At 70.6% G+C, this 226,908-nt stretch carries 226 protein-coding genes, 7 tRNA genes, 1 other RNA gene and 1 pseudogene (1 of these 235 only partly in view); 143 read left to right on the top strand and 92 right to left on the bottom strand.

Features of this window, described 5'->3' with window-relative positions; genetic code table 11:
- Positions 1-359, top strand: partial view of a GNAT family N-acetyltransferase gene (locus JJ691_RS38475; protein ID WP_211764419.1) — the 3' end only. 373 nt of this gene lie to the left of the window's left edge; 359 of the gene's 732 nt are visible here — the last part of the coding sequence; its start codon lies beyond the left edge, outside the window; its stop codon occupies positions 357-359.
- 556 nt (positions 360-915) lie between these two features.
- Here the strand turns inward: JJ691_RS38475 and JJ691_RS38470 are convergent.
- The gene (locus tag JJ691_RS38470; RefSeq protein WP_211764418.1) at positions 916-1,293 is read right to left on the bottom strand and encodes a hypothetical protein; all 378 of its coding nucleotides are present in this window, start codon (positions 1,291-1,293) and stop codon (positions 916-918) included.
- Positions 1,294-1,753: 460 nt separating this feature from the next.
- On the opposite strand from JJ691_RS38470, the gene JJ691_RS38465 reads away from it, so the two are divergent.
- The 3 genes from JJ691_RS38465 to JJ691_RS38455 are packed head-to-tail and all read left to right on the top strand — an operon-like array spanning position 1,754 to position 6,040.
- The gene (locus JJ691_RS38465; RefSeq protein WP_211764417.1) at positions 1,754-3,073 is read left to right on the top strand and encodes an alginate O-acetyltransferase AlgX-related protein; all 1,320 of its coding nucleotides are present in this window, start codon (positions 1,754-1,756) and stop codon (positions 3,071-3,073) included.
- 25 nt (positions 3,074-3,098) lie between these two features.
- The gene (locus tag JJ691_RS38460) at positions 3,099-4,103 is read left to right on the top strand and encodes a hypothetical protein (RefSeq protein ID WP_211764416.1); all 1,005 of its coding nucleotides are present in this window, start codon (positions 3,099-3,101) and stop codon (positions 4,101-4,103) included.
- Complete coding sequence (locus JJ691_RS38455) at positions 4,100-6,040, top strand: glycosyltransferase (RefSeq protein ID WP_211764415.1); 1,941 nt, start codon at positions 4,100-4,102, stop codon at positions 6,038-6,040. Before JJ691_RS38460 ends, JJ691_RS38455 begins: the two co-directional genes overlap by 4 nt.
- Before the next feature lies 1 nt (position 6,041).
- Here the strand turns inward: JJ691_RS38455 and JJ691_RS38450 are convergent, their stop codons facing one another.
- From JJ691_RS38450 to JJ691_RS38440, 3 genes are all read right to left on the bottom strand, one after another.
- Positions 6,042-9,647, bottom strand: a complete 3,606-nt coding sequence (locus JJ691_RS38450; protein ID WP_211764414.1) for a glycosyltransferase — start codon at positions 9,645-9,647, stop codon at positions 6,042-6,044.
- Entirely contained in the window at positions 9,644-10,852 is a 1,209-nt protein-coding gene (locus tag JJ691_RS38445; protein WP_211764413.1) for a hypothetical protein, read from the bottom strand. Before JJ691_RS38445 ends, JJ691_RS38450 begins: the two co-directional genes overlap by 4 nt.
- 193 nt (positions 10,853-11,045) lie before the next feature.
- Complete coding sequence (locus tag JJ691_RS38440; RefSeq protein WP_211764412.1) at positions 11,046-12,233, bottom strand: hypothetical protein; 1,188 nt, start codon at positions 12,231-12,233, stop codon at positions 11,046-11,048.
- Between the two features lie 123 nt (positions 12,234-12,356).
- Here JJ691_RS38440 and JJ691_RS38435 point away from each other — a divergent pair, with 123 nt between their 5' ends.
- From JJ691_RS38435 to JJ691_RS38415, 5 genes are all read left to right on the top strand, one after another.
- A complete protein-coding gene (locus JJ691_RS38435) occupies positions 12,357-12,563 on the top strand; it encodes a hypothetical protein (RefSeq protein ID WP_211764411.1) in 207 nt (68 codons plus the stop codon).
- Positions 12,560-12,943: a type II toxin-antitoxin system death-on-curing family toxin gene (locus JJ691_RS38430; protein ID WP_211764410.1), complete on the top strand. Its 384-nt coding sequence runs from the start codon at positions 12,560-12,562 to the stop codon at positions 12,941-12,943. Before JJ691_RS38435 ends, JJ691_RS38430 begins: the two co-directional genes overlap by 4 nt.
- Positions 12,944-13,062: 119 nt before the next feature.
- A complete protein-coding gene (locus JJ691_RS38425; protein WP_211771975.1) occupies positions 13,063-13,695 on the top strand; it encodes a zinc ribbon domain-containing protein in 633 nt (210 codons plus the stop codon).
- A gap of 53 nt (positions 13,696-13,748) precedes the next feature.
- Positions 13,749-14,036 (top strand): YiaA/YiaB family inner membrane protein, encoded by a 288-nt coding sequence (locus JJ691_RS38420; protein ID WP_211764409.1) that lies wholly within the window; start codon positions 13,749-13,751, stop codon positions 14,034-14,036.
- A 70-nt stretch (positions 14,037-14,106) separates the two neighbouring features.
- Positions 14,107-14,982, top strand: coding sequence for an alpha/beta fold hydrolase (locus JJ691_RS38415; protein WP_211764408.1), 876 nt, complete (start codon positions 14,107-14,109; stop codon positions 14,980-14,982).
- On the opposite strand, the gene JJ691_RS38410 is transcribed toward JJ691_RS38415, so the two are convergent.
- Positions 14,968-15,510, bottom strand: coding sequence for an ATP-binding protein (locus JJ691_RS38410; RefSeq protein WP_211764407.1), 543 nt, complete (start codon positions 15,508-15,510; stop codon positions 14,968-14,970). The genes JJ691_RS38415 and JJ691_RS38410 overlap by 15 nt on opposite strands.
- A gap of 2 nt (positions 15,511-15,512) precedes the next feature.
- Between JJ691_RS38410 and JJ691_RS38405 the strand changes: the two genes are divergently transcribed.
- Together JJ691_RS38405 and JJ691_RS38400 are read left to right on the top strand one after the other, a co-directional pair.
- Positions 15,513-17,099 carry a chitinase gene (locus JJ691_RS38405; protein ID WP_211764406.1) on the top strand — a complete coding sequence of 529 codons (1,587 nt, stop codon included), beginning with the start codon at positions 15,513-15,515 and terminating at the stop codon, positions 17,097-17,099.
- A 68-nt stretch (positions 17,100-17,167) separates the two neighbouring features.
- A complete protein-coding gene (locus JJ691_RS38400) occupies positions 17,168-17,482 on the top strand; it encodes a hypothetical protein (protein ID WP_211764405.1) in 315 nt (104 codons plus the stop codon).
- A gap of 106 nt (positions 17,483-17,588) precedes the next feature.
- Here the strand turns inward: JJ691_RS38400 and JJ691_RS38395 are convergent.
- Positions 17,589-17,661, bottom strand: a tRNA-Gly gene (locus JJ691_RS38395).
- A gap of 44 nt (positions 17,662-17,705) precedes the next feature.
- Entirely contained in the window at positions 17,706-18,092 is a 387-nt protein-coding gene (locus JJ691_RS38390) for a DUF7674 family protein (protein WP_211764404.1), read from the bottom strand.
- A gap of 240 nt (positions 18,093-18,332) precedes the next feature.
- Between JJ691_RS38390 and JJ691_RS38385 the strand changes: the two genes are divergently transcribed.
- The 3 genes from JJ691_RS38385 (at position 18,333) to JJ691_RS38375 (ending at position 21,244) form a co-directional block, all read left to right on the top strand.
- Positions 18,333-19,817: a sigma-70 family RNA polymerase sigma factor gene (locus JJ691_RS38385; protein WP_211764403.1), complete on the top strand. Its 1,485-nt coding sequence runs from the start codon at positions 18,333-18,335 to the stop codon at positions 19,815-19,817.
- Between the two features lie 122 nt (positions 19,818-19,939).
- A complete protein-coding gene (locus JJ691_RS38380; RefSeq protein ID WP_211764402.1) occupies positions 19,940-20,377 on the top strand; it encodes a DUF983 domain-containing protein in 438 nt (145 codons plus the stop codon).
- 3 nt (positions 20,378-20,380) lie between these two features.
- Positions 20,381-21,244 (top strand): Fpg/Nei family DNA glycosylase, encoded by an 864-nt coding sequence (locus JJ691_RS38375; RefSeq protein WP_211764401.1) that lies wholly within the window; start codon positions 20,381-20,383, stop codon positions 21,242-21,244.
- 87 nt (positions 21,245-21,331) lie between these two features.
- Here the strand turns inward: JJ691_RS38375 and JJ691_RS38370 are convergent, their stop codons facing one another.
- From JJ691_RS38370 to JJ691_RS38360, 3 genes are read right to left on the bottom strand one after another with little or no spacing between them, the layout of a single operon-like run.
- Entirely contained in the window at positions 21,332-21,946 is a 615-nt protein-coding gene (locus JJ691_RS38370; RefSeq protein WP_211764400.1) for a LutC/YkgG family protein, read from the bottom strand.
- Complete coding sequence (locus tag JJ691_RS38365; RefSeq protein WP_211764399.1) at positions 21,939-23,360, bottom strand: LutB/LldF family L-lactate oxidation iron-sulfur protein; 1,422 nt, start codon at positions 23,358-23,360, stop codon at positions 21,939-21,941. Before JJ691_RS38365 ends, JJ691_RS38370 begins: the two co-directional genes overlap by 8 nt.
- Entirely contained in the window at positions 23,342-24,073 is a 732-nt protein-coding gene (locus JJ691_RS38360) for a (Fe-S)-binding protein (protein WP_211764398.1), read from the bottom strand. The genes JJ691_RS38365 and JJ691_RS38360 overlap by 19 nt, the downstream gene beginning before the upstream one ends.
- Positions 24,074-24,204: 131 nt before the next feature.
- Here JJ691_RS38360 and JJ691_RS38355 point away from each other — a divergent pair, with 131 nt between their 5' ends.
- From JJ691_RS38355 to JJ691_RS38315, 9 genes are all read left to right on the top strand, one after another.
- Positions 24,205-25,476, top strand: a complete 1,272-nt coding sequence (locus JJ691_RS38355) for a sensor histidine kinase (RefSeq protein ID WP_211764397.1) — start codon at positions 24,205-24,207, stop codon at positions 25,474-25,476.
- A 94-nt stretch (positions 25,477-25,570) separates the two neighbouring features.
- Positions 25,571-26,455: a S49 family peptidase gene (locus JJ691_RS38350; protein WP_211764396.1), complete on the top strand. Its 885-nt coding sequence runs from the start codon at positions 25,571-25,573 to the stop codon at positions 26,453-26,455.
- Positions 26,456-26,551: 96 nt separating this feature from the next.
- Entirely contained in the window at positions 26,552-27,436 is an 885-nt protein-coding gene (locus tag JJ691_RS38345; RefSeq protein WP_211764395.1) for a LytR/AlgR family response regulator transcription factor, read from the top strand.
- Positions 27,433-27,867: a hypothetical protein gene (locus tag JJ691_RS38340; protein WP_249227281.1), complete on the top strand. Its 435-nt coding sequence runs from the start codon at positions 27,433-27,435 to the stop codon at positions 27,865-27,867. Before JJ691_RS38345 ends, JJ691_RS38340 begins: the two co-directional genes overlap by 4 nt.
- 1 nt (position 27,868) lies before the next feature.
- Positions 27,869-29,692 (top strand): sodium/solute symporter, encoded by a 1,824-nt coding sequence (locus JJ691_RS38335; protein WP_211764394.1) that lies wholly within the window; start codon positions 27,869-27,871, stop codon positions 29,690-29,692.
- Between the two features lie 44 nt (positions 29,693-29,736).
- Positions 29,737-30,243 carry a SigE family RNA polymerase sigma factor gene (locus JJ691_RS38330; RefSeq protein WP_211764393.1) on the top strand — a complete coding sequence of 169 codons (507 nt, stop codon included), beginning with the start codon at positions 29,737-29,739 and terminating at the stop codon, positions 30,241-30,243.
- A 5-nt stretch (positions 30,244-30,248) separates the two neighbouring features.
- Entirely contained in the window at positions 30,249-31,145 is an 897-nt protein-coding gene (locus JJ691_RS38325; protein WP_211764392.1) for a hypothetical protein, read from the top strand.
- 48 nt (positions 31,146-31,193) lie between these two features.
- Positions 31,194-31,526 (top strand): rhodanese-like domain-containing protein, encoded by a 333-nt coding sequence (locus JJ691_RS38320; protein ID WP_211764391.1) that lies wholly within the window; start codon positions 31,194-31,196, stop codon positions 31,524-31,526.
- A gap of 2 nt (positions 31,527-31,528) precedes the next feature.
- The gene (locus JJ691_RS38315) at positions 31,529-32,422 is read left to right on the top strand and encodes a DUF4328 domain-containing protein (protein ID WP_211764390.1); all 894 of its coding nucleotides are present in this window, start codon (positions 31,529-31,531) and stop codon (positions 32,420-32,422) included.
- Positions 32,423-32,685: 263 nt separating this feature from the next.
- On the opposite strand, the gene JJ691_RS38310 is transcribed toward JJ691_RS38315, so the two are convergent.
- Positions 32,686-33,876 (bottom strand): cytochrome P450, encoded by a 1,191-nt coding sequence (locus JJ691_RS38310; RefSeq protein ID WP_211764389.1) that lies wholly within the window; start codon positions 33,874-33,876, stop codon positions 32,686-32,688.
- A gap of 87 nt (positions 33,877-33,963) precedes the next feature.
- Here JJ691_RS38310 and JJ691_RS38305 point away from each other — a divergent pair, with 87 nt between their 5' ends.
- The 5 genes from JJ691_RS38305 to JJ691_RS38285 all read left to right on the top strand — a co-directional run bounded on the left by JJ691_RS38305 (position 33,964) and on the right by JJ691_RS38285 (position 37,703).
- On the top strand, positions 33,964-34,815 hold the full coding sequence (locus JJ691_RS38305; protein ID WP_211764388.1) for a glycerophosphodiester phosphodiesterase family protein: 852 nt from the start codon (positions 33,964-33,966) through the stop codon (positions 34,813-34,815).
- Positions 34,816-34,841: 26 nt separating this feature from the next.
- Positions 34,842-35,798, top strand: a complete 957-nt coding sequence (locus tag JJ691_RS38300) for a DUF5926 family protein (protein WP_211764387.1) — start codon at positions 34,842-34,844, stop codon at positions 35,796-35,798.
- 73 nt (positions 35,799-35,871) lie between these two features.
- Entirely contained in the window at positions 35,872-36,225 is a 354-nt protein-coding gene (locus JJ691_RS38295) for a DUF952 domain-containing protein (protein ID WP_211764386.1), read from the top strand.
- A 127-nt stretch (positions 36,226-36,352) separates the two neighbouring features.
- Complete coding sequence (locus JJ691_RS38290) at positions 36,353-36,862, top strand: SigE family RNA polymerase sigma factor (protein ID WP_211771973.1); 510 nt, start codon at positions 36,353-36,355, stop codon at positions 36,860-36,862.
- Positions 36,863-36,866: 4 nt separating this feature from the next.
- Positions 36,867-37,703, top strand: a complete 837-nt coding sequence (locus JJ691_RS38285) for a hypothetical protein (RefSeq protein ID WP_211764385.1) — start codon at positions 36,867-36,869, stop codon at positions 37,701-37,703.
- A 52-nt stretch (positions 37,704-37,755) separates the two neighbouring features.
- On the opposite strand, the gene JJ691_RS38280 is transcribed toward JJ691_RS38285, so the two are convergent.
- From JJ691_RS38280 to JJ691_RS38270, 3 genes are all read right to left on the bottom strand, one after another.
- Positions 37,756-38,298: a ferritin gene (locus tag JJ691_RS38280; RefSeq protein WP_211764384.1), complete on the bottom strand. Its 543-nt coding sequence runs from the start codon at positions 38,296-38,298 to the stop codon at positions 37,756-37,758.
- A 227-nt stretch (positions 38,299-38,525) separates the two neighbouring features.
- Positions 38,526-39,068, bottom strand: coding sequence for a hypothetical protein (locus tag JJ691_RS38275; protein WP_211764383.1), 543 nt, complete (start codon positions 39,066-39,068; stop codon positions 38,526-38,528).
- A 320-nt stretch (positions 39,069-39,388) separates the two neighbouring features.
- Entirely contained in the window at positions 39,389-39,967 is a 579-nt protein-coding gene (locus JJ691_RS38270; RefSeq protein WP_211764382.1) for a hypothetical protein, read from the bottom strand.
- Between the two features lie 126 nt (positions 39,968-40,093).
- Here JJ691_RS38270 and JJ691_RS38265 point away from each other — a divergent pair, with 126 nt between their 5' ends.
- The 3 genes from JJ691_RS38265 to JJ691_RS38255 are packed head-to-tail and all read left to right on the top strand — an operon-like array spanning position 40,094 to position 42,180.
- Positions 40,094-40,537 carry a MarR family winged helix-turn-helix transcriptional regulator gene (locus JJ691_RS38265; RefSeq protein ID WP_249227280.1) on the top strand — a complete coding sequence of 148 codons (444 nt, stop codon included), beginning with the start codon at positions 40,094-40,096 and terminating at the stop codon, positions 40,535-40,537.
- Positions 40,534-41,340 carry an ABC transporter ATP-binding protein gene (locus JJ691_RS38260; RefSeq protein WP_211764381.1) on the top strand — a complete coding sequence of 269 codons (807 nt, stop codon included), beginning with the start codon at positions 40,534-40,536 and terminating at the stop codon, positions 41,338-41,340. Before JJ691_RS38265 ends, JJ691_RS38260 begins: the two co-directional genes overlap by 4 nt.
- Before the next feature lie 27 nt (positions 41,341-41,367).
- Positions 41,368-42,180 (top strand): ABC transporter permease, encoded by an 813-nt coding sequence (locus JJ691_RS38255; protein WP_211764380.1) that lies wholly within the window; start codon positions 41,368-41,370, stop codon positions 42,178-42,180.
- 24 nt (positions 42,181-42,204) lie between these two features.
- Here JJ691_RS38255 and JJ691_RS38250 read toward each other — a convergent pair whose 3' ends face one another.
- From JJ691_RS38250 to JJ691_RS38210, 9 genes are all read right to left on the bottom strand, one after another.
- Entirely contained in the window at positions 42,205-43,251 is a 1,047-nt protein-coding gene (locus tag JJ691_RS38250; protein WP_211764379.1) for an aldo/keto reductase, read from the bottom strand.
- 80 nt (positions 43,252-43,331) lie between these two features.
- The gene (locus JJ691_RS38245) at positions 43,332-44,564 is read right to left on the bottom strand and encodes an arginine deiminase (RefSeq protein WP_249227279.1); all 1,233 of its coding nucleotides are present in this window, start codon (positions 44,562-44,564) and stop codon (positions 43,332-43,334) included.
- A 135-nt stretch (positions 44,565-44,699) separates the two neighbouring features.
- Complete coding sequence (locus tag JJ691_RS38240) at positions 44,700-45,506, bottom strand: CPBP family intramembrane glutamic endopeptidase (protein WP_211764378.1); 807 nt, start codon at positions 45,504-45,506, stop codon at positions 44,700-44,702.
- Positions 45,507-45,640: 134 nt separating this feature from the next.
- The gene (locus JJ691_RS38235) at positions 45,641-46,429 is read right to left on the bottom strand and encodes a DUF2470 domain-containing protein (RefSeq protein ID WP_211764377.1); all 789 of its coding nucleotides are present in this window, start codon (positions 46,427-46,429) and stop codon (positions 45,641-45,643) included.
- Between the two features lie 100 nt (positions 46,430-46,529).
- The gene (locus JJ691_RS38230; protein ID WP_249227278.1) at positions 46,530-47,687 is read right to left on the bottom strand and encodes a VWA domain-containing protein; all 1,158 of its coding nucleotides are present in this window, start codon (positions 47,685-47,687) and stop codon (positions 46,530-46,532) included.
- Positions 47,684-49,867: a DUF5682 family protein gene (locus JJ691_RS38225; RefSeq protein ID WP_211764376.1), complete on the bottom strand. Its 2,184-nt coding sequence runs from the start codon at positions 49,865-49,867 to the stop codon at positions 47,684-47,686. The genes JJ691_RS38230 and JJ691_RS38225 overlap by 4 nt, the downstream gene beginning before the upstream one ends.
- Positions 49,867-50,964: an ATP-binding protein gene (locus JJ691_RS38220; RefSeq protein WP_211764375.1), complete on the bottom strand. Its 1,098-nt coding sequence runs from the start codon at positions 50,962-50,964 to the stop codon at positions 49,867-49,869. Before JJ691_RS38220 ends, JJ691_RS38225 begins: the two co-directional genes overlap by 1 nt.
- A complete protein-coding gene (locus JJ691_RS38215) occupies positions 50,961-52,334 on the bottom strand; it encodes a DUF5691 domain-containing protein (protein ID WP_211764374.1) in 1,374 nt (457 codons plus the stop codon). The genes JJ691_RS38220 and JJ691_RS38215 overlap by 4 nt, the downstream gene beginning before the upstream one ends.
- Complete coding sequence (locus tag JJ691_RS38210) at positions 52,331-53,569, bottom strand: SWIM zinc finger family protein (RefSeq protein ID WP_211764373.1); 1,239 nt, start codon at positions 53,567-53,569, stop codon at positions 52,331-52,333. The genes JJ691_RS38215 and JJ691_RS38210 overlap by 4 nt, the downstream gene beginning before the upstream one ends.
- Positions 53,570-53,858: 289 nt before the next feature.
- Between JJ691_RS38210 and JJ691_RS38205 the strand changes: the two genes are divergently transcribed.
- From JJ691_RS38205 to JJ691_RS38190, 4 genes are read left to right on the top strand one after another with little or no spacing between them, the layout of a single operon-like run.
- Entirely contained in the window at positions 53,859-54,809 is a 951-nt protein-coding gene (locus tag JJ691_RS38205) for a hypothetical protein (RefSeq protein WP_211764372.1), read from the top strand.
- Positions 54,810-54,823: 14 nt separating this feature from the next.
- Entirely contained in the window at positions 54,824-55,855 is a 1,032-nt protein-coding gene (locus JJ691_RS38200) for a hypothetical protein (RefSeq protein ID WP_211764371.1), read from the top strand.
- Between the two features lie 25 nt (positions 55,856-55,880).
- Positions 55,881-56,918 (top strand): hypothetical protein, encoded by a 1,038-nt coding sequence (locus JJ691_RS38195; protein WP_211764370.1) that lies wholly within the window; start codon positions 55,881-55,883, stop codon positions 56,916-56,918.
- 5 nt (positions 56,919-56,923) lie between these two features.
- Positions 56,924-57,961: a hypothetical protein gene (locus JJ691_RS38190; RefSeq protein WP_211764369.1), complete on the top strand. Its 1,038-nt coding sequence runs from the start codon at positions 56,924-56,926 to the stop codon at positions 57,959-57,961.
- Here JJ691_RS38190 and JJ691_RS38185 read toward each other — a convergent pair.
- Positions 57,949-59,121 carry a homogentisate 1,2-dioxygenase gene (locus JJ691_RS38185; protein WP_211764368.1) on the bottom strand — a complete coding sequence of 391 codons (1,173 nt, stop codon included), beginning with the start codon at positions 59,119-59,121 and terminating at the stop codon, positions 57,949-57,951. The two genes, JJ691_RS38190 and JJ691_RS38185, sit on opposite strands and share 13 nt — an antisense overlap.
- 69 nt (positions 59,122-59,190) lie before the next feature.
- Between JJ691_RS38185 and JJ691_RS38180 the strand changes: the two genes are divergently transcribed.
- From JJ691_RS38180 to JJ691_RS38170, 3 genes are read left to right on the top strand one after another with little or no spacing between them, the layout of a single operon-like run.
- Entirely contained in the window at positions 59,191-60,057 is an 867-nt protein-coding gene (locus JJ691_RS38180; RefSeq protein WP_305874132.1) for a hypothetical protein, read from the top strand.
- Complete coding sequence (fahA, locus tag JJ691_RS38175) at positions 60,054-61,229, top strand: fumarylacetoacetase (protein WP_211764367.1); 1,176 nt, start codon at positions 60,054-60,056, stop codon at positions 61,227-61,229. Before JJ691_RS38180 ends, fahA begins: the two co-directional genes overlap by 4 nt.
- Position 61,230: 1 nt before the next feature.
- On the top strand, positions 61,231-61,872 hold the full coding sequence (locus JJ691_RS38170; protein WP_211764366.1) for an IclR family transcriptional regulator: 642 nt from the start codon (positions 61,231-61,233) through the stop codon (positions 61,870-61,872).
- Here the strand turns inward: JJ691_RS38170 and JJ691_RS38165 are convergent.
- Positions 61,865-62,488, bottom strand: coding sequence for a TMEM165/GDT1 family protein (locus tag JJ691_RS38165; protein WP_211764365.1), 624 nt, complete (start codon positions 62,486-62,488; stop codon positions 61,865-61,867). The genes JJ691_RS38170 and JJ691_RS38165 overlap by 8 nt on opposite strands.
- A 314-nt stretch (positions 62,489-62,802) precedes the next feature.
- Here JJ691_RS38165 and JJ691_RS38160 point away from each other — a divergent pair, with 314 nt between their 5' ends.
- The 4 genes from JJ691_RS38160 to JJ691_RS38145 are packed head-to-tail and all read left to right on the top strand — an operon-like array spanning position 62,803 to position 69,669.
- On the top strand, positions 62,803-64,308 hold the full coding sequence (locus tag JJ691_RS38160; protein WP_211764364.1) for a cytochrome ubiquinol oxidase subunit I: 1,506 nt from the start codon (positions 62,803-62,805) through the stop codon (positions 64,306-64,308).
- A gap of 10 nt (positions 64,309-64,318) precedes the next feature.
- On the top strand, positions 64,319-65,326 hold the full coding sequence (cydB, locus tag JJ691_RS38155) for a cytochrome d ubiquinol oxidase subunit II (RefSeq protein WP_211764363.1): 1,008 nt from the start codon (positions 64,319-64,321) through the stop codon (positions 65,324-65,326).
- The gene (cydD, locus tag JJ691_RS38150) at positions 65,323-68,535 is read left to right on the top strand and encodes a thiol reductant ABC exporter subunit CydD (protein ID WP_249227277.1); all 3,213 of its coding nucleotides are present in this window, start codon (positions 65,323-65,325) and stop codon (positions 68,533-68,535) included. Before cydB ends, cydD begins: the two co-directional genes overlap by 4 nt.
- Before the next feature lie 15 nt (positions 68,536-68,550).
- Entirely contained in the window at positions 68,551-69,669 is a 1,119-nt protein-coding gene (locus tag JJ691_RS38145) for a GAF domain-containing sensor histidine kinase (protein WP_211764362.1), read from the top strand.
- 17 nt (positions 69,670-69,686) lie between these two features.
- Here JJ691_RS38145 and JJ691_RS38140 read toward each other — a convergent pair whose 3' ends face one another.
- Positions 69,687-70,322, bottom strand: coding sequence for a response regulator (locus JJ691_RS38140; protein WP_211764361.1), 636 nt, complete (start codon positions 70,320-70,322; stop codon positions 69,687-69,689).
- Between the two features lie 47 nt (positions 70,323-70,369).
- Between JJ691_RS38140 and JJ691_RS38135 the strand changes: the two genes are divergently transcribed.
- Positions 70,370-70,867 (top strand): GNAT family N-acetyltransferase, encoded by a 498-nt coding sequence (locus JJ691_RS38135; protein WP_249227276.1) that lies wholly within the window; start codon positions 70,370-70,372, stop codon positions 70,865-70,867.
- Here the strand turns inward: JJ691_RS38135 and JJ691_RS38130 are convergent.
- Positions 70,864-71,460: a macro domain-containing protein gene (locus JJ691_RS38130; protein ID WP_211764360.1), complete on the bottom strand. Its 597-nt coding sequence runs from the start codon at positions 71,458-71,460 to the stop codon at positions 70,864-70,866. The genes JJ691_RS38135 and JJ691_RS38130 overlap by 4 nt on opposite strands.
- A 112-nt stretch (positions 71,461-71,572) precedes the next feature.
- On the opposite strand from JJ691_RS38130, the gene pheA reads away from it, so the two are divergent.
- On the top strand, positions 71,573-72,493 hold the full coding sequence (gene pheA / locus JJ691_RS38125; RefSeq protein ID WP_211764359.1) for a prephenate dehydratase: 921 nt from the start codon (positions 71,573-71,575) through the stop codon (positions 72,491-72,493).
- Positions 72,490-73,116, top strand: coding sequence for a histidine phosphatase family protein (locus JJ691_RS38120; protein WP_306291330.1), 627 nt, complete (start codon positions 72,490-72,492; stop codon positions 73,114-73,116). The genes pheA and JJ691_RS38120 overlap by 4 nt, the downstream gene beginning before the upstream one ends.
- Before the next feature lie 6 nt (positions 73,117-73,122).
- Here the strand turns inward: JJ691_RS38120 and JJ691_RS38115 are convergent, their stop codons facing one another.
- Complete coding sequence (locus JJ691_RS38115) at positions 73,123-73,473, bottom strand: metallopeptidase family protein (RefSeq protein WP_211764358.1); 351 nt, start codon at positions 73,471-73,473, stop codon at positions 73,123-73,125.
- Complete coding sequence (locus JJ691_RS38110) at positions 73,473-74,432, bottom strand: septum formation family protein (RefSeq protein WP_211764357.1); 960 nt, start codon at positions 74,430-74,432, stop codon at positions 73,473-73,475. The genes JJ691_RS38115 and JJ691_RS38110 overlap by 1 nt, the downstream gene beginning before the upstream one ends.
- Positions 74,433-74,499: 67 nt before the next feature.
- Here JJ691_RS38110 and JJ691_RS38105 point away from each other — a divergent pair, with 67 nt between their 5' ends.
- From JJ691_RS38105 to serS, 4 genes are read left to right on the top strand one after another with little or no spacing between them, the layout of a single operon-like run.
- Positions 74,500-75,159, top strand: coding sequence for a hypothetical protein (locus JJ691_RS38105; protein WP_211764356.1), 660 nt, complete (start codon positions 74,500-74,502; stop codon positions 75,157-75,159).
- A 3-nt stretch (positions 75,160-75,162) separates the two neighbouring features.
- Positions 75,163-76,329 carry a glutathionylspermidine synthase family protein gene (locus tag JJ691_RS38100; protein ID WP_211764355.1) on the top strand — a complete coding sequence of 389 codons (1,167 nt, stop codon included), beginning with the start codon at positions 75,163-75,165 and terminating at the stop codon, positions 76,327-76,329.
- A gap of 13 nt (positions 76,330-76,342) precedes the next feature.
- The gene (locus tag JJ691_RS38095) at positions 76,343-76,768 is read left to right on the top strand and encodes a DUF350 domain-containing protein (RefSeq protein ID WP_211764354.1); all 426 of its coding nucleotides are present in this window, start codon (positions 76,343-76,345) and stop codon (positions 76,766-76,768) included.
- Positions 76,769-76,817: 49 nt separating this feature from the next.
- Entirely contained in the window at positions 76,818-78,077 is a 1,260-nt protein-coding gene (serS, locus tag JJ691_RS38090; protein ID WP_211764353.1) for a serine--tRNA ligase, read from the top strand.
- A gap of 189 nt (positions 78,078-78,266) precedes the next feature.
- Here serS and JJ691_RS38085 read toward each other — a convergent pair whose 3' ends face one another.
- Positions 78,267-79,151 (bottom strand): LLM class flavin-dependent oxidoreductase, encoded by an 885-nt coding sequence (locus tag JJ691_RS38085; RefSeq protein WP_211764352.1) that lies wholly within the window; start codon positions 79,149-79,151, stop codon positions 78,267-78,269.
- 54 nt (positions 79,152-79,205) lie between these two features.
- Between JJ691_RS38085 and JJ691_RS38080 the strand changes: the two genes are divergently transcribed.
- The 5 genes from JJ691_RS38080 to JJ691_RS38060 are packed head-to-tail and all read left to right on the top strand — an operon-like array spanning position 79,206 to position 84,369.
- Positions 79,206-80,018 carry an HAD family hydrolase gene (locus JJ691_RS38080; protein ID WP_211764351.1) on the top strand — a complete coding sequence of 271 codons (813 nt, stop codon included), beginning with the start codon at positions 79,206-79,208 and terminating at the stop codon, positions 80,016-80,018.
- 42 nt (positions 80,019-80,060) lie between these two features.
- The gene (locus JJ691_RS38075; RefSeq protein ID WP_211764350.1) at positions 80,061-80,945 is read left to right on the top strand and encodes a glycosyltransferase family 2 protein; all 885 of its coding nucleotides are present in this window, start codon (positions 80,061-80,063) and stop codon (positions 80,943-80,945) included.
- Positions 80,945-82,144: an L-2-hydroxyglutarate oxidase gene (gene lhgO / locus JJ691_RS38070; protein ID WP_211764349.1), complete on the top strand. Its 1,200-nt coding sequence runs from the start codon at positions 80,945-80,947 to the stop codon at positions 82,142-82,144. The genes JJ691_RS38075 and lhgO overlap by 1 nt, the downstream gene beginning before the upstream one ends.
- Before the next feature lie 9 nt (positions 82,145-82,153).
- Entirely contained in the window at positions 82,154-83,086 is a 933-nt protein-coding gene (locus JJ691_RS38065; protein WP_211764348.1) for an NAD-dependent epimerase/dehydratase family protein, read from the top strand.
- Between the two features lie 2 nt (positions 83,087-83,088).
- Positions 83,089-84,369 (top strand): lipopolysaccharide biosynthesis protein, encoded by a 1,281-nt coding sequence (locus tag JJ691_RS38060; RefSeq protein WP_211764347.1) that lies wholly within the window; start codon positions 83,089-83,091, stop codon positions 84,367-84,369.
- A 64-nt stretch (positions 84,370-84,433) separates the two neighbouring features.
- Here JJ691_RS38060 and JJ691_RS38055 read toward each other — a convergent pair whose 3' ends face one another.
- From JJ691_RS38055 to JJ691_RS38045, 3 genes are all read right to left on the bottom strand, one after another.
- Complete coding sequence (locus tag JJ691_RS38055) at positions 84,434-84,796, bottom strand: DUF2304 domain-containing protein (protein ID WP_211764346.1); 363 nt, start codon at positions 84,794-84,796, stop codon at positions 84,434-84,436.
- Positions 84,793-85,488 carry a glycosyltransferase family 2 protein gene (locus tag JJ691_RS38050; RefSeq protein ID WP_211764345.1) on the bottom strand — a complete coding sequence of 232 codons (696 nt, stop codon included), beginning with the start codon at positions 85,486-85,488 and terminating at the stop codon, positions 84,793-84,795. Before JJ691_RS38050 ends, JJ691_RS38055 begins: the two co-directional genes overlap by 4 nt.
- Positions 85,489-85,584: 96 nt before the next feature.
- Positions 85,585-87,579 carry a DUF6541 family protein gene (locus tag JJ691_RS38045; RefSeq protein WP_211764344.1) on the bottom strand — a complete coding sequence of 665 codons (1,995 nt, stop codon included), beginning with the start codon at positions 87,577-87,579 and terminating at the stop codon, positions 85,585-85,587.
- Between the two features lie 203 nt (positions 87,580-87,782).
- Between JJ691_RS38045 and glf the strand changes: the two genes are divergently transcribed.
- Together glf and JJ691_RS38035 are read left to right on the top strand one after the other, a co-directional pair.
- Positions 87,783-88,970 carry a UDP-galactopyranose mutase gene (gene glf / locus JJ691_RS38040; RefSeq protein WP_211764343.1) on the top strand — a complete coding sequence of 396 codons (1,188 nt, stop codon included), beginning with the start codon at positions 87,783-87,785 and terminating at the stop codon, positions 88,968-88,970.
- A gap of 1 nt (position 88,971) precedes the next feature.
- On the top strand, positions 88,972-90,918 hold the full coding sequence (locus JJ691_RS38035; protein ID WP_211764342.1) for a glycosyltransferase: 1,947 nt from the start codon (positions 88,972-88,974) through the stop codon (positions 90,916-90,918).
- A 64-nt stretch (positions 90,919-90,982) separates the two neighbouring features.
- Here JJ691_RS38035 and JJ691_RS38030 read toward each other — a convergent pair whose 3' ends face one another.
- From JJ691_RS38030 to JJ691_RS37990, 9 genes are all read right to left on the bottom strand, one after another.
- On the bottom strand, positions 90,983-92,245 hold the full coding sequence (locus JJ691_RS38030) for a hypothetical protein (protein ID WP_211764341.1): 1,263 nt from the start codon (positions 92,243-92,245) through the stop codon (positions 90,983-90,985).
- A gap of 157 nt (positions 92,246-92,402) precedes the next feature.
- The gene (locus JJ691_RS38025; protein ID WP_211764340.1) at positions 92,403-94,817 is read right to left on the bottom strand and encodes an RCC1 domain-containing protein; all 2,415 of its coding nucleotides are present in this window, start codon (positions 94,815-94,817) and stop codon (positions 92,403-92,405) included.
- A 116-nt stretch (positions 94,818-94,933) separates the two neighbouring features.
- Positions 94,934-97,978 (bottom strand): AfsR/SARP family transcriptional regulator, encoded by a 3,045-nt coding sequence (locus JJ691_RS38020; RefSeq protein WP_211764339.1) that lies wholly within the window; start codon positions 97,976-97,978, stop codon positions 94,934-94,936.
- A gap of 123 nt (positions 97,979-98,101) precedes the next feature.
- Positions 98,102-98,518 carry a hypothetical protein gene (locus tag JJ691_RS38015; RefSeq protein WP_211764338.1) on the bottom strand — a complete coding sequence of 139 codons (417 nt, stop codon included), beginning with the start codon at positions 98,516-98,518 and terminating at the stop codon, positions 98,102-98,104.
- A 79-nt stretch (positions 98,519-98,597) separates the two neighbouring features.
- Positions 98,598-99,530 carry a hypothetical protein gene (locus tag JJ691_RS38010; RefSeq protein ID WP_211764337.1) on the bottom strand — a complete coding sequence of 311 codons (933 nt, stop codon included), beginning with the start codon at positions 99,528-99,530 and terminating at the stop codon, positions 98,598-98,600.
- 293 nt (positions 99,531-99,823) lie between these two features.
- A complete protein-coding gene (glfT1, locus tag JJ691_RS38005) occupies positions 99,824-100,726 on the bottom strand; it encodes a galactofuranosyltransferase GlfT1 (protein ID WP_211764336.1) in 903 nt (300 codons plus the stop codon).
- The gene (wzt, locus tag JJ691_RS38000) at positions 100,723-101,544 is read right to left on the bottom strand and encodes a galactan export ABC transporter ATP-binding subunit Wzt/RfbE (RefSeq protein ID WP_211764335.1); all 822 of its coding nucleotides are present in this window, start codon (positions 101,542-101,544) and stop codon (positions 100,723-100,725) included. Before wzt ends, glfT1 begins: the two co-directional genes overlap by 4 nt.
- Positions 101,545-101,559: 15 nt before the next feature.
- Positions 101,560-102,468, bottom strand: coding sequence for a galactan export ABC transporter permease subunit Wzm/RfbD (gene wzm / locus JJ691_RS37995; RefSeq protein ID WP_442912506.1), 909 nt, complete (start codon positions 102,466-102,468; stop codon positions 101,560-101,562).
- Between the two features lie 80 nt (positions 102,469-102,548).
- A complete protein-coding gene (locus tag JJ691_RS37990; RefSeq protein WP_211764333.1) occupies positions 102,549-103,097 on the bottom strand; it encodes a bacterial proteasome activator family protein in 549 nt (182 codons plus the stop codon).
- Positions 103,098-103,156: 59 nt separating this feature from the next.
- On the opposite strand from JJ691_RS37990, the gene JJ691_RS37985 reads away from it, so the two are divergent.
- Together JJ691_RS37985 and JJ691_RS37980 are read left to right on the top strand one after the other, a co-directional pair.
- Positions 103,157-104,356: a cysteine desulfurase-like protein gene (locus JJ691_RS37985; RefSeq protein ID WP_211764332.1), complete on the top strand. Its 1,200-nt coding sequence runs from the start codon at positions 103,157-103,159 to the stop codon at positions 104,354-104,356.
- Positions 104,349-104,978, top strand: a complete 630-nt coding sequence (locus JJ691_RS37980) for a class I SAM-dependent methyltransferase (RefSeq protein WP_211764331.1) — start codon at positions 104,349-104,351, stop codon at positions 104,976-104,978. The genes JJ691_RS37985 and JJ691_RS37980 overlap by 8 nt, the downstream gene beginning before the upstream one ends.
- Here the strand turns inward: JJ691_RS37980 and JJ691_RS37975 are convergent.
- Complete coding sequence (locus JJ691_RS37975) at positions 104,968-105,954, bottom strand: NAD(P)H-quinone oxidoreductase (protein ID WP_211764330.1); 987 nt, start codon at positions 105,952-105,954, stop codon at positions 104,968-104,970. The genes JJ691_RS37980 and JJ691_RS37975 overlap by 11 nt on opposite strands.
- Before the next feature lie 54 nt (positions 105,955-106,008).
- Between JJ691_RS37975 and JJ691_RS37970 the strand changes: the two genes are divergently transcribed.
- Positions 106,009-106,647: a GNAT family N-acetyltransferase gene (locus JJ691_RS37970; RefSeq protein ID WP_211764329.1), complete on the top strand. Its 639-nt coding sequence runs from the start codon at positions 106,009-106,011 to the stop codon at positions 106,645-106,647.
- Positions 106,648-106,692: 45 nt separating this feature from the next.
- Here JJ691_RS37970 and ypfJ read toward each other — a convergent pair whose 3' ends face one another.
- Both ypfJ and JJ691_RS37960 read right to left on the bottom strand, forming a co-directional pair.
- Positions 106,693-107,604, bottom strand: a complete 912-nt coding sequence (gene ypfJ / locus JJ691_RS37965; protein WP_211764328.1) for a KPN_02809 family neutral zinc metallopeptidase — start codon at positions 107,602-107,604, stop codon at positions 106,693-106,695.
- Between the two features lie 461 nt (positions 107,605-108,065).
- Positions 108,066-109,754, bottom strand: a complete 1,689-nt coding sequence (locus JJ691_RS37960; RefSeq protein ID WP_442912795.1) for a bifunctional metallophosphatase/5'-nucleotidase — start codon at positions 109,752-109,754, stop codon at positions 108,066-108,068.
- A 157-nt stretch (positions 109,755-109,911) separates the two neighbouring features.
- Between JJ691_RS37960 and JJ691_RS37955 the strand changes: the two genes are divergently transcribed.
- The 7 genes from JJ691_RS37955 to JJ691_RS37925 all read left to right on the top strand — a co-directional run bounded on the left by JJ691_RS37955 (position 109,912) and on the right by JJ691_RS37925 (position 114,802).
- Positions 109,912-110,346 (top strand): MarR family winged helix-turn-helix transcriptional regulator, encoded by a 435-nt coding sequence (locus JJ691_RS37955; RefSeq protein WP_211771965.1) that lies wholly within the window; start codon positions 109,912-109,914, stop codon positions 110,344-110,346.
- 21 nt (positions 110,347-110,367) lie between these two features.
- Positions 110,368-110,452 (top strand) — tRNA-Ser (locus JJ691_RS37950).
- A 353-nt stretch (positions 110,453-110,805) separates the two neighbouring features.
- On the top strand, positions 110,806-111,069 hold the full coding sequence (locus tag JJ691_RS37945; RefSeq protein WP_211764326.1) for a hypothetical protein: 264 nt from the start codon (positions 110,806-110,808) through the stop codon (positions 111,067-111,069).
- Between the two features lie 200 nt (positions 111,070-111,269).
- Entirely contained in the window at positions 111,270-112,853 is a 1,584-nt protein-coding gene (locus JJ691_RS37940; RefSeq protein WP_211764325.1) for an SdrD B-like domain-containing protein, read from the top strand.
- A 64-nt stretch (positions 112,854-112,917) separates the two neighbouring features.
- The gene (locus JJ691_RS37935) at positions 112,918-113,478 is read left to right on the top strand and encodes a hypothetical protein (RefSeq protein ID WP_211764324.1); all 561 of its coding nucleotides are present in this window, start codon (positions 112,918-112,920) and stop codon (positions 113,476-113,478) included.
- A complete protein-coding gene (locus tag JJ691_RS37930) occupies positions 113,475-114,050 on the top strand; it encodes a class I SAM-dependent methyltransferase (RefSeq protein WP_211764323.1) in 576 nt (191 codons plus the stop codon). The genes JJ691_RS37935 and JJ691_RS37930 overlap by 4 nt, the downstream gene beginning before the upstream one ends.
- Positions 114,051-114,139: 89 nt before the next feature.
- Entirely contained in the window at positions 114,140-114,802 is a 663-nt protein-coding gene (locus JJ691_RS37925) for a dienelactone hydrolase family protein (protein WP_211764322.1), read from the top strand.
- On the opposite strand, the gene JJ691_RS37920 is transcribed toward JJ691_RS37925, so the two are convergent.
- Positions 114,803-115,447 (bottom strand): CoA transferase subunit B, encoded by a 645-nt coding sequence (locus JJ691_RS37920; protein ID WP_211764321.1) that lies wholly within the window; start codon positions 115,445-115,447, stop codon positions 114,803-114,805.
- Positions 115,447-116,199: a CoA transferase subunit A gene (locus JJ691_RS37915; protein WP_211764320.1), complete on the bottom strand. Its 753-nt coding sequence runs from the start codon at positions 116,197-116,199 to the stop codon at positions 115,447-115,449. Before JJ691_RS37915 ends, JJ691_RS37920 begins: the two co-directional genes overlap by 1 nt.
- Before the next feature lie 193 nt (positions 116,200-116,392).
- On the opposite strand from JJ691_RS37915, the gene JJ691_RS37910 reads away from it, so the two are divergent.
- From JJ691_RS37910 to JJ691_RS37900, 3 genes are all read left to right on the top strand, one after another.
- Positions 116,393-116,481: transfer RNA gene (locus JJ691_RS37910), tRNA-Ser, on the top strand.
- 36 nt (positions 116,482-116,517) lie between these two features.
- Positions 116,518-116,590, top strand: a tRNA-Arg gene (locus JJ691_RS37905).
- Positions 116,591-116,880: 290 nt separating this feature from the next.
- On the top strand, positions 116,881-117,429 hold the full coding sequence (locus tag JJ691_RS37900; protein ID WP_211764319.1) for a hypothetical protein: 549 nt from the start codon (positions 116,881-116,883) through the stop codon (positions 117,427-117,429).
- Here JJ691_RS37900 and JJ691_RS37895 read toward each other — a convergent pair.
- Positions 117,426-117,872, bottom strand: a complete 447-nt coding sequence (locus JJ691_RS37895) for an Lrp/AsnC family transcriptional regulator (protein WP_211764318.1) — start codon at positions 117,870-117,872, stop codon at positions 117,426-117,428. The genes JJ691_RS37900 and JJ691_RS37895 overlap by 4 nt on opposite strands.
- Before the next feature lie 92 nt (positions 117,873-117,964).
- On the opposite strand from JJ691_RS37895, the gene JJ691_RS37890 reads away from it, so the two are divergent.
- Together JJ691_RS37890 and JJ691_RS37885 are read left to right on the top strand one after the other, a co-directional pair.
- Positions 117,965-118,354 carry a rhodanese-like domain-containing protein gene (locus JJ691_RS37890; protein WP_211764317.1) on the top strand — a complete coding sequence of 130 codons (390 nt, stop codon included), beginning with the start codon at positions 117,965-117,967 and terminating at the stop codon, positions 118,352-118,354.
- Positions 118,355-118,372: 18 nt separating this feature from the next.
- Entirely contained in the window at positions 118,373-119,851 is a 1,479-nt protein-coding gene (locus JJ691_RS37885) for an aromatic amino acid ammonia-lyase (RefSeq protein WP_249227275.1), read from the top strand.
- Here the strand turns inward: JJ691_RS37885 and JJ691_RS37880 are convergent.
- On the bottom strand, positions 119,832-120,518 hold the full coding sequence (locus JJ691_RS37880; RefSeq protein ID WP_211764316.1) for a GntR family transcriptional regulator: 687 nt from the start codon (positions 120,516-120,518) through the stop codon (positions 119,832-119,834). The two genes, JJ691_RS37885 and JJ691_RS37880, sit on opposite strands and share 20 nt — an antisense overlap.
- Positions 120,519-120,694: 176 nt before the next feature.
- Here JJ691_RS37880 and JJ691_RS37875 point away from each other — a divergent pair, with 176 nt between their 5' ends.
- Genes JJ691_RS37875 through JJ691_RS37865 form a run of 3 tightly spaced genes read left to right on the top strand, consistent with a single transcriptional unit; the run spans position 120,695 to position 123,064 of the window.
- On the top strand, positions 120,695-121,000 hold the full coding sequence (locus tag JJ691_RS37875; RefSeq protein ID WP_211764315.1) for a hypothetical protein: 306 nt from the start codon (positions 120,695-120,697) through the stop codon (positions 120,998-121,000).
- Positions 121,001-121,010: 10 nt separating this feature from the next.
- Entirely contained in the window at positions 121,011-122,153 is a 1,143-nt protein-coding gene (locus JJ691_RS37870) for an NAD(P)/FAD-dependent oxidoreductase (RefSeq protein ID WP_211764314.1), read from the top strand.
- A complete protein-coding gene (locus JJ691_RS37865) occupies positions 122,153-123,064 on the top strand; it encodes a LysR family transcriptional regulator (protein WP_211764313.1) in 912 nt (303 codons plus the stop codon). The genes JJ691_RS37870 and JJ691_RS37865 overlap by 1 nt, the downstream gene beginning before the upstream one ends.
- A gap of 2 nt (positions 123,065-123,066) precedes the next feature.
- On the opposite strand, the gene coaA is transcribed toward JJ691_RS37865, so the two are convergent.
- Positions 123,067-123,993, bottom strand: a complete 927-nt coding sequence (gene coaA / locus JJ691_RS37860; protein WP_211764312.1) for a type I pantothenate kinase — start codon at positions 123,991-123,993, stop codon at positions 123,067-123,069.
- A gap of 560 nt (positions 123,994-124,553) precedes the next feature.
- Here coaA and JJ691_RS37855 point away from each other — a divergent pair.
- Both JJ691_RS37855 and JJ691_RS37850 read left to right on the top strand, forming a co-directional pair.
- Entirely contained in the window at positions 124,554-125,915 is a 1,362-nt protein-coding gene (locus tag JJ691_RS37855) for a thioester domain-containing protein (RefSeq protein WP_211764311.1), read from the top strand.
- Positions 125,916-126,024: 109 nt separating this feature from the next.
- Positions 126,025-126,657 carry a putative glycolipid-binding domain-containing protein gene (locus JJ691_RS37850; RefSeq protein ID WP_211764310.1) on the top strand — a complete coding sequence of 211 codons (633 nt, stop codon included), beginning with the start codon at positions 126,025-126,027 and terminating at the stop codon, positions 126,655-126,657.
- On the opposite strand, the gene JJ691_RS37845 is transcribed toward JJ691_RS37850, so the two are convergent.
- Complete coding sequence (locus JJ691_RS37845) at positions 126,658-127,611, bottom strand: prephenate dehydrogenase (protein WP_442912505.1); 954 nt, start codon at positions 127,609-127,611, stop codon at positions 126,658-126,660. It lies immediately after the preceding gene.
- A 64-nt stretch (positions 127,612-127,675) separates the two neighbouring features.
- Positions 127,676-128,914 (bottom strand): M20 metallopeptidase family protein, encoded by a 1,239-nt coding sequence (locus JJ691_RS37840; protein ID WP_211764308.1) that lies wholly within the window; start codon positions 128,912-128,914, stop codon positions 127,676-127,678.
- 102 nt (positions 128,915-129,016) lie between these two features.
- Between JJ691_RS37840 and JJ691_RS37835 the strand changes: the two genes are divergently transcribed.
- From JJ691_RS37835 to JJ691_RS37785, 11 genes are all read left to right on the top strand, one after another.
- Positions 129,017-129,505, top strand: a complete 489-nt coding sequence (locus JJ691_RS37835; RefSeq protein WP_211764307.1) for a tRNA adenosine deaminase-associated protein — start codon at positions 129,017-129,019, stop codon at positions 129,503-129,505.
- Positions 129,492-129,953, top strand: coding sequence for a nucleoside deaminase (locus JJ691_RS37830; RefSeq protein WP_211764306.1), 462 nt, complete (start codon positions 129,492-129,494; stop codon positions 129,951-129,953). Before JJ691_RS37835 ends, JJ691_RS37830 begins: the two co-directional genes overlap by 14 nt.
- A gap of 32 nt (positions 129,954-129,985) precedes the next feature.
- Positions 129,986-130,070, top strand: a tRNA-Ser gene (locus JJ691_RS37825).
- Positions 130,071-130,370: 300 nt separating this feature from the next.
- A complete protein-coding gene (locus tag JJ691_RS37820) occupies positions 130,371-132,839 on the top strand; it encodes an endonuclease/exonuclease/phosphatase family protein (protein ID WP_305874106.1) in 2,469 nt (822 codons plus the stop codon).
- A 70-nt stretch (positions 132,840-132,909) separates the two neighbouring features.
- The gene (locus tag JJ691_RS37815; protein WP_211764305.1) at positions 132,910-133,503 is read left to right on the top strand and encodes a helix-turn-helix domain-containing protein; all 594 of its coding nucleotides are present in this window, start codon (positions 132,910-132,912) and stop codon (positions 133,501-133,503) included.
- 36 nt (positions 133,504-133,539) lie between these two features.
- Positions 133,540-134,667, top strand: coding sequence for an NAD(P)/FAD-dependent oxidoreductase (locus JJ691_RS37810; RefSeq protein WP_211771962.1), 1,128 nt, complete (start codon positions 133,540-133,542; stop codon positions 134,665-134,667).
- Positions 134,664-134,855: a 2Fe-2S iron-sulfur cluster-binding protein gene (locus tag JJ691_RS37805; RefSeq protein WP_211764304.1), complete on the top strand. Its 192-nt coding sequence runs from the start codon at positions 134,664-134,666 to the stop codon at positions 134,853-134,855. Before JJ691_RS37810 ends, JJ691_RS37805 begins: the two co-directional genes overlap by 4 nt.
- Positions 134,852-136,078, top strand: a complete 1,227-nt coding sequence (locus JJ691_RS37800) for an FAD/NAD(P)-dependent oxidoreductase (protein ID WP_211764303.1) — start codon at positions 134,852-134,854, stop codon at positions 136,076-136,078. The genes JJ691_RS37805 and JJ691_RS37800 overlap by 4 nt, the downstream gene beginning before the upstream one ends.
- On the top strand, positions 136,075-136,941 hold the full coding sequence (locus JJ691_RS37795) for a dihydrodipicolinate synthase family protein (protein ID WP_211764302.1): 867 nt from the start codon (positions 136,075-136,077) through the stop codon (positions 136,939-136,941). Before JJ691_RS37800 ends, JJ691_RS37795 begins: the two co-directional genes overlap by 4 nt.
- Before the next feature lies 1 nt (position 136,942).
- Positions 136,943-137,932 carry a proline racemase family protein gene (locus JJ691_RS37790; protein WP_211764301.1) on the top strand — a complete coding sequence of 330 codons (990 nt, stop codon included), beginning with the start codon at positions 136,943-136,945 and terminating at the stop codon, positions 137,930-137,932.
- Positions 137,933-137,944: 12 nt separating this feature from the next.
- Positions 137,945-139,363 carry an aminopeptidase P family protein gene (locus JJ691_RS37785; RefSeq protein ID WP_211764300.1) on the top strand — a complete coding sequence of 473 codons (1,419 nt, stop codon included), beginning with the start codon at positions 137,945-137,947 and terminating at the stop codon, positions 139,361-139,363.
- On the opposite strand, the gene JJ691_RS37780 is transcribed toward JJ691_RS37785, so the two are convergent.
- From JJ691_RS37780 to JJ691_RS37770, 3 genes are all read right to left on the bottom strand, one after another.
- Positions 139,341-139,658 carry a hypothetical protein gene (locus JJ691_RS37780; protein ID WP_211764299.1) on the bottom strand — a complete coding sequence of 106 codons (318 nt, stop codon included), beginning with the start codon at positions 139,656-139,658 and terminating at the stop codon, positions 139,341-139,343. The genes JJ691_RS37785 and JJ691_RS37780 overlap by 23 nt on opposite strands.
- A 77-nt stretch (positions 139,659-139,735) precedes the next feature.
- A tRNA-Ser gene (locus JJ691_RS37775) sits at positions 139,736-139,822 on the bottom strand.
- A gap of 81 nt (positions 139,823-139,903) precedes the next feature.
- Positions 139,904-140,164 carry a hypothetical protein gene (locus JJ691_RS37770; RefSeq protein ID WP_211764298.1) on the bottom strand — a complete coding sequence of 87 codons (261 nt, stop codon included), beginning with the start codon at positions 140,162-140,164 and terminating at the stop codon, positions 139,904-139,906.
- A gap of 73 nt (positions 140,165-140,237) precedes the next feature.
- Between JJ691_RS37770 and ffs the strand changes: the two genes are divergently transcribed.
- Both ffs and JJ691_RS37760 read left to right on the top strand, forming a co-directional pair.
- An RNA gene (gene ffs, locus JJ691_RS37765) (signal recognition particle sRNA small type) lies at positions 140,238-140,332 on the top strand.
- 57 nt (positions 140,333-140,389) lie between these two features.
- Positions 140,390-142,423: a DNA polymerase III subunit gamma and tau gene (locus tag JJ691_RS37760; protein WP_211764297.1), complete on the top strand. Its 2,034-nt coding sequence runs from the start codon at positions 140,390-140,392 to the stop codon at positions 142,421-142,423.
- Here JJ691_RS37760 and JJ691_RS37755 read toward each other — a convergent pair.
- Entirely contained in the window at positions 142,404-144,164 is a 1,761-nt protein-coding gene (locus JJ691_RS37755; RefSeq protein ID WP_211764296.1) for a S9 family peptidase, read from the bottom strand. The genes JJ691_RS37760 and JJ691_RS37755 overlap by 20 nt on opposite strands.
- 84 nt (positions 144,165-144,248) lie before the next feature.
- Here JJ691_RS37755 and JJ691_RS37750 point away from each other — a divergent pair, with 84 nt between their 5' ends.
- Genes JJ691_RS37750 through JJ691_RS37740 form a run of 3 tightly spaced genes read left to right on the top strand, consistent with a single transcriptional unit; the run spans position 144,249 to position 145,649 of the window.
- Positions 144,249-144,578 (top strand): YbaB/EbfC family nucleoid-associated protein, encoded by a 330-nt coding sequence (locus tag JJ691_RS37750; RefSeq protein ID WP_211771961.1) that lies wholly within the window; start codon positions 144,249-144,251, stop codon positions 144,576-144,578.
- A 2-nt stretch (positions 144,579-144,580) separates the two neighbouring features.
- Positions 144,581-145,177, top strand: coding sequence for a recombination mediator RecR (gene recR, locus JJ691_RS37745; protein WP_211764295.1), 597 nt, complete (start codon positions 144,581-144,583; stop codon positions 145,175-145,177).
- Between the two features lie 10 nt (positions 145,178-145,187).
- Positions 145,188-145,649 (top strand): uridine kinase family protein, encoded by a 462-nt coding sequence (locus tag JJ691_RS37740; RefSeq protein ID WP_211764294.1) that lies wholly within the window; start codon positions 145,188-145,190, stop codon positions 145,647-145,649.
- On the opposite strand, the gene JJ691_RS37735 is transcribed toward JJ691_RS37740, so the two are convergent.
- Positions 145,632-148,655, bottom strand: a complete 3,024-nt coding sequence (locus JJ691_RS37735; RefSeq protein ID WP_211764293.1) for an AfsR/SARP family transcriptional regulator — start codon at positions 148,653-148,655, stop codon at positions 145,632-145,634. The two genes, JJ691_RS37740 and JJ691_RS37735, sit on opposite strands and share 18 nt — an antisense overlap.
- Positions 148,656-148,908: 253 nt before the next feature.
- On the opposite strand from JJ691_RS37735, the gene JJ691_RS37730 reads away from it, so the two are divergent.
- The 7 genes from JJ691_RS37730 to JJ691_RS37700 all read left to right on the top strand — a co-directional run bounded on the left by JJ691_RS37730 (position 148,909) and on the right by JJ691_RS37700 (position 153,820).
- The gene (locus tag JJ691_RS37730; RefSeq protein WP_211764292.1) at positions 148,909-149,562 is read left to right on the top strand and encodes a YbaB/EbfC family nucleoid-associated protein; all 654 of its coding nucleotides are present in this window, start codon (positions 148,909-148,911) and stop codon (positions 149,560-149,562) included.
- Between the two features lie 2 nt (positions 149,563-149,564).
- Positions 149,565-150,308: a WXG100-like domain-containing protein gene (locus JJ691_RS37725; RefSeq protein ID WP_211764291.1), complete on the top strand. Its 744-nt coding sequence runs from the start codon at positions 149,565-149,567 to the stop codon at positions 150,306-150,308.
- Positions 150,305-151,495: a hypothetical protein gene (locus JJ691_RS37720; protein ID WP_211764290.1), complete on the top strand. Its 1,191-nt coding sequence runs from the start codon at positions 150,305-150,307 to the stop codon at positions 151,493-151,495. Before JJ691_RS37725 ends, JJ691_RS37720 begins: the two co-directional genes overlap by 4 nt.
- Positions 151,492-151,911 carry a hypothetical protein gene (locus JJ691_RS37715; RefSeq protein WP_211764289.1) on the top strand — a complete coding sequence of 140 codons (420 nt, stop codon included), beginning with the start codon at positions 151,492-151,494 and terminating at the stop codon, positions 151,909-151,911. The genes JJ691_RS37720 and JJ691_RS37715 overlap by 4 nt, the downstream gene beginning before the upstream one ends.
- A 31-nt stretch (positions 151,912-151,942) precedes the next feature.
- The gene (locus JJ691_RS37710; RefSeq protein WP_211764288.1) at positions 151,943-152,200 is read left to right on the top strand and encodes a hypothetical protein; all 258 of its coding nucleotides are present in this window, start codon (positions 151,943-151,945) and stop codon (positions 152,198-152,200) included.
- A 25-nt stretch (positions 152,201-152,225) separates the two neighbouring features.
- Positions 152,226-152,486, top strand: coding sequence for a hypothetical protein (locus JJ691_RS37705; protein ID WP_211764287.1), 261 nt, complete (start codon positions 152,226-152,228; stop codon positions 152,484-152,486).
- A gap of 83 nt (positions 152,487-152,569) precedes the next feature.
- Positions 152,570-153,820, top strand: a complete 1,251-nt coding sequence (locus JJ691_RS37700; protein WP_211764286.1) for an IS4 family transposase — start codon at positions 152,570-152,572, stop codon at positions 153,818-153,820.
- A 359-nt stretch (positions 153,821-154,179) separates the two neighbouring features.
- Here JJ691_RS37700 and JJ691_RS37695 read toward each other — a convergent pair whose 3' ends face one another.
- Both JJ691_RS37695 and JJ691_RS37690 read right to left on the bottom strand, forming a co-directional pair.
- Positions 154,180-154,860 (bottom strand): DUF6518 family protein, encoded by a 681-nt coding sequence (locus JJ691_RS37695; RefSeq protein WP_211764285.1) that lies wholly within the window; start codon positions 154,858-154,860, stop codon positions 154,180-154,182.
- Between the two features lie 467 nt (positions 154,861-155,327).
- A complete protein-coding gene (locus JJ691_RS37690; RefSeq protein ID WP_211764284.1) occupies positions 155,328-156,338 on the bottom strand; it encodes a MerR family transcriptional regulator in 1,011 nt (336 codons plus the stop codon).
- Positions 156,339-156,529: 191 nt separating this feature from the next.
- Between JJ691_RS37690 and JJ691_RS52685 the strand changes: the two genes are divergently transcribed.
- A complete protein-coding gene (locus tag JJ691_RS52685; protein ID WP_249227274.1) occupies positions 156,530-156,823 on the top strand; it encodes a hypothetical protein in 294 nt (97 codons plus the stop codon).
- Positions 156,824-157,087: 264 nt separating this feature from the next.
- Here JJ691_RS52685 and JJ691_RS52680 read toward each other — a convergent pair whose 3' ends face one another.
- Positions 157,088-157,402 carry a LysR family transcriptional regulator gene (locus JJ691_RS52680; RefSeq protein ID WP_249227273.1) on the bottom strand — a complete coding sequence of 105 codons (315 nt, stop codon included), beginning with the start codon at positions 157,400-157,402 and terminating at the stop codon, positions 157,088-157,090.
- A 660-nt stretch (positions 157,403-158,062) separates the two neighbouring features.
- Here JJ691_RS52680 and JJ691_RS37680 point away from each other — a divergent pair.
- A complete protein-coding gene (locus JJ691_RS37680) occupies positions 158,063-159,244 on the top strand; it encodes a WXG100 family type VII secretion target (protein ID WP_211764283.1) in 1,182 nt (393 codons plus the stop codon).
- A gap of 19 nt (positions 159,245-159,263) precedes the next feature.
- Positions 159,264-159,665, top strand: a complete 402-nt coding sequence (locus JJ691_RS37675) for a hypothetical protein (protein ID WP_211764282.1) — start codon at positions 159,264-159,266, stop codon at positions 159,663-159,665.
- A gap of 126 nt (positions 159,666-159,791) precedes the next feature.
- Here JJ691_RS37675 and JJ691_RS37670 read toward each other — a convergent pair whose 3' ends face one another.
- Positions 159,792-160,001 carry a hypothetical protein gene (locus tag JJ691_RS37670; RefSeq protein ID WP_211764281.1) on the bottom strand — a complete coding sequence of 70 codons (210 nt, stop codon included), beginning with the start codon at positions 159,999-160,001 and terminating at the stop codon, positions 159,792-159,794.
- Positions 159,989-160,558: a hypothetical protein gene (locus JJ691_RS53135; protein ID WP_211764280.1), complete on the bottom strand. Its 570-nt coding sequence runs from the start codon at positions 160,556-160,558 to the stop codon at positions 159,989-159,991. The genes JJ691_RS37670 and JJ691_RS53135 overlap by 13 nt, the downstream gene beginning before the upstream one ends.
- 134 nt (positions 160,559-160,692) lie before the next feature.
- Between JJ691_RS53135 and JJ691_RS37660 the strand changes: the two genes are divergently transcribed.
- A complete protein-coding gene (locus tag JJ691_RS37660) occupies positions 160,693-161,529 on the top strand; it encodes a helix-turn-helix domain-containing protein (RefSeq protein WP_211764279.1) in 837 nt (278 codons plus the stop codon).
- On the opposite strand, the gene JJ691_RS37655 is transcribed toward JJ691_RS37660, so the two are convergent.
- Positions 161,485-161,736 carry a helix-turn-helix domain-containing protein gene (locus tag JJ691_RS37655; protein WP_211771960.1) on the bottom strand — a complete coding sequence of 84 codons (252 nt, stop codon included), beginning with the start codon at positions 161,734-161,736 and terminating at the stop codon, positions 161,485-161,487. The two genes, JJ691_RS37660 and JJ691_RS37655, sit on opposite strands and share 45 nt — an antisense overlap.
- 33 nt (positions 161,737-161,769) lie before the next feature.
- On the opposite strand from JJ691_RS37655, the gene map reads away from it, so the two are divergent.
- Together map and JJ691_RS37645 are read left to right on the top strand one after the other, a co-directional pair.
- Complete coding sequence (map, locus tag JJ691_RS37650; protein WP_211764278.1) at positions 161,770-162,537, top strand: type I methionyl aminopeptidase; 768 nt, start codon at positions 161,770-161,772, stop codon at positions 162,535-162,537.
- Positions 162,537-163,166, top strand: a pseudogene (locus tag JJ691_RS37645) (class II aldolase/adducin family protein); the annotation flags it as partial. The gene map and the pseudogene JJ691_RS37645, both read left to right, overlap by 1 nt.
- On the opposite strand, the gene JJ691_RS37640 reads toward JJ691_RS37645, so the two are convergent.
- A complete protein-coding gene (locus JJ691_RS37640) occupies positions 163,167-163,778 on the bottom strand; it encodes a DedA family protein (RefSeq protein ID WP_211764277.1) in 612 nt (203 codons plus the stop codon).
- Positions 163,779-163,913: 135 nt separating this feature from the next.
- On the opposite strand from JJ691_RS37640, the gene JJ691_RS37635 reads away from it, so the two are divergent.
- Complete coding sequence (locus JJ691_RS37635) at positions 163,914-164,558, top strand: DedA family protein (RefSeq protein WP_211764276.1); 645 nt, start codon at positions 163,914-163,916, stop codon at positions 164,556-164,558.
- A gap of 60 nt (positions 164,559-164,618) precedes the next feature.
- Here JJ691_RS37635 and leuA read toward each other — a convergent pair whose 3' ends face one another.
- Positions 164,619-166,388: a 2-isopropylmalate synthase gene (gene leuA / locus JJ691_RS37630; protein WP_211764275.1), complete on the bottom strand. Its 1,770-nt coding sequence runs from the start codon at positions 166,386-166,388 to the stop codon at positions 164,619-164,621.
- A 210-nt stretch (positions 166,389-166,598) separates the two neighbouring features.
- On the opposite strand from leuA, the gene JJ691_RS37625 reads away from it, so the two are divergent.
- From JJ691_RS37625 to JJ691_RS37615, 3 genes are all read left to right on the top strand, one after another.
- Positions 166,599-166,883 (top strand): hypothetical protein, encoded by a 285-nt coding sequence (locus JJ691_RS37625; protein ID WP_211764274.1) that lies wholly within the window; start codon positions 166,599-166,601, stop codon positions 166,881-166,883.
- An 86-nt stretch (positions 166,884-166,969) separates the two neighbouring features.
- Positions 166,970-167,266, top strand: a complete 297-nt coding sequence (locus JJ691_RS37620) for a hypothetical protein (RefSeq protein ID WP_211764273.1) — start codon at positions 166,970-166,972, stop codon at positions 167,264-167,266.
- 36 nt (positions 167,267-167,302) lie between these two features.
- Entirely contained in the window at positions 167,303-167,614 is a 312-nt protein-coding gene (locus JJ691_RS37615; RefSeq protein ID WP_211764272.1) for a YggT family protein, read from the top strand.
- Between the two features lie 93 nt (positions 167,615-167,707).
- On the opposite strand, the gene JJ691_RS37610 is transcribed toward JJ691_RS37615, so the two are convergent.
- Together JJ691_RS37610 and JJ691_RS37605 are read right to left on the bottom strand one after the other, a co-directional pair.
- Complete coding sequence (locus JJ691_RS37610; protein ID WP_211764271.1) at positions 167,708-168,268, bottom strand: nitroreductase family protein; 561 nt, start codon at positions 168,266-168,268, stop codon at positions 167,708-167,710.
- 1 nt (position 168,269) lies between these two features.
- On the bottom strand, positions 168,270-169,439 hold the full coding sequence (locus tag JJ691_RS37605) for a glycosyltransferase 87 family protein (protein WP_249227272.1): 1,170 nt from the start codon (positions 169,437-169,439) through the stop codon (positions 168,270-168,272).
- Between the two features lie 90 nt (positions 169,440-169,529).
- Here JJ691_RS37605 and JJ691_RS37600 point away from each other — a divergent pair, with 90 nt between their 5' ends.
- The 3 genes from JJ691_RS37600 to JJ691_RS37590 are packed head-to-tail and all read left to right on the top strand — an operon-like array spanning position 169,530 to position 173,324.
- Positions 169,530-170,795: an aspartate kinase gene (locus tag JJ691_RS37600; protein WP_211764270.1), complete on the top strand. Its 1,266-nt coding sequence runs from the start codon at positions 169,530-169,532 to the stop codon at positions 170,793-170,795.
- Positions 170,792-171,865 carry an aspartate-semialdehyde dehydrogenase gene (locus JJ691_RS37595; protein WP_211764268.1) on the top strand — a complete coding sequence of 358 codons (1,074 nt, stop codon included), beginning with the start codon at positions 170,792-170,794 and terminating at the stop codon, positions 171,863-171,865. Before JJ691_RS37600 ends, JJ691_RS37595 begins: the two co-directional genes overlap by 4 nt.
- A gap of 7 nt (positions 171,866-171,872) precedes the next feature.
- Positions 171,873-173,324: a gluconokinase gene (locus tag JJ691_RS37590; protein WP_211764267.1), complete on the top strand. Its 1,452-nt coding sequence runs from the start codon at positions 171,873-171,875 to the stop codon at positions 173,322-173,324.
- On the opposite strand, the gene JJ691_RS37585 is transcribed toward JJ691_RS37590, so the two are convergent.
- On the bottom strand, positions 173,294-174,493 hold the full coding sequence (locus tag JJ691_RS37585; protein WP_211764266.1) for an MFS transporter: 1,200 nt from the start codon (positions 174,491-174,493) through the stop codon (positions 173,294-173,296). The two genes, JJ691_RS37590 and JJ691_RS37585, sit on opposite strands and share 31 nt — an antisense overlap.
- A gap of 112 nt (positions 174,494-174,605) precedes the next feature.
- On the opposite strand from JJ691_RS37585, the gene JJ691_RS37580 reads away from it, so the two are divergent.
- Positions 174,606-175,034 carry a Fur family transcriptional regulator gene (locus JJ691_RS37580; RefSeq protein WP_305875483.1) on the top strand — a complete coding sequence of 143 codons (429 nt, stop codon included), beginning with the start codon at positions 174,606-174,608 and terminating at the stop codon, positions 175,032-175,034.
- Here the strand turns inward: JJ691_RS37580 and JJ691_RS37575 are convergent.
- Positions 175,007-176,128 (bottom strand): alpha/beta hydrolase, encoded by a 1,122-nt coding sequence (locus JJ691_RS37575; RefSeq protein WP_211764264.1) that lies wholly within the window; start codon positions 176,126-176,128, stop codon positions 175,007-175,009. The two genes, JJ691_RS37580 and JJ691_RS37575, sit on opposite strands and share 28 nt — an antisense overlap.
- A gap of 80 nt (positions 176,129-176,208) precedes the next feature.
- Between JJ691_RS37575 and JJ691_RS37570 the strand changes: the two genes are divergently transcribed.
- From JJ691_RS37570 to JJ691_RS37560, 3 genes are read left to right on the top strand one after another with little or no spacing between them, the layout of a single operon-like run.
- The gene (locus JJ691_RS37570) at positions 176,209-176,784 is read left to right on the top strand and encodes an NADPH-dependent FMN reductase (RefSeq protein ID WP_211764263.1); all 576 of its coding nucleotides are present in this window, start codon (positions 176,209-176,211) and stop codon (positions 176,782-176,784) included.
- 52 nt (positions 176,785-176,836) lie between these two features.
- Positions 176,837-177,259, top strand: coding sequence for an organic hydroperoxide resistance protein (locus JJ691_RS37565; protein WP_211764262.1), 423 nt, complete (start codon positions 176,837-176,839; stop codon positions 177,257-177,259).
- Positions 177,260-177,317: 58 nt separating this feature from the next.
- A complete protein-coding gene (locus tag JJ691_RS37560; RefSeq protein WP_211764261.1) occupies positions 177,318-177,794 on the top strand; it encodes a Dps family protein in 477 nt (158 codons plus the stop codon).
- A gap of 70 nt (positions 177,795-177,864) precedes the next feature.
- Here JJ691_RS37560 and JJ691_RS37555 read toward each other — a convergent pair whose 3' ends face one another.
- Positions 177,865-179,673, bottom strand: coding sequence for a S9 family peptidase (locus tag JJ691_RS37555; protein ID WP_211764260.1), 1,809 nt, complete (start codon positions 179,671-179,673; stop codon positions 177,865-177,867).
- A 94-nt stretch (positions 179,674-179,767) separates the two neighbouring features.
- Between JJ691_RS37555 and JJ691_RS37550 the strand changes: the two genes are divergently transcribed.
- Positions 179,768-180,253 carry a hypothetical protein gene (locus tag JJ691_RS37550; protein ID WP_211764259.1) on the top strand — a complete coding sequence of 162 codons (486 nt, stop codon included), beginning with the start codon at positions 179,768-179,770 and terminating at the stop codon, positions 180,251-180,253.
- A gap of 1,145 nt (positions 180,254-181,398) precedes the next feature.
- On the opposite strand, the gene JJ691_RS37545 is transcribed toward JJ691_RS37550, so the two are convergent.
- Both JJ691_RS37545 and JJ691_RS37540 read right to left on the bottom strand, forming a co-directional pair.
- Positions 181,399-181,475: transfer RNA gene (locus JJ691_RS37545), tRNA-Pro, on the bottom strand.
- 21 nt (positions 181,476-181,496) lie between these two features.
- Positions 181,497-182,459 (bottom strand): metallophosphoesterase, encoded by a 963-nt coding sequence (locus JJ691_RS37540; protein ID WP_211764258.1) that lies wholly within the window; start codon positions 182,457-182,459, stop codon positions 181,497-181,499.
- A 65-nt stretch (positions 182,460-182,524) separates the two neighbouring features.
- On the opposite strand from JJ691_RS37540, the gene JJ691_RS37535 reads away from it, so the two are divergent.
- The 5 genes from JJ691_RS37535 to JJ691_RS37520 all read left to right on the top strand — a co-directional run bounded on the left by JJ691_RS37535 (position 182,525) and on the right by JJ691_RS37520 (position 186,312).
- Positions 182,525-182,995 carry a GatB/YqeY domain-containing protein gene (locus JJ691_RS37535; protein WP_211764257.1) on the top strand — a complete coding sequence of 157 codons (471 nt, stop codon included), beginning with the start codon at positions 182,525-182,527 and terminating at the stop codon, positions 182,993-182,995.
- 527 nt (positions 182,996-183,522) lie between these two features.
- Positions 183,523-184,734, top strand: a complete 1,212-nt coding sequence (locus JJ691_RS53245; protein WP_331474342.1) for a hypothetical protein — start codon at positions 183,523-183,525, stop codon at positions 184,732-184,734.
- Positions 184,731-185,126, top strand: a complete 396-nt coding sequence (locus JJ691_RS53240) for a hypothetical protein (protein ID WP_331474341.1) — start codon at positions 184,731-184,733, stop codon at positions 185,124-185,126. The genes JJ691_RS53245 and JJ691_RS53240 overlap by 4 nt, the downstream gene beginning before the upstream one ends.
- Positions 185,127-185,314: 188 nt before the next feature.
- Complete coding sequence (locus tag JJ691_RS37525; protein WP_211764256.1) at positions 185,315-185,773, top strand: hypothetical protein; 459 nt, start codon at positions 185,315-185,317, stop codon at positions 185,771-185,773.
- Positions 185,774-185,943: 170 nt separating this feature from the next.
- Positions 185,944-186,312 carry a hypothetical protein gene (locus tag JJ691_RS37520; RefSeq protein ID WP_211764255.1) on the top strand — a complete coding sequence of 123 codons (369 nt, stop codon included), beginning with the start codon at positions 185,944-185,946 and terminating at the stop codon, positions 186,310-186,312.
- 57 nt (positions 186,313-186,369) lie between these two features.
- On the opposite strand, the gene JJ691_RS37515 is transcribed toward JJ691_RS37520, so the two are convergent.
- Entirely contained in the window at positions 186,370-188,739 is a 2,370-nt protein-coding gene (locus JJ691_RS37515; RefSeq protein WP_249227270.1) for a transglycosylase domain-containing protein, read from the bottom strand.
- 245 nt (positions 188,740-188,984) lie between these two features.
- Between JJ691_RS37515 and JJ691_RS37510 the strand changes: the two genes are divergently transcribed.
- Positions 188,985-189,287 carry a WhiB family transcriptional regulator gene (locus JJ691_RS37510; protein WP_211764253.1) on the top strand — a complete coding sequence of 101 codons (303 nt, stop codon included), beginning with the start codon at positions 188,985-188,987 and terminating at the stop codon, positions 189,285-189,287.
- A gap of 99 nt (positions 189,288-189,386) precedes the next feature.
- On the opposite strand, the gene JJ691_RS37505 is transcribed toward JJ691_RS37510, so the two are convergent.
- The 3 genes from JJ691_RS37505 to JJ691_RS37495 are packed head-to-tail and all read right to left on the bottom strand — an operon-like array spanning position 189,387 to position 191,816.
- Positions 189,387-190,511: an ArsA family ATPase gene (locus JJ691_RS37505; protein WP_211764252.1), complete on the bottom strand. Its 1,125-nt coding sequence runs from the start codon at positions 190,509-190,511 to the stop codon at positions 189,387-189,389.
- Complete coding sequence (locus JJ691_RS37500; protein ID WP_211764251.1) at positions 190,511-191,515, bottom strand: ArsA-related P-loop ATPase; 1,005 nt, start codon at positions 191,513-191,515, stop codon at positions 190,511-190,513. Before JJ691_RS37500 ends, JJ691_RS37505 begins: the two co-directional genes overlap by 1 nt.
- 49 nt (positions 191,516-191,564) lie before the next feature.
- A complete protein-coding gene (locus JJ691_RS37495) occupies positions 191,565-191,816 on the bottom strand; it encodes a hypothetical protein (RefSeq protein ID WP_211764250.1) in 252 nt (83 codons plus the stop codon).
- A gap of 35 nt (positions 191,817-191,851) precedes the next feature.
- Between JJ691_RS37495 and JJ691_RS37490 the strand changes: the two genes are divergently transcribed.
- The 4 genes from JJ691_RS37490 to JJ691_RS37475 all read left to right on the top strand — a co-directional run bounded on the left by JJ691_RS37490 (position 191,852) and on the right by JJ691_RS37475 (position 194,147).
- A complete protein-coding gene (locus tag JJ691_RS37490; RefSeq protein ID WP_211764249.1) occupies positions 191,852-192,007 on the top strand; it encodes a DUF4177 domain-containing protein in 156 nt (51 codons plus the stop codon).
- A 64-nt stretch (positions 192,008-192,071) separates the two neighbouring features.
- The gene (locus JJ691_RS37485; RefSeq protein ID WP_211764248.1) at positions 192,072-192,527 is read left to right on the top strand and encodes a RidA family protein; all 456 of its coding nucleotides are present in this window, start codon (positions 192,072-192,074) and stop codon (positions 192,525-192,527) included.
- A gap of 89 nt (positions 192,528-192,616) precedes the next feature.
- Complete coding sequence (locus tag JJ691_RS37480; RefSeq protein ID WP_211764247.1) at positions 192,617-193,213, top strand: hypothetical protein; 597 nt, start codon at positions 192,617-192,619, stop codon at positions 193,211-193,213.
- Between the two features lie 13 nt (positions 193,214-193,226).
- Positions 193,227-194,147: a hypothetical protein gene (locus JJ691_RS37475; protein WP_211764246.1), complete on the top strand. Its 921-nt coding sequence runs from the start codon at positions 193,227-193,229 to the stop codon at positions 194,145-194,147.
- A gap of 67 nt (positions 194,148-194,214) precedes the next feature.
- Here the strand turns inward: JJ691_RS37475 and JJ691_RS37470 are convergent, their stop codons facing one another.
- Complete coding sequence (locus JJ691_RS37470; RefSeq protein WP_211764245.1) at positions 194,215-195,102, bottom strand: Gfo/Idh/MocA family protein; 888 nt, start codon at positions 195,100-195,102, stop codon at positions 194,215-194,217.
- A 90-nt stretch (positions 195,103-195,192) separates the two neighbouring features.
- On the opposite strand from JJ691_RS37470, the gene JJ691_RS37465 reads away from it, so the two are divergent.
- Together JJ691_RS37465 and JJ691_RS37460 are read left to right on the top strand one after the other, a co-directional pair.
- Complete coding sequence (locus JJ691_RS37465) at positions 195,193-196,029, top strand: NUDIX hydrolase (protein ID WP_249228324.1); 837 nt, start codon at positions 195,193-195,195, stop codon at positions 196,027-196,029.
- Positions 196,026-196,829, top strand: a complete 804-nt coding sequence (locus tag JJ691_RS37460) for an MBL fold metallo-hydrolase (RefSeq protein WP_211764244.1) — start codon at positions 196,026-196,028, stop codon at positions 196,827-196,829. The genes JJ691_RS37465 and JJ691_RS37460 overlap by 4 nt, the downstream gene beginning before the upstream one ends.
- A 4-nt stretch (positions 196,830-196,833) precedes the next feature.
- Here the strand turns inward: JJ691_RS37460 and dnaN are convergent, their stop codons facing one another.
- Positions 196,834-197,925, bottom strand: coding sequence for a DNA polymerase III subunit beta (gene dnaN, locus JJ691_RS37455; protein ID WP_211764243.1), 1,092 nt, complete (start codon positions 197,923-197,925; stop codon positions 196,834-196,836).
- Positions 197,926-198,036: 111 nt separating this feature from the next.
- On the opposite strand from dnaN, the gene JJ691_RS37450 reads away from it, so the two are divergent.
- Positions 198,037-199,476 (top strand): CehA/McbA family metallohydrolase, encoded by a 1,440-nt coding sequence (locus tag JJ691_RS37450; protein WP_211764242.1) that lies wholly within the window; start codon positions 198,037-198,039, stop codon positions 199,474-199,476.
- On the opposite strand, the gene JJ691_RS37445 is transcribed toward JJ691_RS37450, so the two are convergent.
- The 3 genes from JJ691_RS37445 to JJ691_RS37435 form a co-directional block, all read right to left on the bottom strand.
- Positions 199,451-200,701 (bottom strand): MFS transporter, encoded by a 1,251-nt coding sequence (locus JJ691_RS37445; protein ID WP_211764241.1) that lies wholly within the window; start codon positions 200,699-200,701, stop codon positions 199,451-199,453. The two genes, JJ691_RS37450 and JJ691_RS37445, sit on opposite strands and share 26 nt — an antisense overlap.
- Before the next feature lie 526 nt (positions 200,702-201,227).
- A complete protein-coding gene (locus JJ691_RS37440; protein WP_211764240.1) occupies positions 201,228-201,902 on the bottom strand; it encodes a Crp/Fnr family transcriptional regulator in 675 nt (224 codons plus the stop codon).
- Positions 201,903-201,957: 55 nt separating this feature from the next.
- On the bottom strand, positions 201,958-202,218 hold the full coding sequence (locus tag JJ691_RS37435) for a hypothetical protein (RefSeq protein WP_043730536.1): 261 nt from the start codon (positions 202,216-202,218) through the stop codon (positions 201,958-201,960).
- Positions 202,219-202,368: 150 nt separating this feature from the next.
- Between JJ691_RS37435 and nth the strand changes: the two genes are divergently transcribed.
- Genes nth through JJ691_RS37415 form a run of 4 tightly spaced genes read left to right on the top strand, consistent with a single transcriptional unit; the run spans position 202,369 to position 205,584 of the window.
- A complete protein-coding gene (gene nth, locus JJ691_RS37430) occupies positions 202,369-203,112 on the top strand; it encodes an endonuclease III (protein WP_211771955.1) in 744 nt (247 codons plus the stop codon).
- Entirely contained in the window at positions 203,109-203,726 is a 618-nt protein-coding gene (locus JJ691_RS37425) for a TlpA family protein disulfide reductase (protein ID WP_211764239.1), read from the top strand. The genes nth and JJ691_RS37425 overlap by 4 nt, the downstream gene beginning before the upstream one ends.
- Positions 203,723-204,409, top strand: a complete 687-nt coding sequence (locus JJ691_RS37420; protein WP_211764238.1) for an NUDIX hydrolase — start codon at positions 203,723-203,725, stop codon at positions 204,407-204,409. Before JJ691_RS37425 ends, JJ691_RS37420 begins: the two co-directional genes overlap by 4 nt.
- Complete coding sequence (locus JJ691_RS37415) at positions 204,406-205,584, top strand: MarP family serine protease (RefSeq protein ID WP_211764237.1); 1,179 nt, start codon at positions 204,406-204,408, stop codon at positions 205,582-205,584. The genes JJ691_RS37420 and JJ691_RS37415 overlap by 4 nt, the downstream gene beginning before the upstream one ends.
- On the opposite strand, the gene JJ691_RS37410 is transcribed toward JJ691_RS37415, so the two are convergent.
- The 4 genes from JJ691_RS37410 to acs all read right to left on the bottom strand — a co-directional run bounded on the left by JJ691_RS37410 (position 205,561) and on the right by acs (position 210,102).
- Positions 205,561-206,289 carry an alpha/beta fold hydrolase gene (locus tag JJ691_RS37410; protein WP_211764236.1) on the bottom strand — a complete coding sequence of 243 codons (729 nt, stop codon included), beginning with the start codon at positions 206,287-206,289 and terminating at the stop codon, positions 205,561-205,563. The genes JJ691_RS37415 and JJ691_RS37410 overlap by 24 nt on opposite strands.
- 80 nt (positions 206,290-206,369) lie before the next feature.
- Positions 206,370-206,858: a phage holin family protein gene (locus JJ691_RS37405; RefSeq protein ID WP_211764235.1), complete on the bottom strand. Its 489-nt coding sequence runs from the start codon at positions 206,856-206,858 to the stop codon at positions 206,370-206,372.
- A 14-nt stretch (positions 206,859-206,872) separates the two neighbouring features.
- Positions 206,873-208,003, bottom strand: a complete 1,131-nt coding sequence (gene nhaA / locus JJ691_RS37400; protein ID WP_249227269.1) for a Na+/H+ antiporter NhaA — start codon at positions 208,001-208,003, stop codon at positions 206,873-206,875.
- Between the two features lie 128 nt (positions 208,004-208,131).
- Positions 208,132-210,102 (bottom strand): acetate--CoA ligase, encoded by a 1,971-nt coding sequence (acs, locus tag JJ691_RS37395; protein ID WP_211764234.1) that lies wholly within the window; start codon positions 210,100-210,102, stop codon positions 208,132-208,134.
- A 114-nt stretch (positions 210,103-210,216) separates the two neighbouring features.
- Between acs and JJ691_RS37390 the strand changes: the two genes are divergently transcribed.
- On the top strand, positions 210,217-210,942 hold the full coding sequence (locus tag JJ691_RS37390; RefSeq protein WP_211764233.1) for an oxidoreductase: 726 nt from the start codon (positions 210,217-210,219) through the stop codon (positions 210,940-210,942).
- A gap of 78 nt (positions 210,943-211,020) precedes the next feature.
- Here the strand turns inward: JJ691_RS37390 and JJ691_RS37385 are convergent, their stop codons facing one another.
- The 7 genes from JJ691_RS37385 to JJ691_RS37355 form a co-directional block, all read right to left on the bottom strand.
- Positions 211,021-212,226 (bottom strand): IS110 family transposase, encoded by a 1,206-nt coding sequence (locus JJ691_RS37385; protein WP_211764232.1) that lies wholly within the window; start codon positions 212,224-212,226, stop codon positions 211,021-211,023.
- A gap of 401 nt (positions 212,227-212,627) precedes the next feature.
- Complete coding sequence (gene murQ / locus JJ691_RS37380; protein ID WP_211764231.1) at positions 212,628-213,563, bottom strand: N-acetylmuramic acid 6-phosphate etherase; 936 nt, start codon at positions 213,561-213,563, stop codon at positions 212,628-212,630.
- A complete protein-coding gene (locus tag JJ691_RS37375; protein ID WP_249227268.1) occupies positions 213,560-214,492 on the bottom strand; it encodes a MurR/RpiR family transcriptional regulator in 933 nt (310 codons plus the stop codon). Before JJ691_RS37375 ends, murQ begins: the two co-directional genes overlap by 4 nt.
- A 57-nt stretch (positions 214,493-214,549) precedes the next feature.
- Positions 214,550-216,217: a serine hydrolase domain-containing protein gene (locus JJ691_RS37370; RefSeq protein ID WP_211764230.1), complete on the bottom strand. Its 1,668-nt coding sequence runs from the start codon at positions 216,215-216,217 to the stop codon at positions 214,550-214,552.
- 7 nt (positions 216,218-216,224) lie between these two features.
- Positions 216,225-217,448, bottom strand: coding sequence for an exo-beta-N-acetylmuramidase NamZ family protein (locus JJ691_RS37365; RefSeq protein WP_211764229.1), 1,224 nt, complete (start codon positions 217,446-217,448; stop codon positions 216,225-216,227).
- Positions 217,445-219,061 (bottom strand): glycoside hydrolase family 3 protein, encoded by a 1,617-nt coding sequence (locus JJ691_RS37360; protein WP_211771952.1) that lies wholly within the window; start codon positions 219,059-219,061, stop codon positions 217,445-217,447. The genes JJ691_RS37365 and JJ691_RS37360 overlap by 4 nt, the downstream gene beginning before the upstream one ends.
- Before the next feature lie 537 nt (positions 219,062-219,598).
- Complete coding sequence (locus tag JJ691_RS37355; RefSeq protein WP_249227266.1) at positions 219,599-220,405, bottom strand: HAD family hydrolase; 807 nt, start codon at positions 220,403-220,405, stop codon at positions 219,599-219,601.
- 391 nt (positions 220,406-220,796) lie between these two features.
- Here JJ691_RS37355 and ssd point away from each other — a divergent pair, with 391 nt between their 5' ends.
- From ssd to JJ691_RS37315, 8 genes are all read left to right on the top strand, one after another.
- Positions 220,797-221,873, top strand: coding sequence for a septum site-determining protein Ssd (gene ssd / locus JJ691_RS37350; RefSeq protein ID WP_249227265.1), 1,077 nt, complete (start codon positions 220,797-220,799; stop codon positions 221,871-221,873).
- Positions 221,863-223,008: a TadA family conjugal transfer-associated ATPase gene (locus JJ691_RS37345; RefSeq protein WP_211764228.1), complete on the top strand. Its 1,146-nt coding sequence runs from the start codon at positions 221,863-221,865 to the stop codon at positions 223,006-223,008. Before ssd ends, JJ691_RS37345 begins: the two co-directional genes overlap by 11 nt.
- A 295-nt stretch (positions 223,009-223,303) precedes the next feature.
- The gene (locus JJ691_RS37340; protein WP_211764227.1) at positions 223,304-224,110 is read left to right on the top strand and encodes a type II secretion system F family protein; all 807 of its coding nucleotides are present in this window, start codon (positions 223,304-223,306) and stop codon (positions 224,108-224,110) included.
- A gap of 151 nt (positions 224,111-224,261) precedes the next feature.
- Entirely contained in the window at positions 224,262-224,981 is a 720-nt protein-coding gene (locus JJ691_RS37335; protein WP_211764226.1) for a type II secretion system F family protein, read from the top strand.
- A 20-nt stretch (positions 224,982-225,001) separates the two neighbouring features.
- Complete coding sequence (locus JJ691_RS37330; protein ID WP_249227264.1) at positions 225,002-225,190, top strand: DUF4244 domain-containing protein; 189 nt, start codon at positions 225,002-225,004, stop codon at positions 225,188-225,190.
- Entirely contained in the window at positions 225,168-225,521 is a 354-nt protein-coding gene (locus JJ691_RS37325; RefSeq protein ID WP_211764225.1) for a TadE family type IV pilus minor pilin, read from the top strand. Before JJ691_RS37330 ends, JJ691_RS37325 begins: the two co-directional genes overlap by 23 nt.
- On the top strand, positions 225,518-225,985 hold the full coding sequence (locus JJ691_RS37320) for an Rv3654c family TadE-like protein (protein WP_211764224.1): 468 nt from the start codon (positions 225,518-225,520) through the stop codon (positions 225,983-225,985). Before JJ691_RS37325 ends, JJ691_RS37320 begins: the two co-directional genes overlap by 4 nt.
- A 260-nt stretch (positions 225,986-226,245) precedes the next feature.
- Entirely contained in the window at positions 226,246-226,884 is a 639-nt protein-coding gene (locus JJ691_RS37315; protein ID WP_211764223.1) for a bifunctional DNA primase/polymerase, read from the top strand.
- Positions 226,885-226,908: the final 24 nt, after the last annotated feature.

The raw sequence follows: 226,908 nt of genomic DNA, 5'->3' as shown, positions 1-226,908 counted from the left end.
CCGCCATGAACCTCGCCTATGGCGAGCCGCCGCCCACGCCGCAGGACGTCGCCAGCCACGCCAGCTCCCGCGACCGCGGCGGCTTTGCGCTGCTGGCCCGCTCAGCCTCCGGCGAGCCGGTCGGGGGCGGGCTCGTCACCGTGCCCATCGACGGTGTCGCCGAACTCGCCGGCATCGGCGTCGTCCCCTCGTGGCGGCGTCGCGGCGTCGCCGCTGCCATCACCGTCCGGCTCGTCCAGGCCGCCCACGGGCTCGGCGTGCGGTTCCCGTTCCTGATGGCCGCTGACGACGGCGCCGCCGGCGTCTACACGCGGGTCGGCTTCCAGCTCAGCGGGCGGGTCCTGCACATCTCGCGGTAGCTGTTCCGCGTCCAGCCCCAGATCCTCACGCATGGCCCGGCGCATCACCTTGTACTCGCGCTGGGCCTCCCGCCACAGCTCCCGTTCCTCGTCGCCATGCCGATTGACCAGCAGCTTCGTCGCCAGCGTCGACCGCCGGACCAGCGATTCCCGCAGCATGGCCCGGATCCGTTCCGGCGCGTGCACGTTGACCGCCCCCAGCGAGCTCCGCGCCTGCGCGGCCACCTTCCGCAGATCGGCCGCCGACGCCTCGTCCAGTTCCCCGCCGTCTCTCAGCACCCGGCGGGCGTCGTAGAGCACCCAGTCAAAGGCCTCGACCGCGCCGATCACCTCGGCGTAGGCCTTGGCCCGGCCCTCGTAGCTGCGGTTCTCCCGGTCCTTCTCCCGCTCCCGGTTCCACCGCAGCTCCTCGCGCTCGGTCTCCCGCCGCCACCGCCGGTCCTCGCGCCACCCGGCGATCAGCTGCGCCCCCAGCACACCGCCGAGGCCCAGCAACGCCACCACCACCGGCACCCACAACGGCACCTGCCCAGAAGACATGCGGCAGAACCTAGCGTCAGGCGATGCCCTCCTGGGGCTTCCAGATGCGGAACGGGTCGAGGTGGGTGGGCACGAGGTCGGGCGCGGCGGAGGGGCCGGCCAGGGTGGGGGCGGGCGGGGCGCCGGGCGGGGGGAGCTCGAGGAGGCGGTCGATGGCCTCGGCGAGGGTGCCCTCGAACAGCCACACGGCCTTGCCGGACTGGCTGGAGTCGTGCACGGCGGGCACGCGGCCGGCCTTGGCGTCGTGCTCGGAGCGGAACAGGATGGTGTCGACGAAGCCGCGCAGCTGGCGGTAGCCCATGATGCGGTCGAGGCGGCCGTCCTCGTCGGGGATGTTCATGAACTGGAAGCCGTGGTCACGCAGCTCTGCGAGCTTGCCAAGGACGCCGTCCATGTCGACCCGGCCCTACCGGTCGGACGGGTTGGACGGGTTGGACGGACGGTCGTAGCTCGCGACGACGACACGGATCAGCAGCACCACGCCGACCGCCACTAACGCCGCTATCTGCAACGCCACAGGTGCCTCCAAGGTGTCCAGCCCCCACCTTCGCCGGTCCTTGGGCACCGGCGAACCTTCGACATCAAGGTGACAGGGATTCACCCGTTTGGGGAATACAGTGGTCGTTAACAGATTCACAGTTATATACAGCGGGTGACATGGCTCCACCGTCTTGGATCTTTCCTGTCACGCTGGGCTGCTGAACCGAATCTGAAGTGATCGGGATCACACTAAAGGTGCTAACGAAGGACCGTCCACATGGTGGTGGCGCGCCGTCATCTGCACGGGAGAACGTCGCGTGCGACTGATGCGGACCGGCCCCGGCGGCACCGGGAGCTCGGCTATCGTGCTGCCCGTGGGGGACCAGGGTGAGGACACGCAGCCGCTCAGCCGACACGAGTCGGCGTTGCCGGATGACCATCCGCTCTACCGCCCCCGGCACGGCAAGCAGCGGTTTGCCCTGGTCACGGCGGTCGTCTTCTTCATGACGCCGCTGTTCGGCCTGACCATCTTCGGCACGCCGCCGTCGATCGAGAACCGCGCGCTGCACCCGTTCCCGAGCCCGGGCGACGGCTGGTCCTTCTTCACCGAGCTGGGCCCCTGGGCGACCGACCACCTGTCCTTCCGCGAGGACGCGATCAAGCTCGCCGACGGCGTCAGCCGCTCGGTGTTCGGCGAACCGCTCTCGGAGGACAGCGGCGACCCGTCCCAGCCGGCCGGCGGCCCGATCGCCGCGGGCCCGGCGCCCACGGCCGGGGCTCCGACGGCCGGCACGAAGCCGCTGGACAACGAGCCGCCGCCGATCGCCGGCTACCCGCGGGTGATCGAGGGCAAGAACAACTGGCTGTACTTCGGCTACGACACGCAGGGCAAGTGCCAGCCCCAGCAGCCGCTGAACGACGTCATCTCGGCCCTGGTCAAGCTGCGCACGGCGGTGGAGCAGTCCGGGCGCAAGTTCGTGCTGCTGGTGCCGCCGGACAAGTCGACGGCGGTGCCGGAGAACCTGCCCGACCAGTACGCCGGCAAGTCCTGCGCGCAGGCCTACAGCGATCAGTTCTGGTCCCAGGTGACCACCGAGGCCGGGGCGGTCGACCTGCGGCCGGCGCTGGCCCGCCTGGGCTCCGCGGCCTACTTCCCGCAGGACACGCACTGGACGTACGCGGGCGGCCTGATCATGACCAGGACGCTGGCCGGAGCCATCAGCCCCGGCGTCGACGTGCCGTGGCGGGTCACCGAAGGGGCCAAGCAGAGCGGACCGGCGGACCTGCCGCCGATGATCGCCCGCACCGGGACCGACAGCAGCCACACCTACCGGCTGGCGCCGGACGGCGGCGTGGACCGAGCCGAGCAGGGCCCGTTCGACACCCGCAACACGGTGACCTTCCACACCGACAACCCGGTCACCGGCATGGTCCTCGGCAAGACCGCGATGATCACGGACTCGTTCACCAACTACGCGATGCCGTTCCTGGCCGCCACCTTCGCCGACATCAGCCTCACCCCCAGCGCCGTCGTGCAGCAGAACCCGAGCGCCGAGGCCCAGCGTGTCGTGGACAGCGACACGGTGGTGCTGGAGGTGGTCGAGCGCAACGTGGCCTCGGGCATCAGCCCGCTGACCCAGCCCGACGTGCTGAACACGATCGTCCAGCAGTTGGCCGCACATCCGAAACGCTGACCGGCTACTCGGTACAGTGCCCGACGTGCGTGCAGAGTCCCAGCCGGCGACCGTCGGCGCCATCGCCCTGTGGGGAAGCAGCGACCTGCCGGGGCTCGGCGACCAGGTGGTGCCCCGGGTCCTGGAACGCGAGCTGCTGACCCGGCTGCCCGGTTGGCGTGTGACGCATTACGCCCCGCTCGGCTGGTCACGGCCGTCGGTGGCGGACGGCGGCCTGGTCGCGGAGCCGCTGGGCGAGCCCACGCAGGGGCGTCTCAAGCAGATCGCCGACTCAGTGCACCTGAGCATCCTGTGCGCGACGTTCGCCCGTGGCGCCGACCTGACCGCGCTGTACGGGACGTCCGCCGCCGAGCCGTTCTTCGCGCTGAACCTGCCGACGGTCACGGTCAATCTCGCGGTGCTGGCCGACACACTGGTGCCGGCGGAAATCCTTGCCGCGCGGACACTCCAGCTGCGTCAGCTCGGCGAGTTGCCCGAGGGCGACTACGTGATCGGCCCGGACGGCGTCGAGCTGCCGGCGGACGTGGTCGTGGAGGACAAGCTGGCGGCGATCGCCGCGGCCAAGAAGGTCGTGACCGACGATCCGTACGTCGCGGCGGCGGCGGCCGCGCTGGGCACGGTCGTCCAGGGCCCGATCATCGACGTGCGGATCCTCGTCCGCCAGGCCCGCCAACAGATCGACGAGTTCGCCGCGGCGGCCGAGCAGGCGCTGGTCGCACGGGGCGGTGACCTGACCCGGCGGATCGCCGACCTCGCCGCCGAGAACGCGGCGCTGCGGCACGCCCACGCGAGGCTGCGCCAGCGCATGCTGCACGAGCGGCAGATCCTGGTGGACAAGCTGCTGGCCGCCGACGACTCCGAAGCCGTCGAGCGGCTGCGGGCAGAGCTGGAGCACGAGCGCCACCTGCACCGCGAGGCGCTGGCCCGGGCGGCGGAGGACCACCGCGAGCTGAACGCCTTGCGCCAGACCAAGCTGCTGCGCTGGTCGCAGCCGCTCCGCGACACCTACGGGAAGATCAGGCGGGCATGAGGATCACGTTCGTCCTGGTCACCTACGGGGGCCGCGACCTCGTCGTGCAGTGCCTAGCCAAACTGGCCGAGCACACGCCCCAGCCCTACGAGGTGATCGTCGCCGACAGCGCGTCGCCGGACGGCACCGGCGAGTGGCTGGCCGCCAACCTCACCGGCGCGACCGTGCTGCGCATGGACCGCAACCTCGGCTTCGGCGCCGGCTGCAACCTGGCCGTGCGGCAGGCGAAGACCGAGCTGCTGTGCTTCCTCAACGCCGACGTCGAGGTCACCGAGGGCTGGCTGGATCCGCTGCTGGAGGTGCTCGACTCCCGGCCCGACGTGGCCGCGGTCGCGCCCGTGATGCTGCATTCCGACGGCACCGTGCAGGAGGCCGGCAGCATCATCGGCGGCGACGGCTGGTGCCGCGCGGTGGACGGATCCGAGAACCGGATGTTCGCCCACCAGGTGGACTACGCCTCGGCGGCCTGCCTGCTGATGCGCCGCAGCGCCTTCCACCAGGCCGGCGGCTTCAGCGCGGACTACGAGATCGCCTACTTCGAGGACGTCGACCTCCAGGTCCAGCTCAAGTCGCTGGGCTGGACGGTGTGGGTGGACCCGCGCTCCCGAGTCGTGCACGCCCGGCACGGCAGCAGCGGCAGCGACCGCGCGACGGAGCTGATGCGGCTCAACCACAAGGTTTTCCTGCGCCGCTGGCCGCAGGAGCTGGCCGATCGGCCCAACGTCGTCGGCCTGGACGAGCCCGAGCGGGAGCACCACAAGTTCTGGCTGCGGGACCGCAACGCCGGCTATCGGGTGCTGCTGATCGACGACCGCGTGCCGCAGGCCGACCGTGGCCGCGGCGACCCCCGCACCATGGCCGTGGTCGACGCCTGGCGGCTGGCCGACCCGAACGCCCGCGTCACCTTCTACGCCTACTCGCCCGAGCGGGCCGAGGAGTACGCGCCGGCCTTGCAGGCCAAGGGGATCGAGGTCGTCTGGGGCGTCACCGACGCCCGAAGCTGGTCGGCCGAGCGGGCCGGCCTGTACGACGTGGTGGTGGTGTTCCGGCCGCACAACTTCGCCCAGGTCGGGCTGACGATCGCCAAGTCGCAGCCGCAGGCCGTCAAGGTCTACGACTCCGAGGCCCTGTTCTACCGCCGCCCCGGCCAGTACTTCGAGACGGCGCTGACCTCGGCCGACCGCCGCCGGCTGGCGATCGAGGCGCGGCACCTGCGTGAGCAGGAGGAACACGCCTTCAACTGGGCCGATGTGGCGGTCTGCGTGAGCGAGGAGGAGGCCCGCTGGGCCCGCGGCATCGCGCCGGAGACTTCCGTGCACGTCGCCTGCTACCCGGCCACTCTGCCCGGCGAGGTGCCGGGCCTCGAAGGCCGTGCGGGGCTGGCGTTTTTCGGCGGCTTCGACAACGCGCCGCGCACGCCCAACGAGTTCGCGGTGCTGGAGCTGGTCGACGAGGTGCTGCCGGAGCTGTCCCGGCGGCACCCCGGGCTGCGGCTGCGGGTGATCGGCGCCGACCCGTCGCCGGCGGTACGGGCCTTGGCGCGCAACGACATCGAGGTGCTGGGCAAGGTGCCGGACCCGGGCGTGTGGCTGTCCAAGGCCCGCCTGCACGTGGTGCCGATGCGCTATGGGGCCGGCGTGAAGATCAAGTTCGTCGACTCGATGGCCGCCGGCCTGCCGTTCGTCACCACCCCGGTCGGCGGCGAGGGCCTGCACCTGGGCTGGATGGCCCGGCACCTGGTCGGCGAGTCGCCGGCCGAGATCGTCGAGCTGTGCCACCGGATGCTCACCGACGACATCCTGTGGACGGACATCCAACAGGCCCTGGTCGAGGTGTGCCGGACCAAGTTCTCCGCCGCGGCGTTCCGCGCCGAGATGGAGGGCGTGATCGCCGACTGCGGGGCGCTGCCGAGCCAAAAGACCGGCGCTGCCAGCTGATTCAGTCGATGCTCGGCGGGACCAGCGGCGGGATCTTGGCCCGGGCCTTGCGCAGCGCGTGCCAGCGCAGCGCCGCGCTGAGCAGGAACCGTTCCGCGCCAGCGGTTTCCTCCCGGGCGCGGGACAGCAGCTTCAGCAGTGGGGCCCGGCGGTTCTCCACCTCGCTCAGGGCGGTCAGCCGTTCGCGGTCCTCGGCGGTCAGGCTGGTCACCCGCAGCAGCAGCGTCGTCGCGAACTGGGCCACCCGGCGCAGTTCGTACTCGGCCACGGCCTCCAGCTGCGCTTCCTGCTCGGCGGTCAGAATCTGGTTGCGCCCCAAGGCTAGTAGCGCCATACCGAGGTTGCCGGGCAGCCCCTTGTCCAGTCGCTCCTGACGGTGCCCGGTCACGGCCTGCCCGTGCTGCCGGTACGAGTACAGGGCGCGGTCCACGAACGCCAGCTTGGAGTCGGCCAGCGCGGTCGCGGCGATCCACTGGTCGTGGAAGGCCGACGGCGTGCCCGGCGGGAACGGCAGCACCAGCTCACGCAGCGTCTGACCGTCGACCAGGCTGGCCGCGCCGGTCACGGTGTTCAGCAGCAGCAACGCTTCCAGGTCGGTCCACTGGTTGCGACGGTCCGACCAGAACGAGCCGGCCAGCACGGTGTTGTGCTCGTCGACCAGCCGCATGTCCGAGTAGGCCAAGCCGTGGTCGGCCAGCGCGGCGAGCAGCGTGGCCAGCTTGTCCGGGTCCCACACGTCGTCCTGGTCGGCCAGCGCGACCGCGTCGGCGTCGGCCGGCGCGGCGGCCAGGGCCCGCTCGAAGTTGGCGTAGAAGCCGACGTTGTCCTCGTGCGCCACCAGCACGAACCGGTCGTCCCCGGTGATCAGCCGGCGGATCACCGCCACCGACTCCGGGCCGGAGTTGTCGTCGCTGAGCACGCACACCCAGTTGTCGTGGGTCTGCGCCCGCAGCGAATCCAGTTGCGCGGCAAGGAAAGCCGGATCCGGTCGATAGGTCGCCATGCAGACCGCGATCTTCGGACCGTGCCCGGGCCACGACACCTCGACGGGGTCCAAATTGGACGGTACGAGTCGCAGCGGTGGAAGTTCGCGCCGCAGCAGGGTTCCGTCGGCCAGCAGCACGCCCAGCGCCAGCGGCTTGTCCATCGGCGCGGCGACCGGCGACAGCGACAGCCGGACCCGGAAGCCGCAGCCGCCGGGCGTGCGCACCACCGAAGGTCCAAGCGCGGCAACAACATCCGGCCGGTAGTGGCCGGTGCTGGCCACGTGCCAGGCGCCCTCGAACAGCACCCGGACGTCCTTCACCGCGATGCCGGCGTTGACCACCCAGCCGTCCAGGTCCACCACCTGGCCGCGGCCGACCGTGATCGGCCGCTCCGGCACGTTCACCGAGAAGTGCAGCTCCGCCTCACGCTTGGGCCGCGCTGACTCCCGCATCCGCGCCCCGAACACGCCGGCCAGCGGGCCGGAGCGCCGCAGCACGGCGTCGCCCTCGTCGCCGGCCCGGCCCAGCGCGATGTCCCGCATGCCGCGGGCGATCCGCGCCGACGGCCACAGGTAGCGGTGGGCGGCCCGCACGATTTTGGCGTTCTCCAGGGCATCCAGGCGGGCCCGGGTCTTGGACAGCCGATCGGCGATGTGCGCCGCCTGCTGCTCCAGCTCGGAACTGCGGGCCTGCGCCGACTCGGCCTCCAGCGCCGCGTCGGCCAGCTCCGCGAAGACCATGGCCAGCCGCCGGTCCAGCCGGGCCGCCTCGGCCCGGGCGACCGACAGCTCCTGCTCGGTGATGCCGAGCTGGCTGATGACCTCCGCGGTGTGAGCCTTCGCGTCGGCCAGTGCCTCCTGCTTCTCGTCACGGTCGTGGACGACGTCGGCCAGCGCCTGCCGATGCCGCTCCAGGTCCGCGGTCGCGTTGTGCAGGCTCTGCTCCAGCCCGCTGAGGTGCTGGCGGTCGCCGAGCAGCCGGTCCAGGCCGCCGTCGACCGCCCACAGCGGCTCCTGGCCGGGCTGCTCGATCCGCTCGTGCAGAACCTTGACCACGGTCGCCGCCGGCGTGCCCGTGACCAGCGCCTGGAGCTCGCCCTCGGCCTCCAGCAGCTCCGCCCAGCGTTCGTCGGCGGCCGCCGCGAGCCCGACCAGACCGGCCAAGCCACGCAGCAGATCGCGCTCGGTCGCCGTGCTGCTCCACACATGCGGCGCGCCGCCGTCACGAATGTCGTGTGCGAACTCCAGCAGGGATCGCAGCTGCACCAACTCGGCGTCGACCCCGGTGCCGGCGAGCCATTCGCGGTCCACCCGCTCCACGCCGTCCGCGGTCAGGACCAGGTTGCCCGGGTGCATGTCGAGGTGATCCGGCGGCAGGACCGCCACACCCTCGCGCCCCGGCAGGTACGGATGCCGCTCGTCGTCGGCCGCGAGCGGTCGCTGCTCGGCCAGCACGGTCTGCTGCCACAACGCGGCCAGCCGACGCAGCCCGACCACATCCCCGACGCGCAGGGCGTCCAGCATCGCCGCGTCGAGCGCACGGCCGGCGAGCCACGGCTCCGCCGACTCGGTCTGCTGGCGCAGCCAGTCCCGCCGGCTCGCGCCGGCGGCCGACGTCAGCACCAGATCCCGGCCCAGCTCGCGGGTACGCCGCCACTCCGGCCGGCGGTCGCCGCTGATCAGCCAGGCCAGCCCCGGATCCAGCAGCTCGTCCAGCGGCTCCTCGGACGCCGAGGCCAGCACCAGGAACGACGGTGCGACCTCGACCCCGAAGCCCTCGGCCACCGCCGCCCGGTACAGCTCACGCCCCGGCGCGGCCGTCCGACCGCCGCCGAACGCGCCGCGCAGCGGGTCGCGGACCAGCTTCTCCACCAGCTCGGGGGCGTCCGGGCGGTCGAACAACGCCGTGTTCAGCACGACTCGGGGCAGCTTGTAGTCCGGGTACGGCAGCAGCCAGCGCTGCGCCGTCAGACCGGCCTCGGCCAGCAACGAGGCCAGCTTGCCCCGGGTCCAGGTGCGGGGCTGCGGCTGGTCGCCCGGGTAGTCGGCGACGCCGACCCAGGACTTGCCGTGGTGATCCTCCGGCCGGCCCAGCAGGTAGCCGACGCCCAGCTGGTTCTCGATCGCCAGCGCGACCACGCCCCGCTCGGACAGCGCCTCCCGCACCCGCCCCAGCAGCCGTTGCGGACCGGCGCCGTAGAGGGTGCTGTACTCCAGCACCCCGCACAGCACCGCCAGGTCGAGGCCACCCTGGGCAGCGGCCAACTCGCCTTCGATCTCGCCACGGACGATCTGCACGTTCGACAGATCCCGGCAACGCTCACGGGCCGCGGCCGCGCGATCCTCCGTGCCCTCGATGCCGAGCACGTCCAGGCCGGCCTCGCCGAGCGCCCGGGTCAGCACGCCCGTGCCACAGCCCAGGTCGACCACCCGCAGCCCCGGCCGCAGCCGCAGCGGCGCGAGCAGACCCAGCCGCTGCGGCGAGAAGTGATAAGCCGTCTCCCAGGAGTCGACCTTCGCCGCCAGCTCGGTCGACCCCGCGCTGACGTCCTCGGCCGCCTTCAGCGCGAGCAGGACCTCGGACTCCGCGCCGTCGGCGTAGCCGACCTCACCCGACTTCACGGCGCAGGCGCGTACTTCTGCGTCTCGGTCTTGAGCAGGTCGCGGAACGCCTTCTCCGCGCCCGCCGCGTCGGGGCCATAGGTCTCGACGCGGATCACGTAGCCGTTGGAGATGTAGTGCGCGCGGAACGCCGTCTGGCCGTCCGGTCCGGTACCGGCCAGCGTGCGGGCCACGACGCCGGTCGGGATGCCGGAGGTCACCTGCTGGTACTTGGACAGGGCGTAGAAGTTGTCGATCGCGTTCAGGATCGCCTTCGGGTCCACGCCGGTGCCGGCCTGGAACGCCCAGATGCCCTCGTGCATGCCGTTGTTCTCGGTGACCACACTGGCCACCTGGATCGCGCCGCTGTTCTTGAGCAGCGCCACTTCCTGCTCGGTCGGCACGTGGTTGGTCACCGCGTCGGCGATGGAGTAGTTGACGTTGTAGACCTGCTTGCCCGGCACCTGCACGAACGGGCCGGCCGGCAGCGGCGGCGGGGCCGAGGTGGTGGTCGTCGGCTTGGCCGTGGTCGACGTCGTGGTGGTGGCGTCGTGGCTCTGCCCGGCGGTGAAGTAGTAGATGCCGCCGGCCAGGCCCAGCACCAGCACGGCGGCCACCGCGATGGCGATGATCTTGCCGGTGTTCTTGCTGCTCTTGCCGCTGTCGAACACCTCGGGGCCCTGCAACGGCCAGCTGGCCTTGCCGAAGTCCGGCGGCAGCTCGTTGCTCCACGGCGCCGCGCCGTACTCCTGCGGGCCGCCCTGCGGGGGCATGCCCTGCTGCGGCATCGACTGCCACGGCGGCGGGGTCTGCGGCCCCGGCGTGAAGCCGCCGGTGTTGGGCACCACCTGGGTGCGCTCCGCGCTGTCACCGGTGCTGCGCACCACCTGAGTGCGCTCCGCGCTGTCACCGGCCGGCGCGTCGGCGATCGGCCGCATCACCTGCGTGCTCTCCGACGGCGTCTCCGGCGGCGTCTGGCCCTGGTTCTGCTGGTTGGCCGGCGGCTGCCAGCGGAACGGCTGGCCGAACGGGCTGCTGGCCGGCTGCTGGGGCTGCTGCGGCTCGGCCGGCTGCTGCTGCGGCTGGCCGCCGGGCGGCGTCTGGGGCGGCTGCTGTCCCTGGGCCACCCCCAGCAGCTGATCGCGACGTAGACGGTAGTCCTCTGGGGTCACCCGGCCCTGTGCCAGCTCGCTGTCGAGCTGTTGCAGCTCCTCTTGCCAGGACATCCTCAACCCCTCCGGATCACGTCCAACGTCTGTGGGTCATTGTGCCGAAGCCCTCTCGGCCGTCGTACTCGACTACGTCGTTGAGAGATCGGGTTGTGATCCGGCCTCGCGACTCACCGCTGCGCGGCGGCCGCCGGACGGCATATTTCACCCCCCGGCGCGACCGCGACCTGCGACTTTGTCGCGTGACCGGCTAGCTCGCCGGCACCTTGTCCAACAGTGTGGTGGCGGTGTCGCGCAGCGCCTTGGCGACACCCGACTCGTCGGCGGGCTGGGCCTGCGCGACCGCCACCATCACCGCGTTCAGGCCGGAAGCGTAGATGGCGCGGTACTGCACCTGGTCGCCGGCAACCAGCTTGACCACCTTGACCGCGTCCGGGAGTCCGGTGCCGTCGGCCTGGTGCAGTCCGCCCAGGTCCTGGTACTCCAGCAGGTCGGCACTGGTTTTCTTGGCCGAGGCGGCGCTGTCGGTGACGAAGGCGAAGACCACGTAGTTGAGCTTGCCGTCCGTCGAACCGGTGAAGGTGACCCGACTCACCTTGTCGGCCTGGAGGAAGTCGGCCTCGCGGGCATCGAACAGGCCCCGGTTCTGGCCCTCGAAGACCGACAGCTCGGCCCGGTCCAGGCGGGCTGTGCCCGGCATCGCCGGCAGGTCCTCCAGGTGCAGGGCCTGCGGCGCCTGCGACGTCGAGGCCGCCTCCATCGTCGGGCGCACGCCGAACCACCAGCCGCCGGCCAGCAGCAGCAACGCCACCACCACGACCACCACCAGCAGCGCCGCCCGCGACTTCCTCTTGGCCGCCCGGGTGTTGAAGAGGTCCTCTTCCAGCGGCGTCCGGGGCGCGTACTGCGGCGCGGGGGCCTGCTGGTCGGTGCCCGGCTGGTACATCGGCAGTTCCGTGACCGGCGACCAGGGCGGCACCACGTGGTTGTTCGGCGGCATCGGTTGCTGCGCCGACGGCATCGGCTGGATCGGCGCCCCGGTGAACGGCTGGCCCGTGAACGGCGGGCCGGCCTGTGCCGGCTGGCCCTGCGCCGGCGTCGGCGGCGGACCGGGCTGCAGTTGGGCCGGCTGGTACTGGACCGTTTGGTACTGGGCCGGGTCCGCCTGAGTGGGCATCGGCTGGATCGGCTGGTACTGGACCTGATCCGGTTGCTGCGGGGCCAGGTCCTGGATCGGCTGGGGCGGTTGCCCCTGCGCCGGTTGGCCCTGCGGCGGCGTCGGCTGCGCCGGACGCTGCGGCGCGACCTGCGCGGCCGGCGGGAAGCCCCCAGACGCCGCCGCGAGCAGGTTGTCGCGCCGGCGCCGGTACTCGGCGGGCGTGATCCCCTTGTCCGCCAGCTCGGCATCCAGTGCGCGCAGTTCCTCCTGCCAGGTCACGATCGTCCCTCCGGGGTCCGCGGCACGTGTCCGGTCTTGCTACCAGGCGCGTCCGCCCTGTCACAACATAGTGAGCCGAAAAAAGGAGTCGGGCTCGGTGTTTGCCCCGGTTATGGTCGAGTCGTGACCACGCTGACCGTGCGACTGCCGGATGAACTCGACGCCGAACTGCATGCCGCGGCGCGGGCCGATGGGGTGACGGCGGCGGAATTCGCGGCGGAAGCGGTGGCGGCCGCGCTGGGGGCCCGGCGGCACGCGGAGGTGATGGCGATCGCGAACCGGGTGCTGGCCACGGACGCGGTGATCGTGCATCGGCTGGGCACGGCATGACCAGGTATCTGACGACGGAGGACCTGCTGGCGATCGCCCACGCGACGATGGGTGGCGAGGCGCTGGTTCGGGACGAGGGACTGGTGGACTCGGCGGCGGCCCGGCCGAGGATGACGATGTTCGGCGCGGAGGCGTATCCGGACCCGCATCAGAAGGCGGCGGCGCTGATGCACTCGGTGCTGCGCAATCACCCGCTCATCGACGGCAACAAGCGGCTGGCCTGGGTGGCGGCCCGGGTGTTCCTCGCCCTCAACGGGTTCGATTTCACGCCGGACGACGATCGGGCCACGGAATTCGTGCTCGCGGCGGCGGCCGGTGAATCGGACGATCTGGATACGGTGGCGTCGACGTTGCGGGAATGGTCGCGAAACGGCGCGTGACCGGGGGATCACCGCCTGCACCAAGGGGCGAGGACCCTTGCCCCGATTGCGGTGATCCTTGCCCAAAACGGCAGGGGCGCACCGGGCCCGTCGCCGGATAGGGTCCGTGCGTGCCTGGAATGGTCCCGTTCACCGACAACTTCCACGATCTCTCGAATACCGAGGGATACCAGTTCGAGTTCTACTGTGAACGCTGTGGCAACGGCTACCGTTCGGCGTTCCACCGGGACAAGGTGGAAATGGGCCGCGGCCTGCTGCGCGCGGTCGGCTCGCTGTTCGGCGGGGCGGCCGAGGAGCTGAGCCGGTCGGCCGAGCAGTGGCGCTACGACCGGGCCACGAACTCGCCGGCCAAGGACCGGGCGCTGACCGCCGCGGTCGAGGAGATCAGCCCCAGCTTCCGGCAGTGCCGCGGCTGCGGCGACTGGATGTGCAAGTCGCTGTGCTGGAACGACGAGATCGGCCAGTGCCTGCGCTGCTCGCCGATCGTGGCCGAGGAAGTGGCCCGCGCCCAGTCGGCGGCCCAGCGCGACCAGATCTGGGAGAAGGCCCGCCAGCAGAACTGGACGGCCGACGTGGACGTGGCCACCCGGGCCAAGCTGGACTGCCCCAGCTGCGGGGTGAAGGTGGACGGCGGCAAGTTCTGCTCGGCCTGCGGCGCGTCGCTGGCGATGCCGGTGCCCTGCGGCGGCTGCGGCTCGACGACCAACAAGGCGGGCGCGGTGTTCTGCTCGGAGTGCGGCGGCAAGCTCTGAACTGAGTAGCTGTACTCAAGACGGGAGGGTCCCGGCCCGGGACTCTCTTGTCCATGACAACTCCCCCTCCCACCTCCGGCCCGACTCCCGCGTTCTTCGCCCAGGCGGCGATCTCCTTCGGCCTGTCACTGCTGGCGGTGGCCGTCGGCGTCGCCTTCTTACCCGTCGATCCATGGATCAGAGCGTTTCTGGCGGTCGGCTTGCTCTACACCGTCACCTCGGCGTTCACCCTGGCCAAGGTGGTGCGCGATCGGCAGGAGGACTCCGCCCTCGCGCACCGGGTGGACCGCGCCCGGGTGGACAAGCTGATCGCCGAGCACGATCCGTTCCGCGTCGACTGAGGCAGACTGGTTCGGTGGCCTTGTCGTCCTAGGTCAGGCCGCCGGATCTGTGAGAGGACGGGAAAACCCGATGCCGCAAGTGACCGCGAACGGGATCACGCTGGAGTACGACACCTTCGGCGACGCCGGGCAGCCCGCACTGCTGCTGGTGATGGGTCTGGGCGCGCAGATGACCGCCTGGGACCCCGCGCTGTGCCAGCTGCTGGCCGACAAGGGCTTCCACGTGATCCGGTTCGACAACCGCGACATCGGCCTGTCGCAGGCGCTGGACCACCTGTCGGTGGACGCCGCCGCCGTGCTGGCGGGCGACGGCTCGTCCGCGCCGTACCGGCTGTCGGACATGGCGGACGACGCCGCGGCGCTGCTGACCGAGCTGGGCATCGAGCGGGCGCACGTGGTCGGCGCCTCGATGGGCGGCATGATCGTGCAGGAGCTGCTGATCCGGCACGCCGACCGGCTGCTGTCGGCCTGCTCGATCATGTCCACGACCGGCGACCCCTCGGTCGGCCACTCCACCCCGGAGGCGATGGCCGCGCTCCAGGCGCCGGCGCCGCAGACCGCCCAGGAGGCGGGCGAGGCCGCGATCCGCGCCAGCAAGGCGATCGGGTCCACCGGTTTCCCGTTCGACGAGGAGCGCATCCGCGCCAACGGCATCGCCGCGTTCGAGCGGTCCCGCCGGCCGATGGGCTTCCTGCGCCAGTTCGCGGCGATCATCGCCTCCGGCGACCGCACCGAGGCCCTGCGCTCGGTGACCACGCCGACCGTGGTCATCCACGGCGGGGCGGACCCGCTGCTCGACGTGTCCGGCGGCAAGGCGACCGCGGCGGCGATCCCGGACTCGCGGCTGCTGATCATCCCCGGCATGGGCCACGACCTGCCGATCCCCGCCTGGCCCCAGGTCGTGGACGCCATCGCCGACAACGCGGCCCGCTCAGCCGCCGTCTGACATCCGAACCCGCACCACCGTCCCGTCCGGCGACGACTGAAGTTCCATCGCGTCGCACAGCTGGTTCACCAGCCACAGCCCGCGTCCGCCGGGCTGGTCCGCGGTCGGCCGTTGCCGGCCGGCCTGCGGATCGGTGATCCAGCCGCGGTCTCTGACCTCGCACACCAGCGCGGTCCCGTCCCGCCACAGCCGGCAGGTGCCGCGGCCACCGCCGTGCCGAACGCTGTTGGTGGCCAGCTCGTGCACCGCGAGCACCAGGTCCTCGGCCCGGGCCTCGGCCAGGCCGCAGGCCCGCGCGCAGGCGGCGACCAGGTCCCGGAGCCGGCCGAGGCCGTCGAGTCCGAAGTGGAACTCGTCCGGCCGGTCCGGCGGGTGGTTGTCGATGGCGGTTGCACCTCCCGCGAGTGGGCCCCACCGGGATGCCCACCCGGACGGCCTCCCAAGCCACCGATTTTGGTCTAGACCTTGACACGGAAAATGTGGTCTAGTCCACTTTCGGGCACCGCGGATCGCACCCTGTGGAGGCACGCATGACCCGCAGATCCCTGCTTCACGTGTTGGCCGGTCTCACTGCGACGGCCCTGGTCACGCTGGCGATCGTGGCCCAGCCCGCGACCGGCGCCACCGCCAACCTGGCCGCCAACCCCGGTTTCGAGTCCGGCCTGTCCGGCTGGACCTGTTCGGCCGCCGCCGCTGTCTCCTCGCCGACGCACTCCGGCTCCGGCGCCGTGGCCGGCACGCCCGCCGGCCAGGACTTCGCCCAGTGCGGCCAACAGGTCAGCGTGCAGCCGAACTCGCAGTACACGCTGTCGGCCTGGGTCCAGGGCAGCTACGTCTATCTCGGCGCCACCGGCACCGGCACGACCGATCCCCAGACCTGGACCTCCAGCTCCAGTTGGCAGCAGCTGTCCACCTCGTTCACCACCGGCGCGTCCACCACCAGCGTCACGATCTACGTGCACGGTTGGTACGGCCAGCCCACCTACTACCTGGACGACGTCTCGCTGACCGGCCCCGCCGGCAACCAGCCGCCGCCCACCACGACAACCACCACCACAACGACAACAACGACGACCACCACCACGACCGGGCCGCCCAGCACCGGCCTGCCGACCCATGCCCTGGTCGGCTACCTGCACACCAGCTTCGGCAACGGCTCCGGGTACGAGCCGATCGCCAGCGTGCCGGCCGCGTGGAACGTGATCGACCTGGCCTTCGCCGACTCCGCCGGCAACGGCAACATCGTGTTCAACCGCTGCTCGGCCAGCGAGTGCGCGGGCGTGGAGAGCGACGCCGACTTCCTGGCCGGCATCAAGGCCCAGCAGGCCAAGGGCAAGAAGGTGGTCATCTCCATCGGCGGGGCCAACGGCGAGGTCCAGCTGACCTCGGCCGCCGCCGCGACCAACTTCGTCAACTCGGTCAGCGCCATCATCGACAAGTGGGGCCTGGACGGCGTCGACGTCGACTTCGAGAACCAGTCCCTGTCGCTGCAGGCCGGCGACTCCGACTTCCGCAGCCCCACCACCCCGGTCGTGGTCAACCTGATCTCGGCGCTCAAGCAGCTCAAGGCCCGCTACGGCGCCAAGTTCGTGCTGACGATGGCCCCGGAGACGTTCTTCGTGCAGCTGGGCTACCAGTTCTACGGCCCCGGCCCGAACAACGCTCAGGACCCGCGGGCCGGCGCGTTCCTGCCCGTCATCTACGCCCTGCGGGACTCCCTGACGCTGCTCACCGTCCAGGACTACAACTCCGGGCCGATCATGGGCCTGGACAACCAGTACCACCAGATGGGCGGGGCCGACTTCCACATCGCCATGACCGACATGCTGCTGACCGGCTTCCCGGTCGCCGGCAACACGTCACGGATGTTCCCGGCGCTGAGCCCCGGCCAGGTCGCGATCGGCGTGCCGGCCAACCAGAACGCCGGCAACGGCTGGATCTCCACCGGCGCTCTGGACCAGGCCCTGGACTGCCTCACCAAGAACACCAACTGCGGCGGTTATGCCGTGCACGGCAAGCATCCTGACCTGCGCGGCCTGATGACCTGGTCCATCAACTGGGATAAGTTCAACAACTGGGAGTTCGCCACCAACTTCAGCTCGTACTTCGGCGGCTGACCGCACCCTCCCGGGGTGGGGCCGGCGCCCTGCCCCGGGAGGCTGTCATCAGCAAGAGCAAGGGCGAGTTGCTCGCCGAGGGCTGGATCCTGGCCCAGAACGCCAAGGCGTTCGTCGAGGTCGCCAGCACCTTCGCCGGCCAGCAGCTGGAGGACGGCGACTGGCGCAACGTCGACCTGGGCCTGATGACCAGCGACTCCACCGCCCAGGACGGCTGGTACGAGTTCCCCCTGGAGGGTGATTCCGACGTCACCCTGGCCTTCGCCACCAGCCCCGGCACCGAGGTCCTCTCCGTGCGCGTCTGGGGCAACGGCTTCAGCGACCTGGCCATCCGCTTCGAAACCGCCTTCATGATCTTCGGCATGTACCGCCTAGAAGTCTGAGGCAGAGAGAAGCCAGTGCGTGGGGGGCTTGGGGGGCTCGGCCCCCAAAATGACAAGAGGGCCCGTCTGTCTCCTGACTAGGAGACAGACGGGCCCTCCGGGCCCGAGCGGACGACGAGACTCGAACTCGCGACCCTCACCTTGGCAAGGTGATGCGCTACCAACTGCGCTACGTCCGCAACGCCGTGCTGTGCACAGCATATCCCATGCTGCGGCGGGGTTTTCAACCGGGGTGGTCGACGACCCCGAGCAGGCGGTCCACCTCGGCTAACTTGTCGGCGGGCAGCCGCCATTCCCACAGCGGGCGGACCTGGGCCATGACTTCGGCCGGCAGGTGGGCGGCGACGTCGTGGCGGAGGTCCCAGTCGTCGAAGACGTGTTCGTAGAAGCTGACCACGGCGGCGTTGGACAGGAACCGGCCGGGCTGCTCGAAGCACCAGCGGGCGAAGCCGTGGGCGCGGGCCAGCAGCTCCTGGTCGCCGCTGCGGTGCGCTTCGAGGGCGAGCTGCAGCACCTCGAACAGGAAGACGTGGCAGGACCAGGAGTCGCGTTCGAGGTAGGGACGCAGTTCGGGGAACCGCGCCGACGCTTCTCCACGCCACTCCACCACGGCTGAAGGTTACTGGAGCGGGACCGGTTCGCGGACGCGGGCGTGACCACCTGACGCCGACCCGTGACCGGGTCGACACCAGGCGTTATTACGGCTGGCTGAGGCCAATCGGCGGTATCTGCGGCGGTCGGCGACCTTGTAAGAACGACTCAGGCTGTCCTGTCCTGTTACGTTTGGTTACACCTGTTTGTGGGATCATCGTCACCCACTCGGTGGCGTTCGGCTGGGGAGGGGGCGGGGATGGCAGAGTTGAGCCGCCCGGCGTCGGCGGGAGCCGACGATGACCAAGCCCTGCTCGACAGACTGCGCGCGGGCGACGACAGCGCGTTCGGCCAGCTGTTCTCGCGCCACGCCGACGCGGTCCGCCGGTTCGCCATGCAGCAGGTGCGTGACGCCACGGAGGCCGACGACCTGACCGCGGAGGCGTTCTTCCGCGTGTTGCAGGCGGTGCGCCGGGGCAACGGCCCGACCGACCACGTCCGGACGTATCTGCTGACGGTGGCCCGCCGGGTGTCGTGGGAGTGGAGCGCCCGCCGCCGGGACGTGCCGGTGGAGGACGCCGAGCTGGACCGCCGGGCCGAGCCGTACACCGACAACTCGTCGCGGCTGGCCGAGAGCACGCTGATCAGCCAGGCCTTCAGCAGCCTGCCGGAGCGCTGGCGGACGGTCTTGTGGCAGGTCGAGGTGGAGGGCGAGCGGCCGGCCGTGGTCGCGCCGCACTTCGGCCTGAGCGCCAACGCCACCGCCGCGCTGGCCCGCCGGGCGCGGGACGGCCTGCGGGCGGCCTACCTGCAAGCGCACCTGACCGAGGGCCTTGGTGCGACGGCCTGCCAGTCGGTGCGGGAGAAGCTCGGCGGCTACACCGCGGGCACGGTGAAGGGCCTTGAGGGCCGCCGGATCCGGGCCCACCTGCGCGGCTGTGACCAGTGCAAGTCGCTGCAAGGTGAGCTGCGCGAGGTCTGCTCGGCGCTCCGGGCGCACGCCGGCGTGCTGGTGCCGCTGATCAGCCTCGGGGCGACCGCGGCGGTCGCCGGCCACGTCGCCGGGAGCGGCTTCGGCGCCGCCCTGGTGGGCAAGGGCGCGCTGCTGGCCACTCGCGTGAAGCTCGCCCTGACCGCCACCTCGGTGGCCGCTGTCGGCGTGTTCGGCATCGCCATCGGCCCGTGGCTGTCGCACGCCCAGCCGGACGCGGCCCCCGACCACAGCGATCACCAGATCGTGTCCACGTACTGCGCGCCGTCGCCGGGGCAGCCGACCGCCGGCAACGGGCCGACCAGCGGCTCCATCCCGACCAGCGCCTTCGCCAGCGGCTCTCCGGCGTCGGCCAAGGCCAAGGCGGCCGAGGGCGCGCTGGCGGCCTTCTTCGGCAACCGCCCGGGCCGGGTGCTCACGCCGCCGTCGCAGACCGGCTCGGCCACCCCGCCGTCGGGAACGCCGCAGACCACCGTCACCCAGACCTCGACCTCGCCGACGACCCCCACCGGCAAGGTGCTCGACGACCCGACCAGCGGCACGTCCGGCACCTCCGAGACGTCCGACACCTCGGTGACGGTGGCGGTGCTCCGCCCGACGACCACCACCGCGCCGACCAAGAGCACGCCGTCGACGACCACGGCGCCGAAGAAGACATCCACGACCAACACCGTGACGCCGACGCCGAGCGACCCGACACCCACCGCCACCAGCACCGCGACCAGCACGACCACGCCGCGAAAGCCCCAGTGAGCGCGGGCGGTGCCGAACCGTCACAATTGCCGGGTGCAAAGGTTCACCCGCCGGGTCCAGCGCCCGCGCGATACCGTGAACAGACGCTCCGGTGACCGGTTCGCGATCGCGAGGAGGCGGGGATGACGCGGTTGGTGCGGGGTGCCGACGGCAGGATGTGGACCGTGCGCGGTCGCATGTCGTGGGCCAACATGGACGGGGCCGACGACTTCGAGCATGACGTGGCCGGCGGCCACGGCCCGGGCATCGGCATGATCGCCATTCTGGTGCTGCTCACCGTGGTGCTGCTGGTCTGGCGGCCCGACGGCGTGGTGGTGCCGGGCTGGCTGATCCTGGCCCTGGTGATCCTCTTCCTGTTCTTCCCGGCCCGCTGGGCGCTGCGGCGGCCGTGGACGATCGTCGCGGAGACCCCCGGCGACCTGGACGAGCACCCGCCGGAGCGGTGGGTGGGCACCGTGCGCGGCGTGTTCACGGTTCGCCAGGAGACCAGCAAGGTCGCGCGTAACATCGAGGTGTACTCCCTGCCCAACGTGGACGGGCCGCTGCAACCGGTGGACTAGCCCTTGCCTGAACTGCCCGAGGTCGAAGCGCTCGCGCACCACCTGCGCGAGTTCGCTGTCGGCCGCACGGTGGCGCGGGTGGACGTGGCCTCGCTGTCGGTGCTGAAGACGGCCAGCCCGCCGTGGACCGATCTGCACGGCCGCGAGGTCACCGGCGCCGGCCGCCACGGCAAGCACCTGGACCTGGACTGCGACGGCCTGCACCTGATCGTGCACCTGGCCCGCGCCGGCTGGCTGCGCTGGGCCAACACGCTGTCAGCCGCCCCGCCCAAGCCTGGCAAGGGGCCGTTGGCTCTGCGCGTGCACCTCGGGCCGCCGGGTGAGGGGCCGGGCTTCGACCTCACCGAAGCCGGCACCAAGAAGGGCCTGGCGGTGTGGATCGTCAGCGACCCGGCCGAGGTGCCCAGCATCGCCCGGCTCGGCTCGGACGCGTTGTCGCTGGACCGGGCCGCTCTGGCCGCCCTGTTCAAGGGCCGCACCGAGCGGCTGAAGACCGCCCTGACCGACCAGACCCTGCTCGCCGGCGTCGGCAACGCCTACTCCGACGAGATCATGCACACCGCCCAGCTCTCGCCCTACGCGACGGCCGGCAAGCTCGACGACAACGCCCTGGATCGGCTGCACGCAGCGCTGCACAGCGTGCTCACCGACGCCGTGACCCGGTCCGTCGGCCAGGGCTCGGCCACCCTCAAGGGCGAGAAGCGCTCCGGCCTGCGGGTGCACGCCCGCACCGGCCTGCCCTGCCCGGTCTGCGGCGACACCGTGCGCGAGGTGTCCTTCGCCGACAAGTCGTTCCAGTACTGCCCGACCTGCCAGACCGGCGGCAAGCCCCTCGCCGACCGCCGCCTGTCGAGGCTGCTCAAATAGCCCCCCACTTTTTCGCCACATGTGGTCCACATGTGGCGAACGGAGTCGAATGTGGCGCACATGTGGCGAAAAGTGCGGGCGAAGCGGTCAGCCGGCGATGATCACGTGGAGGGTGCGGGGGCCGTGCACGCCCTCCACCCGGTCCAGCTCGATGTCGCTGGTCGCCGACGGTCCGCTGATGAACGTCAGCGGCCGGGTCGGCTCCAGCCGGGCCAGCGCCTCGGGCACGATGCCGACGATCTGATCGGTCCGCACCACGCACAGGTGGTAGTCCGGCACCAGGGTCAGCGCCCGCCGACCCTGTGCCTCGCCGCCGTCCAACACGATGGTTCCGGTCTCGGCGATCGTCACGGCGCAGCCGGTCAGTACGCCGTCCGCACCATCCAGTTGATCGATCGACAGCGGCGGCGAGTCGCCCAACCATTCCACGCCGTCAACTTTCCAGTCGGCCGGCAGGTCAACAGGTCCGACCATTCGCCGCGCGCCTCGCTCGGCCAGCAGCTCCGCGATCTTGGCCGGCACCTCGTCCACGCCGACCTGGTGCACCTCGGCGCGGTAGTCGGCGATGCGCTCCGCGGCCAGTTCCACCAGGTCGCCGAGCGGCCGGCTCCGGTCGTAGGAACGGGGGATCTCCGGCGCGGCCGGACGGTCCGCCAGGGCCCGGCGGATCCGGCCCATCACCACCGAACGAGCGTCAGCCACGGTTTTTCCTCCACCACATCCGGAACGACTCGGCCGGCGGCGTCGGCACGTCCCGTGCGGACGTCCACTTCGAGCCGGGCCACGGCAAGCTGCTGATCCGCCCGGACGGCGCCAGGTGCCGGGCCAGCGAGCCGACCTTCTGCGCGTTCTCGTAGCGCCTGGCGTCCGCGAAGATCCAGCCCAGCGCCGACATCCCGACCGACTCGGCGGTGCGCCCCTTGGCCTCGACGGCCTCGGCCCGCAGGTGCACCAGCACCTCCGGGATGTTGATCCGCACCGGGCACACCTCGTAGCAGGCCCCGCACAACGACGACGCGTACGGCAGCGAGGCCGCCTGCTTGTCGTGCATGTCATTGACCAGCTGCGGCGACAGGATCGCGCCGATCGGCCCCGGGTACACCGACCCGTAGGCCTGCCCGCCGGTCCGCTCGTACACCGGGCACACGTTCAGGCAGGCCGAGCACCGGATGCAGCGCAGCGCCTGCCGCCCGACCCGGTCGGCCAGCGCGTCCGTGCGCCCGTTGTCCAGCAGCACCAGGTGGAACTGCTGCGGGCCGTCGCCGGGCGTCACCCCGGTCCACACCGAGGTGTACGGATTCATCCGCTCGGCCGTGGACGAGCGGGGCAGCAACTGGAGGAACACCTCCAGGTCCTGCCAGGTCGGCACCAGCTTCTCGATGCCCATCACGGTGATCAGCACTTCCGGCAGGGTCAGGCACATCCGCCCGTTGCCCTCGGACTCCACCACCACGATCGAGCCGGTGTCGGCCACCCCGAAGTTGGCCCCGGACACCGCGACCTTGGCCGACAGGAACTTGCGCCGCAGGTGCCGCCGGGCCGCCTCGGCCAGCACCCGGGGCTCGTCGGAGTCCGGCTTCTCGGCCATCTCCCGCTGGAAGATCTCCTTGATCTCCGCACGGTTGCGGTGGATGGCCGGCACCAGGATGTGCGAGGGCCGGTCGTGGCCCAGCTGGACGATCAGCTCGGCGAGGTCGGTCTCCACGGCCCGGATGCCGCCGGCCTCAAGGGCTTCGTTCAGGCCGATCTCGGCGGTGGCCATGGACTTGACCTTGACCACCTCGTCGGTGCCGGCCGCACGGGCCAGCCGCAGCACGATCTCGTTGGCCTCGTTGGCATCCCGGGCCCAGTGCACCACGCCGCCGCGGGCCGTGACGGCGGCCTCGACGCGTTCCAGATAAGTGTCCAAATTGGACAGAACATCGTCCTTGATGGCCTCGCCGGCCAGTCGGAGCTGCTCCCAGTCCGGCAGTTCGGCCACCGCGCGAGCCCGCTTGTCCCGAATGGTGTGGGTGGCCTTGCGCAGGTTGCGGCGCAGCTGGGTGTCGGCCAGCGCGGCCTTGGCCGCCTTGGGGAAAACCGGGCTGCCCAGCCAGGTCACGGGGTTGCTGCCCACGGCTCCTCCTCGGTGCTGGCCAGGATCTCGGCCAGGTGAACGGTGCGCACGCCGGTGCGCAGCCGGGACAGCCCGCCGCCGATGTGCAGCAGGCACGAGTTGTCGCCGGCGCACAGCACCTCCGCGCCGGTGTTGAGCACGCAGCGCATCTTGTCGCCGAGCATGGCGGTCGAGGTGTCGGCGTTCTTCACCGCGAACGTGCCGCCGAAGCCGCAGCAGGACTCCGCCTCGGGCAGCTCGGCCAGGTCCAGCCCGCGCACCGCCCGCAGCAGCCGCAGCGGCTTGTCGCCGACGCCCAGCATCCGCAGCGAGTGGCAGGTGGGGTGATAGGTCACCCGATGTGGGAAGTACGCGCCGACATCCGTCACACCGAGCACATCCACGATGAACTCCGAGAGCTCATAGGTATGGGCGAAGGCATCGGATGATCCGCGCAGCTCAGGGTGGATCTCGCGCACCATGCCGCCGCACGACCCGGACGGCGCCACGATCGCGTCGTAGCCGGCGAAGACGCGCGCGTACTTGTCGGCCAGCGACCGCGCCTCGTCCCGGTAACCGGTGTTGTAGTGCATCTGGCCGCAGCAGGTCTGGTCCATCGGGAAGTCGACCTGACAGCCGAGCCGTTCCAGCAGCCGGACCACCGCGCGGCCGGTCGACGGGAAGAAGGTGTCGGTGAGGCAGGTGGCGAACAGACCAACTCGTGGACCAGGCACGGAACTACCCTGCACGGTGATTCATCGGATGTCTACTCGGTCGCAGCGGGTAGTGGACCGTTCACCGATGCACAGGTCCGTCAGCCTGACGAGAGCTTGCCCATCGGCCCTGTTCGGCGGAGCATAACGGGGTGGTCGAGCTCCTGACCGAGCAAACCGTGCTCGGCATCATCGCGACGCTCGCCGTGCTCGGGCTGTTTGTGCTGCTGTGCCGGGCTCGGCGGGTCAGCACGTCGGTGGACGAAGCCGTCGCCGACGCGCTGCACCGCATGTCCAAGGCCGCGCCGGACCTGCGGGACGGGTTGACCCCCGACGCCGCTGACAAGGCGTGCAAGAACCTGGTCGAGCTGCTCAAGTGCGTGGCGGTCGGCATGACCGACGAGCGCGGCGCCCTGCTGTCCTGGGACGGCGACGCCAACGAGCACTACGTCGACCTCCAGGACGCGATCGTCAAGGCGATCAGCGGTGAACGCAAGGAGTTCGTCGAGCACGACGAACTCGAGTGCACCGACAAGAGCAACTGCAAGATGCGCCAGGCGGTGATCGTGCCGCTGATCGTGGAGTCCCGCACCCGCGGCGCGCTGATCATCGTGGGCGGCGTCGGCAGCAAGCGGCTCTACCGGATGTCCCAGGAAGTCGCCCGGTTCGTCTGCACCGAGCTGGAGCTGGGCGAGCTCCAGGAGTCCCGGCAGCGGCTGGCCCAGGCCGAGGTCAAGGCGCTGCGGGCGCAGATATCGCCGCACTTCGTCTACAACGCGCTCAACGCCATCGGCTCGCTGGTCCGCACCGACCCCGAGCACGCCCGCGAGCTGCTGCAGGAGTTCGCCGAGTTCACCCGCTACTCCTTCCGCGCCAACGGCCTGTTCACCACGCTGGCCGAAGAGCTGCGCAACATCGACCGGTACCTGACCATCCAGCGGGCCCGCTACAACGAGCGGCTGTCCGTGCGGCTGCGCATCTCGCCCGAGGTGCTCAACGTGGTCGTGCCGTTCCTGGTGCTCCAGCCGCTGGTGGAGAACGCCGTGCAGCACGGGCTGGCCAACAAGCCCGGCGGCGGCACGGTCACCATCATCGCCCAGGACAACGGCAGCGAGGCGCTGATCAGCGTCGAGGACGACGGCGTCGGCATGGACGCCGACCTGCTGCTCGACGACCTCAAGGACGCCCACAAGTCCGGCGCGCACGTCGGCATCGGCAACATCAACCACCGGATGCGCACGGTCTTCGGCGAGGACTACGCGCTGATGGTGGAGACCGCCCCGGATGCCGGCATGAAGGTCACCATGCGGGTGCCCAAGTTCAGCCCGGGCGTGCGACCGGTGCTGGCCGTGGTGCCCGACGACGGGGCCGACGACGGTCCCGGCCCGGACGAGCGGCGGGCCCGCCTAAGCCCGGTCCGCTGACAGTGAACCCCGCTGAACAGTGAACCCCGCTGAACACTGAACCCCGCTGAACACTGAACCCCGCTGAACACTGTTCACGCGTAGATTCGAGCCCATGAGCGCCCCGGAGAAGCTGGCCGACAAACTGGCCGCCAAGCTGCCCATCATCGGCGACCGGATGGACCGGTCCCCGGTGGTCGCGGTGGTGCGGCTGCACGGCGTCATCACGCCGACGCCCTCGCCGGTCGGCCGCGGCTCGATCAGCCTGAACACCGTGGAGGGCGCGCTGTCCAAGGCGTTCGGCCACGATCGGCTGCTGGCGGTCGCGCTGGCGATCAACTCCCCGGGCGGCTCGCCCACCCAGTCCGCGCTGGTCGGCGAGCGGATCCGGCAGCTCGCGGCCAAGAAGAACGTGCCCGTGCTGGCGTTCTGCGAGGACGTCGCCGCCTCCGGCGGCTACTGGCTGGCCTGCGCCGCCGACGAGATCTACGCCCACCGCACCTCCATGGTCGGCTCCATCGGCGTGATCACCGCCGGCTTCGGCCTGACCGGCCTGCTGGAGCGCTTCGGTGTCGAGCGCCGGGTCTACACGGCCGGCCAGAACAAGCACCGGCTCGACCCGTTCAGCCCGGTCAAGGACGAGGACGTGGCCTGGCTCAAGGGCCTGCAGGGCGAGCTGCACAGCGAGTTCACCGACTGGGTGAAGCAGCGCCGCGGCGACAAGCTGGCCGACAACCCGGACCTGTTCACCGGCGAGGTGTGGACCGGGGCCAAGGCCCTCGAACTGGGCCTGGTCGACGGGCTGGGCTCGCTGCGGGAGGTCATCGGCAAGCGGTTCCCCCAGGCCGAGATCGCCATCGCCGAATCGCGCAAGCCGCTGCTGGCCCGGCTGGGCATCGCCGGCGGCAGCGGCGCCCTGTTCGGCACCGCGGGCGAGCGGGTGCTGTCCGCGATCGAGGCCGTCGAGCAGCGCGCCACCTGGTCCCGATTCGGGCTCTGAACCGCCCCGTGCCCCGGCCACGTACATCACCGCGCGTGGCCAGGGACACGTCCGTGTGGTGGGGCCGGCTTCACCCGAATCGAACGGTGGTCGAAGATGGACACACCCACCGGTCGATCGGCAAGATTGCGCGGCACAGTGAGCATTCAGGACACCACCCCCGGTCTCCTCGTGTTGGCCGTCGATGACGAGGCGCACGGGCTGGACGAACTGGCCTACCTGCTCAGGGAGAACCGGCAGGTCAGCCAGGTCATCACCGCCTTCGACGCGGCCGAGGCGCTGCGGGTCATCCGGGGCAGCGTGCCCGAGACCAAGGCACGGCTGGAGCGCGGGCTGTGCCCCGTCGACGCGGTGTTCGCCGACATCTCCATGCCGGGCCTGTCCGGGCTGGAGCTGGCCCAGGTCATCAACGCGTTCCACGACAAGCCGCAGCTGGTGTTCGTGACGGGCCTGTCCGAGGAGGCGGTCACCGCCTTCGAGCTCGGCGCGCTGGACTACATCGTGAAGCCGCCGCAGCAGGCCCGGGTGGACATGGCCATCGACCGGGTGGCCAAGTTCCGGATGCTCAGCGCGGCCCCGGCGGCCCCGGTCGGCGGCCTGGTCGAGCAGCAGAACGACGACGAGGTGATCCCGGTCGAACTGGCCGGCACCACCAAGCTGGTGCCCCGCTCGACCGTGCGCTACGTGGAGGCCCAGGGCGACTACGCCCGGCTGCACACCGCGGAGGGCAGCCACCTGGTCCGCATCCCGCTGGCCCAGCTGGAGGAACGCTGGGCCGACGCCGGCTTCATCCGCATCCACCGCTCCTTCCTGGTGTCGCTGCCGCTGGTCACCGAGCTGCGCATGGGCTCGTCCGGCTACACCGTGGTGGTCGGGGCCGGCGCCGACGAGAAGGAGCTGCCGGTCAGCCGCCGGCACACCCGTGAGCTCAAGGACCGGCTGGTCCGACAGCCCAAGCACGGCTGGGGCACCGGCACATGACCGGCGACCGGACGCCCGAGAAGCCCTCGGCCGAGCTGGTACCGGTCGAGCGGCAGCCGTCACCGGTCCGCAAGCCACCCCGGCGCAAGAAGGTCGTGCTGGCCGAGGCCAAGGGCTCGAAGGCGGTCGCGCGCACCATCGTCGAGCTCGAGGAGCAGACCAGCGTCGGCGAGCACCTGGTGCGCAGCCTGGTCTGGGCCCAGTTCCGCACCTCGTTCTGGATGGCCGTGCTGCTCATCTTCTCGCTGGCCAGCCTGCCGCTGCTGTTCTTCCTGTTCCCGGAGTTCGGCGACCTGACGGTGTTCGGCATCCGGTTGTCCTGGGTGCTGCTCGGGGCGCTGCCGTATCCGCTGCTCTACGGCCTGGGCGTGTGGTACGTGCGGCGGGCCGAACGGCACGAGCGCGACTTCGTCAGCATGGTCGACCACTGAGATGGGCATCAACGCACTGGCCTGCGTGAGTATCGCCATCATCGTGCTCGGCACGTTCTACCTGGGCTATCACGGCTCCCGCACGGCCAACACCACCCGAGACTTCCTGGTCGCCCGCCGTCGGGTGTCGGTGCACCAGAACGCCGCCGCCATCGCGGGCGAGTTCCTGTCCGCGGCCTCGTTCATCGGCATCGTCGGCCTGGTGCTCAAGAACGGGCCGGACGAGCTCTGGTACGCCATCGGCTTCACCGCCGGCTACCTGGCGCTGCTGCTGTTCGTGGCGGCCCCGCTGCGCCGTTCCGGGGCGTACACGCTGCCCGACTTCGTGGAGGCCCGGCTCGGCTCCCGCGGCCTGCGCGGCGTCGCCGCCGTGATCACCGTGGCCATCGGCTACATCTACCTGATCCCGCAGCTGCAAGGGGCCGGGCTGACGCTCAATACCGTGCTGCCGTGGGCGCCGGGCTGGCTCGGCGTGGTTGTCGTGACGATCGTGGTCGTGGTCAACGTGCTCAGCGGCGGCATGCGGGCCATCACCCTGGTCCAGGCGTTCCAGTACTGGGTGAAGCTGTTCGCGATCAGCGTGCCGGCGTTCGTGCTGTGCGTGGTGTTCGCCGGCGGCGGGTCGCCCGACGGGCAGCAGAGCCTGACCACACCGGGCCCGCCGATGTTCACCCAGGACACCACCGTGACCCTGGACCAGGCGGTGAAGCTGGAGGTCGCGCAGCCCATGCGGCTGCCGGACGTGCACGGCTGGGTCAACGGCATCCGGGCCGACGGGCCGGCCTTCTGGAACGCCGGCCAGCAGCAGGTCGGGGCCAAGACGCAGCTGACATTCAAGGCCGGCACGCTGGTGCCGACCATCACCAGTTCCGTGCAGGACAACGCCGACTGGCTGCGGCCGCAGTCCGGCGGGCTGCCGGAGCTGTTCGACAGCTACTCCCTGATCTTCGCCACGTTCCTGGGCATCCTCGGCCTGCCGCACGTGCTGGCCCGCTTCTACACCAACCCCGACGGCCGGTCGGCTCGTCGCACCACGCTGCACGTGCTGCTGCTGCTGGGCACCTTTTACCTGTTCCCGGCTTTACTGGGCGCGCTGTCCCGCATCTACGAGCCGCAGCTGCTGGTCACCGGCAAGACCGACGCGGCCGTGCTGCTGCTGCCGCAGGCGATGCTGCCCGGTCTGGCCGGGCAGGTGCTCGGCGCGGTGGTGGCCGCCGGCGCGTTCGCAGCGTTCATGTCCACCTCGTCCGGGCTGCTGGTCAGCCTGGCCGGCGTGGTCTCCACCGACGTCTCCCGCGGCCGGGTCCGGGACTTCCGCTGGTCGACCGTGCTGGTGGTGCTCGCCCCGCTGGTGGCCGCGCTGCTGCTGCGCAGCAACGACGTGTCGCTCGGCGTGGGCATGGCGCTGGCCATGGCCGCCTCGACTTTCTGCCCGGTGCTCATGCTCGGCATCTGGTGGCGGGGCCTGACCTGGGTCGGCGCCGGGGTCGGCATGGTGCTCGGCGGCAGCCTGGTCGCGCTGGCCCTGATCACCAACATCGTCAGCGGCTACACCGGCAACTGGGCGCCCGCCGTGGTGACGCAGCCGGCGCTGGTCACCGTGCCGATCGCGTTCCTCACCATGATCATCGTGAGCAAGGCGACCAGCCGGCGGCGGCCCGAGGACGTCAACCGGATCATGCTCCGGCTGCACGCCCCCGACCCGCTCGGCTTCACCCGCGACCGGGACGTGCTGCGCTTCGGCGAGGGCCAGACCGACGGCCGGCACCGCAAGCTGGCCATCCGGTCCCGGTTGCGGTCGCGGCGCTCCTCCTCGCCGGCCTGACCGCCGTGCGCAACCCGTTCGGGGGACGGAGCGTCCCCACAGGTGTGGCAAGACGTGACGACGGCTTCGCCGACTTCTTCACCAGCCGGTTCGACGGCGCGCGGCGCATGGCCCACGCGCTGTGCGGCAACTGGCTGGAGGCCGAGGAGATCGCCCAGACCGCGTTCGTGAGCATGTACGCGCGCTGGAACAAGGTCCGCATCGAGAGCGCTGACGCGTACCTGCACACCGTGCTGACCAGGGCCTTCCTCGACACAAAACGACGCGGCCGCAAGCGCGAGCAGGTGATGGCCGAGCCGCCCGACGTCGTCGTCGAGCAGGACACCTCCAGCGTCGAGGACCGGCCGTCGCTGCTCAAGGCCCTCCAGGAAGTGCCGGCACGGCAGCGGGCCGTGCTGGTGCTGCGGTTCGTCGAGGACCTGTCCGTCGAGGAGGTCGCCGACGCGCTCGGCTGCACCACCGGCACGGTCAAGAGCCAGACGGCCCGCGGCCTGGCCACCCTGCGCAAGGCGTACGGTGCGGTGACCGGCTTGTTGCAGGCGGCGAGGTGAGCAGCGTGGACGCCGAGGACGAGGAGCTGCTCGCCCAGCTGCGCGCCGAGGCCCACAGCCAGGAGCCGCCGCCCGTGCACACCATGCTCGACGACGTCGTGCGGCGCGGCCGCCGCCGGCTGCGCGCCCGCCGCATGGGGGCCACCCTCGGCGTGGTCGCCGTCGTGGCCGGCGTCGGCGTCGCCACCTCCGTGCTGCGCGACAACCTGCCCGGCAGCGGTCTCACCGCCGACCACCTGAGTGCCGCGTCGTCCGTGAGCACCTCGCCCACGCTGTCCGGGTGGGCGATTCCCCCACAGGTCACGTCCACGCGGGCCGACAGCACCGACTGCTCCAACGGCGTCAGCGTGCCCGGCGAGCCCAAGGCCGACCCCGTCGACATCGACCACCTGAACAAGGTGCTGCTGACGTCGCTGCGGGACATCGCGCCGAAGGCCACCTCCAAGATCACCCGGTCCACCGCCGTCAACAAGCCCGCCACTGGCGACGCCACCCTCGGCAGCACCTGGGCCGACGTCGTCGACTCCGGTGGCGGCGGCAGCGTCTACATCGAGGTGCACGGCTTCAGCGGCACGCCGACCCAGGCCGCCGACAACGAGCAGTTCGTCAACGGCGTCTGCACCCCGCCGCAGCGCAAGACCCTCGCCGACGGCACCGTCATGCAGCTCTACGGGGAGCTCAAGTACGACCCCGGGCACCCGTCGCAGGCGCTGCGCGTCTACACGCCCGCGCACCGGCTGTACGTGGTCACCTCCGAGGGCTTCGCCAGCCCCGACTGGACCCAGGTCGCCAACGCCGAACCCGGCACCCTGGCCGTGCCCGAGGGCGCCGGCCGGCATTCGCTGCCGCTGACCGAGGACCAGCTCACCGCCATCGGCGAACGCGTCGCCGCGCTCGGCTGAGGTGGGGTTCACGCCTGTCCCACGCCGTCGCGTGGCAGCATTCGGGGCATGATGCCGCAGGAGGTGCCGACCACGTCGGTCGACCAGGTGCCCGTCGACGCCGTGCTGCTCGATGTCCGGGAGGACGACGAGTGGGAGGCCGGGCACGCGCCGCAGGCCATCCACATCCCGCTCGGGCAGCTGGCCGAGCGCGTCGGCGAGGTTCCCCAGGACGGCGACGTGTACGTCGTGTGCCGGATGGGCGGCCGGTCGGCTCGCGCCACCGTGTTCCTCAACCAGAACGGCTGGGACGCCGTCAACGTCGACGGTGGCATGCAGGCCTGGCACATCTCCGGGCTGCCGCTGGTCGCCGCCGAGGGCGTCGTTCCCGAGGTGATCTGACGATGGCCGGGCGGTGGCAGTGGGTGGCGACCCCGCCGCCGCAGGCCGGCGCGCCTCGAAGCGTCGTGCGGCGGCCGCTGCCCTACACCGGGCCGCCCTCCTACCCTGTGCCCCCTCGGTGGGGGTTCCCCCAGCTCAGCTGGCGCTGGCCCGTGTCGCTCGGCCGCCGGGCGACGCCCAAGCCCCTCGACCAGCCGCGCATGCTGTCCCGCAACCTTGTCGCCACCCTGTGGGTCACCACCGCCGCCCTCGGCGTCGCCGCTGTCGGCGAGGGCTGGCGGTACGTGCTGCTCATCCTCAGCCGTGGCGGGGCGCTGTCCCGCAGCGTCGTCGCATTCTCCGACGCCCTCGTCGTCACCGCCGGCGTCGTCTCCGGGCTCGCCGCCGTGGCCTCCTTGGTGCTGGCCGTCCTGTGGGTTCTGCGGGCCCGTGACGTCGCCGCAACCGTCACCGGTCAGCGGCCCTCGCGGCCGCTGCGCGACGTGCTCATCGGCCTTCTCGTGCCCGGCCTCAACCTGGCCGTCGCCGGCTCCATCCTCGCCGAGCTCGAACACGCCGCCGCCCGCAAGTCGGTAACCGAACGCCCCCGCCCCTCGCGGTTGCTCCGCCTCTGGTGGATCTCCTGGGTCGTCGGCGAGGTCCTCTTCGCCGTCGTCTGGCTCCTCATGCTCTTCGGCACCAGCGTCCAGGCCCTGGCCAACGGCGTCGAGCTACACCTGGTCGCCGACCTCGTCGCCGCCTTCGTCGCCGCCACCGGGGCCCTGTTCGTCACCCGCATCACGCTGCTGCTGGAGCCGGTGGACCTGGCCACCGTCTCCCGCCTCCGGGTGCTCAAGGTCGTCGACGCCCCCGAGCCCCCGCTCCGCGCCACCCGCCCGGTCGGCTCACCGCGCTAGGTGTACTTGGCCGGGTGGCCTGCGATGGCGGTGTGGATGCGGGCAGACAGCTCCACACCACCCCGGGAGGTCTTTCGGTACCAAGATCAGTCAGACCGTGTCGTCACACAACCAACGTCCCCGGTCGATACAACTAGGCCCGAAACTGCACCGCCCACCACTCCCGGGGGGCGTGCCCAGGCCCATCCTATCGCCGCAAGATCGATTTCGGGGCGGCGAGCCGGGTGCCTGTGGACAACTCGAAGCCTGTGGACAACCGCGAATCAGCTGGTCAGGCATAGTGAGCTGAGTCCGCGGATGACGAACTCGGCCCGCCGCACGGGTTCCGCGGCGAGCTCCAGTTTGGGCAGGCGCTTGGTCAGGGCGGTCAGCGTCGCCCCCACCTCGATGCGGGCCAGCGGAGCGCCGACGCAGTAGTGGATGCCGGCCCCGAAGCCCAGGTGGGGGTTGGGGGAGCGGCCGATGTCCAGCGTGTCGGGCTGGGCGAAGACCTGCGGGTCCCGCGCGGCGGCGCCGAGCAGGGCGGCGATCTTGTCGCCGGGGCGCAGGGTGATGCCAGCGATCTCCACCTCGGTGGTGGCGGTTCTCTCGAACAGCTGGAGCGGCGAGTCGAAGCGGATGAGCTCCTCGACGGCGGTGGCGGCCAGGCCGGGGTCGTCGACCAGCCGCTGCCACTGGTCGCGGTGCTGGAGCAGCGCGTAGACGCCGTTGCCGATCACGTTGACGGTGGCCTCGTGCCCGGCCATCAGCAGCAGCACGGCGGTGGCGACCAGCTCGTCTTCGGTCAGCTTGCCGCCGTCGGCGTCGGTCTCGGCGACGAGGTCGCTGACCAGGTCGTTGCCGGGCAGCTTGCGCCGCAGGCCGATCAGCTCACGCAGGTAGCCGACGAACTCGCCGGCGGCCTGCTCGGCCCGCGCCCGCTGCTCGTCGGGCAGCCCGAACTCGTACATCTTGACGATGGCGTTCGACCACGGTTGCAGCAGCGCCCGGTCCTCGACCGGCACGCCGAGCAGCTCGGCGATCACCTCCACCGGCAGCGGAGCGGCCACCAGTTCCAGCAGGTCGGCCTGGCCGTCGGCGTCGATGCGGGCAGCGACCTCGTCCACCAGCTGGGCGGCCAGCTCGCCCACCCACGGCCGCAGCCGCTCGATGTGGCCGCGGCCGAACGCGCCGGACACCAGCCGCCGCAGCCGGGTGTGCGTGGGCGGCTCGTTCTCCAGCAGCGAGTTGCGGTGCAGCAGGTTGAACGCGGCGAACGCGTCCACCGGCTTGGCGTCCGACCAGATCCGGCCGAGGCCCCGATGCCGCAGCACGGCGGCGGACGCGGCGTGCGAGAGCGTGACCGGCAGCCCGAAGTCGGCGTGCTGGTGCACCTCGCCCTCGGCCCGCATCGCGGCGAACACGGGATAGGGATCCGCGATGAACGCCGGGTCCTTGGGGTCGAACGTCGTCATGGTGACCGACGGTAATTCGCTCACCCATCCGTGGTCCAGCGTTGCCCTGGTCACCGCCCGTTCACCCGATTGCCGCATGATGCGGACGTGACACCCGAGATCGTCGCGCACCGCGGCGCGTCCCAGCACCGTGCCGAGCACACCAGGGCCGCCTACGAGCTCGCCCTCCAGCAGGGCGCGGACGGCCTCGAGTGCGACATCCGCCTGACCAGGGACGGCCACCTGGTGTGCGTGCACGACCGCACGGTCAACCGCACCTCCTCCGGCCGCGGCGTGGTCAGCACCCTCACCCTGGCCCGGCTCAGCGAACTGGACTTCGGCCAGTGGCACCACGAGCTGCCCGACTCGGCCGACGACCTGGTGCACGAGCCGCTGGCGCAGCCATCGGCCGGCCAGCACGAGCGCGGCCTGCTCACCCTGGAGGACCTGCTGGGCCTGCTCAAGGACGGCCCGCCGCACGTGAAGCTGTTCATCGAGACCAAGCACCCGGTCCGCTACACCGGGCTGGTCGAGGCCAAGATGCTCGCCCTCCTGCGCCGGCACGGCCTGAGCACGCCGGTCAGCAAGGAGGAGTCCCGCATCGTCATGATGTCGTTCTCCCGGCTGGCGGTGCGCCGGGTCCGCCAGCACGCGCCCCGGCTGCCGACGGTGCTGCTCTTCGACCGTTTCCTGCCCGGCCTGCGTGGCGGAGCGTTGCCGGACTGGGCCGACATCACCGGTCCGGGCGTACACCTTCTGCGTGAGGATCCCGACTACGTCGCCCGCAGCGCCGAGCAGGGCCACGACACCTACGTCTGGACCGTCGACGACGCCGCCGACATCGACCTGTGCCGCCGCACGGGCGTGCGCTACCTCGCCACCAACACCCCCGCGAACACCCGTCGCCACCTGGAGTCCGGACCGTCGGCTACGGTCGCCCAGTCCCTACCCGGGGAGTGACCCGGGCCCCACTGCGAGGAGGAACCGTGTCCAGGCGGACGGCTGTCAAGCGCGCGGCGAGGACAACGGCCACAGCCGACGGGATCAACCCGCGGCAGGCGTGTCCGTGTGGCTCGGGCAAGCGGTACAAGGCGTGCCACGGCATGGCCGGTGGACCGACGGACGTGATGGTGGCCCGTCCGTTCGAGGGCCTGGCCGCCGAGCCTGAGCTGATCGCGCTGCGCGAGTTCGTGCCGTCCGCGACCGCGCCGCTCACGCTGGCCGAGCCGCATGACCGGGCTGTCACGCTGGCCACCGTGCTGCCGATGGCGGCGGCCGCGCTGGTCCGCTCCGACGGCTCCGCGTTTGTCGGGCTCCAGGTGCAGACCCGCTCCGGCGACCTGTCCCGCGACCTGGCCCGGGCGATCCGCTGGGTACTGACCGCCGAGCCGGGCGACGCGCTGCCGGTCGTCGGCGTCGACGACGGGTCCGAGCCGGGCCGGCTCCAGGACGTCCTCAAGGCCGACGAGCCGCTGCAGCCGACCCTGCACGACAACTTCTCCTGGTGGCTGCCCGAGGACACCCAGCCGACCGGCGACGTCGCGCTCTCCCTGGAGCGCGCCAACGCCGCGATCATGCCCAGCGCCCGGCTCACCGGCGACGGCCTCAACGCCGCGTACTGGGTGGACGCGGGCGACAAGGCGCACCTGCGCTGGGTGCGGCCGGAGCCGGAGGAGCAGCTGCTCAAGGCGATGGCCCGGCTGGCCGCCCGCGAGGAGCTGCACCTCGGTGAGGGCTCCCGTTACGCCGGCTCGTTCCGGGCGCACGGTCTGCTGGTGCCGGTCTGGGACCTCGACACCGAGCTGCACGTACGCGAGTGGGAGCCGGGCGCGGAGGCGCTCGGCAGCCGGCTCGCCGCGGCACTGGCTGTGGACAGCCAGCTCACCGACGCCGAACGGCGGGCGCTCGACGGTCTGCGCGGACGCCAGGTCACACTGCGCTGAAAGCCTTTGTCAACAGTGACGGCAGGTTGTCCACAGCGGATAACGGCTGTCCACAGGAGGATGTGGATAACTCGTGATCTTGCATATCTGCTCGCGGGACGAGTGGGACGCGGCCGAGCAGGAGGGCGCCCTGGTGCCCGCCTCGCTGGACGAGGTCGGCTTTGTGCACTGCTCCGATCTCGGCACCGTGAGCATCCCGGCCAACGCGGTGTTCGCCGGCCGGGACGACCTGGTGCTGCTGGTCGTCGACCCGGCCGCGCTGGACGCCCCGGTCCGCTGGGAGGCCGGCGTGCCCCCGCACCCGGACGGCATCTGGTTCCCGCACGTGTACGGGCCGATCAACGTCGAAGCCGTGGCGGCCGCGGTGGAGTTCCCGCCCTCGGCCGACGGGAAGTTCCAGTTGCCCAAGGAGTTGGCCGAACTGTGACCTGCTGACGCCGCAACCTCCGTCCCCCTCGCGCGACCTCTAATCAGTTGGTCACAGGGGAGGGGATCACGACGTGGGCGCACCACTGAGCGTTGTGGGGGCGGAGAGCAGCGGTTCGTGGACGGTCGTGCCGGCGCGGCGGGAGGCCAGGACCAGCACCGCGGCGGCGGACAGCGATTTCGCCGAATTCGTCAAGACGGCCCTGCCGGGCCTGCTGAGATACGGGCACGCGCTGACCGGCAATCCGCATGACGCGGCCGATCTCGTGCAGACCGTGTTGGAGAAGGTCGGTTCGCGGTGGATGGGCCGCCGCCCGTTCTGCGACGAGCCGCTGGCCTACGTGCGCAAGGCGATGGCTAACGCGCACGTCAGCCACTGGCGGCGGACCCGCCGCGAGAACCTGGTGGCCGAACTGCCCGACAACGCCGTCGAGCAGTTCGACCGGCTGGACAACGAGCCGCTGTGGCAGGCTCTGCGAGGGTTGCCGCCGAGGCAACGTGCGGTCATCGTGTTGCGTTACTACGAGGGGTTGTCCGAGGCGGAGATCGCCGAGGCGCTCAGCATCAGCAAGGGGACGGTGAAGAGCCAGGCGAGCAAGGCGCTGGTCACGCTGCGATTGAGCCTGGAGGGGAGGTGACCCGGTGGACCTCGACGACGAGCTGCGCAAGCTCTTCGCCGACGACCGCCTGGAAGTGCGCGTGCGGCCCGAGGCCGACCGCGCCATCGTCACCGGGGCTAGGCGGATCCGGCGTCGGCGGGCCGGTGTGGTCTTCGGTGGCGGCATGCTCTCCGTGGTGGCGATGCTGGTCGCCGGCACCGCGTTCGGGGTCGGCGGCGACGCGCCGCACCAGATCCCGCTGGCCATCACGGCCGACAGCTCGGCGCCGGTAAGCACCACGACCCCGCCGCCGGCGACGACCAGCACGACCGCCGCCGCGCCGACCACCGCAGTCGAGTCGGTCGCCCCCACCACCGCTCGGCTGTCGACCACCAAGCCGCCGCCGACCACCACGACATCCATGCCGCCATCGACGACCAAGGCCAAGCCGCCGGTGGGGGCCCTGCTGTTCGGACCTACGACTGTCAACGGGCTGCGTCTGGGCATGACCGTCGGCGAGGCCATCGCCACCGGTCTCGTCCAGTCCACCCCCGGACCCGTCGACTACGCCGGCTGCCAGGGCTACAAGTGGTCCGGGCGAGCTCCGTTCGGGGACTACTACTCACTGCTGTTCTCGCCGAAGTACGGGCTGGTGCGGATCGGCGGCATCGCCGAGGCGGAGACGCCGGAGGGCATCTACGCCGGCTCCACCGACGCCGACGTCCGGGCCGCCTACCCGACGCAGTCCAAGTCCCACATCGGCGACGACTGGGTGACGCCGGTGCCCGGCAACGCGACCGAGCACTACTGGTTCATTCTCTCCGACCACGTCGTCACGGAACTGCGGCTGGAGCTGGCCACCCAGGACTGCTACCAGTAGCGGGACCGCGGGCCGGCCGCGTGACGCCGCCGGCCACCGCCGTTCCCGCTGCTCAGACCGTTCCGCCGGCCACCCTCGGCGCGGTCGGGTCCGTGCCCTCGGCGCCGACGCTCTCGCGGCTGAGGAAGTCCTCGATGTGGAACACGTTCGTGCCGGCGCGGTCCACCGTGTGCAGCAGGGTCGACATGGAGGCGACCTCCTCGACCTGCTCCTTGAGGAACCACTGCATGAACTGCTCGCCGAGGTAGTCGCCCTCGTCGCGGGCCGCGCGGGCCAGCGTGGTGATCTCCTCGGTGACCGTGCGCTCCTGTTGCAGGGCCAGCTCCACCGGTTCGCGCACGTTCTCGAAGTCGTTGCGGACCTCGCCGACGCCCGGGATGGCCACGCGCACGTCGTTGTCCAGCAGGTACTGGACGATCATCATCGCGTGATTGCGCTCCTCGAGCGACTGGCGGTAGAAGTGCGCGGCCAGCCGGGGCAGGTCCTGGTCGTCGAACCAGACCGCGATCGCGACGTACTGCTGGGCGGCCGTGAACTCGTTGCGGATCTGCTGCTTGAGCAACTCGTGGAACTTGGTGGCGGTGTTCGGGGACATGTCAAGAACGGTACCTCGAACGGCCCATGACAAATCGGTAGCCGAGCCGGTTGTCCCCCGCCCTGGTGAGGTCCTGTGGACAACCTGGGGATAGTTGTGGACAACCTGGTGACAGCCGGTGGACAGCAATCGTGCCCAGATCGTGAAAACCCCGGTGAGCTGCGCCTTTGGACGCTTCCACACCGGGGCTCGCTGTGCACGGCGGTTACCCACCGGCTGTGGACAACTCAGGCCGGAGCCCCCGCGTTCACCCGGTCGAACAGCATCAGGGCGCCCAGCGGCCGCCCCGTCAGCCGGGTCAGCTCCGGGTGCAGCCGGTCCACCAGCTCCGCCGGCAGGGCCAGCGTGTCCGGCCGGACCGTCACGATCCTCGGCAGGCCCAGCACCACGTCGTCCCACTCCACGTCCTGCGAGCTGCCCGACCGGTCCACCACGAAGCCCACCGTGTTGGCCGCGTCCTCGCTGAACAGCTCGACGATGCCTGCCACCAGCTGCTGCTGCTCCACAGTGGACAGGCCGTCCAGGTCGAACTCCTGCGCCACCACGTCCTCGCCCACCCGGCGGAACCGGCAGTACAGGGCCGTCTCCTCGTCCAGCCAGTACTCCACGTCCACCGCCGCGCAGTCCGTCAGCGCCAGCCGCTGCAACAGGCCCGCCCGCTGCTGCTGCGGATCGGACAGCGTCAGCCCCAGTGACTCGATCCTGGCGACCGTCCGGTCGGCCCGAGCGGCCGACCAGCCGTTCTCGTACCAGTGGATGAAACCGCTCACCCGATGGCTCCTCGTTCTCTCGGCGGCCGTGCCGCCATGTTTACCCCTTCACCCCATCGAGGGTTCACCGCGGGGGAGCCCAGTCGTGGTCCCTGCTGCTAGTTTCGGTACAGAGCCAGCGGCCCTAGGGCGCGCTTGGAAGTGGACCCGGGTGACCCGCCGGACGACGGGAGCCCGGGTTTCGCGTTCCGATCACCCGATTGTGGTGCGGCTTCAGGCGGTCGACGACTGGTATCCTGGCAATGAAGCCGGGCGGTCTGCGGACGCGTCCGGAAGTGGACCCGGGTATCCCGCGTTGTCGTGGGCACCCGGGTTTCGCGCTATTCGGGCACGTGACGGACCTCGATGACGTGCGCCGCGCAGAGAATGTCCCACGGCTCGGGTTCGTCGTGATGTTGCGCTGCTATGTAGGCGCCCGCGATGAAGTCCGCGACCCACAGGCCGGGGTCGGCATCCTTCACCTTGTGGTCGACCGGCATGGCCGCGTCGATTCGGTGCGACCGCCGAAGGCGATCGCGCACACGCCGGTCGTGCCGATCGCCGGCTTGGCGCGATTCCACGACTACACGCGTCGCCCCCTCTGTGTGTTGAAGATGGGGAAGCAGCTCGACGAGCAGCTTGGCCCTTGCTTGCTCCTGCCGGTTCCGATCGGTTGGCGTGATCAGGAAGATCGTGCCGATCAACGGCAGCGGGGCCAGCGCTTCGGCGATCTTGACCCGGCGGTCGTGGGTCTCGTCGTAGTGATGGAGCCAGCGCTGTCTGGGCAAGAGCAGCCCGGTCGTTGTCTCGGACACGAGTGCGTGGTCGGCCGTCGCTGTCAAGACGGCCGCCAACCCGTAGAGCCGGCGGCCGTCAGGCAACCGTGTGCCGGTCTCGTCGATGTGCGCGTAGATCCCCACCTGGTCCCCTTGCTGGTCAACCGGCAAGCGTAGACCTCTGAAATCGACAACACGTTCGAGTGAAAGCGCTCACGTCCCAGGAAACTCTTACTCGGATTAGCTCTTAATAAGAGGTACATTCGGAGGGTGATCGCTGATGAGCTGATGGCCACGGTGATGGGGCTGAAGCGGGTGGTGCGACGCCGGTTGCAGGCGCGGCAGCCGGGGCCGAGGTTGCGGGGGGCGCAGACGGAGCTGCTGCGGGTGGTGCGGCTGAGCCCGGGGATCGGGGTGGCGGCGGCGGCCAAGGAGCTGCATCTGGCCGGCAACACGGTGAGCACGCTGGTGAATCAGCTGATCGACAAGGAGCTGCTGCGCCGGGAGACGGACCCGAACGACCGGCGGGCGGCGCGGCTGTATCTGACGCCGGCGGCGGTCAAGCGGCAGGCGGCGTGGCGGGCGGAGCGCACGAAGCTGGTGGCGGGGGCGCTCCGGGAGCTGGACGAGGACGAGGTGGCGGCGATCGAGAACGCCCTGCCGGCGCTGCGAAAGCTGCTGGCCGAGCTGGGCGAGGAAGGGGCGGGCGCATGACGGAGCTGGCGGTCAGCTGCACGGATGTCCGGCACGCCTTCGGCGACACGGTGGCGGTGGACGGCGTGGACTTGGACGTCCGCGCGGGCGAGGTGTTCGGCCTGCTGGGGCCGAACGGCGCGGGCAAGACGACGACGATCCGGATGATCACCACACTGCTGCCCTCGCCGCCGGGCCGGATCACGGTGTTCGGCCGGGACGTGGCCCGCGGCACGATGGCCGTGCGTCGGCTGATCGGCTATGTGCCGCAACAACTCTCGGCCGATGCCACGCTGACCGGCCGGGAGAACGTGGCGCTGTTCGCGCGGCTGTTCGACGTGCCGCGCCGGGAGCGGGTGTCCAAAGTGGACGCGTCGCTGGACTCGGTCGGGCTGCTGGACGTCGCGGATCGGCAGGCGGGCACGTACTCGGGCGGCATGATCCGCCGGCTGGAGCTGGCGCAGGCCCTGGTCAGCGCGCCCCGGCTGCTGGTGCTGGACGAGCCGACCATCGGCCTCGACCCGATCGGCCGCGCGGGCGTCTGGGAACGGATCCAGCAGGTGCGCGAGGAGACCGGCATGACGGTGCTGGTGACCACGCACTACATGGACGAAGCGGACGAGTTCTGCGACCGGATCGCGTTGATGCACAAGGGAAAGCTCACCGACATGGGCACGCCGGCCGAGCTGCGGGCGGCGCTGGGCCCGGACGCGACGCTGGACGACGTGTTCCGCGTCAGCACCGGCGGCGACCTGGACGGCGAGGCGGCCAAGGGCATGCGGGAGATCCGCGCGACCAGGCGAACGGCCCGGCGCCTTGGCTAGCTGCGCCGAATTCGAAGGGAGGCGGGCATGACCGCCGCGACCACTGAACGGCCGGCCGGCGCGAGCGGCCCGGCGCTGCCGGTGTTGCTGCTCAACCGGATCGGCACGATGTGCCTGATCGAGCTGCAGAAGCTGCGGCATGACCGGACCGAGCTGATCACCAGGGCGATCCAGCCGGCCCTGTGGCTGCTGATCTTCGGCGAGACCTTCACCCGGCTGCGGGTGATCCCGACCGGCAACCTGCCGTACCTGGACTATCTGGCGCCGGGCATCCTGGCCCAGTCGGCGCTGTTCGTGTCGATCTTCTACGGCATCCAGATCATCTGGGAGCGCGACGCGGGCGTGCTGTCGAAGCTGATGGTGACGCCGACGCCGAGGTCGGCGCTGATCGCCGGCAAGGCGTTCGCGGCCGGCATCAGGGCCATCGCGCAGGCGGTGGTGGTGCTGGTGCTGTCGGCGATCCTGGGTGTGTCGCTGACGGCGAATCCGCTGAAACTGCTGGGTGTTCTGGTCGTGGTGGTGTTGGGGTCGGCGTTCTTCTGCTGCCTGTCGATCACGATCGCGGGCATCGTGATGAGCCGCGAAAGGCTGATGGGCATCGGCCAGGCGATCACGATGCCGCTGTTCTTCGCCTCGAACGCGCTGTATCCGGTGGACCTGATGCCGGGGTGGCTCCAGGTGCTCAACCACGTGAACCCGCTGAGCTACGAGGTGGACGCGTTGCGGGGCCTGCTGTTGGGCACACCGGCGTCGCTGCCGCTGGACTTCGCGGTGCTGGTGGGCACGGCGGTGCTGGGCATCGCGGTGGCCTCGGCGCTGTTGCCCCGGCTCGCCCGCTGAGGACGAACCGGGACAGCATCGGGATCAGCGTCCCCAGCCGGGACCCCAGCCGCCCTCGATCTGCCGGCTGCGCTGGAGCAGCGCCATGCCGCCGTACGGGTAGTCGACCGGCACCTCGCTCGCGGTGTTCAGCCGCTCCATCTCCTTGTCGGACAGGACGAGGTCGGCCGCGGCCATGTTGTCGGCGAACTGCTCCTGCGTGCGGGCGCCGATGATCACGGAGGTGACCTGTGGCCGGCCCTTCACCCAGGCCAGCGCCACCTGGGCGGCGCTGATCTCACGCTCGGCGGCGATCGCCCGCACGGTCTCGATCACGTCCCAGGTCCGCTGCGCGGCGTTGCGCTGCGCGAAGAAGCTCCGCGATCCGGCGTTGGCCAGTCGGGTGTCGGCCGGTGCGTCGGCGTCCCGCTGGTACTTGCCGGTCAGCACCCCGCCGGCCAGCGGCGACCAGGGCAGCAGGCCCAGGTCGGTGGACTCACACGCGGGCACGATCTCCCACTCGATCTCCCGGCTGAGCAGGTTGTACTGCGGCTGAAGCGTGACCGGCTTGACGAAGCCGCGAGCCTCGGCCACGTCGACGGCCTTCTGCACCTGCCAGCCCAGGAAGTTGGACAGGCCGTAGTAGCGGATCTTGCCGGTCCGCACCGCGTTGTCCAGGAACTCCAGCGTCTCGGCGATCGGAGTGTGCGGGTCCCAGGCGTGCACCTGGTACAGGTCGATCGATTCGACACCGAGCCGGCGCAGTGACGCGGTGAGCGCCTGGTCCAGGTGCCGGCGGGACAGCCCGACCGCGTTCGGGTCGCTCGCGTCGGTCGGGAACCGGCCCTTGGTCGCGATCACCACCCGGTCGGTGACCTCGTTCGGCCGCGACGCCAGCCACTTGCCGACGATCGTCTCCGAGACGCCGCCGGAGTACACGTCCGCCGTGTCGATCAGCGTCCCACCCTCGGCCGCGAACGCGTCGAGCTGCGCGAACGAGCCGTCCTCGTCGGTCTCGCGACCGAAGGTCATGGTGCCGAGCGCGAGCGCGGACACCGAGCAGCCGCTACCGCCGAGCTTTCGATACTCCACAATGGACTCCCACCAGTGGCGTGAATGGCTTGCTTTTCCATCCTGCCCCTGGAGTTACTCCATTCGTGCGTATTTTTTTCTTACAGCGAATCCCGCAGCACCGGGCAGGACATGCAGCGTGGGCCGCCGCGACCCGAGCCCAGCTCGGATCCGCTGATCCGCAGCACCTCGATACCGGCGTCCTCCAAGCGGGCGTTGGTTTCGACATTTCGCTCGTATGCGACGACAACGCCGGGCGCGACGGCCAGTGTGTTGTTGCCGTCGTCCCACTGCTCGCGTTCCGCGGTCACGGCGTCGAGGCCGGTGTCGATCACACGCAGCCGGTCGATGCCCATCGCGGCCGCCGCGGCGGACAGGAACGGCGACGGACCGTCCACGGTGACGCCGCCGGCGCCGTCGGGCCGCAGCGTGAAGGCGGACAGCGAGTCGCGGATGGCGGGGTACATCACCACGGCGTCCCGGTCGACCATGGTGCACACGGTGTCCAGGTGCATGGTGGCGCGCTCCTGGGCGATCGGCACGGCCAGCACGGTGTGCGCGAGCCCGTCCAGGAAGACCGAGCGGGCGAAGGACTCGGCGCCGGCCGGCGTGGTGCGCTCGCCAACCCCGATGGCCAGCACGCCCTGCGACAGCAGCAGCACGTCGCCGCCCTCCAGCGGGGCGGAGTGCGCGCCGTAGGCACGGGAGGTCTTGGCGAACCGCGGGTGGTAGGCGTAGATCAGGTCGGTGATCGACGACTCGCGGCGGCGGGCCGGCATCACCAGCGACGACACGGCCACCCGGTCGGAGACCCAGGCCGAGGAGTCGCGGGTGAACAGCAGGTTGGGCAGCGGCGCGATGGCGAAGTCGTGCGGCTGGTGCATGTGCCGCACCAGTGACGCGCCCTCGCTGGCCGGCAGCTCCTCGAAGGTCATGCCGGCCATCAGCACGGTGGCCAGCTCCGGCGGGGCCAGCGTGGACAGGTGCGACCGGAGCGCGTCGGCCAGGTCGATGCCGAGCTCCCGCTCCTCCACGGCGGCGTAGACGCCGGCCGCCCGGGCCCGCTGGTCCTCCAGCGCGGTCCGCAGCAGGTCGGCCAACAGCAGCACCTCGACGCCGCGCGAGCGCAGCGTCTCGGCGAACGCGTCGTGCTCCTCCTGGGCCCGGCCGACCCAGGGGATGCCGTCGAACAGCAGCTGGTCGTTGTTGCGCGGGGTCAGCCGCTTCAGTTCCAGGCCGGGCCGGTGCAGCAGCACCGTGCGCAGCGGCCCGACCTCGCTGTCGACCCGAGGCGTCGGCGTGAAGTCCGTGGCAGAACTGATGTCTGAGGTCACAGCCCCGAGGGTAACCACGCGACAGTGGATTTGTCGCCCCTCAACCGGGTGTGACGGCGATTTCAGAAACAGAACGACGGTCCAAGCAGCTATCTGTTAAACAAATCAAGCTCGCGACCATCGATCTGTTGTTGGCTACAGCCCGGGTATGAGGCCCTTCAGCAGCGCGTAGCCGACGAACGAGACGATGTCGAGGATGGTGTGGGCGATCACCAGCGCCCACAGCCGGTTGAACCGCTGCCAGACCCGGCCGAACACCAGTCCGAGCACGATGTTGCCGAGGAAGCCGCCGAAGCCCTGGTACAGGTGGTACGACCCGCGCAGCACGGCCGCGGTGACCAGGGACGTGTTCTCGCCCCAGCCGAACTTGCGCAGCCGCGTGATCAGATAGCCGACGACCAGCGACTCCTCGGCCCACGCGTTGCCGAACGCGGACAGGATCAGCACCGGCACCCGCCACCAGGTGTCGCCCAGCGCGGACGGCACCACGTTCAGGTTGATGCCGATCGCCCTGGTCAGGAAGTAGAAGCCCAGCCCGGGAATGCCGATCAGCGCGGCCAGCCCGCAGCCGGCGAGCAGGTCCTTGCCCGGCCGCGTGCGGTCCAGCCCGACCAGCCGGGGCCCAATGCCCGCCCGCCACAGCAGGTACGCCCCGAGCCCGCCCCAGGCCAGCAGTTGCAGCACGCCGGCCAGCTGCGCGAGCAGGTCGAGCAGGCTGACGGTGGCCTGCTGCACGTTCAGCGCCACGCTCTGCTGGTTCAGCGGCTTGGGCTGGAGCAGCGCGTTGAGCAGCGAGATCAGGCTGCGCAGCCCGGACAGGCCGAGCGTCGCGCTGAAGACGATCAGCAGCTCCCACGTGTAGCCACGCCGCTCCGCCGGATCCGTGATCGGATCGTCCACGACCCGCGCCGGGGCCAGCCAGCTGCGCAAAGTGCTCGCCATGTGTGCCGACGCTACTGGCCCTCTGCCACCTGGTCGCGAGGCCCCGCCGATGCTTAATCCGGCAAGGGCAAGGCATCGGCCCACAAGGGGCCGAGCCCCGCGCGGAACGCGCGGCATAAGCACAGTGGTACCGGTTAGCCCCGCTGGACCTGTGTCAAGAACGGGCAGCCCATCAGGCGGCGCAGCTCGCCGGACAGCTCCTTCGGCGTGGACACCGGGTGCGCGAAGGCGATCCGCACGTCGTGATCGCCCTCGACGGCCTCGACCCGCAGGCGCAGGCCGAGCCGGTCCAGGCCGAGGGGGCGGACGTGACCGCCGCGCAGGTGCTCGGGCAGGTGCCGGCTGAGCAGTTCGACGACGTCCCGGTGGGACAGCTCGAGATGGCGCAGCCACTGGTCTTCGTGCTGGCAGAACGGATCGGGCTCGGCCTCGCCGAACTCGCTGGGCCGCACGGAGCTGGTGCCCTCGGCGTCGGCGACGACCATGGAGGCGGGCATGAGGCGCAGCACGGAAGCGCCATGGCCGGCGTCGAGCAGCCGCGGGTCGGGCTTGGCCTCGACGACCTCCAGCACCGCCGCCCGTGCCTCTTCGCCGTCGAGAACCCGCAGCCAGCCGGTGACCCAGAGCAGCCCGCGCACCGGCTCCCGCAGCGGCACCGGCGCGGTGTCGGCGAGTTCGAGCATGCCGGTGAGCTCGCCGCGCGGGGCCTGTAGGGACAGCTCGACCAGCGGGTCGTTGTCCCGGAACAGGAGCGTGGCGACCCCGTTCGCGTGCACGTGGTGCAGCATCGGCACTGTGCGGGACGCCGAGGCGGTCGCCTCGTCGGCACCGGGCAGCACGGCCGCCCGACCACCCCGCGCGGCGATCGTCCGGGCCCGCTCCGCCGCGGTGGGCGCCGGCGGCCGATACGTTGCCTGGCTCATCGCTCACCTCCAAGTTAGGTCACCCTAACCTTCGACGGTCGGTCTTGGGAAGCGCTCAATAGTGTGCTCCCTGACCAGCGCTGACGCGTCGGTCACCGACTCAACGGCCGACAGCCATGCCGGCCTCCTCCGCCCAGGCTGCCACGTCATCCCGGCGCAGCGCAGCCGCCAAGAGGTCGGGGAACCGGTCGGGCGTGCAGGCGAAGGCCGGCGCGCCCAGCTCGGACAGCCTGGCCGCCAGCTCGTGGTCGTACGCCGGCGCGCCACTGTCCGACAGCGCCAGCAGCACCACCACGGTGACACCGCTGGCCACCAGTTCCCGCACCCGGCGCAGCAGCTCGCCGGCCACGCCGCCCTCGAACAGGTCGCTGATCAGCACCATCACCGAGTCGGCCGGCCGTTTGATCAGCGACTGCCCGTAGGCGACCGCGCGGTTGATGTCGGTGCCGCCGCCCAGCTGCGTGGAGAACAGCACGTCGACCGGGTCGTCCAGGGTCTCGGTCAGGTCCACGACCTCGGTGTCGAACACGACCAGCCGGGTGTCCACGGACCGGATCGAGGCCAGCACCGCGCCGAACACCGCCGAGTAGACCACCGACTCGGCCATCGAGCCGGACTGGTCGACCAGCAGCACGACGTCCCGCAGCGACGCGGTGCGGCTGCGCCGCTGCCGGCCGATCAGGTCACCGACCACCACGGTTTTCTGGGCCGGCTGGTAGTTCTTGAGATTGGCCCGGATGGTGGTGGCCCAGTCCACATCGGACAGTCGGGGTCGGTGGGTGCGGCGGGACCGGTCGATCGCGCCGTGCACGGCGGCCAGCAGCCGGTCGGCCAGCTTGCGCTCCACGTCCTCGACCACCTTGCGCACCACCGCCCGCGCGGTCTCCCGGGTGCGGGCCGGAATCGCCTTGGACAGCGAGACCAGGGTGCCGACCAGCCGCACATCGGGGTCCACCGTGGCGAGCAGCTCCGGTTCGAGCAGCAGTTTGTTCAAGCCGAGCCGTTCCACGGCGTCGCGCTGCATCACCTGAACCACGGAGGTGGGGAAGTAGCTGCGCACGTCGCCGAGCCAGCGGTGCAGCACCGGCGAGCTGTTGCCCAGCCCGGCGCTGCGCTTGCCGTCCTGGCCTTCGCCGCCGCCACCGTAGAGCGCGGTCAGCGCCCCGTCCCGGCGCTGGTCGTCCTCGCCGAGACCGCCCATCTCGCCGGCCGCCCCGCCAAGCAGCAGCCGCCACCGCCGTTGCCGTTCGTCACTCACGCCGTCGCTCCGATCAGGTCACGGACGTGGGCGGCCAGCCGCTGCGCCCGCTCCTCGTCCCAGTCGCCGGTGGGCGCCGCGACGGCCCGGCGGTTGCCGGCCATCACACGGTCGCCGAGGGTGCGCCGCTCGGCCGTGCTGAACTCGCCGACCGCCCGGCGCAGCAACGGCAGTGCGTCGGCGAACGCCTCGTTGGACAGGCCGCTCAGCCAGTTGTCGATCAGCGCGAACAGCCGGTCGTCGGCGGCCAGCAGCGCGGCCGACCCGCGCAGGAAGCCGGCGACGAAGGAGGTCGCGCCCACGGTCGCGGAGACCGCCCGGTGCAGCCGCGCGGCCACGGAATCGCTGTCCAGGTCGCCGGATTCCCACAGCAGCCGGGTCGCTCGCCCGGCCGGCAGACCGTGCGCGTCGGTCAGCGCGACCAGCCGCAGCAGGGCGTCCCGCCACACTGCCCGGTGATCGTCGTCGGCAGCCAGGCCGGCGGCGTCCTGGGCGGAGTCGAGCGCGGCCACCAGCTGGTCAGCGGTGTCGTCGTCCACGTTGCGACAGGCCAGCGGCAGGCCGACCGCGCCACGGGCCAGCAGGCCGTGCAAGGCGGATCGCAGCAGCTCGGGATCGGTGCCGCGGACCGAGCCGTAGCGAATGGTGCTGGCCAACGTCGGCAGCGCAACCAACAGCTCGGCGGCGTCGGTCGCGGCCGCGGCACAGCGGTCCAGGGCCCGACGGGCGGCGGCTACGGCTGCCGGCGACTCGCAGTCGACGGCACGTCCGAGCACTTCGGCGGCCTTCGCCACCCGGTCCGCGTCGTCGGCCCGTTGCCGCAGCACCTGCTCGGCGGCGGCCTCCACGGTGGTGCCGTACCGGGCGGCGGCCGCAACCGCGACCGCGAGGCTCGGGTCCCACCGCACCCGCCACGCCTCGGCGAACGTGCCGGTGCTGTTGGTGTGGTCGCGTTCGCCCCACGGCACGTCCAACACCCGCAGCCGGTGCAACAGCTTGGACCGCTCCCGGTCCATGTCCTTGCGGAGATCGAGCCGCATCTGCTTCTCGATCGCCGCGGCCGGCAACCGCAGCCGCCGTTGCAGACGTTCGAGATCGGCGGCCAGCGGCGAGCGTGGCACGCCCTCGCCGACCATGCCCAGCTCCTCGCCGACCACCAGCCGGTCGTGCACCAACCGCAGCGGCGTGTCGTCACCGCCGCACAGCACGGCCAGCGTCGCCTCGCTGACCTCAGCCAACCCCGGTGACGGCCGTCCGCGCATGGCCGCCAAGGCGTCGGCGAGCCGCACCGCCTCGACGGCGCTCGCCGTGGACGCGGGCAGATCCTCGTCGCGGAGAACCTGGCAGGCGCGGGCGAACCAGCGCGGCACGGTGTCGCCGGCCGCGGCCGTCTCCCACAGGTGCGCGTACCAGCCTGGCGAGGCGATGCCCGCACCGTAGCCGGCGGCGTTGGCCAGCCGGCCGTGGCTCCACGGCACCCAGGTGCCGCTGATCTTCTTCTTCGGCAAACCCTTGAGCAGCGCGGCATCCGCGGTGGCAGTCGGCAGCTCCAGCAGCGCCGGCACGTGCCAGGCGCCGCAGACGACCACGATCGGGCCCTGAACGTCCTTGAGTCCCTTGCGCAGCGCCTGCCGCATCGCCGCCTCGCGACGCAGCGTGCGCTGGCCGACGTGATCGGCGAACTCGTCACGCAGCGCCGTCATCGCCTCGGCCACGGCCTGCGCCAGCCCGATCGGGTCGGCCGCCGCGTGGTGCTCGACGACGTCCTCCCACCAGCGCTCCGGGTCGTCGAAACCGGCGGCCTCGGCCAGCAGCCCCAGCGGGTCGATCGCCACCCGGTCCGGCTCGTCCTCCTCGCCCAGCGTGGCCGCCGCGGCCAGGTCGAAGAACCGCAGCGGCACGGCGTTGTCGTCGGCCCAGCGCAGTGCCTGCCACTCGGGAGAGAAACCGGCGAACGGCCAGAACGCGGCCGTCGCCGGATCGGACTCGTCGTGCAGCAGCAGCGCCACCGGCGGCGTCAGCCCGCTGACGTGCGCGACCAGGCCGTCGGCCTCCGGCGGGCCCTCGACCAGCACCAGCTCCGGCTCGATCGCCGCCAGCGCGGCGGCCACCATACGGGCCGATCCCGGTCCGTGGTGGCGGATGCCGAGCAGCGTGACCCGGTCGGGAAGCTTGGGCATCAGGCGTAACCGGCGAGGTCGTGGTCCTGGCAGGCGCGGTACAGGTCGCGCCAGTCGGGCCGCTCCTTGACCACTGCCTCCAGGTACTCCTGCCAGGCCGCGGTGTCCGACACCCGGTCCTTCACCACGGCCCCGAGCAGCCCGGCCGCCAGCTCGTCGGCGCCGAGCCGGCCGTCGCCGAAGTGCGCGGCCAGGGCCATGCCGCTGGTGATCACCGAGATCGCCTCGGCCGTGGACAGGCTGCCGCTGGGCTTCTTCAGCTGGGTCCGACCGTCCACGGTGGATCCGCCACGCAGCTCCCGGAACACCCGCACCACCCGGCGCACCTCCTCCAGCGCCGGCGGCTCGGCCGGCAGCTGCAGCGCCCGCCCGAGCTGGGCCGACCGGCTGGCCACGATCTCCACCTCGGCGTCCTCGCTGGCCGGCGGCGGCAGCACCACGGTGTTGAACCGGCGGGCCAGCGCCGAGGACATCTGGTTCACGCCGCGGTCCCGGTCGTTGGCGGTGGCGATCACCGAGAACCCGGGCACGGCCTGCACCTGGAAGTTCAGCTCCGGCACCGGCAGCGCCTTCTCGGACAGCACGGTGATCAGCGAGTCCTGCACCTCGGACGGCATCCGGGTGAGCTCCTCGACCCGGGCGATCGCCCCGGTCTTCATGGCCCGCAGGATCGGGCTGGGCACCAGCGCAGCCTCGCTCGGGCCCTCGGCGATCAGCCGCGCGTAGTTCCAGCCGTAGCGGACGGCTTCCTCGCTGGTGCCGGCGGTGCCCTGCACGACCAGGGTGGAGTCGCCGCTGATGGCCGCGGCCAGGTGCTCGGACAGCCACGACTTGGCGGTGCCGGGTACGCCGACCAGCAGCAACGCCCGGTCGGTGGCCAGAGTCGCCACGGCCACCTCGACGATCCGCCGGTCGCCGACGTACTTCGGGGTGATCGCCGTGCCGTCGGGCAGTTCACCGCCGAGCACGTAGCGGACGACGGCCTGCGGGGACAGCTTCCACATCGGCGGCTTCGGCCGGTCGTCGGCCGCCGCGAGGGCGTCGAGTTCGGCGGCGTACTGCTGCTCAGCAGACGGCCGCAGCACGGTTTCGGTCACTGATCGCCCCTTCGATCGAACGCGTCTCTCAGCTGGACGCGTAGGTGCAGCACGGCTTGTTCGTTGGTGTGTTCCGGCCAGCGCTCGGCGATTCGCGGCCACTGCTCGGTCAGCACGCCGACATCGCCCCTGGTCAGCAGGACGGGCGGCGGGCGGCCGGTGCGCCAGCCGGGCGTGACGGCGACGATGAAGCGCTGCAGCAGCGCCTCGGTGGTCGCCGCCGACCACGGCCCCGGCAGCTGCGAGCAGCCGTGGTCGAGCAGGTCGTACTTCCAGTCGTGGGAGACGGCGACCAGCACCTCGGCGGCCGACCGCGCCGGCAGCGAGTCGATCGCGTCCAGCAGAGCCATGCCGGTCAGCACCTCGGACGCGGCCAGCGCCCACGGCACCGGGTCGGCGGCCAGCGGCAACGCGTCGGCGATGCCCTGCAACAGCGGCTTCGCCCACGGGCTGGCCACCACCTGGTCCAGCTCCCAGAACTCCGGCGGCACCGACGCGGCCGCCGCCCGCAGCCGGCCGGCGATGCCGGTCTCGGTGTTGCCGTCGTGCAGCAGGTCCCGCTGCTCGGCGGCATCCGGCTCCAGCTCGAACCGGCCGTCCGGGATCACGTCGGCGTCCCGCAGGCCGTCCCAGAGCCGGCGCTCCGCGCGCTGCGCCAGGGCCGTGCCGGGCAGCTTGCGCAGCAGCCGCAGCGCCAGGTCGTGCACGCCGGCGGCCCGATCGTCCAGCGCCGCCTCCAAGATCGACTCGTCCTCGATGGACAGGCCGACCTCCAGCGCGTTGATCAGCAGCTGCCGGTCGCTGGCCCGGCGCTCCTCCGGGAACCGCTCCGCGACCAGCGTTCGGACCGCCCCCTGGTCGGTCCGACGCCACTGGCGCAGCGCGGTCAGCCGCTTGCCGGCCGGCGCGTCCGGGTCGTACGGCTCCTGCTCGTTGATGCCGACGGCCCAGACCCAGTCCTTGCTCAGCAGCGCCAGCCACTGGCCGCGGGTGCCCAGCACGAGCCGGATCGCCGGCCGCAGCGTCGGCCGCGCCCCGCCCAGGGCCAGCAGCTGCGGCAGTTGGGCATGCGCCGCAACGACTTGGGCGCGGTTGGCCGCCGCGCACCACTCCGTCAGCAACGCCTCGTCGTCCCAGCCCAGCACCTGGGCCAGCACGTTGCGCGCGGACTCGCCGGCGATCTGCGCGTTCTCCGGCGGGGCAAAGGGAACCGGCACCAAGCCGGCCGGCGTCTGTGGCAGCCGCGCCCCGAACCGGGCCAGCCCCAGCGCCGCGCAGTCGGCCAGCAGCGTGTCCCGGTCGACGTTGCCGCGCCGGGTGCCGACCAGCAGCTGCTGCACGGTGTCCTGCCACTTCTGGTCCGTGCTCACGACACCACCTCCGGGAACGCGCCCGGCTCCGCGATCGCGCACAGTTGCAGGAAATCCCCGTCCCACAAGCCCATCGCGTCGAACGGCTCGCCACCGGTGCGGGCCAGGGCCTGGGCCAGCGACGAGCCGACCCGGACCGGCAGCCCATGGTCGGCGGCGTCGATCAGGTACAGCGACTTGTCGTCCCGGGCCGGCCGGGTTGCCCTGCAGCACAACGGAACCAGTCGCAGCCACGGATCGCTGACCAGCAGCGGCTCGGCCGCCGCCAACGCGTCCGCCCAGGTGTCCGGCAACGGAATCGGCCCCGCCGGGCCGGACCTCGTCACCTCGCCGACCGCCACCCGCTTCGGTAAACCGCCCGGATAGGGATGCAATACCGCAGTCAGTTCCGCCCCCGGAGTCATTGCCGGCACGGGAATCGCGCCCCCGGCCGCGTGCCGTGCCGTATACACCCACTGCTTGCGGGACCGTCCCCACGCCCACTGCCGAACCGTGCGCACCTTGCCGTCATCGCTGTCCATGCGCAGCAGCACCACCCAGTCGTCGGCCCAGCTCTCGCCGGCCCGCACCTCCTGCTCGGTGGTGGTGAACCCCAGCCGAACCCTTGCCGGCTCGGAGAAATCGGTGCGGGTCAGCAGATAGAGCCGTCCGATGTGGTCGGTCGCCTCCTCGTACCACCGAGGCCGGTTGGCCCCCACCACTGACCGGAGCTCGCCGATCGCCGAGGCGATGCCCGGCGCCTGCGCGTCCACCATCCGGGCCATGATTCCGTTCCACCACAACGGTTCCCGCGACGGCAGGGTGTGCAGGCCGCCGGCCGACAGGTCGGTCAGCCAGTCGGTGAGCCCGGCGATGCCGGCCCGCACCGACTCCTCCCGCCGCTTGCCCGGCTGCGCCGGCTTGCGCTCGGTGGTGGCCCGAGTGTGCCGGGCCCGCAGCCAGGTGCCGACCCAGTCCGGCTGGCTGCCCTCGCCGGCAGAACCGTTGGTGTGCAACAGCTGTAGCGCCAGCGCGTGCTTGCACGGGAACTTGCGGGACGGGCACGAGCACTTCGTCGCGCGGTCGGACAGGTCGACGCAGACCTGGTACGGGCTCTTGCCGCTGCCCTGGCACAACCCCCACAGCGCGGCGTCGTCCCGGCCCAGTTCCGGCCACTTCGCCGGGACCGCCAGCTTGCTGGCCCCGGTCGCCACCTGGCGGTCCGGCGCCTGCGCCAGCACTGCCTCCACATCCATGCAACGACCATATGGGCACCCCCTGACAGTTTTGAATGCCGCGCGTGCCGCGCGGGGCTCGGCCCCCTTGGGCCGGTGCCTTCCCTAGCCGGATTTCGCCCGCCGCATCCAGCTCGGGTGGTGGGGCGCGTCGGGTGGCGGCGGCCGAAATCCGGCGACAGTCCAGGCACCGGCGGGGCCTCACGCCCTCTGTGTTGGTGGTTCGTGTTCGCCCAGGTCACAGTCGGGTGAAGCCCGTTTGCCGGGTTCGGGTGCCCCTGGTAGGAATCAGCGCGTCGAGGGGGGATGGGTGGAGAAGGCGACGTCCGCCGTCTGGCAGCCGCGGGAGGACGGCCCGGCCGGCCGGGATCCCGACGTGCGGCTGGCCCAGTGGCGGCAGGTGTGGGTGCGGGACCGTATCCCGCGGATCTGGTCCGGTTATGTCTTCGTGGCGCTGCTGTGCCTGCTGTTGGGCCTGCCGGCGAGCACGGTGCTGGCCGCGGTCGCGGTGCTGGTGGTCGGCGCTTTCATGCTGATGTACTGGTTGCGGGTCGGCCGCACGTTGACCGCCGTGGGACGGCTGTTGGAGGCGGAACCGGCGCGGCTGCTCGACGTGGAGGTCCTGGACCGACAGGTGGTCCGGGCCGGGCAACTGGTGTTGCGTCTGGCCGGCGACGTGCCGACCAGTGGGCGGCTGTGGCTGGTCGGACCGAGCCCGGAGGGGCTGGCGGCAGTCTTCCTTGAGGGCATTCCCCGACCGGTGCACGCCAAGGTGCTGCCCGAGGTCCCACGGCTGGGCCGTCCGCCGGCCGCCCGGCCACAGGACCCGCAGGCGGCGGCGCGCCGAGCGTCCACTGTGGCGTCATGGCGGCTCGGCCTCCGATGGGCGCACGCCATCGCGATCACTGTCGCCATCGGACTCGAACTGGCGCCGCAACCGGCGGTGTTGGCCTGGCTGTTCGTCATCGCCGGGGTGCTGATCGCCGTCTTCCTGGCCCGGAGCGTGCTGCGGGCGCTGCCCCGGCTGCGGCTGTCCCGGCTGCTGGCCGCCGAGCTGGTCGAGTATCCGGCCAGCGTGCGGCCCGACTGGTCGATCGCCGTGGAGACGGACCTGGCGGCCAAGGTGCTGTGGGGCCCTGACGTGCACGCTTCCGTGCGGGCCTCGGGGCGGCTGTGGATCGCCGGCACGCCGGCGGCCGGTGTAACGCTCGGGGTGGGCGTGCCGGATCTCCCCATCGCCGGGGTTGTCCGGTTCAGCTAGAGGGGGGAACGAGGGTGGACGACACCCTGCTGTCGGCGGCCGTGTGGCGGGCGACCGACCAGTGGCAGGTCGAGGACGACCCGGTGGAACTGCGGATGCGGGTCCACGGGAAGCTCAGCGGCTATCTCCTCGGCAGTGCGACCGGGCTGGTGCTCTTCGCGGTCCTGTGGTGCGCGGTGCTCGGAGGGATCGCCGCCCCGGTGGCGCTCGGGCTTGTCGCGGTGGCTGCGGTCGCCCTGGCCGGGTGGCTCAGGGTCATTGTCGGCCGCGCGAAGGCTGTGCTCGCGGATGGTGTGAGCCGGCGAGTGGCGGCTGTGGTGGTGGCACATCGGGGCATGAGCGCGGTGGTCGCGGCGGAGGGCCGGTACCTGAGGGTGCGGCCGATCACCTGGCCGAGGTGGCAAGTCATCGCCCGCACCGGCGAGATCACGGTGGTTGGCCCGGATGCCAAGGGCAACGCAGTGGTGTTTGTGGACAGTCAGCCCACGCCACTGCCGGCGAAGGTCGTGGCAGCGCCGGAGCAGGTCGGCGCGGAGCCGATCGCCCGCGTCTCGTGGCAGGGAGCGGAGGACGACGTCCCGATGGCGTACGCGCGGCAGCAGGCACGGCGTCTGTGGCTTCAGGTTGCCGCCGTGCTCGTGGTGGTGGCGGGGTTCGCCATTGACGCGGTCCGCGACGAGTCGGCGTTTCCGACCAATGGGTCCTTTGCGGCGCTACTGGCGCTGAGCATGGTTTTCTTCCCGGTTTCGGTCTCCGCACAGCTTCGGTTGCCACGGCTGCTCGCCGCCGGGCAGTGGAAGCAGTACCAGGCCGTCGTCCTCGGTTGGCGTAGCGAGGGCGAGCGGCAGGGGACCGCTGACCTGTCGGTGCAGTTGAGCCGTACCGACGGGGAGCTGCGCCGGATGGTCGTCAAGGCGGCCCCGGTGGAGGTGGTGGCGCACGTCAACGCCACCGGCACGTTGTGGGTGATCGAACCGGCCGGTGGCCGGTTCACCGCGGTCGGCGTGCCGGGCTATCCGGTCGCCGCGCCGGCGAAGTTCGTCTGAGCACTACGAAAGAGGGGGGACGAGGGTGGAGGACACCCGGTTATCGTTCGCCGTGTGGCGGCCGGCCGAGCAGTGGCAGACCGAGGACCCGGCGGTCGAGCTGCGGATGCAGGTCTACGCGCGGCGTGGCCGGACGGTGGTGGTCGGCTTTGTCGTGTCGCTGGCGCTCGCGGTCGTGGCATCAGCGTTCCTGCGGCACCTGACCGCCCTCAGTGCGCTGTTCCTGCTGAGCGCGGTCCTGACGGCGATCGGCGGCATCCGGCACCAACTCCGGCTCGGCGGCTGGCTGAAGGCGGCCAAGGATCTGCTCACCGGCAATCCCAGCCACCGGGTCGCGGCGCGGGTGGTGGCGCACAAGGGAAACAGCACGGTGCTCGCGGTCGGCCAAACGCACCTGCGGGTGCGGCCGGTCAGCTGGGGAATCCGGCAGGTCATCGCCCGTACCGGCGAGATCACCATGGTCGGCCCCGACACCGAAGGCCATGCCGTGGTGTTCGTGGACGGCCAACCCACCCCGTTGCCGGCCAAGGTCGTCGAGGCGCCGGAGCCGACCGAAGCGGAGCCGATCGCCCGCGTTTCGGCCAACGGGGCCGAAGACGAGGTGCCGAGGTGGTACGCCACCCGGCACGCCCGTATCCAGTGGATCCCGTTCGGCTACGCGCTCATCGTGCTCGCGGCGCTCGCCTACGACGCCCAGCAGGCCAGGTACACGTCCCTCTGGATCTACGTCGTGGTGCTGGTGGCCTGCCTGGTCGGCGGCCTGTTCCGGGTAGCCGATCAGGTCCGGCTGCCGAAGCTGCTGGCGGCCGGGCAGTGGCGGGCCCATCCGGTGACCGTCGAGGCGTGGAAGGGCGATGCGCGGCGGCCGTTCGCGGATCTCACGCTGAAGCTGGGCGTGCCCGGCGGCGAGCAGCGGCTGGTGGTCAAGCACGCCTCGGCCGAACTGGTGGCCAACATCAGCGCCACCGGCACGTTGTGGATGGTCGGCACGCCCAGGGACAACAAGTCGGCTGCGGTCGGCGTCCCGGGCCACCCGATCCTCGCGCCGGCGAGGTTCGCGTGACCGACATGCCGATGACTGACATGCCGATGTGGCGGCCGCCGGTGGACCGGCCGCTGGACAGCGACCCGGCCATCCAGCTGGTCCTGAACGCCTGGCGCAAACGCAAGGTGGTGCGGCCGGTCTTCGTCTTCACCGGACTGGCCGCGCTGATGTTCCTCATCCACCTCGGCTTCAGCGCGCTCGGCGTGCTGTTCCTGGTCGGGGCCGTGGCGGCGCTGGTGGGCGTGTTCCAGTTCCGCAGCCGTGTGGCGTGGTGGCTCGCGGCGGCACCGTCGCTGCTGGACGAGGCGGTCGCGGTGCGCGTGCGCAGCGAGGCCATCGGCGGCGCGGGCTCGTGGACGCTGCTGTCGATCGACGGCGGGCGGCTGTGCCTGCGGTTGACGACCACAGAGGCCAGCGTTCGGCAGCTGCTGGCCCGGCAACGTGAAGTGTCGCTGGTCGGCCCCAATGCCGACGGCATCGCGGCCGTGGTCATCGACGGACTGCCGGCACCAGTGCCGGCGCGAGTGGTGCCCGCGCCGGCGACGCCGACTCCCGTGGCCGTGACCAGCGAAGATTTGCCGCGCCTGGCCGCTACCAAGGCGGTCCGGACGGCGTGGCTGGCCCAGGCCGTCACCGCGCTGGTCGGCGCGAGCCTGCTCTTCGACGTGCTGGTGATTGTCGAGGGTTGGCTGCTGGCGACCATCGGCTTCGTCCTCATGCTGGTCGCCACGGCCATCGCCGCCCTGGCCCGGCGCAACGACCAGCACCGCATGGTCAAGCTGCTGGACAACAGCCCATGGCAGGCCTACCCGGCGCAGCTGCTGTCGTGGGCCGGCAATCCAGCGCTGGTCGGCCGGCTGCGGCTGGCGCTGACCCTCCCGGACGGGAGCCGGATGCCGGTCACCGCGCGGCTGGGGGCGTCCTGGCTGGTCGCCAACATCACCGCCACCGGCTACCTCTGGGTGGCCGGCACGCCCCGCTACGGCGCCTCCGCCGCCGTGGGAGTGCCGGGCCAGCCCAACATCGCGGCGGTCCGGTTCGAGGAGGCTCAGGCCCGCTGACGGCCGGACCAGGTCCAGGCGTACGCGGGGTCCTCGCACGCCTGGGCCGCCTCGCCGAGCTCCAGCGGCCGGAACGTGTCCACCATCACAGCGGTTTCGTCGAAGTAGTCCACGCCGAGCGAGGCCTCCACCGCGCCCGGCTGCGGCCCGTGGGTGCAACCGGCGGGGTGCAGGGACAGCGAGCCCAGGCCGATGCCCGAGCCCTTGCGGGCCTCGTAGTCGCCGCCGACGTAGAACAGCAGCTCGTCGGAGTCGACGTTGGCGTGGTTGTACGGCACCGGGATGGACAGCGGGTGGTAGTCCACCTTGCGCGGGCAGAAGGAGCACACCACGAAGTTCGGGCCCTCGAACGTCTGGTGCACCGGCGGCGGCTGGTGCAGCCGGCCGGTGATCGGCTCGAAGTCCCGGATGTTGAACACCCACGGGTACAGGCAGCCGTCCCAGCCGACCACGTCGAACGGGTGGTTGGCGTAGGTGAACCGGGTGAGCCCGGCCCGGTGCCGCACCAGCACGTCCACGTCCTCGCCGGCCGCGGTCAGCGGCTCGGTGGGGCCGCGCAGGTCGCGCTCGCAGTACGGGGAGTGCTCCAGGAACTGGCCCTTGGATGACAGGTAGCGCTTGGGCGGGCCGATGTGGCCGGTGGCCTCCAGCACCAGGATGCGCATCGGCTCGCCGGAATTCGGCACCACCCGATAGGTGCAAGAGGTGGGGATCACCACATAGTCGCCGTCGGCCACCGGCAGCGCGCCGTAGATCGTCTCCACCACGCCGGCGCCGGTCTGCACGTAGAGCAGCTCGTCGCCGGTGGCATTGCGGTAGAGCGGGCTCGGGGCGGTCGCGGCGACGAAGCCGATGATCACGTCCGCGTTGCCGAACAAGATCCGCCGGCCGGTCACGGCGTCGGCTCCGTCCCAGGTCAGGGTCGGTGTCTTGAAGTGGCGGGGCTTGAGCGGGAGGTTCGGCTCGGTGCCGCCGCGGCCGTCCTCGACGGTCTGCGAGTCGACGATCGCGGTGGGCAGGTGGCGGTGGTAGAGCAGCGCCGAATCGGACGAGAAGCCCTCCACTCCCATCAGCTCTTCGGCGTAGAGACCGCCTTCGGGCGTGCGGAACTGGGTGTGCCGCTTCGGGGGGATCTCGCCGACCTGTCGGTAGTAAGGCATTGGGCTCTCCGGGTGTCCGATAGTCGGACATCTTTGTTCAGCTGCCGTGACACCGCTAGCGTGTCACCCGTGTCAAGCGCTGTAGAACTCCGTGCGCCCGGTCCACGAGGCACGCCGCCGCTGCTCGCGAGGCTCGTCGACGACGCGGCGCTGTTCCCGCCGGGCAACGCGACGATGGCCGACGCGGTCCGTGGACACCTCGACGGGCGGTCCGGCGAATGGGCCGGTGTGCTGGGCCTCTTCCTGTGTCCGGCGTCCCGGCTGCCGGAGCTCATCACCGAGTTGATCAAGGCCAAGCCGGTCAAGCCGCTGGCCATCTCGCTGGTCGTCGACACCGGTCTCGGTGGGGTGCCGAAGGCGGTGTCCATCGTGGAGTCGCGCAGCGAGCTGCTGTCGCTGCGCATGGTGGAGATGCCGGCCCCGTCCGACGTGGACGAGGTGTGGCTGGAGCGGGTGTCGGAGTTCGTGCCCGAGGACGTGATCCGCGTCGTCGAGCCGCGCCGGGGCGGGGCCGAGTGGCTGGACGGCGTGGCCCGGGTCATCGAGCACGGCAGCTGGCCCAAGCTGCGCTGCGGCGGCCTGAGCCACGAGGCGTTCCCCAGCGTGGACCAGGTGTCGGACTTCCTGTCCGTGGTCTCCGGCGGCGGCGTGTCCTTCAAGGCCACGGCCGGCCTGCACAACGCGGTCCGGCACACCTCCGAGGAGACCGGCTTCACCCACCACGGCTTCCTCAACCTGCTGGTGGCCACCGCCCGGTCGCTGTCCGGCAAGGACGTGCGGGAGGCGCTGGCCGAGACCGACGGCGAGAAGCTGGCCGAGGAGGCCAAGGCGCTGTCCGACCCGGCCGCGCACGCGGTCCGCGGCGTGTTCGCGTCCTACGGGTCGTGCTCGCTCACCGATCCGGTGACCGACCTGGAGAAGCTGGGGCTGCTGTGACCTGGATTGACGACCCGGAGTTCACCGGGGATCACCCGTTCGGGCCGCAGACCCTGCCGTACGGCGTGATCGACGAGGGGATCGCGGTCCGGGTCGGCGGCCAGGCGCTGCCGCTGCGGCCCATCGCCTCGTCCTTCGGCGACCGGCTGGCCGAGCTGGTGTCGGCCGACAGCCTCGACCCGTTGCTGGCCGCCGATCGGCCGCTGTGGAGCGAACTGCGGGCCCGGCTGCTGGAACTGGTCACGGCCACCAAGGCGCCGCAGGGGGCCGCTCTGGCCCGGTTGTCCTCGGCCCGGCTGCCATTCACCGTCGGCGACTACGTGGACTTCTACTCGTCCCGGCACCACGCCGAGAACGTCGGCAAGATATTCCGGCCGGACGGGGCCGCGCTGCTGCCGAACTACACGCACCTGCCGGTCGGCTACCACGGCCGCGCCGGCACTGTCGTGGTCTCCGGCACCGACGTGGTGCGGCCCAAGGGGCAGCGCAAGGGCGAGCACGGGCCGGTGTTCGGCCCGAGCGTGCGGCTGGACATCGAGGCCGAGGTCGGCTTCGTCTGCGGCGGCCCGGTCACCAGCGAGGTGAGCACTTCCGCCGCGGCCGACCACGTGTTCGGCGTGGTGCTGGTCAACGACTGGTCGGCGCGGGACATCCAGGCCTGGGAGTACCAGCCGCTCGGCCCGTTCCTGGCCAAGTCCTTCGCCACCTCGGTCGGGGCCTGGATCACGCCGCTGGAGGCGCTGTCCCGCGCCCGGGTCGCGCCGCCGACGCCGGCCAACCCGCTGCTGCCGTACCTGGTCGAGGACGCCGACTGGGGTCTGGACCTGGCCCTGCGGGTGTCGTGGAACGACACGATCGTCTCCAACCCGCCGTTCGCCACCATGCTGTGGACGTTCGCGCAGCAGCTGGCCCACATGACCGTGAACGGGGCGACCGTGCGGCCCGGCGACCTGTTCGCCTCCGGCACCGTCTCCGGGCCGGACAAGTACCAGCGCGGCAGCTTCCTGGAACTGAGCTGGGGCGGCAAGGAGCCGGTCGAGCTCAAGGACGGCAGCTCGCGGACGTTCCTGGAGGACGGCGACACCGTCGTCATCACCGCGACCGCGCCCGGCGAGGACGGCACCGTGGTCGGCCTGTCCGAGGTGGCCGGCACCGTGAGGCCGGCGGCCTGACATGGTCGAGCCGGCCACCCGCGAGAGTTCGCTGACCCTGGAGCGGGGCCTCGCCCTGCTCCAGGCCGTCGCCGACTCGGACACGGGCGCGCCGAGCATCAGCGACCTGGCCACCGCCATCGGCGCCTCCCGGGCCGCCGTCTACCGCCTGCTGGTTCCGTTGCAGGCCCGGGGCCTCGTGCTCCGGGACGGCTCCAAGGTGCGGCTCGGCCTCGGTGTCCTCCAGCTGGCGGCCAAGGTCGTGCCCCAGCTGCGCAACGCCGCCACGCCCCCGCTGCGAGAGCTGGCCGAGGGGGTGGGGGCGACCGCCCACCTGACCGTGGCCGAGGGTCACGAGGCCCAGGCTGTCGCCGTCATAGAGCCCTCGTGGACGACCTATCACGTGGCCTACCGGGTCGGCACTCGCCACCCGGTCAGCCGGGGCGCCGGCGGCAAGGCCATGTCCCTGCCGCCCGGCGGCCCCGAGTGGATCGACAGCACCGGCGAGCTCCAGCCCGGCGCCTTCGGCGTCGCCGCCCCCGTGCGGGGCGTGCCCGGCCTGCGGGCCAGCGTCGGCGTCATCTCCATGGAGCCCCTGGACCAGAACACCGTCGGCCCGCTGGTGGTCGCCGCTGCGGCGGCCGTCGCGCAGGCCCTCAGCTGAAGATCGTCTGGTACAGGGCGACGGCGGCGAACGCCGCGAACAGGAAGCCGGCGATGCGCTGGATCAGCTGCGGCTTGACCCGAGCGCGGATCTTGCGGCCGACCAGCACCGCGATGCCGGCCACGGCGACCAACGCCAGCCAGGCGCCGACGCCGACGGCGAAGGGGTGGCCGTAGTGGGCGGTGAGGCCGGCGGTGGCGAGCTGGGAGGCGTCGCCCCACTCGGCGGCGAACAGCACGCCGAACGAGGTGAGGGCGGCCCGGCGGAAGGAGACCTCGGCGGGGCCGGAGCGGGCGGCGTCCTGCTCGCTGTCCTCGTCGGCGCCGAAGCCCTCGCGCAGCAGCGTGAAGGCGCCGATGCCGAACATGACGGCGACGACGCCGGTGGTGACGCGTTCCGGCAGCAGGGTCAGCACGCTGCCGAAGGACACCGCGATGACGCATTGCACCAGGAACGCCACGGACACGCCGACGAACACCGGCCAGGCCCGGTATCGGGTGGTGAGCACCAGGGTGGCGACGAGGGTCTTGTCCGGCAGCTCCACCGCGAGCACGACGGCGAAGGCGGTCAGCAACACCAGGAACGTTGCGGCCACAGGGGTCAGTCCTTCCCACATGTGGCCCGGACGGGGGACACGCGACCCCGACCGGGCGCGAATCACCCGGCCGGAGGTCTCGTTCGCCCGCGATCACGCGGGTGAGGCACCGGATTCCGATGGCGGAATCAGTATGTCGATGGCCTCGCCGGGCCGCCGCGATGAAGGCGGACCCCGGGAACTACTCCCCTCAGGCAGGAGTCATTGTAACGTGCGCATGAGATCCACGCCGCGACCTGCGTCACAGGGTCCCTGCCCACCCGGGACCTAGGTCCCGACCGGACAGGACGCCGGGACCTGAGCGGGGACCCCCGCCCGATGGCAGTGTTCTCAGCGTGGACGTACTAGATGTGGCGAGGTGGCAGTTCGGTATCACCACCGTCTACCACTTCCTGATGGTGCCGCTGACCATCGGACTGTCCATTGTGGTCGCGGTCATGCAGACGGCCTGGGTGCGCACGGGGAAGGCGCACTACCTGGCGATGACCAAGTTCTGGGGCAAGCTGATGCTGGTCAACTTCGCCATGGGCGTGGTGACCGGCATCGTGCAGGAGTTCCAGTTCGGCATGACCTGGTCGGCGTACTCCCGTTTCGTCGGCGACGTGTTCGGCGCTCCGCTGGCCATCGAGGGCATCGTCGCGTTCATGATCGAGTCCACCTTCCTGGGGCTGTGGATCTTCGGTTGGGAGCGGCTGCCCAAGGTCGTGCACCTGGCCTGCCTGTGGGCGGCCTCGCTGGCCTCGACGGCGTCGGCGTACTTCATCCTGTCGGCCAACTCGTGGATGCAGCACCCGGTCGGCATCGAACTGGTCAACGGCAAGCCCCAGCTCACCTCGATCTGGGCGGTGCTCACCAACAACACCGCCATCGCCGCCTTCACGCACACGGTCTCGGGCGGCTTCGCGGTCGCCGGCACGTTCCTGGTCGGCATCTCGGCCTGGCACCTGTGGAAGAAGCACAAGCTGTCCGCTGTGGACGATGCCGACCGCAAGGTCTGGTCGGCGTCGCTCAAGCTCGGCGCCTGGATCGGCATGGTCGCGTTCGCCGCGGTCGCGCTCACCGGCGACGCCCAGGGCAAGCTGATGTTCGAGCAGCAGCCGATGAAGATGGCGGCCGCGGAGGCGCTGTGCCACACCGAGGCGCCGGCCAGCTTCTCGGTGTTCGCCTACGGCGACGTGTCCCGGCCGGACTGCGAGAACGTCAAGAGCATCACCGTGCCGGCGCTGCTGTCCTTCCTGGCCCACAACGACTTCTCCACCGAGGTCAAGGGCGTGCAGGACCTGACCACGCTGTACGAGCAGAAGTACGGGCACAACTACCCGGTCGATCCCAACCTGGGCGCGCTGTCCGGCCAGCCGATCAACTACGTGCCCTATCTGCCGGTCACCTACTGGGGCTTCCGCTTCATGATCGGTTTCGGCGGCCTCGCGGCCGGCGCGGCGCTGCTCGCGCTGTGGCTGACCCGGCGCGGCCGGATCCCGCGCACCAAGTGGTTCCCGCGGCTGGCGCTGCTGTCCATCGCCACTCCGTTCCTGGCCAACAGCTTCGGCTGGATCTTCACCGAGATGGGCCGGCAGCCCTTCGTGGTCGTGCCCAATCCGACCGGTGTGGACGGTGTGTTCATGTACACCGCCCAGGCCGTGTCGCCGGGCGTGTCCGCGGGCCAGGTGCTGACCTCGCTGATCGCCCTCACCGCGGTGTACGGCGTGCTGGCCGTGATCGAGGTGTTCCTGCTGGTGCGCTACGCCCGGGCCGGGGTGGCGGGCGTGATGCCGCCGCCGACCGGCGGGGACAGCGACAAGAAGAAGTCCGACGACGACGTGCTCGCGTTCGCGTACTGAGGAGCCTGCCGTGGACCTGCCAACCCTGTGGTTCTGGGTGATCGCCGCGCTTTGGACGGGCTACTTCTTCCTGGAGGGCTTCGACTTCGGCGTCGGCATGCTGACCCGGCTGCTGGCCAGGGACAACACCGAACGCCGGGTGCTGGTGAACACCATCGGCCCGGTCTGGGACGGCAACGAGGTGTGGGTGATCGTGGCCATCGGCGCCACCTTCGCCGCCTTCCCGCCCTGGTACGCCACCATGCTCTCGGCCGAGTACCTGCCGGTGCTGCTCATCCTGCTGGCGCTGATCGGGCGCGGCGTCGCCTTCGAGTACCGCGGCAAGGTGGACAGCGACCGCTGGCGGCGCGGCTGGGACCTGGTGATCCTGCTGGGCTCGTGGATCCCGCCGCTGGGCTGGGGCCTGATCATCGCCGGCGTCGCCACCGGGCTGCCGATCGGCAAGGACGGCGTGCTGGTGGGCGGCATGGGCGGGCTGTTCACCTGGCCGGCGGTGCTGGGCGCGCTGGCGCTGGCCGGCTTCAGCCTGGTGCACGGCGCGGTGTTCGTGGCCCTCAAGACCGACGGCGACATCCGGGCCCGGGCCCGTGCGCTGGCGTTGCGCTTCGGTCCGTTCCTCCTGCTGCCGATGGCCGCGCTGATGGTGCTGGTGCAGGTGCGCCAGGGCGGGCTGGTCACGATGGTGATCGCCGCGGTCGGGCTACTGGCCGGGGCGGGGGCGTTCGTGCGGCTGGCCGCCGGTCGGGAGGGCCAGGCCTTCGCGCTGCTGGGCGTGCTCATCGCCGGCGCGACGCTGTCGCTGTTCGGCTCCGACTTCCCGAACATCATCGCGTCCACAGTGGACCCGAGCTTCTCGCTCACCGTGACCAACGCGTCGTCCAGCCCTTACACGCTGGGCGTGATCAGCTGGGTGGCGGCCTTCGGCGCGCCGGCCATCCTGGTCTACCAGGGCTGGACGTACTGGGTGTTCCGGCGGCGGATCAGCGCCGCCCACATTCCCCCGGTGCACGTGCCGTGAGCCGCCGCGGACCGCTGGGGGACTTGCCGGCGCTGTCGCCGAGCACGCGCCGCGCGCTGGTGGTGTGCGGCCTGATCTCGGTGCTCAACGCCGTGGCCATCGTGGCCCAGGCGTGGGCGCTGTCGGCGGTGCTGGCGTCCGTGGTCACCGGGCACGGCGACCGTCCGTTCGCGCTGCTGGCCGGGGCCGTGGTGGCCCGGTCGGTGCTGGTGTGGGCGTTGGACACGATGTCCGCGCGGGCCGCCGCCGGGGCCAAGGAGGAGCTGCGGGCGCGGGCGCTGGACCGGGCCCTCGCCCACGGTCCGGAGTGGATCGCCACGCATGGCCCGGCCGAGCTGACTGTGTTGGCCACCAAGGGTTTGGACGCCCTGGACGCGTACTTCACCCGCTACCTGCCGGCGCTGGTCACCGCGGCTGTGGCGCCGCTGTTGGTGGGGGTGGCGATCCTGGTCGCCGACGTGCAGTCGGCGGTGCTGATCGCCATCACCGTGCCGCTGATCCCGCTGTTCGCGATCCTCATCGGCCGGTACACCGAGCAGCGCACCGCCAAGTCGGCCGACGCCACCGCGCGGCTGTCCGGGCACCTGCTGGAGTTGGTGCGGGCGTTGCCGGTGCTGACGGCGTTCGGTCGGGCGCAGGCCCAGACCGCGGCGGTGCGGCGGGTCGGGGACCAGCACCGCAAGGCCACCGGGGCCACGCTGCGGGTGGCGTTCCTGTCCGCGTTCGCGCTGGAGACCATTGCCACGCTGTCGGTCGCGCTGGTCGCCGTGGACATCGGCCTGCGGCTGGTCGGCGGCACCCTCGGGCTGGCCACCGGGCTGCTGGTGCTGATCCTGACGCCCGAGTGCTACCTGCCGCTGCGCGCCGCCGGGGCGGCCTTCCACGCCAGCGAGGACGGACTGGAGGCGGTGCGCCGGGTCGCCGAGATCGGCCAGGCCGAGCCCGGCGGTGTGGCCGTCGCCGACGGCGAGATCAAGGTGGACCGTCTCTCCGTGGACCGGCGGGGCGCGCTCGCGCCCGACGGAGCTTCGTTCACCGTCCGGCCCGGACACATCACCCGGCTGGATTCGCCCAGCGGGGCGGGAAAGTCGACCACGCTGGCCGTGCTGCTCGGCTTCGTGCGGCCGACCCGAGGCCGGGTCACGGTGGGCGGTGTCGATCTGTCTACTGTGGATTTGTCGACTTGGCGACGGCAGGTGGCGTGGGTGCCGCAGCGGCCGGCGTTCAGCGCCGAGATCGTGATAGACGAGCTGGCCCTGGTCGGTGGCGACCTGGCCGGCGTGGCCGCGAAGGTGGGCGCGGCGCACCTGCTGGAGCGGCCCATCGTGGAGCTGTCCACGGGGGAGCGGCAGCGGGTGGCCATCGCCCGTGCGCTGCTTCGGGTCGAGCAGGGGGCGCGCTGGCTGCTGCTGGACGAGCCGACCGCGCACCTCGATCCGGCCACTGCCGGCCTGGTCATGGCGGCCGTCGCTGAGGCCGCCGACCGCGGTGTCGGCGTGTTACTGGCCACCCACCGCGTCGCCGCGCCCGAGGACGCCGCCGTGGTCGCCAGCGTTGCATCTGCCGCGGTGAAGGCGGACTTGGTGGCGCCCAAGGCCCGCGTCACCGAGTTGCTGAACCGCCGGTCCTTGCTGGGCGTTCTGCTCGGCGTGCTGGCCGTGGGCAGTGGCATCGCGCTGACCGCCACCGCCGCCTGGTTGATCGCCCGCGCGTCCCAGCAGCCGCCGGAGGCCGCGCTCGCGGTCGCCGTGGTCGCGGTGCGGGCGTTCGGCCTAGGCAAGGGCGCGCTGCGCTACGTGGAACGCCTGGTCACGCACGACGCCGCGTTCCGGCTGGGCGGCAGTCTGCGGGCTCGGCTGTGGGAGGCCCTGGTCCGCATCGGCCCGGCCCGCACCACCACGCTGCGCCGCACCGACGGCGTGCAGCGGCTGGTCGACGACACCGACGCGGTCCGCGACCTGGTGCCCCGCGTGCTGGTGCCGCCGCTGGTCGGCCTGCTCATCGCCATCGGCGCCGTCGCCCTGGAGACGGCCGTGCTGCCCGCCGCCGGCGCGGTGCTGGCGGTCGCGCTGCTGGTCGCCGGCGTCGGCGGACCAGCGGCGGCGCTGCTGGTGGAGCGGCGCGCGACCGCGGCCCTGGCTGCCGGTCGGCGGGACGTCGCGGCGAAGGTGCTTACCCTGTTCGACGCCGCCCCCGACCTGATCGCCTTCGGCGCGGTGCGCCGCCGCCGGGCCGAACTCGCCGCCGCCGACGCCGACCTGGCCGCCACCGCCCGCCGGCAGGCCCTCGGCGCCGGGGCCGCAAACGCTGTCGTCACCGCCTCGATCGGCGTGGCGACCCTCATCTGCTCCTGGCTGGCCGCCTCGGCCGCCGGGCTCGACCCGGTGCTGGTGCCGTTGTTGGCACTGGTGCCGTTGGCCACGACCGAAGCGGTCGCGGCCATTCCCCCGGCAGCTCAGCAGTGGGGTGCCCTGAGGTCCGCCCATCAGCGGGTCACTGAGCTGACCGGGACTTGCGGGGAGGAGGGCTCGACTCGTCGGGAGAGCCCTTCTCCCCGCGACACGAACATGGCGATGGAACGGGAAGTCCGGCTTTCCGGCGTGGATGTGCGTTGGCCTGGGGCCGAACGACCCGCTCTGCGCGGCGTCGACCTTGACCTGCCGGCCGGTAGCCAGGTGGCGGTGATCGGGCCGTCGGGGGCCGGCAAGTCCACGCTCATGGCGCTGCTGCTGGGATTCCTCGACCCTGAGCGGGGCGCGGCCGTGGTGCCGGGCGTGGTGTCGTGGTGCCCGCAGGAGCCGATGCTGGTGTCCACGACGGTGCGCGAGAACCTGCGGCTGGGCGATCCCGACGCCTCGGACGAGCGGCTGCGCGAGGCGTTGCGGGACGCCCAGTTGGAGGCGTGGACCGAGCGGCTGGACGTGGTGGTCGGAACTGGCGGCGCGGCGGTGTCCGGTGGCGAGGCGCAGCGGCTGGCGATGGCCCGGGCGCTGTTGCGGGCCGACCAGGCCGGCCTGGTGCTGCTCGACGAGCCGACGGCGCACCTGGACGAGCCGACGGCGCGGGCGCTGCTGGCGCGGCTGCGCACCCGGCTGGCCGGCCGCACGGTCTTGCACGTCACCCATCGGCTCGACGAGGCGGCTGACGCCGACCTGGTGATCGAGGTGAACGACGGCACGATCCGGCCGCGCCTGAGAGAGGCGGTCTAGGCTCGGATGCGAATCATGGATCCCGCACTCGCCAGCCGCACCCTCCAGGTCGCCACCGAGATCACCAACGCCGCACTGTCCGGGGAGGACCCCGACGCCGTGCTGCCGTTGGTGGTTCGCGGTGCCGCCGACCTCGCCGGCGCGCACCTGTGCCTGGTCGGCGTGCGCGGCGAGGACGACAAGCTGACCGTGGAGGCGGCCTACGGGGGCGTGGACCCGGTCGGCACGGTGCTGTCCTCCCGCTCGGTCGCGGCCCGGGTGGCTCGCGGCGGAGAGCCGGTGATGGTCAGCGACTTCACCTCCGACCCGAGCACCGCCCCGTTCGTGCCGCCCATCCTGCGGCTGTACGGGCCGTTCGCGGTGGTCCCGTTCGGCACCAGCGAGCGCCGGCTCGGCGCGCTGGCGGTGTACCGGCGGCGCGGCCACGAGCCGTTCGGGCCGGCCACCGTGGACGTGCTCAACTCGTTCGCCGCCCAGGCCGGGCTGGCCCTGGTGCTGGCCGAGGGCTCGACCGCCCGCGAGGCGGTCGCCGTCTACCAGGAGCGCGAACGCATCGCCCGCGACCTGCACGACGTGATCATCCAGCGGCTCTACGGCGCCGGCGTGCAGCTGGACCTGCTGAGCCGGCAGTTGGGCAACAAGCTCTCCCCGACCGAGGGCAAGCGCCTGGCGGACGCCGTCGACCAGCTCGACCAAACCATCGCTGAGGTGCGGGCCACCGTCCGGTCGCTGCGTAACACCGACCCGCTCTACCCCTCGCCGGCGCTGCTGGAGACCGCCCGGGCCGAGGTCAACACCGCCGGCGAGCTACTCGGCTTTGCCCCCGAGTTCGAGGTCCACGGCGACTTCACCGACGTGCCGCCGGCCGTCGCCGACCACGCCCGCGCCGCGCTGCGGGAGGCCCTGTCCAACGTCGTGCGCCACTCCGGGGCCAGTGCCGTCACGGTGTCGCTGTGCCGGGACGACCACGGCCTGCGGCTCAAGGTCGTCGACAACGGCTGCGGCATCCCACCCGGCGTCGCCCGGCGCGGCCTGTTGCACCTGGAGGAGCGGGCCGAGGCCGCCGGCGGGACCTGCGTGGTGGAGTCGAGCGCCCGGACCGGCACCTCGGTGCGCTGGACGGTGTCTATCTAAGGGGCCCGCTCTGGGGATCAGTCCCGCGGCGACCGCTTGGCCACCCAGGCGGCGGCCTGGGTGCGGCGCTCCATGCCCAGTTTGGCCAGCACCGCCGTCACGTAGTTCTTGACGGTCTTCTCGGCCAGGAACAGGCGTTCGGCGATCTGGCGGTTGGTCAGGCCGTCGCCGATCAGGGTGAGCACCTTGCGCTCCTGCTCGGTCAGCGCGGCCAACTCGTCGGTGGGCTCGGGGCGGCGCATGCGCTCCAGCACGTGGGCGGTGGTCACCGGGTCGAGCAGGGAGCGGCCGGCGGCGACCTCACGGACGGCCTGCACCAGGTCCTGGCCGCGGACCTGCTTGAGTAGGTAGCCGGACGCGCCGGCCAGGATGGCGTTGACCAGCGCCTCCTCGTCGTCGAAGGCGGTCAGCACCAGGCAGCGGGGGCCGTCGCCGAGGGCGCGCAGGTCCCGGCACAGGGTGACGCCGTCGCCGTCGGGCAGCCGCATGTCGACGACCGCCACGTCCGGTCGGCGGGCCTGGGCCAGCACGAGGGCCTCGCCTACGCCACCGGCCTCGGCGACCACGGTGATGTCGTCCTCGCTGTCGAGCAGGTCCCGCAGCCCGCGCCGAACGATCTCGTGGTCGTCGACGAGCAACACGTTGACCGTCACCCACTCAAGGTAGCCCGAAGGCCGATTCCGTGTGCCACCGTGGACGGGTGGCCGACAACACGCTGCGGATCAAGCCCGTCGTGAACGCGGATCGGCCGGCCCTGGGCCGGTTCATCGCGAGCCGCTGGGGCTTGACGGTGATCGTGCACGGCACCGTGTTCCGGCCCGCTGAACTGCCGGGCTTAGTCGCGGTCCGGGACGGCCGGCTGGCCGGCCTGCTCACCTACGACATCGACGGCGACAGCCTGGAGATCGTCACGCTCGACGCCGTGACCCCCAACGGCGGGGTCGGCTCGGCGCTGGTCACGGCGATCGCCGACGAGGCCAGACGGCGCCAGGTCCGCCGGCTGATCGTCATCACCACCAACGACAACCTGGACGCCCTGCGCTTCTACCAGCGCCGCGAGTTCCGGCTGGCCGCCGTGCGGCCGGGCGCGGTCGAGGAGTCGCGGCGGCTCAAGCCGCAGATCAACGAGATCGGCTGCTACGACATCCCGATCCGGGACGAGATCGAGCTGGTCCGCGACCTCGCGTACGGCGGCTAGCTGCCGGTTGTCAGCTCGCTGAAGACCTCGTCCCACGCCGCCGCCACCTGCCGCGCGCAGGTCCGTGGCTCCACCTCGCCGACGCCGGTGCCCAGACCCGGCATGGCGATCGTGCGGACCGCGTCGCGCACCGGCACCCCGTTCTCCAGCCGGCCGTGCAGCCACAGCCGGAACACCGCGCGGGCGGCCAGGTAGGGGTGCACCGTGTCGGCGGGCAGCTGCTCGCCGGCCTCACGCATGGTGGGTGCGCTGATCATCCATTCGGGCGCTGCCTCACCCGTTGGCACGATGAGGGCCTCACCCACCGGGAGCTCCCCGCCGTGGTAGGCCAGCACGCCGCTGCGCACGTTCTGCTCCACCTCGGGAAAGGCCCGCGAGTAGAGCGCGTCGATGCCGCCGCGCATCCAGCCGAACGAGTTGGCCGGGCTGACCACGGCCTGCGCCTCGATGTCCAGCACCGAACCGGGATGCACACGGATGCCGGGACGGTTGTCGGCGACGGTCAGCCACGCCTGCGCCAGTGGCGCCTCGACGGCGCAGAGCACGAGTTCGAGCGGCGGAGTGGCCAGGTCGCCCTCCGGGTCGGCGGTCACCGCCCAAGCATTGCAGGCGACCGACACGCCGCGTAACTGGGGAGGCCACCGTCCGAGTGGGTGATATATGCCTCAACGCCGACGGCGCGCGGCCTCGTCGTAGGGTGTGGTGGTGTCGCGCATCGGCTATTTCGGACCACAGGGAACCTTCACCGAGCAGGCCGTGCGCCAGCTGGCCGATCCCGAACGCAACGAGCTGGTGCCGTTTGACTCCATCCCCGCCGTCCTGGCCGCCGTGCGCTCGGGTGACGTGGCCCGGGGCTGCGTGCCGGTGGAGAACTCGGTCGAGGGCGCGGTGCCCGCCACGATGGACGCACTGGCCCTGGGCGGCCCGGTTGTCGCCGTCGCCGAGCACGTGCTGCCGGTGCAGTTCACCCTGCTGGCCAAGCCCGGGATCGGACTGGCCGACATCAAGACCGTGGCCAGCCACCCGCACGGGCTGGCCCAGGTGCGGGAGTGGCTGGAGAACAACCTGCCCAAGGCCACCGCGATCGCCACCAACTCCACCGCCGGCGCCGCCCGAGACGTGCTGGACGGGACCTTCGACGCCGCCATCAGCGCGCCGGTGGCCGCCCTGCACTACCCGCTGGCCGAGCTGGCCACCGGCCTCGCCGACGTGAAGGACGCCAAGACCCGGTTCCTGCTGCTGGCCAAGCCCGGCATCCTGCCCGCGCCCACCGGCGCCGACCGGACCTCGCTGATCGCCGTCACCGCCAACGAGGTCGGCGCGCTGTCCAACGTGCTGCACGAGCTGGCGCTGCGCGACATCAACCTGACCCGGCTGGAGGCGCGGCCGACCCGGGAGCAGTTCGGGACTTACCGGTTCTACCTGGACGTCGAGGGCCACGTGGCCGAGCAGCGCATCGGGGACGCCCTGGCCGCGCTGCACCGGCGCTGCATGGAGGTGCGCTTCCTCGGCTCATATCCGCGGACCGAGCAGCAGCCGGACGTCGTGCGCGCCCCGTCCACCGACGCCGACTTCGAGTCCGCCTCGACCTGGCTCGGCGCCGTCCGGCGCGGGGAGATCGCATGAGCACCCTGCGGCTGGTGCTCGTCCGCCACGGCCAGACCCCCTCCAACGTCATCGGCTCCCTCGACACCTGTCCGCCCGGGCCGCCGCTCACCGAGCTCGGCCGCTCCCAGGCCGCTGCCGCCGCCGAGGCGTTGGCCGCCCTGCCGGTCTCCGCCGTCTACGCCTCAGTGGCCGTGCGGGCCCAGGAGACCGCCGCCCCCATCGCCGCCGCCCACGGCCTGCCGATCCAGGTCGTCGAGGGCATTCACGAGGCCTTCGTCGGCGACCTGGAGTGCCGCAACGACCCCGAGTCGCTGAACGCGTTCTTCGCCGTCTTCCACCGGTGGACCAGGTCCCTGGACCTGGACGTCCCCATGCCCGGCGGCGAGTCGGCCCAGCAGGTCCTCGACCGCTTCCTGCCCGTCGTCGCCGCCATCCGGGCCGAGCACAGCGACGGCGTTGTCGTCCTGGTCAGCCACGGCGCCGCCATCCGCATCGCCTCGTTCGCCCTCTCCCCGAACGTCGACGCCGAGCTGGCCGACCAGCACCTGCTCGACAACTGCAGCCGGGTCGTGCTGGAGGTCGACGGCGCGTCCCCCACCGGCTGGCGCTGCCTGGAATGGGCCGGCGTGCCGGTCACCTGACGGGCGTCAGCCCCAGCCCAGATCGTGCAGGGTGTGGTCGTCGATGCCGAAGTGGTGGGCGATCTCGTGCACCACGGTGATGGCCACCTCGTCGATGACGTCGTCCTCGGACTCGCAGATGTCGAGGATGGCCCGGCGGTAGATGAAGATGCGGTCGGGCAGGGCGAAGCCGTAGTGGCTGGTCCGCTCGGTCAGGGCGATGCCGTGGTAGAGGCCGAGCAGCGACGGGTCCTCGGGATTGCGGTCCTCGACCAGGATGACGACGTTGTCCATGGCCTCGGCCAGCCGCGGCGGGATGAGGTCGAGGGCCTCACCGACCAGCTCCTCGAAGCGCTGGTCGGTCATCGTGAAGGCCATCAGCCGCCGGCCGGGGGTGTACTGGTCGAGGTGCTGCTGGGGGTGGCCCCGGCGGCCCGGCCGCGGTCCTTCACCGAGTTGGTGATGGTCTGCAGGCCGCTGCCGTCGGCCAGCTTCTGGCCGATCTTGCAGTTGACCTTGGTGGAGCCCAGGTTCCAGCTGTCCTGCTTGACGTTGTCCCAGGTCAGCCCGAGCTGGTTCTTGTTCAGGTCGAAGCCGCCGGTGTAGTCGTTGGCGGCCTGCACGCAGCGGGTGGACAGCGCCGTCTGCTGCTGGTCGTCGCTGGGGAAGCCGTCCGGGAACTGGGCCTTGAGGTCGACGATGCCGACGATCTCGTAGGAGTGCCCGGAGGTGCACGGCACGGGGTCGCTGACGTCCTTGTCCTTGATGCCCAGGCAGGTGCCGACCGGGTAGATCGCCGACTGGTCGGAGGTCTTGGCCGAGCCGGTGGTCAGCTGCAGCGCCCCGCCGTGGCCGGCGAACTGCAGGCCGCAGCGGATGGTGCGGGCCCCGCCGGACCACTGCTGGGCGGTGGGGTTGAGGGCGTTGACCGAGTACTTGCCGTTGGGGTCGAGCTTGCCGGACATGTACTTGCTCGCCACCGGCGCGCAGTTGTCCTGGGCGATCTTCTGCCACAGGGTGCCGTCCGGGAACGGGGCGCCGGCCGGGTACTTGGACGTCAGGTCGACGGTGCCGGCGATCTCGAACAGGTGCTTGGCCGAGCAGTCCACCTTGCTGATGTCGGTGGTGCCGGCCGGCCACACCAGGCAGCTGCCGTCGGGGGCGTCGAACGCCGCGTTGGGGTCGTTGGCCGCGCTCGCGGGCCCGCCGTTGACCGGCCACGAGAACAGCGTGCTCGAGGTCAGCACGACCAGGGCGCCGACGAAGGCGCCCACCATCAGCAGCCGGGTCTGGCCGGTCCGCCGTTTCGGATGAAACCACTCAGCGATTTCAGGCATCACATCCATGATGCCCGTGCGGACCGGCGGGCCGGGAGTAGGTACCGTGCACAGCAGGAGGGCGACCATGGCGGACGAAGAGCTCCCCGACGAGGCTGAGCAGCCCAAACCGGGGAAGATGCGGTTCCAGGACGCCTCGACCACGCCGCGTGAGCCCACGCTCGCGGAGCGCAGGGCGCGCGAGCGGGCGGCCGAGGAGGAGCGCGAGCGGGCAGCGCAGGAGGAAGTCGAGCAGGCGGCCCTCGCGCGCAAGAAGAAGATCCGCAAGCGGGTGCTGATCGGCGGCGGCGTCACGGTCGGCCTGGTCGGCATCGTGGCGGCCGGCTACGCGCTGTCCAGCCCGTCGCAGGAGGTCACGGCCCGCTGCACCGACGACAGCGGCGTGGTCGTCAACGACGACTACTGCAACACCAACTCGGCCTACTTCGCCGGCAACGGCGGCTACTACAACCCGGGCGGGTTCTTCATCTTCCCGGGCGGGCGGCAGTACCACTACTACTACGGCGGCAGTGGCAGCATCGGCCAGCACGCGGTCGGCGGCACGACCACCGCCCCCAGCGGCAACACCACGGTCAAGACCTCCAGCGGCTCGACCATCTCGCGCGGCGGCTTCGGCGTGAAGAGCGGCAGCAGCGGGTCCAGCGGGGGCAGTCACACTAGCGGGGGGAGCGGCGGCGACAGCGGGTCGTCCAGCCACGGGAGTTCGGGCACGAGCGGGGGCAGCTGAGCAGTGCGGCGGGAGACCTCACGGCCACGGCCGAACTGGCAGCAGACCGTGGCCGAGCAGGGCCTGGTGTTCGGCTCGCCCTCGGTCGGCGCGAACGGCGCGCAGCGGCCCTACTGGGACGAGTCGGCGCACTACGTCTTCGAGATGGACGAGATCCTCTCCCTGGAAGCCGACGTGGAGCTGCTGCACTCGATGTGCCTGGCGGCCGTCGACAACGTGGTGACCACTGAGCGGTACCGGGACTTCGCGCTGCCGGAGTGGATCTGGCCGGCGGTGGCCGAGTCCTGGAAGCGCCGGGACCCGCACGTCTACGGCCGCTTCGACCTGCGCTACGACGCCACCGGCCCGGCCAAGTTGCTGGAGTACAACGCCGATACGCCGACCTCGCTGGTGGAGGCGTCGATCATCCAGTGGAACTGGAAGACCGACCTGCACCCCGACGACGACCAGTGGAACTCGATCCACGAGAAGCTGGTCGAGCGCTGGGCCGAGGTCAAGGACCTGCTGCCGTCCAACGAGCTGCACTTCACCTGGTCCGGCGGCGACACCTCGGGCGAGGACCACGTCACCGTCTCGTACCTGCAGGAGACGGCCGCGGCGGCCGGCCTGGACACCGTCGGCCTGGCCATCGAGGACATCGGCTGGGACCGGCTGCTCAAGCGGTTCGTCGACCTCGAAGAGGCGCCGATGAACACGGTGGTGAAGCTCTACCCGTGGGAGTGGGTGACCGAGGAGGAGTTCGGCCGCTTCGCGGTCGAGTCGCTGCCGGGCACGCTGTGGATCGAGCCGCTGTGGAAGATGCTGCTGTCCAACAAGGCGCTGCTGGCGGTGCTGTGGGAGATGTACCCCGGCCACCCCAACCTGCTGCCGGCCTACCTGAACGACCCGGGCATGCTCACCGAGTACGTGCGCAAGCCGCTGCTGGGCCGGGAGGGCGCGAACGTGCAGATCGTGGCCCCGGGCTACGAGACGCAGACCGGCGGCGTGTACGGCCGTGAGGGCTACGTCTACCAGCTCTTCGACCCGCTGCCCGAGTTCGGCGGCTACCGGCCGGTGCTGGGGGCCTGGATCGTCAACGACACGGCCGCCGGTCTCGGGATCAGGGAAAGTGTCGGACTTGTGACCGACGACGGGGCCGCTTTCGTGCCGCACCGCATCCTCGAGTCGTGAATACTGCGCGACCATGACGATCGCATCGCTGGGCCAGGGCATCGGAGCCATCGCGCTGTACGCGGTGATCGGCCTGGTGCTGATGGTGGCCGGTTTCTACGTCATCGACTGGACCACCCCGGGCAAGCTGTCGCAGCTGGTCCGCGAGGGTCGGCCGAACGCGGCCGTCGTGACCGCGTCGGGTCTGTTCAGCATCGCCTTCATCGTGGTGGTGACCATCTGGTTCTCGCCGGCGAAGCTGTCCGACGGGCTGATCACCTCGCTGGTGTTCGGCCTGGTCGGCATCATCGCCCAGGTGCTGGTGATGCGGGTCTTCGAGTTCGTGCTGCGGCTGGACATCGGCGGCATGTTGGCCGCCGAGAAGTTCACCCCGGCCAGCCTCGTGGTGGCCGCGGCCAACGTGTCGCTCGGGCTGGTCGTCGCGGTCGCCATCAGCTGAGCGGATATCCGGAGGAGTCGACCTTCAACGACGCTGTAGATTTCTCCGGGTGATTGACCTCAGGACGCTGCGGGAGAACCCGGAAGCGGTCCGTGCGTCTCAGCGCGCACGGGGCGAGGACCCGTCGTTGGTGGACGCGCTGCTGTCCGCCGACGAGCGGCGGCGTTCCGCGGTGTCCCGGGCCGACTCCCTGCGGGGCGAGCAGAAGGCGCTGGGCAAGCAGGTCGGCCGGGCTCAGGGGGACGAGCGCACAGCGTTGCTGGCCAAGGGCAAGGAGCTGGCGGCCGAGGTGAAGGCGGCCGAGGCCGAGCAGTCCGAGGCCGACACCGCGCTGATCGACGCGCAGAAGCGGATCCAGAACATCGTCGAGCCGGGTGTGCCCGAGGGCGGCGAGGACGACTACGTGGTGCTCAAGCACGTGGGCACGCCGCGGGAGTTCGACTTCACCCCGCGCGACCACCTGGAGATCATGGAGTCGCTGGGCGCGGTCGACATGGAGCGCGGGGCCAAGGTCTCGGGCTCGCGCTTCTACTTCCTCACCGGCATCGGCGCGCAGCTGCAGATCGGCCTGCTCAGCATGGCCGTGCAGCAGGCGGTCGCGGCCGGCTTCACACCGATGATCACGCCGTCGCTGGTCCGTCCGGAGATCATGGAGGGCACCGGCTTCCTCGGCGCGCACGCCAGCGAGGTCTACCGGCTGCGCGACGACGACCTGTTCCTGGTCGGCACCTCGGAGGTGCCGCTGGCCGGGTACCACAGCGACGAGATCCTGGACCTGTCGAACGGTCCGAAGCGCTACGCCGGCTGGTCGTCCTGCTACCGCCGCGAGGCCGGCTCGTACGGCAAGGACACCCGCGGCATCATCCGTGTGCACCAGTTCGACAAGGTCGAGATGTTCTCCTACTGCCCACCGGAGCTGGCCGCCGAGGAGCACCAGCGGCTGCTGGCCTGGGAGGAGGAGATGCTGGCCAAGGTCGAGCTGCCCTACCGGGTGATCGACACCGCCAGCGGCGACCTGGGCGCGTCGGCCGCCCGCAAGTACGACTGCGAGGCCTGGGTCCCGAGCCAGCAGACCTACCGCGAGGTGACCTCGACCTCGAACTGCACCACCTTCCAGGCGCGCCGGCTGAACATCCGCCACCGGGACGCGGACGGCAAGCCGCAGACGGTGGCCACGCTCAACGGAACCCTGGCGACGACCCGCTGGATCGTCGCGATCATGGAGAACCACCAGCAGGCCGACGGCTCGGTGCGAGTGCCCGAGGCGTTGCGTCCGTACGTCGGCGGCGTCGAGGTGCTCAAGCCGTAGCCGACGGCGAAACACGTGCGGCCCGCACCCGGTCCCCGAGATCAGGTGCGGGCCGCACGTGGTTATCCGATCCCCTGCGTCGCTGTTCGCCCCGAACGACGCGCCGCGGAGGTCCCGGTGTTTCCCCTCGCCCCGGTCTGCATGAAGTACGACGCCGCCGGACGGGAGTCAGTTCCACGTGTCACCCGATCAGGTGACAAGTTTGGGCAGCACCTCGGCCGCCACCTCTTCTAACACCGCCTCGGCCCCGGCGTACACCCCGTCGTGCCGCGGCCACGGCGCCACCACGTCGGTGAAGCCGAGCTCGCCGGCCCGGCCCAGGGTGTCCTCGTAGAGGCCCCGGCTGGACAGCACGAACTCCGGGCAGGCGTCGGCCTGGAGGTATCGATCCAGCTTGCCGATCCGACGATCGGTGGCGGCGATCGCCTCGTCCATCCGGGCCGACGCCTCGGCCACGCCGGCCCACCACTGCTCCACGTCGTCCCGCTTGTCGGTGCCGGTGGTGACCCAGCCGTTGCCGAAGCGGGCGGCCAGCCGCATGGTCCGCGGGCCGTTGGCCGCGACCACGAACGGCAGCCGCGGCGACTGCACGCAGCCGGGGGCGGACCGCGCCTGCACGGCCTCGTACCACTTGCCCCGCCAGGTTGTCAGGGGCGTGGTGAGCTGCTTGTCCAACAGCTCCACGAACTCCTCGAACCGGCCGGCCCGCTGCCCGGCGGTCAGCGGCTCTGAGCCGAGGACCTCGGTGTCGTAGCCGCCCAGCCCGCCGGCGCCGACGCCGAGCGTGAAACGCCCGTCGGAGACGTCGTCCAGGGTGGTCAGCTCGCGGGCGAACGGCACCGGGTGCCGGAAGTTCGGCGAGGCGACCATCAGGCCCAGCCGGATCCGCGAGGTGACCATGGCGGCCGCGGTGAGCGTGGGTACCGCCCCGAACCACGGTCCGTCGACCAGCGACCGCCAGCCGAGGTGGTCGTAGGTCCAGGCGTGGTCGAACCCGTACTCCTCGGCCGTCCGCCACTTCGGCTCGGCCACCCACCAGCGGTGTTCGGGGAGGATCACAATGCCAACGCGCACCCTTCGGACAGTAACGGGGCGCATCGCGGGCCGCAGGCAGGGCACGATGGTGGGGTGCAGAAGCCTCGACTTGTCGCCTCCGATGTGGATGGCACCCTGCTCTCGCCGGCCGAGGACATCACGCCGCGCACGGCCGCCGTGATCGCCCGCGTGCTGGCCGACGGGGTGTCGTTCGTGCTGGTCACCGGCCGTCCGCCGCGCTGGGTGCCCCGGGTGGCCGAGCAGGCCGGCGTGACCGGGTACGCCGTCTGCGCCAACGGCGCGGTGCTCTACGACATCGGAGCCGACCGCGTGCTCGAGAAGCGCGAGATCGACGCCGTCGCGCTCCATGAATATGCACGTGCACTGCTGACGGCCATACCCGGTTGCCGGCTGGCCACCGAGCGGGTCGGCGAGACGGCCATGGACGGGGCGAACGAGCAGTTCCTGGCCGAGCCCGGCTACCTGCACCCGTGGCCCAATCCGGACTCGGCGGCCGCGCCGCGCGGCGAGGTGCTGGGCAAGTCGGCGATCAAGATGCTGGCCCGGCACCCGGACATGACCAGCGGGCAGATGGCCGAGGCGGCCACCGCGGTGCTGGGCGACGAGGTCGCGGTCACCTACTCCAGCAACAACGGGCTGATCGAGATCGCCGCCGCCGGCGTCACCAAGGGCACCGGCCTGGCCGACGTGGCCCAGCGCCTCGGCGTGGCCGCGGCGGACGTGGTGGCCTTCGGCGACATGCCCAACGACGTGCCGATGCTGTCCTGGGCCGGGCACGGGGTGGCGATGGCCAACGCCCACCCGGAGGCGATCGCCGCGGCCGACGAGGTGACCGGACCCAACTCCGAGGACGGGGTGGCCCTCGTCCTCGAACGCTGGTTCTGAGTACGGCATGATGGCGGCCATCCGACGAGGAGAGCCAACCCGATGATCGACATCATGCTGCCCTACTACGGCGACGTCGCCCTGATGCAGGCCGCCGTGAACAGCGTGCGCGCCCAGACCGACGCCGGCTGGCGGCTGACCGTCGTCGACGACACGGCCCACCCCGACGTGCCGGGCTGGTTCGAGTCGCTGGACGACGAGCGGGTGCGCTACTACCGCAACGAGCAGAACCTGGGCGTCACCGGGAACTTCACCAAGTGTCTGGACCTGGCCGAGTACGACCTGATGGTGATGCTCGGGGCCGACGACATCATGCTGCCCAACTACGTGGGCACGGTGCTGTCGGTGGCCAAGGACCACCCGGGCGTCGGCATGATCCAGCCCGGCGTCGAGGTCATCGACGAGCACGGCAAGCTGGTCAGCGGCCTGACCGACGAGGTGAAGAAGCGGCTGTACGCGCCCAGGGTGGAGGGCCGGCGGGTGATGGGCGGCGAGGAGCTCGCGGCCAGCCTGCTGCGCGGCAACTGGCTGTACTTCCCGTCGATCTGCTGGCGCACCGAGGCGATCCGGGCCGTCGGCTTCCGGCCCGAGCTGCGCACCACTCAGGACCTGGCCCTGGAGCTGGAGCTGATCGAGCGCGGCGAGCAGATGGTCATCGACGACACGGTCTGCTTCCACTACCGCCGGCACCTGGGCAGCGTCTCCTCCAAGATGGCGCTGGACGGGGACCGGTTCACCGAGGAGCGGCTGCTCTACAGCGGCGCCGCCGACCGGATGCGGGCGCGTGGCTGGAAGAAAGCCGAGCGGGCCGCCCGGGTGCACTCCGCGTCCCGGCTGCACGCGCTGACGCTGCTGCCCACCGCCGTGAAGGGCGGGCAGGGCGACGTGGCCAAGGCGCTGGCCAAGCACGCGTTCGGCAACGGCTGATGGTCGCCGTCGCGGACGTCTGCGTCATCGGCGGCGGCATCGTCGGCCTGGCCACCGCGTACGAGCTGGCGGTCAACCGGGGCCACAAGGTCGTGCTGCTGGAGAAGGAAACGACCTGGGCCGCCCACCAGACCGGGCACAACAGCGGCGTGATCCACGCTGGCCTGTACTACAAGCCGGGCAGCCTCAAGGCCCGGATGTGCGTGGACGGCAACAGGTCCATTGTGGACTTCGCTCGCGAGCACGGAATTGCCCACCAGGTCAACGGAAAGCTCGTGGTCGCGGTCAGCGGTGAGGAGATTGGGCCGCTGAACGTGTTGGCCGAGCGGGCGAAGGCCAACGGCGTGCCGGCCCGCACGATCACCGCGGCGGAGGCCCGGGAGTACGAGCCCGAGGTGCAGTGCGTGGCGGCGCTGCGGGTGGAGAGCACCGGCATCATCGACTACAAGGCGGTCTGTCAGGTCCTGGCCGACCGGCTGGTGGACAACGGCGCCGAGCTGTGGAGCGCCAGCCCGGCGCTGGCGATCAGGGAGAGCAGCTCGGCCGTCGAGGTGGCCACCGAGCGCGGCGTGGTCCGGGCCAAGGTGCTGGTCAACTGCGCCGGCCTGCACGCCGACCGGGTGGCCAAGCTGGCCGGCCGCCGGCCCAAGGCCCGCATCGTGCCGTTCCGCGGCGAGTACTACGAGCTGCGGCCGGCGGCCCGGAGTCTGGTCAACGGCCTGATCTACCCGGTGCCCGACCCGGCCTTCCCGTTCCTGGGCGTGCACCTCACGCGCATGATCGACGGCTCCGTGCACGCCGGCCCGAACGCCGTGCTGGCGCTGCGCCGCGAGGGCTACCGCTGGCGCGACATCTCGCCGGCCGACCTGGCCGACACGCTGTCCTTCCCCGGCACCTGGAAGCTGGCCCGCAAGTACGGCAAGACCGGCATCCAGGAAGTGGTGCGGTCGCTGTCCAAGCGGCGGTTCGCCGACAGCCTGGCCCGGCTGGTGCCGCGGGTGAGCGCTGAGGACCTGGTGCCGGCCGAGGCCGGTGTCCGGGCGCAGGCCATGCTGCCGGACGGGTCCCTGGTCGACGACTTCCTGTTCGAGCTGGCGCAGCGGCAGGTCCACGTGCTCAACGCGCCGTCACCGGCGGCGACGAGCTCGCTGGAGATCGGGCGGCACGTGGCCGATCGGGTGACCGAACAGCTCCGCTAGCCTGGCCCCATGCGCGCTCTGGTCACCGGCGGTGCCGGTTTCATCGGGTCGACCCTGGTCGACCGGCTGCTGCGAGACGGGCACGAGGTGGTGGTCGTCGACGACCTGCGCCGTGGCCGCCGCGAGAACCTGGCCGCCGCCGAGGCCACCGGCCGGATCCGGCTGGTTGAGCTGGATGTGGCCAGCCCCCAGCTGCACGACCTGCTGGCCGAGGTGAAGCCGGAGGCGGTGTTCCATCTGGCCGCCCAGATCGACGTCCGGGTCAGCGTGGCCGACCCGCTGCTGGACGTGCACCAGAACGTGGTGGCCACGGTCAACCTGGCCGAGGCGGCCCGCAAGGCCGGCGTGCGCAAGGTCCTGTTCGCCTCCTCCGGCGGCTCCATCTACGGCACCCCCGACCAGCTGCCGGTGTCCGAGGCGGTGCCGATCAACCCGAAGTCGCCGTACGCGGCGAGCAAGGTGGCCGGCGAGGTGTACCTCAACACCTTCCGTCAGCTCTACGGCATGGACTGCACGCACCTGGCGCTGGCCAACGTGTACGGCCCGCGGCAGGACCCGCACGGCGAGGCCGGCGTGGTGGCGATCTTCGCCCAGCGGCTGCTCAACGGGGAGTCCACCAAGGTCTTCGGCGACGGCGGCAACACCCGCGACTACGTGTTCGTGGAGGACGTGGTGGCGGCGTTCGTGGCCGCGTCCGGCGACAAGGGCGGCGGCCAGCGCTTCAACATCGGCACCGGCGTGCAGACCTCCGACCGCGAGCTGCACAGCCTGGTGGCCAAGGCGGCCGGCGCGGCCGACGCCCCCGAGCTCGCCCCGGCCCGGCTCGGCGACCTGCGCGCCTCCGCGCTGGACAACGCCGCCGCCCAGCGGGAGCTCGGCTGGCGGCCCGAGGTGGACATCGCCGAGGGCGTCCGGCGCACGGTGGACTACTTCCGGGGCTGACGGTGGCCAACTCCAAGTTCGGCCCCGCCGTCCTGATGGGCGGCGGCCTGCTGGTGCTCGGCGCGGCCGGCTACCTGTTCGTGGCCATCGCCGGGCACACCCTGCCGGCGGTCGACGCGACCGCGGTCAGCGGCGTCTACTTCCTGATCAACATCATCGGGCCGGGTCTGTTCACCGCGTTGGAGCAGGAGACCAGCCGGGCCACCAGCAGCACCATCGCGGCCGGCCGGCCGCTGCGGCACGTCGTGCGCAACGCCGCGCTGCTGGCCGTCGGCCTGCTGGCGGTGGCGCTGGTGGTGCTCGGGGCCCTCTCGCCGGTCCTGGTCGACGTCGAGCTGAGCGGCCACTGGCCGCTGATGTGGGCGGTGCTGCTGTCGGCTGTCACAGCGGCGGCGATCTACCTGGTGCGCGGCCTGCTCGGCGGCATGCAGCGGTTCTCCGGCTACGCCGCGACGCTGGCCGGTGAGGGCGCGGCTCGGCTGCTGCCGTGTGTGGTGGTCGCGGTGGCCGGGCTGGCCGCCGCCGGCACGTACGGCCTGATCTTCGCCGGCGGCAGCGTCATCGGCGCGCTGCTCGGCCTGCCGTGGACCCGCAAGATGCCACACGGCGAGGCGGAGGGCGGCGAACGCCTCGGCACCATGGTCCGTGGCCTGCTGCTGCTGGTCGGCGCGATCCTGCTGACCCAGCTGGTGGCCAACCTGCTGCCGCTGGTGGTCACGGCCAAGCTCGGCACCGCCAGCGCCGTCGCGCAGGCCTTCAGCTCGGCGTTCCTGCTGGTCCGGGTGCCGCTGTTCCTGTTCGCGCCGGTGCAGGCGATGCTGCTGCCGGCGCTGACCGCGGCCGCCACCCGGGGCGAGTTCGACGTCGTGCGGTCCCGGGTCCGGCTGGTGCTGATGGCCGTGCTGGCCGTCGGCGTGCCCGGCGCGATCCTGTCCTGGCTGGTCGGGCCGTGGGCGGCCCAGGTGTTCTTCGGCGCCAAGGCCGCGCTGCCCGGCGCCGTGGTCGGCCTGCTCGGCGTGAGCACGATCCTGCTGATGACGGTGCAGGCGTTGCAGCCGGCGCTGGTGGCGCTGGGCCGGCACCACGCCGTCACGGTGTCGTGGGCGGCCGGCACGGCCGTGCTGGTGGGCCTGCTGTTCGTGCCCGGCGACACACTCACCGTGGCCGTCACCGCCCAGCTCGTCGGCCCGGCAGTGGTGGTCGCCGGCGTGCTGTTCGCCCTGCTCAGGGCCCTGCGCTCGTCATCGGCGAAGACGCCGGTGCCGGCCCCGGTGGCCAGTTGAAACCTTCGTGAACACAAAAAGACGGTCGCGGTGACAACCGCGACCGTCTTTTTGCAGAAGCAGGTCAGTCGACCTTGACCGCTTCCTTCTCGTCCTGGGGCTCCTCGCTGTTCTGGATGGCCACCGCGCGCACCAGCTTGGCGTAGCGCAGCTCCAGCTCCTTGAACCGCAGGTAGGTGTTGATGGTGGCGAAGCCGAAGGCCACCACCATGCCGTAGAGCAGCAGGTCGGTGCCGCGGCCGACCCCCAGCACGTTGGCCACCACGGTGACCTGGTCCGGGAACAGCACGGCCAGCACACCGAAGATCATGAACAGCGAGAAACCGATCTTCACGCTGGCCGCGGTCTTGCTCTTGCCGTGGTGGCGAAGGAAGAACAGCAGCAGCAGCACTACCGCGACGATGAGAACGATCTGGATGACAATCATCGCTTGGCCCCCGACCGCAGCACACTGTCGAAGACAATGTTGACGCCGTTGATGAGTGACTGGCCCTTGGCCATCGAGTACTCCGTGTAGAGGATCGTCACCGGTTCCTCGGCGACCTTCCACTTGTTGTGGTCGATCATCTCGACGAACTCGGAGGCGTGGCCCATTCCGTTCAACGTGATGTTGAGCGAGTCGGCGACCTTCTTGTTGAAGGCGCGCAGACCATTGTGGGCGTCCGAAAGGCCCAGCCGGCGGGTGCGCGGGCTGAGCAGCACCACCGTCTTGAGCACGAAACGCTTGATCCACGGGATGTGGCTGGTGTCCGCGCCGGCCTTGAACCGGGTGCCGACGATGATGTCCAGGTCCTCGTCCTTGAGGCGCTTGAGCATCCGCACCACGTCGTCGACCTGGTGCTGGCCGTCGGCGTCGAAGGTGACGAAGTACTTGGCGCCGGCCTGCTCCCGGGCGTAGTTCACGCCGGTCTGCAGGGCCGCGCCCTGGCCCAGGTTGACCGGGTGGCGCACCAGGTGCGCGCCGGCCGCCCGGATCTGCTCGGCGGAGCCGTCCCGGCTGCCGTCGTCCACGCAGACGATATTCGGAAATGTCTCCCGTGCGTGCCGCACCACGTCGCCGATGACCTGTGCTTCGTTGTACACGGGGACGACCAGCCAGACATCGGACCACTCGGTCACGGGGTCCTCCAGGACGTCTTGTCTCGAGTCATAGTCGGGGCCTGAATTTCTGGTATCCAGCGTAGAGCAGGGTGAGACCCGCCCAGTTCACCGCCCCTAGGCGGCGGCGCAGGCGGTGATCCGGAACAGCTTCATCTGGCCCTGCTGGTCCACCAGTTCGAAGCCGGCCTTTCCGGTCGGGTCGGCCAGCCCGGGATAGTCGTGGGTGCGCTTGTCGCCCGGCCACAGATAGACGGTGTCCACGTACAGGTACTGAACGTGCAGCCGGCCCGCGGCCTGGCAGACCAACGGATTCCGCGCGGCGTCGTCGAGGTGCTTGGACAGGAAGATCTCGTCGGCGCCCATCGTCACGGCGAAGTGCGGGACCAGCACCTGGCGGTCCTCCAGCGACCACAGCAGCGCGCTGCCGTTCCACGGGTTCGAGGCGATGGTGGCGTTGGCCGGCACCTCGCGGCCGATGCGGTCGAAGAACTCGTGGCGGTCGGCGTTGAGCAGCGGCTGGGTGCGCGGGTTGTCGGACTGGCCATAGGTGGCCGCGACGACCAGCGAGTGCTGGCCGGAGTACAGCCCCTTGGTCCCCACCACCAGCACCAACAGCACTATGGCGGGGATCGCGACGGTCGACTTCAGCGCCGGCTGGAGCCGGGCCCGCCAGGTCTCGGAGTGGGTGGTCTCGATCCGGTCACGAAGCCAGGCGATGACCGCCTGCACGCCGAGCACGGTGGCCGGCAGCGCGGTCACCGGCAGCACCGCGGCCAGCCGGAACGAGTCGTTGTACCAGTAGCCGACGATGTGGTGGGACAGCGGCGAGTTGAGGGTGGCGGCCAGCAGGAACATCACCCCGGACAGCACGTGGTCGGCGACCAGCCAGCGCCGGCCGCTGCCCCGCCGGGCCGCCACGACCAGGCCGATCAGGGTGAACGCGGACAGCACCCAGGCCGCGTTCTTGCCGTTGGGGGCGTTCAGCAGCACCTCGCCGATCGACTGGGCCGGCGACTCGATGGCCGGCCAGGTGATCGACTTGACGTCGTTGAAGATCGGCGAGCGGTCCGCGAACACGGCCGCGCCCAACATCAGCAGCACGACGCCGCCGACGGCCGCGTACGCCTGCCTGGCGTGCCCGGCCGCCCGGCGCACCTTGGCCCAGCCGACCACGCCGATCAGCACCGGGATGATCGAGAGCGCGGCCAGGCTGAAGATCGTGTTCGGGTGGGCGATGGCGCCGGCGACACCCGAGACGACCAGCAGGAACCAGGCCCGGCCGCGGCCGAGCACGTCCTGGCGGGCCAGGCCGGTCACCGACAGCACGGCGGCGAAGCCGGCCGGCAGCAGCGACAGGCCCAGCGTGTTCGGCCACAGCACGCCGAAGCCGAGCAGACCCCAGGGGAACGCGCCGAAGGCCAGGCTCAGCACGCCGGTGACGCCCATCGCCAGCCGGGACGGGCCGACGACCTGGCGGACCAGCAGCAGGCAGGCCAGCGGCCAGGCCAGCGACGCCACCACGGCGGCGGTCGCGTTGGTCGCCACCGGGATGGCCGCGCAGGAGCCGCCGACGACCAGCGCGACCAGGTCGTGCCAGGCGGCCGGGTAGAAGCCGCCGGCCACCCCGGGCTGGCCGAGCGCGCCGATGGCCAGCGACGAGCCGTTGCCGCTGTTCAGGATCAGTCGGACCGCGTTGTAGTGGAAGACGGCGTCGTAGGTCTGGGAGACGGAGTTCGGGCCGCCGGGGATGCTGCGGGCCATCGTGACCAGGCCCAGCAGCACCGCGGGCACCATGCCGATGGCGGCGGCGCCGGTCACCGCCAGCGGATCGACCGGCGAGGACGGGCGGCGGCGGATCAGCCGGTAGAGCCCGATGAGCGCGACCAGGATCGCGGAGACCACGATCGGCGGCAGGAAACCCCAGGTCAGGCCGGCCATGGGGGCGATGACGGCGGTCAGCCCGATGGTGCCGACGGCGACCGTCGGCGCGAACCCCCAGGCCGCGACGCCGCGCAGGCCCAGCAGGTAGGTCACCGGCAGGCCCGGCAGCAACAGCCAGCAGGCGCAGAGCAGGGCCGCGGGCACTGCGTCGAACCAGCTCATGATCATGCCTTTTCCGTCCGGCGACACCACGCATTCGGCAGTCTGCCTTACCGGAGCTGAGACGCCCGATCCAGGTTGCCGCGAGATCTGCGACACCCTCCGTGATAACACCACACACAGGGTTCACCCGTTGTTAGGATTGCCGGGAAAAACGGGCTTCATGGTGGGCAGTTCGATGACGTCCGGTAACACCGGTACCCTGGCTCACCGTGAGCTTCTCGGGCTATGACCTGATCGTCGTCGGTTCTGGATTCTTCGGCCTCACCGTGGCCGAGCGTGCCGCCACGCAGCTGAACAAGCGCGTGCTGGTGCTCGACCGCCGTGACCACATCGGCGGCAACGCCTACTCGGAGGCCGAACCGGAGACAGGGATCGAGGTGCACCGCTACGGCGCGCACCTGTTCCACACCTCCAACAAGCGGGTCTGGGACTACGTCAACCAGTTCACCGAGTTCACGAACTACCAGCACCGCGTGTTCGCCCGGGCCAAGGGCCAGGTCTACTCGTTCCCGATGAACCTGGGTCTGATCAACCAGTTCTTCGGCAAGTCGCACACGCCGGACGAGGCCCGCGAGCTGATCGCCAAGCAGGCCGCCGAGTTCGACACCACCGAGGCCGCCAACCTCGAGGAGAAGGCGATCTCGCTGATCGGCCGCCCGCTCTACGAGACGTTCATCAAGGGCTACACCTTCAAGCAGTGGCAGACCGAGCCCACCGAGCTCTCGCCGGCGATCATCACCCGGCTGCCGGTCCGCTACACGTTCAACAACCGGTACTTCAACGACCTCTACGAGGGTCTGCCGGTCGACGGCTACACCGCGTGGCTGAACAAGATGGCCGACCACCCGAACATCGAGGTGCGGCTGAACACCGACTACTTCGACGTGCGCGACCAGATCCCGGCCAAGACGCTGACGATCTTCACCGGTCCGCTGGACAAGTACTTCGACTACGCCGCGGGCGAGCTGGGTTGGCGCACGCTGGACTTCGAGACCGAGGTCCTGCCGGTGGGCGACTTCCAGGGCACCTCGGTGATGAACTACAACGACCAGGACGTGCCCTACACCCGGATCCACGAGTTCCGGCACTTCCACCCGGAGCGGGACTACCCGACCGACAAGACGGTCATCGTCCGCGAGTACTCGCGCTCCGCCGAGGCCGGCGACGAGCCGTACTACCCGATCGACAGCGAGGACAACCGGGCCAAGCTGCTCCAGTACCGCGAGCTGGCCAAGGCCGAGGCCGCCGAGAAGAACATCCTGTTCGGCGGGCGCCTGGGCACCTACAAGTACCTGGACATGCACATGGCGATCGGTTCCGCGCTGAGCATGTTCGACAACAAGATCACCCCGTACTTCGTCGAGGGCCGTACTCCGAACGGCTCGTTGGAGGACTGACGTGACCGAGCAGACGACCATCGGGCAGCAGGCGCCCGCGGCCAAGCGAGGCGGCTCGGCGGACAAGCCCGCCGACAAGCCCGCCGTCCGCACCGGCACGGTGCTGCAGCGGGTCATCCTGCCGCGCGACGAGGACCCCCTCGACGTCAGGCCGCTCTACCTGGACGAGTCGAAGAACTCGCACAGCCACGTCAGCGGCCGCACCGAGGTGACCGTGCCGCGGTCGGCCAAGGTGTCCTTCGGCACGTACTTCAACGCGTTCCCGGCCAGCTACTGGAAGCGCTGGACCCGGGTCGACCAGGTCGTGCTCCGGCTGACCGTGCGCGGCTCCGGCCGCATCGACGTGTACCGGTCCAAGCCCAACGGCGACACCGTGCACATCGAGGGCTTGCCGGTGCGCAGCCCCAAGGCGTGGACCACCGCCGAGGTGAAGATCCCGCTGACGCCGTTCGAGGACGGCGGCTGGCTGTGGTTCGACGTGTTCACCGACGACTCCACGGTCGAGGTCAAGGACGGCGCGTGGACCACGCCGCTGGAGCTGCCCCGGCAGACGGTCGCGGTGGCCATCACCACCATGCGCCCGGTGGACGCGGTGATCGCGCTGCGCACGCTGGGTGAGGACCCGGCCGTGCTGGCCGTGCTGGACCGGGTGTTCGTGGCCGACCAGGGCAAGGTCCGGGTCCGCGACACCGAGGGCTTCACCGAGGCGGCGGCGGTGCTCGGCGACCGGCTGCACGTCATCGAGCAGGACAACCTGGGCGGCTCCGGCGGCTTCGGCCGCGGCATGTACGAGTCGATCGTCAACAGCGACGTCGACCAGATCATGCTGATGGACGACGACATCCGGCTGGAGCCGGACGCGCTGCTGCGGTCCAACGCCTTCGCGCGGGCCGCGACCCAGCCGGTGATCGTCGGCAGCCACATGCTCAACCTGCAGGCGCGGTCCCGGCTGCACAGCTTCGGCGAGGTCGTCGACCTCGGCTCCTGCTACTGGCGGCCGGCGCCGGGCGCGGTCACCGACCACGACTTCGGCTCCAAGCAGCTGCGCAAGTCCAAGAAGGTGCACCGCCGCATCGACGTCACCTACAACGGCTGGTGGATGTGCCTGCTGCCGCGCGAGGTCGTGGAGCGCACCGGCATGCCGCTGCCGCTGTTCATCAAGTGGGACGACGCCGAGTACTCGCTGCGGGCGCAGGAGAACGGCTACCCCACGGTGAGCCTGCCCGGTTCCGCGGTGTGGCACATGCCGTGGACGGACAAGAACGACGCCACCGACTGGCAGGCCTACTTCCACACCCGCAACCGGCTGATCCTGGCTGCGCTGCACAGCCCGTACGACGTCCGCAAGACGTTGGTGCAGCAGGGTTTGAAGCTGTCGCTGCGGCACCTGCTGTCCATGGAGTACTCCACGGTCATGTTGCAGCAGAAGGCGATCGAGGACTTCCTGGCCGGCCCGGACCGGCTGTTCGACTCGATGCGCACGGCGCTGCCCGAGGTCCAGGCGCTGCGCAAGAACTACACCGACGCGCAGACCCTGCCCTCGGCCCGGGAGTTCCCGCCGCCGACCTTCGACATGGTGCGGGCCGAGCACATGTTGCGGCCGCCGGTGAACCCGGCGGTGATCATGGTCAAGGCGTTCGAGGCGCTGCTGCACAACCTGAAGGACCCGGACCCGAACGCCGCCGACCGCCCGCAGATCAACGTGCCGGCGACCAACGCGCGCTGGTTCCTGCTGGGCAACCTGGACAGCGCCACGGTGTCCAACGCGGACGGCAGCGGGGTGTCCTTCCGGCACCGCGACCCGAAGGAGTTCCGCGAGCTGGGCAAGCGGGTGCTGATGAACTACCGGCGGCTGGCCGCCGAGTGGCCGCGCATGAAGCGCGTCTACCGGGACGCGCTGCCCGAGCTGACCTCGGTCGAGTCCTGGGGCAAGGTGTTCACCAAGTAGTTGTCGCGCTGATGGTTGTGGCCGCCGTCCGGTTCTCGGACGGCGGCCACAGCCGTGTTCGGGCTCAGTTCAGCTGGTACAGCGCCGCCTCGCCGGCGCCGAGCGAGACGGAGAAGCCGCTGCTGTTGCGCACCGGCCGATAGGTCTGGCTGCGCGGGTCGAACTGGCTCACCACGCCGTACTGGTTGGCCGTCGGGGTCAAGGTCACCGAGGCGCTCGCGTCGTAGCTCCGGTTGACCACCAGCACCCAGCGGGTGTGCGCGCTCGGGTCCGCGCTGCGGAACCGGCCGATGATCACCGGGTCGCCGGTGACCGCGCTCAGCACGGTGTCCGGGGCGAACGCGGTCACGCCGGGCGGCTGCGCCGGGTCGTTGAGATGCGAGACCAGCTCCGACACCAACGGTTTGAGCTGCTTGCCGACCGGGGCCAGCCAGCCGGTGTTGATCTGCTGGGCGGCCCGGTAGCGGTCGGTCCTGCGGCCGCTCAGGTCGACCATCGCCGGCCCGAAGTCCTCGCCGCGGGACGGATCCGGCTGCCAGTAGGTGAAGTACTGGATCCCCTTGCAGCCGTAGGCCAGGCTGACGTTGACCAGCCAGCGCATCTCGGAGCCGGTGGTGGTGCGGTAGGTGCTGCTGCCGACGGCCTGGATGTAGGTCCACGTCGGCAGGTTGTGGTTCAGTCCGGCCTGCCGGATGGTCACCCAGTTCTGGAAGTAGGTGGCGTCCAGGCCGGAGGGCAGGATCGGGTAGCGGTCGAACGACAGCAGCGCCGGCTGCACGGTCTGGATGTACTGCTCGACGAACGCCTGGTAGCCGCCGGCCGGGAAACCCAGGTCCGGAGCCAGGTTCGTGTACGGCAACGCGTTTGGACGCAGCGCCCGGCAGATCGCCAGCGCGCGGCCGAGCGAGGGAAAGATGTCCGGCCACGGCTCGTCGAACATGTTGAAGCCGGCGAAGGACGGGTGCCCGCCGTAGGCGTCCAGCGCCCGCTGCAACAGGGTTCGGCCGTCGGCGGTGCTGATCGACATCGGCACCGAGCGGTCGTCGCTGATGGTGAACCAGCGGGTCAGGTTGCGGACCTGGGTGTCGTCGGCGATGAGCACCTTCAGCCCGACCTGGTCGGCCTGCTTGAGGGCCCAGCCGATGATGTTGCCGTCGTCCAGGTAGTTGCCGGTGGTCACGAAGTTGAAGCCGGCGTCCCTGATCTCCTGGTAGCGGGCCTCGGTGGTCTGGTCCGGCGGCGGCGGCCAGAACACGCCGATGGGGAAGTCCGGGCCGCCGATCAGGGGCAGTCCGGCGGCGGCCGCCGCGGCCTGCGCTTCAGTCATGATCGCCTCCGGCAGTCGGGGTGGGCTAGATCACCATACGTGCGTCCCACGGTAGTCAGTCGGTGACGCGCGGACACCGCCAGCCGGGTTTCTGCGCGGAGCAAAGGCAAAAGGCCCCGTCCGCGGCGCGGACGGGGCCTTTTCGGACTTCGGATCGTCAGGGCGTGGGCACGATCGCGTAGGTCGCGTACGTGCCGGCGCCGACCACCGTCGCGCCAGGAGCGCCGGGCAGTGCCGTCGGCGAGGTGGCCTGGACGCCGCCCCACACGTAGGCCTTGCCGTCGGCGATCACGGTGGTGCCGGCCATGATGCCCGGGGCCACCGCCGTCACGTTGGTCAGACCCGGCACCTGCACCGCGGCGGTGCTGTAGCTGCCCGAGGTGCCGTTGCCGTAGGTGCCGTAGTAGTTGCTGCCCCAGGCGAACAGGTTGCCGTTGCCGTCGACCGCGTAGCCGGTGTCGCTCTCGCCCGAGCCGACCGACTTGATGTTGCTCAGGCCCTGCACCAGCACCGGCGTGGTGGACACGTCGGTCTGGTTGCCGGCGTGCACCGCCGTGGTGCCGAGGCCGCCGAACAGGTTGGAGCCCCAGGCCCACACCGTGCCATCCGACTTGACCGCGTAGCCGTTGCTGACCCCGGCGCCGATGGACACCACGCCGGTCAGGCCCGGAATCGGCGTCGCCGTCGGGAAGAACGTGTCGGACCGGCCGGCGCCCAGCTCGCCGTTGCGGTTGTAGCCCCAGGACCACACGGTGCCGTCGGACTTGAGCGCGTAGCCGGTGCCGGCGGCCGCGGCGATCGCGGTGACGCCGCTCAGCAGCCCGGGGACGGCCTTCGGCGTGGCCTGGATGGTGCTGCCGCCGGCCGCGTCGTAGCCGGCCTCGCCGACGGAGTTGTCGCCCCACGCCCAGACCGAGCCGTCGGTGCGCAGCGCGTACGCGGAGAACTCGGCGGCGGCGATGGCCTTGACGCCACCGTCCAGCGCGGCCACCGGTGCCGGCACCACCGCGGCGCCGTAGCCGCCGCCGTTGGTGTTGCCGAGGCCGCCGTACCGGTTGTCGCCCCAGGCCCACACGTCACCGTTGGCGCGCAAGGCAAAGCCGTTGTAGTCGTTGCCGGTCACCGCGGCGATCCGAGGAAAGTTCGGCACCTGCGCGTAATTGCTGGTCGCGGTGCCGCCGATGGTGCCGTTGGCCAGCTGGCCGGTGGTGTTGAAACCGGCCGCGTACACGCAGCTGGCCGTGCAGGCCGGCGGAGCCGGCGCGAAGTAGCCGGCGATGTCCATGATCAGGTTGACGCTGCCGGCGTGGTTGTAGAACCGGATCGCGCCGCCCGTGCCCAGCGCGGTGATGGCCAGGTTCGGCGCGGTCTCGCCGGCCGCCAGGTTCAGGTTGGACGCCGAGGGCTGCGGCTGGCCGTCCGGCCACGCGGTCACGTTGGTGGCGGTGCTGGCGTCGGTGCCGGTGAGGTTGTAGACCATCGCCGACGCGCCGGCCGGGATCCACGGCGTGAAGGGCACGGCGCCGCTGGAGTTCGGGCCGAGCGGGTCGCCGTTGCGGCTGTCGAAGGCGCGCACCGGGGTCAGCGAGTAGAACGGGTTGCCGCTGCCGGTCGCGTAGTAGCCGGCCAGGTCGGCGATCAGGTCCACGCTGCCGGTGTGGTTGCTCAGGTCGACCTTGCGGTTGGCGCCGACCGCCACCGTCACCAGGTTCGGCGCGGTCTGGCCGGGGGCCAGGTTCAGGTTGGACGCCGAGGGCTGCGGCTGGCCGTCCGGCCACGCGGTGACGTTGGTGTTGTTGGTGACGTTGGTGCCGGTCAGGTTGAACACCACGGCGGTCGCGCTGCTGGGAAGGACCGCCGACAGGTCGAGCGTGATGGTGGCGTTGTTGCCGACCGGGGCGGCGGTGCCGTTCTGGCCGGTGCCGTCACGGGTGTCGAGCACTCGGCTCGGGCTCTGCGAGGTGTACCCGGCGCCGGCGCCGACCGTGTAGTAGCCGGCCAGGTCGGCGATCAGGTCCACGTCGCCGGTGTGGTTGGCGAAGTTGACGATGCGGGTGGCGTTCACCGCCACGGTGACCAGGTTCGGCCGGGTCTGGCCGGGCACCACGTTCAGGTTGGACGTGGTCGGCATGACGGCGTCCTGCGGCCATGCGGTCACGTTGGTGTTGTCGGTGACGTTGGTGGCGGTCAGGTTGAACACGACGGCCGTGGTGCCGGCCGGGATCACCCCGGACAGGTCGAGGCCGACGGTCGTGCCCTCGTGGACCGGGGCGACGGTCCCGTTGCGGCCGGTGCCGTCACGGGTGTCCAGCACCCGGGTCGGGGTGACCGGGGTGAACAGAGAACCGGACGCGGTGCCGCCGACGTTGGGCACGCCCGGGCCGTTGTGCGGGGTCAGCCCGTGGCTGAAGCCGGTGCCGGGAGGCGTCGGCTGCACCCCGAACTGCGGGCCACCGACCGGCGCGGCCTGTCCCGACCACCGCTGCGTCTGGGCCTGCGCCGGAACCGCGCCCGCCGCCACGGCCGCTAACGCGACGCCAGCGGCCAGCGCGGCAATTCTGCCTGAAACCATTCGTCCCACCCTAGATACGCCATTCGGCTCATATTCGATCAGCGGAGGGTCAATTCGGACAGGGGGCACTCACGTGCCAATCCGAAATAGAGAAGTCCCCCGGCTCGATCTCGCGGTCACACTACCCCGGCAGTCCCGCATTGTCTCCCAACGCGGGGACGTTGCTCACGCGCCTCCCGCGCGTGGTGCCTTTCGAACAGGCGCAGCGCTTCCTGCCAGGTGGATTCCGACTCCCCGGCCCGGCCGGTGGCGGCGTACAGGGTCGCCAGGTCACGCAGCGTGCGGGCCCGGCCGAGCGGCGCGGCCAGCGCGGTCCACCATTGCAGCGAACGCTGCAGATGCTGCTCGGCGTCGTCGAATCGGCGGGCCGCCAGGTCTAGTTCGCCGAGCGTGCGCAGCATCAGGGCCTGCCCGAAGCCGTCCTGCAATTGGCTGCACGTCTCCAGCCCGTCCAGCAGCGCGTCCCGTTCCTCATCGCCGCGCCCCTGCCGGATCCGCACCTTGGCCAGCGACTGCACGGTGTAGACCAGCATGTGCGAGTCGCCCAGCTCCACCATGCCGCGCAGCGCCTCGCCGCAGAACTTCTCGGCCGCCACCAGGTCGCCCATCGCCCGGTGGGTGATGCCGATGGACCGCAGCATCAGCGCCTGCCCGAACCGGTCAGCCAGCCGTTCGTACTCCGTCAGTGCCCGGTTGAGCTGCACCAGCGAGGCGTCGAACTCGCCCAGCTCGGTCAGCACCATGCCCAGGCCGTGCCAGGCGCGGGCCCGGATCTGCGGCGAGTGCGCCTCGCCGGCCAACTCGGGCTCCACCGCCAGCAGCGTCTGCTTGGCCTCGGCCAGGTCGCCGCGCTCGCGCAGCACGCTGGCCAGCTCCAGCTTGGACACCGTGACGTTGTCGGCGTCGCCCAGCCGCTCGTACACGGCCAGCGCCCGCCCGTAGTAGTCGGCGGCCTCGTCGAACCGGTCCTGCTCCAGCCGCAGCCGGCCCAGCCCCACATACAGCGAGGCCTTGCTGGCGTCGTCGCCGGCCAGGTCGGCGGCCTGCAAGGCGGCCGAATGCGTCTGCCACCACTGGTCGAACTGGTTGCGGGCGGTGAACGCCGACGCCGACAGCGCCGCCGCCAGGCTGGTCGAGGCGGTCACCAGACCCAGCTCGCTGGCCCGTTCCACCAGCGCCACGAACACCGAGCGCTCGGCGTCGAACCAGCCGACCGGGTCGGCCACCAGCCGGGCCAGCGTCGCCGGGTCGGGGGAGTGGAACCGTTCCCGGCCGGACACGTGCGTCGAGCTGCCCCGCGGCATCCGGGCGGTCGCCTCGTCGATCATCGTGACGGCGCAGTGCACCACCCGCTCCACCGCCTCGGTCGGCGGCTCCGGTTCCTCGGCCTCGGCCCGCTCGATGGCGAACGCCCGGGTCAGGTCGTGCAGCTGGTAGCGCGGCGAACCGGCCGCGTCCACCGTGACGGTGTCCAGCAGGTAGGTGTCGGCCAGCCGCTCCAGGACCCGCTCGGCGGCACCTACGGTGGTGTCCAGCAGCGGGGCGACGAACCAGGACGCGAACTCCATCGTGCCCAGCCAGCCGAGCAGGCGTAGCGTGCGCCGCTCCGACTCGGACAGACCCTCGTAGCTGAGCAGCAAGCTGCCCCGCACTTCCAGGTCGCCGACCGACAGCTCGTCCAGCAGCTGGTGGCGCTCCCGCAGCCGGGTCGCCATCAGGTGCAGCGGCCACTGCGGCCGGGCCGACAGCCGCGCGCCGGTGATCCGCACCGCCAGCGGCAGCCAGCCGCACAGCCGCACGATGTCCGCGGCGCCGTCCGGCTCGCGGGCCACCCGCTCCGCGCCGATCAGCGTCTCCAGCAGCTCGGTAGCCTCGGCCTCGGCGAACACCGCCAGGTCCACGTGCAGCGCCCCGGCCAGCGCCGGCAGCCGCCGCCGGCTGGTCACCAGCACCGCGCAGCCCGGGCCGCCCGGCAGCAGGTCCCGCACGTGCCGCTCGTCGGCCGCGTCGTCGAGCACGATCAGCACCCGGCGGTCGGCCAGCAGCGTGCGGTACAGGTCGGCGCGCTCCTCGATGCCGTCCGGAATGGACGATGCCGGCACGCCGAGCGCCCGCAGGAACCGGGCCAGCACCTCGGCCGGCTCCTGGGAGGCCGCGTGCACACCGCGCAGGTTCACGTACAGCTGGCCGTCGGCGTAGTGCTCGCGGACCAGGTGGGCGGTGTGGACGGCCAGCGAGCTCTTGCCCGCGCCGGCGGTCCCGGCGATCACGCACACCGTGGTGGCCTGGGTCGACTGCCGCAGCCGCCGGACCAGCATCGCGATCTCGGCCTCACGACCGGTGAAGTCGGCGACGTCCGGCGGCAGCTGCTGCGGGGCCGCCTTCGGCTCCGGGGCCGGGGTCTCGACCCGCGGCACGTCGGGCACCGGCTCCGGCACCTCGCCCCGCAGGATCCGGCCGTGCACCGCCTGGAACTCCGGGCTCGGCTCCACGCCCAGCTCGTCCACCAGCAGCCGGCGGCCCGACTCGTACTTCTCCAGCGCCTCGGCCTGCCGGCCGGCCTGGTACAGGGCCAGCATCAGCTGCCAGCGGGGCCGTTCGCGCAGCGGGTTGTCGTCCACCAGCGCCGACAGCTCGGCGATCAGCCGGGGCCCGCGGCCCAGCCGCAGGTCGGCCTCGATTCGGTCCTCCAGCGCGGCCAGCCGCAGCTGGTCCAGCCGGGTCCGCTCCCGCTCGGCCCATTCGCCGTCCACGCCGCCCAGTGCTGGGCCGCGCCACAGCTCCAACGCCTCGTTCAGCTCCTGCGCGGCTGCGGCGAACCGCTCCGCGGCCAGCGCCTGCCGGGCCTGTGCCACCTGCCGCGTGAACACGTGCACGTCGACCTGCTCGGGCGGCACGGCCAGTTCGTAGCCCGCGGACCGGCGCATGATGACGCCCTCGCCCAGCGCCCGGCGCAGCGTGGACACATAGGAGTGCACCCCCGCGCGGGCGCTGTCCGGGGGATCGTCGCCCCACAGCGCGTCGATCAGCACGTCGGTGGGCACCACATGGCCGGCGTTGACCGCCAGCAGGGCCACCAACGCCCGGGGCTTGCGGCCGCTCAACTCCACGGTGGTGTCGCCCGACACCGCGCAGACCGGGCCGAGAAGCCGAAAACGCAAACCCGATCCCCCCTCGCCCGCCTGCCTGTACCACGGATACCGGCAGGTCGAGGAGTGGTCAAGTAGACCGCGCTCACACAATTCCCGCCCTTACCGCCTTATCGGCGGTGGGCGTTGCTTCCGTTACCTCACGGCGTCGGCCTCGACGAGATTGGCCGCCACCCAGCGCTTGAGCGTGGCCAGGCTGGACACCACGCCCTGCTCAGCGCGCAGCCGCCGCCAGATCCGCTCCTGCGGCACGCCGTCGGCCCGCAGCCGGGCGATGAGCTCCCGGTTGTCGTCCAGCTCGCGCCAGGTGGTGCGGCGCAGTCGGGGCTCGGCGATGACCGGGTGCCGGCGGGCGATCAGCGCGGTCCAATCGGTCGGGGTCAGCGGCGGGCCGCCCGGCCGGATGCCGGCGGCCACCGCGCAGTCGGCGTACTTCTTCACGGTCTTGCGGTCGACGCCGACCGCGGCGGCCACGTCGGTGGTGGAGTCGCCCCGGTGCCAGCGCTCCAGCATCTCGGTGACCTGGTCGGCAGTGAACGTGCGGCGTGCCATGGTGAGTCCCCTGTCTCGATGGCCGGAACGGCGTCGGCGCGTCCCCTCTCCGCGCCGACGCCGTCGGTGGTGCGTCTGCTCAGCCGATCTGGGTGGTGTCCCGGCTCCAGCCGCCGTTGTGCTTCACGCGCTGCTGCACGGCCCCGGCGTGGACCACGTCCTGCACGGCGTCGCCGTTGGCCTCGGTGGCCAGCGCGACGGCGGTGCTGCCGGTGTTCTCGTCGAGGATGTAAGGCCCGTTGCTGAAACCGGCGGCGTAGTTGGTGATCTCGTAGGTGCGGCCGGTGCTGTCGATCACGTCGACGAGCTGGTCGCCGTTGGGCAGGACCGTGGTCGCCACCGAGGCGTAGGTCAGTCCGCCGCTGACGACGGTGCCGGGGCCCCACAAGCCGTTGTGCGCGGTCTGCTCGTCGAGCTGGCCGTTGTCGATGGTCACCCGGACGACGTCGCCGTTGGGCTTGGTGGCCAGGGCGACGGCCGAGGCCGTGAAGCTCTCGTCCATCAGGTTCGGCCCGCTGACGGTGCCGTCGGCGTGCAGCGTCCGCTCGTAGACCAGGCCGTTCGTGGTCACGCTGTCGATGAGCTGGTCGCCGTTGGACAGCACCGTCGTGGCGACGGCCTTGCTGTTGCCCTCCGGCGCCGAGAGAACCGTGCCAGGCCCCCAGAGGTTGCCGTTGTGAGCCTGCTGCACGTCGAGCTGGCCGTTCTTGACCTCGACCCGGACGGCGTCGCCGTTGGGCTTGGTGGCCAGGGCGATGGCCGTGACGCCACCGTTCTCGTCCATCAGGTACGGGCCGCTGACGGTGCCGTCGGCGTGCAGCGTCCGCTCGTAGACCAGGCCGCTGCTGTGGACGGTGTCGATGAGCTGGTCGGTGCCGACGACGGTGGTCGCCGTCGCGGTCACCGGACCCAGCCCATCGGCCGCCTGGGCGACCCCCGACGCCCCGATGAGAGCCAGCGCGACCCCCGCCGTCGCCGCCACCCCGCCGGCGACCCGCTTCATGCTCGTCATCTCTTCGTTCCCCCTCATCGTGTTCCCCTGCTGACAGGAACGACATTAGGAACGGGGGTTTGGGAAAACCTTGAGACAACCTCCTGCCCGGCCTCAAGGTCTGCCGGCGGGCAAACAAAAAGCCGTTCCGGTTCTCCCCTCCAGGAACCGGAACGGCTAGCGGTGACGCTGTGGTTGACTCTAATACGGGACCATTCCGGAGACCTTGAGGAAACCTTGAGGCCCAGGTCAGCGGCCCTGCGGAACGACAAAGGCCCCGGTCACCGAGTGACCGGGGCCCAGATCGGGAACTCTCACTTGCGATAGAAGCGCTCGTGCCGTCCCTGCAGGACCAGCTTGAGCCACTGCGCGAAGAGCTTGGGGTCCTTGCGGACGGTCAGGAAGTACAGGCCGAACCGGGCCACCTCCAGCAGCCCGAGCTTGCGCAGGCCCGGCTGGGAGAGCAGATAACCGCGGTTGCGGTAGGTGTAGTAGCGCTTGACCTCGTTCTCCGGGTCCTGGGCGTGGAACCTGCCGCCCAGCATCGGCTTGAACTCGGCGCTGCCGTTGGGGTGCAGGTACTGGGTGCGCAGGCTGGTGCCGAACGGCAGGCCGCTGCGGACCAGGCGCCGGTGGATCTCCACCTCGTCGCCGCGGAAGAACAGCCGGTAGTCCGGCACGCCGATGACGTCCAGCGCCTCGGCCCGGAACAGCGCGCCGTTGAACAGCGAGGCGATGCCGGGCAGGAAGTCCTCACCCAGCTCGTCGGCCCCGCGCTTCCAGGTCAGGCCGCGGCGTAGCGGGAAGGCCAGCGTGTTCGGGTCGTCGATGTCGACGACCACCGGCGAGATCGATGCCAGGCGGCGCTTCTGCGCCTCCTCGAACAAGATCTGCAGCACGTTTTCGTCGGCCGGGCGGCCGTCGTCGTCGGCCAGCCACACCCAGTCCGCGCCCAGCGACAGCGCGGTCAGCATGCCCAGCGCGAAACCGCCGGCCCCGCCGAGGTTGCGGTGCGAGGTCAGGTAGGTGGTGGGGATCCCGCAGGCCTCCACCACGTCCTTGGCCGGGTGCTCCGGGTCGTTGTCCACCACGACCAGGTGGTCGATCGGCTTGGTCTGGGCCGCCATCACCTTCAGCGACGTGGCCAGCAGCTCACGCCGGTTGTGGGTGACGATGACCCCGACGACCGCGCCCTTGGGCAGGCGCTGCGAGTTCATGCGCTCTCACCGTTCGGCAGCACCGGGTCGCCGGCCAGGCCGAGCCGTTCCAGCGTCTCCTTCGACATGTGCTCGAAGGGGTCACGGCCCTTGTACGCGGTGAGCACCTCGCGCAGCCCGCCCTGCATCTTCATCTGGCCGTGGTCCATCCAGATCGCGGTGTTGCACAGCTCCATCAGGAACTCGTCGGAGTGCGAGGCGAACACCAGCAGGCCGGAGCGGCGCACCAGGTCGTTGAGCCGGGTGCGGGCCTTGTCCAGGAAGGCCGCGTCGACCGCGCCGATGCCCTCGTCCAGGATCAGGATCTCCGGGTCGATGGAGGTGACCACACCCAGCGCCAGCCGGACCCGCATACCCGTGGAGTACGTGCGGATCGGCATCGACAGGTAGTTGCCGAGCTCGGAGAACTCGGCGATGTCGTCCATCCGCTGTTCCATCTGCTTGCGTGTCATGCCCAGGAACAGACCGCGGATGATGATGTTCTCGTAGCCCGACAGCTCGGGGTCCATGCCGACGCCGAGGTCGAACACCGGCGCCACCCGGCCGTTGATCTGGGCCGAGCCGCGGGTGGGCTCGTAGATGCCGGCGAGCATGCGCAGCAGCGTGGACTTGCCGGCGCCGTTGTGGCCGACCAGGGCCACCCGGTCGCCGTGCTTGAGCGACAGCGTGATGTCACGCAGCGCCTCGATGATCGGGACCTTGTTCTCGGTGCCGATCCGGCCACCGGCCTTGCCGAGCACCGCCTTCTTCAACGACCGCGTCTTGGCGTCGAAGATGGGGAAGTCGACCGAGGCGTTCCAGACGTCGATGCTGACCATTGCAGAAAGCCTCACTCACACCCAGTAGGAGATGCGGGCACGGTAGTTCTTCATGAAGACCAGGGCCAGCGCCCAGCCGAGCACCGCCATCACGATGGTGACGATCCAGCTCAGCGGGGTGACCTCCTGGCCGAGCAGCGGGCCGCGCATCACCTGCAGCAGGTGGTAGAGCGGGTTCCAGTCCAGCACGCTCTGGCCCAGGTCGCGGTTCTCCGGGCTCAGGGTGTCGATCGACCAGACGATCGGCGTGCCGTAGAACAGCAGCTGGATGATCGCGTTGATCACCTGCGGGATGTCCCGGTAGCGGGTGCTGATGATGCCCAGCAGCGTGGCCACCCAGCCGCCGTTGACGGCGATCAGCAGGAAGCCCGGGATCGCCAGCAGGATCGACCAGCCGATGCCGGGCTGGATGGTGCCGCCGCCGTTGGCGGCCAGCGAGTACGGCTCGATCAGGTGGCCGAGGAAGATCGCCGCGACGATGACGTAGACGATCAGGTTGTGCAGCAGCAGCAAGGTCTGTCGCCAGATCGTGCGCAGCACGTACACCGACAGCGGCGCCGGCAGGTGCTTGATCAGACCCTCGTTGGAGATGAAGGTCTGCAGGCCCTCCAGCAGGCATCCGCTCAGGAAGTTCCAGACGATGAAGCCGACCGTGACGTAGGGCAGGAACGTCGCGGTGTTCGCGTGGAACAGGAAGCCGTACAGCAGGCCGGTGCCCAGCGCGGTGACGCCCATGCCGATGGTGATCCACAACGGACCCAGCACCGAGCGGCGGTAGCGCTGCTTGATGTCCTGCCAGCCCAGGTGGGCCCACAGCTGCCGGTTCGCCAGGCCAGTGCTGATGTCCGCGAAAGCGCGCGACCAGCTGCGGGTCGACGACGCCGGCGGCTCCACGGGGCGGTCGATGGTGCTTGAGGGATGCACGAGGAACGAGGGTACCGGCGTCATTCCGTGGTGTTACGCCTGGGCGGGCACAGTCGGGTGACGACGCCGGACCACCGTAGCTACAGGTATTGGCCACTGCCCCGGATGTGCTGTTGGTCCGGCTCCGCGCCGCCGATGCCCGGCGGCAGCGCGCGGCCGCGCATCTGCTCCAGCTGCACCCGCGCCGCCATCTGCTGCGCGAACAGGGCGGTCTGGATGCCGTGGAACAGGCCCTCCAGCCAACCCACCAGCTGGGCCTGCGCGATGCGCAGCTCGGCGTCGGACGGGGTGGAGTCGTCGGTGAACGGCAGCGACAGCCGCTCCAGCTCCTCCCGCAACTCCGGCGCCAGGCCGTCCTCCAGCTCCGTGATGGACGCCTTGTGGATCTCCCGCAACCGGTTTCGGGAGGCCTCGTCCAGCGGCGCCGCCCGCACCTCCTCCAGCAGTTGCTTGATCATCGTGCCGATCCGCATCACCTTGGCCGGCTGCTCGACAAGTCCGCTCACGTCCTTGCCGGCCTCCGCCTCCTCGGCCGACGGCACCCGCGCGGAGCCGAGCTGGGCTCCGTCCGGTCCCACCACCACGATGTGCTGGGGTCCGCCTGCCTCGCTGTCGTTGGGCGCTGTCATGCCTCCATCCTGGCACCCGGGAGTGCCGCTGCGCTGCGTGCTCGCCTACGGTGTGTGGCATGGCGTTCGACGTCGCTCGGGTCCGTGGGCTGTTCCCCGCTCTCGGCGACGGCTGGGTGCACCTCGACTCACCGGCCGGCATGCAGGTGCCCGAGCAGGTCGCGACCGCCGTTTCCACCGCGCTGCGGGCCCCGGTCTCCGGGCCGGGCGGCATCTTCCCCGCCTCCCAGCGAGCCGAGGCGATCGTGGACGCGGCCCGGCGGGCCGTCGCCGACCTGGTCGGCGCCGAACCGGGGGGCGTGGTGCTGGGCACCAGCTCGGCGGTGCTGCTGCAACGGCTGGCCGACGCCCTCGGCGACGGTTGGCTGCTCGGCGACGAGGTGGTGGTGTCCAGACTGGACCATCCGGCCAACGTCTCGCCGTGGCAGCGGGCCGCGCAGCGTTCCGGCGGGACCGTGCGCTGGGCCGAGATCGACATCGAGACCTGCGAGCTGCCGGCCTGGCAGTACGACGAGATCGTCTCGGCGCGGACCAAGGTGGTCGCCATCACCGCCGCCTCCGGCGCGGTCGGCACCCGGCCCGATCTGGCCAAGATCGCCGAGACCGCGCACAACGCCGGCGCGCTCGTGGTGGTCGACGCCTCCTCGGCGGCCCCGTTCATGCCGCTGGACATCGTCGCCATGGGCGCGGACATCATCGCCGTGTCGGCCAACGCCTGGGGCGGGCCGCCGGTCGGGGCCCTGGTGTTCCGGGACGCCAAGCTGCTGGACCGGCTGCCGTCTGTGGCGCTGGAGGCCGGGGCCCGCGGGCCGGAGCGGCTGGAGCTGGGGCCGCATCCGTATCCGCTGCTGGCCGGGCTGGTCGCGTCCGTGGACTATCTGGCCGCCCTGGACGACGCAGCCGTCGGGCCACGCCGGGAACGCCTGATGAGCTCGCTGGGCTCGGTCAAGTCCTACCAGGCCGGGCTGCTCTCCCATCTGATCAACGAGCTGCGGTGGTCCCGCAACGCCATGGTCATCGGCGACGCCATGCGCCGCGTGCCCTCGCTGGCCTTCACCGTGACCGGCGTGAAGGCCGTCGAGGCGGTGGAGCACCTGGCCGAACGCGGCGTGTGCGCCTTCGCCGACCCCGGCCAGAACGGCGTGTTCTCCGTGCTCGGCGTCGGCGAGATCGGTGGTGCGGTGCGCATCGGGTTGGCGCACTACACCAACCAGATGGAAGTCGACCAGCTGATCCGCGCGCTCGCCGACATTGGATAGCCGCGAGCTGGCCGACGTCTCGGCCTGGATCCGGCTGACGCCGCTGCTGACCGAGTACCTGCCCTTCACCGGCCAGGACCTGCGGCCCGCCGGCCTCACCGTGCTGCTCGACGAGGTGCTGCTCGGGGCCCGCAGCGTGCTGGTGGAATGCGGCTGCGGCGCCGCCTCCGTGCTCATCGCCCGACTGCTGCACCGCCGCGGCTTCGGGCACCTGCTGTCGCTGGAGCACGACGAGCGGCAGGCCGCCTTCGTCGCCAGCCAGCTGCGCCGCGAGGGCCTCGGGCACGTGGCCCGGGTGGTGCACGTGCCGCTGATGCCGCACCCCGCCGCCATCGGCCGGGCCGGCTGGTACGCGCCCGAGGTCGTGCACGACGAGGTGTCCGAGTACGTCGACCGGTTCGGGCTCGTCGACCTGCTGCTGGTCGACGGCCCGTCCGGTGACGATCTGATCCGCTATCCGGCCATGCCTGTGTTCCGCGGCGTGCTCGCGCCCGGGGCCGCCGTGCTGCTCGACGACATCGGGCGCCCCGGCGAGCTGACCGTGATGGACCGCTGGCGGCGGGAGTTCGCGCTGCGCTTCCGCACCGAGCAGACCATCGGCTACGCCCTGCTCACGCCGTGAGCACCAGCTTGCCGAACACGTCCGAGGCCTCCAGCGCCCGGTGCGCGTCGGCCGCCTGCGCCATCGGCAGCGTGCGGCCGATGATCGGCTTCACCGCGCCCGACTCCACCAGCGGCCACAGCCGGTCGCGGACGTCGGCGATGATGTCCGCCTTGCCGCCCTTGCCCGTGACCGGGCGGGCCCGCAGGCCGGCCGAGTAGACGCCGCCCCGCTTGGCCAGCAGCGCGCCGATGTTCAGCTCGCCCTTCACGCCGCCCTGGAACCCGATGACCACCACCCGGCCGTCCATCGCCAGCACGTCGATGTTGCGGGGCAGGTAGGACGCGCCCATGTTGTCCAGCACCACGTCCGCGCCGTGGCCGTCGGTCGCCTTGCGGACCTCTTCCACGAAGTCCTCGGTCTTGTAGTTGACGGCGATGTCCGCGCCCAGCTCCCGGCACTTGTCCAGGCGCTCCTGGGAACCCGCCGTCACCGCCACCGTCGCGCCCAGCGCCTTGCCGATCTGGATCGCGCATGTGCCGATGCCGCCCGCGCCGCCGTGCACCAGCAGCACGTCCCCTTCGGCCAGCCCCGCGGTCTGCACCACCGTCGACCACACCGTGCACACCACTTCCGGCAGGCCCGCCGCGTCCACCAGGCTCACGCCCTTCGGCACCGGCAGCAGCTGCGGCGCCGGCACCGCCACCTTCTCCGCGTAGCCGCCGCCGGCCAGCAGCGCGCACACCTCGTCGCCGGGCTGCCAGCCCTCGACGCCGTCGCCGACCGCGGCGATCGTGCCCGAGCACTCCAGGCCCAGGATCTCCGACGCGCCCTTCGGCGGCGGGTAGAACCCCTGCCGCTGCAACAGATCCGCCCGGTTCACCGCCGTCGCGGCGACGTCCAGCAGCACCTCGCCCGGCCCTGGCACTGGATCCGGCGTCTCCGCCCATTCGAGCACTTCCGGGCCGCCCGGCTGCCTGATCGTGATCGCGTGCATGGCTTCGACCGTAATCCGCTGGCCGTGCCGACGCCTCGCGGGCACCATCACGTCATGGAGCCTTGGCCACTGCGGAACCTGGTGCTACGGACCCAGCGACTCGAACTGCGTCCCGACGACGACTACGGCCTCCACCAGCTGATCGAGGTGGCCCGGGCCGGCATCCACCCGCCCGAGTACATGCCCTTCGACATCCCGTGGACCGACGCCCCGGACGCCGAGCTCGGCCTCAACACGCTCCAGTTCTACTGGTCCCACCGGGCTCAGCTGCGGCTCGACAACTGGCACCTGCACTTCCTGATTCGCTTGGACGGCAAGGTGATCGGCGAGCAGGCAGTGCACGGCCGCGACTTCGCCGTCACCCGCGAGGTCAGCACCGGCTCGTGGCTCGGCCGTGAATTCCAGGGCCACGGCTACGGCACCGAGATGCGCGCCGCCGTCCTCGCCTTCGCCTTCGACCACCTCGGCGCCGTGCAGGCCCGCACCTCCGCCTACGTCGACAACGAGGCCTCCCTGCGGGTCAGCCGCTCCCTCGGCTACGTCGACGACGGCACCATGCGCGACTCCCGCCGTGGTGAGCCGGCCGTGCAACTCCGCATGCTCGTCACGGCCGACCGCTTCGCCACCTTCCGCCCCCGCTGGAAGCTCGACGTCGAAGGCATCGACGAGTGCCTCCCCCTGCTCATCGCCTGAACCCCGGCGAGTCCCGCTCAGCGTCACACCGAAATGCGGGTTTCGTCAGCCCAGGTCGTTCGTGTTGAACGTGTCGCAGGAGGCCGGGTTGCCGCTCTGGTAGCCGGTCGTGAACCAGTGCTGCCGCTGCGCCGACGTGCCGTGGGTGAACGAGCCGGAGTTGACCTGCCCGCTGCCCAGGTTCTTCTGGATGAAGTCGTCGCCGATGCGGGAGGCGGTGTCCAGGGCGTTGGCGATGTCCTGCTGCGACACGTTGGTGATGAGCGGCTTGCCGTTCGAGGCGGGGGTGCTGGTGGCGTGGTTGGCCCACACCCCGGCGTAGCAGTCGGCCTGCAGCTCCAGCCGCACGGAGCCGGAGGTGGCGCCGCTGCCCTTGCCGATGTTCTTCGAGGTGCCCAGCAGGTTCTGCACGTGGTGCCCGTACTCGTGGGCGAGCACGTACCCCTCGACGAACGGACCGCCGGTGGCGCCGAACTTGGTCTGGAGCTCCTTGAAGAAGCTCAGGTCGATGTACACGTGCTGGTCAGCGGGGCAGTAGAAGGGCCCCATGCCGGTGGTGCCGGTGCCGCAGCCGGTCTGCTGCCGGTTGGTGAAGAAGATGGTGGTGGCCTTGCGATAGGTCTTGCCGGACCGGGAGAACTGGTCCTGCCAGTAGGCCTGGATGGAGTTGACCAGGGCCACGTCCCGGCAGTCCTGGCTGGTGTTGGCCTGCGCGCCGGTCTTGCACTGGTTGATCGTGGAGTTGTTGGGCTGTCCGGAAAGCTGGTTCGGCGAGCCACCGCCGCCGGCGAAGTGGCTGATCACCAGCCACAGCACCAGCCCGACGATGCCGATGCCGCCGCCACCCAGGGCGAGGCCGCCGAGCGGGAACCCGAAGCCGCCACCGCCGCCACCGCCCGATCCCCGGTAGTCCTGGACCTGCGAGGTGTCCAGGTCCGCGTCGTCGTTGAACTGCACGGTTCCTCCCGTTCGTCGACGACGTCCACGATAGGCGGAGCCCGGACATGCCTGGGTGCGGTGCCCCCGAAGGCCACCGCACCCAGGTCCAACCGGAAAAGTGACGGTCGCGGTCGTCGCGAGGTTGGCGTGGAACCTCACCAGGTGCGCCCTGAAACGCATCCGATGTGGGGCTCAACATCGTCGACGTGCGCGAAACGGATGTGCGCACCCGAGACCTAGCTGGTGCTGCTCACAGTCGCGACCGGACAGGCACCGACCGATCCGGCCGCGGGGGTGCAGCCGACACGCCGACCGTCACAGCGAAGCTCTTCCGCCATAGCACCACCTGGTCCCTTCCCGGGCGATCCGCGAAAACTAGTTCCCGCTGGTCCATCCGTGTTTCGAGCTTGCTCCTACGTGACCTTGATCACAACCCCCTGTGGGTACCTGAATCGGTTGATTGTGCTGGTCACACAGTGTCAGGGCGTCCGCGTGACCCGGTCCGAGGCCGGCGGCGCCAGGTTCTGGTGCGCCGTCAGGTACGCCGTGAAGGCGTCCAGGTCGATCGCCCCGCCGACGATGCTCGAGCCCTGCTTCAGCACGCTGAAGCCGTCGCCGCCGCCGGTCAGGAAGTTGTTCGCGGTCACCTTGTAGCTGCCGTCCGGGGTCACCGGCTGGCCGTTCACCGACAGCGCCGTGATCCGCGAGCCGACCGGGGCCGACGCCGACCACGTGTAGTGCAGGCTGGACGAGATCTGCAGCATCTTCGTCGCCACCGAGCCGTCCGGCTGCGGCTGCCACTGCTGCTCCAGCAAGGCCTTGAGCTGCGCCCCGGTCAACGTCTCGGTCTGCAGGATGTTCGCGAACGGCTGCACGGTGAACGCGTTCGAGTACGTCACGGTGCCGTCGGCCACACCGGCCGTCGAGGACTTGAAGTTCAGGTCCGCGCGAATGCCGCCCGGATTCATCACGGCCACCTGCGCGCCCGCCGACTTCGTCGACTCCAGCTGCGCGTCGGCGATCACGTCACCCAGCGGCGACTCGCCCGACGGCTGCTGCGCCGCCACGATGTCCGAGGTGATCGAGCCGACCGCCTTGTTCGCGATCGGGGCCGCCTCGGTGACGGCCTTCGACACCAGGGCCTGCACGGTCGGATCCGGCGTCACGTCCCGCGTGACAACCTCGTTGTGCGACACCGTCTTGCTCCGGATCGCGTCCCGGGTCCTCGGGTCGATCTTCAGGTCCACCACCGACAGCAGCCGGCCGAACGAGGCGCCCTGGATCAGCGGCCGCGGGTTGCCGGCCGGGTCGTTGACCGTGCAGTCGTACTGCTGGTGGCTGTGGCCCGAGAAGATCACGTCCACCTTCGGCGACGCCGCCTTGGCGATCGCCAGCGCCGGCCCCGGATCCGTCTTGCAGTCGTTCGGGCCGCCGCCCTCGGTGTTGTCGCCCTGGTGCAGCAGCACCACGATCGTCTTCACGCCCAGCCGGTCCAGCAGGTCCGCCGACTTGTTGATCGCCTGCACCTCGTCGCCGAACTTCAGGCCCTTGATCGCGTCGGCCGAGGTCACACTGGGCAGGTCCTTCAGCGGCACGCCGATCACACCCACCGGCACCCCGCCGGAGAAGTCCACCGTGAACGGCAGCGCCGCCGGCAGCCCGTTGTCGAACGTCATGTTCGCCGCCAGATACGGCCACTTGGCGCCCGAGAACGACTTCTCGAACTGGCAGCCGTCCGACGCGCAGCCGCCGAACTGCTTGCGCAGCAGCTCCTGGTAGCCCTTGTCCAACTCGTGGTTGCCGATCGCCGACGCGTTCACGCCGATGTCGTTCATGAAGTCGATCGTCGGCTCGTCGTGGAACAGCGCCGAGGCGAGCGGGGAGGCCCCGACGTTGTCGCCGGCCGAGAACAGCAGCGTGTTCTTCGTGCGCAGCTGCTTCACGTGCGTCGCCATGTACGCGGCTCCGCCCGCCACCACCGACGTGCCGTCCGACAACGTCACCCGGCCCGACGAACCGGCCGGCGGCTCGAGGTTGCCGTGGAAGTCGTTGAACGCGATCAGGCGCACGTCGATCGGGGCCGGCGTCGCCTGCGCCGGCGCCCCGGTCAGCGTCAGCGCCGCCGCGGCGGTGACCGCCAGCGCGCCGAGCCGTCTAGCCAAAACGATCATGTCGATCCTTCCGGAATGCGCCCGACTCCCCGTTCGGGCGTTCGGCGAGGGAGTGTGCCCCGTGACCGGAAACAACGCCAGGTTCAGCGACTGAACGGGACGTGACGGTTAGCCTTGACAAGTGAGCGAACCCCAGTGGCTCGACGACGGCGAGATGGCCGCCTGGCGGGCCTACCGCGTCTCCAGCATCCTGCTGGAAGGCCAACTGCACCGGGAACTCGTGGACGCCCACGACATCACCCTCGCCGACTACGAGGTCCTGGTCCGCCTCGCCGAGCGCCCCGACCACCGCATGCGCATGAGCGTGCTCGCCGCCGAAGTCGCCTCCTCCAAGAGCCGCGTCTCCCACCAGATCGCCCGCATGGAACGCGACGGCCTCGTCGAACGCGACAACTGCTCCAGCGACGGCCGCGGCGTCTACGCCGGCCTCACCGACGCCGGCATGGCCAAACTCCGTGAAGCCGCCCCCACCCACGTCGACGGCGTTCGCCGGCACATGATCGACCTCACCACCGAGACCCAGCAGGCCACCCTCGCCAAGGTCTTCGAACGCATCGGCGCCATGCTGGCCGAGACCCCCGACGACTGACCAGCTACCCTTGCCCTCCAGGGAAGCGTGGCAGAGCGGCCGAATGCATCCGCCTTGAAAGCGGAAGACGGGCAACCGTCCGGGGGTTCAAATCCCTCCGCTTCCGCTCAGGGGTGACGTGTGCGTTGTGGGTACCCCGACGCCTCGTCGCTCCAGGTGCTTTGTGGGGCTCGCGCCCCACACCCCCAGGCAGGAGGGGCTTCGCCCCCTGCACCCCCTTTCGGGCTCGGCTTCGCCATCGCCCTCGGATCAAGGCTTCGCTTCGCTCGCCACTGGTGCTCGCCATCGAGCGCCGGTCAGGGCCCGGGAGGCTTTGTCGGGGTTGTGGTTGCTGGAGTAACGCGTGTTGTGGCTGTGGCGATAGTGGGGCAGGTTTGGGTGATTTTTTGGGGAATCTGTTGAGAATCGCCGACGGCTGATCGCGGCTGTTCTGTACGGTTTCGTTGACGTGGAGGAAATATGGCCTGGCTTGGCTCGGTTGGCAATCAAGACCTTGAACGCTACTTTCCCGTACCGCCGAACGATACCTTTGCGACCCTGGTGGAGGTCGTCGGCGAACGGTTCAAGCTCAAGGATTCCGACGACTTCACGATGACGGTGAACTTCAGCAAGGGTGCCAGCGCCTTCACGTGGGGCGAGAATTTCACCGCGCAGGTCGTGCCAGCTGAAGGGGGCTCGAACGTCAAGGTCGCGGGAATGGGAAAGGTGGGCGGCCAAATTTAGCAAGCCGCCCGTATCAGGAAGCTCGTCGACCAGATGTTCACCGAGTTGACCGCCCGCTTGCGGCAGCGCCACAGCGACAGGGCGTAGCGGCGGTTGTCGGTCCGGTGCGTCGGGTGTGTAACGCGACGAGTGGTTACCGCCGATCCTGGCGATAGACCCGGCTTGTGCCGGGTGACCGAACCAGGGGAGGGGTTCTTCTCTTGACGCACACCCTGTTGCGCCGGATCGCGATCGGATCCGGCGCTCTGACCATTGCGCTGACCACGGCACTGAGCGGTGTCGCGGCGGCCGATGAGACGCCGACCAGCGCCGGCTCCAACGTGCAGCAGCACGCCGACCAGCCCGCGCCGAAGTTCGACGTGTCGATCAAGTTCGACCAGCCGTCGTACCACTCGGGCGACACGGTCACCGGCTCCATCAAGATCACCAACATTGGCGAGGCCCTGGTGCCCGCGGTGCGGCTGGTCGCCTCGGCGGACAACCTCAAGTGGGAGATCAAGGACTCGCAGAGCATCTGGCTCAACGGACCCGGGGTGGCCATGGCTCCGGGCGCCACCGAGGTCCGCACGTTCACCGGCACGATCCTGGACCCGAACAAGCCGATCACGGCTCTGGCCATCGTGCGCGTCTACGAGCCGGTGGACAGCACGTTTCGGGCCGTCGACGCGACGGCCACGGTCACGCCGACCAAGGGCGGCATCGTGGGCACGCTGTACGGCGATGCCAACGGCAACGGCAAGTACGACCAGGGCGAAGGCCTGTCCGGCGTGCAGGTCACGATCACCGGCGGCGTGCCGAGCACGACCCCGCCGGCGGTGCAGACCGACGCCGACGGCAAGTTCACGTTCAAGGACATCCCGTCTGGCCTGTACACGGCGAGCTTCGGCACCGTGCAGGGCTATGTGCTGCCGGCCGCGCGATGGCAGGTCGACGACAAGTCGCTGGAAGTCAGCGTGCAGGGTCGGCGACCGGTCGCCGACACCCTCAAGGCTTCGGTGAAGCTGAACGCCGACACCTACGCGGTCGGCGACATCGCGCACGTGACGGTGACGCTGACCAACGGCGGTGACTACGACCTGGCCGGCATCACGGCGGCCTGCGACCGCAGCGGCGAATCCCATGCCATGGGTGGCGACCTGAGCGGCTGGGGTGATCTCGCCATCGGCCGCCGCGGGGTCACGGTGCCCGCGCACGGGACGGTGACGCTCGACGTGACCTCGCCGGTGCCCGCCGAGGCTCACCGCTACGGCTACACCGACCTGTCGTGCGACTTCGGCCAGTTCCCCGCGTACCCGGAGGGCGTGCACGCGGAGATGGCGCTTGCGCGGGTGACCGGCGCGGTGGCGTCTGTCGAGGGCACGCTGCTGCACGACAAGAGCGCCGTCGCTGGCGTCAAGATCTACCTGACCGACCACATCGTGAAGAAGATCGTCGCCAGCACGGTCACCGACGCCGAAGGCAAGTACAAGTTCACCGGGGTGCCCGCCGGCCTGTACGACATCGGCCTGGTCGGCCCGTGGAAGCTGGTCGACAGCGAGCCGTGGACCGTCTTCGAGGGCGACAACCCCGGGTCGGACATCGCCGTTGTGCCGGGCCCGGACCAGCCGGACCCGTCTGCGCCCCCGACCACACCGACCGCCCCGACGACGCCGGCCCCGCAGGCGTCGCCGGTGCTGGCCAACACCGGGGCCGCCGACGTGCTGACCCTGACCGGGACGGCGATCGGCGCGCTGGTCATCGGCTTCGGTCTGGTGCTGCTGTCCCGGCGGCGTCGGACCAGCTGAACCAGGGCAACGCCAGGGTTGGACCCTGATGCTTCGAGCCTGTGCCGCGGCGCAGGCTCGAAGCATGGTCAAGGTACGGGACATGGCTTTTGTCGCCGCGCCGCTGCTGCTCGGCGGCTACGGCATGGTGCGGTTGCTCACCGATCACGGGCCGGGCGTCGGCTGGACGGTGTCACACCTGCTGTTCCTGGCCGGGTTCGTGCTGTTCGTGCCGGTGCTGCTGACGCTCGGCGACCGGCGGGGCACGGCGCCGGTCATCGCCGCGGTGGGCCTGCTCGGGGCGGCTGCGGCGGTCGCCCAGGCGGTGATCGACATCGTGGTCGGCCTGCTCGCCCATGACCGGGCCGGGATGGACGTGCTCTACGACCAGATCCAGTCCGTGCCGGCCCTGCTGCCCGGCGTCTATGTGGTCGGGACGGCGCTGTTCTACGTCTGCCTGATCGCGCTGGCCGTGCTCAACCGGTGTGAACTGGGGTGGTGGAGCCCGGTGCTGCTGGCCATCGGCACCGCGCTCACCGTGTGCAGTCTCGACCTGATCCCACTCACCGCAGTTTGCTTCCTGTTAGCGCTCGGTCCGTACGGTGTGCGCCGCACCGACCACCGACTGACTGGGGCCGCGCCGTGAGCAACGCAGGAATCTTCTTCCGGGAGTTCATCCGCTCGCCGCTCACCACCGCGTCGGCGATCCCCAGCTCGAAAGCGCTGTCTGAGCAGATGGTGGCGCCCATTCCCGAACAGGGCGAACCGGTGGTCGTCGAACTCGGGCCCGGCACCGGCGCGTTCACCGAGGTGATCCAGTCCCGACTGGACGGCCGCGGCCGGCACCTCGCTGTGGAACTCAACCCGCGCCTGGCCGACGTGCTGGCCAAGCGCTTTCCGGACGTCGAAGTGATCGTCTCCGACGCCGAGCGATTGCCGGAACTGTTGGCGGACCGGGGAATCCGGGCCGATGTGGTGATCAGCGGGCTGCCGTGGGCGGCATACCGAGGCAAGCTCACCGACGCCGTCGCGACGGCCATGGCCCCGGCTGGCGTCTTCACCCAGTTCACCTACACCTGGACCCGCTGGGCCGGGCCGTCCAAACGGCAGCTGGCCGGCTTTCGGCGCTGCTTCGAGGAAGTCGTGCTCACCAGGACCATCTGGGACAACGTGCCGCCCGCGCTGGTGCACGTGATGCGCCGTCCCCGGCGCGTTTAGACGTGGATCACAACGGGTAGGCAACGCTCGGCGGGCCAGGGGGCCGGTCGCGTTGACTGGAGTTCACCCCGGCGTGATTGGGTGGTGAGATGACGGAAACCAGGACCGAAAACCTGCCGTTGACCGACGGACGCGAGCTGCGCGTGACAGCCGCGGAACCGGACGTCGCAGCGCGGGGCGGTCTGGTGCTGCTGCACGAGGCCCGCGGGGTCACCGACACGGTCCGGCTGCTGGCCGGCTCGCTGGCGGCCGAGGGCTGGCTCGTGGTGGCGCCGCACCTCTACCCGGACGCCGACGAGCTGCCCGCGCAGCTGCCCGTCGAATCCGTGCTCGCGGACATCGACGTCGCCTGCGTGTGGCTCGCCGAGCGGGGCATCACCCCCGACCGGACCGGCGTCATCGGCTTCGACCTCGGCGGCGCCGCCGCCCTGATCGTGGCGACCAGGCGCGCCATCGGCGCGGCGGTCAGCGTCTCCGGTCGGGGCATCCTCGCGCCGCTGTCCGACGGCATGCCCTCGCTGGTCGATGTCGCACACGAGCTGAGCTGTCCGTGGCTCGGCCTCTACGGCGAGCAGGACGAGCACGTCACCGCCGAGGAGGTCGACAAGCTGCGCGACGCCGCCGCCTCAGCCCCCGTCGCCACCGACGTCGTCCGGGTGGCGCAGGCCAACCACCGCTTCGACACCGACCCGAAGGCCAGTGCCGAAGCGTGGCAGCGCACCCTCAACTGGTTCGACTCACACCTGCGCTGATCAGGCGACGCCGGCGGCCACCGAGATCTCCGGCTCGGTGGCCGATCGGACGTCGTCCACCGACACCCCAGGCGCCAGCTCCACCAGCCGCAGGCCGTCCGGCGTGATGTCCAGCACGGCCAGGTCGGTGATGATCCGCTGGACCACCCCGCGGCCGGTGAACGGCAGCGAGCACTCCTTGAGGATCTTCGGCGAGCCGTCCTTGGCGGTGTGCTCCATGATCACGATCACCCGGCGGGCCCCGTGCACCAGGTCCATCGCGCCGCCCATGCCCTTGATCAGCTTGCCCGGGATGGCCCAGTTGGCGAGGTCGCCCGACGCCGACACCTGCATGGCGCCCAGAATCGCGGTGTCGATGTGGCCGCCGCGGATCATGCCGAACGACAGCGCCGAGTCGAAGAACGCCGCACCCGGCAGCGTCGTCACGGTTTCCTTGCCCGCGTTGATCAGATCCGGATCCACCGCGTCGTCCGTCGGGTACGGGCCGGTGCCCAGGATGCCGTTCTCGCTGTGCAGCACCACCGTGACGCCCTCGGGCAGGTAGTTCGGCACCAGCGTCGGCAGGCCGATGCCCAGGTTCACGTACTGGCCGTCCTCGAGCTCCCGCGCGGCCCGGGCGGCGATCTCCTGCCTGCTCCAGCCCATCACTGGGCCTCCCTCACGGTCCGGCGCTCGATGCGCTTGTCGCTGTTGGTCACCAGCACCACCCGCTGCACGAAGATGCCCGGCAGGTGCACGTGCTCCGGGTCCAGCTCGCCCGGCTCCACCAGCTCCTCCACCTCGGCCACCGTCACCCGGCCGGCCATCGCGCACAGCGGGTTGAAGTTCATCGCCGACTTGTTGAAGACCAGGTTCCCGTGCCGGTCGCCCTTCGCCGCCCGCACCAGCGCGAAGTCGGTGGTGATGGCCTCTTCCAGCACGTAGTCGCGGCCGTCGAACGTCCGCGTCTCCTTCGGCGGTGACGCCACCGCCACCCCGCCGTCCGGCGCGTACCGCCAGGGCAGGCCGCCCTCCGCGATCTGCGTGCCGCCACCCGCCGGCGTGAAGAACGCCGGGATGCCGCAGCCACCCGCCCGCAGCCGCTCCGCCAGCGTGCCCTGCGGGACCAGCTCCACCTCTAGCTCGCCCGACAGGTACTGGCGGGCGAACTCCTTGTTCTCGCCCACGTACGAGGACGTCATCCGGGAGATCCGCCGATCGTGCAGCAGGACGCCCAGGCCCCAGTCGTCCACACCGCAGTTGTTCGACACGACCTTCAGGTCGCCTACCCCAAGGTCGTGCACCGCTCCGATCAGATCGCTCGGAATCCCGCACAACCCGAATCCGCCAACGGCGAGGGTCGCCCCCGCAGGCAGATCACTGACCGCGTCCGCCGCGGACGGCCGCACCTTGTCCATTTTCACTCCCCGGCCACGTCGATGTGGACCCGTTCACGCTAGTGACCGCCCGCCACGGCCGTCCACCTCCGACCGGGGGTGGCCCACGCCACACCGCTCAAGCCGAACCCGCAGGTCACACCCCATCTGACCCCCCGTTTTGGAGCCTGCGGGCGGAGTGTGTAGTCTTATCGACGGTAGCCGAGGGCTCCGGGGAGGCTTCGCCTAGTCTGGTCTATGGCGCCGCACTGCTAATGCGGTTTGGGTTCACCCCCATCCCGGGTTCAAATCCCGGAGCCTCCGCAACATCCTGGTTCTGCTAGGATGACAACTGAACACGCGCCCGTAGCTCAACGGATAGAGCATCTGACTACGGATCAGAAGGTTAGGGGTTCGAATCCCTTCGGGCGCACGCGCAAGAGCTGGGAGAGCCCTGTTTCGTCTTTGACGAAACAGGGCTCTTGCTTTGTGTTTTGTGGGGCTCGCGCCCCACACCCCCAGGCAGGGCGGGCTTCGCCCCCCTGCGCCCCCCTGCGGGCTCGGCTGCGCCATCGCCCTCGGGTCAGGCTTCGCTTCGCTCGCCCTGGGGTGGGTGGGGCTTCGCTGCGCTCGCCGCGGGAGGTTGCGGTTCGGGGGGAGGGGCTAACGGAATGTGGCGGATGGCGGACTTGTCGGGCGACGGCGAGTCTGGAGGGCCGCGAGGTGGACGAGAGCGAAGGTGCCGGGCCGAATGGGCCGGTGATTGATCAGGAGTTGGTGACACCCAGGCGACGACGGTGGGCGGGGCCGTTCGTGGGTGGGGTGGCGGTTGGGGCATTGCTGCTGAGCGTGGTGTGGGGACTGAGCCAGCCGAAAGGGCCGGGGCCAGCGTCACTGCTCATAGCTGCAACCGGTGGCGGGGCGACGACTAGCGGCAAAGCTGCACCCACGACGTTCACGCTGCTGGGGACATTCAGCCTTTACGGAACCTCGTCCACAGTCGGCGGCGCGTGCCACGGCAGTGGCGGGTACAGCGACATAGCGGACGGGGCATCGGTGACGGTCTACGACGCGGCGGGCAAGGTCGACGCGATCGGAGCGATCACGCGACCGCAAAGCCTTGGTATGTCGGGCTGCACGTTCTCGATCGTGGTGTCGGCCGTGCCGAACGACGACAAGTTCTACCAAGTCGAGATCACGCATCGGGGCAAGGTCACGGTGACGGCGGACGACGCCAAGGCGGGGCGGGTAGCCCTGACGTTGGGGAACTAAGGCGTGAGCGGACGGCGGGGCAGTGGGCTGGAATAGACGATGGTGGTGGTGACGGGGCCGAGGGTGGAAATGCGGCCGGTGACCTCCTCCAGGTGGCGCATGGAGCGGGCGAGGACCTTGAGGACGAAGCAGTCCTCGCCGGTGACGTGGTGCGCCTCGGTGATCTCCGGAGTGGTGTCGACGAGGCTGTGGAACGGCTTGTAGTTGTTGGTGGGGTAGCGCAGGCGGACGAAGGCCATGATCGACAGGCCGAGGCGTTCGGGGTCGACGACGGCGGAGTAGCCGGTGATGACGCCGGCCTCCTCGAGACGGCGGACGCGTTCGGTGACGGCGGAGGGGGACATGGAGACGGCGCGGGCGAGCTCGGCGTAGCTGGCGCGGCCGTCGGCCTGGAGTGCCTCCAGGATGCGCCAGTCGGTGGAGTCCAGGGAATCCGTGGTCACAGAGGCAGAATGGCATGGAAAAGCTGGCAACGGGTGAGAAGTGCCGTGGATCTTAGGTTCAGAGCGAGGGATCCGGTCCATAGCGTTGAGGCATGAACTTCTTTGAAATGTGTCTGGAGTTCCAGACGGACGTCAGCGACGTGGAAAAGGCCCTGAGCAGCGGAGACCCGGGGTTCGTGCTGGTGGACACCAGAAGTGCGCAGGCGTGGGGCCAGGGCCGGATCCCGGGGGCGATCCGACTGGAAGGGGCGCGGCTGGACCCGGCGGTTCCGGTGGTGACCTACTGCTGGGGACCGGGCTGCAACGGGGCGACGAAGGCGGCGGCGGAGCTCACACGCAGGGGATTCCAGGTCCGGGAGATGATCGGCGGCATCGAGTACTGGATCAGGGAGGGCTTCCCGATCCGCACGGACGACGGCGACAAGCTGGGCGAACCCGACCCGCTGACGGCTCCGGTTCGAGCACTGGACTGCGGTTGTTGACGAGTTAACCTTCGCACTGTGGCAGTTGTGCTCGACGGGAAGTCGTTGACGTGCGCGGAGGTGATCGCGGTCGCCGTCCGCGGCGAGCCGGTGAGCATCGACCCGACAGCACGGGAATGGGTGCGGCGGGCGGCGGACCTGGCCCAGGAAGTCACGGGCCGGCGTCCGGTCTATGGCCGCACGACGGGTGTGGGCGCCAACCGCATGGTCAGCGTGGAGGCGCAGGAAGTGGCGGCCTTCGGGCGTCGCCTGCTCCGTAGCCACGCGGGTGGCACGGGACCGCTGATCCCGGAGACGGAAGCGCGGGCGATGATGGTCGTGCGCGCCAACCAGATCCTCGCGGGCCACTCCGGGGTGTCCGAACACGTGCTGGATTCGCTGGCGCTGGCCCTCAACGCACGCTGCTTCCCGCAGGTGCACTCCATCGGCGCGATCGGCACGGGCGACCTGACGGCGTTGGCCGAGCTGGCGTTGACCCTGCTCGGCGAGCAGCCGTGGATGGGCCCGCACCCGTTGCCGCCGATCGACTTCGCGACCTCGGACGCACTGGCCTTCCTGAGCAGCAACGCCCTGACGATCGGCCAGTCGGTGCTGGCACAGGGACAGCTGTCGGCGTTGCTGGACCAGACGTGCACGACGGCGGCGCTGTCGCTGCTCGCGGTGGACGGCTCGCCCGAGCCGTTCGCGGAGGTGGTCCACCAGTCGCGGCCGCACCACGGCAGCCAGCTGGTGGCGCGACGTATCCGCGACCTGCTCGGCGAGATCACGCACACGCCGGCCCGGGTGCAGGACCCGTTCGGCCTGCGCTGCTTCCCGCAGGTGCACGGCGAGGCGGTGGACGGCCTGTCGGCGCTGGAGCAGGTGCTCAGCGTGGAGATCAACGCAGGCGCGGAGAATCCGCTGGTGTCGGTGTTGGACGGCGACGTCTTCCACCACGGCGGTTTTCACAGCATCACGCTCAGCCTCGCCCTGGACAAGGCGCGGCTGTCGGCGCTGCAGACGGCGCAGCTGTCGGTGAACCGGCTGGCGATGCTGTGCGAGCCGAACTACACCGGCCTGCGGCCGTTCGCGGCGGACGAGGCCAGCGGCAGCTCCGGCCTGATGGTGATCGAGTACACCGCCGCGGCCTCGCTGGCCAGCTTCCGGTCGATGGCCATGCCGGCGGTTCTGGGCCACGCCACGTTGTCCCGGGGCGTCGAGGAGCACGCCAGCTTCTCGGCCCAGTCGGCCCGGATGACCGGCGAGGTGGTGCCGCACTTCGTGATCGCGCTGGCGTGCGAGCTGATCGCCAGCGTCCGGGTGCTCCGGATGCGACAGATGCACCCGAACAACAGCGTCGAACTGCGGGCCGCGTTCGACAACGCGGTGGCCATCCTGCCCACGGAGACCGAGGACCGGCCGCTGACCGTGGACCTGATGACGGCGAGCGCGCTGCTCACCGGCGAGCACGTGGAGATGGCGGAGCAGCTCCGCAGGGTCACAGATAAGCCTGCGTGAGCTGCTGCTCGGCATCGTCCAGGTACTCGGCGAGCATCTGTTCGGCCCGCTCCCGGCCCTGCTCGGCCAGCGCGGCCAGGATCTCCTGGTTGCGCTGGATGTAGGGCTCGTGGAAGCGCCGCGGATCGCCCATCACGTGGAACACCAGCCGTAGCTCGGCGAGGATGCCACGCATCATGTCGACGACCCGCGGGCTGCCGGCGAGCTCGCACAGCGCCTGGTGGAACCGCAGGTTCTGGGTGCCGACCGCGACCCAGTCCGAACGTGCGGCGGCCGCCTTGGCCTCGTCCACGACCGCCTGCACACGCCGCAGGTCCTCGTCGGTGACCTCGGCATAGCGCAGCGCCCCGCACTCGACGACCTTGCGCAGCCGGTACAGGTCGGTGACGTCGTCCTTGGTCAGCGTCCGCACGAACACGCCGCGATTCAGCTCGTGCACCAGCAGCCGCTCGTGGGTGAGCAGCCGGAACGCCTCACGCAGCGTGTTGCGGGAGACGCCCAGCGCGGAGCCGATCGCTTCCTCCGACAGCCGGGTGCCCGGCGGCAGGTCGCCGACGATGATCCGGGTGCGCAGCACGTCGGAGACGCGTTCCGCGGTGCTCACACGGTCCAGCTGAATGCGGTCGGCGGCGAGCAGCTCCACCGGTCCGCCGGTCGGATCGGCCACTGGGCTCCCTTCAGCGACAACCGTTGAACAATATATTTTCACCGGTTCGGGCGGCCAAGCTCCACCCCAGCGTGTGACGCCGTCGGTGCCACAGTGAGACCGGCCGGGCGTGCGTGACGTGGGCGGCGGCGGGGGATGGGCGCCTCGCCCCGCTCACGACAACTACGGTTGACCTCGTGAAGGAGCAACGCGCCGCGCACCTGTTCGCGCTGCTGGTGCTCGTGGTGACCGTCGGGCCGGTGGTGTCGATCTGGCTGTCGGTCATCGCGGCGGCGGCGCTGTTCGTGCCGCAGGTGCCGACCAGCTTCACCGGCGGTGGACTGCGCTCGATCGCCGTGCTCGCGGCCGCGTCGCTGCTGGTGTCCCAGGTGCTGGTGCCGGTCCTGCGCTGGGTGCCGGGTCGGCCATACCCTCGAATCGGCGCTGCGCTGTGTGCGCTAATTGGGTTGTTTGCCGGCGTGCTCGCCGCGATCCTGGCTTAGCGTGAATCACATGACCGAGCGAGCCGAGGTGATCGTCGTCGGCGGTGGTGTGATGGGCCTGTCCACGGCCTTCCATCTTGCCGAGGCGGGTGTGGACGTCCTGCTGCTGGAACGGGACGAACTCGGCTCCGGCAGCACCTGTCGGGCGGCCGGCGGCGTGCGGGCCCAGTTCTCCGACCCGGCCAACATCGAGCTGGCCCGGCGCTCGCTGGCCGCGTTCGAGCGGTTCGGTCAGCGGCCCGGCGCGGAGATCGACCTCCGTCAGCATGGCTACCTGTTCCTGCTCGACGACGAGGCCGACGTCGACGCGTTCGAAGCGGGCGTTCGGCTGCAGAACGAGCTCGGCGTGCCGAGCCGGATGCTGACCGTCGACCAGGCGCTCGAACTGTCGCCACTGGTCATCGGCGACGGCCTGCTCGCCGCCGCGTTCTCGCCGACGGACGGCCACTGCACGCCCGAGGCCGTGGTCCAGGGCTACGCCCGCGGCGCTCGGGCGCTGGGCGCCCGGATCCGTCGGCACTGCGAGGTGACCGGCATCGAAGTCGCGGACGGCGTGATCACCGGCGTGCGGACGACACAGGGACTTGTCGACACGTCGACCGTTGTCGTCGCGGCCGGCGCGTGGTCGGCGGCGGTCGGCGAGATGGCCGGCGTGCCGCTACCGGTGGTGCCGCTGCGGCGGCAGATCATCGTGACGTCGGAAATGCCGAATCTGCCCGCCGGCCTGCCGATGACCATTGATTTCGGCACCACGTTCTACTTCCACCCCGAGGGGCCGGGGCTGTTGGTCGGCATGTCCGACCCGGACCAGCAGCCGGGTTTCCACCTGAGCACCGGCGACGAGTGGCTGCCCGGGCTGGCCGACGCCGTGCAGCGGCGGGCGCCGGCGCTGGCCGAGGTCGGCATCGCCCACCGCTGGGCCGGGCTGTACGAGATGAGCCCCGACCACAACGCCCTGATCGGCGAGGCCGCCGACGTCAGCCGGCTGCTGTACGCGACCGGGTTCTCCGGGCACGGGTTCCTGCAGGGGCCGGCCGTCGGCGAGGTGCTGCGGGACCTGGTGCTCGGCGTGCCGCCCGTGGTCGACGTGTCCGGCCTGTCCGTCGACCGCTTCGCGGCCAGTTCGGAACGTCCCGAACTGAACTGCGTCTGATGCTGAACCCCATCCACCTTCGCACCCTGACCGAGGCGGTCCGGACCGGCTCGTTCGCCGAGACCGCGCGCCTGCTCGGCTACACGACTTCCGCCGTGTCGCAACAGATCGCCATGCTGGAACGGGCTGTCGGCGCCCAACTGTTCGAGCGCTCCGCCCGCAGCGTCCGGCCGACCGCCATCGCCGAGCGGATGGCGCTGCTCAGTCGGGACGCGCTCGCCGCACTGTCCGAACTGGAGCGTGAGGTGCGGGCCCTGACCCGTGGCGACGCCGGCACGCTGCGGCTGGCCAGCTTCGCCACCGCCAACGCCCGGATCATGGCCTCCACCCTGGCCGCCATCGTCGAACGCCGCCCCGGCGCCGATGTCCTGCTGGACGAGGGCGAACCCGACGAGGTGCTGGCCGGTGTGCTCGACGGCGACCGCGACGCCGCCGTCGTGTTCGCCTACGACCTCGATCCCCGGACCTGGCCTCGGGAACTCATCGCCACCCCGCTGCTGTCCGAGCCCCTGATGCTGGTCACCTCCCCCGCGCACCGCCTGGCCGCCCGGCCCGACGCGTCCCTTGTGGAGGTCGCCGACGAGCGCTGGATCTGCACCCGCAGCGACACCGCCGGCTCCAAGTCCCTGGAACGCCTCTGCGCCACCGCCGGCTTCGTCCCCCGCATCACCTTGCGCAGCAACGACTACGGCGTCGTCTGCTCACTGGTCCGCCGCGGCCTCGGCGTCGCCGTCGTGCCCAAGCTGGCCATCGGCGTCGACTCCGGCCTCGGTGTGCTGCGCATCGCCGACTCCGAGGTGTTCCGACGCATCCTCGCCCTGCACCGCCCCAGCAACACCAACCCCCTGCTGCCCATCGTGCTGGACGCGCTTCGGGCCCAGTGCCAGGCCATCGCCCAACGTTGGGGCTGAGCTCAGAGCTTTTTCATCCGAACGCGGCTGATGGAGTGGTCGGCTTCCTTGCGCAGCACCAGGGTCGCCCGGCCGCGGGTGGGCCGGATGTTGTTGACCAGGTTGGGCTCGTTGATCTCCTGCCAGATCTGGGTCGCCCGGGCCATGGCCTGCTCGTCGGTCAGCGACGCGAACCGGTGGAAGTACGAGGCGGGGTTGGCGAAGGCGGTGTCCCGCAGCTTGAGGAAGCGGCTGACGTACCACTGCTGGATGCAGTCGATGCGGGCGTCGACGTAGATCGAGAAGTCGAACAGGTCGGACACGGCGAGGCGGGCGCCGGGCTGGAGCACGTTGAGGCCCTCGACGATGAGGATGTCGGGCTGCCGCACCAGTTGCCGGGTGCCGGGCACGATGTCGTAGCTGAGGTGGGAGTAGACGGGCGCCTCGACCTCGGGGGCGCCGGCCTTGACGTCGGCGACGAAGCGGACCAGGGCGCGGCGGTCGTAGCTCTCCGGGAAACCCTTGCGGGTCATCAGGCCCCGCCGCTCCAGCTCGGCGTTGGGCAGCAGAAAGCCGTCGGTGGTGATCAGGTCGACCCGCGGGTGGTCGCTCCACCGGGCCAGCAGCGCCTGGAGGATGCGGGCGGTGGTGGATTTGCCCACGGCGACGCTGCCGGCGACGCCGATGATGAACGGGACCTTCTCGGACGGCTCGCCGAGGAAGGTCGTGGTGGCCGCGTGCAGCCTCTGCCGGGCGGCGACCTGAAGGTTGATCAGTCGGGACAGCGGCAGGTAGATGTCCGCGACCTCGTCCAGTGACACCCGGTCGCCGAGGCCCTGCAGGCGGTGCAGCTCGTCGGAGGTGAGGCTCATCGGCGTCGCCGCGCGCAGCTCACGCCAGTGCTCCCGCCCCAGTTCCACGTACGGGGTCAGATCCCGAGCTCGCGTCACGTGCACAGTCTCCCCGCCGGTCCGGGTTTCGTTCACCCCCGCGACACGTGATGTTGACGACGCTGAGCAGCCGACGGTTTGCCACGAACGGAGTAACCGTCGAGATCAAGTTGTCTCCGTTGGGTAACGATCTTATCGCGAGACATCGACGGTTTCCTGGGGCCGTAATCGTTTGCGTCGATGTGACCAGCGCAAACACTGACCTGTGGATAACTCGATGCGGCCATGATTCATGTGCGAGGCCGGCGATTTTCGTGACGCTCGGTGATAACCGAGATCGGCTCGTCTAGTCGATCTTCGCCTTGCGTCACGTCTGGGTGGCGTATCCCCAGGTCAAACACTATCGGGTGAGTCCAACGAAGCTGTCGTCACCCTGTCGAGTACTGTGACGCGGCGTTCCACACAGGACTTTCACCGAACGCGGCGCAATTCGCCTGTTCGGACTATGTGTCACGAGCTTCGGATACGCCCTTTCGGGGCAGTTTTGCTCGAACCGTGACACCGCAGGGCAGGTCAGAGGTCGGGGACCAGCGCTAGCAGGCAGTCAAACGAGGAGAGTCATGGCAAACCGGTTCCACCCGGGTCGTATCGCCGCCGCTGTGCTCGGCGCCTCGATCGCCCTGATGTCGGCGGCGCCGCTGGCGTTCGCGGACGCCCCGGCAGCTCAGGTCCCGGCGGACGGCACCTCGTCGGTGACCGCGACCCCGGTCGGCGGCGGGACACGCGGTGTCGACGTCGAACTGAAGAACGACAAGCAGCAGACGACGCCCGAGATCACCACGCTGATCGCGCTCAAGATCGAAGGCGTCAAGGACCCGGTCCTGACCTACTGCATCGGCCTCACGCGCAACATCCAGCGCGACGTCACGATGCACGAGGTCGACTGGGACAAGTACCCGAACCCCAGTGTGCTGTTCGACAAGAACAAGTCGCAGATCAACTGGGTGCTGCACAACTCGTACCCCACTGTGAAGCTGGCCGACCTGGCCAAGGCTGCGGGCATCCCGGACCTGACCCAGGAAGAGGCCGTCGGCGCGACCCAGTCCGCCATCTGGCACTTCAGCGACGGCGTCGACCTGATCAGCGCCAAGAACGGCGACAAGAACGGCAAGCCGTACTCCGACAAGGTCGTCCAGGACGTCGACAAGCTGTACCACTTCCTGACCGACAAGAACCCCGGTCTGGACCAGCCGAAGCCGACGCTGAACATCGTGTCGGACAACGCCAAGCAGAACGGCGACCTGGTCGGCCCGTTCGTCATCAAGAGCACCGCGACCGGCGACCTGAAGCTGGACACCAGCAAGTTCCCCAAGGGCGTCACGCTGACCGACGCCAAGGGCAACCCGGTCACCTCGGTCAAGGACGGCGACAGCGTCTTCGTCAAGATCGCTGACGGCACCGCCGCGGGCAACACGACGTTCGACATCTCCGCCGAGGCCACGCTGGAGCTCGGCCGCATCTTCGTCGGTGTCAAGGACACCCCGCAGCGGTGCAAGGACAACGGCACGGACCCCACGCACTGCACCCAGCCGCTGATCGTCGCGCAGGCCAGCAAGGTCACCGTGTCAGCCCAGGCCAAGGTCGCGTGGACCACCCCCACGCCGCCGACCACGACCACGCCGCCGACGACCACGACCACGGCGCCGCCGACCACGACCAGCAGCACCCCGTGTGTGCCGTCCACCTCGCCGAGCCCGACCACGACGACCAAGACGACCACCCCGGGCAACGGTGGCAGCACGACCGCCACGACCCCGGCTCCGACCTGCACCACGCCGACCCCGACCACCACGGCTGACACCAACACGCTGGCTTACACCGGCGCCTCGGTGATCGGCCCGGCCATCGCCGGTGTGGTGCTGATCGGCGCGGGCATCGGCGCGCTGTTCTTCGTCCGCCGCCGTAAGGCCAACCACAGCTGACAACAGCTGATCCGCTGAGCCATGTGGGGCCTCCCGTGTAAACGGGAGGCCCCACGGTTGTTTCGGTTAGGTACGCTCCGTTGTCGACCCTGACCTCGAAAGGTGGACAGTGAACGTCCCCAACGCGACTGAGCCCGCACAGTCCGACAGCACGCCCCGTGCCGGCCGCCGTCCGGTGATGGTGACGTGGCAGGGCCTGACCGGCCCCCGCCTCGAGTCGGCCCGGCTGGTGCTGTCCGAGAACCGGATCAAGGGCAGCGGCCGAGTGGTCGCGGCCGCCATCGGGGGGCACGAGGCCTACAACGCCTCGTTCGAGCTGTCCGTCGGTGAGGACGGCGTGGTGAGCCGGCTGCTGCTGCGCAGCACCACCGCGGAGGAAGAGCGCACCCTGTCGCTCAGCCGCACCGAGGACGGCCTGTGGATCGTCGACCGCGGCCGCGGCGCCGAGCGCCGTGACTTCGAGGGCGCGCTCGACGTGAACCTGCAGAGCAGCGTGCTGTTCAACGCCCTGCCGGTGCGCCGCCTCGGCCTGCACCGCGAGGCCGGCGAGCACGAGCTGCCGGTGGTCTGGGTGTCACTGCCGGACCTGTCGGTCAGCCTCGTCCACGAGCGCTACCGCACCGTCTCCGTGGACGAGAGCGGCAGCGTCCTCGCGTTCGACCGCGGCGACGCCTCGGTCGAGCTCAGCGTCGACCCCAACGGCCTGGTGGTCGAGTACCCGGGTCTGGCCCGCCGGGTCTGATCACAGCATCTGGACGATGGCGACGCTGCCGTCCAGTGAGGTCAGCCGGCCGCCCTTGTTGCCGAGGTCGCGGAGGTTGGCCAGGGCGCCCCGGGCCTCCAGGTCGACCTTGACGCCGTGCCGGGCGCCCGAGCGGTGCTGTTCCAACTCCCGCCGGGCCAGGTGCCCGGCGTTGACGGTGGCGGCGAGCCCACCGGTGGAGGCCAGCGAGCCGCGGGCGGCGCCGAGGCGGCCGAGGGCGTCGTCGACGGCGTCGAGCAGCGCGGCCCGGTTGCCCTCGCACATGGCCTGCACGAGCTCGGGCCGGCTGCCGGCGACCCGGGTGCCGTCGCCGAAGGCGCCGGCGGCCAGGGCCAACGACAGCGGACCGCCGGAGGCGCCGACGCTGGCCAGCACGGCGGCGAGCAGGTGCGGCAGGTGGGAGATACGGGCCACGGCGTCGTCGTGCGCGGAGGCGGAGGCCGGCACCACGTGGGCGCCGCAGGCCAACGCCAGCTGCACGACCTCGGTCCACACCTCCTGGTCGCTGTCGTCCTCGGTGGTGACGACCCAGGCGGCGTCCCGGAACAGCTCGGCCGAGCCGGCGGCCCACCCGGACCGGGAGGTGCCGGCCATCGGGTGCCCGCCGACGTACCGGGCGTACGGGTTGATCTTGCGGACGGCTTCCGACACCGCGCCCTTGACGCTGATGACGTCGGTGAGCCGACAGCCGGGCGCGTAGGCCGACACCGACCGCAGCACCTCGGCCAGCGCGGTCAGCGGCACGGCCAGCACGATGAGGGCGTCCTCCTCGTCCGCCCGGCGCAGCGCGTCGTCGACGCTGTCCTCGACGGTGAAGCCGGCGGCCCGCGCGGCCTCGGCATCTGTGGTGGACGCGGTGGCACCCCAGGTCGCCCGGCCGGCCGCGCTCGCGGCGCGCATGACGGACCCGCCGATCAGACCCATTCCGATCACACAAACAGGCAGCACGTGCCCCATCCTGCCGGCACGGGCGGACCTGGCGAAACCACCCCGGGTGTTAACGCAGCGAGTCGAGGGCGAAGGCGGCGTGCATGGCCACCCCGTGCTCCATCGCGGCCTCGTCGAACAGCACCCGGTTGGAGTGGTTGGGGGCGGCCTCGTCCAGCCCGATCGACGGCGGGCAGGCGCCCAGGAAGGCCATCGTGCCGGGAATCTGCCTGGTCACGTACGAGAAGTCCTCCGCGCCCATCATCGGGTCGATCATCGGCTCGCTGTAGCGCGACCCGAGCACCGAGCTGGCCAGGTCGAGCACGTTCGCGGCGACCTCGGGGTCGTTCGCGGTGATCGGGTAGCCGCGCTCGATCTGGAACGTCGCCGAGCAGCCGTAGGCGGCGGCAGTGTGCTCGCAGATCCGCTTGGCCTCGGTGTGCACCAGGGTGCGGGTGGTCTCGGAGAAGGTCCGGATGGTGCCCTCCAGCTCGGCGATCTCCGGGATGATGTTGCTGGTGGTGCCGGCGGCGATCTTGGCCACGGTGATCACGGCCGGCTCGGACGCGTTGACCCGGCGGGTGATCATCGTCTGCAGTGCGCCGACCATCGCCGCGGCGGCCGGCACCGGGTCGAGGGCCTTGTGCGGCTGCGAGGCGTGCCCGCCGCGGCCGATGACCCGGACCCGGAAGACGTCGGCGGCGGCCATGATCGGGCCGGGCCGGCTGGTGATCACGCCGGAGCGCACCGTCGAGGTGATGTGCAGCGCGAACGCCTTGTTCGCGAGCAGGCCGGACGCGCCGAGCACGCCTTCGTCGATCATGTGCTTGGCCCCGTGGTGGCCCTCCTCGCCGGGCTGGAACATGAACACCACGTGCCCGTTGAGAGCCTCCTTGCGGGCGCACAGCAGCCGGGCCGCCGAGGCGAGCATCGCCACGTGCGTGTCGTGCCCGCACGCGTGCATCGTCCCGTGCACCTCGGAGGCGAAGGCACAGCCGGTCTGCTCCGTCAGGGGCAACGCGTCCATGTCGGCCCGCAGCAGCACCGTGGGGCCCGGGCGGGCCCCGTGCAGCACCCCGACCACCGAATCGGTGGACTTGCCGGTCGTGACCTCCAGCGGCAGACCCTCCAGCGCGTGCAGCACCGCCGCCTGCGTCTGGGGGAGCCTCAGGCCCAGCTCAGGGTGCTTGTGCACCTGCCGGCGCAGCGCCACGGTCCGTGGCTGGAGCGCGCGGGCGGCCTCGATGAGACCAGCGAGCCTGGGGTCACCTGACTGGGTGGTTGCAGGGCGTGCCGCTGAAGTGGTCATCCAGCCATGGTCCCACCGTAACCTCCGTCTGGCCGATCTTCGTGAGGCCGGCTTGGGGGATAGTGCTTCCGGGTGACCGGCCCGGGCGCATACGGTGTGCACATGTCGGTGCACGAGCCGGTCGGTGGTTTCGGTGTCGCCGTCGTCCGGGAGGACGGCAAGTGGCGGTGCAGCTCGCTCGAACTGGACACCCTGAACGAGCTCGACGCCGCCATCACCGCGCTGCGGAAGATCCGGTCGACCGGGGCCCTGTTCGGCATGCTCAACGTCGACGACGAGTTCTTCGTGCTGCTGCGGCCCAGCCCCGGCGGGGTGTCCCTGCTGCTGTCCGACGCCGCCGCCGCGCTGGACTACGACATCGCCGCCGACGTGCTGGACCTGCTGCGCGTCGAGCCGCCCGACGACGAGGACGACGGCCTGTGGCCCGAGGGCGACCTGGCCATCCTGGCCGACCTGGGGATGCCCGAGGGTGAGCTGCAGGTGATCGTCGACGAGGTCGACCTCTACCCGGACGAGCAGCTTCAGATGATCGCCCAGCGCTGCGGCTTCAGCGCCGAGTTCGGCGCCCTCGTCGACCGTGTCCAGCAGTGACGAGGAGCTGGTCCGGGCCGCGCTGAGGGCCGCCCGCGAGGCCGGCGACGACATCCCCATCGGCGCCGTGGTGATCGACGCCGACGGCCGTGAGCTCGCCTCCGCGTGCAACGCCCGGGAACGCCTCGGCGACCCCACCGCCCACGCCGAGATCCTCGCCCTCCGCGCCGCTGCCACCGTCCTCGGCGACGGCTGGCGTCTGGAGGGCTGCACCCTCGCCGTCACCGTCGAGCCCTGCACCATGTGCGCCGGCGCCCTCGTCCTGGCCCGCGTCTCGCGCCTCGTGTTCGGCGCCTGGGAACCCAAGACCGGCGCCGTCGGCTCTCTCTGGGACGTCGTCCGCGACCGTCGCCTCAACCACCGCCCCGAGGTCCGCGGCGGCGTCCTCGAACAGGAGTGCGCCGCCCTCATGGACTCCTTCTTCACCGCCCGCCGCCCCCACGTGTAACCCGCTTCGACCCCTCCTGTAATGTTCTTACCGGTGGCGTGTCCGAGCGGCCGAAGGAGCACGCCTCGAAAGCGTGTGAGGGGAGACCCTCCGTGGGTTCAAATCCCACCGCCACCGCTGCTCAGAGCCCCGGCAACCGAACCTGGTTGCCGGGGCTCTGACATGTGGTTGCAGTTCTGGTCTCAGTTCGCCCGTGCAGGCCGCGGGCCTGTGTGGTCTGGCACCTTGGCGCGCTCGACAAACCGCTTCCACTCGTCGTGTCGGACCCTGGGTTCAGCGGCCGGAATGGCCCTCCTTACCGCGAACGGCGCAATCCCGACGACACGTTCGTACTAGCAGGTAACCGTTGCGCAAAAGCCTCCCTTCGTTCACTCAACCGGGGGAGGATGCCCCGACCACTGAGCTAGGAGGACGAGGGTGACCCCATCTCCACACCGCCGCAGAGCCCTGGCCGGCACGGCGGTGACCGCGCTGCTGTCGGCCGGCCTGGTCGTGACGGCGTCCCCGGCCACGGCGGCGCCGAGCGCCGATGCCGTGATCGCCGAGGTGTACGGGGGCGGCGGCAACGCCGGCGCCACCCTGACCTCCGACTACGTCGAGCTGGCCAACCGGGCCGCGGCGGCGGTGTCGGTGGACGGCTGGAGCGTGCAGTACCTGCCGGCGGCCCCGAAGCCGACGAGCACCTGGCAGGCGACGGTGCTGACCGGCAGCATCGCCCCGGGCGGCAAGTACCTGGTGGGTGAGGCGAAGGGCACCGGTGGCACGACGGCGCTGCCGACCGCGGACGCCACGGGCACGATCAACATGTCGGCGACGGCGGGCACGGTCGCCCTGGTAAGTGGCAAGGACCCGCTGACCTGTCTGACTGCGGCGGACTGCGCGGCGGATCCGCGGGTGCACGACCTGGTGGGCTTCGGCGGCGCGGTGGTGGTCGAGGGCACGAGCGCCCCGGCCCCGAGCAACACGACGGCGGTGACCCGCACGGCGGCTGACACCGACGACAACTCCAAGGACTTCGCCGCCGGCACGCCCGCCCCGACCAACAGCAAGGGCGAGACGACCGGTGGCGGCGGCACGACCCCGCCGACCGGCACCCCGGCCCGCATCCACGACATCCAGGGCACGACCCGCCTCTCGCCGCTGGTCGGCAAGCAGGTGGTCGACGTGCCGGGCATCGTGACCGGCGTCCGCTCCTTCGGCTCCAGCCAGGGCTTCTTCTTCCAGGACCCGAACCCGGACAGCGACCCGCGCACCAGCGAGGGCATCTTCGTCTACACCGGCTCGGCCAAGGTCGCCGTCCAGCCGGGCGACTCGATCAAGGTCGCCGGCAAGGTGTCGGAGTTCTACCCGGACGAGAGCGGCGCGAAGTCGCTCTACCAGTCCAACACGGAGATCGACTCGCCGACGGTCACGGTGCTCTCCTCGGGCAATCCGCTGCCGGCGGCCGAAATCCTGCACCCGGACACGGTGCCGACGGCCTTCGCCCCGACCGGCGGCAACATCGAGTCGCTCCAGTTGCAGCCGGACAAGTACGCGCTGGACTTCTTCGAGTCCCGTGAGGGCATGCGGGTCGAGGTGGACGACGCCCGCGTGGTCGGCCCGACCGACAAGTACAACGAGCTGTACGTGACGACCAAGCCGGCGCAGAACCCGAGCGTCCGCGGCGGCACGGTCTACCTGGGCTACGACGACAACAACTCGGGCCGGCTCGAGTTGCAGTCGCTGATCCCGTTCTCCCAGACGCCGTTCCCCAAGGCGAACGTGGGCGACAAGCTCACGGGCGCCACCGCGGGCCCGCTGGACTACACCCAGTTCGGCGGTTACGTGGTGCAGGCGACGCAGCTGGGTGGCCTGGTCTCGGGTGGCATCAAGCCGGAGACCACGGCCAAGCAGACCGTGGACGAGCTGGCGGTGGCCACCTACAACGTGGAGAACCTGGCGCCGACCGACCCGCAGGCCAAGTTCGACCGGCTGGCCGGCAACCTGGTGCACAACCTGGCCGCGCCGGACGTCGTGTCGCTGGAGGAGATCCAGGACAACTCCGGGGCCACCGACAACGGCGTGGTCGCGGCCGACCAGACGCTGCAGAAGTTCGCCGACGCCGTGGTGGCGGCGGGCGGCCCGCAGTACAAGTGGACGGAGATCGATCCGACCAACGACGCCGACGGCGGCCAGCCGGGCGGCAACATCCGGATCGCCTTCTTCTACAACCCGAAGCGGGTGTCCCTTGTGGACCGTCCGGGCGGCGACGCGACGACCGCGACGACGATCGTCAACAACCACGGGCAGGCCGAGCTGTCGATCTCGCCGGGCCGCGTCGACCCGACCAACCCGGCCTGGACCGCCAGCCGCAAGCCGCTGGCCGCCGAGTTCCGGTTCCAGGGCCGCGAGGTCATCGTGATCGGCAATCACCTGGTGTCCAAGCTCGGCGACCAGCCGGACGTGGGTCGCAACCAGCCGCCGACCCGCAGCTCTGAGGTGCAGCGCGGGCAGCAGACGGCGGCGCTGCGGGCGTTCGTCGACCAGATCCTGGCGGTGAACAAGAAGGCCAACATCGTCATTCCGGGCGACTTCAACGACATGCAGTTCTCGCCGACGGTGGCCACCCTCACCGCCGGTGGCAAGCTGCGTGACCTGGTGAACGAGCTGCCGGCCAACCAGCGCTACAGCTACGTCTACCAGGGCAACTCCGAGGTGCTCGACCACCTGCTGGTCAGCACCGCGCCGCGTGGCGTGCAGTACGACGTGGTGCACGTCAACGCCGAGTTCGCCGACCAGGCCAGCGACCACGACCCGCAGGTGGTCCGGTTCCGGCCCAGCACCGGCAACGAGCTGTTGGACCAGCTGCTCGACCTGGCCCACCTGTTCGCCCCGCCGGCCAAGTAGCCGATGACTGGAAGGGGGCTTTCCTGGCGTTGAACGCTAGGAAAGCCCCCTTCCTGGCATTGTGGGGGGTGTGACACAACCCCGGGCCGGCCAGGTGTTGGCGGCGAATCTGAAGGTGCTGCGCGAGCGCAGCGGCCTGTCGCTGTCCGAGCTGGCCCGCCGCTCCGGTATCGCCAAGGGCACGCTGTCCCAGCTGGAGTCCGGGGCCGGCAATCCCACCATCGAGACCGTGTTCAGTTTGTCGAACGCCTTGAGTGTGCCGGTGTCGAGCCTGCTGACGTTGCGCAGCGACCCGGACGTGGTCCTGGTGCGCTCGGCCGACCTGGACGTGCTCAGCAGCAACGCGGTCGACCTGCGGATGCTGCGCCGGCTGGACGTCACCGAGACCGTGTTCGAGGTCTACGACCAGCGGGTCCGCCCCGGCCAGCAGCAGCACTCCGACGGGCACGCCGGCATCGAGCACGTCACCGTGGTCACCGGCCGGCTGCTGATCGGCCCGCCGGACGACCCGTACGAGCTGGGCCCCGGCGACTACGTGAGCTTCCCGGCCGACCGGCCGCACATCTACCGGGCGGTCGAGGAGCCGGTGCTGTCTGTGCTGATGCTCCAGTACCCCTCGGATGCCGGCCCGCCGGCCTTGACCTGCGCCACCCCGGACCCGTAGCGTTCATTTTAACGAACGGAGGTGTCCGTGCACGTTGTGGTCGTAGGCGCCGGGGCAATCGGCGCGGCCTGCGCCGAGGCCCTCAGCGCGGCCGGCGTGGCGGTCACCGTGGTCGACCGGAGCGGCCCGGCCGCCGGCACGACCGGCGCCTGCGAGGGCAACGTGCTGGTCTCGGACAAGGAACCCGGGCCGGAACTGGAACTGGCCCAGGCCTCCCGCCGGCAACTCCCGGAACTGCTGGCGAAACTGGCCGACGAGCTCGGGCCGGAGCTGTCCGATGTGGAATGGGAACCCAAGGGCGGCCTGGTCGTCGGGACCACGGATCCGGGGCCGCTGCGCGAATTCGCGGCCCGGCAACGAGAAGCCGGCGTGCAGGCGCACCAGATCACCGCGCAAGAGGCGTTCGAGCTGGAGCCGAACCTGACCCGCGAGATCACCGCGGCCGTCCACTACCCCGAAGACGGCCAGGTGCAACCCGTGCTGCTGGCCACCACGCTGCTTTCCGCCGTGCGGCAGCGTGGCGGCCAGCTCCTCTCCGGCGTGACCGCGCTCGGCGCGACCGGAAAAGCCCTGGTGACGGACAGCGGGACCATCGCCTGCGATCACATCGTCAACGCCTGCGGTCCATGGGCCGGGGAGCTCGCCGCTCGACTGGGCGCGCCGATCCCGGTGCTGCCCCGGCGCGGTCTGATCCTGGTGACCACGCCGGTGGCGGATCTGGTGCGGCACAAGGTGTACGACGCGGACTACGTCGGCGCGGTGGCCAGCGGCGACGCCGATCTCCAGACCTCGACGGTGGTGGAGTCCACGCCGGCCGGCACCGTGCTGATCGGCTCCAGCCGGCAGCGGGTCGGCTTCGACGACACCATCCAGGTCGACGTCCTGCGTGAGCTGGCTGCCAAGGCGATCCGGCTCTTTCCCAAGCTGGCCACCGTGAACGTGATGCGGGCGTATGGCGGATTCCGGCCGTACATGCCGGATCACCTGCCGGTCATCGGCGAAGATCCCCGCAGGCCGGGCCTCTGGCACGCCACCGGCCACGAGGGTGCCGGCATCGGCCTGGCCGTGGCCACCGGCCGCCTGCTGGCGGAGCTGATGACCGGCCAGAATCCGCATCTCGACCCGACGCCGTTCCGGGTCGACCGGCCGGGGCTGGCGGCATGAACGTCACGGTCAACGGCCAACCGACGACGGTCGAACCCGGCCGGACGATCGCCGCCGTGGTGCCGAACATCGGCGTCTTCTGCGCCATCGGCGTCTGCCACGGCTGCCTGGTCACGGTCAATGGCGTGCCGGATGTCCGGGCCTGCCAACGGGTTCTGCGCGAGGGTGACGAGGTGAGCACCCGATGACCGTCGTTGTGGTCGGCGCCGGACCGGCTGGTGTCAACGCCGCTGTCACGGCGGCGAGAGCCGGCCAGGACGTGCTGCTGATCGACTCCGCGCCTCGGATCGGCGGGCAGTATCACCGACAGTCCTTCCGGGCCAAGGAGATCCGCGTTGCCCATGACCGCGTGCGACACCTGCCGGAGACCCAGGTCTGGGCGATCGAAGGCAACCGCCTGCATCTCACCGGTTCTCGTGTCGTCACGGCATCGAAGCTGATCCTGGCCACTGGCGCGTACGACCGCACCCTGCCGTTCCCCGGCTGGGACCTGCCCGGCGTCTACACCGCCGGTGCGGCCCAGGCGATGGCCAAGGGACAAGGAATTTCCTTGGGCCGCAACGTGGTCGTCGCCGGGACCGGGCCGTTCCTGCTGCCGGTGGCCAGCTCGCTGCTGGACGTCGGGGCCAAGGTACGGGTGTTCGAGGCGAATTCCCCGTCACGCGACTGGCTCGGCGAACCGAAGGCGTTGATCGCCGGCCGGAGCAAGCTCAAAGAGCTCGCTCGGTACGCCAAGGTCGCCCCGTACTTCCGTGAACGCAGCGCGGTGATCGCCGCGCACGGCGACGACCGGGTTCGCGAAGTCACCGTGGCCAAGCTCGACGCCGACTGGAATCCCTTGCAGACCAAGCGAATTCCGGTCGACGCGGTCTGTGTCGGCTACGGCTTCGTGCCGCAGCTCGAACTGGCCATCTCGGCCGGCTGCCGGCTGCGCGACGGCTTCGTCGAGGTCGACGCGCAGCAGCGAACCTCGGTGCCGTGGGTCTTCGCGGCCGGTGAGATCACCGGCATCGGCGGCGCGGAACTGGCGGCCCACGAGGGCGTCATCGCTGGCGCCGCAGCCGCCGGCACAACATCTGAACTGACCGTCGACCGGCGCTTCGCTGAGGCCCTGACCAGGGTGTATCCGATCAAGCCGGGTTGGCGGAGCTGGCTCACCGACGACACGATCATCTGCCGCTGCGAGAAAGTCACCCACCACAAGCTGCGGGCGGCCACCCACCGCGGCACCACGGCGACCCGGGCCGTGAAGCTCACCAGCCGCGCCGGACTCGGCCCCTGCCAGGGCCGCATCTGCGGCGCGACCGTGGCCGACCTGCTCGATCTCGATCCCACCACCTTCGCCCGCCGGCCGATCGCCACCCCGATCCCGCTGGGCGACCTCGCCGCCAATCCCGTGGAGGAGCCATGATCTTCGATGGAGTTGTGGTCGCGACCGCGCTGCCGTACCACGACGATCTGAGCATCGACTTCGACCGCTACGCCGAGCACTGCCGCTGGCTGATCGACAACGGCTGCCACGGCGTCGGCCCCAACGGCTCGCTCGGCGAGTACTCGTCGCTCACCGACGACGAGCGCCGGGCCGTGGCCAGGACCGCCATCGACACCGTCGGGGACGACGGCATCGTGGTCGTCGGCGTGCACGCGCCGGGCTCGCACCAGGCCAGGCGCTGGGCCGAACTGGCCGCCGAGGACGGCGCGGACGGCCTGCTCTGCCTGCCACCGACCATGTACCGGGCCAACGACCGCGAGGTGATCGACCACTTCGCCGCCGTGGCCTCGGTCGGACTGCCGGTGATGGTCTACAACAACCCCTTCGACACCAAGGTCGACCTCACGCCGCAGTTGCTGCGTGAGATCAGCCAGATCGACAACGTGCTGGCGGTCAAGGAGTTCTCCGGCGACGTCCGCCGCGTGCTGGAGATCCGCGAGCAGGCCCCGGGCCTCGCGATCGCCGCCGGCGCGGACGACGTGTTGCTGGAGGCGGTGCTGATGGGCGCGACCGGCTGGTTCGCCGGCTTCCCCAACGCCTATCCGGCCGAGTCGGTGGAGCTGTTCAACCTGGCCCGGGAAGGTCGGGTCGAGGAGGCCCGCAAGCTGTACGAGCGCCTGGTCGCGGTGTTCCGCTGGGACTCGCGGACCGAGTTCGTGCAGGCCATCAAGTACGTGATGGACAAGATCGGCCGTTACGGCGGCCCGTGCCGGCCGCCGCGCGGCCCGCTGACCGAGGCCAACCGCGCCCGGTTGGACGCCGATCTCGCCCGGATGGCCTGACATGCGGGCAAGTAGGTACTTCACGGCGGTCGACTCGCACACCGAGGGCATGCCGACGCGGGTGATCACCGGCGGCGTCGGGCCCATCCCCGGGGCCACCATGGCCGAGCGGCGCGAGCACTTCGTCAAGAACATGGACCACATCCGGCAGTTCCTGGTGAACGAACCGCGGGGGCACGCCGCCATGAGCGGCGCGATCCTGCAGCCGTCGACCCGGCCGGACGCCGACTGGGGTGTGCTCTACATCGAGGTCTCCGGCTGCCTGCCGATGTGCGGGCACGGCACCATCGGCGTGGCGACCGTGTTGGTGGAGACCGGCATGGTCGAGGTCACCGAACCGGTCACGACCGTGCGGCTGGACACTCCGGCGGGTCTGGTGGTCGCCGAGGTCAACGTGCGTGACGGCCGCGCGGAATCGGTGCGGTTCCAGAACGTGCCGGCGTACGCCCACGAACTCGACGGCGTGGTGGATGTGCCGGGTCTGGGCGAGGTCCGCTACGACATGGCCTACGGTGGCAACTTCTACGCCATCCTGCCGATCGAATCGCTGGGCATAACCTTCGACGTCAAGGAGAAGAAACGGATGCTGGCGACCGGTCTGTCCATTATGGACGCTATCAACGCGCAGCGACGGCCCGTGCACCGCGAAGATCCCGGCATCGCCGGCTGCAAGCACGTCCAGCTGGTCGCTCCCGGCGAGGACGGCAGTGACGCGCGCAACGCCATGGTGATCCACCCCGGCTGGTTCGACCGGTCGCCCTGCGGAACCGGGACCAGCGCGCGGATGGCCCAGCTGCACGCCCGCGGCGAGCTGGCGCTGCACACCGACTTCGTGAACGAGTCGCTGCTGGGCACCCGGTTCACCGGGCGGCTGGTGGCCGAGACCTCACAGGGCGTGACCCCGACGATCGAAGGCCGCGCCTGGCTGACCGGCATGGCACAGTACTTGCTGGACCCAACCGACCCGTTCCCGAACGGGTTCACGCTGTGAGGAGTGCTCGACATGATTGATCGGCCGGCGAGGCGCGACCCGTCCAGGCTGGTCGAGGCGACCGGATTCCGGTCCTCGGTCGGAACCGGCTGGGGCGACGCGGCGCGGGAGGTCCGGCTGACCCCGGGCGCGGCCGAGGCGGCCGCCGCGCACCGGGCCCGGCTGTCCGCGGAGTTCCCGGGGCAGCGCATCGCCGTGGCGTCCGGGCGGGCCCCGATCCGTGCCAACGACACCGACTACGACTTCCGCCCGGACAGCGACTTCTCGTGGCTGACCGGCTGCAACGCCGAGGGCGCGGTGCTGCTGATGCTGCCGGTCGCCGGCGGGCACGAGGCCGTCCTGCTGCTGCGGGAACCCGCGCGCCCGGGCGACCCGGAGTTCTTCGGCAGCGCCCGCGACGGCGAGCTGTGGATCGGGCCGGTGCCCGGGCTGGCCGAATGGGGCGAGGCGCTCGGCCTGACCTGCCGGCGCATCGAGGACCTGCCCGGCCTGCTGCGCGGCCAGCACCCGGCGGTCAATGCCACCGGCGGCGTCGAGCCGATGCTGGACGCCCTCGGCTACGGCAACAGCGCCGGCCTGCGCACCACCCTCGCCGAGCTGCGCCGGTTCAAGGACGCGTGGGAGATCGGCCAGCTCCAGGCGGCCGTCGACGCCACCGTGCTCGGCTTCGCCGAGGTCGCCGGCGAGCTGCCGATGGCCATCAAGGGCGGCGGCGAACGCTGGCTCCAGGGCACCTTCGACCGCCGTGCCCGCACCAGCGGCAACGCCCCCGGCTACGCCTCGATCCTGGCCGCCGGGCCGCACGCCCCGGTGCTGCACTGGGTTCGCTGCGACGGCGACGTGCCGGCCGACGGGCTGCTGCTCATGGACGCCGGCGTCGAGGTCAACACCTACTACACCGCTGACGTGACCCGGACCTTCCCGGTCAGCGGCAAGTTCAGCGACCCGCAGCGGCAGGTGTACGAGCTCGTGCTCAAGGCCCACCTGGCCGCCATGGCCGACGTGCGGCCCGGCGCCGAGTACCGGGCGTTCCACCACACCGCCATGCGGGTGCTCGCCGAGGGCCTGCACGACTGGGGCCTGCTGCCCGTCTCCGTCGACGAGGCCCTGGACCCCGACGGCCAGCACCACCGGCGCTACATCGTCTGCGGCGTCGGCCACTTCCTCGGGCTCGAGGTGCACGACTGCGCCCGGGCCCGGGCCGAGGCGTACCACGAGGGCACCCTCGCCGCCGGCATGGCGCTGACCGTCGAGCCGGGCCTCTACTTCCACCCCAACGACCTCACCGTGCCGCCGGAGCTGCGGGGCATCGGCGTGCGCATCGAGGACGACCTGGTCGTCACCGACACCGGGGCCGACGTGCTGTCCTCGGCGCTGCCCATCACCGCCGACGGCATTGAGGAGTGGGTCAGCGGCTGTCTTCGGGGCTGACCAGCTCCAGTTCCAGTTGCGGCGAGACGTGGTCGGCCGCTGCCTGCCTGACCTGTGGTGAGCGCAGGCAGCGGCCGCACGTCACCGGGTCGTTGGTCGGCTCGAACCGGGTGAAGTCCCAGGTGCCCGTGCCCACGTGACAGCTCGGGGCCGGGATCAGCATCTCGCCCAGCCACCGCTGTAAATGCACCGCGTGCACCGTCGTCGAACTGCCCAGCCGCCCGTTGCGCTGGTCGAACCGGCTGCGGGCGTGGGCCGCCGTCCCCTCCAGGAGCGCGCTCAGCGGATCCGTCACCCCACCAGCCTGACACGAGGGTCTGACATCTGTGGAAACAGCAGAGGCCCCGCCGTGTCGGCGGGGCCTCTGACCTGCGGAGGATACGGGATTTGAACCCGTGAGGGGTTTAATCCCCAACACGATTTCCAGTCGTGCGCCCTAGGCCACTAGGCGAATCCTCCGTGGGGGAGCTTACCGGAGGGGGTATTTGCCAGCCAAAACGGCTGGTGAGGGGCTTATGGGCGGGTGCGGTCGGGGTTCGCTCAGCTCCGGGCGCGGGTGCCGGCGTAGACGTATTTCCAGCGGCCGTGGGTGGGTTCGGCCGGGCGCTCGTAGACGATGACCGGCGAGGCGGCCAGGGCGGCCTTCAGCTTCTCGCGGTTGCGTTCCTTGGGCAGCTGCGGGAACTCCCAGCGCGGCAGCACGGGGACCCCGTCCCGCTGCGCCGGGACCTTGATCGTCCGGCCGTCCTCGGGACCGCCGAACAGCTCGATGTCGATCTCAGGCCGTGTGTCCTCCGCCATGGCCCGGGATCCTGCTCCCGCCGCCTCAAGACCGCCCGCCGAGCAATCCCATCGGGGGACCCGCTACACTGTCCGTGGACCTCGTGCGGTGTCCATCCTGTGAACCTCCCCAGGGCCGGAAGGCAGCAAGGATAAGCGGGCTCTGACAGGTGCGCGGGGTCCCCTTTTTTTGCCCGGACCAGGTCCGGCACTGGACTGTCGGACCACCGCAGTAGGGTCGTACCCGTGGCGCTCGCCCTCTACCGCAAGTACCGGCCCGCGACCTTTGCCGAGGTCGTCGGCCAGGATCACGTCACCGAGCCGCTGCGGGCCGCGTTGGCCGCGGGGCGGGTGAACCACGCCTATCTGTTCTCGGGGCCGCGGGGCTGCGGCAAGACGTCCAGCGCCCGCATCCTGGCCCGCTCGCTGAACTGCGTGCAGGGCCCGACGCCGAATCCGTGCGGGGTGTGCAACTCCTGCGTGGGCCTGGCCCCGGGCGGCTCGGGCACGGTGGACGTGGTGGAGCTGGACGCGGCCAGCCACGGCGGTGTGGACGACGCCCGAGAGCTGCGCGACCGGGCCTTCTACGCGCCGGCGGAGGCCCGCTACCGGGTCTTCATCATCGACGAGGCGCACATGGTCACCACGCAGGGCTTCAACGCCCTGCTGAAGATCGTGGAGGAGCCGCCGGAGCACCTCATCTTCGTGTTCGCCACCACCGAGCCGGAGAAGGTGCTGCCGACCATCCGGTCCCGCACCCACCACTACCCGTTCCGGCTGATCCCGCCGGGCACGCTGCGCGGCCTGCTGGAGAGCATCTGCGGCGACGAGGGCGTGAAGGTCGAGCCGGCGGTGTACCCGCTGGTGCTGCGCGCGGGCGGTGGCTCGGCCCGCGACACGCTGTCGGTGATGGACCAGCTGCTGGCCGGCGCGGGCGAGGAGGGCGTCACCTACGAGCGGGCGATCTCGCTGCTCGGCGTGACGGACGTGGCCCTGATCGACGAGATGGTGCGCGGCCTGTCGGCCAACGACGGCTCGGCGGTGTACGGCACGCTGGACCGGGTCGTCGAGGCCGGCCACGACCCCCGGCGGTTCGCGGCGGACCTGCTGGAGCGGCTGCGTGACCTGGTGCTGCTGTCGGCGGTGCCGGACGCGGGCCAGCGCGGGCTGATCAACGCGCCGGAGGACGAGCTGGCGCAGATGCGGGACCAGGTCACCGGCCTCGGCCCGGCCACGCTCACCCGGTACGCCGAGATCGTGCACGCCGGCCTGATCGAGATGCGCGGCGCGACGGCTCCCCGGCTGGTGCTGGAACTGCTGTGCTCCCGGATGATGCTGCCGGCCGCCAGTGCCACGGATGCCGCGCTGCTGCAACGGATCGAGCAGCTGGAGCACCGCCCGGTCGCGGCAGCCGGCGCAGTCGCCGCCGAAGCGCAGGCGCCGGTCGCGAACAAGTTCCAGCGGCCTTCGCAGCGTGCGGCGGAACCCGAACAGCCCGCCCCGCCGCAAGCCACGGCACCGCAGCCCGCGGCGGCACCGGCGCAGCCGCCGGCAGAGCCGCAGGTCCAGGCCCCGGCACCTCGGCAACCGGAACCCCAGCCTCAGGTCCAGGCTCCGCCGCCGGAACCCGAGCCGGCCCCGGCTCCCGCGGCCGCGAGCGACGGCGGTGTGGACGTGGCGACGCTGCGCCGGCTGTGGTCGCAGCTGCTGGCGGCGATCCCCAGCAAGTCGACGCAAGCCATGCTGATGAACGCCGCCGTGCAGTCCGTGGACGGCAACACCGTCACCATCGCGCACACCTCGGCCCCGCTGGCCCGCCGCCTCGCCGCGGCCCAGAACCAGGACGCCATCGCGGCCGCCGTCGGCACCGTTGTCGGCGGTGCCTGGCAGGTCAAGGTCGTGCACGGCGAGGCCGGCGGTGGCCCGGGCGCGATGGCCGCCCCGGCGGCGGCCCCGCCGCGGCAGCGCCCCGTCGCCCCGACCCGGCCCAGCCAGGCGGCCCGGCCGCAGCCCGAGGTGCAGCCGACGCCGGTCGCCCCCCGGCCACCGGCCCCGGCCGTGGACGACATCCCGCTGCCGCCGGAGCCGGACGAGCCCGCCGAACCGGAGCCGGCGCCGGAGCCGGAGAGCGAAGAGTCGATGATGGCCGAGGCGGCCCGGGTGCCCGAGCCGGGCGAGCTCGTCGACCGCCGCGACCCGCACGACGTGCTGCTGGAGATGCTGAACGAGGAGCTCGGCGCGGTCCCGATCGAGAAGAAGGCTAAGCCAGCTGGCGGGTGACGAACTCGATCGCCCGGGGATAGGTGGCCAGCTTGTTGTCCAGGTTGGCCATCTGGTGCCCCTCGTTGTCGTGCACCACCAGCTCGCACTCGACGCCGTTGCCGCGCACCGCCGCCACCAGCTGCTCGGCCTCGCTCAGCGGCACCCGCGGGTCGTTGGCCCCGTGCACCACGAACAGGGGCGCCCTGATCTGGTCGACCTTGTTCATCGGGGACGCCTCCTCCAGGAAGTCCCGGTCGCGGTCCAGCCAGCCGTACTCCCGCTCCCGCAGCCGCCGCCGGTACGGCGAGGTGTTCTCCAGGAACGTGACGAGCGAGGAGATGCCGACGATGTCCACGCCGGCCGCCCACCGCTCCGGCAGGAACGCCAGCCCGGCCAGCACCAGGTAGCCGCCGTAGGACCGGCCCCACAGCGCGACCTTCGCCGGGTCGACCCCGATCGACGGCAGCCAGTCGTGCAGCACCGCCAGGTCCTGGATCGAGTCCAGCCGCTTACGCCGGTCGTCGGCGGCGTAGTACGTCTTGCCGTAACCGATGGATCCTCGGATGTTCGGCACCACGACCACGTGCCCGGCGGCCACCAGTCCCTGCACCAGCGGGTCGAACCGGCGCTGCGACTGACCCTCGGGACCGCCGTGCAGGAAAAGCACCGCTGAGGTGCCGCTGCCGTAGACGAAGCACGGGATCTGGCCGTTGGCGCGGACATGCGTCGGCTCCACCAGGCCGGCCTGCTGCGAGCCGGTGTCGGTCAGCGACGTGACCTTGGCCGAGTCCAGGTCGACCAGCAGCACGTCCATCGGGATCGTCGGCGAGCTGAAGGTCAGCGCCACGTACCGGGAGTTCGGCGAGAACACCGGATCCGGCAGGGGATAGGAGAGCCAGCCGTCCGCGGGCAACTGGATCTCGTCGAGCTGGCGGCCGGTCGTGCCGTCGTGCACGGTCAGCCGGGCCACGCCGTCGACGTTGGTCATCACCAGCAGCTTGCGGCCGTCCGGGGACAGCCAGCCGGTCAGGTCGTGCCGCTCGGCGGCGACCAGCCAGGTCCAGTGGGCCGACGCCAGGTCGTAGCGGGCCACCGCCTTGAACTCGCGGTCCCGGTTGCTGGTGACGATCAGCCCGGAGCCGTCGGGCAGCCAGCCGACGTGCCCGATGTTGGTCTCCTCGTCGGCACCGGTCAGCTCGACCACCTGGTCGTCCTCGGTCTCCGGCATGGTGTCGAGCAGCAGCAGCTGCATCGAGTTGGCCTGGTCGGCGCCGATGGTGGTGGCCAGGTAGCGGCTGTCCGGGGACAGCTTGGCGTCGAGCTGGGAGCCGCCGCGGTCGTAGACGACCTCCTCAGCTCCGCTGAACACGTTGCGCACCGCGACGTCGAAGTCGACCTTGTTGCGCCGGTTGGTGGCGTACACGACACGGCCGGGCAGCACGCCCATCAGCCGGTGGATGTAGCGCTCGTCGTGCACCAGCGGCGTGAACTCCTGGTCGCCCAGGCTCAGCAGCGACAGCTGCCCGCGTTCGTTGCCGCCGCTGTCGTGCTCGACGACCACGGCTCGCTCGCCCTTGACGTACTTGGCCGTGCTCACACCGGTCAGATGCGGCAATGGCGTCGCCGTGCCGTCCGCCGCCAGCTCGACGAGCTGCACCCGGCCCGTCTCGTCCGACCCGGCCAGCACCCGCCCCTCGTCGTCGACGTCGAACGCCCGCCAGGTGTGCAGTTCCAGAAGTCGCCTCACGTCCAGCCCCATGGATCCACCCTGTCACACCCGGCGACTACGCTGGTTGTGGTCAAACCGACGAGAGGAGCCGCGGTGCAGCCCGGCCAGCCCAACATGCAACAGATCCTGCAACAGGCCCAGCAGATGCAGCAGCAGTTGGTCAACGCGCAGCAGGAGCTGGCGGCGGCCGAGGTCACCGGCACCGCGGGCGGCGGCCTGGTGACCGCGACCGTGTCCGGCGCGGGCGAGCTGAAGGGTCTGAACATCGACCCCAAGGTGGTCGACCCGGAGGACGTGGAGACCCTGGCCGACCTGGTGGTGGCCGCGGTCCGCGACGCCAACAACAACGCCCAGGAGCTGGCCGCGCAGAAGATGGGCCCGCTGGCCGGCGGTCTCGGCGGCGGCGGGTTCGACCTCGGCGGCCTGAGTCTGCCCGGGTTCTGACGGTGTACGAGGGACCGGTACAGGACCTGATCGACGAGCTGGGCCGGCTGCCCGGCGTCGGTCCGAAGAGCGCCCAGCGCATCGCCTTCCACCTGCTGGCCGCCGACCCGGCGGACATCGGGCGGCTGCAGGACGCGCTCCAGAAGGTGCGCGAAGGCGTGCAGTTCTGCCAGATCTGCGGCAACGTCGCCGAGGAGCAGACCTGCCGCATCTGCAAGGACCCGCGGCGCGACGCGACCGTGGTGTGCGTGGTCGAGGAGCCCAAGGACGTCGTCGCGGTGGAGAAGACCCGCGAGTTCAAGGGCCGCTACCACGTGCTCGGCGGCGCGCTCGACCCGCTGTCCGGCGTCGGCCCCGACCAGCTGCGCATCCGCGAGCTGCTGGCCCGGATGGGCGCCGACGACATCAAGGAGATCATCCTCGCCACCGACCCGAACACCGAGGGCGAGGCCACCGCGACCTACCTGATCCGGATGCTGCGCGACTTCCCCGGGCTCACCGTCACCCGGCTGGCCTCGGGCCTGCCGATGGGCGGCGACCTGGAGTTCGCCGACGAGCTCACGCTCGGCCGAGCCCTCTCGGGCCGTCGCACGGTCTGATCAACCTCGGGTGAAGGTCATCGCGATCGACGGGCCGTCCGGCGCCGGCAAGTCCACCTACGCGGCGTCGCTCGGCCTGCCGGTCGTGCCCACCGACCACTTCGCGACCTGGGACGACCCGGTGGCGTGGTGGCCGCGGCTGGTCGACGGGGTGCTTCGTCCGCTGCGACGGGGCGAAAGCGGGCGGTATCGGCGCATGGACTGGAGCAGCGGCGTGCCCGTGCTCGGTGCGGAAGTCGTGGTCGAGCCGACGGAAGTCCTTGTCGTGGAAGGGGTTTCCGCCGGCCGCCGGGCGGCGACGCCGTGGCTGTCCCAGCTGATCTGGGTCGAGGCCGAGGACGCGCTGGCCCGGGCGATCGCCCGTGACGGCGCAAACAGCCGGGCGGATCTGTTGCGGTGGAAGGACTTCGAGCGCGGATGGTTCCAGGTGGACGGTACCCGTGACCGGGCCGACCTAGTCGTTCAGCGCTAGCTCCAACGCCTTCTGCGCCCGGGCCAGCGCCCTCGGGTGCTGCTCGGCCCGGTAGACCACGAGCGCCCGTTGGGCCAACTCCGCCGCCTGCGTCCGGTCGCCGAGCGCCCGATGCGTGTCGGCCAGGCCGATCAGCGACTCCGCCTCCAGGTACCGGTTGTCGATCTCCTGCGCGACGCGCAGCGCCTGTTCGTGGTGGTGCACGGCCAGTTCGTGGTCGCCGCGGCGAGATTCCACCCGCGCCAGCGTGTTCAACGCGCTCGCCTCGGCTCGGCGAGCCCCGGCCTCCCGGGCCTGCGCGATCGCCGTCGCGGCGTACTCGCCGGCTTGGGCCACCTCGCCGACGTCCAGATATACCGTGGAAATCGTGTCCAGCAGGCTGCCACGGCCGTCCGAGGAACCCAGCTCGTTACGCAGGTCCAGGGCCGAGTGCAGGCAGGTCAGCGCCTGGTCGAACTGGCCGAGCTCGCGGTGGGCCAGCCCGAGGTTGTTCAGGCACGCTGCCTCGTCGTAGCGGCGGCCCAGCGCCCGATGCCCGGCCAGCGCCTGCTCCAGCAGCCGGATTGCCTCGCCGACATCGCCCAGCTCCAGCCGGAGCGTGCCCAGCTTGAACAGCGTCGTGGCGTGACCGGCCGGCGAGTCGACGACCTTCGTCACCTCCAGCGCCTGCTCGAAACAGGCCGCGGCCCGCTCCACCTCGCCCCGCTCGCCGTAGACGCCGCCGAGATCGGTCAGCGCCTCGATGACGGCGTGGTCCGGGCCCATCTCGCGGTAGTAGGACAACGCCAGCGTCACCTGGTCGACGGCCTCGTCGTAGTCGCTCAGATCCCAGGCCAGCGTGCCAAGTGCTTGGCGCATAACGGCTTCCGCCCGCCCATCGCCGGAGCGCAAGGCCGCGGTGAGGCCGATCCGGGCGGTCATGACGCCCTCGTTGCTGAGCCGGTGACCGCGGAAGTACCGGTGCAACGCGTCCGCGAGGCCCCAGGCCGCCGGCAGCGGGCCGGTCTCCTCGGCCTGCGCCACCGCCGCGATCAGGTTCGCCCGCTCCGCGTCCAGCCAGGCCAACGCCTCCACGTGGTCGGCGAACCGCGGTGTCGTCACGACAAAGCCGGCGCCCGGCACCGGAAGCCGCACACTGCCCGGGGACAGCGTGTTCGACGCCGCCGCCGAGGCGTGGTGGTAGTACGCGGCCAGATTGGATCGGGCGATCACCTTCGAACCAGGGTTCTCCTCCACGTCGGTGCGCTGCTCGGCGTACAGGCGCAGCAGGTCATGCAGCTGATAGCGGCCCGGTGAGTGCTGCTGCACCAGGTTCGCGGCGGCCAGCCGGTCCAGCAGCCGCTGCGACTCGTCCAGCCGCAGCGATGCCACCGCGGCGGCCGCCTCCGCCGTGAAGTCCGGACCGGGGATCAGGCCCAGCAGCCGGAACAGCTGCCGCGCCGCCGGCTTCAAGCCGTGATAGGAGAGGTCGAACGCCGCGTGCACGGCCGCCTCGTCATCGCCGTCCACCACCAGCGCGGCCAGTCGGTTGCCCTGCCGCAGCAGCTCCACGTAGTTCGCCACGCCCGGCCGGTTGGCCAGGTTCGCCGCGGCGATCCGCAGCGCCAACGGCAGGTTCGCGCACAGCTGGGCCAACTCGGCGACGGCGTCCGGCTCCTGCTCGACCGCCCGCTCGCCGAGCATTTCCGTGAGCAGTGTGATCGCCTCGTCCGGCGCGAGGGCGTCCAGGCCGACCGGCCGCGCGCCCTGCAACGCCGTCAACCCCAGCAGCGTGTCCCGGCTCGTCACGAGGACCGCGCAGCCCGGGCTGCCCGGCAGCAGCGGGCGCACCTGCTCGGCCGCCGCCGCGTTGTCCAGCACCACCAGCACCTGCCGGCCCGCCATGCAGGACCGGTACAGGGTGATCTGCTCCTCGACGTCCAACGGGATCTGCGACGGCGGCACCCCGAGCGCCCGCAGGAACCGCGTCAAAGCGTCCACTGTGCTCATCGGCGGCCCCGGGGCGTAGCCGCGCAGGTTCACGTACAGCTGGCCGCCCGGAAAGTGGCGGTTCACCTCGTGCGCCACGTGGATGGCCAGCGCGGTCTTGCCGACCCCGGGCGGGCCGGACAGCGTTACCAGCGGCACCGCGGTGTTCGTGTCGCCGGCCGTCAGCCGCTGCGCGATCCGATCCGCCACGTCACGCCGTCCGACAAAGTCCACCAGGTCGGCGGGCAGCTCCGAAGGCACGCTCCGGGTCGACGGGCGGGGCGCGCGCTCCGGCGGCGCCAGGCCGGGGTCGTCCCGCAGCACTGCCTGGTGCAGCGCCCGCAGCCGCTCGCCCGGGCCAACGCCCAGCTCCTCGGCCAGCAGCCGGCTGACCTGGCGAAACGCCTCCAGCGCCTCCACCTGCCGGCCCGAACGGTGCAGCGCCAGCATCAGCTGGCCCCAGAACTGCTCCTGGAACGGGTGCTCCCCGGTCACCGCCCGCAGCATCGGGATCAGATCGGTGTGCCGGCCCAGGCTCAGCTCCACCTCGATCCGGCGCTCCAGCACCTCCAGCCGCTGCTCGACCAGGCGCTGGATCTCCTCCCGGTGCAGCACGTCCGAGGGCACGTCCACCAGCGGCTGGCCCCGCCACAGGCCCAGGGCCTGGCCGTACAGCTCGGCCGCGGTCGGCAGATCCCCACTGGCCAGCGTCGACTGGGCCGCCGCGGCCAGCTCAGTGAACCGCAGCAGGTCCAGGTGGTTCGCGTCCACCGTGATCAGGTAGCCGTCCGCGGCCGTGCGGATCACCGACGGGTCGCCCAGCACCTGGCGCAGGCGCATCACATACGTCTGGAGCGTCGCCTTCGACCGGTGCGGCGTGTCGCCGTCCCAGATGCGGTCCACCAGCTCCTCGACCGAGACCACCCGGTTGGCACGCAGCAGCAGGCAGGCGAGCAGGGTGCGGTGTTTGGCAGCGCCGATTGGCGCCACCTGGCCGTCCACGACGACCTCCAGCGGCCCGAGGATCCGAAACTCCACGGCCAACCCGTTCGCACCCCTTCGTCACCGGCGAACACTGCCAGTACAGATTGTGCACGCACTCGGGGCCCCGGCCGGCGAGTTCCCGCTCTATTGCGACAAGCGGGCACCGGACCGTGTCCGGGGAATCGGCTACTCGCGCTGGTCACACCCCCCGACTGGTCGGCCTGACGGCCGGGCTCGAAGATGTCCCCCGAGCGGAACCGGTCGGAGGCGGTCGGCGTCGTAGTGCCTGACGTGAGGGGTGTTGGCAATGACTGAGCCGGACTTGAGTCCAGAGCAGCGCATGGCGAAGGTCGCCGAGCTGCGGCAACAGGCCGACGGCGCGCTCGCCGGGCTGCGTGCGCAGATGGCCGCCGTGAAGGAAGCGCAGCAGCAGGCGCTGTCGAGCACGGGGGAAGCGACCTCGAAGGACGGCAGCGTCCAGGTCGCCGTGGACGCGACCGGGGTGGTGACGTCGCTGAAGTTCGCGCCGAGCGCCTTCGAGCGCACCACCCCGGACAAGCTGGCGCAGACCGTCGTCGCCACCATCCAGGCCGCCGCGGCCAAGGCCCGGGCCAAGGTCTCCGAGACGATGGCGCCCGTGCGGACCCAGAGCGCCAACGTGCTGGCCGCCGCCGGCAGCGCCGTCGGGCTCGACGCCGGGCAGCTCAGCACCCCCGCCGTGCCGCGGACCGCCACCGACCCCGGCGACCAGGCCGACCCGTGGCGCCAGGCCCCGCCCCCGCCGTCTTCCTACAACCAGTCCTCGTACAGCCAGCCTCAGTCTTCATACAGCACGCCTCCGCCGCCGGCTGCCGCTCCGCCCGCCGCCCGGCCCGCCCCCGCCCAGCCGCAGCAGCGTCCCTCGCGCCGTGACGACGACGATGACGACGGCGGCTCCGTGCTCAACGAAGGGTCGTGGTGAGCATGGGAGTCACCCTCCCTTCGGAAGTCACCTGGGTGCTCGACCTGATCGGCGTCGAGTGGCCCAACATCGACGAGGACGAGCTCCGCTCGGCCGCCGACCAGTTGCGCCAGCTCGGCTCCGAGCTGTCCAGCAACAACGGCGACGCCAAGTCCGACATCGAGGAGATGCTCGGCGTCAACTCGGCCGAGTCGCTCCAGATCTTCGAAGCGCTCTGGAAGAAGCTGGCCGACGGGCACCTCCAGCAGCTCGGCGAGGGCATGGACCTGCTCGCCACCGGCCTGGACATCGCCGCCGTGGTGATCGTGGCCATGAAGCTGGCCGCCATCGTGCAGCTGGTCATCCTGGCTGCCGAGCTCATCGCCGACCAAGCCGCCGCCATCGAGACCCTCGGCGCCTCCGAGGCCCTGGCCGTCGCGCAGACCGAGTTCACCGAGCAGATCGTCAAGCAGGCCATCGAGCAGGCCATCCAGACCGTCGAGCAGCAGCTGCTGTCCGTGGTCGAGGGCCCCATCTTCGCGGCGCTGGAGAGCGCCGGCGAGGAGCTCGCCACCCAGCTCGTCGGCGATGCTCTCGGCACCCATCAGGGCATCGACCTCGGTGCCGTCGCAGGGGCCGGCGCCGACGGCTTCTCCCAGGGCGTCAGCGACTCCGTCGACCAGGTCGAGGGCATGGCCAACTCCGTCGCCAACGATCCCCTGGGCACCGCCGAGTCGGTCGCCACCAACCAGGGCATCCCGACGTGAGCAAGATCAACGTCCACCCGGACCACCTGCGCAAGTCCGGTGGCAAGCTCAAGGACTTCGGCGGCCAGATCGAGCAGACCGGCTCCAAGCTGGAGGAGACCGGCCAGAACCTCGTCTCCCACGCTTCCGGCGACCGCTCCGGTATCGGCTCTGTGGTGGCCAAGGCGATGGGCCGCGGCGTGGAGGTCACCGGCAAGGTCTTCAAGGAAGGCGGCCGCGTAGCCGGCTCCGCCGGCGGCCGCCTCGGCAACTCCGCCGACCTGTTCGAAGAGGCCGACTCCACCGGCGCGTCCGGCCTCAAGAAGATCCACAACGACGGCAAGTCCAAGTCCGTCACCGGCGGTTCTTCGCGTTCCGGCTCCTCCGTCAGCGCCAGCGGCGGCTCCGGCAAGAAGGCCAAGTCCGTCGCCGGCGGCTCCTCACGCAGCGGCTCCTCCGTCGGTTCGGGCGGCGGTGGCAAGGACCACAGCGCTCCCGCGATTCCAGGCGGAGGTGGTGAACCAACTCGGCTCAGCGGCGACCTGCCCGATCCGCATTCGGCATCCGCCCAGCTGCCGGGCCTGCTGGAGCGCCACGGCATGACGCAGGACGAGTTCGACTCCATGCGCCACCGGATGAACCAGCCCGGCGGCACCGCCAACGTCAGCCACGACGAAGCCTTGAAGTGGCGTGCGCTGCGCGAGGACATTCCCTTGGAGAACGGGACACCGGTCCAGAAGGTGCTCAATCCCTGGGCGGCGCAGCACTATCTGGACAACTCGACCGACGACAAGTTCGACCCCACCGTGTCCAGGGGTTGTTTCGCCCGCGTGTCCGATGCGGGACAGATGCACACCCCCGCTCAGAACTACGAAGGCCTGCGGCTGGACTACTCCGGCACTCCGTTCACGCCAGGCGATCAGTCGGTGCACGTGCTCCGCACGACGGCCGAGCCTGGAAACTACTCCGTTCCCTTCGGTGGTCCCACCGAGGAGGGTCGGGCGAATATCGGCGGCACGAACGTCTGGGGTGAGCCCTACACCGGCAACGGCTTCACCGGCTCGGACAAGTACCTGGTTCCGGAATGGGACCGCCAGGAATCGCCCCTGCGTAACGGCGACACCATTCACGAGCTCTACGCCGACGGCACCTCTCGTCAGGTGGCGCACTACATCGATGGTGTCGGCTGGATCAAGGAGGACCAGTGACCGATCCGTACAGGCAGCGTTACTACTCACTGGTCGGTGGCCGTCAGTTCCACACCGCCCTGACTGTCGACCCGGATGTTGTCGACCTGTACTGGCGTGACGAGAACCCGCCGATGCCGGGCTTCGAAAAGGTCGCGCCGAACGTCTACATCAGGCACACACCGCTCGCCGAGGTGGACAGCGTGCACCGTGTCGAGTGGTTCGCCGAGTATCGCGGCGAGCCCTTCAAAGTGACCGCTGACCGCGGCGACAGTCTGCTGCTTTACTACCTCGGCGGAAATGAGCCCAAGGCGCGGGAGCTGGGCCTCGACATCGAGGAGCGCTTCGTCGCCACCGGTGTCATTCCCAAGGCGGAGATCAAGAACCTGCGCGAGGTGGACACCGTGATCTGGCCTGAGGAAGTAGTCGAAAAGTGACCCCTGACTCGTTTTGGATCCGGAGGTCTGCGTGAACATCGAGGAACTGGAATCCGCCGTCGCCGCCATCGGCATCCCAGCGCGTATGGTCGCCGCCGGCGGGCACGCCCAGTTCTCGTGGTCCGTCGAGCAGGCCGAGGACGGGGCATGGGAGGTGTACTGGCTGGAGCGGGGCGACAAGAACGACCTGGAGCGCTTCGCCGATGAGAACCAGGCCTGCACCTACCTGCTGGGCCGGCTCACCTACAGCCAGATCCTCGCGGGTCTGAAGTGGAGCGACGCCCAGTGACCGGCGCCGTGAGCTCGGAGGTCCGGTGAACGCTTCCGAGCTGGCGTCCTGCCTACCGCTTCTTGGCGTTCCCGATCGCATGGTCGTCGCCGGCGGCTCCGCCGAGTTCGCCTTCTGTGTCGACCAGGACGAGGAAGACGGTGTCTGGGAGGTCTACTACCTGGAGCGCGGGCAGAAGAACGACCTCCTGCGTTTCGCCTCCGAGCATCAGGCCTGTTGCTACATGCTCGGTCGCCTCGCCTATTCCCAGATCCTCGCCGGCCACCGCTGGGGCGACACCCCATGAACCAATGCCGTTCAGATAAGCGGTCTGTGCTGGTCGGTGTGGTGAACTGACGGGGCGAGGGATGACCGGTACGTTGCCCAGGCGTGACGTCGTCTGGGGTGGAGTCGCCACCGAGGCCGCAGGGCCGGTTGACTGACCACATTGGACTGGGTGTGTTGTCCGCCCGGTTCGATCGTGACCTGATCGAAGAGGTCCTCAACCGCACCGGGCGGCGGGAGAGACGCAGCCGGCGGCTGCCCGCGCACGTGATGATCCGCTATGTGATCGCGATGGGCTTGTTCTTCGCCGAGTCCTACGACGAGGTGATGCGCCGGTTGGTCGGCAACCTGCGCAAGCTCGGCTCCTGGGTCGATGACTGGCAGGTGCCCACCAAGTCGGCGATCACCCAGGCCCGCCAGCGACTGGGACCGCACCCGGTGAAGGCGCTGTTCGAGCGGGCGTGCGTGCCGTTGGCCACCTCCGCCACCAAGGGCGCCTGGCTGGCCAGGCGCAGGGTGATGGCGATCGACGCGACCAGCTTCGACGTGGCCGACACCCCCGACAACGCCGAGCGCTTCGGCAGGACCGGTTCGGGACCAAAGGCGTCGGCTTATCCGAAGCTGCACGTCGCGGCGTTGGCCGAATGCGGCAGTCACGCCATCGTCGGCGCGGTGCTGGGCTCGGTCCGGACCGGGGAACGTACCCTGGCCGCCGACCTGGCCGCCTGGGTTGGCCCCGAGATGTTGGTGCTGGCCGATGCCGGCCTGTACTCCTACGAGTTGTTCGGCCGGTTCGCCGCCACCGGCGCCGACCTGGCCTGGCGGATCGGCGCCTCGGTGTCGGTGGGGCTTGTGCGGTGGCTGCCTGATGGCTCCTACCTGGCCCTGATCTACCGGTCCGGGCTCGGCGCCGAGCGGCGTGCCCGGCTGGTCGCACAGGCCCACGCCGGCCAGGACATCCAGGCTGACCTGGCACGGCTGGTGCGCGTGGTCGAGTACACCGTCCCGGACCGCAACCCCGACGGTGAGCTCATCGTCGTGATCACCACCGTGCTGGACCCGCATGAGCTGCCGGCGCTGGAGTTGGCCGAGGCCTACCACCAGCGCTGGGAAGCCGAATCCGCGCTGGACGAGCTCAAGACCGATCTGCGCGGTCGCGGTGAGGTCCTGCGTTCCAAGACTCCTGACCTGGTCGAACAACAGATGTGGGGCCTGCTGCTGGCCCACTACGCCATCCGCGGTCTGCTGCTGGACGCCGCCGACCCCGCCGGCTACGACCCCGATCGCATGTCGTTCATCAAGGGTCTTCGCGTGGTCCGCCGCCAGGTCACCGACCAGGCGGCCATTACCCCCTGAGTACCTGAACGACGCTCACATCGACGCGATCGAGGAGATCCGCCGGCACTCCAACCCACCGCGCCGCGAGCGTGCCTGCCCCCGCGCCGTCAAACGCGCCCGGCACAACTCCTACCGGGTCAAACGCCTCACCGACGAGAACATCCGCCATCCCGGCCCGGCTACGCCTCTGCTGGCCTGCCCAAACACCCAAACTTAACGGCATTGTTCCAGGGACCAGACTCCCCAGCCGAGTTACCGGCATCCGTCACCACCTATCGTGGACGTCGCAGAACCCGAGCGTGTCGCGATCCCGCCCAGGCGATTTCAGCCGGTCACGCACCGATAAGACGCCTGGGCCCCGGACTGCATGAGCTCATTCAGATGATCCTACCCAGGACAACATACGCGAGATTGAAAGCAGCAGCCACAACAGCCGTACCGGTCACCGCCACGGCAATGGCACCACGACTGCGCAGTCGCCTCACGGCAATCCCAGACAGCAAGGCGAGCCCGACCACGATGATCACAACCCAGTAGACCGGGCTCGTGCTTGCGGCAAGTTCGACCAAGCCGTAGATCCCCTCCCCGACACCGATACCGGACAGCAATGCGGCACCGAAGGCGGTCCGTATCTGCGATCGGGAACGCAGCCAGGCGGTGGCGACGCCGACGAAGGGACCGGCAACGATGCCCACCAGACCGAACTGGATTGGGCTGTAGAACAGACCTTGCAGTTTGGCCACTAGGGTGTAGCCGAGTACGAGCAGCAGAAAGCTGGCCGCACCGAGAACGGCCGACGCCGCAGGGCTCAGCCGCGCCCAAAAGATCAGGAGCACTGCCAACAAGGTCCACCCACTGGCCGAATTGGCCACTGAGGACAACACCTCAGGGAGGACTCCCTGAGCGAAGAACGTGAGACCACCAAGAACGAGACTTCCCACGACAACCACACCGGCACGCATCACGAAACGTCGCCAGCCGGCGTGGTCGTGCGGGTCCTGGCCCTCCGCACCCAACGTCCCCGTGGGATGGTTACGCTGGTCATCCGGCCGCGCCATACATGGCCCCTTTCGATGTTGATGTCGATGGTGTCCGCTTCGAATCTACCGGGCGTTACACAGCCGGACTCGAACTATCAGTGGTTTGTTAAGTCGGGAGGTACAGGTTCAGGGGTTGTCCATGCGCGACCGCGTCAAGTAGGGCTTGCAGCTCAAGCGGTGGTCGCGGCGACCAGGCCCGCCAGCAGCGTCGCAGCATGATCCAGGGGGCAGCCAGCCCCGGACCGTGCGCACTATCGTGGGCCAGTTCGGCAACGGCAACGGCGCGCTGCCGCTGGGTCCCCCTCTCTCCGGAGACGACGGCGTCCGTCTGCTCCGGCGCCTGAACTGCCGGCGGACGGCCGGCCCAGACGGTGTTCCAACAGAACGCGAACGCGCAGTGCACCAGGGTCTGGTGCCGGCGGATCGCGATGTCGGAGCGGACCTGAAACCGGCCCACCGCGGCCTCGTCCGGCGATCAGTCGACGTCAGGCCGTACGGGCTTCGATGGCCGCGGCGAGCCATGCCCAGGCAGCACGACTGTCCGCGCGGGTGTGCTCCTGCTCGCTCGGGGTGGTTCCGTTAACCCTGGCCACCAAGGACAAGTACCGGCCGAGCAGGAGGCCAACGCGGAATCCAGGGCCGGCTTGCCCCTCATGTCGAGCGGCCGGATCCGGCATGTCGGTGGCTGCCACAGCACGGCGCAGGTGCGCGGAAACACCTGCCTCCCCAGCGGAGTCGAACCCCCACGCAACGAAGCGCTCGGCAAGGTTGCGCGCCTGGGCCGAGTCAACCGACATACCCGTTCGCTGCGCCTCCTGGGCTTCTTGGAAGAGCGTCGTCAGCGCATCTGCACGTTGGTGCCAGTCCGGACCGACCGCTTGGCGCTGGGCTGTGACAGCGGAAGCGTTGCGCAGGATCTGCCGCATCTCGGCGCGGAAGTCGGAACTGCGCAGAAGGTCAGCGAGCTCGATCCAGGCTTCGAGCTGTTCGCTGGTCGGCTCGTCTGGCAGTTCGGGTTTCCTTTCCCGCAGTTTCCGAACAGCGGCCGAGTGCCCGTCGACATCGGCCGTGACTTCGTGCCAGAACTCCTCGACGAGCCGGTTGCGGTCGTCGTCGGACATGGAGACGAGCTTGTGCATGAGGTTCACCTGTCCGTTCGGGCTCTGTTTTCTCACGACGGCGCGCAGGACGGCTCGCCGGGCGTGGAGACGGCGCAGTTGCCCTTCGACGAGTTCGAGGTGCGTCGCCGCAAGTTCGTGAAGTGTCGTCTCCTCGGCCAGGAGCCGACGGATGTCGTCCAGGCTCGCGTCGAGCTCCCGGAGGGTACGAACCAGTTCCAGACGGGCGATCGCGTGGACGTCGTAGAGCCGGTATCCAGAGTCGCTGTGGCAGGTGGGCGCGATGATGTCGGCGTCGGCGTAGAACCGGACAGCGCTGACACTCAGGCCCGTGCGCCGGGCTACGTCACCGATGGCGTACAGCTCAGTGTCGTCCACAGCGGCCACTATGCAGCCTCAAGCAGGTTGAGACTCAAGCGTCGCCGCGCTCCCGGTCGCCACGACCGAAGCCCTCCCCTCGGTCTGAGCACCGTGACACGCTCGCGAGCCACGTCGTCTCAAGAGCATGTCGAGATCGGCGTATGGCTCTTGTATACAGTCGTTCTGCGTCCGATGGCGTTCTGCGTCCGGTGGCCGGCGGCAGCAGTGTTGCCCGTTTCGCGGTCCGTCTGCAGGCATTCATGGGCGATTTTGCGGAAGGCGACGACCAGGCGGCTGTCGTCGGTGGCGCGGGTAGCCAGCACGACGTGGCTGGGTTCGACGTCATGGAGTGGGATGGTGGTGAGGTCGGAGCGGATGCTGGCGGCGGGGACGATGGCGACGGCGTCACCGGCGGCGATCAGTTCGACCTTGTCGGCGTAGGAGTCGACGAGGGGGCCGTCGGGTGCGGGGCTGCCGCGGGCCGTGGGTCGATGCGCCAGTAGGGGTTCCAGGCGGGGGCGCGTAGGCGGGGGATGGGTTCGTCGGCGATGTCGTCCAGGGTGACCGATTCCTTGCCGGCCAACCGGTGGTCACGGAGATCATGAGTAGTCGGGGCTCGTCGTAGAGGATCGAGACGTGTAGTTCGTCGGTGCGCAGGGGGAGCCGGGTCACCACGCGTCGATCCGGTGGTCGAGTAGGGCTTCGTGGTTCGTCCCAGTCCAGGTGCAGGGTTCTGGACGTCGGCGTCGGCGTGCTGTTGGCGCAGGCTACGGATGGCCGGGGGAATGATGATCTCGTCGGTGTAGCCGATGGTTATCCGGCTGGGCGGTGGCTCGGGTGGCCGCGGCGATGGCACGGAGGATGGTGTTGGCCCGGGGCAGGAAGACCTCGCCTGCCTCGGTGAGCCGGCTGCCCTGCGGGGTGCGGTCGATGAGTCGGGCGCCAAGGCGTTGCTCGAGGTTGCGGATTTGCCGGCTGAGTGATGGCTGTGCGATGCGGAGCTCGGCGGCGGCCCGGCCGAAGTGGCGGTGCGCGGCGACGACAGTGAAGTAGCGCACCAGCCGCAGGTCGAGGTAAGTCACCAGCTCCGGCCCGCCGAGACCACCAGCAAACGCACCGCGCCCTCCCGACGCGCCTGATCCCTCTCGGCCGGAGAGGCACTGCCCTCATACGTACGACAGCAGCACTTCCGTGAGGTGGAGTCTTCGCTGGTAGTGGCTTGTTCGACGCTGTGTTGATGACGGCGGCGCCATCGTGACCATCGATCGATGAAGTCGCGACTGCGGCTGCGTCCGGTGCTGTCTCCGGTGGCGAGCAAGATCAGCTGGACCCTGGCGGAGGCCGTCGGCAATCAGCCCCCTGACGGCATCCCTGACGGCATGCGGCGGCTGCTCAACCGGGCTGGGTGGGGCGGGTCGCCGCCGGTTGCGTTTCTCTCGTCGCCCGGTGCGGCCCGGGGATCTCGTCAGATCACGGTCGAACCAGGCGGACAACACGCACAGTCCACTGTGGTCAGTCAACCGGCCCTGCGGCTTCGGCGGCGACTCCACCCCAGACGTCGTCGCGCCTGGGCGGCGTACCGGTCACCACTACCCTCGTAGCTCACCACCTTGACCAGCAGACATGGCTTATCTGAACGGCATTGCGTCCTGACCCGTTCGTGCGTTCACCCTGAACCGCTTCTCGGCCTGCCGTACCCTGCCGATGGGTTTGAGATGCTCTGACCGTCACCTGGGGGCGACGTGAAGAAGGCCAACATCCATCCGGACCACCTACGGAAGTCGGGCGGCAACCTCAAGAAGTTCGGCGGCACCATCCAGCAAACCGGCGAGACGCTGGAGACGACCGGCCAGAACCTGGTCTCCCATGCCTCCGGGGATCGATCCGGGGTCGGTGCCGTGGTCGCCAAGTTCGCCGGTCGGGCCACCGAGATCGCTGGCAAGACCTTCAAGGAAGGCGGCCGTGTAGCCGGCTCCGCCGGAGACCGCCTCGGTAAAACCGCCGACCTCTACGAGGAAGCCGACACCACTGCCGCCACGAACCTCCGCAAGCACCATTCCGGCACCAAGAGCAAGACCTCCCCGCCCGGCGGCTCCGCGCGTTCTGGCGCCTCGGTAGGCAAGGTCGGCACCGGCTCCGGCGCAAAGCCCAAACGTGTCCCTGGTGGTGGCACTGGCAGCGCCGAGAAGGTCGGCTCCGCAAGCGGCGGCAAGGACCACAAGGCCCCCATCCTGCCCGGTGGCGGCTCTGCCCGACGCAAGGGCGACCTCCGTGACCCCGTCTCGGCGACCGACCAGTTGCCCCAACTCCTCAAGAAGCACAACATGACGCGAGAGGAGTTCGACTCCCTCCGCCACCGCATGAACCAGCCCGGTGGCACCGCGAACGTCACGCACGAGGAAGCCATGAAGTGGCGGGCCCTTCGTGAGCAGATGCCGCTGGAGAACGGCACTCCGATTCAAAAGGTGCTCCAGCCGCACGTGGTCGACAAGTATCTTCAAGGCGTGGTTGAAGACAAGAAATTCGACTACCGTAGATCTGGTGGATGTTTCGCGCGAAGCGTTGACGCCGAGCAAATGCACACTCCTGGTGAGAAGTACAACGGACTTGCGCTCAACTACCCGGGAACGCCGTTCTCTCCTGACATGGAGTCGGTGTATGTACTTCGGACGGCCGTTGTCAACAAGGACAACTACGACATCCCCTTTGGTGGCACCACACAGGAGGGGGTCGATAATATTCAAGGAACTCGCCTCTGGAGTGAGCCCTTCAATGGGAATGGCGTGACTCGCTCTGATGACTATCTGGTTCCGGAGTGGGAGTCGAGCGGTGAGCAGTTGAGGTCCGGTTCGACAATCCATAGAATTGACCGAGACGGTACCACTCATCTTGTGGCCACGTTCAGAGGAAAGCGCTGGGTCTAGCTGAAAGGTGTGTTTTTCTGTGTCTTACCTCGCAGTTATGGGTGGTCGTGAGTATGAAGCGAACCTCACCATGGATGACGATGTTGTCGAGCTGTACTGGCAGGGAGGGGAGCCTCCGATTTTGGGGTTTGAGCTTGAAGGTCCCAATTTTTACGTTCGGTTGACTCCGAGGGTCGACCTTGACTACCTTTTTGATTCCGAATGGTACTGCGAATATAAAGGTGAGCCGTTCAAGGTTCAGACTGACTATGGCAACGAGCTTTCGCTTCATTATTTGGGTGGAAACATCAACAAGGCTCAGGAGTTGGGCTTGTCCATTGAAGAGCCACTGGTTGCGGTAGGTGTCGTTCCTCGTAAAGATGTTGAGAACCTTCGTGAGGTTCGTACGCAGCTGTGGCCGCCGACCGATGAGGGTAATTAGTTCTCGAGCTGTGCCTTGGATTGGCCGGGCGTGTGGCGGAGGTCGTTGACGGCATGAGGACTGTTAGGTCCTGCTGGGCGAATGGCTGTCCGACAAAGCGTGTGTTCCACGGTCACGATCGACTGGTCAGAGCCGGTGGGTGACCAGGTGGTGGCGGGCGGTCTGGACGGAGCGTTGGCCGGCTTCGTAGGCGAGGCGGACGCGGAGGTCGGCGACGGTGAGGGCGGCGCCGTGGCGGGCGCCGGCGTGTTGTGGTTTGGGGCCGAAGAGGTGGGGGCGGAGCAGGACGGCGGCCACCAGCAGGAGGGCGCAGGCGGCAAGGGTCAGCCCGAGCATGGCTGGCGGAGGTCGAGGGCGGCTTGGCGGAGGGCGGCCTGGACGGCGAGGGGGTCGCCGGGGAGCCAGTCGGTGGCGACGGGAGAGATCCACCAGGTGAGGGCGCCGCCGCGAACGGGGCTGGGCGGCAGGGGGATGCATTCGCCGGAGGTGCAGAGTTCGACGCCGGGGAGGTCGGGGGCGAGGGGGAGGCCGGGGCGGACGAGGAAGCGGATGCGGTCGGGGGACAGGGACGCGGGGGCGATGGAGCGGCGGAAGGGCGCGGTGCGGGTGGCGGCGACGCCGAGCACCAGGGGCACAGAGATGACGTCGAAGGCCTGGCCGGCCACGCCGAGCACGGAGTAGGGCGCGATCTTCCACAGGGAGTGCACGCGCCGGACGTCGCGGGTGGGGCGGGGGAAGACGGGTTCGAACTCGCCGGCGGTGCGGTTGGTGTGGCCGCGGGTGTATTCGGTCCCGGTCCACACCGAGCCCGGGACGATCGGCCAGCCGGCCAGGTGCGTGTAGTCGCAGGCCGCCGCTTGGAGGCGGGTGCGGAGGGTGGGGGTGATGGGCATGGGGTCAATTTAGCGGGCATAGTTGTTGGTAAGCTACCAAGTGTGTGTCCCTCAATCGGGTGGGGTTGGGGTTGGGGGGCTTGGCGCGGGGCAGGATGGGTGGCCGCGGACTGTCTTGGTGGAGGGGTGTGCTGATGGGGTCTGCCGCGGTGGCGGCGTACCGCGAGCTGCTGGGTGCGGTCCTGCGGAGCTGTCGGGAGAAGGCCGGCATGTCGCCCACTCAGGCCACGAAGCTGCTGAGCTGGTACAGCAGCGTCAAGATCGCCCGGCTCGAGGCCGGCGCCATCAAGGTTCCGGCGGACGAGCTGGAGCGCATGCTCGCGCTCTTCCAGGTGCCGGCGGGCGAGGCGGAGAAGATCCGGTTCTTCGGCGAGAAGGCCCGTGAGCGGCCGTCCCGGATGACGGCCAGCGAGAGCGCGTTCCGGGCCTACGTGGCCGAGGCGTCGGAGATCAGCACGTACGCGGACCAGCTGCTGCCGGATCTGACGCAGACCGTGGACTACGCGAACGCGCTGCTGGGGACCTCGCTGCGCACAGCGCCGTCAGACGTCGGACGCGAGACGCGCGAGCGGGTGGAGGCGCAGCGGCCGCTGACCGCGGCGACGCCGCCGGAGTTGCGGATCGTCGTCGGTGAGCCGGCGCTGCTGCGGCCGGTGGGCGGGCGCGTGGTCCTGCGCATGCAACTGGAGCACCTGCGCGGCCTGGTCGAGCGGCCGAACGTGACGTTCCAGGTGATCCTGATCGACCATGGCGAGCACGCGGCGCTCGGCCTGCCGTTCACGATGATCACGATGGCGGTGCCGGCGTTCACCACGGTCTACACCGAGGGCCTGACGGCGGTGTCGTACGCGGACGCGCCGGACGAGGTGGACGCCTACCGGCTGGCGTTTCGCCGGCTGACCGAGGCGGCGCTGCCGGCGGAGGACTCAGCGAAGCTGCTCGACCGTCGCATCGACGAGCTCGTCCAGTGACAGCCCGACGGCCACGGCGACGGCGGCGACGGTGAAGAACGCGGGCGTCGGGACCCGGCCGGTCTCGATCTTGCGCAGGGTCTCCACCGAGATCCGGGCGTGCGCGGCGACGTCGACCATGCTGCGCCGGCCCCGGGCGGTGCGCAGCAGCCGGCCGAGCCGCTCGCCACGGGCTCGCTCGGACTCGGTCAGGGGGAGGCGGACCACAAACGTCATAGTAATACCGGTAAAGTTATTGGTGTGATCGAGCTGAAGACAAACGCCGAGATCAGGGCCATGCGGGTGGCCGGCTCGGTGGTGGCCGCGGGGCTCGCGGCCGTGCGGGACCACGCCGAGATCGGCGTCAGCCTCAAGGATCTGGACAAGGTCGCGGCCGAGGTGCTGGCGCAGCGGGGCGCCACCTCTTCCTTCCTGAACTACCACCCGCGCTTCGCGCCGAGTCCTTATCCGGCGGTGCTCTGCACGAGCGTCAATGATGCGGTGGTGCACGGCATCCCCAACGACTACCGGCTGCGCGACGGCGACGTGCTGAGCATCGACTTCGGCGCCGAGGTCGACGGCTGGCACGGCGACGCGGCGATCACGGTGCTGGTCGGCGAGCCGCAGCCGGAGGATGTCGCCCTGGTGGCAGCGACCGAACGGGCGCTGACCGCGGCGATCGAGGTCTGCCGGCCAGGCAACACGCTCGGCGACATCGGCCACGCGATCGGCCCGATCGCCCGCGGCGCTGGCTACGGCATCCTTGCCGACCACGGCGGCCACGGCGTCGGCCACGCCATGCACGAGCTGCCGCACGTGCCCAACGAGGGCCAGCCGGGCAAGGGCATCAAGCTGCACCCGGGCCTGGTCATCGCCATCGAGCCGATGTTCCTGCTCGGCGGTGAGGACACCTACTGGACCGGCCACGACGGCTGGACGCTGCTCACCGAGGACGGCAGTCGGGCGGCGCACTTCGAGCACACGATCGCCATCACCGAGGGCGACCCGATCGTGCTGACGGCCCCGTGATGCTGCTCGCGGACGCCCGACGGGAAGTCGTCGAGACGTGTCGGCGCGCGGTCGAGGACCGGCTGGTCATCGGCACCGCCGGCAACGTCAGCGTCCGCGTGGGCGACCTCGTCGCCGTCACACCGAGCGGCCTGGACTACGGCGACCTGACGCCGGAGCTGGTCGGCGTGCACGAACTGGACGGAACCGCGGTCGAGGCGCCGCTGAAGCCGACCAGCGAGCTGCCGATGCACCTCGCGGTGTACGCCGAAACCGACGCCAGAGCGGTCGTGCACACGCACTCCATCGCGGCCGCCGCGCTGTCGGTCGTCGTCGACGAGGTGCCGGCCGTGCACTACTACCTCGCGCTGCTCGGCGGCCGGGTGCTGGTGGCGCCCTATCGCGCATTCGGCTCGCCCGAGCTGGCGGTCGCGCTCATCGACGCGCTCGGGGACCGGCCGGCCTGCCTGCTCGGCAACCACGGGGCCGTGACCACCGGCGACGACCTCACGCAGGCCTATCAGCGGGCCGGCTACCTGGAGTGGGTCTGCGAGGTGGCGCTCAAAGTCGTCGGCGCCGGGCGTACCCCGAAGCTACTCACCGAGCAGCAGATCGCCGAGGCCACCCGGAACTTCATCGGCTACGGCCAGTCAGCCGACGATGGCCTCCAGGTCGACGTCGTCGACAGGGTCGGCAGCGGCCTGACGGCGCCGCTGGACCCGCAGGAACATGCTGGCCGGCAGGCTGAGCACGGCCGCGATGCCTAGGGAAACCCCTAGAGCCAGCGGAATGTCGTCGTCGGCGAGCTGGCCGCCGAGGTAGCCAAGCAGCGTGGCGTACAGACACCAGAGCGTGCAGCCGATCGTCGACGCCATCGCGAACCGACGCAGCGGGAAGCGCAGCGAGCCGCACAGCACGGCGCCGATGGTGCCGCCGGCGGGCATCCAGCGTCCGGCGATCAGGATCGGCTCGGCGTTGCGGGCCAACCGTTCCTTGATCCATTCCAGCACCACGGCGGGGGTGCGGCGCTGGGCGAACTTCGCGATCGCCGGCTGTCCGATCCGCCGGCCGATGCTGTAGTTCATGAGGTCGGCCAGCACGCACGAGACGATGGCGGTGAGCACCACCCACTGCAGCGGGAGCTTGCCGGACGCGGCGAGCACGCCGCAGGAGATGAGCACCGGCTCGGTCGGCAACAGCGGCACGAAGCCGACGAGGAACACCAGTCCCAACGCCGCTGCGACACTGTCCGGAACGCTCATGACCACAGTCAACATGCTCGGAGCCCGCGTGATGCCCGATCACATGGACTCCTCAGGAAGTCGACAGCGGCCCGACAGCCGCTGTTTTCTCGGGCACACTGGACGCAACGGACAGTCTGGGGAGAGGATCGAGCCTTGCACATCGACCAGTGGATAGCGGCCATCCCACCGCTAGCGGTGTACGTCACCATTGGCCTGATCGTGATGATCGAAAGCCTCGGCATCCCCATCCCGGGCGAGATCGCCCTGGTCAGCGCCACGCTGCTGACCCTGCACCCGAGCTCGGCGGTGCAGTGGGAGTTCATCGCGGTGGCGGCCACGGCCGGCGCGATCATCGGTGACTCGATTGGTTACTCCATCGGCCGCAAGGGCGGCAAACCGCTGTTCGAGTGGCTCGGCCGCAAGTTCCCCAAGCACTTCGGGCCCAGTCACGTGGCCACCGCGGAGCGGGCGTTCCACAAGTGGGGCATGTGGACGGTGTTCTTCGGCCGCTTCATCGCCCTGCTGCGCATCTTCGCCGGCCCGCTGGCCGGCGCGCTCAAGATGCCGTACCACAAGTTCCTCATCGCCAACGCGCTCGGCGGCATCGTGTGGGCCACCGGCACCGTGGCTTTGATCCACTACGTCGGCGAGGCGGCGGAGCGCTGGCTGAGCGGCTTCGCCTGGATCGGCCTGGCCGTCGCGCTGGTCGGCGGCGTGGCCATCTCGCTGTTCATCAAGCACCGCGCCGGCAAGGCAATGGCTCCGACGGCCGAGGACGAGCCCGCCGAGTTGAGCTGACTCGATGCTGTGACGGGCCCTTTCCTGACGTTGAACGTCAGGAAAGGGCCCTTCATGACATCAGCGGGCGGTGCGGTTGACCGCGGAGACCACGGCCCGCAGCGAGGCGGCGACGATGGAGCTGTCCACCGCCACGCCCCAGAGCACGGTCTCGCCGACCGCGGTCTCCACGTAGGAGGCGGCCCGGGCGTCGTCACCGGCGGTGAGGGCGTGCTCGACGTAGTCCATGACCCGCACGTCGTAGCCGACGGTGCTCAGCGCGTCCACGAACGCGGCGAGCGGGCCGTTGCCAACGCCGGTGATCTCGTGCTGGTCGCCCTCGACCCGGACCTGGGCGGTGATCCGGTAGTGGCCGGCCTCGTCGTCGTCCACCCGGTGCCGGACCAGCTCCAGCGGTGTGACCCGGTCCAGGTACTCGCCGGCGAAGGCCTCCCACATCTGCTGCGGGGTCACCTCGCCGCCCTGCTCGTCGGTGACGCCCTGGATGACCTTGGAGAACTCGATCTGCAGCCGGCGCGGCAGGTCGAGCTGGTGCTCGGTCTTCATCACGTAGGCGACGCCGCCCTTGCCGGACTGCGAGTTGACCCGGATCACGGCCTCGTAGCTGCGGCCCACGTCCTTCGGGTCGATCGGCAGGTAGGGGACCTCCCACTGGAAGTCCTCGACCGGCACGCCGGCCCGGTCCGCGTCCGACTTCAGCGCGTCCAGGCCCTTGTTGATGGCGTCCTGGTGGCTGCCGGAGAACGCGGTGAACACCAGGTCGCCGCCGTAGGGGTGGCGCTCCGGCACCGGCAGCTGGTTGCAGTACTCGACGGTGCGCCGGATCTCGTCGATGTCGGACAGGTCCAGCTGCGGGTCGATGCCCTGGCTGAACAGGTTCATGGCCAGCGTGACCAGGCAGACGTTGCCGGTGCGCTCGCCGTTGCCGAACAGGCAGCCCTCGATGCGGTCCGCGCCGGCCAGGTAGCCCAGCTCGGCGGCGGCCACACCGGTGCCGCGGTCGTTGTGCGGGTGCAGCGACAGGATCACCGAGTCGCGGCGCTCCAGGTGGCGGCTCATCCACTCGATGGAGTCGGCGTAGACGTTGGGCGTGGCCATCTCGACGGTGGCCGGCAAGTTGATGATCACCGGCCGCTCCGGGGTCGCGCCGAGGATCTCGGTGACCGCGTTGCACACCTCGACGGCGTACGAGAGCTCGGTGCCGGTGTAGGACTCGGGCGAGTACTCGAAGCGGAAGTCGGTCTCGGGCTGCTTGGCGGCCAGCTCCACCACGTACTCGGCGGCCGCGGTGGCGATCTTCTTGATGCCTTCGCGCTCCTCGCGGAAGACCACGCGGCGCTGCAGGATCGAGGTGGAGTTGTAGATGTGCACGATGGCCCTGCGGGCCCCGCGCAGCGCCTCGAAGGTGCGCTCCAGCAGCTCGGGCCGGCACTGCGACAGCACCTGGATGGTCACGTCGTCCGGGATCGCGCCGTCGGTGATGATCTCGCGCACGAAGTCGAAGTCGGTCTGGCTGGCCGCCGGGAAGCCGACCTCGATCTCCTTGAAGCCCATCCGGACCAGCAGGTCGAACATCTTGCGCTTGCGCGCCGGCGACATCGGGTCGATCAGCGCCTGGTTGCCGTCACGCAGGTCGACCGCGCACCACAGCGGCGCCTTCGTGATGCGTTTGCCGGGCCAGGTGCGATCGGGTACGGAGACCTCTTCGACCAGCTCGTGGAAGGGCCGGTAGCGGTGCACCGGCATCGAGCTGCCGCGCTGCGGGTTCCACGCCGGCTGGTCGGCCGGGGCGGGGCGGGACGGGGTGCGGATCTTGCTGGACTCGCTCATGGATAGCTGCTCCTGCTGACCGGGATGACTCGACCGGCGGCAGCGCTGAACTCCGCGACGGGGGGCCGGTCTGGATCAGACCCCGCCACGGCAGCGAAGCAGGAGGGCGAAACGCACGGGCGGAGCGTAACCGCTATCGCCGGATCGTGAAACCCGGTACCCACATGCTGGGCACGATCGGGTGGGTCCGGGCTGTGGTTAGGTGGACACATGGCGTCAGGGCGCAAGAAAACGGGCGTGCTGTCCACCGTGATCAACCTGTTCGGCGTGCTCACCGCCCTGGTCATGATCATCCGCATGCTGCTGGTGTTGAGCGGCTCGACCGCCGACAACCCGCTGTTCACGGTGGTCAGAACCTGGTCGGACCTGCTGGTCCTGTGGTGGGGCAACATCATCAAGCCGGCGGGCGCGCCGGCCAGTGTGATCATCACGTACGCGCTCGCGGCGGCGTTCTGGCTGCTGGTGACCCGCGTCCTGGCCCGGGTGCTGAAGTGACCGTGTAGCGATCACCCGGCGTGGGTATTCACCGCTCGACGCCACCCGATCGGGTGGCAGACCTATCGAGCGAGGTGAGGTCGGTCATGGCTACCTACGTTCGCGGCGGCCGGGCGACGGCCGGGACGGTCGTCCGCGTCATTGGCACGATCATGGCGGTCATCCTGGTCGCGCACATCCTGTTCGCCCTGCTCGGAGCCAACCCGGACAACCCCCTGGTGGTGTGGGTCTCGCAGTGGTCGAGCGCGCTGGCGCTGTGGTTCGGCAATCTGTTCGCCACCGGCAGCGAAGCCCTGAACGTGATCTTGAACTTCGGCCTGGCCGCGGTGTTCTGGCTGGTCGTGACTGGTCTGATCGCCCGAGTGCTCTACCACGCCGGCTGATCGACGGCGCTCGGCGGGCGTGGCAGACTGCCCCGTATGGCGGAACAGACCGAGACGCACGCACGGAGCAGGGTGGTCGGCGTCGTCGCCGCCGTCCTGCGCTGGATCGGCACGATCATCGCCGTGATCCTCGTCGCGCACGTGCTGCTGACGGTGTTCGGCGCGAACCCGGACAACCCGATCACCGAGTTCGTCCGGTCCTGGGCCGACCCGCTCGCGCTCGCCTTCCGGGACCTGTTCACGCCCGCCGACGCCAAGCTCCGCGTGCTGGCCGACTACGGCATCGCCGCGATCTTCTGGCTCATCCTCACCAGCATCGTGGTGCGACTGGTCCGCCGCCTCGGCTGAGTTGTCCACAGGCGGGCCGTTCGCAAGATCAACAAGACGTCTTCGCCGGTAGACTGGGCTTGGGGTCGCCCCCCTGGGAGTGGTGGGGGCTGTTCAGAAGGCGGCCGAGCCCCAGTTCTCGGTGAACACCAATTCCGACAACGGTTTGCGGACGCGGGGAGCGGTCTCGCGGGCGGCCAGGTCCTCGGGCAGCAGAGACGGAGCGCCCAGGGTGCCGACGGCGATGGCCACCACGGCCTGGGCGGTCGCGGGCAGCCCGAAGGACGTGGCGACGGCCTCGCGGGAGAAGCCGCCCATCTGGTGGGCGACGAGGCCCTCGGCGACGGCCTGGAGCACGAGGTTCTGGGCGGACAGGCCCAGGGCGTAGTCGGGCATGGGCAGGGTGCGGCCGGTCTCGTCCTCGGTGACTACGCAGCCGACGAGCAGGGCGGAGGCGGCGCCGGCCCAGGACTGGTTGCCGGGGCGCAGGGCGTCGAAGATCTGCTGGAACGAGGCGTCGCCGCGGCGGCCGACGAGCCAGCGGGCGGGCTGGGTGTTGCCGGAGGAAGCAGCCCAGCGGGCGGCCTCGAACAGGGACTCGAGCTGCGCGTCGGTGATCTTGGCGGCGGGGTCGAGGGCCCGGGGGCTCCACCGCTCGCTGATGAGGGGATGCACCTCAAATAGCGTAGGGCCACGCCGTGATGGAGTACGCCCCGAACCACGCGCTCATCACGGCCACGGAGCCCAGGGTGATCCACACGGTGCTCGGACGCCGTTTGACCAGGGCCATGGCCAGCGGAATGAGCAGCACGAACGCGGGCAGCATGAGCCGGGCCTTGGAGTTCATCAGGCCGTTGGAGCCGAGGTCCATGATCAGCACGGCGATGCCGTAGGCGATCAGCGGCCACGGCACGCGCTGGCGGATGCTCAGGACAACAAGAACGGCGGCGGCGACGCAGAGGCCGACCGTGAGGACTTCGAGCACGGAGCGGCCGGAGGCCAGGGCGTCGAGGGCGAACTTGAAGGTGGCGGCCCCGCCGTCGAACTGCGAACCCCAGCCCCGCTGCTGCACGTCGAACCAGCCGTCCCAGCGGCCGGTGCGAACGCCGACCCAGGCCAGGTAGCCGACGAGGCCCACGGGGGCGAGCAGGGCGCCGACCCAGGGCCGCCAGCCGTCCTCCCGCCGAGTGATGGCAATCACGGCGGCGAGTCCGACGGCGGCGATCACGGCGGCGGCGGTGGGCCGGACCAGCCCGGCCAGCGCGCAGCAGAGGCCGGCCCACAGCCAGCGGCGTTCCAGCACGAACACCAGCGACCAGGCGGCGAAGGCGCAGAACAGCGCCTCGGAGTAGGTCATGGACAGCACGACGGCCATCGGCGAGGCGGCGAACAGCGCGGCCAGCACCAGTCCGAGCCGCCGGGAGCCGCCGGGCAGCAGCGTGCCGAGCCGGACCAGGCCGTAGGAGCAGGCCAGCCCGGACAGCACGGTGACGGCGAAAGCGGCGTCGACCAGCGTGGCCCCGGGCAGGTGGGCGATGAGGCTGGTGAGCGCGGGATAGCCGGGGAAGAACGCCAGCAGGTTGCTCTGGTCGTGCTGGAAGTGGGCGTCGACGAGGTCGGTGCCGGTGCCGCTGTAGCCGCCCTGGGCCAGGCCCAGGAACCAGTGTCCGTCCCAGGATGTGAGAGCGGTGGTGATCGACCGGCCGTTGCGCGCGGCCATCCAGGCCAGCACGACCAGACCGAGCGCACGCACTCCGAGGAACACCAGGGCGGGCGCGGTCAGGTACGTGACCTGCCGCGACAGGGCGGGACTGGCCTCGGGCCGGGCCGTCGTGATGGCTGACACCGGATCCCTTCGTCTGGCCTGGTGCTCGCCGCACCGAGGGTACGCTGCGTCCGGACACGCGCTGGCCCGGTCTGCGAGGAGGTTCGATCAGTGGCACTGGTCGTGCAGAAGTACGGCGGTTCCTCACTGGAGAGTGCCGAGCGGATCAAACGCGTCGCGGAACGCATCGCCGCCACCCGCAAGGCCGGCAACGACGTGGTCGTGGCGGTGTCGGCGATGGGTGACTCCACCGACGAGCTGCTCGACCTGGCCTCCCAGGTGGCCCCGGTGCCGCCGGCCCGGGAACTGGACATGCTGGTCTCCGCCGGCGAGCGGATCTCCATGTCGCTGGTGGCGATGGCCATCCACGCCTTGGGATTCGAGGCTCGCTCATACACCGGCTCGCAGGCCGGCGTGATCACCACCGCGGTGCACGGCAACGCCCGCATCATCGACGTGTCGCCGGGCCGGATCCAGGACGCGCTGTCCGACGGCGCGATCGCGATCGTGGCCGGCTTCCAGGGCGTCAGCCAGGACACCAAGGAGATCACCACGATCGGTCGCGGCGGCACCGACACCACCGCGGTCGCGCTGGCCGCGGCGCTCAAGGCCGACGTCTGCGAGATCTACACCGACGTGGACGGCGTGTTCAGCGCCGACCCGCGCATCGTGCGCAACGCCAAGCACCTGCCCCAGATCACCTACGAGGAGATGCTGGAGATGGCGGCGGCCGGCGCGAAGGTGCTGCACCTGCGCTCGGTCGAGTACGCCCGCCGCTACGGCGTGCCGCTGCGTGTGCGTTCCTCGTTCAACAACAAGCCGGGCACGCTGGTGACCGGGTCGATGGAGGACCTTCCCGTGGAGCAGGCGATCATCACCGGCGTCGCGCACGACCGGTCGGAGGCCAAGGTCACCGTGACGGCGGTGCCCGACCACCCGGGCATCGCGGCCCGCATCTTCCGCGTGGTCGCCGACTCCGAGGTCGACATCGACATGGTCGTGCAGAACGTCTCCCAGGTCGCGACCGGCCGCACCGACATCACCTTCACGCTGCCCAAGGCCGACGGCCCGAAGGCGGTGGCCGCGCTGGAGAAGGCCAAGCCGGAGATCGGCCACGCGCAGGTGCTCTACGACGACCACGTGGGCAAGGTCTCGCTGATCGGCGCGGGCATGCGCTCGCACCCCGGCGTCACCGCCACCTTTTGCGAGGCGCTGTCCACGGCCGGCGTGAACATCGAGATCATCTCCACCTCGGAGATCCGGATCTCGGTCATCTGCCGCGATACCCAGTTGGATGACGCGGTCCGCGCCCTGCACGATGCCTTCGAACTCGGCGGCGAGGAAGAGGCCGTCGTCTACGCGGGGAGCGGCCGATGAGCACCAACGGACCTGTCCTAGCGCTGGTCGGAGCGACCGGCGCGGTCGGCGGCGTGATGATCGAGATCATCAACGCCCGTGAGACGGTGCCGTGGAGCGAGATCCGGCTGATCGCCTCGGCCCGCTCGGCCGGCCGCAAGCTGACCGTGCGCGGCGAGGAGATCACCGTGCAGGCGCTCGCGCCCGAGGTGTTCGACGGCGTGGACATCGCGATGTTCGACGTGCCGGACGAGGTCTCGGCGCAGTGGGCCCCGATCGCCGCCGAGCGCGGCGCCATCGCGGTGGACAACTCCGGCGCGTTCCGCATGGACGACGACGTGCCGCTGGTGGTGCCGGAGGTGAACGCGCACCAGGCCGCCGAGCGGCCGCGCGGCATCATCGCCAACCCCAACTGCACGACGCTGTCGATGATGGCCGCGCTGGGCGCGCTGCACCGCGAGTTCGGCCTCAAGGAGCTCGTTGTCGCCTCGTACCAGGCGGTTTCCGGCGCGGGCGCGCCTGGCATCGACCGCCTGTACGAGGAGCTGGCGGTGGTCGCCGGCAAGAAGCTCGGCGCCAAGGCGGGCGACGTGCGCGAGGCGTTGCTGGCCGCGGGCCTCGGCTTCGAGGACTCCCCGTTCCCGGCGCCGCTGGCGCTGAACGTGGTGCCCTGGGCCGGTTCCTACAAGGGCGACGGCTGGACCTCCGAGGAGCTCAAGGTCCGCAACGAGTCCCGCAAGATCCTCGGCATCCCGGACCTGAAGGTCTCGGCCACCTGCGTGCGGGTCCCGGTGATCACCACGCACTCGCTGGCCGTGCACGCGACCTTCGAGCGCGAGGTGACGGTGGAGCAGGCGCACAAGCTGTTCGCCGCGCAGCCGACGATCGTGCTGGTGGACGAGCCGGAGCAGAAGAAGTTCCCGACGCCCGCGGACGTGGTCGGCGAGGACCCGACCTACGTCGGCCGGGTGCGGCAGGCGCTGGACTTCCCGAACACGCTGGACTTCTTCGTCTGCGGCGACAACCTCCGCAAGGGGGCCGCGCTGAACACCTACGAGATCGCCGAGACCCTGGCGCCCGAGTTCAACTGAGGCGGACATGACCGAGGTCGTGATGGGTGTCGACCTCGGCACCACGGCGACGAAGGTGGTGGCCACCCGACCCGACGGTCGGGTGGTCGCCACTGCCGAGCGGGGCTACGAGCTCCAGACCGGCGAGCACGGCGAGGCCGTGCAGGACCCGCAGGCGGTGCTCGCGGCCGCCACGAAGGCACTGGCTGAGTGCGTCGAGCGCACTGAAGGCGACATTCGTGCGCTGTCGTTCAGCTCGGCGATGCACACGCTGCTCGCCCTCGACGGCGACGGCGAGCCGATCACCCCGGCCTTGAGCTGGGCCGATCACCGGGCCGCGGACATCGCCAAGCGCTTGCGGGCCGACGAAGAGCTGGCGCTGGACCTGCACGCCGCGACCGGCGCGCCGGTGCATCCCTCGTTCCCGCTGGCCAAGCTGGCCTGGTTCACCGAGCACGAGCCGGAGCTGTGCCGGCGGGCGGTGAAATGGGCCGGGCTCAAGGACTACGTGCTGGCCAAGTTCACCGGCCGGCTGGTCACCGAGCATTCCAACGCGTCGGGCACCGGCATGTTCGACATGCACAACCTGACCTGGCACGGCCCGGCGCTGGCGATCGCCGGCGTGCATCGCGACCAGCTGCCGACGCTGGTCGAGCCGACCAAGGCGCTGGCCCTGGCCGCCGGCATCGCCGGGCTGCCCAGCGGCCTGCCGGTGATCGCCGGCGGCGGCGACGGCCCGCTGGCCAACCTGGGCGTCGGCGCGGTGCGGCCGGGCATGGCGGCGTTGTCGCTGGGCACCAGTGGCGCGCTGCGCGTGGTCCGGGATCGGCCCGGGGTCGACGATCGGGGGCGCGTGTTCTGCTACGCCCTCGCCGACGGTCTGTGGGTGCTCGGCGGCTCGGTCAGCAACGGCGGTGTGGTGGCGCAGTGGGCGTCCGAGGTGTTCGGGGTGCCGGTCACGGAGCTGCTGGCCGAGGCCGAGGCGGAGCCGCCGGGCGCCGCCGGCCTGCTCGCTTTGCCTTATCTGCTGGGAGAACGGGCGCCCTGGTGGGATCCCGATCCCCGGGCCGTGCTGGTCGGGCTGCGCCGGGAACACGGCCGGGCCGTGATCACCCGGGCCATGATCGAGGGCGTCGCGCAGCAGTTGGCCCTGGTGCTGGACGCCGTGCGCGACGCGGGCACGAGCGTGCACGAGATCCGCGCCACCGGCGGGGCCTTCCGCGGTCCACTGTGGAAGTCAGTGATAGCAGCGGCTTTCGGCCACGAACTGTCCTTTGTGGAGGGTAACGAGGGCTCCGGGGTGGGCGCGGGCCTGCTGGGCTGGCGAGCCCTCGGCGAGCTGCCCGCCCTCGACGCGGCCGCCGACCTGGTGACGCCGGTCAGCTCGGTCGCGCCGGAGGAGTTCGCCAGCCGCCGGATGGCCCGCAACCGCCCGGCGCTGGAACGGATCTACGACGCGCTCAGGGAGTTGGACGGCTGAGGCTCGCTGAGCTTGCGGCCACCCAGCGCCACCCCGACCGCCGTGCCCAGCAGGCCGACCACGCCGGCGGCGGCGAAACCCCACGCTGGCGCGGAGTTATCCATCACGTAGCCGATCAGCGGCGCGCCGATCGCCGCGCCGGTGGTGAACGCCGACTGGTAGACGCCCATCACCGTGCCGCGCACCGACTCCGGCGCCAGCCGGGTGACCGCCTCCGAAGTGGACGCGAAGGTGGGCGCGCACAGCAGGCCGCTGGGCACCAGGGCCAGCGAGAGCATCCACCACTGGCCGCCGAAGAAGCCGACCGGCAGGGTCAGCACGCCGATCAGGCTGATCAGCACGATCAGCGGCAGTGGCCGCGACACCGCACCGTGCACGACGCCGCCGACGATCGAGGCCAGGCACCACACCGCCATCACCATCCCGGCCCAGTCCACCTGGCCGACCTCCCGCAGCACGGCCACGATCGCCACCTCGGAGCCGGCCATGATCAGCACCATCGCGGCCGCGATGACCAGCGCCGCGATCATCGGCCCGCGCAGCCACGACCGCACCGGCACGTGCTCGTGATGCTCGGCCGCGCCGGACTTCACCGGCGGGTCGAACAGGTACAGCCAGCCGCCCATGACCACGATCGCCAAGCCGACGATGAGCATCGCCGCCGTCGAGGACACCGCCGTGGTGATGAACACGCCGGCGGCCGGGCCGACCATGTACGAGAACTCGGTCAGGATCGAGTCCAGCGAGAACGCCGGCCGGCGGTAGCTGTCGTCCGTGGGCAGCACAGCGGCCATGGCCTGCCGGGCGATCGACATCACCGGCAGCGCCAGCACGCCGGCGACCAGGGCTAACGGGATCAGGCCCCAGAACGGCAGCCACGGCGCGGACGCCCAGAACACGCCGGTCGCCACGGTGGTGAGCAACACCACCTGCCGCAGGCCGCGGCGGTCCAGTAGCCGGCCGATCAGCGGGCCGCCCAGCGCCATGCCGATCGTGGTCGCGGCGGCCACCACACCCGCCTCGCCGTAGCCGCGGCCGAGGCCGAGCACCACGTGCAGGGTGATGGTCACGCCGGAGGCGGCCAGCGGGATGCGAGCCAACCCGGTGACCAGCAACAGCGTGCGCACTCCGGGGAGGGCCGTCACCCGGCCGTAGGACGTCAGGACCACACGCCGACTTCACTAGGTACACAGCCGTCGGCGCAACCGAATTCTTGTCTGATTCCAGAAAGCGTGGTGAGCTGGTCTGGACATGGATACCGACGGATCACGCGTGGAGACCCTGCGGCGCCAGCTGCGCACCGCGGGGTTACGGGTGACCGCGCCCCGGCTGGCCGTCCTGGAATGGCTGGCCGGCCACCCGCACACCACCGCCGACCAGGTGAGCACCGGCGTGCGGGACCAGATCGGCTCGGTGTCCACGCAGGCCGTGTACGACGTGCTCAACGCCTGCGTGCGCGCCGACCTGGTGCGTAAGATCGAGCCCGCCGGCTCGCCGGCCCGGTTCGAGACGCGCACCGGTGACAACCATCACCACATGGTGTGCCGCGGCTGCGGCCGCACCGAGGACGTGGACTGCGTGGTCGGCCCGGCTCCGTGCCTGGAGCCGTCCGACTCGAAGGGCTTCGCGATCGCCGAGGCCGAGGTGGTGTTCTGGGGCTACTGCCCGGACTGCCAGCTGGCTCAGGCCAGCCACTCGCCGACCGGGTAGCCGTTCAGCTCCTCGGCGTTGACCGCCTTGCGCCGCGGCCGGCCGTTGCGGCCGATGGCCAGCCCGGTCCGCAGCGCGCTGGCCGCCTCCAGGGTTGCCTCCTTGAAGCCGCGCCCCAGCCCGGTCATGCTCGCGAAACCGTGGAACAGGCCCTCGTGCCGACGCAGCACAACCGGCACGCCGGCCTCCGCGACCCGGCGGGCGAACAGTTCGCCCTCGTCGCGCAGCGGGTCGAAGCCGGCCGTCGCGATGTAGGTCGGCGGCAGGCCACTGAGGTCTTCGGCCAGCAGCGGCGACACCCGTGGGTCCGGCCGGACGTCCGGGTCCGGCACGTAGCGCTCCATGAACCAGTCCATGCCGGCGTCGGTGAGGAAGTAGCCGTCGGCGAACAAGTCCCGCGAGCGGCGGCGGGTCGTGGCGTCCACGGTCGGGTAGAGCAGCAGCAGGAACACCGGGCGGGCGTTGCCCGAGGCCACCTGCAACGCCGTGACGGCGGCCAGGTTGCCGCCCGCGCTGTCGCCGCCCAGGGCGATCAGCTTCGGGTCCGCGCCGAGTGCGGTGGCCTCGGCCGCGGCCCACTTGAACGCGGTCAGGCAGTCGTCGACCGCCGCCGGGAACGGGTCCTCCGGGGCGAGCCGGTAGCCGACCGACAGCACCCGCACGCCGGCGTTGCGGGCGAGGAACCGGCACAGCTGGTCGTGGCTGTCGATGTCGCCGATGACAAAACCGCCGCCGTGGAAGAAGACCAGCAGCGGGGAGCCCTCCGGCAGCTCGCCCGGACGGTACAGGCGGGCCGGGATGTCGTTGGGCAGCAGCAGATCCTTGGTCGTGACCGGCTCGATGGTCGGACCGCCGACGAGTTCGCGGCCGCCGCGGATCGAGGCCCGAGCCGCCGCCACGCTCGTGCCGTGCAGCTCCGTGCCGGTCAGCTGCTGCATCTTCAGCAGCAGCTGCGCGTCCACGTCCAGAGTCTGGCCGTCGAGTCGGACCGGCGTGCCGGCCAGCAGCCGCCGCACCGGCGTGGGCAGGGCGAACAGCGCCCGCAACATCTTGGCCTGCCAGTGGAGCGGGACGGACTGCGCGAGGCTCGCCATGATTGAGGACACTACCGGCGGGTAGGGTCCAAGGCGAGAGAACTTGACCTCTACCGCGCTGTAGCTCGTACCGTGGACGTATGACGGTGACGGTGGTGGGGATCGGCGGCTCGCTGCGGGCCGACTCGCAGTCCGAACGGGCGCTGCACGTGGCGTTGTCGGGCGCGCAGGAGGCGGGCGCGAAGACCATCGCCATCACCGGAACCGACCTGATCCTGCCGTTCTACGACCCGGCCGTGCCCGAGCGCCCCGAGGCGGCGCAGCGGCTGATCGAGCTGCTGCGCGAGGCCGACGGCGTGGTGCTGGTCTCGCCCGGCTACCACGGCTCGCTGTCCGGGCTGGTCAAGAACGCCCTGGACTACGTGCAGGACCTCAGCGGCGATCCGCACCCGTACCTGGACGGCCGCGCGGTCGGCTGCGTGACCAGCGCCATGGGCTGGCAGGCGGCCGTGAGCACGCTGACCGCGCTTCGCTCGATCGTGCACTCCTTGCGTGGCTGGCCGACGCCGCTGGGCGTGCCGCTGAACACTGCGGAAGTGCGCTTCGAGGCCGACGGCACCTGCTCCGATCAGCGGGCGTACGACTCGTTGCGGCTGGTCGGCCGGCAGGTCGCGGAGTTCGCCCTCGGTGAGGTCGGTCACCACCGGCTTCATTGAGCCGCGCCGAGGCGTTGTACCCATCAGTAACTTCAACGTTGAGGAGAAGACGATGGCAGCGCTGTACACCGCCGAGGCGATCGCGATCGGCGAGGGCCGCAACGGGGAGGTCCGCTCCTCCGACGGCGTGATCGACGAGGTGCTGTCGATCCCGAAGGAGCTCGGCGGCCCCGGCGGTGACAAGACCAACCCGGAGCAGCTGTTCGCCGCCGGCTACGCGGCCTGCTTCCACAGCGCGATGCAGGCGGTCGCCCGCACCCAGAAGATCAAGCTGCCGGAGACGTCCATCACCGCCAAGGTGAGCCTGCTGCCGCTGGACGGCGGGGCCTTCACCCTGGCCGTGGAGCTGTCCGCGCACGTGCCCGGCTTCGAGCAGGGCGCCGCTGACCAGCTGGTCGCCGCCGCGCACCAGGTGTGCCCGTACTCCAACGCCACCCGCGGCAACATCGAGGTGACGGTCAACGCGACCGTCTGAGTTTTCGGCCCACGCCTCCTCGGGTAGTCGATTCGTATCCGACCCCGAGGAGGCAGTTATGAGCAAGGCTCCCATAACCAGTCCGCTCGACGCCAAGGCGCGCGAGGAGACCGGTCAGGTGTTGCAGGAGGCGCTGGTCGACCTGATCGACCTGTCCCTGGTGGCCAAGCAGGCGCACTGGAACGTGGTGGGCCGCAACTTCCGCAGCGTGCACCTCCAGTTGGACGAGCTGGTCGCCGCGGCCCGTGAGTACACCGACCAGGTCGCGGAGCGCGCCTCCGCCATCGGAGTGTCCCCGGACGGCCGGGCCGCCACCGTGGCCAAGCGCTCCGGCGTGCCGGAGTTCGCCACCGGCTGGCGTGACGACGAGGCCGTGGCCACCGCCGTCACCGCCACCCTGGGCGAGGTCGTGCAGCGCATGCGGGCGCGGATCCAGATCACCGACGACACCGACCTGGTGACCCAGGACCTGATCATCGAGCTGACCGCCAGGCTGGAAGAGGCCCACTGGATGTGGCAGGCCCAGCTGGCCTGACCGGGTTCGGGTGTCTCCAAGACCCACACACCGGGGCGGCTATGGTCTTGGAGACACCCAAACCCTGATGTCAGAGGCCCAGCGCGCGGCGGGTGAAGTCCACCTCGATGGCCGTCTGCTTGATCGTCTCGGCCACCACCAGCGACCCATGGCCGGCCTCGTAGCGGTAGACCTCGTACGGCGCCTTCCGGTCGGCCAGCCGGTCCAGGTAGTTGTCGATCTGGCGGATCGGGCACCGCGGGTCGTTCTCACCGGCCAGCACGATCACCGGCGCGTCAACCTCGTCGACGTAGGTCAGCGGCGAGCACTCCCGGTACAGCTCGGGCAGCTCCTGCGGGGAGCCGCCGAACAGCGCCCGGTCGAAGGCCCGTAGCGGCTCCATCTCGTCCTCGTAGGCCGCGACATAGTCCGCCACTGGCACGCCCGCGACGCCCGCCGCCCAGCGCTTCGGTTGCACGCCAAGGGCCAGCAGCGTCAGGTACCCGCCCCAGGACGCCCCGTTGATCACGCACTTGGCCGGGTCCGACAGCCCCGACTCGACCGCCCACTCATGCACCGCGGCGATGTCTTCCAGCTCCGTCAGCCCCGGTCGGCCCTCGATCGCGTCCCGCCACGCCGAGCCGTAGCCCGTCGATCCGCGGTAGTTCACGTGCACCACCGCGAACCCCGCGTCCAGCCACACCGCCCGATAGGCCGAGAACCGGTCCTCGTCGTTGGCGTGCGGACCGCCGTGGATGGAGAAAACCGTTGGCAGCGGACCATCTCCGGCGTTCTCCGGCCGTGCGATCAACGCGTGCACGTCGCCGACGAACGCGTCTTCCAACGGCCGCGACGACGGCGCCTTGTCTCCCGGTGGCGTCAGCAGCACCCGGTCCCCGTCGGCGCTCAACGTCCGCACCGCCGACGGGTGCTCCGCCGACGACCAGGAGTACTCCACCGCCCCGTCCGGGCGTGCCCCCGCGCCGCCGATCGTCCCCTTAGGAGTGTCCAAAGTGGACAGCTCGCCGCTGGCGATGTCGTACCGGTGCAACGAAGTCCGCGACTGGTAGCTGTGCACGATCAGCAACGCCTGACCGTCCCGATACCAGTCCGCCGCCAGTTCTCCCGGCAGGTCCAGCCGAATCTCCGTCTCGCTGTCGGCTTCGACGTCCCAGATCAGCAGCTCTTCCTTGCCCCGCCGCTCATGCAACACGAGCAGCCGCGGGTCACCGGCTATCGGGCTGAACGAGATCCCGTCCAGCCCCTTGCCCTTCCCGTCCCACTTCTCCGCCACCACAGCGCCATCCGCGGTCTTCACGATCCGCAGTGCCGGGTGCCGGCTGTCCCCGTGCTCCGAGTGCGAGATCGCCAGCAGCCGTTCGTCCCGCGACAGGCTGGCCACCCCACCGTCGTTCTCGTTGACGTAGATGACCTCCGGCTTCCCGCCCCGGGTCACCCAGATCGTCGTCCCGTCATCGGTCGACGCCCCCACCGCGATCCTGCTGCGCCCGACCTCCAGCCCAGCCGGATACCCGTCGTGCACCCCTTCCAACGCCGCCCGGGACTCCCCACCCCCGTACGGCTCCACCACCCAGCTGCCGAACTCATCGCCATCCGTGTCGTTGAACCACCAGACCTGTTCCCCGTCCGGGCTCAACGTGGCGTGCAACGTCCCGTTCGGCCGGTCCGTCACCTGCCGATGCTCATCGCTCGCCCGATCCCACGCGTACACCTCCCACACCCCGCTGGCGTTGGAGACGTACAACGACCGCTCCGGCGCGTCTTCCGCCCAATCCGGCAGCGACACCCGCCGGGCCTCAAACCTCGCCCGCCAACGCCCCTCTGCCTCGGGGTCCTCGAACAGCCGCTCCGGCACGCGTGCAACAGGATGGTTCGTCACCCTCCGATCCTGTCACGGATAGCCGCTGACCGGCCCCTGAGACGACCGACCCCGACCCCTTCGCGAAGAGAGTCGGTCCGACTACCTTGCCGCCATGCAGAGTGGGCAGGTCTCCATCTGGGTCCCTATCCTCGTCGGCCTCATCGGCGTACTCGGCGTTGTCCTCGGCCAACTGGTCACCGCCTGGCGGGAGCGTTCCCGCGAGGCCTCCGCTTCCCGTCGCGCCGACGACATCTACTGGCGTGACAAACGCCTTGAGGCTTCCCTGGCCCTCTTGGTCACCATGAACGCCTGGCGTGAACTGGTCGTCGACACCTGGTGTGACTCCCCCGACGACGCGATCCTCGCCGACCTGCACGACACCGTCATCGCCATGAGCGATCAGTTGGCCACTCTCAAACTCATCGGCACCGACTCCATCCGCACCGCCGCCACCACCGCCGTGGACGACCTTTTCGCCACCTCCGCAGCCGTCCGCGCCGCCCCCACCACCGCCGACCACCCCCAAGCTTCCCGCCACCTCTCCGCCACCATCCACACCCTCCGCGAACACCTCCGCCACTCCCTCTCCATCCCGTGACCCAAAACAAGGCGAGCGCAGAGAAGCCTTGGGGTCTGGGGCGAGAGCCCCGGTGTGAAAACACCACGGCATCGCGCAGCGCGCCCTCGGCAACGCCGTCCGCGTGATGACCGAGACCCCGATCTCCACCGGGCAGTTGGCTGCACTCGCTGACCAGTGACCCGTTCGAGCTGCTGAAGTACAACAAGACGGCCCACTCGGTTGACGTCGGACACGACGTCCGGAGTCTCGCGCGCATTGCCTGCCGCAAGTTCATCCGCATCCGCCGGGCGGTGAACCTGCTCGTGCTCGGCCTGGTGGTGCCGGTCTGATGGCACAGCCGACTCTCTCAGACGGGTGCCGGCCCGATGATCCCGACGGTCACTCGGACCGGCACCCACCAAAGGCCCGGGTAGGTAGTGAGGGGCTATCTACCTCGGGCCGACATCACCCACCCAGTCATGCCACTCCAAGGCGGGTACCGGCCGTACGTGCTTGGCCACCGGGCCGATACTCACCCATGACCCGGACAGGTGATGGTGTGCCCGGGTCCACGCACCACACAACCAGCGGAAACACCCCGACACCAGAGGGCGTGATGCCACTGGCCAAGACTGGCCAGCAATCACCCAAATGCCGCTCAACACGGCAAGAACCGCCCGGCAGCCCGCCGGCCGAGAAGTGCCTGCCGGATCGGGATCACACACGCTGGCCACGTCACCCTGGTAGTCGGTCAGATGCAAGTCAGAGGCTGTCTCGTCCCCATTCGCGCCGCGCCTGTCCTGGTCGGATGACGGCGACGCTTCAAGACTGAGGTGATCAAGCCGCATGCACAACGCCAGGGACTGGCATACCGGTATTAATTCAGTCCTAAAACGATAAGGTTGACTCGCTGATGGTGAGCCGACCATATCGCCGTCGACAATGCCAGGAAGGCGCTGCTGCAGAATGGGTTTGAGGTCTTGATTGTCCGCGGCTGTCAGATGACGGCACGTTGATTGAGTAGACCTCGCGGGACGTAGGTGGCTGAGCTGATCTACGGGAACCAGATGCGGTCTGCGGTCGGCCACGGGCAACACCGACGGATCGGCTGTTCCCGCTGGGGAGTCGTAGTCGCTCAGATACAGGTCAGGGGCTGTCCGCTCTCCAGCGGACAGCCCCTGACCTGGTCGGGGTGACAGGATTTGAACCTGCGACCTCTTCGTCCCGAACGAAGCGCGCTACCAAACTGCGCCACACCCCGGTTGATCGAACGAGGAGAAGTCTAGCGGATGTCTGCGCCAGCTCCGAATCGGGTCCTACTTTGGCGGCCGGACCCGTCCTGACCTGCGCCGTTGCTGCGGGGCACGAGAGTGAGCAGGCTGGCCTCCGGCGGGCAGGCGAAGCGGACGGGCGCATATGGCGAGGTCCCGAGGCCTGCGGACACGTGGAGCCAGGTGTGGGCGCCCCAGCGGGAGACGCCGCGGGCGCGGTTGCGATCCAGCTCACAGTTTGTGACGAGGGCGCCGTAGCCGGGGATGCGGAGCTGGCCGCCGTGGGTGTGCCCGGCCATGACGAGGTCGTAGCCGTCGGCGGCGAACAGGTCGAGGACGCGGGGTTCGGGGGAGTGGGTGACGCCGAGCCGGAGGGCGGCGGTGGGGTCGGGCTGGCCGGCGATGTCTTCGTAGCGGTCGCGCTTGAGGTGGGGGTCGTCGAGGCCGGCGGCGACGATGGTCTGGTCGGCGACGGTGAAGGTCTGGCGGCTGTGGGTGAGGTCGACCCAGCCGTGTTCGACGAAGGCGGCGCGCAGGTCGCGCCAGGGCAGCGGGATGCCGTGGATGCGCTTCTTGCGGGCCTTGGGCAGCAGGTAGCGCACCGGGTTCTTGGGCTTGGGCGCGTAGTAGTCGTTGCTGCCGAACACGAACACACCGGGCAGGTCGAGCAGGGGGCCGAGAGCCCGCACGACACCGGGCACCGCGTGCCGGTGGGCGAGGTTGTCGCCGGTGTTGACGACGAGGTCGGGCGCCAGGTTGGCGAGCTCGGCGACCCAGCGCTGCTTGGAGCGTTGGCCGGGCATCATGTGCAGGTCGGAGATGTGCAGCACGCGCAGTGGGGGCGCGCCTTCGGCGAGCACCGGGACGGTGGCTTCGCGCAGGGTCCACCGGGTCCGCTCGATGGCGGCGGCGTAGCCGACTGTGGCAGCTCCGAGGGCGGCCGTGCCCAGGACTATCCGACCGAACGTCTTCACGCCTCCAGGGTACGGCCGTTTACTCGATCGGGGTCGGGCCGCCCGTCGGAGTAGCGTTTGCGCTCATGGCGGAGTTGAAGGAGAGGCTGCGGAGCGATCTGACCGCGGCGATGAAGGGCCGGCAGACCACGGTGGTCGCGACCCTGCGGATGGCTTTGGCCGCGGTGACCACCGAGGAGGTGGCCGGCAAGGTCGCGCGGGAGTTGTCCGATGAGGAAGTCCTCAAGGTGCTGACCCGTGAGGTGAAGAAGCGCAACGAGGCCGCTGAGGCGTTCTCCGGCGCTGGTCGCCCGGAGCAGGCCGACGCCGAGTTGGCCGAGGCCGAGGTGCTCAAGGCGTATCTGCCGGCGCAGCTGTCCGATGACGAGCTGGCCGAGCTGGTGGCGCAGGCCATCGCCGAGGTGGCCGAGCAGTCGGGCGAGCAGCCGGGGCAGAAGCAGATGGGCCAGGTCATGAAGACCGCCAACGCCAAGGTGGCGGGTCGGGCCGAGGGCGGCCGGGTGGCCGCCGCCGTGCGGGCCAAGCTGCTGGGCTGACGTGCCCGAGGCGCCGTTCACGGTGCACGAGCTGTCCGAGCTCGCGCTGCCGTGGGTGGTCCGCCGCCGGGTCTGTTGACTGCGGTTTCCTTGTCGGGCAACGGTATCCGGCTGTCGTTGTCCAGTGTGCACAACCGCCGCACGACCGTCGCGCCGGCCGACGGCGACGTTTTGTCGCCGTCGGCCGGCCGATCCAGCGTCGGATTCTGTTCGACGCGAATCCCGAGTCGAACGACTGGTACCTGGGCGTCGCCCGAACCGTCGTCACGGACAGTGATTCACTTCGCCCTTTAGGTAGTTGATTGTCCTTTTTGGTGCGATGCCGGTGTCGCCGGGTTGGCCTATCGCCTGTTCCGTGATCGATTGGTTACGGTCCCCCTTGGGTGTGCCCGGTTGAGGCACACAGGGGCGGAAGGTCAACGATGTTCGGCGCCGTCGCACGCCCGTGCGCGGTTTCTCCCAGCTGACTGGTTCTCGCGGTCGATGCTGGCCGAATTCGTTGGCCTGCAAGGATGTGTGGGAGATGTATGTCCAGACGCGGAATCGCTCTGGCCGCGGCCGCCGGCGTGGCGCTGGCCGTCGCGACGGCTCCGGTGGCCAACGCGGCGGCGGCCCCGCCGACCACGAGCGCGTCCCCGCCGACGTCAACAGCGTCCATTCCGGACAGTCAGCGGGACCAGGTGCTGCCCAAGGGTTGGCGGTCGGCCAACGACCGGGCGGTGACCACCGACGGTGACAGCACCGGCCTGCACGTCCTGGTCGCGGATGCCAAGGACGGCTACACGTGGCGCACGGCGGCGACGCTGTCCGAGCCCGGCACCGAGACCGACCAGTGGATCGCGGACTCGTGCGTGACGGGTTCGGGCAGCCGCGCGGTGGTGGTGTACGCGCCGCGCCAGATGGTCAACAGCGATGACGGCTTCCAGCGCGGCGGTCTGGTGGCGATCGTCGACCTGAGCTCGGGCTCGGTGACGAAGCTGCCGATCAGGGCGTCGCTGGCCTACTACAACCCGGGGTGTGGCACCGGCGAGGACGCGGTCGTCACGGAGAACCTCTACGCCGGCAGCAAGTACGTCTCCCGCCTGATAACGGTGGACGCGGCGACCGGGAAGATCACCCGCTCCGTGGACGCGGACGGCCAGGTCACCTCGTCCGTGCCGGTCAAGGGCGATGTGGTGGCGGCCAAGGGATCCCTGGTGGTCTCGGTCGACGGCCGCGGCGGCGAGCACCAATTGCTGGAGACCCACGGCACCCCGTTCCGCCTCGGCATGGACGCGCAGGGTGGGGTCGGCTACGAGGTGCGCACCGAGAAGGACACTCAGCTGCACCGGATTGTCAGCGGCAAGGACAGCCTGCTCACCACGGTGAAGCGGGACTCCGTGCAGCTGCACCAGGTCGCGGGCAAGCTGTTCGTCCAGGGGCAGGACGCGAAGCAGGCCGTGGCGAAGACCGCGCTGCCGGCCGGCTGGCAGGCCGTGAACACCGCGGCCGACGCGCAGCTGTCCACTTCGGGCGGTCTCGCGGTCACCAGCTCCGACAACATGACGCAGTCCAGCGGAAAGGCCCCGGCGCCGGGCGTGGCCGCACTCGCGCGGACGATTTCGATCCAACACTCGACTATCACAGTTCCGCGTGCAGCGGCGCCTGGACGACCAACATGCTGCCGAACGGCGATGGGCAGTACTATGAGGGCGCGCAACTGCGTCAAGGGTATCTGGACCAGTACACGTCCCTGGTGACCCTGTCGATCGGCGGCAATGACGCGAAATTCATCGACGTTCTCATGCAGTGCATCTTGTCCGTTCAGGTCTGTCAGGACTCGACGCTCGACGGCGACACCGCACCGCTGTCGCAGGCTGAACCCGATCGGATCAACAATCAGGTCGAACCACGAGTCGAATCGGTGCTGGCGCAGATCCATCTCTTGGCGCCACATGCGAAGATCCTGTTGATGGGATACCCCGATTTCTTCGACAACGGCGGTCAGTGTCTCGCCGGCATCGGCACGGCCGAGGCGCCGTGGCTGAACCAGATGGCCGACCTGATGGACAACGCCATGAACACGGCCGCGACTCATCAGCAGAACGCTGGGGTCGACGTCACGTTTTCCGACCCGCGGCACGACTTCTAGAACAGGTCGATATGTGGTGACGATCAGCAGATCAACCCGCTGGTCTTCAACCTGACCAGGGGTGACGACCCGCATCTGACGGCTGGTGGGGTGCCGATTTCCGGGCAGTCGTTGCACCCCACTGTCGGTGGCGCGGCCGTATATGCTGGCGTGGCCGATAATACGCTGCTGGTTATGGGAGAGTAGCTGTGAGGATTGGCGTGCCGCTTCTTCTCGTCCTGGCGCTCGGGCTCGTCGGCTGTGGGGCTGGTCCCGCGCAGGCTGAGTCCGACGCGATTGACAAGGCGACGAGCGGAGCGCGTGACGCCGCCGCGCGAGTGCGGGAGTCGCTGGGCACGCAGTTGCGTACGCAAGCGTTTGCGGACACGCTGAAGTCGCTCCCCGTCGGCTTCAAGTCGGGTGCGGTCACCGTGCTCGACAGCTCGCAGGATCCCGCTGGTTCGTTTGTCGCACGAGTGTCGATCGTCTGGGACGGTGAGTCCAACGGTGGATTCTACGAGCAGGCCGCGGTACGGCTCTGCGTCAAGTACTCCGGTGTCACCGGTCCGAACGATCGGGTCGACATGGTCGACGCCGATTGTCTGGGAGGATTGCCGGCATATGTGAACAACGTTCAGGTGGCGCGAACTGTGACATTGGGAAAGTGATGCGATGTGGACGGGTGGGCCGGCGGGGGTCGATTCCGTTTCCGGCGACTCGCCGTTCGTGATGGCAGATAATTGTGTGTAGTGCGTGAACAAGGCTACGTAGGTGGGAAAACAATATGGGGGTGTTCGCTTTGTTTGGGATGAATCGTAGATTTGTGAAGGTTGCGGCTGTGCTCGCTGGTGCCACGCTGGCGACGGGTCTGCTGTCCGGCGTCGCGTCGGCGGCGCCGTTGACTGGCGCCTATGTTCACTGCGGCGCCGGTATCAGTGCCGAATGGTGTTCCACCGCCACCTCCATTCCCGGGGGCACGGCGACCATGAGCGAGTACTCCTGCGCCAGCTACAGTTGCTCCACGGTGCTCACCGGGACCATCAGCAACGGCGACATCGTTCCGCTGCACTGCTACACCTACGGCGACAGCGTCGGCGGTGACAACATCTGGATCCTGGCTGACGGCAATCTCGACGGCTACTTTCCCGACTACTACATCAACACCGGCTCGCCGGCCGACGTGAAGGCGCATCTCTACCACTGCTGACACCGGAAAAGAAAAGGGGCCGGGAGCGAAAAGCTCCCGGCCCCTTTTTCCGCACGGTCAGCCGCCTGGTGTCGAGGCGCTTGTCGGCGCCGGTGAGGTCGCGCCCGGGGCCTGGGGCACGAAGCCGGTGCTCACGTACAGGGTGATGCCCTGGCTGCGGGAGGCCGAGCCGATGGGGGTCTGGCCGACGACGGTGCCCTTGGGGGCGGTGGAGTTGAAGTCGGCGGTCTGCACGGCCCCGTAGCCGGCGGCCTTCAGCGCGTTGGTGGCGTCGCCGACGTTCTTGCCGACGACGTACGGGATGGCCGGCCCGTGGTTGGCCTTGTCCAGGTAGCTCGGGTCGGCGTTGGGCACCGGCGGAGCCGCGGAGCTGCCGAGGATCTGGTTGAAGGCGTTGAAGAACGGCGGCGCGGCTATGACGCCACCGAAGGCGCCGAGGTTGCCGCCGCAGCTCTTGCTGGTACGGATCGGCAGCGTGCCGCAGATCGGCTCGGGCTTGGAGCCGTCGTTGAACACCAGCGACGACGCCGCGTAGTTGCCCATGATGCCGAGGAAACCGACGGACTCGCTGGAGTCGGTGGTGCCGGTCTTGGCCGAGAGCGGGCGAGTCCAGTGCGCGTTGCGGGCGGCCGTGGTCGAGGTGCCGGCGGTGGTGTCGTCCTTCATGCCGTTGAGCAGCGAGTCGGCCAGCGCCTTGTTCACCACCTGCTCGCACGCCGGCGCGTTGATCGGCACCGCCTTGCCGGTGTGGTCGACGACGCTGGCGATCGGGTTGGGCGGGCACCACATGCCGCCGCTGGCCAGGGTCGCGCCGACGTTGGCCAGCTCCATCGGGCTGACCGGGCTCACGCCGAGGGTGAAGGCCGGCCCGTTCAGGAACGACTGGCTCTGGGGCTGGTTGTAGAGCTCGCTCTGCTGGCTGGGATCGGGGGTCTGGCCGGCCTGGTTGGTCTGCATGGTCTTGCGCATGCCCAGCCGGGAGGCCATGTCCAGCACCGCCGGCATGCCGGCGTCCAGCTCGACCTTGGTGAACGAGGTGTTGGGCGAGATGGCCAGCGCCCCGTGCAGCGTGATCGGGTCCACGTTGGTCACGTCGTCGTTCTTCAGGCAGTACGGCGGCGTGTTGCTGTTGCGGATCGGCATCGGGAAGCAGGTGTAGTTGGGGTTGGGGATGCTCGTGTTGAGGCCGACCTGCCCCTTCTCCATGCCGGCGGCGGCGGTGAACAGCTTGTAGATCGAGCCGGCGCCGAAGTTGTCGCTGACGTCGGCGGGCAGGTTGGTCAGCGTCTGCCCGGCGGCGGCGTCCACGCCCAGGTCGCGGTTGGCCACCATGGCCACCACGTCGTGGCTCTGGGAGCCCGGCTTGATGATCACCATGGTGTTGGCGATGCCGTTGGCCGTCTTGGGCACGTTCTTCTCGACCTCGGTCTTGGCGATCTTGGAGGCGTCCGGGTCGAGGTTGGTCTTGATCACGTACCCGCCGGTCTTGAGCTGGTCCGGCGTGAACCCGGCCTCCTGGAGGTAGCCCTGCACGTAGTCGCAGTAGAAGCCGACCTCCGGGGCGACGCCGACGCAGCCGCTGCCGGGCAGATGGGGCTCGGGGCCGATGCCCAGGTCGGTCTTCTTGGCCGCGTTGGCGATGTCGCTGGTGATCTTGCCGGTGGACTCCATGGCGTCGATCACGGCGTTGCGGCGGTCGGTGGCGGCCTTGGGGTGCTGCCACGGGTCGTAGCTGATCGGGTTGTTCACCACGCCGGCCAGCAGCGCGGCCTGCGGCAGGGTGAGCTTGTCCGGGGTGGTGTTGAAGAACACCTGGGCGGCGGTGCCGACGCCGTCCACCTGGCCGAGGAAGGTGACCAGGTTGAGGTACCGGGCCAGGATCTCGTCCTTGGACAGCTTCTTCTCCAGCTGGAGCGCGACCCGGGCCTCCTTGAGCTTGCGGGCCACGGTCTGGGCCTGGGCCTGCTCCTGGGCGGTCTTGTCGCCCCGGCCGGCCACCAGCACCTGGTAGTTCTTCACGTACTGCTGGGTGATGGTGGACGCGCCCTGGGTCACGCCGCCGTTGACCTGGTTGGTCAGCAGCGCGCGGAAGGTGCCCTGCCAGTCGACGCCGGCGTGCTGGTAGAAGCGCCGGTCCTCGATGGCGACGATGGCCGCCTTCATGATCGGGGAGATCTGGTCGGCCGGCGTGTTCACCCGATACTGCTGATAGAGGTAGGCGATCGGCGTGCCGTTCTTGTCCTCGACCACGGACATCAGCGGCGGGTCGGTGGTGACCAGGTCCGACGATGTGGCGTCCACCGTGTCACTCGCGCGGTTGGACACCACGCCGAGCGCCCCGACGGTGGGGAAGAGCATGCCCGCGACCAGAACACCGGCCAAAAGGCACAAACCGACCAACTTCACGAGACCGTTGCCGACACGCACGACAGCCACAGTACGCGTCATCACGTGGTGCTCCGGTGTGAGCGCTCACCGCGACGTTCATTCACCACTTTGGGTGGGTGAAGCTCACATTCGGGTAACCCGGTGTTGGCAGGGGAACCAGATGGCTCTACAGTCCGTCAACGTCTCATGACAACGCCGGAGGACAGTCCGCACCCGCGGTCAGCCTACGGCACCCGGTACCGGGGGGTATCGGTTTTTGGACGAGACGTAGGGGAGCGGGGGTCATGCAGTTCGTTCAGGGGGATTGGCGTGTCAACGCCTCGTGTCGCGACGAGGATCCGGAGCAGCTGTTCGTTCGCGGGGCTGAGCAGCGCAAAGCCAAGGTCATCTGCCTGAGCTGTCCGGTGCGGACCGAGTGCCTGTCCGAGGCGCTCGACAATCGCATCGAGTTCGGCGTGTGGGGCGGAATGACCGAGCGTGAGCGCAGGGCTCTGCTCCGTCGTCGACCAGATGTGGACTCGTGGTTCGAGTTGCTGGAGTCGGCGCGGCGCGAACATGCCGATCTTGACGAGTACAAGGTCAGTTGATCGAAGCCCTTTGTTGCGGGCTCAAAAATAGTCGAAAGTTCCACGCGGATTTCGCCGTCGGCGGTTATCCCGCCGTCGGCGAAACGAGCGTGCGCGCTTTCACTCACCAGCCAGCCGGCGGCCGATTTCCCGCAGGCCGGCCAGATCGTGCACGTCCTCGGCCAGCGCTGGCACCCCGGTGACGGCCACCGACGGGTGTGCCTTGGTGAACCGGGCCAGCAGCCGCTGCTCCCGGGTCGCCACGGCCACCCGGTCGGCGTGCAGCCGCAGCACAGCGGCGGCCAGCGGCGCCTCGTTGCCCCGGTCCAGCTCGTCGGCGGCGGCCAGGGCCCGGGCGGCCGGCAGCTTGGCCAGCACCGGATGGGTCCGGTTGACCACCAGCCCGGCCAGCGGCATCGACTCGGCGGCCAGCCGCTCCACGAAGTAGGACGCCTCCCGCAGCGCGTCCGGCTCCGGCGCGGCCACCACCAGGAACGCGGTGCCCGGCGAGCGCAGCAGCTGGTAGGTCTTCTGGGCCCGCTCCCGGAAGCCGCCGAACATGCTGTCGAAGGCCTGCACGAACGCCGAGGCGTCGGCCAGCAGCTGCCCGCCGATGATCGTCGAGATGGCCTTGGTGAACAGCCCGAATCCGGCGCCGACCAGCTTGAGCAGGCCCCGGCCGCCGGCCCGCGCCGGCGCCGACAGCAACCGGATGATGCGCCCGTCCAGCACCGTGGACAGCCGCTGCGGGGCGTCCAGGAAGTCCAGCGCCGACCGGCTCGGCGGGGTGTCCACCACGATCAGGTCCCACGATCCGTCCGCGGCCAGCTGCCCCAGCTTCTCCATCGCCATGTACTCCTGCGTGCCCGAGAAGGACGAGGAGATGGTCTGGTAGAAGGGGTTGGCCAGGATCTGCTCGGCCCGGTCCGGCCCCGCGTGCGACAGCACCATGTCGTCGAACGTGCGGCGCATGTCCAGCATCATCGCGTGCAGCCGGTCGTCGGTGTCGAAGCCCTCGACCGCCACCTGGCGTGGGGTGTTGTCCAGTTCCCGCAGGCCCAGCGACTGCGCCAGCCGCCGGGCCGGGTCGATGGTGAGCACGACGGTGCGCCGCCCGCGCTCGGCCGCCCGCGCGGCCAGCGCCGCAGCGGTGGTGGTCTTGCCGACGCCGCCGGAGCCGCAGCAGACGATCACCTTGGTCGCCGGGTCGTCCAGCAGCTTGTCCACGTGCAGCTTGGCCGGCATCAGCGGACCCCCTGGTCGACCAGCGTCTCGGCCAGCTCGTACAGCGCGCCGACGTCGACGCCGTCGACCAGCTCGGGCAGCTCCACGGCGGGCAGGTCGGCCTCGGCCAGCAGTTCGCGGGCCCGCTGCTCGGCCCGCACCCGCACCGCGTGGTCCACGGTCTCCTCGACCAGCCCCTGGACCTCGTCCTCGGCCAGCGCGAGGCCGGCGGCGGCCAGACCGGCCCGCAGCCGCTCGGCGTCCACCCGGCCACCGGCCGCGGCTGCCACGGAGCGGTTGGCCAGCCGGGCCGGCCGCACCCGGTTCACGAACACCGCGCCCGGCCGCAGGTCGGCGCCGTCCAGCTCGGCCACCGCGTCCAGGGTCTCCCGGACCGGCATCTCCTCCAGCAGCGTCACCAGGTGCACGGCGGTGTCGCCGGAGTGCATCAGCCGCACCACGCCCTCGCTCTGGCCGCGGATCGGCCCGACCTTGGCCACGTCCTGCACGGCCTTGGTGACGTCGAGGAACTTCACCACCCGACCGGTCGGCGGCGCGTCCAGCACCACGTGGTCGTACATGTGCCGGCCGGCGTCGTCGGTGCGGCCCACGCACTCCTTGACCTTGCCGGTCTGCAGCACGTCCCGCAGCCCCGGGGCGAGCGTGGTGACGAACTCGATCGCGCCCATCCGGCGCAGCGTCCGGCCGGCGAAGCCCAGGTTGTAGAACATGGCCAGGTACTCCATGAACGCCGCGTCGGCGTCCACCGCGAGTGCCCGGATCTCGCCGCCATCGGGGGCCGACGCGATGCGCTCCTCGGAGTAGGGCAGCGGCGCGCGGTCGAACAGCTGGGCGATGCCCTGCCGCTCCTCGACCTCGATGAGCAGCACTCGCCGGCCACCGGTGGCCAGCGCGATGGCCAGCGCCGCGGCCACGGTGGTCTTGCCGGTGCCGCCCTTGCCGGTGACCACGTGCAACCGGGCGCGGGTGAGCTCCTCGGTCCAGCCGACGATGGGTGTGGTCACGGCGTCCAGCCTAGGCGGCCGCCTAGGCGGTTGCGCTCGGTTGTGACCGTTACCCAATGTGATGTATCAGCACGAGGATCATGTACTGGGCGGCCACGATGCCCCAGACCACCGTGGCCGGCAGCGCCACCGCGATCAGCAGGCAGAGCGCCGCGAAGAACAGCGACGACCACGCCGCGACCCGGGCGATGTCGCCCGCGGTGCTGTCCCGTCGGTCGCGCGTCTTGCCGGTCATCAGCAGCGTCATGATGATGCCGCCGAAGGCGGCCAGGCAGGTCGCGATGATCCGCCACGTCTCCACGTGATCGAAAATAGCGTGCCGGTTAGGCTGCCGGCATGACTAAGTGGGAGTACGCCACGGTCCCGCTGTTGATCCACGCGACCAAGCAGATCCTCGACCAGTGGGGCGAGGACGGCTGGGAGCTGGTGACCGTGCTGACCAACCCGAGCGGCGAGCAGCATGTCGCCTATCTCAAGAGGGAGAAGGCGTGAGCGAGCTTGCGAGCGAACCTTCCAGCACAGTAGCGGCGCTCGCGCTGCCGACGAAGGAGGCGGCGTGAGCTGGTCGGCGAAGCTCAAGGAGCTGGGCATCGAGCTGCCGGCGGTGGCCGCGCCGGTCGCGGCCTACGTGCCGGCCGTGCGCACCGGCTCGCTGGTCTACACCTCCGGCCAGCTGCCGTTCGTCGGCGGCGCGCTGCCGGCGACCGGCAAGGTCGGCGGCGGGATCGGGCCGGACGAGGCCAAGGGCTACGCCCGCACCTGCGCGCTGAACGCGCTGGCGGCGGTGGACGCGCTGATCGGCCTGGACTCGGTCACCCGGATCGTCAAGGTCGTGGGCTTCGTCGCGTCGGCCGAGGGCTTCACCGGCCAGCCGGCCGTGGTCAACGGGGCGTCCGAGTTGTTCGGTGAGGTCTTCGGCGAGGCCGGGCAGCACGCCCGTTCCGCCGTCGGGGTGGCCGAGCTGCCACTCGGTGCACCGGTCGAGGTCGAGTTGATCGTCGAAATCGGCTAATTCTGTCCCCCGTTCGGGTGGCGCTATGGTGGCGCTTCCTGGTCTGCTAGACCGAGTGTCACCTTCGCCACCTGGAAGGGGCGGTGGGCGTGCCGGACAACGCCGAGCTGAACGCGCATGAGCTGCTGCTGAGACTGGCCGGACGGCTGTCCGACGACCAGCTGTGGCGGTTTCGGGACTGGCTGGCCAGCGGGGCGATGCCGGTCCTGGGCCGCGCCCTGCCCCGAGCCCTGCTGCACGACCGGGTCGGCCTGACCGCCGACGAGCACGTGCTGCTGCGCGGGATCGGCGCCGACCCCGCACTGACCAGCTCCGTGCTGGGCATCGGCACGGCCCCCGAGCCGGCGTACACCTTCACCGCCGAGCCCGCCCACGAGATCGCCAGCGGCGACCAGGTGGGTGTGGTGCTCGGCGCGACCCTTCGCGGCCGTGAGGGCCTCGGCGAGGTGCGCTGCGCGTGGCGGCACGCCCCCGACGGTCGGACTCACCGCGTGGTGTTGGTCACGGCGATCGCCGACCAGCACCGCCTGGCCGGCGAGCTACAGCGCATGCTGCGGGCGCTGGGCGAGCACGAGCCGTGCGTCGAGGTGCTGGCGCCGGACTTCGAGCTGCCGCCCTACCACCGCCTCGCGCTCGACGTGTCCGAACTGCTGTGCTTCGGCGCTGCCGATCTCGCCCACGCCTGAAAGGAGACCCGTCGTGTCGGACGTCGCGACTGGGGACGGACTGCCCGATCGGCTGCACGACATCCTGCTCCGGATGGCTGGCCGGGTCGATGACGACGCGTTGACCTCGGCCCGCGAGCTGGTGGCCATCGCCGAGTCGGACCGGGCCGTCGAGCTGCTGGTCGGCTGCCTGGTCGCCGGCGGCGTGCCGGTGACCCCGGCCGAGAACGGCCAGCTGCGGGCGCTGCTGGACCAGTCCCGGTCCGATCCGGCGCTGGCCGACCGGCTCAAGGTCCGTGACACCTGGTACGCCCCGCCGCACCGGTTCAGCTACGAACCGGACGCTGGCGCCGGGGTCGGTGCGGCGCTGGCGCCGGTGGTCGACTTCCTGATCGGCGTGCAGACGGTGTCCGCGGTGTGGCGGGTGACCCCGGCCGGTGCGACGCCGGGCGCGGTGCCGCAGCGGGTGGTGCTGGTCGAGATCGGCCCGGACGGGTTCGCGCCGGCCACGGCGTACCGGATCGGCCAGGCCCTCGAAGAGGCCGGCATCCGGGCCGTGGTCGAGGTGCTGAAGACCGGCGCCGACCGCAGCGACTACCACCAGCTGGCCGCCGCGGACGCCAAGCCGATCAACTTATCGGGCCAGCACGCGGCCGCGCCGAGCTCCGGTGGCGGCCGTCGTGCCAAGGGCACGGCCTCGGTGGTGCCGATCAAGCCGGTCGCCCACGCCCAGGCCAAGCCGGTGCCGGCGGCCCCGGTCGTCGAGCCGGTCGAGGTGGTCGAGCCGGTGGCGGTGGAGAAGTCCGCCCCGCAGCCGCCGGTGCTGGAGCCCTCCGCCGACCCGTCCGCGCTCGGGCTGGTCGACTACAAGCCGATCGCCGAGGACAAGCTCAGCGACGTGGAGCGCGACCTGCTCCGCCAGCTGCACGAGGAACTCGCCCAGCGCGAGCAGTAATCCCTGTTTTTGTGTTCGGAAGGGGGCATTCCTGGCGTTCAACGCCAGGAATGCCCCCTTCCGAGCGTCAGGACAGCTTGAGGAGTGCCTGGTCGAGGATGGTCTGGAGGTGCAGGCCGCGCTGGGCGTCGCAGGGGTGGGTGCGCAGGCCGCTGTGCACCATGGCGACGAAATCGTCCAGCATCGCGGTGTAGGCCTGCTGGGCCGGCGTCTGGCGGGCAGCGAGCGTGCGATGGCCGCGGGCGCCGTACACCGAGAACTCGACCACGGTCGGCTGGGTCGGTAGGCGCATGGACAGCGTTGCGGTGCTGCTGGCGCCGTCGGCGTGGCCCAGGATCAGGTGCCAGAGGTCGTTGTCCGCGCGGTGCACGGCGAGCACCTCGGAGATCGGGCCGAGCGCCGCGTCGAGCAGGTCGAAGGCGTGCGGGCCGACGTCGAGCAGCGCGCCCTGGTCCTGCCGCCACTGCGAGCCGGCGTACTTGCCGCCCAGCAGCGCGCCGGACAGCCACTGCACGCTGCCGCCGGTCCAGCCACCGAGCTTGCCCAGTTCGGCCAGCCAGTCGATCACTTCGGGCGAGAACCGCAGGGTCAGCATCAGCAACGAGGCCAGGTTGTTGTCGGCGACGGCCCCGGCCAGCCGGCGGGCCTCCTCCACCGTGCCGGCCATCGGCTTCTCCAGCAGCAGATGCTTGCCGGCCTGGGCGGCCCGCAGCGCGAGCTCCGCCTGCACGCCCGGCGGCACCGCCACGGCCACCACGTCGACCTGGTCGATCAGCTGGTCCGGGTCGTCGGCGACCTCGGCGCCGTAGCGACCGGCCAGTTCGTCCGCGGCGTCCCGGCGGCGGGCCCACACCGCGGCCAGCCGGGTGCCGGGGTGATCGGCGATGCCCGGTGCGTGCACGGTGGTGGCCCAGGGGCCGGCGCCGATGAGTCCCACGCGCAGTTGGTCGTCCACGTGATGATTCTCCACGGGAGGAGAGGGCCGTTCGCCCTTAGGCTCGTGGACGTGCCACAGCTGCCCGAGGAACTGACGCTGCCCGAGGCGATGGTGCCGGCCACCCCGCCGAACCCGCCCGCGACGCCCAAGGACGCGGCCACCGTCGCCCTGGTCCGCGAGGGCGCCGCCGGCCTGGAGGTGTTCCTGCTGCGGCGGGTCACCGGTATGGCCTTCGCCGGCGGTATGACGGTGTTCCCCGGTGGCGGCGTGGACCGCCGCGACGCGGACACCTCGGTCGCCTGGGGCGGCCCCGAGCCAGCCTGGTGGGGCCGCAAGTTCAGCTGCGACCCGACCATGGCCCGGGCCCTGGTGTGCGCGGCCGTGCGCGAGACGTTCGAGGAGTCCGGCGTGCTGCTGGCCGGCAAAGACGACGTCTCCGTAGTGGCCGACACCGCCAAGTACGCCGACGTGCGGCAGGCCCTGGTGAACCGCGAGGTGTCGCTGGCCCAGTTCCTGGCCGACGCCGGCCTGGTGCTGCGGGCCGACCTGCTGCGGCCGTGGGCCAACTGGGTGACGCCGGCCGAGGAGCCGCGGCGCTACGACACCCGCTTCTTCCTGGCCGTGCTGCCCGAGGGCCAGCGGGCCGACGGGCAGACCAGCGAGGCCGACCACGCCGCCTGGCAGCGTCCCCAGGACGCCATCGACGACTGGAAGGCCGGCCGGGTCGGGCTGCTGCCGCCGACCTGGATGACCCTGGCCGAGCTGCGCGAGGCCGGCACCGTGGCAGCCGCCATGGCGATCGACCGGCCGACCACCGACAAGATCATTCCCAAGGTGGTGAGGCGCGGGAACAAGCTGCACGCGGTGCTGCCCGACGATCCCGCCTACGCCACTGCCTCCCTGGACCTCGCGCCCGGCCCCGACGACGACGTGGCCGGCCGATGAGCGACCGTCCCGCCGTCGGCGAGCGCGCCGAGCACCCCGCCTACGGCGTCCTGCGCCCGGTCACGCCCACCGCGGGTGTGCTGCTGGCCGACAACCCGTCCGAGATGACGCTCGACGGCACCAACACCTGGGTGCTGCGCGCCCCCGACTCCGAGGCGTGCGTCATCGTCGACCCCGGGCCGGACGACGAGCGGCACCTGGGCCTCGTCGCCGCGCACGGGCCGGTCAGCACCATCCTGCTCACCCACGGCCACCCCGATCACTCCGAGGGCGCGCGGCGCTTCGCCGAGATGGTCGACGCCCCGGTGTACGCCCTGGACCCGACGCTACGGCTGGGCTCCGAAGGCCTCTCCGACGGCGACGTGCTTGCCCAGGCCGGCCTGGAGATCCGGGTGCTGGCCACCCCCGGGCACACCGCCGACTCGCTGTGCTTCTGGCTGGAGCACGACGCCCCGCCGGCCATCCTGACCGGCGACACCGTGCTCGGCCGCGGCACCACCGTCACCGACGACCTCGGGCCGTACCTGGACTCCCTGCGCCGGCTCGCCGAACTGCCGCCCGGCACCGCCGTGCTGCCCGGCCACGGTCCCGACCTGGCCGACGCCGGCACCGCCGCCCGTGCCTACCTGGCCCACCGCGAACAGCGCCTCAACCAGGTCCGGGCCGCCCTCGCCCAACTCGGCCCTGACGCCACCCCGCGCCAGGTCGTCGAGCTCGTCTACGCCGACGTCGACCGCTCGCTCTGGTTCGCCGCCGAATGGTCCGTGCGCACTCAGTTGGAGTACTTGCGCTCGCTCTGAGGCATCACCCGGCCTGGGCCCGGATCGGCACCACGATGTACCGGAGCCGGCCAGAATCGTCGCTGAACATGGTGCCGCGGTAGCCCGGCTGCACCGCGAGCGTGACCTGCTGGCCGGCGAAGGCCTTCAGGGCGTCGGACAGGTAGCGGACCTGATAGGCCGGGCGGGGTCGGCCGCCGGTGATCTCGGCCTTGACCAGTTCCTCGGCCTCGCCGACCTGCTGGCCGCCGCCGTGCACGCGGATCTCGCCGTCGCCCAGGTCCAGCTGCACGATCTGGCGGCCTTCGCTGAACAGGCCGACCCGGCGGACAGCGCCGGCCAGGGCGTCGGCGTGGACGGTGACGGTGGCGTCGACGGCGGTGGGCAGCAGCTTGCGCTCGTCGGGCAGGGTGGAGGCGAGCAGCGAGGTGACGATGGCCGAGTCGCCCCACGCCAGGCCGGCCCGGTCGCCATCGACGTGCAGGGCGACCCGCTCGGCCGACGCGGCCTGCTTGGCCGCCTCCACCAGCAGACCCGCCGGCACCATGGCGTCGACCTCGGCCTCGCCGGTCCACGGCAGCGAGGCGATGGCCAGCCGGTAGCGGTCGGTGGCGACCATGGACAGCGGTCGGTCGGGCCCGCCGCGCAGTCGAACACCGGTCAGCATGGGCAACGCGTCGTCCCGGGAGGCGACGGACGCCACCACCGACAGCAGGCCGGCGAACTCCGGGCCGTCGACCTCGCCGACCCGGGCCGGCGGTTCGGCGACGCCGGGATGCAGATCGGCCTCCAGCAGCGGCAGTGCGAACCGGCCGCCGGGCACCCGCACGGCCAGCCGCGATCCCTCGACCACCAGCCGCACCTGCGGGGCGTCCAGCGCCCGCAACGTCTCCGCGAGCGGCTTGGCCGGCACCAGGACCTGACCGTCCTCGTGCACGGTCGCGGCGCACCGCAGCCGCACACCCCGCTCCCGATCGGTGCCGCGGACCAGCACCCCGTCCCGGTCCGCGGTGATCAGGACGCCGGCCAGCACCGGGTCGTACAGCTTGGCCGGCAGCAGCCGGACCAGGTCGGCCAGCGTGCTCGCCAGCTGTGAGGTCGTGGCGGTGAGGTCCATGCCGGCGACGCTACGACCCACCCCTGACAAAAATCGGGTTCCCGTTAACGGGCAACACAGTTCATCTGGTGGTGGTGTCGGGGTCACGTTCCGACGCATAGCGTCGCGTGCATGAGCATCAACCGGAGGGCACTGCTCATCGCGGGTGGCGCGTTGGCGGCCGGCCAGATGTTGCCGGGCATCGCGTTCGCGGACGGCACGGACGGCAGCGAGCAGACGATCACCGTGACCGGCCGCTTCGAGCCGGGCGCCCCGGACTGGTACTACCTGCCGGTCGAGGTGCCGCACGGGGTCGCCGAGTTATCAGTGGTCTACAGCTACGACCGCCCACAGGTGCCGCCCGGCCAACTCGGCAACGCCCTGGACTTCGGGGTGTTCGGCCCGGCCGGCCACGAGCTGGGCAACCATCGGGGCTTCCGGGGCTGGTCCGGCGGGGCCCGCGACCGGTTCACGCTCAGCGCCTCCGACGCGACTCCCGGCTACCTGCCGGGCCCGATCGACCGCGGCACCTGGCACGTCGTGCTCGGCCCATACACCGTGGCCGAGCAGGGCCTCGACTACCGCGTGGAGATCACGCTCAGGTTCGGCCCGCCCGGCCAGCCGTTCGAGGTGAAGCCGGCGCCGTCGTTCGCGCCGGCGCGCCGCCGAGGCCGGGACTGGTATCGCGGCGACGGCCACCTGCACACGGTCTACTCCGACGGCAAGCGCACCCCGGACGAACTTGTCGCGGCGGCCCGTGCGGCCGGCCTGGACTTCATCGTCTCCACCGAGCACAACACGCCCAGTGCCTCGTTGCAGTGGGGCCGGCACGCCACCGAGGACCTGCTGATCCTCAACGGCGAGGAGGTCACCACCCGGTCCGGGCACTGGCCGGCGTGGAACCTGCCGGTGGGCCGCTGGATCGACTGGCGTTACCGGGACAACCAGCCTGACGACTTCCGGCGCTTCGTCGACGAGGTGCACTCGGTCGGCGGCCTGGTCGTCGCCGCGCACCCGTACGCGCCGTGCATCGGCTGCTCCTTCGAGTTCCGCTACGACCTCGTGGACGCCATCGAGGTGTGGAACGGCCCGTGGACCGATGACGACGAGAAGACGTTGCAGGCCTGGGACGCGATGCTGCGGGAGGGCCGCTGGATCCCGGCGGTCGGCGACAGCGACGCGCACGCCGAGCCGCAGGTGGTGGGCCTGCCGCACAACGTGGTGCTGGCCGAGGACCTGTTCGGGCCGTTCCTGTTCGCCGGGCTGAAGGCCGGGCACACCTGGATCGCCGAGTCGGCACAGGTCCAGCTGTCGTTGGCGGTGACGGACGGCCGGCGCAGCGCGGGGATCGGGGAGACGCTGCGCACGGGCCGTCCGGTGACCGTCCACGTCGAGGTGGACGGCGTGCCGGGCACGCAGACCCGGGTCCTCAATCAGACCGGGGTGGTGCACACCGGCGCGGGGTCGGTCGACTACGCGACCAGCCCCGCCGACTCCGACTGGATCCGGGTCGAGGTGCGGCGGGGCGAGCAGATGGTCGCGCTGACTAACCCAGTTTTTCTTCGACGTTGACCAGGGCCGCCGTGGTCAACGTGGACTGCTTCACGGTGCCCCGGAACGCCCACACCAGCGCGGCGATCACCAGTCCGGCGCCGGCCGCGGCCAGGAAGGACCAGCTGGTGCCGAAGTTCTGCACCAGCTGACCGCTGGTGGACTGGCCGATGGCCAGGCCGAGGGTCACCGAGGTGATCACCCAGCCGAACGCCTCGGTGGTCGTGCCGGCCGGCGCGACCAGCTCGATGGCCGCCGAGTGGGCGGTCGACTGCGGCGTGATCAGGATGCCCACCGCCAGCAGGGCCAGGCCCAGGCCGAACAGCGAGGACGGGATCGCCAGCAGGAGGATCAGCAGGGCGAAGCCGGCCAGCAGCACCGGCAGGCGCAGGTGCATGGCCCGCGGCCACGGCCGCACGCCGTACAGCACGCCGAACACCACGGAGCTAATCGACCACAGGCTCAGCATCAGGCCGCCCATCGTCGGCGCGCCCGCCTCGGTGGCGAACGCCGGCACTGCGACCTCGACGAAGCCGATCGTCACGCCGAAGCCCAGCGCGGCCAGCGCCACCGTGCGCATGCCGGGGCTGGCCAGCGCGCCGAGCAGGCTGACCGGGCGCAGCTCGTCCCGGCTGGGCCGCCAGGCGCGGACGGTCGGCGTCAGGGCGAAGGCCAGGCCGCCGACGACCATGCACAGGGTGCCGGCCACCAGGCCGGTGCCGGCCCAGGGCAGCGCCGTCATCAGGCCGGCCAGGCCCGGGCCCAGGATGAAGAAGACCTCCATGCTGATGGCCTCGTAGGCGTAGGCCGCCTGGCGGACCGGGCCGGGCGGGACCAGCCGTACCCACAGCGACCGGGACGCGGAGCCCACGGTCATCTCAGTCAGGCCGATGCCGAAGGCCAGCGCGATCATGAGCCACTCGGCCTGGTGGGTCTCGACCGCCCACACCTCGGCCGCCACGAACAGCAGCGTCAGGCCGGCCGTCGCGCACAGCGGACGGGTCGGACCCACCCGGTCCATGATGCGGCCCTGCAGCACGGACCCGACTGAGACGCCGACCAGCGCGGCGGCCGAGGTGAGGCCGGCGGTCGCGAAGGAGCCGGTGGCGCGCTGCACGTACAGCAGCAGGGCCAGGCCGATCATCGCGACCGGCAGCCTGGCCAGCGCGGAGGCGAGCACCGGCAGCCGGGCGCCGGGAGTGGTCAGTGCCGTGCGGTAGTCGGAGAGGGTCGCGGACTGGGACATGCGTACCAGTATGCCAAAGACTGGTACGACCGTGCCAGAGTGGAGGCGTAAGTCACGATGTAGTCACGGCGTTGCGATGAGTGGGTGAACGACCGCAACGTAAGACCCAATTCAGAGTCCTTGAGAGTGAATCCGGTTGTCCGTGGCGGGGCATTCCATGTCACAGTGACCGGGCACGACCTCCTCGGTCGAGAGTTCGGGGCTTGAGGCCGAGGGGACGGGGTGCGCGGCCCGTCGGGGGATGGCCCGCGCAACACGAAAGGCCGGTTAGTGGCGTCGGGGGCCACTGCCGGCCTTTTGTGATCCGCGGACTGTGTCCGCGGAAAGCGCGCACCGAGATCACTCCAGCGTGTCTTGTGGGGCTCGCGCCCCACACCCCCAGCAAGGGCGGGCTTCGCCCCCCTTGACCCCCCAAGCCGGGTTGGCGATCTTGAAGTGTGGCCGTTGGGTGCGGGAAACGTGCCTGGTTGGACAGCGAAAGGCCCCCGTCCACGGGGTGGGCGAGGGCCTTTCGATCTGCTCGGTATTACCGCGCGCGTCGCGCGAGGCGCTCCGGGTCCAGGATGAGCACGCTCTTGCCCTCCAGGCGCAGCCAGCCGCGGTGCGCGAAGTCGGCCAGGGCCTTGTTCACGGTCTCGCGGGAGGCGCCGACGTACTGGGCGATCTCCTCCTGTGTCAGGTCGTGAGTGACCCTCAGCAGGCCGGCCTCCTGGCTGCCGAACTGACGGGCGAACTGGAGCAGCGCCTTGGCCACCCGGCCGGGCACGTCCGTGAAGATCAGGTCCGCCAGCATGTTGTTCGTCCGGCGCAGCCTACGGGCCAGCACGCGCAGCAGCTGCTCGGCGATCTCGGGCCGCTTGCTGATCCATTCCCGCAGCTCAGGGCGGCCCATGGAGAGCGCCCGGACCTCGGTCACGGTGGTCGCGGTCGACGTGCGCGGCCCCGGGTCGAAGATCGACAGCTCGCCGAACATGTCCGACGGGCCCATGATGTTGAGCAGGTTCTCGCGCCCGTCGGGCGACTTGCGGCCGATCTTCACCTTGCCGCTCTGGATGATGTACAGCCGGTCGCCCGGCTCACCCTCCGCGAAGATCACGTGCCCACGCGGGAAGTCGACTGCCTCCAGCGTGACGAGCAACGCCTCAGCCGCTGCCGGGTCCACACCCTGGAAGATGCCCGCCCGGGCCAGGGTCTCGTCCACCTCGTCCCTCCTTCGAGACGCGGCGGCCGGTGCCGCCGATCACTAGCGTGCCAGTCTAGGACCCGTTGCCCCTGGTCCGCCGGGGACGCAGCCGTGCGGCGCGTCCGCCGAGCCTCCGCAGGCGGAACAGCTCCAGCGCCCGGCCGATGCCGTGTCCGTACAGCGCCCTGACCTCGTCCGGTCGGGCCTGCTCCAGGAATTCCTCGACCTCGTTCTCCTGCACGGCAACATGGCGCAGGCGAGCTTCCACGCGCTCCATGAAGAGCGCGAAGAACATGATCAGAAGTGGTACGACGAGCACCAACCAGGCAGTCATGATGACCCCATCCTCTCCCATGGTCGTCCGGGCCCGCGCATTGGGGGGTCACCCCGGCGTGTCGGCGATGTCAGTGGGTGTCCGTACGCTGGGCGAGTGCCACCGACCGCCGCCGCGAACAACCTGTCTCTGGTCCGCCGAGTGCGGCGGATGACGCGCGCGCTCCAGGAGGGGTACCCGGACGCGCACTGCGAACTCGACTTCGGCACCGCGCTGGACCTCACGGTGGCGGTGATCCTGTCGGCCCAGTGCACCGACAAGCGTGTGAACGAGGTCACACCGGCCCTGTTCGCCCGGTACCGAACAGCCGCCGACTACGCCGGCGCGAACCGGGTCGAGCTGGAGGAGATGATCCGGCCGACCGGCTTCTACCGGAACAAGGCCACCTCGATCATGGGCCTGGGCTCGGCGCTGGTCGAGAAGCACGGCGGCGAGGTGCCCGGCACGCTCGAGGAGCTGGTCCGGCTGCCCGGCATTGGCCGCAAGACCGCCAACGTGGTGCTCGGCGAGGCCTTCGACGTCCCCGGCATCACCGTTGACACGCACTTCGGCCGGCTGGTCCGGCGCTGGGGCTGGACCGAGGAGACCGATCCGGTCAAGGTCGAGCACGCGATCGGCGAGCTCGTCCCCCGCAAGGACTGGACGATGCTCTCGCACTGGACGATCTTCCACGGTCGGCGCGTCTGCCACGCCCGCAAGCCGGCCTGCGGGGCCTGCTTCCTGGCCCCGGACTGCCCCTCCTTCGGCGATGGCCCGACCGACCCCGCGGTGGCGGAGAAGCTGGTCAAGGGCGAGGAGGCCCCGCACCTGCTGGCCTTGGCCGAGCAGGTCCGGGCCAAGAAGACCACCAAGAAAGCCAAGAAGAAGGACAACACTGTCGGCGCGGCCAAATGACCGTCCGGTGGCGGTGGATCCTGGTCGTGGTGGTGCTGCTGGTCGCCACCGCGATCGCCGTCTGGCCTCGTGGCCAGTCCTCCACCCAGGCCGACCTGGCCGTGCCCACGCCGGACCTGAACGCGCTGCGGCAGACCGCGGCCCTGCCGGCCTGCCCGCAGTCACATGAACCGAGGCCCACGGGCAAGGGCGTGCTGGCCGGCGTCAAGGTCACCTGTATGGCCGACGGCTCGGAGATCACCCTCGGTGGCGGCCCGATGCTGGTCAACTTCTGGGAGCCCTGGTGCGTGCCGTGCCGCACCGAGCTCCCGGCGTTGCAGGAATATGCGGCCCGACCTGGGGCGATACCGGTGCTGCTGGTCGAGATCCCGAGCCAGAGCGACCAGGCCGGTGGCCTGGATCTGCTGGGCTCGCTCAAGATCAAGCTGCCGAGCGTCTGGGATCCGAACGCATCCGTGGCCAACGCGCTGGGCAAGCCGAACGTCTTTCCGGTCACCTACGTAGTTGCAGCGGACGGCCCAGCGAAGCGGGTCGCCACGCCGGCCTTCTTCGAGACGGCTGACCAGGTGGAACAGGCGGTGCGGCAGTATGCGAACGGGAGTGTCACCGGATGAGTCCTGGCCCCCTGGTGGACCCGGCGGACGTGCCGGGCTGGCTGTCCGGCCTGGTCAAGGCCACCGCCGGCCTGGACGCGTCCGAGCTGACCAGGGTGCGCCCGCCCAGCGGGCTGCCGACCAGGCCGGCCGCGGTGCTGATGCTGCTCGGTGACGGCGTCGACGGCCCGGACGTGCTGCTCACCCGGCGTGCCGACACGCTCAACTCCCATCCCGGCCAGGTCGCCTTCCCCGGCGGCAGCGCCGACGACGGCGACGACGGCCCGGTGGCCACGGCGCTGCGCGAGGCCGAAGAGGAAGCCGGCGTGCAAGCTGACGGCGTGCGGGCGATCGCGCTGCTGCCGGAGCTGTTCGTGCCGGTGTCCGGCTTCATGGTGACGCCGGTGCTGGCCCACTGGGAGCGCCCGTCGCCGGTCCGCGTGGTCGACCCGGGCGAGACGGCGGCGGTGGCCCGGGTGCCGATCGCCCACCTGACCGATCCGGCCAACCGGTTCCGGGTGAGGCATCCCTCCGGCTTCACCGGACCGGCGTTCGCCGCACCGGGCATGCTGGTGTGGGGCTTCACCGCCGGCCTGCTCGCCGGCCTGCTGCGGCTGGCCGGCTGGGAACGCCCCTGGAACGCGGCGGACGTGCGTGATCTGGACGAGTCGCTGCGGGCGGCGAACGCGGAGGTGCAGGCGTGAACTGGGTCGACCTGGTCGTGGTGCTGCTGGCCGTGATCGCCGCGGTGTCCGGCGCCCGGCACGGCCTGATCACCACGCTGCCGGCCACCGTGGGCGTGCTCGGCGGCACCGTGGTCGGCCTCATCGTGACGCCGATGATCATGTCCAACTTCAGCAGCAACGTCACCCGGATCGCGGTCTGGATGGGCGCGCTGGTGCTGCTGGTCGCCCTCGGCGAGACGTTAGGCGTGTGGCTGGGCCGGTCCATCCGCCAGCACGTGCGGCTCGGCCCGTTCACCGGCGTCGACCACACGCTGGGCGCGCTGGTGCAGTGCGCCGTGGTCTTCGTGGTGGCCTGGGTGTTCGCGCTGCCGCTGACCTCGGTGCCGGTGCCCGGGCTGGCCGCGGCCATCCGCGGCTCGGTGGTGCTCGGCACCGTGAACAACCTGATGCCGGCCGAGGCCGAGCAGCTGCCCAACGACGTGAGCCGGCTGCTCAGCGCCGGCCTGCTCACCGCGACCGGGCCGTTCACCCGGACCCCGATCACCGACGTGGACCCGCCGGACACGGCCCTGCAGAACAGCCAGGTCGTGCAGGCCGTGCAGTCCAGCGTGGTCAAGGTGCGGGGCCGGGCCCCGTCCTGCTCGCGGGCGCTGGAGGGCAGCGGCTTCGTGATCTCCCCGCAGCGGGTGATGACCAACGCGCACGTGGTCGCCGGCACCGACGACGAGTCGGTGGAGATCGGCGGCGGCCAGCTCACCGCGCACGTCGTCTACTACGACCCGGAGGCCGACGTCGCGGTGCTGTCCGTGCCCGGCCTCGACGCCCGGCCGCTGCCGTTCAGCCAGCAGGACTACACCTCCGGCCAGGACGCCATCGTGCTCGGCTATCCGCTGGACGGCCCGTACACCGCGCGGGCGGCCCGGGTCCGGCAGCGCATCCAGCTCAACGGGCCGGACATCTACGGCACCCAGAAGGTCACCCGGGACGTCTACACGATCCGGTCCACCGTCAAGAGCGGCAACTCCGGCGGCCCGCTGATCAACCCGGACGGCCAGGTGATCGGCGTGGTGTTCGGCGCGGCCGTGGACGATCCGGAGACCGGCTTCGCCCTGACCACCGCCGAGGTCAGCCGGGTGGTGCAGCAGGCTCCGTCGCTGGTGCGACCGGTGTCAACCGGCTCCTGCGCCGAGTAGCAGCGCGGTCACGGCGTCCGGGTCCTCCCACTGCGGGAAGTGCCCGGCGCCGTCGATCACGTGGTACCGCGCGAACCGGGTGGCCGGCGAGGTGCGGGCGTCGTGCTCGCCGCGCAGCCGCAGCACCGGGGCCTCCAACGGGCGGCTGACCGCCTTGGCGAACTCCCGGCCGTCGCCGCGCAGCCGGGAGCGGAAGGCCCAGCGGAAGTACTCCATGCTGGAGTGGGGGACGCCCCGGATCAGCATCGCCTCACGGGTGCGACTGAGCACTTCGGGATCGGGCGTCCAGTGCGGACCGGTCCAGGTCCGTAGCAGACGTTCGACCAGGGCCCCGTCGTCGGCGACGAGTCGGCGCTCCGGCCAGAACGGCGGCTGGGCCGGCAGCAGGGGCCGCAGCGGGACCTCCAGCGGGTGGGGCGCGGAGATCGTCGTGACCGATTCGACGAGACGGGGATGCAGCGCCGCCGTCGTCCAGGCCAGCACCCCGCCCCAGCCGTGGCCGACCAGGTGTGCGCGGCGAGCGCCGAGGGCCTTGATCAGCCCGGCGACGTCGCCGGCGAGCGTCCAGCCGTCGTAGCCACGGGGCGTCTTGTCGGACTGGCCGTAGCCGCGCAGATCGACGGCGACGGCGTGGCGGCCGTGGGCGGCGAGCGCGGGCAGCTGGTGCCGCCAGGTCCACCAGAACTCGGGGAACCCGTGCAGCATCAGCGTGAGCGGGCCGCTGCCGGCCTCGGCGACGTGCAGTCGGATGCCGTTGGCCGAGACGGCCCGGTGTCGCGGGGCGGTTACGAGCGCTCGCCGGGGCGGCTCAGCGCCGCGGCTGTGTCCTTGATCGTCTCGATGGTGCGCTCCGGCGCCCGCAGCCGCCTGACCTTGCGGTAGCCGAGGAAGCCGAGCAGGCCGGCGACCAGCAGCATGGCGAACCAGACGATGCCGAACGCGGCCGACCGGTACAGGCCGAGGTCGGCCAGCAGCTCGGCGATCGCGAAGAACAGGAAGAACAGGCTGAACATCACGATGGTGAGCGCGCCGATGAAGAACACGCTGCCCCGCAGCGCCTTCTTGACCTCGGCTCCGACCTCGAGCTTGGCCAGCTCGATCTCGGCCCGCAGCAGGACCGAGACCTGGGTCATCACGTCCTTGATCAGGCCGCCCACCGACTGCTCGCCAGCCACGTCGCTGGGCGTCTCGTCGGTCAACGGGATCGACGGCACCGGGGGCAGCCCAGCGCCGTGGCCGTTCGGGTTCTGTCCTGGGCCTGTCACGGTGGTCATCGTGCCATGCACCCTCAGAGGTTCGCTGTGCGGTGCACCCGACTCCGCCGAAGAACCAGGGCCGCGCCCAGCAGCGACGCGGCCGCCGAAGCCAACAGCACCGCTGCCTTGGCCTGGTCGGCGGCCTCGCCGGTCAGCGCCAGCTCGGCCATCAGCAGGCTGACCGTGAAGCCGACGCCGCCCAGCATCGCCACCGCCGCCATGTCCCGCCAGCCCAGGCCACGGGGCTTGGCCGCCAGCCCGGTCGTCACGGCCAGCGCCGACGCGCCCAGGACACCGACCAGCTTGCCCACCAGCAGACCGACCACCACGGCGATCGGTATCGCGTCCGTGACGATCGCGTGGAACGCGTCCGCCCCGATCGGCACACCGGCCGCGAACAGGGCGAACACCGGCACCGCGAGGCCCGCCGACCACGGCTGCAACCGGTGCTCCAGCCGGACCGCCGGGGACTCCGCCTCGCCGGGATCGGCCTTCACCCGGGTGAGCAGGCCGAGGGCGACGCCGGCGATCGTGGCGTGCACGCCGGCCTCGTGCACGGCGAACCAGGTCGCCACCGCGATCGGCACGTACAGCCAGGGGCTGCGGACCCGGCGGTGCTGGAGGAACCAGTAGCCGGCCAGCAGAGCGATCGCGGCGCCCAGGGCCAGCAGGTTGAAGGTCGTGCTGAACGCGACCGCGATGACGACGATCGCGCCGAGGTCGTCGACCACGGCCAGGCTGAGCAGGAAGATCCGCGCCGTCGCCGGCAGCCCCGACCCGGTGATCGCCAGCACCGCCAACGCGAACGCGATGTCCGTGGCGACCGGGATCGCCCACGCCTTGTCGTCACCGCTGATGGCCAGCGCGAGCAGGGCCGGCACGATCATGCCGCCCAGGGCCGCGGCCACCGGCAGCACCGCCGCCCTGCGGTCGGCCAGCTCGCCGACCACCAGTTCGCGCTTGAGCTCCAGGCCGGCGACGTAGAAGAACAGCGCCAGCAGGCCGTCCTTGGCCCAGGCGTCCATGGTCAGCGGGCCGAGCTGGAACTCGCGCAGCGCGTGATAGCTGTCGGCGAGCGGGGAGTTGGCCCACAGCAGGGCGATGGCGGTCGCGACCAGCAGGATCAGGCCGCCGACGGTCTCGGTGCGCAGGTAACGGGTCACGGGCGGCTCCAGCGGTCGACGATCAACGTGCCGACCAGACTTCCCGGCTCACCCTGACATTATGTTAACTGATCGCCAGCGAAACGGCCCGCGCGAAGGCGTTCGCGCGGGCCGTTTCGGAGCGGTCGTCAGTCCTCGGCCTTGCCGGACTTGAGGCCGCTGGAGATCAGGTCCATCACCGACGAGTCGGCCAGCGTGGTGACGTCGCCGATCTGGCGGTTCTCGGCCACGTCCCGCAGCAGCCGGCGCATGATCTTGCCGGAGCGGGTCTTGGGCAGCTCCTGCACGACCAGGATCTGCCGCGGCTTGGCGATCGCGCCGATCTCCTTGGACACGTGCTCGCGCAGCTCGGCGATCAGCGCCTTGGCGTCCTCGTCAGCCTTGACGCCACGCAGGATCACGAACGCCACCACGGCCTGGGTCGTCGTCGGGTCGGTCGCGCCGACCACCGCCGCCTCGGCCACCCGCGGGTGCGAGACCAGCGCCGACTCCACCTCGGTGGTGGAGATGTTGTGGCCCGACACCAGCATCACGTCGTCGACCCGGCCCAGCAGCCAGATCGCGCCGTCCTCGTCGTACTTCGCGCCGTCACCGGCGAAGTAGTAGCCCTGGTCGGCGAAACGCGCCCAGTAGGTCTCGCGGAAGCGCTCCTCGTCGCCCCACACGCCGCGCAGCATCGACGGCCACGGCTTGTCCAGCACCAGGTAGCCGCCGCCACCGTGGCCGACCTCCTTGCCGGTGTCGTCGACGACCTTCGCGCCGATGCCCGGCAGCGGGCCCATCGCCGAACCGGGCTTGGCCACCGTGACGCCGGGCAGCGGGGCGACCATGATCGCGCCGGTCTCGGTCTGCCACCAGGTGTCCACCACCGGCGTCTTGCCCGCGCCGATGTGCTCGCGGTACCAGATCCAGGCCTCGGGGTTGATCGGCTCGCCGACGCTGCCCAGCACCCGCAGCGAGGACAGGTCGTAGCGGGCCGGGATCTCCTCGCCCCACTTCATGAAGGTGCGGATCAGCGTCGGGGCGGTGTAGTAGATGGAGACCTTGTACTGCTGGATGACCTCCCAGTGCCGGCCCTCGTGCGGGGTGTTCGGCGTGCCCTCGTAGACGATCTGGGTGGCGCGGTTGGACAGCGGGCCGTAGACGATGTAGCTGTGCCCGGTGACCCAGCCGATGTCGGCCGTGCACCAGTAGACGTCGGTGTCCGGCTTGAGGTCGAAGACGTTGTAGTGGGTGTAGGAGGCCTGGGTGAGGTAGCCGCCCGAGGTGTGCAGGATGCCCTTCGGCCGGCCCGTCGTGCCCGAGGTGTACAGGATGAACAGCGGGTGCTCGGCGTCGAACGCCTCCGGCGTGTGGTCCTCGGACTGGCCGTCCACCACGTCGTGCCACCACAGGTCGCGGCCGTCGGACCACTCGACCTCGCCGCCCGTGCGGCGCACCACCAGCACGTTGTTCACCGTCGGCGTCTTGGCCACGGCCTCGTCCACGGCCGCCTTGAGCGAGACCGGGTTGCCACGGCGGTACTGGCCGTCGGTGGTGATCACCAGCTTGGCCTGGGCGTCGTCGATGCGGGAGCGCAACGCCTCCGCCGAGAAGCCGCCGAAGACCACGCTGTGCACCAGACCGAGGCGGGCGCAGGCCAGCATGGAGAAGATGGCCTCGGGCACCATCGGCATGTAGATGGCCACCCGGTCGCCGGTGGTCAGACCGAGCGACAGCAGGGCGTTGGCCGTCTTGGAGACCTCGCGCTTGAGGTCGGCGTAGGTGATGGTGCGGGTGTCGCCGGGCTCGCCGACCCAGTGGATCGCGACCTGCTCGCCGTGGCCGGACTCGACGTGCCGGTCCACGCAGTTGTAGGCGACGTTGAGCTTGCCCCCGACGAACCACTTCGCGAACGGCGCGCCCGACCAGTCCAGCACCTGGTCCCACTTGGTCGCCCAGGTCAGGCGCTCGGCCTGCTTGGCCCAGAAGGCCTCGCGGTCGGCGTCCGCCTCCTGCTGCAGCGCCGCGGTCGCGTTGGCCTGAGCGGCGAACTCCTCGCTGGGCGGGAACGACCGGCTCTCGGAGAGCAGGTTGTCCAACGCGGACGACTCTGTCATGGTGCGTGGCCTCCTGGATATCGCCTGCGGTATTGCTGCTGAACCTAGTGCTACGAGGTCTGCCGTACCAGTGCCGTAAGGTCTAGACCATATCGACCGGTAGGGTCGCCGCTCGTGACCGACCCGCTGGCGCCGCTGCTGGATCTGCCCGGTGTCGCCGAGGCCGTCGAGGCCGCTCGCGACGCCGTCGCCGAGGTGCACCGGCACCCGGCCAACCGCCGCGGCTGGCCCACCACCGCCGCCGAAGCCTCCGTCCGCGCCGCCCGCGCCTCCGCCGCCCTCGACGGCGGCGCCGTGGAGATTCCCCCGTCCGGCACCGTCACCGATCCCGTGCTCGCCGGGTCGTTGAGGGTCGCCGAGGCCATCGGTCCGCTGCTTGGCACCTGGCAGAAGGCTCCCCTCCAGGCCCTGGCCCGCCTGCACGTCCTCGCCGCCGCCGACCTCGTCGGTGCCGACGACCTGGGCCGCCCTTCGGTCGGCGGCTCCCGTCTGGAGCTGCTCGCCTCCCTCGTCGCCGGCGGCAGCAAGGCCCCCGCCCCCGTGCTCGTCGCCGTTGTCCACGGCGAGCTCCTGTCCCTGGCCCCCTTCGGTTCCGTCAGCGGCGTCATCGCCCGCGCCGCCGCCCGGTTGACCATGATCGGTACCGGCCTGGACACCAAGGGGCTGGCCGTGCCCGAGGTGGCCTGCCTGCGCCGGGCTTCGGAGTACCGCTCGGCAGTGGAGGGCTTCTCATCCGGCACCCCTGAGGGCGTCGGTGCTTGGCTGAAGTTCAGCTGCTCAACGCTGGAGGCCGGGGCCCGCGAAGCCGCGAGCATCGCGGATGCCGTCGGGCAGGGTTGATTCATCCGCGAGACCGCGAGCATCCACTCGGCAAAGGCTGATTCGCCTGTGCGGCTGGGGGGTGTCCCTATGTCGTTGTCAAGCCGCGGCTGCGGCGGGGACGGGTTCGGGATTCCGGTAGTAGGAGCGGTTGCGCAGCATCGCGTAGACCACGTCGCAACGGCGCCGGGCCAGGCAGATCAGGGCGGCGTTATGTTTCTTGCCCTCAGCCCGTTTCCGGTCGTAGTAGGCCCTGCTGGTGGGGTCGGACAGCGCGGCGAACGCAGCCAGGAAGAACGCGCGTTTGAGTTTGCGGTTGCCGGTCCGGGCGGGGTGCTCGCCCTTGATCGAGGAGCCGGAGCTGCGAGTGACCGGTGCGATGCCGGCGTAGGCGGCCAGGTGGCCGGAGGACTTGAACGCCGAGGCGTCGCCGATCTCCAGCAGGATCCGGGCGGCGGTCCTGACCCCGATGCCGGGCATCGAGATCAGGACCCCGGCAAGAGGGTGCGTGTCGAGTATCTCCTCGACTTCGGCAGCGACCTGTTTGCGTTGCTGGAGAATGGTTTTCAGGCTGTCAGCCAAGCGGGGCAGCACGGTGTCGGCTGCGGCGGTGCCCGGGACGGTGACCGTCTGCTCGTCCAGCGCGGTCAGGATCGCGGTGACCAGTTTGTCGCCCATGCGGGGTGCGTGCGCGGTGGCGATAGCGGTGATTTTGCGTCGTCCGGCGGCGCGGATTCCGGTGGGGCCGCCGCAGCGGGACAGGATCTCCAGCACGGCCGGGTGGCTGATCCTGGGGCCGATTGCGCGTTCGAGTGCGGGGTGGATGCCGGTGAGCAGGCCGCGGATGCGGTTGCCGATGCGGGTGGCTTCGCCGGCCAGGTCGTCGTCGAAGCCGACCAGCACCTCCAGTTCGGCCAGGGCGTCGTCGCCGACGTCGACTGGGCGCAGGGTGTGCGGCAGCGAGCGGGCGGCGTCGGCGATGATGAACGCATCTCGGGCGTCGGTCTTGGCCTTGCCGGGGTAGAGGTCGGCGATGCGGCGCATGGCCAGGCCGGGCAGGTAGGCGACCTGGTGGCCGGCGGCGCGGGCGACCGCGACCGGCAGCGCGCCGATCGTGGCTGGTTGGTCGACCACGACCAGCAGCGGGCCGTGGGTGGCGAGTTTGTCGAACAGCGCCCGGAGTTTGGGTTCGCTGTTGGGCAGGGGGGCGTCGTGCAGCCGCTTGCCGGCAGGGTCCAGGCCGACGGCGTGGTGGGCGTCCTTGCCGACGTCCAGGCCGAGGAACACCCCGAAATCGCTGGTCATCCGTCATGCCGTCCGTTCGTTGTGTGTGGTCGCCGGTCGAGCATCGATGGCCGGCACCCACGTTACGACGAGACCTGCCCGGTGGGCGGCCGTGTCCCTATCAGCGGTCCTTCGATGCCACCAGGTCCGGTGACACCACCCCCCGGATCATGGGTTCGACTGGGGGCGTTAGTCATGCCGGGCCTGGCGACCACGACTCCTTGATCAGGAGCTACGAAAAAGGTAACGGGGTCGCGGATGCCGTCGGGCAAGACCGGTTCCGCCACTGTGGACAACTCTGCGACTGTCCACAGCAACTCCCAGACCAAGATCGCCTCTACTGCCCGCAGCTAAGATGGACCTGGGGCAGCCCCCCGGGTTGGGTGGGGGTGTATCCCGCTGCGCCCTCCGCGCTTCGGCAGTCAGCTGGCGGTCGCGCCTAGCGCCGCCAGCGCGTTTCGGACGTGCCCGCCGGTGGCGGTGAGGGCCTCGGCCGCCTGCCTGGAGTCGATGCCCGCCAGCAGCCGCACCAAGGCGACCTTCAGATCACCGTCGGCCTCCAGCAGCGCGGCGGTGCACTCGGCCTCGTCGAGACCGGTGGCCTCGCGCAGGATCCGCAGCGTTCGCCCGCGCAGCTTGGCGTTGGTGGCCCGCATGCTGACCATGAGGTTGGAGTACGTCCGCCCCAGCTTGATCATCACGGCCGTGGAGAAGGCGTTGAGCACGAGCTTCTGGGCGGTGCCGGCCTTCATCCGGGTGGAGCCGGCGATCACCTCGGGCCCGGTGTTGACGGCGATGAGCACGTCGACCGGCACGCTCGGGGCGGCGGCGGGGTTGGCCGACAGCAGCACGGTCCGGGCGCCGATCTCGTTGCCGGCGGCGAGTGCGCCCATCACGTACGGGGTACGCCCCGAGGCGGTGAGTCCGAACACGACGTCGCCGGGCTGCACGGTGGCCCGGATCTCGGCGGCCCCGGCCTCCGAGTCGTCCTCGGCGTTCTCGACCGCCTTGCGCAGCGCGGTGGCGCCGCCGGCGTGGTGGGTGACGAACCAGTCGGGAGGAGTGTTGAACGTCGGCACGAGCTCGGCAGCGTCCAGGGTGGCCAGCCGGCCGGAGGTGCCGGCACCGGCGTAGTGGATGCGACCGCCGGCCCGCAGCGTGGCGACGGCGAGGTCGACGGCCCGCGCCACCTCCGGCAGCACCGTGCCCACGGCCGCGGGGACCAGCCGGTCCTCGTTGTTGATCATCCGCAGCACGTCCACCGTCGGCAGTCTGTCAATACCCTCGGTTCTGGGATTGCGCTGCTCGGTGGGGGAATCGACGCGCACTATCGACTCGCGTGGCTGCGGCAACGTCATTTACCTGTCTCCCGTGCCTTCCGGCGGCCGTCGGGACGCGGACCGAGTCGGTGTCCACCCACGGCCTCGTAGGTCGACTCCAACGCGTTACGCGCGCTGTCCAGATGTTTCTGCGCTACGCCGATGAACAAGCAGTCGATGACGGTCAGTTGGGCGATCCGGCTGGCCATCGCGCCGGACCGGAACGTGGTCTCCCGCGCCGCGGTGGTCAGCACGTGGTCGGCGACCTCGGAGATCGGCGAACGGGGGAAGTTGGTCAGCGCGACGGTCGTCGCGCCACGCTCCCGCGCCACCCGCAGCGCCTCCACGGTGTCCGCGGTCGCGCCGGTGTGCGAGATGCCGAAGGCGACATCGCCCTCGGTGAGCACCGCGGCCGAGGTCAGCATGATGTGGGTGTCGCTCCACGCGAAGCTGACCCGCGCTATGCGGTGCAGCTTCTGCTGCAGGTCAGCGGCGACGAAAGCGCTCGCGCCGACCCCGTAGACGTCGACCCGCCCGGCGCTCGCGACGGCGTCCACCACAGCGTTCAAGGTCGCGATGTCGAGCTGCTCGGCGGTCTCCTCCACGGCCCGCGCGTCGGCGAACGCGACCTTGCCGACCACCTGCGACAGGTCGTCGGTGGGCGCGATGTCGCTGCCCAGGTCGCGGTCGATCCGGGCGGCGGTGCGCGCGGTGTCGGCGGCAAGCGCGATCCGCAGCTCCGGGTAGCCCCCGACGCCGATCGCCTTGCAGAACCGGGTCACCGTGGTCTCGCTGGTGCCGGCCGCCTCCGCGACCTCGGTGATGCTGCGGTGGGCGACGACCTGCGGGTTGTCCAGGACGACCTTGGCCACCCGCTGCTCCGCGCGGGCCAGGCCGGGCAGCAGCGAACGGATCCGGACCAGCGGGCTCGCCTCGCTGATCTCACTGACTGACTTGGCGGATGCCACGTGGGAAACTTACTAACAGTAACTGTTTCGGTCAACATGATGGCCCCTGACCTGCGGCTACGTCAGCCGGAAGCCGACCGGCGTGAACGTGGTGCGGCCACAGCTCAGCGCGATGTCGGCCACGTTCACCCCCCGTCCTTCGTACGAGGGGTCAGTTGTGTAACGCCATCGCAGCAGCAAACCGTTCGACGAACCGGCGACCTGGGCCCGAACCTGCTGCCACGCGCGGACGGACTGCCCCGACAACGCCGTCTGCGGCACACTCTGGCCACGCACCGTGAGCGGCACCGCGGTCCAGGTCGTGCCGCCGTCGGTGCTGGACTCCAGCGTCAGCAGGTCCGACGGCTCGGTGTTGACGAACGCCTCGAACGACACCCGCACCGAACCGTGCAGCGTTCCCGTGGTCAGGGTGCTGGTCGAACCGCCGCCCTGCCCGGAGAACCACGACACGCCACCGCCGGGCGCCTGCACGCTCATGGCCTGCGCCAACGCCTCCGCCGCGGCGCGGCGCGCCCCGTTGGTCGACGGCGTGTTCCGGGTCGGGTGCACCCGGTTGGTCAACAGGATCGCGAACGACCGCGAGCCCGGGTCGATCACCAGCGACGTCCCGGTGAACCCGGTGTGCCCCAACGTGTTCGGGCCGGACAGCCCGCCCATGTACCAGATCTGGTCCAGCTCGAAGCCCAGCCCGTGCGAGTCGTCCGGGAACTTCTGGTTGAAGTTCTGCTCCATCAGCTGCACGCCGTGCTCGCTGAGGATCCGATGTCCCCGGTAGACGCCGCCGTTGAGGATCGCCTGGGACAGCACGGCCAGGTTGTCGACGGTGGAGAAGACGCCGGCGTGCCCGGCCACACCGCCCATCGCCCAGGCGTTCTCGTCGTGCACGGAGCCGTGCACCATGCCCCGTGGCGGCGCGGTCTCGTACTCGGTCGCGGCGATCCGGCCCAGCTTCGACGCGGGCGGGTTGTAACCGGTGTCGACCATGTGCAACGGCTCGGTGACGTCCTCGCGCACCAGCTGGTCCAGCGGCTTGCCGGTGACCTGCTGCAACACCAGTTGCATGGTCAGCATGTTCAGGTCGGAGTACACGTACTGGGTGCCGGGGGCCGCCTGCGGCGTCGTGTCCAGGATGGCCTTCACCCGCGACGGGATGTCCGGATATCCGGCCCACAGCGAGGGAATCGGGTCGGGTATCAGACCGGAGGTGTGCGTGAGCAGCTGCTCGATGGTGATCGAGCCCTTGCCGTTGCTGGCGAACTCCGGCAGGTAGTGGGCCACCGGAGTGTCCAGTTCGATCCGGCCGGCCTCCAGCTGCTGCACGGCCACGATCGAGGTGAACAGCTTGGACAGCGACGCCAGGTCGTAGATGGTGTCGGTGCGGGCCGGCACCTGCTGGTCCGGCGGCAGCTGGGTGGTCAGGTCCTGGTACTTGACGGCCTCGCCGGTGGCGGTCCGGTCGACGACAACCCCGTTGTGCGCCAACAACACCGTCGCTCCGGGGTAGATCGACGGGACCCAGCCGGCGAGCTGTGTGTTGAACGCGTCGATCGGCCCCGGATTCAGCCCGGCCTCGGCCGGCGACCCGGCCCGCAGCACCGTGTTGGCCGGCGCGAACCCCTGGTAGGGCCGGTCGAAGCGGGCCGTGTTCGGCCCGGCGTCCGCGCTGGTGGTCACCGCGAACGCCAGCACGAGCACGGCGGGTAGGGCGAGGGCACGAATCCGCATGTCCACCTCATCTGTACAGCAGATACCGGATGCGATCACGGCGGAAGGCGGCCAGCTCGGCCGCCCACGCGCCCACGATGTCGTCGACGCCCGCGCCCGCGTCCACCATGCTGCGCAGACGTGCCGAACCGCTGAGGTTGTCTACCCAGTTGTCCGGCCGCCAACCGAACACCTTCGGGTACAAGTTCCGGGCCGTCACGATCATCGCGACGGCGGTCCGGATGGCGTCGATCCGCGGCCGGTCGGTCAGGTGCACCTGCACGCCGCCGCACGTCTGGTTGACGAACTTGCTGAACGTCGGCACGAAGTAGGCCTCGCGGAACTCCACCCCGGGCAGGCCCATCGTGTTCAGCTGCTCGGCCCAGTGCCAGTCGATGCCGGGCGCGCCGATCGTCTCGAACGGCCGGCAGGTGCCGCGGCCCTCGGCCAGCAGCGTGCCCTCGAACAGGCAGGTGCCGGGGTAGAGCAGGGCCGTGTCAGGGGTCGGCATGTTCGGGCTGGGCGGCACCCACTGCCCACTGAACAGATCGTCCCGGCGCCAGCCGGCGCACCTGACGATCTCCAGGCTGGCCAGCTGGGTGGTCAGGAACTCGGCGTCGAACAGCCGGGCCAGCTCGCCGACGGTCATGCCGGGCTGCTGCACGATCGGCTTCAACCCGACCAGCGTGGCGTACTTCGGGTCCAACTGCGGCCCGAACGCCTGGCCGCCGATCGGGTTCGGCCGGTCCAGCACCATGAACGAAGCCCCGGTGGCGGCGGCCGCCTCCATCGCGATGAACATCGTCCACGTGTACGTGTAGAACCGTGCGCCCACGTTGGCGATGTCGAACACCACGGTGTCCACGCCGGCCTTGCGGTACATCGCCGCCAGCGCGTCCGCGGTGACGTTGTACGCGTCATACACCGGAATCCCGGTGCGCGGATCCGTGTAGTCCCCCTCGGACCCACCGGCCTGGGCGGTGCCCCGGAAGCCGTGTTCGGGGCCGAACACGGCAGCGGGGCGGACATCGTGCGACACCATGTCGTCGACCAGGTGCGTCAGATTGGCCAGCACACCGGTCGGGTTGGTCAGCACGCCGACCTTGCGTCCCCGCAGCGTGCGATATCCCTGGGATGCCAACACATCTGCGCCGTTCATCAGCCGCCGCTGCGGCTCGGCCTGCACCGGCGCGGCCGGCACTGCCGCGGTCAGCGCCGACGCGGCGAGGAAGCCTCTGCGCGACAGGCTCACCAGGTCATTCCCGTGCCGAACGAGTACGAGTTCGGGATGTCGACCGGCAGCTTGCCGCGTGGACCGATCGTGCCGGCGATCACCCGGGCCAGCGACCGCATGGACACCGCCGTGTACGAGTAGGTGTCGATCCAGGTGTGGGCCTCGGGAATCGCGCCCGGGTCGTACGGATTGCCGACGCCGACGGCGATCACCGGCTTGCCGCTGGCGATGAAGTTGCGGACCTGTTGCTGCTGCGTGGGATCCGTCGCGGCGCCGTTGGTCGTCACCACGATCGCGTCGTAGTCGGTGGCGGTCTTACTGGCCGGAATGCCTTGCGCCGTAAGGGCATCGGCCAGGGTCTGGGTCGTTGTCACGCCCCACCCGGTGACCAGCACGGACTTCGCCTTCAGCGGCAGCGTGCCGTCATTGCTCAGGACGGTGACCGACTTGTCGGTGATGGCCTGCGCGGTGGCCAGACTCTGTGCTGTGCCGACCTTCTTGGCCACGGCGCTGACGTCGGTGAACGGGTTGGACAGCACACCCCGCCGCAGCTTCACGGCCAGGATCCGCGCCACGCTCTCGTCGATGCGACGCTCGGAGAGCTGCCCGGTCTGCACGGCGTTGATCACCGCGTTCACGGCGGTGCCGACGTTCTGCGGCATCAGCAGCATATCCGCGCCGGCTTGCAGTGCCTTCACCGGGATCTCGGCGTCGGTGTACTTCTGCCGCACGCCGGCCATCTGCAGCGAGTCGGTGATCACCACGCCGCGGTAGCCCAGCTCGTCGCGCAGCATGGCGGTGAGCACGGTCGGCGACAGCGTGGACGGGTCGCCGGACGGGTCGATCTTCGGGAACACGATGTGGGCACTCATGATCACGTCCGTGCCGGCCTTGATGGCGGCCCGGAACGGCGGCGCGTCGATCTTCTCCCAGGTGGCCTTGTCGTGGTCAATGACCGGCAGGCCGGTGTGGCTGTCGGTGGCGGCGTCGCCGTGGCCGGGGAAGTGTTTGGCCGTCGTGACGACGCTCTGCTGATAACCCTTGACCTGCGCGGACACCATGTTCGAGACCAGGGTCGGATCCGAGCCGAAGGACCGCACGCCGATCACCGGGTTGGCCGGGTTCACGTTCACGTCGGCGTCCGGGGCGTTGTCCATGTTCACGCCCATCGCCCGAAGTTCCCGGCCGGTGATGGCGGCCGCCTGCCGGGCGTCGGCGGTGCTGCGGGTCGCGCCCAGCGCCATGCTGCCGGGGAAGGTGGTGGCGGGCGCGCCGATCCGCGTCACCAGGCCTTCCTCCTGGTCGGTGGAGATCAGCAGCGGGATGTGCGCGCCGGAGCCGATCGCCGCCTGCTGCAGCCCGTTGGACAGGCCGGCGATCTGCGTCGGGTTCTGCACGTTGTCCGACCAGGCGAAGTAGATGACGCCGCCGAGGTGGTACTTCTGCACCAGCTGGGCGGGCGTGTCGACGCCGAACTCGGTCTGGTTGCGGGCGTCAACCGTGTCGGCGGTCGGGCCGTAACCGTAGGTCATGAACAGCTGGCCGACTTTCTCCGCCAGGGTCATGCCGCGTATCAGGGCGCTGACCTGGTCGGGTTGGGCGTCGGCGGCGCCGGGAACGGTGGTGGCCATCGCGGCCAACCCTGCCAGTAGGGCGACGAGTGTCCTGCGCACGGCGTCCTCCCGTGACCGGAAATCTTCTCACCGACTATGCAGATCAACCGGCAAGTTACTGACGTCACGGTGTGGCGGTCAACGGCGCTAACTGGATCGGACCAGTGCCCGCACAAGACAGCGACTCCCCGGCCTCGATGAGGCCGGGGAGTCGCTAGTCTCAGCGCGAACTGATCGGGTTACCAAGCGTGCAACTAGTGTCGTATAGGTGGGGTGCTCGGCGTCCGGCGTCCCGGTACGCAGCCCCCAGACGACATGCCTCCCGCGGCGTGCTGTGCGTGGGTGCCCGACGTTCGCGCACGGAGATCTTCCGGGGTGGACGGGGCTTCTCCTCCGCTCCGTCCCTGGCCGACTCGATGTCCGCATCTCCTTTGTAGTGCGTGACGGCCGCCACAGCAAGGGCACGGTCGGGTGCACCGGTCAAGTGGCGCAGTGTGACCGCACGGGCCGCCCGCACAGATCATGACCTGCGCCGATGCCCTTTTCGAGTGGTGTTCAGCCGCGGCGCCGGCGGCGGATGCCGTACCAGGCGACGCCGGCCGCGGCGACCGCGCCGAGGCCCACCGCGGTGACCGCGACGGCGGTGCCGGACGGGGTGGGGATGCGGGCCCGCAGCGACACCGGATCGGAGAAGGTCAGCACCGGCCAGCCCTGCTGCGCGGCGACCTTGCGCAGCGCCCGGTCCGGGTTCACGGCGGTGGGATGGCCGACCACGGCCAGCATCGGCTCGTCGGTCGCGGAGTCGGAGTAGGCGTGGCAGTCGGCCAGGTCGTAGCCGTTGGCCGCGGCCAGCTGCTTGATCGCCACCGCCTTGTTCTCGGCGTAGCAGTAGAAGTCGACCTCGCCGGTGTAGCGGCCGTCGGCCACCACCATGCGGGTGGCCAGGCTCTGCGTCGCGCCGAGCATGTCGGCGATCGGCGCGACGATCTCCTGCCCGGACGCTGAGACCACCACCACGTCGTGACCTGCGGCACGGTGATCGGCGATCAACTGGGTGGCTTCCTTGTAGACCAACGGGTCCACGATGTCGTGCAGTGTCTCCTCGACGATGGACCGCACCTGGCCCACGTCCCAGCCCGCGCACAGGGCCGTGATGTGCTGGCGCATCCGCTCGATCTGGTCGGCGTCGGCGCCCGACTGCATGAACACGAACTGCGCGTATGCGCTCTTGAGCACTGCTCGCCGGTTGATCAGACCTTCCTGGAAGAAGGGCCGGCTGAAGGCCAGCAGGCTCGACTTCGCGATGACGGTCTTGTCCAGGTCGAAGAAGGCCGCCACACGAGCGCCGGAGCTGGGATCCACGGCGCCAGCATAGGTGTCGTCACGAAAATATGGCGTGTCTGTTGCGGGAACGGGGAGCGCGAGAGGCCTTCGGGGGGATACAGTGGTGAGGTCCGGCCACAGATCCGGACGTGTTCAGTCCAACCCCCCGGGACTGAACCTCAGGCGACCCCCGTCCCTCCCCCCTGACGGGGGTCGTCCTCTATCTCGGGGTCGGCGCCCAGGTATCGCCCGACTCAAGTATGGCCGCCGGGTCTGACAATTCCGGACCCGAAGATCGTCATCGGCCGGGTTGTCCACAGCCGCCGAGTTGTCCACATGTTGATCTCCGACCGGGTCCGGCCGCGCGCCGGCCCGGCGAGTCTGGTCCCGCGGCGCACCTCCGCGCCGTGGGACGAGGACGGGAGAGAACGTGGACCGAGCGCGGCCGCTGGCCCTGGTCGACAACGACGACCTGCTCGACGACCTGCTCAAAGTCGCCGCGGCGGCCGGCTGCGACGTGGAACGCGCGGCGGACCTGGCCGCGGTGCGGGCCGGCTGGGCCCACGCGCCGATGGTGGTGCTCGACGAGCACGCCGCGCGGCGCTGCGGCGAGGCCGGGCTGCCGCGCCGGCCGGGCGTGGTGCTGCTCGCCGCCGGGTCGCCGCCGCCGGTGTTGTTCGAGCACGGCGTCGCCGTCGGCGCGGAACGCGTGCTGGGCCTGCCGGACTCGGAGTCATGGCTGGCCGGCGCGATCGCCGACGCGGTCGAGGGGCCGGCCAAGGACACCGGCCGCGTGATGGCCGTGATCGGCGGCCGTGGCGGCGCCGGCGCATCCGTTTTCACCGCGGCCGCCGGTTATGCCGCGCTCCGACGCGGTCGCCGAGTGCTGCTCGTCGACTGCGATCCGATGGCCGGCGGGCTCGACCTGGTGCTCGGGGCCGAACGGATGGACGGCTTGCGGTGGCCGGAACTCAAGCTCAGCGCCGGTCGGGTCGCCGCCTCCTCACTGCACTCCGCGCTGCCCGGCAACGAGCGCGGCCAGTCCCGGCTGACCATCCTGTCCTGCGACCGGGCCAACGCCGAGCTCGATCCGCAGGCCGTGGCCACCGTGGTCAGCTCGGCCAAGCGTGGCGGCGAACTGGTCATCTGCGACCTGCCCCGACATCCGACCGAGCCGTCCCAGGCGGTGTTGGACCGGGCCGACCTGATCGTCGTCGTGGTGCCGGCCGAGCTGCGGGCGTGCGCCGCCGCGCGCCGGCTGGTCGAGCGGTTCATCGACGACGGCCGCGAGGCGCAGCTCGTGGTGCGGGGTCCGGCGCCCGGCGGGCTGCGGGCCGCCGAGGTGGCCAGCACGGTCGGCCTGAACCTGCTGACCAGCATGCTCGCCGAGCCCGGCCTGGCGTTGGCGCTGGAAGCCGGCCGGCCACCGGCTCGACCCCGCGGTCCGCTGGCCGAGGCCGCGGATCTCGCGCTCGAGGTCCTCTGCGGGGCGTCCGATGCGGCGTGACCTGGTCGATCGGGTCCGGGAGCGGCTGGCCGTGCTCGGCAGCGACGTCACCGACGCCGTCGTCGCCGACGCGTTCCGGGCCGAAACCGGCGGGGTGGCCAGTGATCTGGATACCCTGGGCGCCGTTCGCGAACTGCGCCAGGAGTTCTCCGGCACCGGCCCACTGGCCCCGCTGCTGCGCGACCCAGAGGTGACCGACGTCCTGGTCACCGGCCCGGATCGGGTGTGGATCGACGGCCCCGACGGTCTTCGCCGCGCCACCGTCTCCTTCCGTGACGACGATTCCGTCCGCCGTCTCGCCCAACGCCTGGCCCTCGCCGCCGGCCGCCGCCTCGACGACGCTCAGCCCTTCGTCGACGCCTGGCTGCCCGACGGCATGCGCATGCACGCCATGCTCCCGCCCGTCGCCGCCGACGGCACCTGTCTGTCGCTGCGGGTGATCCGCCCCGCCGGTCACGACCTCGCCAAGCTGCGGGGCCTCGGCGCCTTCGACGAAGCCACCGAAGACCTGCTCATCCGCATCGTCCGAGCCCGCCTCGCCTTCCTCGTCATCGGTGCGACGGGCTCAGGCAAAACGACTCTGCTGGCTGCCCTCCTGGCTCAGGTCCCCGCCGCTGAGCGCATCGTCTGCATCGAGGACGCGGGCGAACTCCATCCCGATCACCCCCAGGTCGTCCGCCTGGTGTCTCGACCGCCCAACGTCGAGGGCGCCGGCGAGGTCACCACCCAGGAACTCGTCCGGCAGGCCCTCCGCATGCGCCCCGACCGCATCGTCGTCGGCGAGGTCCGTGGCGCCGAGGTCTGCGAGCTCCTGGCCGCCCTCAACACCGGCCACGATGGTGGCGCCGGCACCGTGCACGCCAATTCGCCCTCCGAGGTCCCCGCCCGCATGGAGGCCCTCGCCGCCCTCGGCGGCGTCTCCCGGCCCGCCCTGCACAGCCAACTCGCCGCCGCCATCCGTGTTGTCCTCCACCTCAAACGCTGCCCCGACGGCCCTCGCCGCCTCGTCGAGATCGGACTGCTCACCCGCACACCCGACGACGTCGTCATCCGCTCCGCCTGGCTCGACGGCCACCCCGCCGCTGCCTGGCCCGACCTCACCGCCCTGCTGGCGGAACGAGGCTTCCCGTGCTGACCCTCACCGCCCCCAAAGCCCTCGCCAACGACGCATTGCCCTCACTCCCGCCAACCCCTTCGCGATCGGAGCCTTCCGTGTTGCCCTTCTCTGCTTGGCGGCCGGCGTCGCAACCTCCGCCACCGGGCCCCTCGCCCGTTGGCGAGATGCCTCCCGCCCGGCCGATCCGTTGGCGGACAGCGGTTTTCGATGCTGCTCATCCCGTGGCGTGGCGCGTCGGTCTCGACGGCCTGACGGCGGTTCCGTTCGTCGGCTCGCTCCTTCTGTTGCTGGGAAAGGGATTTTCGTGTTGAGCGTGTCCGCGGCCCTGGCGGCTGTGGCGGTGCTGATGTGGCCGGTGCGGCATGCCCAGCATCGGCTGCGGGCATTGGTGCCGGTCGAACGGCAGCCCAAGCGGCATCGGCGATGGCCGCGGCCCACGAGTGCGGTGCTCGCGGTCGTGGGTGCCTGTGTGGGGTGGTCGGTGCTGGGGCCGGGTGGTGCGGTGGCGAACGCGGTGCTGTGCATGACGTGTTGGCGGCGCTGGCGGTCGCGGCACAGCCATCGGCGGCGCACCCAGGCCGCGGAGGGCATGGTGGGCGCGCTCGGTGCGCTGGTGGCGGAGCTTCGCGTCGGCGCGCATCCGGCGACTGCGGCCGAGCGTGCCGCGGTCGACGCGGAACCGTTGGCGGCCAGGGCGATGAGCACGGTGGCCAACACCGCCCGCCTCGGTGGCGACGTCGACCGGGCGCTGGTGCGCAGTGCCTCGGCCGAGCCCTCGCTGGCCGGTGTTCTCGGCCAGGTCGGCCGAGCCTGGCGGCTTGCCGGCCGCCACGGTGTTCCGCTCGCGGAGGTGCTGGACTCGGTACGACGGGACCTCGATCAGCGACTTCAGTTCAATCGGCAGGTCCACGCCCGGATGGCCGGTCCACGAGCCAGTGCGGCAGTGCTCGCCGTGCTGCCGGAACTCGGCGTTCTGCTGGGCGAAGCCATCGATGCCCGGCCGCTGCACGTGCTTGCCGACACGGCTGTCGGCCAGATCCTGCTCGCCGCCGGGGCCCTCCTGATCTGCGGCGGCGTGCTGTGGAGCGCCAAGCTGACCGACCACGCGGTGATGCCATGACCGGCCTTCGCATCGCTGGCGTCGTTCTCGCGATCGTCGCCGTGGTGGCCGGTCACTTCGTTCGCGCCCGGGACGTGTTGCATCCAGTATTCGAGGATCCCGTATGCGCGGCCGCGGTCATCCGAGCACGGCTTGGTCGGCGGTGGCGCCGATGACCGGATACGCCGTGTCCACCTTCCTTCTTTCCCTTGCGCTGCTGGTGCTGCCCGGACCGATCAGTGCTCGCGTTCGCCTGGTCATGGTGTTCGGACCGCCGGAAGCCGCCAGTCGACACGGCCCGCGGCTGCCGGCCGAATGGCTGCCGGCGTTGGCCGGGATCTCCAGTGCGGTGCTGGTGGGCGTGCTGTTCGGCTGGTTGCCGGCGCTGGTGATGTCCGCGGTGGTGTTCGTCTGGTGCCGTCGGGCGACCCACCGAGGTCCACCGCCGCCGGATCCGCTGCGGCTGGCGGCGACGTGGGACCTGCTCGCCGCCTGCCTGCGGGCGGGGCTGCCGGTGCCCACCGCGATCAGGGCGGTGGCGTCGGATGCGCCGCCGGGCTGCGCGGACGTGCTGCGGCGCACGGCCGAACTGCTGGCACTGGGCTCGGACCCGGTGCGGGCCTGGGCCCCGGCGCTGGCCGAGCCGGCAACGGAGGCGTTGGCGCGAGGCGCCCGCCGCAGCGCCCGGTCCGGCACGGCGCTCGCCGAGGTCGCGGACGGCCTGGCTCAGCGCATCAGGGCAGCGGCCGCCGACACGGCCGAGGCCCGCGCGCAGCGGTCGGCGGTGCTGATCGCCGGTCCGCTCGGACTGTGTTTCCTACCGGCCTTTCTCTGCCTGGGCGTGGTGCCCGTGGTGGTCGGACTGGCCGGACGACTGCTCATCACTTGGTGACCCAAGGACAAGGAGAAGAAATGCGCGCACTGATGTGCCGGATCTGGGTGCGGCTGTGTGCCGACGACGGGATGACCACCGCCGAGTACGCAATCGGCACCCTCGCCGCCGCGGCCCTCGCGGCGGTGCTCTACACCGTGGTCACCGGCCAGTCGGTGACCACGGCGATCACGGGCCTGATCGAACGTGCTCTCTCGGTTCGGTTCTGACCGCGGTTCCGTCACCGTCGAGATGGCCATCGCGCTCAGCGGCGTGGTTGTCATGCTCGCCCTGAGCCTGTCCGCGATCGGCGCCGTCATCGCCGCCATGCAGGCGACCGACGCCGCCGCGGCGGCCGCCCGTCTCGCCGCCCGTGGGGACCGAGACCGTGCCGACGCCGCCGCGACCCAACTCGGCCCCGCCGGCGCGGACGTGTCGATCAAGGTCGACGGCGACGAGGTGAGCGTGACCGTCACCGCGCAGCCCATGCCCATGCTCCTCGGGCTGCGGCCGTCCGCCACCGCGTGCGCAGTGCTGGAACCGGGAGCCGTGACCGAATGAGCGGAACACCGGAGCCGAGCGGTGCGACGCTGCCATCGGATGACCGGGTGTTCGGGGTTGAGCCGGGTGATTCCCTGCGGCCAGCGGAGGACGGGGGTTCGCTGCTCGGGGATGAGCGGGGCTCGGCGACCGTGGTGATGGCCGGCCTGGCGGCGGTGCTGATGCTGCTGATCGTGCTGGGGCTGCAGGTCGGCGGGGCGGTGGTGACGAGGCATCGAGTCGCGTCGGCGGCCGACCTGGCGGCGTTGGCGGCGGCGGGGCAGGCGGTGGCGGGAGTGGACCGGGCCTGCGAGCGGGCGCGGTGGGTCGTCGAGCGGATGTCGGCCACGTTGACCGCTTGTCGCATCGTCGAGTGGGAGGCCTACGTCGAGGTGACCGCTCGACCACCGGGATGGGCGGCGTTGTCCGGCGCGGCCAATGCACATGCCCGTGCAGGTCCGGCTGAAGTGCCAGGTCGCCGATGACCGGTGATGACACGACGAGCGGTCGCTCAGCAGCGGTGAGTGGTGTCACACCCGGTTGGCCGCGTGTCGTCACTCTTCGGTGGCAGTTCGTCGTCGCGGAATGGGCTGCCGTCCACCGTTCAGCCCATCGCTGTTCGACACATCACTCGCCGTCCGTCAGCTACCAGTGGTCGACGCGGGGTTACGGAGTCGGCGGCCCATGCCGTTGAGTGTGTTGTGGGCACCGACACGGCGCCTGACAGTCAAGGAGGCGACAGAAGATGGATTGGTCGGATAGCTGGCGCGGCGCGTTCCGCATCGAGCTGCGGGCTGAGGCCATGGGCCTCGCGTGGCGCGGATGGCCGGTGCTGCCGGGCACCTATCCGACGGGCTCGCAGTGGGCGGGCAGGGACGGCGTCGAGCAGACCGGCCCGGTGCCGGTGCACCGTGACTGGGCCGAGCGGATCGGCACCAAGCCGGAGCAGGTCGCCGCCTGGTGGACCGGGCGTCGGTACAGCCTGCTGGTCGCCACCGGTTACGTGGTGGACGCCATCGAGGTGGATGCCGAGCTGGGCCGTCGCGTGGCCGGTGTGCTGCGCATGACCGGCGTGCCGGTGCCGATCGCCGCCACCCCTGCCGGCAAGTGGATGTTCCTGGTCAACTCCGGCCAGGAGCTGACGGCCGAACTCGCCGGACGCGGCGATGTCGTGCTGCACGGCTTGAACAGCTGGATCCCGTTGCCGCCCACCCCCTTCCAGCACGGTGTCGTGCACTGGCGGGTGAAGCCCGAAGTCTGCGGTTGGTCGCTGCCGGATTCCCAGGTCGTGCAGGAGGCCCTCGTCGAGGCCACCCGACCGGATCACGTTGGCGAGCTGCTGGGTGCCTCCGCCCAGCACCTCGTGGCGGCCGACTCCTTCTGATCGCCCTGCCGGCTGCGCCGGGCC

The sequence above is a fragment of the Kutzneria sp. CA-103260 genome (genome assembly GCF_018263855.1).
Lineage (GTDB): Bacteria > Actinomycetota > Actinomycetes > Mycobacteriales > Pseudonocardiaceae > Kutzneria.
The sequence above is the reverse complement of the archived record's forward strand: the minus strand, read 5'-3'. Positions and strand labels throughout refer to the sequence as shown.

Coding starts and splice junctions, on each gene's coding strand:
- JJ691_RS37985 (WP_211764332.1), top strand. CDS start 103,157: ATGGCGTTCGACGTCGCTCGGGTCCGTGGGCTGTTCCCCGCTCTCGGC.
- JJ691_RS37460 (WP_211764244.1), top strand. CDS start 196,026: ATGAGCGACCGTCCCGCCGTCGGCGAGCGCGCCGAGCACCCCGCCTAC.
- JJ691_RS37770 (WP_211764298.1), bottom strand. CDS start 140,164: ATGGCGGAGGACACACGGCCTGAGATCGACATCGAGCTGTTCGGCGGT.
- JJ691_RS37835 (WP_211764307.1), top strand. CDS start 129,017: ATGTCGGTGCACGAGCCGGTCGGTGGTTTCGGTGTCGCCGTCGTCCGG.
- murQ (WP_211764231.1), bottom strand. CDS start 213,563: ATGACGTTGCCGCAGCCACGCGAGTCGATAGTGCGCGTCGATTCCCCC.
- JJ691_RS37725 (WP_211764291.1), top strand. CDS start 149,565: ATGGGAGTCACCCTCCCTTCGGAAGTCACCTGGGTGCTCGACCTGATC.
- JJ691_RS37320 (WP_211764224.1), top strand. CDS start 225,518: ATGAGCGGAACACCGGAGCCGAGCGGTGCGACGCTGCCATCGGATGAC.
- JJ691_RS37615 (WP_211764272.1), top strand. CDS start 167,303: ATGGCGGAACAGACCGAGACGCACGCACGGAGCAGGGTGGTCGGCGTC.
- JJ691_RS38030 (WP_211764341.1), bottom strand. CDS start 92,245: ATGACTGAAGCGCAGGCCGCGGCGGCCGCCGCCGGACTGCCCCTGATC.
- JJ691_RS37935 (WP_211764324.1), top strand. CDS start 112,918: ATGGTCAAGGTACGGGACATGGCTTTTGTCGCCGCGCCGCTGCTGCTC.
- JJ691_RS37575 (WP_211764264.1), bottom strand. CDS start 176,128: ATGGCGAGCCTCGCGCAGTCCGTCCCGCTCCACTGGCAGGCCAAGATG.
- JJ691_RS38315 (WP_211764390.1), top strand. CDS start 31,529: ATGGCCGGGCGGTGGCAGTGGGTGGCGACCCCGCCGCCGCAGGCCGGC.
- JJ691_RS38065 (WP_211764348.1), top strand. CDS start 82,154: ATGCGCGCTCTGGTCACCGGCGGTGCCGGTTTCATCGGGTCGACCCTG.
- JJ691_RS37870 (WP_211764314.1), top strand. CDS start 121,011: ATGACCGAGCGAGCCGAGGTGATCGTCGTCGGCGGTGGTGTGATGGGC.
- JJ691_RS38145 (WP_211764362.1), top strand. CDS start 68,551: ATGGATCCCGCACTCGCCAGCCGCACCCTCCAGGTCGCCACCGAGATC.
- JJ691_RS37750 (WP_211771961.1), top strand. CDS start 144,249: ATGCAACAGATCCTGCAACAGGCCCAGCAGATGCAGCAGCAGTTGGTC.
- JJ691_RS38425 (WP_211771975.1), top strand. CDS start 13,063: ATGGTCCCGTTCACCGACAACTTCCACGATCTCTCGAATACCGAGGGA.
- JJ691_RS38415 (WP_211764408.1), top strand. CDS start 14,107: ATGCCGCAAGTGACCGCGAACGGGATCACGCTGGAGTACGACACCTTC.
- JJ691_RS38470 (WP_211764418.1), bottom strand. CDS start 1,293: ATGGACGGCGTCCTTGGCAAGCTCGCAGAGCTGCGTGACCACGGCTTC.
- JJ691_RS37410 (WP_211764236.1), bottom strand. CDS start 206,289: ATGCTGCACGGGTTCCCCGAGTTCTGGTGGACCTGGCGGCACCAGCTG.
- JJ691_RS37595 (WP_211764268.1), top strand. CDS start 170,792: ATGAGCACCAACGGACCTGTCCTAGCGCTGGTCGGAGCGACCGGCGCG.
- JJ691_RS38260 (WP_211764381.1), top strand. CDS start 40,534: ATGACGGAGCTGGCGGTCAGCTGCACGGATGTCCGGCACGCCTTCGGC.
- JJ691_RS37945 (WP_211764326.1), top strand. CDS start 110,806: ATGGCCTGGCTTGGCTCGGTTGGCAATCAAGACCTTGAACGCTACTTT.
- JJ691_RS37385 (WP_211764232.1), bottom strand. CDS start 212,226: ATGACCAGCGATTTCGGGGTGTTCCTCGGCCTGGACGTCGGCAAGGAC.
- JJ691_RS38115 (WP_211764358.1), bottom strand. CDS start 73,473: ATGGCCTTCACGATGACCGACCAGCGCTTCGAGGAGCTGGTCGGTGAG.
- JJ691_RS38190 (WP_211764369.1), top strand. CDS start 56,924: ATGCCGATGACTGACATGCCGATGTGGCGGCCGCCGGTGGACCGGCCG.
- JJ691_RS37405 (WP_211764235.1), bottom strand. CDS start 206,858: ATGACCACCGTGACAGGCCCAGGACAGAACCCGAACGGCCACGGCGCT.
- JJ691_RS37855 (WP_211764311.1), top strand. CDS start 124,554: ATGGCAAACCGGTTCCACCCGGGTCGTATCGCCGCCGCTGTGCTCGGC.
- JJ691_RS37450 (WP_211764242.1), top strand. CDS start 198,037: ATGAGCATCAACCGGAGGGCACTGCTCATCGCGGGTGGCGCGTTGGCG.
- JJ691_RS37360 (WP_211771952.1), bottom strand. CDS start 219,061: ATGGCCACCACCGTTCCCGGCGCCGCCGACGCCCAACCCGACCAGGTC.
- JJ691_RS38120 (WP_306291330.1), top strand. CDS start 72,490: ATGAGCACCCTGCGGCTGGTGCTCGTCCGCCACGGCCAGACCCCCTCC.
- JJ691_RS38235 (WP_211764377.1), bottom strand. CDS start 46,429: ATGAGCCAGGCAACGTATCGGCCGCCGGCGCCCACCGCGGCGGAGCGG.
- JJ691_RS37445 (WP_211764241.1), bottom strand. CDS start 200,701: ATGTCCCAGTCCGCGACCCTCTCCGACTACCGCACGGCACTGACCACT.
- JJ691_RS38345 (WP_211764395.1), top strand. CDS start 26,552: ATGGACACACCCACCGGTCGATCGGCAAGATTGCGCGGCACAGTGAGC.
- JJ691_RS37550 (WP_211764259.1), top strand. CDS start 179,768: ATGCAGAGTGGGCAGGTCTCCATCTGGGTCCCTATCCTCGTCGGCCTC.
- JJ691_RS37970 (WP_211764329.1), top strand. CDS start 106,009: ATGGAGCCTTGGCCACTGCGGAACCTGGTGCTACGGACCCAGCGACTC.
- JJ691_RS37560 (WP_211764261.1), top strand. CDS start 177,318: ATGAGCAAGGCTCCCATAACCAGTCCGCTCGACGCCAAGGCGCGCGAG.
- JJ691_RS38380 (WP_211764402.1), top strand. CDS start 19,940: ATGACGCGGTTGGTGCGGGGTGCCGACGGCAGGATGTGGACCGTGCGC.
- JJ691_RS38210 (WP_211764373.1), bottom strand. CDS start 53,569: ATGGATGTGGAGGCAGTGCTGGCGCAGGCGCCGGACCGCCAGGTGGCG.
- JJ691_RS38255 (WP_211764380.1), top strand. CDS start 41,368: ATGACCGCCGCGACCACTGAACGGCCGGCCGGCGCGAGCGGCCCGGCG.
- JJ691_RS38445 (WP_211764413.1), bottom strand. CDS start 10,852: ATGTCCTGGCAAGAGGAGCTGCAACAGCTCGACAGCGAGCTGGCACAG.
- JJ691_RS37800 (WP_211764303.1), top strand. CDS start 134,852: ATGACCGTCGTTGTGGTCGGCGCCGGACCGGCTGGTGTCAACGCCGCT.
- glfT1 (WP_211764336.1), bottom strand. CDS start 100,726: ATGAACTCGCAGCGCCTGCCCAAGGGCGCGGTCGTCGGGGTCATCGTC.
- JJ691_RS37790 (WP_211764301.1), top strand. CDS start 136,943: ATGCGGGCAAGTAGGTACTTCACGGCGGTCGACTCGCACACCGAGGGC.
- JJ691_RS37755 (WP_211764296.1), bottom strand. CDS start 144,164: ATGGGGCTGGACGTGAGGCGACTTCTGGAACTGCACACCTGGCGGGCG.
- JJ691_RS38430 (WP_211764410.1), top strand. CDS start 12,560: ATGACCAGGTATCTGACGACGGAGGACCTGCTGGCGATCGCCCACGCG.
- JJ691_RS53135 (WP_211764280.1), bottom strand. CDS start 160,558: ATGCCCATCACCCCCACCCTCCGCACCCGCCTCCAAGCGGCGGCCTGC.
- JJ691_RS37465 (WP_249228324.1), top strand. CDS start 195,193: ATGGTGCCGGCCACCCCGCCGAACCCGCCCGCGACGCCCAAGGACGCG.
- JJ691_RS37915 (WP_211764320.1), bottom strand. CDS start 116,199: ATGGACAAGGTGCGGCCGTCCGCGGCGGACGCGGTCAGTGATCTGCCT.
- JJ691_RS37490 (WP_211764249.1), top strand. CDS start 191,852: ATGACTAAGTGGGAGTACGCCACGGTCCCGCTGTTGATCCACGCGACC.
- JJ691_RS37660 (WP_211764279.1), top strand. CDS start 160,693: ATGGGGTCTGCCGCGGTGGCGGCGTACCGCGAGCTGCTGGGTGCGGTC.
- JJ691_RS37345 (WP_211764228.1), top strand. CDS start 221,863: ATGCGGCGTGACCTGGTCGATCGGGTCCGGGAGCGGCTGGCCGTGCTC.
- JJ691_RS38025 (WP_211764340.1), bottom strand. CDS start 94,817: ATGGTTTCAGGCAGAATTGCCGCGCTGGCCGCTGGCGTCGCGTTAGCG.
- JJ691_RS38110 (WP_211764357.1), bottom strand. CDS start 74,432: ATGCCTGAAATCGCTGAGTGGTTTCATCCGAAACGGCGGACCGGCCAG.
- nth (WP_211771955.1), top strand. CDS start 202,369: ATGACGCGCGCGCTCCAGGAGGGGTACCCGGACGCGCACTGCGAACTC.
- leuA (WP_211764275.1), bottom strand. CDS start 166,388: ATGAGCGAGTCCAGCAAGATCCGCACCCCGTCCCGCCCCGCCCCGGCC.
- JJ691_RS37840 (WP_211764308.1), bottom strand. CDS start 128,914: ATGACCACTTCAGCGGCACGCCCTGCAACCACCCAGTCAGGTGACCCC.
- lhgO (WP_211764349.1), top strand. CDS start 80,945: ATGGTCGCCGTCGCGGACGTCTGCGTCATCGGCGGCGGCATCGTCGGC.
- JJ691_RS37925 (WP_211764322.1), top strand. CDS start 114,140: ATGACGGAAACCAGGACCGAAAACCTGCCGTTGACCGACGGACGCGAG.
- JJ691_RS38240 (WP_211764378.1), bottom strand. CDS start 45,506: ATGGCGAGCACTTTGCGCAGCTGGCTGGCCCCGGCGCGGGTCGTGGAC.
- JJ691_RS37425 (WP_211764239.1), top strand. CDS start 203,109: ATGACCGTCCGGTGGCGGTGGATCCTGGTCGTGGTGGTGCTGCTGGTC.
- JJ691_RS37335 (WP_211764226.1), top strand. CDS start 224,262: ATGACCGGATACGCCGTGTCCACCTTCCTTCTTTCCCTTGCGCTGCTG.
- JJ691_RS38455 (WP_211764415.1), top strand. CDS start 4,100: ATGAGGATCACGTTCGTCCTGGTCACCTACGGGGGCCGCGACCTCGTC.
- JJ691_RS38170 (WP_211764366.1), top strand. CDS start 61,231: ATGGTCGAGCCGGCCACCCGCGAGAGTTCGCTGACCCTGGAGCGGGGC.
- JJ691_RS38165 (WP_211764365.1), bottom strand. CDS start 62,488: ATGTGGGAAGGACTGACCCCTGTGGCCGCAACGTTCCTGGTGTTGCTG.
- JJ691_RS37730 (WP_211764292.1), top strand. CDS start 148,909: ATGACTGAGCCGGACTTGAGTCCAGAGCAGCGCATGGCGAAGGTCGCC.
- JJ691_RS37990 (WP_211764333.1), bottom strand. CDS start 103,097: ATGACAGCGCCCAACGACAGCGAGGCAGGCGGACCCCAGCACATCGTG.
- JJ691_RS37370 (WP_211764230.1), bottom strand. CDS start 216,217: ATGCGGATTCGTGCCCTCGCCCTACCCGCCGTGCTCGTGCTGGCGTTC.
- JJ691_RS37535 (WP_211764257.1), top strand. CDS start 182,525: ATGGCGGAGTTGAAGGAGAGGCTGCGGAGCGATCTGACCGCGGCGATG.
- JJ691_RS37625 (WP_211764274.1), top strand. CDS start 166,599: ATGGCGTCAGGGCGCAAGAAAACGGGCGTGCTGTCCACCGTGATCAAC.
- JJ691_RS37795 (WP_211764302.1), top strand. CDS start 136,075: ATGATCTTCGATGGAGTTGTGGTCGCGACCGCGCTGCCGTACCACGAC.
- JJ691_RS37695 (WP_211764285.1), bottom strand. CDS start 154,860: ATGGCGCGGCCGGATGACCAGCGTAACCATCCCACGGGGACGTTGGGT.
- JJ691_RS38420 (WP_211764409.1), top strand. CDS start 13,749: ATGACAACTCCCCCTCCCACCTCCGGCCCGACTCCCGCGTTCTTCGCC.
- JJ691_RS38405 (WP_211764406.1), top strand. CDS start 15,513: ATGACCCGCAGATCCCTGCTTCACGTGTTGGCCGGTCTCACTGCGACG.
- JJ691_RS37670 (WP_211764281.1), bottom strand. CDS start 160,001: ATGCTCGGGCTGACCCTTGCCGCCTGCGCCCTCCTGCTGGTGGCCGCC.
- JJ691_RS38320 (WP_211764391.1), top strand. CDS start 31,194: ATGATGCCGCAGGAGGTGCCGACCACGTCGGTCGACCAGGTGCCCGTC.
- JJ691_RS37955 (WP_211771965.1), top strand. CDS start 109,912: ATGGCCGCCTGGCGGGCCTACCGCGTCTCCAGCATCCTGCTGGAAGGC.
- JJ691_RS38280 (WP_211764384.1), bottom strand. CDS start 38,298: ATGTCCCCGAACACCGCCACCAAGTTCCACGAGTTGCTCAAGCAGCAG.
- JJ691_RS38045 (WP_211764344.1), bottom strand. CDS start 87,579: ATGATCATGAGCTGGTTCGACGCAGTGCCCGCGGCCCTGCTCTGCGCC.
- JJ691_RS37975 (WP_211764330.1), bottom strand. CDS start 105,954: ATGCACGCGATCACGATCAGGCAGCCGGGCGGCCCGGAAGTGCTCGAA.
- JJ691_RS37330 (WP_249227264.1), top strand. CDS start 225,002: ATGCGCGCACTGATGTGCCGGATCTGGGTGCGGCTGTGTGCCGACGAC.
- JJ691_RS37590 (WP_211764267.1), top strand. CDS start 171,873: ATGACCGAGGTCGTGATGGGTGTCGACCTCGGCACCACGGCGACGAAG.
- JJ691_RS38055 (WP_211764346.1), bottom strand. CDS start 84,796: ATGATTGTCATCCAGATCGTTCTCATCGTCGCGGTAGTGCTGCTGCTG.
- JJ691_RS53245 (WP_331474342.1), top strand. CDS start 183,523: ATGTCCAGACGCGGAATCGCTCTGGCCGCGGCCGCCGGCGTGGCGCTG.
- JJ691_RS37620 (WP_211764273.1), top strand. CDS start 166,970: ATGGCTACCTACGTTCGCGGCGGCCGGGCGACGGCCGGGACGGTCGTC.
- JJ691_RS37570 (WP_211764263.1), top strand. CDS start 176,209: ATGACGGTGACGGTGGTGGGGATCGGCGGCTCGCTGCGGGCCGACTCG.
- JJ691_RS37640 (WP_211764277.1), bottom strand. CDS start 163,778: ATGAGCGTTCCGGACAGTGTCGCAGCGGCGTTGGGACTGGTGTTCCTC.
- JJ691_RS37420 (WP_211764238.1), top strand. CDS start 203,723: ATGAGTCCTGGCCCCCTGGTGGACCCGGCGGACGTGCCGGGCTGGCTG.
- JJ691_RS38075 (WP_211764350.1), top strand. CDS start 80,061: ATGATCGACATCATGCTGCCCTACTACGGCGACGTCGCCCTGATGCAG.
- JJ691_RS37865 (WP_211764313.1), top strand. CDS start 122,153: ATGCTGAACCCCATCCACCTTCGCACCCTGACCGAGGCGGTCCGGACC.
- JJ691_RS37805 (WP_211764304.1), top strand. CDS start 134,664: ATGAACGTCACGGTCAACGGCCAACCGACGACGGTCGAACCCGGCCGG.
- JJ691_RS38350 (WP_211764396.1), top strand. CDS start 25,571: ATGAGCGCCCCGGAGAAGCTGGCCGACAAACTGGCCGCCAAGCTGCCC.
- JJ691_RS37920 (WP_211764321.1), bottom strand. CDS start 115,447: ATGGGCTGGAGCAGGCAGGAGATCGCCGCCCGGGCCGCGCGGGAGCTC.
- JJ691_RS38010 (WP_211764337.1), bottom strand. CDS start 99,530: ATGACGAGCATGAAGCGGGTCGCCGGCGGGGTGGCGGCGACGGCGGGG.
- JJ691_RS38185 (WP_211764368.1), bottom strand. CDS start 59,121: ATGCCTTACTACCGACAGGTCGGCGAGATCCCCCCGAAGCGGCACACC.
- JJ691_RS38015 (WP_211764338.1), bottom strand. CDS start 98,518: ATGGCACGCCGCACGTTCACTGCCGACCAGGTCACCGAGATGCTGGAG.
- JJ691_RS37785 (WP_211764300.1), top strand. CDS start 137,945: ATGATTGATCGGCCGGCGAGGCGCGACCCGTCCAGGCTGGTCGAGGCG.
- acs (WP_211764234.1), bottom strand. CDS start 210,102: ATGACAGAGTCGTCCGCGTTGGACAACCTGCTCTCCGAGAGCCGGTCG.
- JJ691_RS38340 (WP_249227281.1), top strand. CDS start 27,433: ATGACCGGCGACCGGACGCCCGAGAAGCCCTCGGCCGAGCTGGTACCG.
- wzt (WP_211764335.1), bottom strand. CDS start 101,544: ATGGTCAGCATCGACGTCTGGAACGCCTCGGTCGACTTCCCCATCTTC.
- JJ691_RS37505 (WP_211764252.1), bottom strand. CDS start 190,511: ATGCCGGCCAAGCTGCACGTGGACAAGCTGCTGGACGACCCGGCGACC.
- JJ691_RS38225 (WP_211764376.1), bottom strand. CDS start 49,867: ATGCCCAAGCTTCCCGACCGGGTCACGCTGCTCGGCATCCGCCACCAC.
- JJ691_RS38335 (WP_211764394.1), top strand. CDS start 27,869: ATGGGCATCAACGCACTGGCCTGCGTGAGTATCGCCATCATCGTGCTC.
- JJ691_RS38310 (WP_211764389.1), bottom strand. CDS start 33,876: ATGACGACGTTCGACCCCAAGGACCCGGCGTTCATCGCGGATCCCTAT.
- JJ691_RS38385 (WP_211764403.1), top strand. CDS start 18,333: ATGGCAGAGTTGAGCCGCCCGGCGTCGGCGGGAGCCGACGATGACCAA.
- JJ691_RS37510 (WP_211764253.1), top strand. CDS start 188,985: ATGCAGTTCGTTCAGGGGGATTGGCGTGTCAACGCCTCGTGTCGCGAC.
- JJ691_RS38095 (WP_211764354.1), top strand. CDS start 76,343: ATGACGATCGCATCGCTGGGCCAGGGCATCGGAGCCATCGCGCTGTAC.
- JJ691_RS38105 (WP_211764356.1), top strand. CDS start 74,500: ATGGCGGACGAAGAGCTCCCCGACGAGGCTGAGCAGCCCAAACCGGGG.
- JJ691_RS37435 (WP_043730536.1), bottom strand. CDS start 202,218: ATGACTGCCTGGTTGGTGCTCGTCGTACCACTTCTGATCATGTTCTTC.
- JJ691_RS37565 (WP_211764262.1), top strand. CDS start 176,837: ATGGCAGCGCTGTACACCGCCGAGGCGATCGCGATCGGCGAGGGCCGC.
- dnaN (WP_211764243.1), bottom strand. CDS start 197,925: ATGGACCTCACCGCCACGACCTCACAGCTGGCGAGCACGCTGGCCGAC.
- JJ691_RS37890 (WP_211764317.1), top strand. CDS start 117,965: ATGAACTTCTTTGAAATGTGTCTGGAGTTCCAGACGGACGTCAGCGAC.
- JJ691_RS37315 (WP_211764223.1), top strand. CDS start 226,246: ATGGATTGGTCGGATAGCTGGCGCGGCGCGTTCCGCATCGAGCTGCGG.